The 220,761-nt window shown below is 68.8% G+C and carries 229 protein-coding genes (2 of these 229 running past the window's edge); 141 read left to right on the top strand and 88 right to left on the bottom strand.

From position 1 onward, the window contains the following. The 8 genes from NL115_RS16670 to NL115_RS20655 form a co-directional block, all read left to right on the top strand. A protein-coding gene (locus NL115_RS16670; RefSeq protein WP_254830457.1) for an SDR family NAD(P)-dependent oxidoreductase crosses the window boundary here: on the top strand, window positions 1–619 show its 3' portion. It extends 167 nt beyond the left edge of the window; only the last 619 of its 786 coding nucleotides appear in the window; the start codon falls outside the window, past its left edge; it ends in the stop codon at window positions 617–619. 553 nt (window positions 620–1,172) lie between these two features. Further along, complete coding sequence (locus tag NL115_RS16675; protein WP_254830458.1) at window positions 1,173–2,177, top strand: TIGR04024 family LLM class F420-dependent oxidoreductase; 1,005 nt, start codon at window positions 1,173–1,175, stop codon at window positions 2,175–2,177. A 217-nt stretch (window positions 2,178–2,394) separates the two neighbouring features. Continuing rightward, entirely contained in the window at window positions 2,395–3,012 is a 618-nt protein-coding gene (locus tag NL115_RS16680) for an HNH endonuclease signature motif containing protein (protein WP_254830459.1), read from the top strand. A gap of 38 nt (window positions 3,013–3,050) precedes the next feature. Next, complete coding sequence (locus tag NL115_RS16685; protein WP_254830460.1) at window positions 3,051–3,473, top strand: hypothetical protein; 423 nt, start codon at window positions 3,051–3,053, stop codon at window positions 3,471–3,473. Window positions 3,474–3,702: 229 nt separating this feature from the next. Then, window positions 3,703–5,031: an outer membrane protein assembly factor BamB family protein gene (locus NL115_RS16690; protein ID WP_254830461.1), complete on the top strand. Its 1,329-nt coding sequence runs from the start codon at window positions 3,703–3,705 to the stop codon at window positions 5,029–5,031. A 92-nt stretch (window positions 5,032–5,123) separates the two neighbouring features. After that, window positions 5,124–6,824 carry a thiamine pyrophosphate-binding protein gene (locus NL115_RS16695; protein ID WP_254830462.1) on the top strand — a complete coding sequence of 567 codons (1,701 nt, stop codon included), beginning with the start codon at window positions 5,124–5,126 and terminating at the stop codon, window positions 6,822–6,824. Between the two features lie 88 nt (window positions 6,825–6,912). Continuing rightward, window positions 6,913–7,914, top strand: coding sequence for an alcohol dehydrogenase catalytic domain-containing protein (locus tag NL115_RS16700; RefSeq protein ID WP_254830463.1), 1,002 nt, complete (start codon window positions 6,913–6,915; stop codon window positions 7,912–7,914). A 60-nt stretch (window positions 7,915–7,974) separates the two neighbouring features. Then, window positions 7,975–8,106, top strand: coding sequence for a hypothetical protein (locus NL115_RS20655; RefSeq protein ID WP_286667029.1), 132 nt, complete (start codon window positions 7,975–7,977; stop codon window positions 8,104–8,106). 4 nt (window positions 8,107–8,110) lie between these two features. Here the strand turns inward: NL115_RS20655 and NL115_RS16705 are convergent, their stop codons facing one another. Together NL115_RS16705 and NL115_RS16710 are read right to left on the bottom strand one after the other, a co-directional pair. After that, window positions 8,111–8,401: a phospholipase D-like domain-containing protein gene (locus tag NL115_RS16705; protein WP_254830464.1), complete on the bottom strand. Its 291-nt coding sequence runs from the start codon at window positions 8,399–8,401 to the stop codon at window positions 8,111–8,113. Then, window positions 8,376–9,266 carry a hypothetical protein gene (locus NL115_RS16710; RefSeq protein ID WP_254830465.1) on the bottom strand — a complete coding sequence of 297 codons (891 nt, stop codon included), beginning with the start codon at window positions 9,264–9,266 and terminating at the stop codon, window positions 8,376–8,378. The genes NL115_RS16705 and NL115_RS16710 overlap by 26 nt, the downstream gene beginning before the upstream one ends. Window positions 9,267–9,845: 579 nt before the next feature. Between NL115_RS16710 and NL115_RS16715 the strand changes: the two genes are divergently transcribed. From NL115_RS16715 to NL115_RS16760, 10 genes are all read left to right on the top strand, one after another. Then, window positions 9,846–10,133 (top strand): hypothetical protein, encoded by a 288-nt coding sequence (locus NL115_RS16715; RefSeq protein WP_254830466.1) that lies wholly within the window; start codon window positions 9,846–9,848, stop codon window positions 10,131–10,133. A gap of 166 nt (window positions 10,134–10,299) precedes the next feature. Then, a complete protein-coding gene (locus NL115_RS16720; protein ID WP_254830467.1) occupies window positions 10,300–12,843 on the top strand; it encodes a phage/plasmid primase, P4 family in 2,544 nt (847 codons plus the stop codon). Between the two features lie 435 nt (window positions 12,844–13,278). Next, complete coding sequence (locus NL115_RS16725; RefSeq protein ID WP_254830468.1) at window positions 13,279–13,797, top strand: hypothetical protein; 519 nt, start codon at window positions 13,279–13,281, stop codon at window positions 13,795–13,797. Beyond that, window positions 13,794–13,988: a hypothetical protein gene (locus tag NL115_RS16730; protein WP_254830469.1), complete on the top strand. Its 195-nt coding sequence runs from the start codon at window positions 13,794–13,796 to the stop codon at window positions 13,986–13,988. Before NL115_RS16725 ends, NL115_RS16730 begins: the two co-directional genes overlap by 4 nt. A 233-nt stretch (window positions 13,989–14,221) precedes the next feature. Continuing rightward, window positions 14,222–14,491, top strand: coding sequence for a DUF8136 domain-containing protein (locus NL115_RS16735; RefSeq protein ID WP_254830470.1), 270 nt, complete (start codon window positions 14,222–14,224; stop codon window positions 14,489–14,491). A 162-nt stretch (window positions 14,492–14,653) separates the two neighbouring features. Continuing rightward, a complete protein-coding gene (locus NL115_RS16740; RefSeq protein WP_254830471.1) occupies window positions 14,654–14,869 on the top strand; it encodes a hypothetical protein in 216 nt (71 codons plus the stop codon). A gap of 139 nt (window positions 14,870–15,008) precedes the next feature. Beyond that, window positions 15,009–15,194, top strand: a complete 186-nt coding sequence (locus NL115_RS16745; protein ID WP_254830472.1) for a hypothetical protein — start codon at window positions 15,009–15,011, stop codon at window positions 15,192–15,194. Then, the gene (locus NL115_RS16750) at window positions 15,181–15,618 is read left to right on the top strand and encodes a hypothetical protein (RefSeq protein ID WP_254830473.1); all 438 of its coding nucleotides are present in this window, start codon (window positions 15,181–15,183) and stop codon (window positions 15,616–15,618) included. The genes NL115_RS16745 and NL115_RS16750 overlap by 14 nt, the downstream gene beginning before the upstream one ends. Then, window positions 15,615–16,109, top strand: coding sequence for a hypothetical protein (locus NL115_RS16755; RefSeq protein WP_254830474.1), 495 nt, complete (start codon window positions 15,615–15,617; stop codon window positions 16,107–16,109). The genes NL115_RS16750 and NL115_RS16755 overlap by 4 nt, the downstream gene beginning before the upstream one ends. Next, the gene (locus NL115_RS16760) at window positions 16,102–17,214 is read left to right on the top strand and encodes a tyrosine-type recombinase/integrase (protein WP_254830475.1); all 1,113 of its coding nucleotides are present in this window, start codon (window positions 16,102–16,104) and stop codon (window positions 17,212–17,214) included. The genes NL115_RS16755 and NL115_RS16760 overlap by 8 nt, the downstream gene beginning before the upstream one ends. 97 nt (window positions 17,215–17,311) lie before the next feature. On the opposite strand, the gene NL115_RS16765 is transcribed toward NL115_RS16760, so the two are convergent. From NL115_RS16765 to NL115_RS16775, 3 genes are all read right to left on the bottom strand, one after another. Next, window positions 17,312–18,865, bottom strand: a complete 1,554-nt coding sequence (locus NL115_RS16765; RefSeq protein WP_254830476.1) for a phospholipase D-like domain-containing protein — start codon at window positions 18,863–18,865, stop codon at window positions 17,312–17,314. 124 nt (window positions 18,866–18,989) lie between these two features. After that, complete coding sequence (locus tag NL115_RS16770; RefSeq protein WP_254830477.1) at window positions 18,990–20,417, bottom strand: HEAT repeat domain-containing protein; 1,428 nt, start codon at window positions 20,415–20,417, stop codon at window positions 18,990–18,992. 57 nt (window positions 20,418–20,474) lie between these two features. After that, on the bottom strand, window positions 20,475–21,188 hold the full coding sequence (locus NL115_RS16775) for a protein sorting system archaetidylserine synthase (protein ID WP_254830478.1): 714 nt from the start codon (window positions 21,186–21,188) through the stop codon (window positions 20,475–20,477). Between the two features lie 139 nt (window positions 21,189–21,327). Between NL115_RS16775 and NL115_RS16780 the strand changes: the two genes are divergently transcribed. The 4 genes from NL115_RS16780 to NL115_RS16795 all read left to right on the top strand — a co-directional run bounded on the left by NL115_RS16780 (window position 21,328) and on the right by NL115_RS16795 (window position 25,783). Next, window positions 21,328–22,950 (top strand): DHH family phosphoesterase, encoded by a 1,623-nt coding sequence (locus NL115_RS16780; protein ID WP_254830479.1) that lies wholly within the window; start codon window positions 21,328–21,330, stop codon window positions 22,948–22,950. Between the two features lie 78 nt (window positions 22,951–23,028). Next, entirely contained in the window at window positions 23,029–23,835 is an 807-nt protein-coding gene (locus NL115_RS16785; RefSeq protein ID WP_254830480.1) for a CBS pair associated ParBc domain-containing protein, read from the top strand. A gap of 41 nt (window positions 23,836–23,876) precedes the next feature. Further along, entirely contained in the window at window positions 23,877–24,926 is a 1,050-nt protein-coding gene (locus tag NL115_RS16790) for an ABC transporter ATP-binding protein (protein ID WP_254830481.1), read from the top strand. After that, window positions 24,923–25,783 carry an ABC transporter permease gene (locus NL115_RS16795; protein ID WP_254830482.1) on the top strand — a complete coding sequence of 287 codons (861 nt, stop codon included), beginning with the start codon at window positions 24,923–24,925 and terminating at the stop codon, window positions 25,781–25,783. The genes NL115_RS16790 and NL115_RS16795 overlap by 4 nt, the downstream gene beginning before the upstream one ends. A 33-nt stretch (window positions 25,784–25,816) precedes the next feature. Here NL115_RS16795 and NL115_RS16800 read toward each other — a convergent pair whose 3' ends face one another. Then, the gene (locus tag NL115_RS16800) at window positions 25,817–26,239 is read right to left on the bottom strand and encodes a DUF7522 family protein (protein WP_254830483.1); all 423 of its coding nucleotides are present in this window, start codon (window positions 26,237–26,239) and stop codon (window positions 25,817–25,819) included. Between the two features lie 103 nt (window positions 26,240–26,342). On the opposite strand from NL115_RS16800, the gene NL115_RS16805 reads away from it, so the two are divergent. Both NL115_RS16805 and NL115_RS16810 read left to right on the top strand, forming a co-directional pair. Then, window positions 26,343–28,043, top strand: coding sequence for a methylmalonyl-CoA mutase family protein (locus tag NL115_RS16805; RefSeq protein WP_254830484.1), 1,701 nt, complete (start codon window positions 26,343–26,345; stop codon window positions 28,041–28,043). A 50-nt stretch (window positions 28,044–28,093) separates the two neighbouring features. Further along, window positions 28,094–28,495 (top strand): hypothetical protein, encoded by a 402-nt coding sequence (locus tag NL115_RS16810; RefSeq protein WP_254830485.1) that lies wholly within the window; start codon window positions 28,094–28,096, stop codon window positions 28,493–28,495. A gap of 51 nt (window positions 28,496–28,546) precedes the next feature. Here the strand turns inward: NL115_RS16810 and NL115_RS16815 are convergent, their stop codons facing one another. Both NL115_RS16815 and NL115_RS16820 read right to left on the bottom strand, forming a co-directional pair. Continuing rightward, window positions 28,547–29,428, bottom strand: coding sequence for an ABC transporter permease (locus NL115_RS16815; protein ID WP_254830486.1), 882 nt, complete (start codon window positions 29,426–29,428; stop codon window positions 28,547–28,549). Next, complete coding sequence (locus NL115_RS16820) at window positions 29,425–30,378, bottom strand: ABC transporter ATP-binding protein (RefSeq protein WP_254830487.1); 954 nt, start codon at window positions 30,376–30,378, stop codon at window positions 29,425–29,427. Before NL115_RS16820 ends, NL115_RS16815 begins: the two co-directional genes overlap by 4 nt. Before the next feature lie 176 nt (window positions 30,379–30,554). On the opposite strand from NL115_RS16820, the gene NL115_RS16825 reads away from it, so the two are divergent. The 9 genes from NL115_RS16825 (at window position 30,555) to NL115_RS16865 (ending at window position 42,922) form a co-directional block, all read left to right on the top strand. After that, window positions 30,555–32,510 carry an AMP-binding protein gene (locus NL115_RS16825; protein ID WP_254830488.1) on the top strand — a complete coding sequence of 652 codons (1,956 nt, stop codon included), beginning with the start codon at window positions 30,555–30,557 and terminating at the stop codon, window positions 32,508–32,510. Between the two features lie 219 nt (window positions 32,511–32,729). After that, entirely contained in the window at window positions 32,730–34,874 is a 2,145-nt protein-coding gene (locus NL115_RS16830) for a bacterio-opsin activator domain-containing protein (protein ID WP_254830489.1), read from the top strand. Window positions 34,875–34,915: 41 nt separating this feature from the next. Then, window positions 34,916–36,913, top strand: a complete 1,998-nt coding sequence (gene acs / locus NL115_RS16835; RefSeq protein WP_254830490.1) for an acetate--CoA ligase — start codon at window positions 34,916–34,918, stop codon at window positions 36,911–36,913. Window positions 36,914–37,154: 241 nt separating this feature from the next. After that, entirely contained in the window at window positions 37,155–38,468 is a 1,314-nt protein-coding gene (locus NL115_RS16840) for a substrate-binding protein (protein WP_254833104.1), read from the top strand. A gap of 60 nt (window positions 38,469–38,528) precedes the next feature. After that, on the top strand, window positions 38,529–39,479 hold the full coding sequence (locus tag NL115_RS16845; RefSeq protein ID WP_254822085.1) for a branched-chain amino acid ABC transporter permease: 951 nt from the start codon (window positions 38,529–38,531) through the stop codon (window positions 39,477–39,479). Then, complete coding sequence (locus NL115_RS16850) at window positions 39,476–40,690, top strand: branched-chain amino acid ABC transporter permease (RefSeq protein WP_254830491.1); 1,215 nt, start codon at window positions 39,476–39,478, stop codon at window positions 40,688–40,690. Before NL115_RS16845 ends, NL115_RS16850 begins: the two co-directional genes overlap by 4 nt. Then, the gene (locus NL115_RS16855; RefSeq protein WP_254822087.1) at window positions 40,687–41,445 is read left to right on the top strand and encodes an ABC transporter ATP-binding protein; all 759 of its coding nucleotides are present in this window, start codon (window positions 40,687–40,689) and stop codon (window positions 41,443–41,445) included. Before NL115_RS16850 ends, NL115_RS16855 begins: the two co-directional genes overlap by 4 nt. Further along, complete coding sequence (locus tag NL115_RS16860) at window positions 41,442–42,185, top strand: ABC transporter ATP-binding protein (RefSeq protein ID WP_254830492.1); 744 nt, start codon at window positions 41,442–41,444, stop codon at window positions 42,183–42,185. The genes NL115_RS16855 and NL115_RS16860 overlap by 4 nt, the downstream gene beginning before the upstream one ends. 2 nt (window positions 42,186–42,187) lie before the next feature. After that, window positions 42,188–42,922: a thioredoxin family protein gene (locus tag NL115_RS16865; protein ID WP_254830493.1), complete on the top strand. Its 735-nt coding sequence runs from the start codon at window positions 42,188–42,190 to the stop codon at window positions 42,920–42,922. Here NL115_RS16865 and NL115_RS16870 read toward each other — a convergent pair. Further along, entirely contained in the window at window positions 42,916–43,752 is an 837-nt protein-coding gene (locus NL115_RS16870; protein ID WP_254830494.1) for a DUF7537 family lipoprotein, read from the bottom strand. The two genes, NL115_RS16865 and NL115_RS16870, sit on opposite strands and share 7 nt — an antisense overlap. 98 nt (window positions 43,753–43,850) lie before the next feature. On the opposite strand from NL115_RS16870, the gene NL115_RS16875 reads away from it, so the two are divergent. Then, window positions 43,851–45,467 (top strand): long-chain-fatty-acid--CoA ligase, encoded by a 1,617-nt coding sequence (locus tag NL115_RS16875; RefSeq protein WP_254830495.1) that lies wholly within the window; start codon window positions 43,851–43,853, stop codon window positions 45,465–45,467. A gap of 5 nt (window positions 45,468–45,472) precedes the next feature. Here the strand turns inward: NL115_RS16875 and NL115_RS16880 are convergent, their stop codons facing one another. The 7 genes from NL115_RS16880 to NL115_RS16910 all read right to left on the bottom strand — a co-directional run bounded on the left by NL115_RS16880 (window position 45,473) and on the right by NL115_RS16910 (window position 51,323). After that, the gene (locus NL115_RS16880; RefSeq protein WP_254830496.1) at window positions 45,473–45,883 is read right to left on the bottom strand and encodes a universal stress protein; all 411 of its coding nucleotides are present in this window, start codon (window positions 45,881–45,883) and stop codon (window positions 45,473–45,475) included. Between the two features lie 91 nt (window positions 45,884–45,974). Continuing rightward, window positions 45,975–46,322 carry a DUF7520 family protein gene (locus tag NL115_RS16885; RefSeq protein WP_254830497.1) on the bottom strand — a complete coding sequence of 116 codons (348 nt, stop codon included), beginning with the start codon at window positions 46,320–46,322 and terminating at the stop codon, window positions 45,975–45,977. 238 nt (window positions 46,323–46,560) lie between these two features. Further along, on the bottom strand, window positions 46,561–47,334 hold the full coding sequence (locus NL115_RS16890; protein ID WP_254830498.1) for a class I SAM-dependent methyltransferase: 774 nt from the start codon (window positions 47,332–47,334) through the stop codon (window positions 46,561–46,563). Between the two features lie 124 nt (window positions 47,335–47,458). Then, window positions 47,459–49,267 carry a cytochrome c oxidase subunit I gene (ctaD, locus tag NL115_RS16895; protein ID WP_254830499.1) on the bottom strand — a complete coding sequence of 603 codons (1,809 nt, stop codon included), beginning with the start codon at window positions 49,265–49,267 and terminating at the stop codon, window positions 47,459–47,461. A gap of 147 nt (window positions 49,268–49,414) precedes the next feature. Continuing rightward, window positions 49,415–49,753, bottom strand: a complete 339-nt coding sequence (locus NL115_RS16900) for a DUF6684 family protein (protein ID WP_254830500.1) — start codon at window positions 49,751–49,753, stop codon at window positions 49,415–49,417. 75 nt (window positions 49,754–49,828) lie between these two features. Next, window positions 49,829–50,341, bottom strand: a complete 513-nt coding sequence (locus NL115_RS16905) for a DUF7541 family protein (protein ID WP_254830501.1) — start codon at window positions 50,339–50,341, stop codon at window positions 49,829–49,831. Between the two features lie 112 nt (window positions 50,342–50,453). Further along, window positions 50,454–51,323: a cytochrome c oxidase subunit 3 gene (locus NL115_RS16910; protein ID WP_254830502.1), complete on the bottom strand. Its 870-nt coding sequence runs from the start codon at window positions 51,321–51,323 to the stop codon at window positions 50,454–50,456. Window positions 51,324–51,445: 122 nt separating this feature from the next. Here NL115_RS16910 and NL115_RS16915 point away from each other — a divergent pair, with 122 nt between their 5' ends. Together NL115_RS16915 and NL115_RS16920 are read left to right on the top strand one after the other, a co-directional pair. Next, window positions 51,446–52,840, top strand: coding sequence for a hypothetical protein (locus NL115_RS16915; RefSeq protein WP_254830503.1), 1,395 nt, complete (start codon window positions 51,446–51,448; stop codon window positions 52,838–52,840). Between the two features lie 3 nt (window positions 52,841–52,843). Then, on the top strand, window positions 52,844–53,110 hold the full coding sequence (locus NL115_RS16920) for a DUF7410 domain-containing protein (protein WP_254830504.1): 267 nt from the start codon (window positions 52,844–52,846) through the stop codon (window positions 53,108–53,110). Window positions 53,111–53,314: 204 nt separating this feature from the next. Here the strand turns inward: NL115_RS16920 and coxB are convergent, their stop codons facing one another. Then, window positions 53,315–54,196, bottom strand: a complete 882-nt coding sequence (gene coxB, locus NL115_RS16925) for a cytochrome c oxidase subunit II (protein ID WP_254830505.1) — start codon at window positions 54,194–54,196, stop codon at window positions 53,315–53,317. Between the two features lie 95 nt (window positions 54,197–54,291). Between coxB and NL115_RS16930 the strand changes: the two genes are divergently transcribed. Continuing rightward, a complete protein-coding gene (locus tag NL115_RS16930; protein ID WP_434084000.1) occupies window positions 54,292–55,740 on the top strand; it encodes a heme o synthase in 1,449 nt (482 codons plus the stop codon). Between the two features lie 82 nt (window positions 55,741–55,822). Beyond that, window positions 55,823–56,515, top strand: a complete 693-nt coding sequence (locus NL115_RS16935; RefSeq protein ID WP_254830507.1) for a DUF7546 family protein — start codon at window positions 55,823–55,825, stop codon at window positions 56,513–56,515. Window positions 56,516–56,612: 97 nt separating this feature from the next. Here the strand turns inward: NL115_RS16935 and NL115_RS16940 are convergent, their stop codons facing one another. Continuing rightward, window positions 56,613–56,849 carry a YgaP family membrane protein gene (locus NL115_RS16940; RefSeq protein WP_350355326.1) on the bottom strand — a complete coding sequence of 79 codons (237 nt, stop codon included), beginning with the start codon at window positions 56,847–56,849 and terminating at the stop codon, window positions 56,613–56,615. 176 nt (window positions 56,850–57,025) lie between these two features. Here NL115_RS16940 and NL115_RS16945 point away from each other — a divergent pair, with 176 nt between their 5' ends. Continuing rightward, window positions 57,026–57,259, top strand: a complete 234-nt coding sequence (locus tag NL115_RS16945) for a SelT/SelW/SelH family protein (RefSeq protein ID WP_254830509.1) — start codon at window positions 57,026–57,028, stop codon at window positions 57,257–57,259. Window positions 57,260–57,282: 23 nt separating this feature from the next. Here the strand turns inward: NL115_RS16945 and NL115_RS16950 are convergent, their stop codons facing one another. From NL115_RS16950 to NL115_RS16975, 6 genes are all read right to left on the bottom strand, one after another. Next, entirely contained in the window at window positions 57,283–58,164 is an 882-nt protein-coding gene (locus tag NL115_RS16950; protein WP_254830510.1) for a 3-hydroxyacyl-CoA dehydrogenase family protein, read from the bottom strand. 84 nt (window positions 58,165–58,248) lie between these two features. Beyond that, window positions 58,249–59,370 (bottom strand): branched-chain amino acid ABC transporter permease, encoded by a 1,122-nt coding sequence (locus tag NL115_RS16955; protein WP_254833105.1) that lies wholly within the window; start codon window positions 59,368–59,370, stop codon window positions 58,249–58,251. Window positions 59,371–59,641: 271 nt separating this feature from the next. Then, the gene (locus tag NL115_RS16960) at window positions 59,642–60,703 is read right to left on the bottom strand and encodes a branched-chain amino acid ABC transporter permease (protein ID WP_254830511.1); all 1,062 of its coding nucleotides are present in this window, start codon (window positions 60,701–60,703) and stop codon (window positions 59,642–59,644) included. Next, window positions 60,700–61,398 (bottom strand): ABC transporter ATP-binding protein, encoded by a 699-nt coding sequence (locus NL115_RS16965; RefSeq protein ID WP_254830512.1) that lies wholly within the window; start codon window positions 61,396–61,398, stop codon window positions 60,700–60,702. Before NL115_RS16965 ends, NL115_RS16960 begins: the two co-directional genes overlap by 4 nt. Continuing rightward, window positions 61,395–62,249, bottom strand: coding sequence for an ABC transporter ATP-binding protein (locus tag NL115_RS16970; protein WP_254830513.1), 855 nt, complete (start codon window positions 62,247–62,249; stop codon window positions 61,395–61,397). The genes NL115_RS16965 and NL115_RS16970 overlap by 4 nt, the downstream gene beginning before the upstream one ends. A gap of 1 nt (window position 62,250) precedes the next feature. Then, window positions 62,251–63,621 (bottom strand): ABC transporter substrate-binding protein, encoded by a 1,371-nt coding sequence (locus NL115_RS16975; RefSeq protein WP_254830514.1) that lies wholly within the window; start codon window positions 63,619–63,621, stop codon window positions 62,251–62,253. Between the two features lie 130 nt (window positions 63,622–63,751). Here NL115_RS16975 and NL115_RS16980 point away from each other — a divergent pair, with 130 nt between their 5' ends. Then, entirely contained in the window at window positions 63,752–64,699 is a 948-nt protein-coding gene (locus NL115_RS16980; protein ID WP_254830515.1) for an alpha/beta hydrolase, read from the top strand. An 11-nt stretch (window positions 64,700–64,710) separates the two neighbouring features. On the opposite strand, the gene NL115_RS16985 is transcribed toward NL115_RS16980, so the two are convergent. Further along, window positions 64,711–65,418 carry a helix-turn-helix domain-containing protein gene (locus NL115_RS16985; protein ID WP_254830516.1) on the bottom strand — a complete coding sequence of 236 codons (708 nt, stop codon included), beginning with the start codon at window positions 65,416–65,418 and terminating at the stop codon, window positions 64,711–64,713. 252 nt (window positions 65,419–65,670) lie between these two features. On the opposite strand from NL115_RS16985, the gene NL115_RS16990 reads away from it, so the two are divergent. From NL115_RS16990 to NL115_RS17005, 4 genes are all read left to right on the top strand, one after another. Then, window positions 65,671–66,645 carry an ABC transporter ATP-binding protein gene (locus tag NL115_RS16990; RefSeq protein ID WP_254830517.1) on the top strand — a complete coding sequence of 325 codons (975 nt, stop codon included), beginning with the start codon at window positions 65,671–65,673 and terminating at the stop codon, window positions 66,643–66,645. Continuing rightward, window positions 66,645–67,445, top strand: coding sequence for an ABC transporter permease (locus NL115_RS16995; protein WP_254830518.1), 801 nt, complete (start codon window positions 66,645–66,647; stop codon window positions 67,443–67,445). Before NL115_RS16990 ends, NL115_RS16995 begins: the two co-directional genes overlap by 1 nt. 133 nt (window positions 67,446–67,578) lie before the next feature. Beyond that, window positions 67,579–67,947, top strand: a complete 369-nt coding sequence (locus tag NL115_RS17000; RefSeq protein ID WP_254830519.1) for a DUF7964 domain-containing protein — start codon at window positions 67,579–67,581, stop codon at window positions 67,945–67,947. A 145-nt stretch (window positions 67,948–68,092) separates the two neighbouring features. Then, on the top strand, window positions 68,093–68,695 hold the full coding sequence (locus tag NL115_RS17005; protein ID WP_254830520.1) for a hypothetical protein: 603 nt from the start codon (window positions 68,093–68,095) through the stop codon (window positions 68,693–68,695). Here the strand turns inward: NL115_RS17005 and NL115_RS17010 are convergent. Next, window positions 68,673–69,293: a DUF420 domain-containing protein gene (locus tag NL115_RS17010; protein WP_254830521.1), complete on the bottom strand. Its 621-nt coding sequence runs from the start codon at window positions 69,291–69,293 to the stop codon at window positions 68,673–68,675. The genes NL115_RS17005 and NL115_RS17010 overlap by 23 nt on opposite strands. A gap of 101 nt (window positions 69,294–69,394) precedes the next feature. On the opposite strand from NL115_RS17010, the gene NL115_RS17015 reads away from it, so the two are divergent. From NL115_RS17015 to NL115_RS17030, 4 genes are all read left to right on the top strand, one after another. Then, window positions 69,395–70,810 carry an MATE family efflux transporter gene (locus NL115_RS17015; RefSeq protein ID WP_254830522.1) on the top strand — a complete coding sequence of 472 codons (1,416 nt, stop codon included), beginning with the start codon at window positions 69,395–69,397 and terminating at the stop codon, window positions 70,808–70,810. A gap of 60 nt (window positions 70,811–70,870) precedes the next feature. Next, a complete protein-coding gene (locus NL115_RS17020) occupies window positions 70,871–72,013 on the top strand; it encodes an acyl-CoA dehydrogenase (RefSeq protein WP_254830523.1) in 1,143 nt (380 codons plus the stop codon). Between the two features lie 114 nt (window positions 72,014–72,127). Beyond that, window positions 72,128–72,358: a hypothetical protein gene (locus tag NL115_RS17025; RefSeq protein ID WP_254830524.1), complete on the top strand. Its 231-nt coding sequence runs from the start codon at window positions 72,128–72,130 to the stop codon at window positions 72,356–72,358. Between the two features lie 108 nt (window positions 72,359–72,466). Next, window positions 72,467–72,739: a DUF7111 family protein gene (locus NL115_RS17030; protein ID WP_254830525.1), complete on the top strand. Its 273-nt coding sequence runs from the start codon at window positions 72,467–72,469 to the stop codon at window positions 72,737–72,739. Between the two features lie 25 nt (window positions 72,740–72,764). Here NL115_RS17030 and NL115_RS17035 read toward each other — a convergent pair whose 3' ends face one another. Next, window positions 72,765–74,021: an outer membrane protein assembly factor BamB family protein gene (locus NL115_RS17035; protein ID WP_254830526.1), complete on the bottom strand. Its 1,257-nt coding sequence runs from the start codon at window positions 74,019–74,021 to the stop codon at window positions 72,765–72,767. 138 nt (window positions 74,022–74,159) lie between these two features. Here NL115_RS17035 and NL115_RS17040 point away from each other — a divergent pair, with 138 nt between their 5' ends. Next, window positions 74,160–74,327, top strand: coding sequence for a hypothetical protein (locus NL115_RS17040; protein ID WP_254830527.1), 168 nt, complete (start codon window positions 74,160–74,162; stop codon window positions 74,325–74,327). On the opposite strand, the gene NL115_RS17045 is transcribed toward NL115_RS17040, so the two are convergent. Further along, window positions 74,328–74,711, bottom strand: coding sequence for a cupin domain-containing protein (locus tag NL115_RS17045; protein ID WP_254830528.1), 384 nt, complete (start codon window positions 74,709–74,711; stop codon window positions 74,328–74,330). A gap of 111 nt (window positions 74,712–74,822) precedes the next feature. Here NL115_RS17045 and NL115_RS17050 point away from each other — a divergent pair, with 111 nt between their 5' ends. Further along, a complete protein-coding gene (locus tag NL115_RS17050) occupies window positions 74,823–76,277 on the top strand; it encodes an NAD(P)/FAD-dependent oxidoreductase (protein WP_350355257.1) in 1,455 nt (484 codons plus the stop codon). Window positions 76,278–76,286: 9 nt separating this feature from the next. Here the strand turns inward: NL115_RS17050 and NL115_RS17055 are convergent, their stop codons facing one another. Both NL115_RS17055 and NL115_RS17060 read right to left on the bottom strand, forming a co-directional pair. Further along, window positions 76,287–76,652, bottom strand: coding sequence for a hypothetical protein (locus NL115_RS17055; RefSeq protein WP_254830529.1), 366 nt, complete (start codon window positions 76,650–76,652; stop codon window positions 76,287–76,289). 77 nt (window positions 76,653–76,729) lie between these two features. Beyond that, the gene (locus tag NL115_RS17060; protein ID WP_254830530.1) at window positions 76,730–77,530 is read right to left on the bottom strand and encodes a BtpA/SgcQ family protein; all 801 of its coding nucleotides are present in this window, start codon (window positions 77,528–77,530) and stop codon (window positions 76,730–76,732) included. Between the two features lie 157 nt (window positions 77,531–77,687). Here NL115_RS17060 and NL115_RS17065 point away from each other — a divergent pair, with 157 nt between their 5' ends. Together NL115_RS17065 and NL115_RS17070 are read left to right on the top strand one after the other, a co-directional pair. Next, window positions 77,688–78,497 carry a DUF7537 family lipoprotein gene (locus NL115_RS17065; RefSeq protein WP_254830531.1) on the top strand — a complete coding sequence of 270 codons (810 nt, stop codon included), beginning with the start codon at window positions 77,688–77,690 and terminating at the stop codon, window positions 78,495–78,497. 93 nt (window positions 78,498–78,590) lie between these two features. Then, the gene (locus NL115_RS17070; RefSeq protein WP_254830532.1) at window positions 78,591–79,439 is read left to right on the top strand and encodes a DUF7537 family lipoprotein; all 849 of its coding nucleotides are present in this window, start codon (window positions 78,591–78,593) and stop codon (window positions 79,437–79,439) included. Between the two features lie 20 nt (window positions 79,440–79,459). Here NL115_RS17070 and NL115_RS17075 read toward each other — a convergent pair whose 3' ends face one another. Continuing rightward, window positions 79,460–81,220 (bottom strand): potassium channel family protein, encoded by a 1,761-nt coding sequence (locus NL115_RS17075; protein WP_254830533.1) that lies wholly within the window; start codon window positions 81,218–81,220, stop codon window positions 79,460–79,462. Window positions 81,221–81,329: 109 nt separating this feature from the next. Here NL115_RS17075 and NL115_RS17080 point away from each other — a divergent pair, with 109 nt between their 5' ends. Continuing rightward, window positions 81,330–81,758: an SRPBCC family protein gene (locus NL115_RS17080; protein ID WP_350355258.1), complete on the top strand. Its 429-nt coding sequence runs from the start codon at window positions 81,330–81,332 to the stop codon at window positions 81,756–81,758. A 174-nt stretch (window positions 81,759–81,932) separates the two neighbouring features. Here NL115_RS17080 and NL115_RS17085 read toward each other — a convergent pair whose 3' ends face one another. From NL115_RS17085 to NL115_RS17100, 4 genes are all read right to left on the bottom strand, one after another. Continuing rightward, window positions 81,933–82,184: an HVO_2901 family zinc finger protein gene (locus tag NL115_RS17085; protein WP_254830534.1), complete on the bottom strand. Its 252-nt coding sequence runs from the start codon at window positions 82,182–82,184 to the stop codon at window positions 81,933–81,935. 205 nt (window positions 82,185–82,389) lie between these two features. Then, window positions 82,390–82,968: a flavin reductase family protein gene (locus NL115_RS17090; RefSeq protein ID WP_254830535.1), complete on the bottom strand. Its 579-nt coding sequence runs from the start codon at window positions 82,966–82,968 to the stop codon at window positions 82,390–82,392. Between the two features lie 75 nt (window positions 82,969–83,043). Continuing rightward, window positions 83,044–83,496 carry a DoxX family protein gene (locus tag NL115_RS17095; RefSeq protein ID WP_254830536.1) on the bottom strand — a complete coding sequence of 151 codons (453 nt, stop codon included), beginning with the start codon at window positions 83,494–83,496 and terminating at the stop codon, window positions 83,044–83,046. Between the two features lie 208 nt (window positions 83,497–83,704). Next, entirely contained in the window at window positions 83,705–84,763 is a 1,059-nt protein-coding gene (locus NL115_RS17100; RefSeq protein WP_254830537.1) for a tyrosine--tRNA ligase, read from the bottom strand. A gap of 133 nt (window positions 84,764–84,896) precedes the next feature. Here NL115_RS17100 and NL115_RS17105 point away from each other — a divergent pair, with 133 nt between their 5' ends. The 5 genes from NL115_RS17105 to NL115_RS17125 all read left to right on the top strand — a co-directional run bounded on the left by NL115_RS17105 (window position 84,897) and on the right by NL115_RS17125 (window position 88,320). After that, window positions 84,897–85,361, top strand: a complete 465-nt coding sequence (locus NL115_RS17105; protein WP_254830538.1) for a nuclear transport factor 2 family protein — start codon at window positions 84,897–84,899, stop codon at window positions 85,359–85,361. Beyond that, window positions 85,361–85,591, top strand: a complete 231-nt coding sequence (locus NL115_RS17110) for a DUF8527 family protein (protein ID WP_254830539.1) — start codon at window positions 85,361–85,363, stop codon at window positions 85,589–85,591. The genes NL115_RS17105 and NL115_RS17110 overlap by 1 nt, the downstream gene beginning before the upstream one ends. An 86-nt stretch (window positions 85,592–85,677) precedes the next feature. After that, a complete protein-coding gene (locus NL115_RS17115) occupies window positions 85,678–86,667 on the top strand; it encodes a ring-cleaving dioxygenase (protein ID WP_254830540.1) in 990 nt (329 codons plus the stop codon). Between the two features lie 88 nt (window positions 86,668–86,755). Beyond that, window positions 86,756–87,922, top strand: coding sequence for a thiolase C-terminal domain-containing protein (locus NL115_RS17120; RefSeq protein ID WP_254830541.1), 1,167 nt, complete (start codon window positions 86,756–86,758; stop codon window positions 87,920–87,922). Further along, on the top strand, window positions 87,919–88,320 hold the full coding sequence (locus tag NL115_RS17125) for a Zn-ribbon domain-containing OB-fold protein (RefSeq protein ID WP_254830542.1): 402 nt from the start codon (window positions 87,919–87,921) through the stop codon (window positions 88,318–88,320). Before NL115_RS17120 ends, NL115_RS17125 begins: the two co-directional genes overlap by 4 nt. Before the next feature lie 34 nt (window positions 88,321–88,354). Here the strand turns inward: NL115_RS17125 and NL115_RS17130 are convergent, their stop codons facing one another. Next, window positions 88,355–89,224: a mechanosensitive ion channel family protein gene (locus NL115_RS17130; RefSeq protein WP_254830543.1), complete on the bottom strand. Its 870-nt coding sequence runs from the start codon at window positions 89,222–89,224 to the stop codon at window positions 88,355–88,357. Between the two features lie 87 nt (window positions 89,225–89,311). Here NL115_RS17130 and NL115_RS17135 point away from each other — a divergent pair, with 87 nt between their 5' ends. Next, window positions 89,312–89,713 carry a CDGSH iron-sulfur domain-containing protein gene (locus tag NL115_RS17135; protein WP_254830544.1) on the top strand — a complete coding sequence of 134 codons (402 nt, stop codon included), beginning with the start codon at window positions 89,312–89,314 and terminating at the stop codon, window positions 89,711–89,713. A 6-nt stretch (window positions 89,714–89,719) separates the two neighbouring features. Here NL115_RS17135 and NL115_RS17140 read toward each other — a convergent pair whose 3' ends face one another. Continuing rightward, window positions 89,720–90,274: an FAD-dependent oxidoreductase gene (locus NL115_RS17140; RefSeq protein ID WP_254830545.1), complete on the bottom strand. Its 555-nt coding sequence runs from the start codon at window positions 90,272–90,274 to the stop codon at window positions 89,720–89,722. A 106-nt stretch (window positions 90,275–90,380) separates the two neighbouring features. Continuing rightward, on the bottom strand, window positions 90,381–90,644 hold the full coding sequence (locus NL115_RS17145) for a hypothetical protein (RefSeq protein WP_254830546.1): 264 nt from the start codon (window positions 90,642–90,644) through the stop codon (window positions 90,381–90,383). Window positions 90,645–90,742: 98 nt separating this feature from the next. On the opposite strand from NL115_RS17145, the gene NL115_RS17150 reads away from it, so the two are divergent. From NL115_RS17150 to NL115_RS17180, 7 genes are all read left to right on the top strand, one after another. Continuing rightward, window positions 90,743–93,253 carry a penicillin acylase family protein gene (locus NL115_RS17150; protein ID WP_254830547.1) on the top strand — a complete coding sequence of 837 codons (2,511 nt, stop codon included), beginning with the start codon at window positions 90,743–90,745 and terminating at the stop codon, window positions 93,251–93,253. Then, the gene (locus NL115_RS17155) at window positions 93,250–93,615 is read left to right on the top strand and encodes a hypothetical protein (RefSeq protein WP_254830548.1); all 366 of its coding nucleotides are present in this window, start codon (window positions 93,250–93,252) and stop codon (window positions 93,613–93,615) included. Before NL115_RS17150 ends, NL115_RS17155 begins: the two co-directional genes overlap by 4 nt. Window positions 93,616–93,827: 212 nt before the next feature. After that, window positions 93,828–94,226, top strand: a complete 399-nt coding sequence (locus NL115_RS17160) for an ArsR/SmtB family transcription factor (protein ID WP_254830549.1) — start codon at window positions 93,828–93,830, stop codon at window positions 94,224–94,226. Beyond that, window positions 94,219–95,385: an ACR3 family arsenite efflux transporter gene (gene arsB / locus NL115_RS17165; protein ID WP_286667089.1), complete on the top strand. Its 1,167-nt coding sequence runs from the start codon at window positions 94,219–94,221 to the stop codon at window positions 95,383–95,385. The genes NL115_RS17160 and arsB overlap by 8 nt, the downstream gene beginning before the upstream one ends. A gap of 109 nt (window positions 95,386–95,494) precedes the next feature. Next, window positions 95,495–96,274 carry an HAD-IIA family hydrolase gene (locus NL115_RS17170; protein WP_254830550.1) on the top strand — a complete coding sequence of 260 codons (780 nt, stop codon included), beginning with the start codon at window positions 95,495–95,497 and terminating at the stop codon, window positions 96,272–96,274. Window positions 96,275–96,318: 44 nt separating this feature from the next. After that, on the top strand, window positions 96,319–96,462 hold the full coding sequence (locus tag NL115_RS17175) for a hypothetical protein (protein ID WP_254830551.1): 144 nt from the start codon (window positions 96,319–96,321) through the stop codon (window positions 96,460–96,462). A 170-nt stretch (window positions 96,463–96,632) separates the two neighbouring features. Further along, window positions 96,633–96,848: a hypothetical protein gene (locus NL115_RS17180; protein WP_254830552.1), complete on the top strand. Its 216-nt coding sequence runs from the start codon at window positions 96,633–96,635 to the stop codon at window positions 96,846–96,848. Window positions 96,849–96,855: 7 nt separating this feature from the next. On the opposite strand, the gene NL115_RS17185 is transcribed toward NL115_RS17180, so the two are convergent. Continuing rightward, complete coding sequence (locus tag NL115_RS17185; RefSeq protein ID WP_254830553.1) at window positions 96,856–97,218, bottom strand: winged helix-turn-helix transcriptional regulator; 363 nt, start codon at window positions 97,216–97,218, stop codon at window positions 96,856–96,858. 76 nt (window positions 97,219–97,294) lie between these two features. Here NL115_RS17185 and merB point away from each other — a divergent pair, with 76 nt between their 5' ends. The 3 genes from merB (at window position 97,295) to NL115_RS17200 (ending at window position 99,556) form a co-directional block, all read left to right on the top strand. Beyond that, complete coding sequence (merB, locus tag NL115_RS17190) at window positions 97,295–97,954, top strand: organomercurial lyase (RefSeq protein ID WP_254830554.1); 660 nt, start codon at window positions 97,295–97,297, stop codon at window positions 97,952–97,954. Between the two features lie 57 nt (window positions 97,955–98,011). Continuing rightward, window positions 98,012–98,656 carry an imidazole glycerol phosphate synthase subunit HisH gene (gene hisH / locus NL115_RS17195; RefSeq protein ID WP_254830555.1) on the top strand — a complete coding sequence of 215 codons (645 nt, stop codon included), beginning with the start codon at window positions 98,012–98,014 and terminating at the stop codon, window positions 98,654–98,656. A gap of 69 nt (window positions 98,657–98,725) precedes the next feature. Then, window positions 98,726–99,556 (top strand): AAC(3) family N-acetyltransferase, encoded by an 831-nt coding sequence (locus tag NL115_RS17200; RefSeq protein WP_254830556.1) that lies wholly within the window; start codon window positions 98,726–98,728, stop codon window positions 99,554–99,556. Between the two features lie 24 nt (window positions 99,557–99,580). Here the strand turns inward: NL115_RS17200 and NL115_RS17205 are convergent, their stop codons facing one another. Further along, complete coding sequence (locus tag NL115_RS17205) at window positions 99,581–100,690, bottom strand: AI-2E family transporter (RefSeq protein ID WP_254830557.1); 1,110 nt, start codon at window positions 100,688–100,690, stop codon at window positions 99,581–99,583. A 129-nt stretch (window positions 100,691–100,819) separates the two neighbouring features. Here NL115_RS17205 and NL115_RS17210 point away from each other — a divergent pair, with 129 nt between their 5' ends. Next, complete coding sequence (locus tag NL115_RS17210) at window positions 100,820–101,518, top strand: carbonic anhydrase (RefSeq protein WP_434084001.1); 699 nt, start codon at window positions 100,820–100,822, stop codon at window positions 101,516–101,518. 100 nt (window positions 101,519–101,618) lie between these two features. On the opposite strand, the gene NL115_RS17215 is transcribed toward NL115_RS17210, so the two are convergent. Both NL115_RS17215 and NL115_RS17220 read right to left on the bottom strand, forming a co-directional pair. Beyond that, window positions 101,619–102,026, bottom strand: coding sequence for a DoxX family protein (locus NL115_RS17215; RefSeq protein ID WP_254830558.1), 408 nt, complete (start codon window positions 102,024–102,026; stop codon window positions 101,619–101,621). Between the two features lie 86 nt (window positions 102,027–102,112). Continuing rightward, the gene (locus NL115_RS17220) at window positions 102,113–102,511 is read right to left on the bottom strand and encodes a DUF7475 family protein (protein ID WP_254830559.1); all 399 of its coding nucleotides are present in this window, start codon (window positions 102,509–102,511) and stop codon (window positions 102,113–102,115) included. 1,033 nt (window positions 102,512–103,544) lie between these two features. On the opposite strand from NL115_RS17220, the gene NL115_RS17225 reads away from it, so the two are divergent. Beyond that, the gene (locus NL115_RS17225; protein WP_254830560.1) at window positions 103,545–104,834 is read left to right on the top strand and encodes a hypothetical protein; all 1,290 of its coding nucleotides are present in this window, start codon (window positions 103,545–103,547) and stop codon (window positions 104,832–104,834) included. 6 nt (window positions 104,835–104,840) lie between these two features. Here NL115_RS17225 and NL115_RS17230 read toward each other — a convergent pair whose 3' ends face one another. Together NL115_RS17230 and NL115_RS17235 are read right to left on the bottom strand one after the other, a co-directional pair. After that, window positions 104,841–105,164, bottom strand: coding sequence for a chorismate mutase (locus tag NL115_RS17230; protein WP_350355259.1), 324 nt, complete (start codon window positions 105,162–105,164; stop codon window positions 104,841–104,843). 21 nt (window positions 105,165–105,185) lie between these two features. Continuing rightward, window positions 105,186–106,091, bottom strand: coding sequence for a shikimate kinase (locus NL115_RS17235; RefSeq protein ID WP_254830561.1), 906 nt, complete (start codon window positions 106,089–106,091; stop codon window positions 105,186–105,188). Window positions 106,092–106,335: 244 nt separating this feature from the next. On the opposite strand from NL115_RS17235, the gene NL115_RS17240 reads away from it, so the two are divergent. Together NL115_RS17240 and NL115_RS17245 are read left to right on the top strand one after the other, a co-directional pair. Beyond that, window positions 106,336–106,569 (top strand): hypothetical protein, encoded by a 234-nt coding sequence (locus NL115_RS17240; RefSeq protein WP_254830562.1) that lies wholly within the window; start codon window positions 106,336–106,338, stop codon window positions 106,567–106,569. A 1-nt stretch (window position 106,570) separates the two neighbouring features. Next, window positions 106,571–107,533, top strand: coding sequence for a DUF5794 domain-containing protein (locus tag NL115_RS17245; protein WP_254830563.1), 963 nt, complete (start codon window positions 106,571–106,573; stop codon window positions 107,531–107,533). A gap of 18 nt (window positions 107,534–107,551) precedes the next feature. On the opposite strand, the gene NL115_RS17250 is transcribed toward NL115_RS17245, so the two are convergent. Further along, window positions 107,552–108,181 (bottom strand): uracil-DNA glycosylase family protein, encoded by a 630-nt coding sequence (locus tag NL115_RS17250; protein WP_254830564.1) that lies wholly within the window; start codon window positions 108,179–108,181, stop codon window positions 107,552–107,554. A 104-nt stretch (window positions 108,182–108,285) separates the two neighbouring features. On the opposite strand from NL115_RS17250, the gene NL115_RS17255 reads away from it, so the two are divergent. Continuing rightward, window positions 108,286–109,116 carry an enoyl-CoA hydratase/isomerase family protein gene (locus NL115_RS17255; protein ID WP_254830565.1) on the top strand — a complete coding sequence of 277 codons (831 nt, stop codon included), beginning with the start codon at window positions 108,286–108,288 and terminating at the stop codon, window positions 109,114–109,116. A gap of 45 nt (window positions 109,117–109,161) precedes the next feature. Here NL115_RS17255 and NL115_RS17260 read toward each other — a convergent pair whose 3' ends face one another. Together NL115_RS17260 and NL115_RS17265 are read right to left on the bottom strand one after the other, a co-directional pair. Then, a complete protein-coding gene (locus NL115_RS17260) occupies window positions 109,162–109,356 on the bottom strand; it encodes a hypothetical protein (RefSeq protein ID WP_254830566.1) in 195 nt (64 codons plus the stop codon). Window positions 109,357–109,423: 67 nt separating this feature from the next. Next, the gene (locus NL115_RS17265; RefSeq protein WP_254830567.1) at window positions 109,424–109,816 is read right to left on the bottom strand and encodes a hypothetical protein; all 393 of its coding nucleotides are present in this window, start codon (window positions 109,814–109,816) and stop codon (window positions 109,424–109,426) included. On the opposite strand from NL115_RS17265, the gene NL115_RS17270 reads away from it, so the two are divergent. Further along, on the top strand, window positions 109,810–110,004 hold the full coding sequence (locus NL115_RS17270) for a hypothetical protein (protein WP_254830568.1): 195 nt from the start codon (window positions 109,810–109,812) through the stop codon (window positions 110,002–110,004). The genes NL115_RS17265 and NL115_RS17270 overlap by 7 nt on opposite strands. Before the next feature lie 73 nt (window positions 110,005–110,077). Here the strand turns inward: NL115_RS17270 and NL115_RS17275 are convergent, their stop codons facing one another. From NL115_RS17275 to NL115_RS17300, 6 genes are all read right to left on the bottom strand, one after another. Beyond that, window positions 110,078–110,242 carry a hypothetical protein gene (locus tag NL115_RS17275; protein ID WP_254830569.1) on the bottom strand — a complete coding sequence of 55 codons (165 nt, stop codon included), beginning with the start codon at window positions 110,240–110,242 and terminating at the stop codon, window positions 110,078–110,080. A 178-nt stretch (window positions 110,243–110,420) separates the two neighbouring features. Continuing rightward, window positions 110,421–111,626 carry an alpha-hydroxy-acid oxidizing protein gene (locus tag NL115_RS17280; RefSeq protein ID WP_254830570.1) on the bottom strand — a complete coding sequence of 402 codons (1,206 nt, stop codon included), beginning with the start codon at window positions 111,624–111,626 and terminating at the stop codon, window positions 110,421–110,423. A 60-nt stretch (window positions 111,627–111,686) separates the two neighbouring features. Then, window positions 111,687–112,649: a phosphomevalonate decarboxylase MvaD gene (gene mvaD, locus NL115_RS17285; protein ID WP_254830571.1), complete on the bottom strand. Its 963-nt coding sequence runs from the start codon at window positions 112,647–112,649 to the stop codon at window positions 111,687–111,689. A gap of 196 nt (window positions 112,650–112,845) precedes the next feature. After that, complete coding sequence (locus NL115_RS17290) at window positions 112,846–113,526, bottom strand: hypothetical protein (protein WP_254830572.1); 681 nt, start codon at window positions 113,524–113,526, stop codon at window positions 112,846–112,848. A 57-nt stretch (window positions 113,527–113,583) separates the two neighbouring features. Continuing rightward, window positions 113,584–114,843, bottom strand: coding sequence for a Glu/Leu/Phe/Val family dehydrogenase (locus NL115_RS17295; RefSeq protein WP_254830573.1), 1,260 nt, complete (start codon window positions 114,841–114,843; stop codon window positions 113,584–113,586). A 119-nt stretch (window positions 114,844–114,962) separates the two neighbouring features. Further along, a complete protein-coding gene (locus NL115_RS17300) occupies window positions 114,963–115,835 on the bottom strand; it encodes an HpcH/HpaI aldolase/citrate lyase family protein (protein WP_254830574.1) in 873 nt (290 codons plus the stop codon). Window positions 115,836–115,959: 124 nt separating this feature from the next. Here NL115_RS17300 and NL115_RS17305 point away from each other — a divergent pair, with 124 nt between their 5' ends. The 6 genes from NL115_RS17305 (at window position 115,960) to NL115_RS17330 (ending at window position 124,435) form a co-directional block, all read left to right on the top strand. Continuing rightward, the gene (locus NL115_RS17305; RefSeq protein ID WP_254830575.1) at window positions 115,960–117,084 is read left to right on the top strand and encodes an ATP-NAD kinase family protein; all 1,125 of its coding nucleotides are present in this window, start codon (window positions 115,960–115,962) and stop codon (window positions 117,082–117,084) included. 137 nt (window positions 117,085–117,221) lie between these two features. Next, window positions 117,222–118,256: a phosphate uptake regulator PhoU gene (locus NL115_RS17310; protein ID WP_254830576.1), complete on the top strand. Its 1,035-nt coding sequence runs from the start codon at window positions 117,222–117,224 to the stop codon at window positions 118,254–118,256. Between the two features lie 139 nt (window positions 118,257–118,395). After that, window positions 118,396–118,986 carry an AsnC family transcriptional regulator gene (locus NL115_RS17315; RefSeq protein ID WP_254830577.1) on the top strand — a complete coding sequence of 197 codons (591 nt, stop codon included), beginning with the start codon at window positions 118,396–118,398 and terminating at the stop codon, window positions 118,984–118,986. A gap of 92 nt (window positions 118,987–119,078) precedes the next feature. Continuing rightward, window positions 119,079–120,071, top strand: coding sequence for a DMT family transporter (locus NL115_RS17320; protein ID WP_254830578.1), 993 nt, complete (start codon window positions 119,079–119,081; stop codon window positions 120,069–120,071). Between the two features lie 111 nt (window positions 120,072–120,182). Continuing rightward, a complete protein-coding gene (locus NL115_RS17325; protein ID WP_254830579.1) occupies window positions 120,183–123,167 on the top strand; it encodes an alpha-L-rhamnosidase-related protein in 2,985 nt (994 codons plus the stop codon). A 125-nt stretch (window positions 123,168–123,292) separates the two neighbouring features. Further along, window positions 123,293–124,435, top strand: coding sequence for a hypothetical protein (locus NL115_RS17330; RefSeq protein ID WP_254830580.1), 1,143 nt, complete (start codon window positions 123,293–123,295; stop codon window positions 124,433–124,435). A 264-nt stretch (window positions 124,436–124,699) separates the two neighbouring features. Here the strand turns inward: NL115_RS17330 and NL115_RS17335 are convergent, their stop codons facing one another. Together NL115_RS17335 and NL115_RS17340 are read right to left on the bottom strand one after the other, a co-directional pair. Beyond that, window positions 124,700–126,319 carry a hydroxymethylglutaryl-CoA reductase gene (locus tag NL115_RS17335; RefSeq protein WP_254830581.1) on the bottom strand — a complete coding sequence of 540 codons (1,620 nt, stop codon included), beginning with the start codon at window positions 126,317–126,319 and terminating at the stop codon, window positions 124,700–124,702. Window positions 126,320–126,425: 106 nt separating this feature from the next. Continuing rightward, entirely contained in the window at window positions 126,426–127,229 is an 804-nt protein-coding gene (locus NL115_RS17340; protein WP_254830582.1) for a class I SAM-dependent methyltransferase, read from the bottom strand. A 111-nt stretch (window positions 127,230–127,340) separates the two neighbouring features. Here NL115_RS17340 and purE point away from each other — a divergent pair, with 111 nt between their 5' ends. From purE to NL115_RS17370, 6 genes are all read left to right on the top strand, one after another. Further along, a complete protein-coding gene (gene purE / locus NL115_RS17345) occupies window positions 127,341–127,964 on the top strand; it encodes a 5-(carboxyamino)imidazole ribonucleotide mutase (protein ID WP_254830583.1) in 624 nt (207 codons plus the stop codon). 130 nt (window positions 127,965–128,094) lie between these two features. Then, on the top strand, window positions 128,095–128,502 hold the full coding sequence (locus tag NL115_RS17350; RefSeq protein ID WP_254833109.1) for an NADH-quinone oxidoreductase subunit A: 408 nt from the start codon (window positions 128,095–128,097) through the stop codon (window positions 128,500–128,502). A 4-nt stretch (window positions 128,503–128,506) separates the two neighbouring features. Beyond that, on the top strand, window positions 128,507–129,190 hold the full coding sequence (locus NL115_RS17355; RefSeq protein WP_254830584.1) for an NADH-quinone oxidoreductase subunit B: 684 nt from the start codon (window positions 128,507–128,509) through the stop codon (window positions 129,188–129,190). Between the two features lie 4 nt (window positions 129,191–129,194). Beyond that, a complete protein-coding gene (locus NL115_RS17360) occupies window positions 129,195–130,883 on the top strand; it encodes an NADH-quinone oxidoreductase subunit D (protein WP_254830585.1) in 1,689 nt (562 codons plus the stop codon). Between the two features lie 17 nt (window positions 130,884–130,900). Continuing rightward, window positions 130,901–131,953 (top strand): complex I subunit 1/NuoH family protein, encoded by a 1,053-nt coding sequence (locus tag NL115_RS17365; protein WP_254833110.1) that lies wholly within the window; start codon window positions 130,901–130,903, stop codon window positions 131,951–131,953. Between the two features lie 4 nt (window positions 131,954–131,957). Beyond that, window positions 131,958–132,419: a NuoI/complex I 23 kDa subunit family protein gene (locus NL115_RS17370; RefSeq protein ID WP_254830586.1), complete on the top strand. Its 462-nt coding sequence runs from the start codon at window positions 131,958–131,960 to the stop codon at window positions 132,417–132,419. Window positions 132,420–132,762: 343 nt separating this feature from the next. Here NL115_RS17370 and NL115_RS17375 read toward each other — a convergent pair whose 3' ends face one another. Beyond that, window positions 132,763–133,503, bottom strand: a complete 741-nt coding sequence (locus NL115_RS17375) for a DUF7537 family lipoprotein (protein ID WP_254830587.1) — start codon at window positions 133,501–133,503, stop codon at window positions 132,763–132,765. Between the two features lie 199 nt (window positions 133,504–133,702). Continuing rightward, complete coding sequence (locus NL115_RS17380) at window positions 133,703–134,374, bottom strand: DNA methyltransferase (RefSeq protein ID WP_254830588.1); 672 nt, start codon at window positions 134,372–134,374, stop codon at window positions 133,703–133,705. A gap of 233 nt (window positions 134,375–134,607) precedes the next feature. On the opposite strand from NL115_RS17380, the gene NL115_RS17385 reads away from it, so the two are divergent. From NL115_RS17385 to NL115_RS17415, 7 genes are all read left to right on the top strand, one after another. After that, window positions 134,608–134,880, top strand: coding sequence for an NADH-quinone oxidoreductase subunit J (locus NL115_RS17385; protein WP_254822187.1), 273 nt, complete (start codon window positions 134,608–134,610; stop codon window positions 134,878–134,880). After that, window positions 134,877–135,272, top strand: coding sequence for an NADH-quinone oxidoreductase subunit J (locus NL115_RS17390; RefSeq protein ID WP_254830589.1), 396 nt, complete (start codon window positions 134,877–134,879; stop codon window positions 135,270–135,272). The genes NL115_RS17385 and NL115_RS17390 overlap by 4 nt, the downstream gene beginning before the upstream one ends. Then, entirely contained in the window at window positions 135,272–135,577 is a 306-nt protein-coding gene (gene nuoK, locus NL115_RS17395; protein ID WP_254822189.1) for an NADH-quinone oxidoreductase subunit NuoK, read from the top strand. Before NL115_RS17390 ends, nuoK begins: the two co-directional genes overlap by 1 nt. 1 nt (window position 135,578) lies before the next feature. Next, complete coding sequence (gene nuoL, locus NL115_RS17400; RefSeq protein WP_254830590.1) at window positions 135,579–137,651, top strand: NADH-quinone oxidoreductase subunit L; 2,073 nt, start codon at window positions 135,579–135,581, stop codon at window positions 137,649–137,651. Further along, window positions 137,648–139,222 carry a complex I subunit 4 family protein gene (locus NL115_RS17405; protein ID WP_254830591.1) on the top strand — a complete coding sequence of 525 codons (1,575 nt, stop codon included), beginning with the start codon at window positions 137,648–137,650 and terminating at the stop codon, window positions 139,220–139,222. Before nuoL ends, NL115_RS17405 begins: the two co-directional genes overlap by 4 nt. Then, window positions 139,219–140,751 carry an NADH-quinone oxidoreductase subunit N gene (locus tag NL115_RS17410; RefSeq protein ID WP_254830592.1) on the top strand — a complete coding sequence of 511 codons (1,533 nt, stop codon included), beginning with the start codon at window positions 139,219–139,221 and terminating at the stop codon, window positions 140,749–140,751. The genes NL115_RS17405 and NL115_RS17410 overlap by 4 nt, the downstream gene beginning before the upstream one ends. Window positions 140,752–141,012: 261 nt before the next feature. Further along, the gene (locus NL115_RS17415; protein WP_254830593.1) at window positions 141,013–141,462 is read left to right on the top strand and encodes a universal stress protein; all 450 of its coding nucleotides are present in this window, start codon (window positions 141,013–141,015) and stop codon (window positions 141,460–141,462) included. Between the two features lie 42 nt (window positions 141,463–141,504). Here NL115_RS17415 and NL115_RS17420 read toward each other — a convergent pair whose 3' ends face one another. The 3 genes from NL115_RS17420 to NL115_RS17430 all read right to left on the bottom strand — a co-directional run bounded on the left by NL115_RS17420 (window position 141,505) and on the right by NL115_RS17430 (window position 146,166). Then, the gene (locus tag NL115_RS17420) at window positions 141,505–143,130 is read right to left on the bottom strand and encodes a cytochrome P450 (protein WP_254830594.1); all 1,626 of its coding nucleotides are present in this window, start codon (window positions 143,128–143,130) and stop codon (window positions 141,505–141,507) included. 173 nt (window positions 143,131–143,303) lie between these two features. Next, entirely contained in the window at window positions 143,304–144,674 is a 1,371-nt protein-coding gene (locus NL115_RS17425) for a vWA domain-containing protein (protein WP_254830595.1), read from the bottom strand. A 292-nt stretch (window positions 144,675–144,966) separates the two neighbouring features. Then, entirely contained in the window at window positions 144,967–146,166 is a 1,200-nt protein-coding gene (locus NL115_RS17430; protein WP_254830596.1) for a redox-regulated ATPase YchF, read from the bottom strand. A 123-nt stretch (window positions 146,167–146,289) separates the two neighbouring features. Between NL115_RS17430 and NL115_RS17435 the strand changes: the two genes are divergently transcribed. Further along, window positions 146,290–146,787 (top strand): hypothetical protein, encoded by a 498-nt coding sequence (locus tag NL115_RS17435; RefSeq protein WP_254830597.1) that lies wholly within the window; start codon window positions 146,290–146,292, stop codon window positions 146,785–146,787. Window positions 146,788–146,833: 46 nt separating this feature from the next. Here NL115_RS17435 and NL115_RS17440 read toward each other — a convergent pair whose 3' ends face one another. The 3 genes from NL115_RS17440 to NL115_RS17450 form a co-directional block, all read right to left on the bottom strand. After that, a complete protein-coding gene (locus NL115_RS17440) occupies window positions 146,834–147,682 on the bottom strand; it encodes a ZIP family metal transporter (protein WP_254830598.1) in 849 nt (282 codons plus the stop codon). 65 nt (window positions 147,683–147,747) lie between these two features. Beyond that, on the bottom strand, window positions 147,748–148,878 hold the full coding sequence (locus NL115_RS17445; RefSeq protein ID WP_254830599.1) for a thiamine pyrophosphate-dependent dehydrogenase E1 component subunit alpha: 1,131 nt from the start codon (window positions 148,876–148,878) through the stop codon (window positions 147,748–147,750). A 3-nt stretch (window positions 148,879–148,881) separates the two neighbouring features. Continuing rightward, entirely contained in the window at window positions 148,882–149,361 is a 480-nt protein-coding gene (locus NL115_RS17450; protein WP_254830600.1) for a universal stress protein, read from the bottom strand. A gap of 106 nt (window positions 149,362–149,467) precedes the next feature. Between NL115_RS17450 and NL115_RS17455 the strand changes: the two genes are divergently transcribed. The 5 genes from NL115_RS17455 to NL115_RS17475 all read left to right on the top strand — a co-directional run bounded on the left by NL115_RS17455 (window position 149,468) and on the right by NL115_RS17475 (window position 153,882). After that, on the top strand, window positions 149,468–150,037 hold the full coding sequence (locus tag NL115_RS17455) for a luciferase domain-containing protein (RefSeq protein ID WP_254830601.1): 570 nt from the start codon (window positions 149,468–149,470) through the stop codon (window positions 150,035–150,037). Window positions 150,038–150,299: 262 nt separating this feature from the next. Further along, on the top strand, window positions 150,300–151,088 hold the full coding sequence (queC, locus tag NL115_RS17460) for a 7-cyano-7-deazaguanine synthase QueC (protein WP_286667120.1): 789 nt from the start codon (window positions 150,300–150,302) through the stop codon (window positions 151,086–151,088). A 146-nt stretch (window positions 151,089–151,234) separates the two neighbouring features. Beyond that, complete coding sequence (gene trpY / locus NL115_RS17465) at window positions 151,235–151,723, top strand: TrpY family transcription regulator (RefSeq protein ID WP_254833112.1); 489 nt, start codon at window positions 151,235–151,237, stop codon at window positions 151,721–151,723. 73 nt (window positions 151,724–151,796) lie between these two features. Beyond that, window positions 151,797–153,128, top strand: coding sequence for an outer membrane protein assembly factor BamB family protein (locus tag NL115_RS17470; RefSeq protein ID WP_254830602.1), 1,332 nt, complete (start codon window positions 151,797–151,799; stop codon window positions 153,126–153,128). Between the two features lie 106 nt (window positions 153,129–153,234). Further along, entirely contained in the window at window positions 153,235–153,882 is a 648-nt protein-coding gene (locus NL115_RS17475) for an IMPACT family protein (RefSeq protein WP_254830603.1), read from the top strand. A 92-nt stretch (window positions 153,883–153,974) separates the two neighbouring features. Here NL115_RS17475 and upp read toward each other — a convergent pair whose 3' ends face one another. Further along, window positions 153,975–154,649, bottom strand: coding sequence for a uracil phosphoribosyltransferase (gene upp, locus NL115_RS17480; RefSeq protein WP_254830604.1), 675 nt, complete (start codon window positions 154,647–154,649; stop codon window positions 153,975–153,977). 168 nt (window positions 154,650–154,817) lie between these two features. On the opposite strand from upp, the gene NL115_RS17485 reads away from it, so the two are divergent. Next, the gene (locus NL115_RS17485) at window positions 154,818–155,519 is read left to right on the top strand and encodes a DUF5828 family protein (RefSeq protein WP_254830605.1); all 702 of its coding nucleotides are present in this window, start codon (window positions 154,818–154,820) and stop codon (window positions 155,517–155,519) included. A gap of 99 nt (window positions 155,520–155,618) precedes the next feature. On the opposite strand, the gene NL115_RS17490 is transcribed toward NL115_RS17485, so the two are convergent. Next, complete coding sequence (locus tag NL115_RS17490; protein ID WP_254830606.1) at window positions 155,619–156,026, bottom strand: hypothetical protein; 408 nt, start codon at window positions 156,024–156,026, stop codon at window positions 155,619–155,621. Window positions 156,027–156,095: 69 nt separating this feature from the next. Continuing rightward, window positions 156,096–156,275: a hypothetical protein gene (locus tag NL115_RS17495; RefSeq protein ID WP_254830607.1), complete on the bottom strand. Its 180-nt coding sequence runs from the start codon at window positions 156,273–156,275 to the stop codon at window positions 156,096–156,098. Between the two features lie 310 nt (window positions 156,276–156,585). On the opposite strand from NL115_RS17495, the gene NL115_RS17500 reads away from it, so the two are divergent. Both NL115_RS17500 and NL115_RS17505 read left to right on the top strand, forming a co-directional pair. Continuing rightward, window positions 156,586–157,404 carry a DUF63 family protein gene (locus NL115_RS17500; RefSeq protein ID WP_254830608.1) on the top strand — a complete coding sequence of 273 codons (819 nt, stop codon included), beginning with the start codon at window positions 156,586–156,588 and terminating at the stop codon, window positions 157,402–157,404. Window positions 157,405–157,537: 133 nt separating this feature from the next. Next, window positions 157,538–158,521 (top strand): DMT family transporter, encoded by a 984-nt coding sequence (locus NL115_RS17505; RefSeq protein ID WP_254833113.1) that lies wholly within the window; start codon window positions 157,538–157,540, stop codon window positions 158,519–158,521. Between the two features lie 10 nt (window positions 158,522–158,531). On the opposite strand, the gene NL115_RS17510 is transcribed toward NL115_RS17505, so the two are convergent. Beyond that, window positions 158,532–158,987 carry a GIY-YIG nuclease family protein gene (locus tag NL115_RS17510; protein ID WP_254830609.1) on the bottom strand — a complete coding sequence of 152 codons (456 nt, stop codon included), beginning with the start codon at window positions 158,985–158,987 and terminating at the stop codon, window positions 158,532–158,534. Between the two features lie 335 nt (window positions 158,988–159,322). On the opposite strand from NL115_RS17510, the gene NL115_RS17515 reads away from it, so the two are divergent. The 11 genes from NL115_RS17515 to NL115_RS17565 all read left to right on the top strand — a co-directional run bounded on the left by NL115_RS17515 (window position 159,323) and on the right by NL115_RS17565 (window position 171,539). Beyond that, window positions 159,323–160,876 (top strand): acyl-CoA carboxylase subunit beta, encoded by a 1,554-nt coding sequence (locus tag NL115_RS17515; protein ID WP_254833114.1) that lies wholly within the window; start codon window positions 159,323–159,325, stop codon window positions 160,874–160,876. 86 nt (window positions 160,877–160,962) lie between these two features. Beyond that, entirely contained in the window at window positions 160,963–161,247 is a 285-nt protein-coding gene (locus NL115_RS17520) for a DUF8022 family protein (protein WP_254830610.1), read from the top strand. A gap of 173 nt (window positions 161,248–161,420) precedes the next feature. Beyond that, window positions 161,421–162,641: an alpha-1 4-glucan-protein synthase gene (locus tag NL115_RS17525; RefSeq protein ID WP_254830611.1), complete on the top strand. Its 1,221-nt coding sequence runs from the start codon at window positions 161,421–161,423 to the stop codon at window positions 162,639–162,641. Then, complete coding sequence (locus NL115_RS17530; protein ID WP_254830612.1) at window positions 162,634–163,803, top strand: extracellular solute-binding protein; 1,170 nt, start codon at window positions 162,634–162,636, stop codon at window positions 163,801–163,803. Before NL115_RS17525 ends, NL115_RS17530 begins: the two co-directional genes overlap by 8 nt. Then, window positions 163,803–165,416, top strand: a complete 1,614-nt coding sequence (locus NL115_RS17535; RefSeq protein WP_254830613.1) for an ABC transporter permease — start codon at window positions 163,803–163,805, stop codon at window positions 165,414–165,416. Before NL115_RS17530 ends, NL115_RS17535 begins: the two co-directional genes overlap by 1 nt. Window position 165,417: 1 nt before the next feature. Further along, complete coding sequence (locus NL115_RS17540) at window positions 165,418–166,653, top strand: ABC transporter ATP-binding protein (RefSeq protein WP_254830614.1); 1,236 nt, start codon at window positions 165,418–165,420, stop codon at window positions 166,651–166,653. A gap of 7 nt (window positions 166,654–166,660) precedes the next feature. Next, window positions 166,661–168,895: an ArnT family glycosyltransferase gene (locus tag NL115_RS17545; RefSeq protein WP_254830615.1), complete on the top strand. Its 2,235-nt coding sequence runs from the start codon at window positions 166,661–166,663 to the stop codon at window positions 168,893–168,895. Continuing rightward, window positions 168,892–169,461: a gluconate 2-dehydrogenase subunit 3 family protein gene (locus NL115_RS17550; protein ID WP_254830616.1), complete on the top strand. Its 570-nt coding sequence runs from the start codon at window positions 168,892–168,894 to the stop codon at window positions 169,459–169,461. The genes NL115_RS17545 and NL115_RS17550 overlap by 4 nt, the downstream gene beginning before the upstream one ends. A gap of 60 nt (window positions 169,462–169,521) precedes the next feature. Then, window positions 169,522–169,836 (top strand): hypothetical protein, encoded by a 315-nt coding sequence (locus NL115_RS17555; RefSeq protein ID WP_254830617.1) that lies wholly within the window; start codon window positions 169,522–169,524, stop codon window positions 169,834–169,836. 144 nt (window positions 169,837–169,980) lie between these two features. Continuing rightward, complete coding sequence (locus tag NL115_RS17560) at window positions 169,981–171,138, top strand: thiolase family protein (RefSeq protein WP_254830618.1); 1,158 nt, start codon at window positions 169,981–169,983, stop codon at window positions 171,136–171,138. Further along, window positions 171,135–171,539, top strand: coding sequence for a Zn-ribbon domain-containing OB-fold protein (locus NL115_RS17565; protein ID WP_254830619.1), 405 nt, complete (start codon window positions 171,135–171,137; stop codon window positions 171,537–171,539). The genes NL115_RS17560 and NL115_RS17565 overlap by 4 nt, the downstream gene beginning before the upstream one ends. 17 nt (window positions 171,540–171,556) lie before the next feature. Here the strand turns inward: NL115_RS17565 and NL115_RS17570 are convergent, their stop codons facing one another. Then, window positions 171,557–172,354: a DUF7547 family protein gene (locus tag NL115_RS17570; RefSeq protein ID WP_254830620.1), complete on the bottom strand. Its 798-nt coding sequence runs from the start codon at window positions 172,352–172,354 to the stop codon at window positions 171,557–171,559. An 88-nt stretch (window positions 172,355–172,442) separates the two neighbouring features. On the opposite strand from NL115_RS17570, the gene NL115_RS17575 reads away from it, so the two are divergent. After that, window positions 172,443–172,592 (top strand): DUF7331 family protein, encoded by a 150-nt coding sequence (locus tag NL115_RS17575; protein ID WP_254830621.1) that lies wholly within the window; start codon window positions 172,443–172,445, stop codon window positions 172,590–172,592. A 177-nt stretch (window positions 172,593–172,769) separates the two neighbouring features. Here the strand turns inward: NL115_RS17575 and dpsA are convergent, their stop codons facing one another. From dpsA to NL115_RS17595, 4 genes are all read right to left on the bottom strand, one after another. Further along, window positions 172,770–173,318, bottom strand: coding sequence for a DNA starvation/stationary phase protection protein DpsA (gene dpsA / locus NL115_RS17580; RefSeq protein WP_254830622.1), 549 nt, complete (start codon window positions 173,316–173,318; stop codon window positions 172,770–172,772). A gap of 87 nt (window positions 173,319–173,405) precedes the next feature. Then, window positions 173,406–173,786, bottom strand: a complete 381-nt coding sequence (locus NL115_RS17585) for a DUF7979 domain-containing protein (RefSeq protein ID WP_254830623.1) — start codon at window positions 173,784–173,786, stop codon at window positions 173,406–173,408. Window positions 173,787–173,858: 72 nt separating this feature from the next. Beyond that, window positions 173,859–174,266 (bottom strand): DUF8048 family protein, encoded by a 408-nt coding sequence (locus tag NL115_RS17590; protein ID WP_254830624.1) that lies wholly within the window; start codon window positions 174,264–174,266, stop codon window positions 173,859–173,861. A 64-nt stretch (window positions 174,267–174,330) separates the two neighbouring features. After that, window positions 174,331–174,921 (bottom strand): PT domain-containing protein, encoded by a 591-nt coding sequence (locus tag NL115_RS17595; RefSeq protein WP_254830625.1) that lies wholly within the window; start codon window positions 174,919–174,921, stop codon window positions 174,331–174,333. Between the two features lie 115 nt (window positions 174,922–175,036). Here NL115_RS17595 and NL115_RS17600 point away from each other — a divergent pair, with 115 nt between their 5' ends. From NL115_RS17600 to NL115_RS17650, 11 genes are all read left to right on the top strand, one after another. After that, on the top strand, window positions 175,037–175,510 hold the full coding sequence (locus NL115_RS17600; RefSeq protein ID WP_254830626.1) for a YbaK/EbsC family protein: 474 nt from the start codon (window positions 175,037–175,039) through the stop codon (window positions 175,508–175,510). Between the two features lie 112 nt (window positions 175,511–175,622). Further along, window positions 175,623–176,777, top strand: a complete 1,155-nt coding sequence (locus tag NL115_RS17605; RefSeq protein ID WP_254830627.1) for an alpha/beta fold hydrolase — start codon at window positions 175,623–175,625, stop codon at window positions 176,775–176,777. A gap of 133 nt (window positions 176,778–176,910) precedes the next feature. After that, the gene (locus NL115_RS17610) at window positions 176,911–177,858 is read left to right on the top strand and encodes a transcription initiation factor IIB (protein ID WP_254822229.1); all 948 of its coding nucleotides are present in this window, start codon (window positions 176,911–176,913) and stop codon (window positions 177,856–177,858) included. A gap of 224 nt (window positions 177,859–178,082) precedes the next feature. Next, window positions 178,083–179,672, top strand: coding sequence for a succinic semialdehyde dehydrogenase (locus tag NL115_RS17615; protein ID WP_254830628.1), 1,590 nt, complete (start codon window positions 178,083–178,085; stop codon window positions 179,670–179,672). A 137-nt stretch (window positions 179,673–179,809) separates the two neighbouring features. Then, window positions 179,810–181,165 carry an NRAMP family divalent metal transporter gene (locus NL115_RS17620; protein WP_254830629.1) on the top strand — a complete coding sequence of 452 codons (1,356 nt, stop codon included), beginning with the start codon at window positions 179,810–179,812 and terminating at the stop codon, window positions 181,163–181,165. A gap of 21 nt (window positions 181,166–181,186) precedes the next feature. After that, window positions 181,187–181,762 (top strand): hypothetical protein, encoded by a 576-nt coding sequence (locus NL115_RS17625; RefSeq protein ID WP_254830630.1) that lies wholly within the window; start codon window positions 181,187–181,189, stop codon window positions 181,760–181,762. 53 nt (window positions 181,763–181,815) lie between these two features. Continuing rightward, on the top strand, window positions 181,816–182,529 hold the full coding sequence (locus NL115_RS17630; RefSeq protein ID WP_254830631.1) for a helix-turn-helix domain-containing protein: 714 nt from the start codon (window positions 181,816–181,818) through the stop codon (window positions 182,527–182,529). A gap of 218 nt (window positions 182,530–182,747) precedes the next feature. After that, window positions 182,748–183,671: a beta propeller repeat protein gene (locus NL115_RS17635; protein ID WP_254830632.1), complete on the top strand. Its 924-nt coding sequence runs from the start codon at window positions 182,748–182,750 to the stop codon at window positions 183,669–183,671. 517 nt (window positions 183,672–184,188) lie between these two features. Beyond that, complete coding sequence (locus tag NL115_RS17640; protein ID WP_254830633.1) at window positions 184,189–184,386, top strand: hypothetical protein; 198 nt, start codon at window positions 184,189–184,191, stop codon at window positions 184,384–184,386. A 275-nt stretch (window positions 184,387–184,661) separates the two neighbouring features. Continuing rightward, window positions 184,662–185,519: an SDR family oxidoreductase gene (locus NL115_RS17645; RefSeq protein WP_254830634.1), complete on the top strand. Its 858-nt coding sequence runs from the start codon at window positions 184,662–184,664 to the stop codon at window positions 185,517–185,519. Continuing rightward, window positions 185,512–186,498, top strand: a complete 987-nt coding sequence (locus NL115_RS17650; protein ID WP_254830635.1) for a patatin-like phospholipase family protein — start codon at window positions 185,512–185,514, stop codon at window positions 186,496–186,498. Before NL115_RS17645 ends, NL115_RS17650 begins: the two co-directional genes overlap by 8 nt. Window positions 186,499–186,515: 17 nt before the next feature. On the opposite strand, the gene NL115_RS17655 is transcribed toward NL115_RS17650, so the two are convergent. Then, window positions 186,516–188,111: a GMC family oxidoreductase gene (locus NL115_RS17655; RefSeq protein ID WP_254830636.1), complete on the bottom strand. Its 1,596-nt coding sequence runs from the start codon at window positions 188,109–188,111 to the stop codon at window positions 186,516–186,518. Window positions 188,112–188,360: 249 nt separating this feature from the next. Between NL115_RS17655 and NL115_RS17660 the strand changes: the two genes are divergently transcribed. The 3 genes from NL115_RS17660 to NL115_RS17670 all read left to right on the top strand — a co-directional run bounded on the left by NL115_RS17660 (window position 188,361) and on the right by NL115_RS17670 (window position 191,991). Beyond that, window positions 188,361–190,532 (top strand): MmgE/PrpD family protein, encoded by a 2,172-nt coding sequence (locus NL115_RS17660; protein WP_254830637.1) that lies wholly within the window; start codon window positions 188,361–188,363, stop codon window positions 190,530–190,532. A gap of 152 nt (window positions 190,533–190,684) precedes the next feature. After that, window positions 190,685–190,960: a hypothetical protein gene (locus NL115_RS17665; RefSeq protein WP_254830638.1), complete on the top strand. Its 276-nt coding sequence runs from the start codon at window positions 190,685–190,687 to the stop codon at window positions 190,958–190,960. 116 nt (window positions 190,961–191,076) lie between these two features. Next, on the top strand, window positions 191,077–191,991 hold the full coding sequence (locus NL115_RS17670) for an amino acid kinase family protein (RefSeq protein ID WP_254830639.1): 915 nt from the start codon (window positions 191,077–191,079) through the stop codon (window positions 191,989–191,991). 30 nt (window positions 191,992–192,021) lie between these two features. On the opposite strand, the gene NL115_RS17675 is transcribed toward NL115_RS17670, so the two are convergent. The 11 genes from NL115_RS17675 to NL115_RS17725 form a co-directional block, all read right to left on the bottom strand. Next, window positions 192,022–193,353 carry a GTPase gene (locus NL115_RS17675; RefSeq protein ID WP_254830640.1) on the bottom strand — a complete coding sequence of 444 codons (1,332 nt, stop codon included), beginning with the start codon at window positions 193,351–193,353 and terminating at the stop codon, window positions 192,022–192,024. Window positions 193,354–193,409: 56 nt separating this feature from the next. Further along, a complete protein-coding gene (locus NL115_RS17680) occupies window positions 193,410–193,580 on the bottom strand; it encodes a hypothetical protein (protein ID WP_254830641.1) in 171 nt (56 codons plus the stop codon). A gap of 62 nt (window positions 193,581–193,642) precedes the next feature. After that, complete coding sequence (locus NL115_RS17685; protein ID WP_254830642.1) at window positions 193,643–195,010, bottom strand: lipase maturation factor family protein; 1,368 nt, start codon at window positions 195,008–195,010, stop codon at window positions 193,643–193,645. Between the two features lie 77 nt (window positions 195,011–195,087). After that, window positions 195,088–197,154, bottom strand: a complete 2,067-nt coding sequence (locus NL115_RS17690; protein ID WP_254830643.1) for a VWA domain-containing protein — start codon at window positions 197,152–197,154, stop codon at window positions 195,088–195,090. A gap of 35 nt (window positions 197,155–197,189) precedes the next feature. Next, window positions 197,190–198,143 carry an AAA family ATPase gene (locus NL115_RS17695; protein ID WP_254830644.1) on the bottom strand — a complete coding sequence of 318 codons (954 nt, stop codon included), beginning with the start codon at window positions 198,141–198,143 and terminating at the stop codon, window positions 197,190–197,192. Between the two features lie 227 nt (window positions 198,144–198,370). Further along, a complete protein-coding gene (locus NL115_RS17700; RefSeq protein WP_254830645.1) occupies window positions 198,371–202,849 on the bottom strand; it encodes a HEAT repeat domain-containing protein in 4,479 nt (1,492 codons plus the stop codon). Window positions 202,850–202,961: 112 nt separating this feature from the next. Continuing rightward, window positions 202,962–204,098, bottom strand: coding sequence for an outer membrane protein assembly factor BamB family protein (locus NL115_RS17705; RefSeq protein ID WP_254830646.1), 1,137 nt, complete (start codon window positions 204,096–204,098; stop codon window positions 202,962–202,964). Then, window positions 204,095–205,051, bottom strand: a complete 957-nt coding sequence (locus tag NL115_RS17710) for a metallophosphoesterase family protein (protein ID WP_254830647.1) — start codon at window positions 205,049–205,051, stop codon at window positions 204,095–204,097. The genes NL115_RS17705 and NL115_RS17710 overlap by 4 nt, the downstream gene beginning before the upstream one ends. Continuing rightward, entirely contained in the window at window positions 205,044–205,616 is a 573-nt protein-coding gene (locus NL115_RS17715; RefSeq protein WP_254830648.1) for a metallophosphoesterase, read from the bottom strand. Before NL115_RS17715 ends, NL115_RS17710 begins: the two co-directional genes overlap by 8 nt. 83 nt (window positions 205,617–205,699) lie before the next feature. Continuing rightward, complete coding sequence (locus NL115_RS17720; protein WP_254830649.1) at window positions 205,700–206,641, bottom strand: hypothetical protein; 942 nt, start codon at window positions 206,639–206,641, stop codon at window positions 205,700–205,702. Window positions 206,642–206,722: 81 nt separating this feature from the next. Next, window positions 206,723–207,223, bottom strand: a complete 501-nt coding sequence (locus NL115_RS17725; protein WP_254830650.1) for a Fic family protein — start codon at window positions 207,221–207,223, stop codon at window positions 206,723–206,725. Between the two features lie 118 nt (window positions 207,224–207,341). Between NL115_RS17725 and NL115_RS17730 the strand changes: the two genes are divergently transcribed. Continuing rightward, window positions 207,342–207,824: a nucleoside-diphosphate kinase gene (locus NL115_RS17730; RefSeq protein ID WP_254830651.1), complete on the top strand. Its 483-nt coding sequence runs from the start codon at window positions 207,342–207,344 to the stop codon at window positions 207,822–207,824. A gap of 63 nt (window positions 207,825–207,887) precedes the next feature. Here NL115_RS17730 and NL115_RS17735 read toward each other — a convergent pair whose 3' ends face one another. Continuing rightward, window positions 207,888–208,721, bottom strand: a complete 834-nt coding sequence (locus NL115_RS17735; protein WP_254830652.1) for a DUF7839 domain-containing protein — start codon at window positions 208,719–208,721, stop codon at window positions 207,888–207,890. 148 nt (window positions 208,722–208,869) lie between these two features. Here NL115_RS17735 and NL115_RS17740 point away from each other — a divergent pair, with 148 nt between their 5' ends. From NL115_RS17740 to NL115_RS17790, 11 genes are all read left to right on the top strand, one after another. Next, complete coding sequence (locus NL115_RS17740; RefSeq protein ID WP_254830653.1) at window positions 208,870–209,484, top strand: ATP-binding protein; 615 nt, start codon at window positions 208,870–208,872, stop codon at window positions 209,482–209,484. Continuing rightward, window positions 209,481–210,263, top strand: coding sequence for a cobalt-factor II C(20)-methyltransferase (locus tag NL115_RS17745; RefSeq protein ID WP_254830654.1), 783 nt, complete (start codon window positions 209,481–209,483; stop codon window positions 210,261–210,263). Before NL115_RS17740 ends, NL115_RS17745 begins: the two co-directional genes overlap by 4 nt. Beyond that, on the top strand, window positions 210,260–211,168 hold the full coding sequence (locus NL115_RS17750; protein ID WP_254830655.1) for a cobalt-precorrin-4/precorrin-4 C(11)-methyltransferase: 909 nt from the start codon (window positions 210,260–210,262) through the stop codon (window positions 211,166–211,168). The genes NL115_RS17745 and NL115_RS17750 overlap by 4 nt, the downstream gene beginning before the upstream one ends. Window position 211,169: 1 nt before the next feature. Continuing rightward, window positions 211,170–212,168, top strand: coding sequence for a cobalt-precorrin 5A hydrolase (cbiG, locus tag NL115_RS17755; protein WP_254830656.1), 999 nt, complete (start codon window positions 211,170–211,172; stop codon window positions 212,166–212,168). Beyond that, window positions 212,165–213,067 (top strand): precorrin-3B C(17)-methyltransferase, encoded by a 903-nt coding sequence (locus tag NL115_RS17760; RefSeq protein WP_254830657.1) that lies wholly within the window; start codon window positions 212,165–212,167, stop codon window positions 213,065–213,067. The genes cbiG and NL115_RS17760 overlap by 4 nt, the downstream gene beginning before the upstream one ends. A gap of 6 nt (window positions 213,068–213,073) precedes the next feature. Then, window positions 213,074–214,063 carry a precorrin-3B C(17)-methyltransferase gene (gene cobJ / locus NL115_RS17765; protein WP_254830658.1) on the top strand — a complete coding sequence of 330 codons (990 nt, stop codon included), beginning with the start codon at window positions 213,074–213,076 and terminating at the stop codon, window positions 214,061–214,063. 1 nt (window position 214,064) lies between these two features. Then, window positions 214,065–214,313 carry a ferredoxin gene (locus NL115_RS17770; protein ID WP_254830659.1) on the top strand — a complete coding sequence of 83 codons (249 nt, stop codon included), beginning with the start codon at window positions 214,065–214,067 and terminating at the stop codon, window positions 214,311–214,313. Window positions 214,314–214,386: 73 nt separating this feature from the next. Further along, window positions 214,387–215,088 (top strand): cobalamin biosynthesis protein, encoded by a 702-nt coding sequence (locus NL115_RS17775; protein WP_254830660.1) that lies wholly within the window; start codon window positions 214,387–214,389, stop codon window positions 215,086–215,088. 3 nt (window positions 215,089–215,091) lie between these two features. After that, window positions 215,092–216,342 (top strand): CbiX/SirB N-terminal domain-containing protein, encoded by a 1,251-nt coding sequence (locus NL115_RS17780; RefSeq protein WP_254830661.1) that lies wholly within the window; start codon window positions 215,092–215,094, stop codon window positions 216,340–216,342. Between the two features lie 49 nt (window positions 216,343–216,391). Then, window positions 216,392–216,817 carry a DUF3209 family protein gene (locus tag NL115_RS17785; RefSeq protein ID WP_254830662.1) on the top strand — a complete coding sequence of 142 codons (426 nt, stop codon included), beginning with the start codon at window positions 216,392–216,394 and terminating at the stop codon, window positions 216,815–216,817. Further along, a complete protein-coding gene (locus NL115_RS17790; protein WP_254830663.1) occupies window positions 216,804–218,156 on the top strand; it encodes a PQQ-binding-like beta-propeller repeat protein in 1,353 nt (450 codons plus the stop codon). Before NL115_RS17785 ends, NL115_RS17790 begins: the two co-directional genes overlap by 14 nt. 84 nt (window positions 218,157–218,240) lie before the next feature. Here NL115_RS17790 and NL115_RS17795 read toward each other — a convergent pair whose 3' ends face one another. The 3 genes from NL115_RS17795 to NL115_RS17805 all read right to left on the bottom strand — a co-directional run. Continuing rightward, window positions 218,241–219,008, bottom strand: a complete 768-nt coding sequence (locus tag NL115_RS17795; protein ID WP_254830664.1) for a CbtA family protein — start codon at window positions 219,006–219,008, stop codon at window positions 218,241–218,243. Then, window positions 219,008–219,214 (bottom strand): CbtB domain-containing protein, encoded by a 207-nt coding sequence (locus tag NL115_RS17800; RefSeq protein ID WP_254830665.1) that lies wholly within the window; start codon window positions 219,212–219,214, stop codon window positions 219,008–219,010. The genes NL115_RS17795 and NL115_RS17800 overlap by 1 nt, the downstream gene beginning before the upstream one ends. 72 nt (window positions 219,215–219,286) lie before the next feature. Next, window positions 219,287–220,761, bottom strand: partial view of a VWA domain-containing protein gene (locus NL115_RS17805; RefSeq protein ID WP_254830666.1) — the 3' portion only. 763 nt of this gene lie beyond the right edge of the window; the window shows 1,475 of its 2,238 coding nt (coding positions 764–2,238); its start codon lies beyond the right edge, outside the window — the gene reads right to left on this strand; the stop codon is at window positions 219,287–219,289.

Consider the following 220,761-nt stretch of genomic DNA (forward strand, 5'->3'; position numbering starts at 1 on the left):
CAACGACTCCGACGCCCCCGGTCGGGCCATCGCCGTCGAGTGCGACGTTCGGGAACGCGAGTCCGTCGAGGCGCTCGTCGAGGCCACCGTCGAGGAGTTCGGCAGCGTCGACTCCATGATAAACAACGCCGGCGCCTCGTTCATGGCCGGGTTCGACGACATCTCCGAGAACGGGTGGAAGACCATCGTCGACATCAACCTCCACGGCACCTTCCACGGCGCGCAGGTCGCGGGCCAGCAGATGCAGGAACAGGACGACGGCGGCACCATCATCAACTTCGCCTCCGTCGCCGGGACCGAGGGCTCGCAGTACATGAGCCACTACGGCGCGGCGAAGGCCGCCGTGGTCAACCTGACCGCCTCGCTGTCGGCGAACTACGCACCCCACGATATCCGGGTGAACTGCATCGCGCCGGGGCTCGTCGGCACGGCCGGCGTCGCCTCGCAGATGGGCATCAACCCCGCGGACGTGGACCGCGAGGACATCGACAAGGAGATGGGCCTGCCCGCGGAGATCGCCGACCTCACCCAGTTCCTCGCCAGCGAGGCCTCCTCCTACATCGTCGGCGAGACCATCACCGCCCAGGGTGTCCCGCCGCTCGAAGACTCGAACATCTGAGCCGGGGCGCCACATCTCGTGGCTATCGGTTTGCAGGCGCTCTGGTGGCTTGGTGGTGCGTGATTACCGACCTGGGGAGTGGATAACAGCGCCGACGACCTCCTGTTGAAAGCCCCCGCGGGCTGAGGGTCCCGCGGCTCGCTGCGGTCCTCGGGCTCCAGATGAGCCCTGCGGTCCTTACTTCGCCGGGGGACCGCTCAGCCCGCGGCCCCTTTCAGTCCCGCCCGGTGTGGTTTTCCGAGGTCGCGCCCACACCATGCTAGCTCGGTGTGTGCGCCCCGTGGAACGGACAATCTCGGGTGGGAATGGAAGGGGCTGGCCGCCTCGACCCGGCCCGGCCGACGCAAGCACCGCAACGAGCGACCGAAGGGAGCGACGTGAGGAGCGCAGCGAGGCCCGGCCGGTCGAGCGGCCAGGGGCTTCCGAGGTGGTTCCTTCCAGGGAGATATTGACTACACCTCCCTCCAACTACGTCCCCTACAGCTACCGAAACGGGCCCACTCGAACACCAGTCCGGCGTCGGATTCAAGAACCAGCCGCGAGGGGTACGGACATGGCAACCAACCGCGACGTCTTCCTGCCGGTCGCCGCCCAGCCGTCCGTCGACGCGCTCGTCGAGCAGGCCCAGTCCGCCGAGGAGATGGGCTACGACCGCGCGTGGCTTCCCGAATCCTGGGGCCGCAACGCCGCCGTCGTCCTCACCAGTATCGCCGAGCGGACCGAGGATATCGGTATCGGAACCTCCATCATGCCGGTCTACTCCCGCTCCCCGGCGCTCATCGGGATGACCGCTGCGACCTTGCAGGAGGTCGCCGAGGGGCGCCTGCGGCTCGGGCTCGGACCGTCGGGCCCCATCGTCATCGAGAACTGGCACGGGATGGACTTCGGCAACCCGCTCCGCCGGACCCGCGAGACGGTGGACGTGGTCAAGCAGGTGCTCTCCGGCGAGGAGGTCTCCTACGACGGCGAGTACTTCGACCTCGACGGCTTCCGCCTGCGCTGTGACCCGCCGGACCCGCAGCCGCCCATCGACACGGCCGCGATGGGTCCGAAAGCGGTCGAACTCGCCGGACGCTTCGCCGACGGCTGGCACGCCCTGATGCTCACCGAGGACGGCCTCGCCGAGCGCTACGAGGACTTCCGGCACGGCCGCGAACTGGCCGACAAGGACCCTGACGGCGGCCAGGTGACGCTGTCGCTGACCTGCATGGCGCTGGAGGACCGAGAACGCGCGCGAGAAGCCGTGAAACAGCACGTAGCGTTCTACGTGGGCGCGATGGGTACCTACTACCGCGACAGTCTCGCGAGGCAGGGACACGAAGAGCTCGCGCACGGTATATACGATGACTGGCAGGCAGGCAATCGGGGGGAAGCGATGTCACGAATCGGCGAAGGCTTCCTCGATACCATCGCTGTCGGTGGGACACCGGATGAGTGCCGCGAGCGCGTCAACGAGTGGGAGTCGATGGACTGTGTGGACCGTGTGTCGGTATCGTTCCCAAGGGACGCGTCGATGGACGAGATTATCGCGACCGTTGAGGCGCTGGCCCCGGAGTAACGTTCCAGTTTCACTCTGCCCGGCTTGAATTTTTAATTGATCGGGCATCCAGAACGCGTGGAGCGCGAGCGACTCGTGAGAGTCCGGTGGTGGAAGCACCGAACTCGCGCTTCTCGGAGTGAGAAGCATGTCCGGATTAGAAAGCGACGATGAAAACGGTACCGAGAGTACGATCTGTCCGACCTGCGGCCGAGACGATTTCGGCTCGGAGAGTGCAATGAAGGTTCACCACACGAAGGCACACGGTGAGAGCATCGCTGGAATGGAAGTAGAATGTGACTGGTGTGGCTCGTTGGTGCGCCGGAAACCGTACGCTATCGAAAACCGTGAACGGATTTTCAGCGATCTCGACTGTAAGGGTGCCTGGCGGCAGGAGAATTGGACGGGTTCGGCGACGCCCAAGTGGAAGGGTGGACCAGTTACTGTCTCCTGCCATCAGTGTGGTGATGAGTTCGAGCGCCGGCGTGATCAGGTCGAGAAGTACGAGCGCTCGTTCTGCAGTTCGACGTGCCTCGGTAAATGGCGGTCAGAGGCACAGCGTGGGAGCGATAATCCCGTCTGGACCGGTGGGACAGCAATCAGGTCAGCCGTGCGCCAGCAGATTGGAGACGAGCCCTGGGAGACAATTGCGGAACGCGAACGAGAGGAGTCGTGTGAGGCCTGTGGAACCACGGAGACGGGCGATGGTAGAGCACTAGCCGTACATCACATCGTCCCTGTGATGGCCGGTGGCTGCAATGCCAGTGAACTTCTGATGACACTCTGTCCGGCGTGCCACCGCCGGGTGGAAGCCTACACACGGCGAATCGTGACTCCGGTTCTGACCGACGACTGAGAGAAAAGCCTATTACTTGATGCTACCGGCGCTCGAGCGTGCCCAACCGCTCGACGGTGCTGTTCGGTCAGTCCCATGACCGCGCCGACCGGTGGCTCGCTGCTGGTGCCGGCCTCGGACTTCTCGTGGTCGCCACGGTCGCGAACTCCGCCCCTGCGGCGAGCTATCTGGTGCTTCTGGGTGCGGCGGCCACTGCCACACAGACCGCCGTTGTCGGCGGTCTGCTCCCGGGGCTGGCACTGACGGCCGCACCCGCGCTGGCGCTCCTCGCCGCGTTCCTGCCTATCGGGTCCGTGAGACAGGTACTGCTCACCGCGATGGGGCTCCTCATCGTCGGTGTGGCGCTGGGGGCCGCCGCCACGCTGGTCACGGTGGCGTTGATCGGTGGCAGCGACCGCCCCCCCGGCCGGTCACCCGCCCGGAGATCACTGGCCTCCTCGTCTGTGCGTCGTCGGGTCTAGGGTTCCTGCCCGTCTTCGGACTTCGATTCGTCCCGATAATCTGACCGGACTGTACCCAGTGAAAACGCCGAGGAAATTCAAATTCCAGATGATAACCAATATGGGGCAGAAATAAGAATATTGGACACAACAGAATTCTGGAAGATAGGCGAACCGTTGCCTGGCAATCATCCTGGCCCCGGCGAACGGAGGGTAAGACACTTGCCGTCGCTCTAGCAACGTCGCGTCGATGCCCTCCAGACGCGCCCTCCTGCGGAGCGGTGCCGTCGCCGCGGCGGCCGGTCTCGCCGGCTGTTCGGCGCTGGCCGACGACGACTCCGTCCCGCTCCCCGACGCGACGCCCGGCCCCGACGACTGGCCCACGGACGGCTACGACCAGCGGAACTCCCGGTACAACGTGGGCGCCTCCCCGCCCGCCAGCGAGCCGACCCCGCGCTGGTCCCGCGAGTTCCTGTTCTGCCACGACCCCGTCGTCCGCGGGACGCGAGTCGTCCTGAACACCGGCACCGAGAACCGCGAGTACACGGTCGGACTTCGTGCGACAGACGGCGAGACGGTCTGGCGCTCGGAATCCGAACCGTGGGGCTATCCGACACCGACGCTCGGCGCGAAGCGGGCGTACGTCACCGGTCCGGACTGCGCGTTCGGTGTCGACCTCGCCACGGGCGCGGAGACGTGGCGGGGGGACCCGTGCGAGGGCGCCAACACCGCGAGCGGGACCGTCGCCGACGGGCGCCTCTACCTGGAGTACGGTGGCTACTTCTCGGCGCTGGACGCGACGGGGAAGCGCCGGTGGGCGACCAGCCACGAGGCCCGCGCGAACCCCGCGGTCGTCGGCGACACCGCCTACGTCGCGACGGCGTTCGCCGTCGCGGCCCTGGACCTGACCGCGACCGCCCGGGAGTGGCCGTGGCAGGACCCGGACGGCGACACGCCCGCACACGCCGACCGGCAGGCCGCCCGGACGTGGCAGGAACCACCGGACTCGAGTCTCGTCGGCCCGCGCTACTACCACTCGCCGGCCGTCTCCGACTCGCTGGTGTTCGCGACGGCCACGAACAGGGACGACCGCGCGGGCGGGGCCCTCCGGGTGCTCGACCGCTCGACCGGGGAGGAGCGGTGGTCGGTGGCCTCGCCCCCGGACCGCGCCCCGGGCGAGGAGCGCCGCGAGGCGCCCGACCCCGTGAGCGAACCCGTGCCGCCGGTCGTGACCGACGACCTCGTCATCACCGGGCTGGGCGACCGGCAGGTGCTGGCGCTGGACCACGGCGGCGATATCCAGTGGACCCGGTCGCTCGACCACAGCGTGACCGAACTCGCCGGGGCGGGCGACACCGTCCTCGCCGTGACGCACGACCGCGATATCGAACGGACGGGCGCGGGTCACGGCGGTGTGGTCGCCCTCGGTCTCGAATCGGGTAGTCGGCGCTGGTCGCTCGGATTCGATGACCACGTCTCCGGACTGGTCGCCGCCGGCGGGTCGGTGTACGCGACGGTCGTCGCCGACCGACAGGCGGACGGCGATGTCGTCCGCGAGCGGCTGGTCGCGCTCTCCTGAGTACGGCGCCCGACATCACGCCGCCGTCGTGGGATAAACGTGCCCCGACCCACGGGGGTAACTACTTCAGTGCAGCGTCCCCCCAGCGGGGTATGAGCGATGACTACACCGGCGCGGACCTGTTCGTGGACGCGCTCGAACAGTACGGCGTCGAACACGTCTTCGGCAACCCCGGCACGACCGAGCTTCCGGTGATGGAGGCCCTCTCGCACAGCGACCTGGAGTACGTCCTCGGCCTGCAGGAGGATATCGCGGTCGGGATGGCGGCGGGCTACGCCCAGACGCGCCGCTACCACGCACACCACGACCCCTCGGTGAATCCGGTCGGCGTCGTCAACCTCCACATCACGCCCGGCCTCGCCCACGGGACCGGGAACATCTTCAACGCGGAGTTCTCCGGCGCGCCGCTGGTCGTCACGGCCGGCAACCACGAGCTCGACTTCCGCCACGAGGAGCCGCTGCTGGACGGTGACCTCGAGCAGCTCGTCGACCAGTTCTGCAAGGACTCGGCCGAGGTGACCGATATCGACGCACTGCCGCTGCTCCTGCGTCGCGCGATGCGGACCGCGCTGACGCCGCCGACGGGGCCGGTCTTCCTCGGCCTCCCGGTCGACGTCATGATGGAGGAGACAGACGACGACCCGCTCCAGCTGGGCGAGATTCCCGACGCCGGTGCGGGCGACCCGACGCAGATCGACAGGGCGGCCGACCAGCTCGTCGAGGCCGACGAGCCCGTGCTCGTGCTGGGTGACCACGTCGCCCGTGCCGGACGCGACGCCGTGGAGGCAGCGGTCGACCTCGCCGAGGCAAGCGGCGCGCGCGTCCACGGCGAGATTCTCGCCAGCGAAGCCAACTTCCCGACCGACCACGAACAGTGGGTCTCCTTCGTGGGCACCGGCGAGAACATCGCGAAGATGCTGATGGACACCGATACCATCGCGTTCGTCGGCTGCTCGACGCACACGACGCTGCTCAAACACGAGAGCCCACTGCTGGACGAGGACACAACGGCCATCCACGTCACGCCGGATGCCCACGAACTGGGGAAGAACTACCACGTCGACGCCGGCGTCCTGGGCGACCCCGGACGCGTGATGACCCAGCTCGCCGAGAAACTCGAGGACCGGCTCGACGAGGAGACTCGACAGGAGCGTGTCGATAACGTCGTCAACACGAAGGAGATGCTGGCGGGCACGATGCAGCAACTCGGCGAGGACCCGACGCCCGAGGGCGACACGCGCGCCTCGAAGGCCGACCTCGTGGACACGATGAGCGAGGTGCTCGACGTGGAGAACACCCACATCGTCGACGAGGGTGTCACCTCGAAGTTCGCGCTGCTGACGCGCTACGAGCTGCAGCCCGAGTCGTTCGTTGCGACGAAGGGTGGTGGGCTCGGCTACGGGCTCCCCGCCAGCGTCGGCGCCGCGCTCGCCGAGGAGCAGACCGACGACCCGCGCGACGTAATCGGCTACATCGGCGACGGCTCCTACCTCTACTACCCCAACTCGATGTACACCGCGGCGGCGCTCGACCTCGACCTGACGGTCGTCGTCCCGGACAACCGCAACTACCGCATCCTCAAGGACAACACGCTGGAGATGATGGGCGGCACGGAGGAGGACTACGAGTTCGTCGGGATGGACTTCGACCCGCACGTCGACATCCCGAAGAACGCCGAGAGCCACGGGGCTCGGGGCCGGCTGGTCGAGACGCCCGAGGAGATCGCCCCGGCGCTGGAGGCGGCGCTCGACGCCGACGGTCCGGACGTGCTGGACATCCTCGTCCACGACTGACGGCTCCCGGCTCGGTCCGACCGCGCGACAAGAACCGTCCCCGCATGGGAGGCCACAGCTTCTCGCCGCTACCCCGGAACCCGCGTCCATGCGTGCTGCACGCTTCCATCCCGGTGACGGATTACGTATCGAGGATATCGAGCGACCGGACGTCGGCCCCGGCGAGCTACTGGTCGAGGTCGCCGCCTGCGGGGTCTGTCACTCCGACCTCCACCTGCTCGACGGTGACCTGCCGATTCCCCGCCCGACGACGCTCGGGCACGAGGTCGCCGGCACGGTCGTCGAGACCGGCGACGGCGTCTCGACCGCGGAAGGGACCGATATCGCTGTTTTCGGTGGCTGGGGCTGTGGTGCCTGTGCCGTCTGTGACCGGGGCGAAGACCAGCTCTGCAACCTCTCGAACTGGCTCGGCATCGGGAACGACGGCGGCTACGCCGAGTACCTTCGGGTGCCGACCGAGAAGTACGTGCTCCCACTGGACGGGCTCGACCCGGAGACGGCCGCGCCGCTGACCGACGCCGCACTCACGCCGTACCGCGCGGTCCGGCAGGCGGGAGACCTGACGCCGGCCGATACGGTCGTCTGTATCGGCATCGGTGGACTCGGGCAGTTCGGCGTCCAGTTCGCCGCGATGACCGGTGCACAGGTCGTCGCGGTCGACGTAGACGAGACGAAACTCGACCGCGCGGTCGAACTCGGCGCGGACGCGACCGTGAACGCCAGCGAGGCGCGCGTCCCGTCGGCCATCAGCAGCGTGGCAGCCGGGGAGGTGACGGCCGTCCTCGACTTCGTCGGCGCCGACGACACCCTCCAGTGGGCCTCCAACGCGCTCGGCGTCGGCGGCCACCTCGTCCTCGCGGGTATCGGGGGCGGCGCCATTGACTTCTCGTGGAACCCGCTTGCGGGCCAGGAGCTGACCTACCGGACGGTGCAGTGGGGGAGCGTGCCCGAACTCCGCGAGGTGCTGACCGTCGCGCGCCGGGGCGACCTCGACGTACGCACCGAGCCCGTCGGCTTCGACGACCTGCAGGCGACCCTGGACCGCCTGCGCGCGGGCGATGTCGAGACCCGGGCCGTACTGAGGCCGTGACCCGCCGACCGAACGCCTGCGAGACGGTAGGTTGAAGCGTTCCCGCACGCAGGCTGGGGTATGAACCTCCAGGATTTCGACCACCCGACCTGGTTCACGGCCGCCGGGACGCTCGTCAGCTACACCGTCATCCTCCTGGCGATGTTCGTCCTGCTGTTCGTCGTGCCGTACGCCATCTTCCTCGCCATCTGAACAGTCACCAGCCGACCCGCTCGTTCTCGCCGACGCTCGCTCCCGAGCGCTGCTCGAACTCGAACCGACCGGCCAGCCACAGTCCACTCCCTACGGCAGCACCCAGCGCGACCAGCAGCCCGACCGGGAGCCGCCACGCGCCGCCGCGCCAGTCCGCCCGGAAGACGCGCCCGAAGTAGCGCGCTGCACCCTCGCTCCGTAGCGCGAGCGCGACCTCGCGGTTCTCCCGGACCGAGTGGTTGTTCCAGCAGATTCGGAATCTGTTAATATCAGAACGGGTAGATTGGGCCTCCACTTAGATCAAAGTGGAAGTGGAGGGCATTACGGACTAATTCCCTGTCGCTCGCCTTCGGGTTTGCCTCTCTTTCCATTTCGACAGCAGTAGTTTGCTTGAGTTGTTGCCATGTCTGAACGACCCTTTCCCCTGCGTCCGTTAGTTCATACTCTACATCATTGCCGACAGCAACGTTTTCAGTTTCTCGGGTAGCTAACCCACGGTCTACGAACTCGCGGTAAGCGAAGGAACCCCACGCCTCCTTATCATTAATCCGGCGTCCAGAGAGCGAGCACGGCCCATTCTCGGCAATGTGCTCCAATATCTCCGGGCCTCCTCCGTTGTTAATGATGGCCATTAGTCCCTCCTGTTGTTCTTTTCGCTTCTCAAATTCGCTCCGGATTGTATCGGCTCCAAGGCCTCTATTGTTCGCTTTAGCACGGACGACACCACTACTGAATCCGGCAGTCGCCCGGTCAACGTTTTCGTACAGGTGTGAGGTTGCGTCTTGTAGCTCCTCGTACTCCGATTGTAGATTGTCATTCTCTGCGATTTCGATTAGCGAATCTACGGCGTCTCGGAGTTGTTCTAGTTCAGATTGGACCGCGGGCAGAGTTTGTGTTGACCACTGCTTCGAGTCTATTGATTCATCTCGGAACATGAAAAGCTGGATAGCGCGGAGGTCAACAGTCATCCCAAAGAGGACACTACGCATCCCCTCGATGCTCGTCACCTCGTTCTTGATGCGAGACTTAGCCTTCGCATTTTCACCTGAAAAGTCATCAGCATATTCGACAGGATAGCAGTCACTATCCGCCAGATAGGCACGTTCATTCTTCTGCAGGAATCCGCCATCACGTTCATTACCTGTGGGAGGGGTGGCCATGTGTCCGCATATACGGACAATATCGTTATAAAGACTTTGGTGGGTATGGCGCTTAGGAATGCATAGGAAGCTCCCTGCGACGGGGTGCGACTGGCCTCAGGAAACCCCCTGGGGCAACGAGGCGGCCGGCAATGCCGAGATCAACCGGGCCACCGTCTCCGTGGCCGCCCCTCGGTCCCCGTAGGTAGTGTGCTGGTTGGTTGGTCGTCGATGAATCGCTTTTCGGAGGGTAGGGAACGAGTGTATATGCAAACGCCTGGCCAAACTAGGTTCAGTCGATGCTACCCCACAGGTGCGAGACAAACCGCGCTATGTGAGGACGGAGTGACGCCCGTGGCCGCTCGACTAAACCTTAGCAGACGTAGCCCTCGAATCCATCCGGGAGAGGGGGCTAAGTTGGTTTCGTGTTTCAGAGATTTTACGATTACAACCTAATCATGAGCACAAGAAACACTACAACGATTGAGATTAGCCGAGAGAATTGGCAACAGCTCAATTCGAGAAAGGAAAAGCCGGGCGAGTCATTCGATACGGTGGTTACTCGCCTGCTTGACGACTGAGTTTATAGAACGCCCGGCAGTGGCACCGAGCTACCAAACCGAGCCACTGTATCCGGGCGAGATTAGCGCAGGGAACGGCCCTGCGTTCTATGAATATCTGATTATACTAATGAAGCAAACGAATCAGCGAGGAGTTGCATCGAACGGTAAACCACGAGCGACGGTTCACCAGGCCGGCGGCGAGGTTGTGGGTGCTGCTCTCTTCCTCGGGAGTGAGGAGCTTCGAGAGTTGGGCGTTGCCGGTGCCGACCGCGTGCGCTATCACATTGAGAACGGCGAGGTGCAGGTGCTAGTAGAAGATGAATGAGAGAGAGGAAGACGGAGACGGTTGGGGGCCGTCTAGTCGTTATAACGATTCCGTGACGGGTAACACTTTCGGATTGTTCTGTGCCCGTGACTGGAAACAAGCGGTAGTGTATCACGACGGCGTGCCTCTCTGCCGGACCCACGCGAAAAGCTACGGGGTGATTTAGATGGCAACGACGGTAAGCGAATCCGACCGTCAGATCCTCCGGCAACGGCTGGCCGAAGTGGGCTCAGCGGACTCTCGGTTCATTCCGGTGGAGGATGGTAGCAAGGCGTCTAAGGTTAAACACACGGACGCACGCAACCGTGTGAGTAGTTTCGATTCAATCCAGGGGAACTATGGCGTCTATGCCGGCGGAAGCCCCGAGAACGACCGCTGGCTCATTGACGTAGACATTGACGACTATGATGACGACGCCGATGACGAAGCCCTCGAAGCGGTCAATGAGTTGCCGGAGACGCTAACGGTCAAGTCGCCACACACGGACGGCGTGACTGGCGGCCATCGGTACTACTGTCTCCCGGGAGAAGTGCCCGAGATCCTCACGTCATTAGTTGACCCGGATGACCCTACGGTTCCCGAGGCGATTGAGTCGGTGGCAGGTGCGAAAAACCCCAACATGAGCTGGGGCGAGATTCGCGTCAAGAATCAGTATGTGGTCGGCCCCGGCAGCCAACTGGATGGCTGTGATAAGGAGTGGTGCGACGACTGCTCGAAGCCGGATGGCGGTCGGTATGAGATTGCGGACGACCGCCCGATTGCTGAAATCTCGCTCGCGGAGTTGTTCACCGTATTGCGGGCCGATGAGAGCGACGAAGAGCCGTCACAAGCGGGTGAGGTTTCCGATGTGACCGATGGCACGCCGGAGATAGATGGCGACGAGAGCCATGCGCGTGCCGTCGCAGAACACTACTCCAACATCAGGCGGTACCTGATGCACGGAAGCGACGACCGGAGTGAATCGGATTTCCATGTCTGCTGCCGAATGATTGAGCATGGCGTGGATGAGTCCGAAGCCTACCGACTGCTGGCGAATAACTCTCAATCGAAGGTAGACACGAACGACGGAGCCGATGACTATTGGCGTCGGACATGGCAGAAGGCTAAACGAAAGGTTGGGAGTGACGAGAACACGGAAACGCTTCCGCAACGGCGTGCGGACGGTGATATGCGGGCCTCCAACCCCACCCCTGGCGGCGATAGAGGAGAGGAGTCAACTGATTCGCTTTCGCTCTCGCCAAGTGGCGTTATTCAGGCGGCATTAGCCGACCCGCATGGCCGATTAGAACGCGCTGATGACCCGAAAGATAACCCGACTGTCCATGACTTGCGAAAGTCCGAGGCTGCAACCTACGTATGGCAGGTGATGAATACTGTCGGCCGCGATGACGTGAGAGCTGTAAAAGACAACCAAGGGGCTACAACCGAACTTCGTGGGTATAACGACGGAATTTGGCGAAAGAATGGGGAGCAAAAATTACGTGAATACAGTCGGCAGGCGCTTCAGTCGGCACACTCCTCGAATATAGTAGGTGAGTTAGAAGAGGAAGTGCGATCCCGTGAACGAACGCAAGTCCGGCGAGAGGCATTAGGAGCGCCTGACGGGACGGTTGCGGTTGCGAATGGCTTACTTCACCTGCTCGAACGTGATGGGCCGCAACTGGAGGAACTTGAACGGGAGCATTACGCAATTCGGCAGATAAACGCCGAATACGACCCTGACGCGCCGGCCCCGAACCTATGGCTAGACCATCTGGAACGGTGCGTCCGTGACGAACAAGACCGAAAGCGTTTGCAGGAATATTTCGGCTATACCCTTTGGCACCACAGCCAGCCTTTTGGCAAGGCGCTATTCCTGTTAGGCCCGACTGATAGCGGGAAAGGCACCGCTATCAAAGTATTAGAGAACGTTCTCGGCACAGAGAACGTTGCACACGAAGCCTTAGGCGACTTAGTTGATGGCCGATGGGGTCCCGCAGGACTCTATGAATCAGTTGCGAACGTGCGCGACGAAGTGACCGCAGGTGCCCTCAAGAACGTCGAACGGTTCAAAGAGCTAACCGGCGGTGGTGATACCATCACGGCAGAGTTCAAGAATCAGGATAAGTTCGAGTTCCCGGTCTACCAGAAATTCGTCTATGCCACTAACACAATTCCGACCGTCAAGAACGCCGATAAAGCCTTCTACAATCGTTGCCTGTTCGTGAAATTCCCCAACACGATCCCTGAATCAGAGCAGGAGACGGATTATCACGACCGGCTGTTAGAGGAACGCAGCGGGATTCTCAACTGGATGCTTGACGGGTTGCGACGGTTGATGGACCAGGGCAAATTCACGGGTGAACGGACTATCACAGACAAGAAAGCAATCTGTGATGCCTTCGGCAACGTCACGGATCGCTTCGTTCACAATTGCCTCGAAGTAGTGGATGACTCTGACGTGATTACGCACAAGAAGGATATGCTCAATCTCGCGCAGGCGTATGCCGAACAAGTTGACATGGATAGCCCCTGGGACAGTCAACAGGGGTTTACTGAGGATCTGAAGAGCTACAGCGGGATTAGCGACAAGCAATCAAAGCGAATCACAGGCGATAACACGAGAGTCTTTAGCGGCGTTAAGCCACGGGCCGAAGCAGTTGAAGCGGCCAACGTGGATGTCCGCTACGACGACCCCCGGCAAGAATCGAATCAGGAACAGTTGGGGTAACGATGACCCTATTTGCTTAAACGCCATAAACTGGCGATTCAGGCGATAAGCGTCCAAGGTAACGACGTAACGACCTTAGTCATATCTAACGCGGGCGTGGGTATGTGCGTGCACCTGTGTAATTGGTGTCGTCAAGGCCGTTACGTCGTTACCCTGTGGATAGAGGCTTCAAAACCGGCGAAATCAATGAATCTCACACTACCCGATTTGGCACCGAGCGAGCAGTTGGTGGCATCGTTCCTGATTGGCACACTTGTCCTAATTGGTGAAGCGAACGGCACGCTGGCGATAGTGATTATTGGGGTGCTGTATACGGTGGATCTCCCGTCCCTGTTGACGGTTATCTGCCGTGAGGCACGCAAAGAGGAGTAGTTGATTGAGACGCCGATGACCCGGTAACCCGGCGAGGAACCTGATTGCGGCGATTGCTAACTCATGAGTAGCAAAACTAAGAGCGGTAAGACCGAGCAGTACCGTATCGAGTGTAAATTATCGGCTGGCAAAGTCAAGGATCCCGTTACAGGTGAGGCCCACGAGATTGAGGGCTTCGAGGACAAGCGCGGCGGGACCATTGAGGTTGCGCGTGCGGACTCGGCCCACTACATCGTGGATACCAACAGCCGGATGAGTTTCGTTGGTGAGGCACCCACGGAGAGTGAGGTTGAAGCGGCCGAACGCGAGCGGTGCGATTGGGCCACGACGGACCTTTGCCGGGAGTTTCTGGAAAGCCGGAGTAAGCGGCCCGGGGAGTACGACATGGCCCCGGAGCGAGGCTTCGATCCTGAATCGGACCAGCCGCGAAACGACAAGAAGATTCGCGCGATGCAAGTGTACGAGGCACTCCAGGCCAACGGGTACGAGGATGAAGCCGGCTTCCTGCGGGCACTCCCCAACCTATCACTTCAGGACAAGTTTGCGAAGTTCGTCCGCGACCACAGCGAGGTGACTGTATGACGGACCTTTCGGAAGCCCTCAAGAACGCGCTGGAAGAGCAAGGCCGCTTCGAGGATCTGGAGAAGGCCGAGGCTCTTGCACAGGACATTGACACGCTTCGGGACCCGCCGGAGTCACTCAAAGACGACGTGGCCGAGTTAGTCGGGGCGGACAGTTACGAGGCGGCGAAAGCGAAACTGGAGCGACTGTAACCCACCTGCCGATGACCGGGATGGACCACCCGCGAGGTAGTAAGCTCGTTCTCACTCTTTGGCCGCAGGATTGCGACTTTCATTTTTCGTGCCCCGGCAGCCGTGTTGGCCGGGATTACGACTAGGCGAGAAGCCGTAACTAAGCAACAGGCAATTTGCACAATGCGTAACGATTCAAGCACTAAGACGGTTGCAGAGCATAGTTTGAGTGATTCACCCCTGGGGGTGTGGGCATGAGTGCGGACAACGCGAGCGCAGGCGGGGGAGCCGAGTTACCCGACCGTGACGAGATCCTATCGCTGTTGGAGGATGGGATTCGAGAAGCCCACCGGAAGGTGCAAGAGGGCAGAGTGTACGATGCCGAGAATGAGAAAGTCCGAATCAAGTGGATTCGGGCATTGGCCTATGCAGCTAACGTGCATCGGCAGTTACAGAATGACCGGGACTTAGAGGAGTTATCCGAGCGACTTGAGGCTCTTGAGGAGGATCCCGATGCCCCGTAAGTCAAAGCGAGAGATAGCGACGGAGATTGAAGAGCGAACCGAGAGTCAAGCCGTACCCGATAGTGTGGGTGCGATTGAGCAGTATTTCTCGGATGAGTACCCGGACCCGCCCCAGGATGAGTTGGGGGACGCATGGCGTGACGCTCTCGCGCCGGATGAGTCATGACCCGCAAGTCCAAACGCGAGATAGCCGAAGAGGTTGATGAGTTAGAAGAGACGTATACAGGGGAGTATCCGGAGGTAGAGACGTTAGCTGGGTTCTTAACACCGAATTGGTCGGCAGTTGACGAAGAGCGGAATCTATACGAAAACGAAGCGGGCGAGATTCATCGGATTCCGCAAGTGTTCATTGACGACTTGACGGCGAAAGAGGATTAGTCCGATTCGGCTCTCCTGCCGTCACTGATTTCCGCCATAGCAAACCTTTGCTACAAAGCAAAGTATTAACTTTGCATAGGAGCCAATGTAGAAGTGGATGCCCAGGGCACCAACTCGCGTGGGACAATACCGCGCGATTATGACGACGGCAGATCGTGACCGAATCTCCGGCGAGGAGGAAGTATCCGACTCAAAACGGTATCAGACCGTCCACCGGGTACGGAGCCGGATTGCTGAATTAGAAACAGATGTGGAGGTGCTTGAGGAGCATCATCCAGAGCTGTTAGAGGAATTGAGAGAAGTGGTTTGTAATGAGTACGAATAGGCAACACGTAGCGACGTATCTCACGGAGCAACAGCATCAACAGTGGAAGCGTCGGGCCGAGGCTATGGACATGAGCCTAAGCGAATACATCCAGGCCATGACCGAAGCCGGTCACAAGAAATTCGAGGCAACGGTGGACCGTGACGAATCCGCCGATGAATTGCGGCAACAGCGGAACGATCTGAAAGAGGAGTTATCCCATGCACGGGACCGGATTGAGTCCCTGGAAGAGCAGCTATATCAATCCGAACGCCGGGAGATTGTGGACTATATTGAAGCCAACCCCGGCGCGGATATTGATGCTGTAATCCGCCATGTGATTGATACGGTGCCAGGGAGAGTCAACCAGCACATTGAGGAGTTGGAAGGCACCGAGATAGCCGTTCGTGACGGTGGGTTCCACCCGATTGAGGGAGAATCATGAGCCGTGGCTTGTCGGCTAACCCGAACGACCGGATGGGGGTATTCAAATCACTATCCGAAGTGCCCCAGCGATACCGTCTTGAGCAGAGTGCAACGGCCTTTGACGGGCGGGATGCATGGCAAGAGTATCTGGATGCCTCGCTGTATGAACGCTATCCAGATGCCTCACAGCAATTCTATGAGGGCGTAGACCGGGCGGGCCGGCGGTGGAAGGAATACATGGATTCACGGGGGCGACACCATGCCCTCGCAACGCCGGCCGACGTAGAACAGTGGTGTGAGGATCTTCACTCCAATGCGTCACTGCATACGGTGTGCCATGAGTATTGGATTCGCATTGAGGGCTTCTATACCTGGATGCAGGGCCACACCGACTATCCGCACGTTTACCACCCGTTCTGGATGGCCGTGACGGAGTATCCCCTCTCCCGAGAGATTTGGAATATGAAACTGTCCGGCGGCAACCGAAAAGGAGGGACATGGGATGAGTGAGACACCCAGCGATACCGATGCACAGCGGGAAGCGTTAGCAGCCGCGTTCGGGCAAGAGACGGACCCACTTGCCGAATACGCCGGCACCTTCGAGCGGATGGATATTGACCCGTTCGAGATCTTCATTGACGAAGTAATCCGCACGCGAGATATTGCGGATAACACGCTGGCCCACTACGAAGCCATGTTTCGGCATTGGGAGCAGCACATGGACCGAATGGGTCGGCATCCGGCGTGCCCGAATGAGTCTCACGTCAAGCAATTCGCTCGGTATGAGCTAGAGGAGAAAGACAACCACCCTGATACCGTCAAGGAGAAACTTCGGAAGTTGGCCTCTGTCTATGAGTATTGGCAGGCCGACCCGACGTTTCCCCACCCGGAGGATTACAACCCGGTGGAGTTGGCCCGGTCAAAGACCAACTTCGAGGCTCCCAAAGAGAAAGAAGTGCGCCGGATTCCGCGTGAGGAGTTGCGAGAGGTCATCCAGGGTGTGACCCACGTTCGGGACCGGGCGATTATCGTTCTGCAACTCAAGCTGGGGCTTCGGGCATCCGAGTTGGCTAACATACGGCTTTCAGAAATCGCTCTCGGCAACAGTGAGGCCAACGACCACTATACGGAGTTAGGTACGCACCGGATGCTCGAAGGCCGTCAGAACGTTGTGTATATCCCGTGCGACCGTGAGGGCAACAAGTCGCGCCGGCCGCGCGTTCTCCCGCTGGATGACGAAACCCGGCGGGTGCTGCTCCGGTATTTACTGATTCGGCCGGATACGGGAGCGGCCAATCTGTTCCTCTCGAAAGACCACAACGAACCGATGGGGAAGAAGGCCGTCAACCGGGTTTGGAAACAAGCCTTCCACCCGGAGTATGCAGAGACGGAGCAGTATCGCTCGGTCACAAGCCACTATGGCCGGCACTACTTCACCACTTTCTGGACGGTCGAAGAGGAGGCCAACCGGGAGTTGGTGAAGTATATGCGCGGGGACACAACCTCACGGAAGGCCGACGACGGCCCGCCGGGTGCGATTGAGACGTATATTCACACCTACTTCGAGGATATTGAGGATCTGTATCGGGAGAATATCTTCAAGTTGCGGGTGTGACGCTTACGATTCCAGCATATCGTGGGCGTCTTGATAGTGCCTGATTACGGCATCGGCAACGGTTTCGTCCGATTCTATGTCCACCACTTCCCCACACTCATTGCAGGGAAACTCGGTGTAACTCATGTCGGGTTCGGCCATAGATGAGTGTCCGGGGACAGTCTGTTAATAGACTCTCGCTTCTGTTCCAGTTCATCGAGCCGACCACGACGGTCTCGCCGTCGATGACGACCCCCTTCGCGTGGACCTTGCCGTAGCGCCCTCGTGGCTCCGCCAGTTTCGCTTCCAGGTCGAGCCCCTCCCCCGCGGCGCGTTCGTCGAGCGCGCGGACGACGGCCCGGTTCTCCTCGCGGGCGTACCACGCACCGTTGAGAAGGACCCGGACTCGGACGCCACGCCGGGCGGCACGCACGAGCGCACGGACGAACGGCTGGTCGGGGCTGCCGGCGGTGGCCTGCAGCACCCGGATGGACTCGTCGGCCGCGTCGATACGGTGCACGACTGCACGCTCGGCGTTGTCGGGCGCGACCAGCACCTCGACGCGGTCCACCGAAACCGACTGCGCGTGGAACCGCGTCGGGTACGAGGCGTTCGCTGGGCTCGATGGCTCGAACGACCCGTCCCGTGGTCGCACTTCCGGCCAGGGCCGTGCACCGCGTGCCCCGAAATCTGCCCGGAACGTCTCGGCCAGTGCGGCTGCCGTCTCCGCGTCGCGCGTGACGATGCCCCAGCCCCGCGAGCCGTTGCCGCCCGTCCCCGCCGGTTTCCAGTTCTCCGTCAGGACGACCGCCCGGTCGTCCGCCACGGCGTACTTCGGGTGGTGGAAGTCGTATCGGGCGCGCGGTCCCCCGACGAGCCGTACCTCGACGCCCGCGGCCCGCAGGCGATCCAGCGCGTGGGCCTCGGCGCGCGATACCCCACCCACGGGCGCCCCGTCGACCAGCACTCGCACGCGGACGCCGCGTCGGGTGGCCGCAACCAGTTCGCGCACCACGCGCTCCGAGGTGAGCGTGTAGCCCGCGAGGAGGACACGGTCGTCGGCGGCGCGCAGTGTTGCCACTGGCGGCTCCGGCGAATCTGGCAGGACGAACGCCGTCGCCGGACCGCCGTCGGTCGTCCGGACCGAGAACCGTGTCGCGCCGATTGGGCGGAATGTCCCGGTCCCGGGCCGGTACGCCTCGCCCTCCGGGGCGTCCCGATAGGTGACCGAATCGACCACGACGCCGTCGACGAGTAGCCTGAGTTCTTCCCCGCCGTTCGCGAGCGCCGGGAGGTCGACGGCGACGACGGTTCCGGGGTCGGATGTGCTGTTGCCGGTCCGGTTCGCCACGGCCTCCGGAGCGGCGGTGAGGGTCACGCGGCCACCGACCGTCCGGTTCGGGAGCACGAGCCGGTCTTCCCCGTCGTCCAGCGTGAACCGACCGAGGTTCGTCCCTGGCGGCACCGAGAGCGTGACCGCCTCCCCGCGGTCCTCGGCTGCGACGGGGTTCGGGACGACGCGAACAATCTCGGCTCCGGCGTCGGCGCCGCCGCCGCCCGCCACCGGCCAGGCGAACGTGGCGGCGGCCGCTACGAGGGTGAGTACGGTCGCTACGGCGAGGACTCCCCGGAGTACCCGCGTGGACGACGGAGCCGACTGTGGGTACCGCACAGGGACGGTGGTCCCGGCACCCTACTTGAATCTGCGCGACGGGTACGTCGTGGACCCCGTACAGAAATAGAGAGCTGGCGAGTTCGTGGAGGTGATTCTCGGAATCGTAGTGAAGCGTTCCCGTCTACGCCTTCTGCTTCTCCTTCCCGAGTGCGTCGGCGGCCCGTTCGGCCTCGTCCTGCACGATGAACGAGCGGTCGTCGGCGTAGGCGGCGGCCGACTCCAGCGCACGCTCCGTACCGATGCGGTTGAGCGCCCAGACGGCGGCAGCACGGACCGAATCGTCGTCGTCCTCGGTGATGCGGTTGGCGAGCGGGTCGATGGCACGGGTATCGCCGATCATCCCCAGTGCGCGGGCGGCGCGGGCGCGGACCTCGGGGTCCTCGGCGACCAGCCGGTCGGCCACGTCCTGGGTCGCCTGCTCGCTGCCGATCTCGCCGAGCGCCCGGAGGACCGTCCGCTGCAGCGGCGGGTTGGACTCGTCCTGGATGTACTCGACCAGCGTCTCGACCGCGCGGTCGTCGGCTATCTTCCCCAGCACCTCGATGGCCGGGCGGTCGCGCTTCTGTGCACGCTCCATCATCGCGTCGTAGGCCTCCTCGGGGCCCATCCGGCGGAAGGCCTCGATGCAGTTCTCCTCCATGAACTCGCTGGTGAGGTACTCCAGCGCCATGAGGATGCGCTCGGGGTCGTTCTCCTGCTCGGCGATGCGGACGACGCTGAGCTCCGGGGGGAAGTCCTTCCGGTTCTCGGAGGTGAGGCGGTCGTAGAAGCCCTCAGCCTCCATCTTCTGCCGAACCGAGAGGTCGTCCCACGTCTCGGCGTCGTCGACACCGGCCTCCAGCCCGTCGGCGGCCTCGACCAGTGCGGCGAGCGTCTCGGCGTCCTCGTCGGCGTCGAGGCCCGCCCCCTGGATAGCCTCGGCCGCGTGGTCGAGCGCCTCTGAGGCGTCGGCAGGCGTCTCGCCCGCGTCCGTGTCCGCGGACAGGTCCTCCTCCGCTAGCGCAGCCAGGAACGCAGCCACCGCGTCGACGGCCTCGGTCTCGCCGCGTTCGGTCCACTCGGCGTCGCTCAGGGTCCCCTGTACCGACTCGACGACTGCGACCACGTCCTCGGCGTAGGGACCGCGGGCTTCCTCGATGCCGTCCCTGAGCTCCTCGACGCGGGCCTCCAGCTCGGCGCGGGGGTCCTCAGCGTCCTCGTCGTCCTCGTCCGGTTCGGGGAGGTCGGCGGCCTCAAGGGTCGTAGCCACGTCGTCGAGGTCTGCCGCCACGGCGTCGAGGTCGACCTCCGTCTCGGCGGCCTCCAGCGCCTCGGCCACCTCGTCGAGCTGTTCGTCCAGTTCGTCCGCGCCCACGTCGACCGCGAGCGCCTCCTCCTCGGCTTCCTCGTCGGTCTCGGCATCCTCGCTCTCGGTGTCCGCGGACGCGTCGGGCGTCTCCTCGCCCTCTTCGTCCGGGCTGTCGTTCTCGAACTCGAACTCCTCTTCCTCGGCCGACTCGGCCTCGTCCGGGGAGTCCTCGGGGTCGTCGGGCGCGTCCTCGTCGCTCATGGGGGTGAGTTGTTCCATTCGCGCCAAAGGCGTTTCCGTTCGCTTCCCGGGTGACACTCAGGGCTCGCGCCAGTAGAAGCGCGGCGACAGCACGAGGTACGCGAGCGCCGCGAGCAGGAGGCTACGGGGGAACACACCCCCGAACGCGCCCGGGAACAGTACCGCGAGCGCCTGCAGTCCCCCGAGCACCAGCGCGTCGCGGGCGAACAGCTCGGGGTACGTGACCGGCGCGAGCATCAGGTAGACGAACAGGCCGGTCGCGCCTAGCAGGACCGCCGCGACAGAGGTGCCCAGTGTCGCCGCGAGCGGGCCGAGGCCGGCGAGGTAGCCGGCGGCGAGGATGGTGCCGGCGAGCGTCGTCTGGACGCCCTCGGTCGTCGCGCCGTCGACGTCCTCGGCGGTGTAGAGACCGAGCCGGAGGACGGCGGCGGCGACGAACAGTGCCGGAAGCAGGAGCGTCGCCGCGCCCGCTCCGTCGAGGGACACCCCCCACTCCGCCCGTGCGACGGCGAAGACGAACACGGCCGGCGCGACCGCGAAGGAGGCCACGTCCGCCAGCGAGTCGAGGACCTTCCCCACGTCGGTCCCGCCGTAGTGACGGGCGAGGACGCCGTCGAGGCCGTCCGCGATGGCGGCCAGAAGGAGGAGACGTGCTGCCAGCGCCGGGTCGGCCGTGGCGACCGCGGCGGCGGTGAAGCCCAGCGCCGCGTTGGCCACGGTCACCACGTCGGCGGGACCGATACGGCCGACGAAGCGGGGCTGGACGCGCATACTCTCGGCGTCGGCACTCGCGCTCTTAGTCGGTTCGCTCTCCGGTCGCTCGGCCACGCCGCGTGCCCCCGCTCGGGCCGCCCTGTTCCCGTTTCCGGCTGACGGTGGGTTTTAGCGGCTGGCCGCACTCGACTCGGCTATGGTGTTCCGGCTGGTGCTGGGCTGTGGCTCCGTCGGTCGGGATCTCGTGACCTCGATATCGGGAACCGGCGACCTGCTGGTCCTCGCCGACGAGGAGTCCCGGGTTGACTCGCTCCGGGAGGGGGGCGTCACCGCCGAGGTCGCCGACCCGACGAACGCGGATGCCATCCGTGCCCGTGCCGGCCGGGTCGACAGTATCATCGTCGGGGGGCCACGGGCCGCTCGCAACCGGGAGATGGCCCTCGCCGCGAGGGAGGCCTACCCCGACGCCTTCCTCCTGGCCTACACAGGGGTTGACCCAACGCCCGGGGACCGCGAGGCACTCGCCGCCCTCGCCGACCGGACGGTCGACCTCGGGGGGTCGGTCGCAGAGGCGCTGCTCGAACGCGTGGGCGACGCCGGCTACCGACTGCGGCGGCTCAATCGCGTTCTCAACGCCATCGACGGACGGCTCGCGGTTGTCATGCACGACAACCCGGACCCGGACGCTATCGCGTCGGCGGTGGCGCTCCGGATGCTCGCCGAACGGGCCGGAACCGAGGCCGACGCCTGCTACTACGGCGATATCACCCACCAGGAGAACCGGGCCCTGGTCAACCTGCTGGAGTTCGACCTCGTCGAACTGGACCCGGCGGCGGACCCTCGAGAGAGGTACGGCGGCTTCGCCCTGGTCGACCACTCCCGCCCGGGGGTCAACGACCAGCTCCCCGTCGACACGCCCGTCGATATCGTCATCGACCATCATCCGCCGCGGGGGCCGGTGGAGGCCTCGTTCGTCGACCTCCGGAGCGACGTGGGTGCGACCAGTACCCTGCTCACGGGCTACCTCGAGGGGTTCACCGTCGAGCCGACGGCGGCCGTCGCGACGGGGCTCCTGTTCGGTATCCGGGTCGATACCATGGACTTCTCGCGGGAGGTCTCCATCGAGGACTTCCGGGCCGCGGCCACCCTCGTGCCATACGCTGACGCCGACACGCTCGACCGCATCGAGTCGCCGTCCGTGAGCGTGGAGACGCTCGAGTGCATCGGCCGCGCCATCCGGAAGCGGGAGGTCCACGGCGAGGTGGTCGTCTCCTGCATCGGCCGGACCGGTGACCGCGACGCGCTCGCACAGGCCGCCGACACGCTGCTCGACCTCGAGGGGGTCTCCGTCACCTTCGTCTACGGCTACACCGACGACATGGTGTACGCCTCCGCGCGGGCGCGTGGGACCGACCTCGACCTCGGCCAGGCGCTTCGGGACGCATTCGGGCAGATCGGCAGCGCAGGTGGCCACGCCGACATGGCCGGCGCCCAGCTTCCCGTCGGCGCGCTGGCGGTCCGCTTCGGCGAGGACGAGGCCGAGGGCGTCGACCACGACCCCGAGGACGACCTCCGGGAGGCCATCGACGCGCGCTTCCTGGAGGCACTCGACATCACGCCGGACCTCGCGGCGACCACGGTCTACGGACAGGGCAACTCCATTGGGGCCGATTCCCCCCGTCTCGGCACCGGGCTGTCGGGGACCACCCGGGGGGACCGGACCGCCGACGGCGAGTCGCCCTCCGACCACGGGAGCGCCCCGGACGACGACGAGGCACGGGTGGACGGGGAAGGGCACGGCGGGGAGGGAGATGCCTGACCGGCTGCCCGGTCGTCGACCGTCGGTGCCATGCCGCTGGGGGAGCGCTTTTGCTTGCGCGTCCCCCACGACCAGGCAATGGTAGACCGCGTTGACGAGAAACCCCAGGTCCGGGACTACATGACGCGGGACGTCGAGACGGTGTCGCCCGACGAGACGGTCGGGGTGGTGGCACGACGGATGGCCGAGACCGATGGCCACGGCGGGTTCCCCGTCTGTGACGGCCGCCGGGTCGAGGGGTTCGTCGCCGCGCGGGACCTCCTTCTCGCCGAGGATACCGAGCCGATATTCAAAGTGATGACCCGGGACCTCGTCGTCGCGCACCCGGATATGGAGATAACCGACGTGGGGCGCGTCATCCTCCGCTCCGGTATCCAGCGGCTCCCCGTCGTGGACGACGCGGGCAACCTCGTCGGCATCATCTCGAACGCGGATGTCATCCGCTCGCACATCGAACGCGCCACGCCCGGGAAGGTGGACAAGCTCATGCAGACCCTCCAGAACATCCACGATGTCGGTGCCTCGGAGGAGCGGCGCACGGTGGAACTCGCCGACCTCCGCCCGACCCAGTCGAAGGTGTACTCGGACGAACTGGAGGGGCGGAGCTACGAGCTGGAGAACGGCCTCGCCGAGCCCCTCGTCGTCATCGACAACGTCGGCGAACTCCTGCTCGCCGACGGGCACCACCGCGTCAAGGCCGCTCACAAGCTCGGCATCGAGGAGATGGACGCCTACGTCATCGTGCTCGACGAACGGGTCCAGCTGGGGATGGCCGAGACCGCCGAGAAGGAGGACCTCCACGCTATCGACGACATCCAGGAGGTCGACTACGCCCACCATCCGCTCGTCGAGACGACCCACCGCCTGCAGGAGGGCGAACGGTAGGCCCCGGCGGCCTTTTGCTCGTGCCGCCCCAAGACGTGGCAGTGACTGATTCGACGGACGGTGACGCGACGGATGCGGGACGCTTCCGGGACGGCACCGCCGCGCCCGCCGTCGCGGTCCGGGGCCTCCGCAAGACGTACGGGAGCGGCGACGACGGTGTTGTCGCGGTCGCTGACGCCTCGTTCACGGTCGAGCGGGGCGAGGTCGTCGGGCTGCTCGGCCCGAACGGGGCTGGCAAGACGACGACGCTGAAGGCTGCGCTCGGCCTCCTCGTTCCGACCGAGGGGCGCTGCGAGGTGTTCGGTACCGACGTCCACGAGGAGACGGCCGCCGCGTACCGTCACGTCGGCGCGATGCTGGAGGGAGCCCGCAACATCTACTGGCGACTCACGCCCCGCGAGAACCTCTCCTTCTTCGCGTCCCTGCAGGGAATCGACCCCCGGACGCGACGGGAGGACCACGACCGGCTCCTCGAGTCGCTCGGCCTGCTGGACCGCGCGGACGACGCGGTCAACGATTTCTCCCGCGGCATGAAGGGGAAGGTGGCGCTGGCCGCGACGCTCGCACGTGAGACGCCCGTCGTCTTCCTCGACGAACCGACCCTGGGGCTGGACGTGGAGGCGACCCGCGACCTCCGGACGCGCATCCGTCGGCTCGCCGAGGAGGAGGGGCGAACGGTGCTGCTGTCGAGCCACGATATGGACACGGTGCAGGCGGTCTGTGACCGTGCCGTCGTGATGAACGAGGGACGTGTCGTCGCGGACGACGCCGTCGAGAACCTCGTCGGCCTGTTCCGAACCCGGGAGTACGAGGTGACGGTCGCCGGGACGCTGGAAGGGGCCCGGAGGACGCTCGAGAGCGAGTTCGACGCCGACGGGTTCCTCGAGACACCCGACGGGACCCGGTTCACCGCGACGGTCCCGGAGGGCCGGTTCTACGACCTCGTCGACGGGCTCCGGGACGCGGAGGTCGAGGTGGTCGCCGTCTCGACCCGGGAGACCGACCTCGAGGAGGCGTTCCTCCGGCTCACGCGCCGCGACGGGCGGGCGGACACGAGCGACGATGGCCGGACGGAGGTGCGTGCGGAGTGAGCGTGGACGACGACGGGCGGCCGGACGACGGGGCCGTCGCGCCCGAGACACGCTCGGCGACCACGCGCGATGGCCGCGCGAGCCTCACGGAGTCGTACGTCCTCGCGCGGGCGGTCGCGTACAAGTCGCTCATCCTCCGTGTCAGGTACGCGTTCAACACGGTGACGAACCTGTTCACCATCTACGTCTTCTTCGCGCTGCTGTTCTTCGGCGGCCGGGCCGTCGCGCCACAGGCCATCACGAACTCGCTGACAGGTATCATCGTCGGGTTCTTCCTCCTGCTGATGGCGACGGTCGCGTACTCGGACCTGTCGTGGGAACTCGTCCGCGAGGCCCAGTGGGGGACGCTCGAACAGCTCTACATGTCCCCGCTGGGCTTCCGTCGCGTCGTCTTCCTGAAGACGGCCGTCAATATCCTCGTCGCGTTCGCGTTCGGGGTCGTCCTGCTCGGCCTGATGTTGCTCACCACCGGCAAGGGTCTCGCGCTCGACCCGCTGACGGTCGTGCCACTGGGAATCCTGGCGCTGGGCCCTGCGGTCGGCGTGGGATACGTGCTGGGGGGACTGGCGCTCCTGTTCAAGCGCGTCGAGAACGTGTTCCAGATCGTCCAGTTCAGCTTCGTTGGGCTGGTGGCGGCGCCGGTCGACGCCTACCCGCTGTTGAAGCTGTTGCCGCTCGCGCTCGGCGCGGACCTCCTCCGGAGCGCGATGGGCGAGGGACTACGGCTGTGGCAACTGCCGGCCACCGACCTCGCGCTGCTGGTGGTCGAGGCGGTCGTCTACGTCGCCGTCGGGCACGTCGTCTTCGGGTGGCTCGCCCGCCGGGCACGCGCCGGTGGCAAACTGGGGAAGTACTGACCAGCCCCGGAACCGTTTCGCACTCGCTCGACACTACGAACTCGGCCGGTCGTCCGTGTAGAGGACATCGAGGCAGTCCTTCACGAAGCCGGAGAGCCGACCGCCGACGGCGTGGTCCGTCGAGATGCCGACTGCAGAGCCGTCGGGAAGCAACAGGTGGACGACCACCGCCTCCCCGAAGACATGCACCGACGCGTGCAGCGGGCCGAATTCGGGGTCGTTCTCGGTCGGCGCGCGAGCCGCCTGCTCGGCCTCGTAGAGGCGGTTGATGCGCTCGACGCGCGAGTGAACTGCTGTTTCGGAGATATCTCTGCGGGCGAAATGAAGCGTCACCCCCGACCCGTCGTAGACCACACAACTCCGGAGGCTGTCGCCGAAGCGGCTCCGCAGGTACTCGACGAGTGCTCCCACGTCGGTGGGGTGGCCACCAGCGTCACCGTCGCCGCTTGGAGGCATGGGTTTCGGTGACACTCCACGCGCTTGAATCCCCGGACGACCGGCACCGAAGCCGACCGCCTGCACGCCAACCTTCTTGCCGGGACGGCGCGAAGCCGGGCGTATGTTCGACGAGGAGGACCTCGAATCCATCCGGGAATCCCGTGAGGAGTGGGAGGCAGACACCCTGGACCCGTGGCTCGAACGGGGCGGCGAGCGCAAAGAGGAGTTCGTCACCGTCTCCAACCACGATATCGACCGCCTCTACACGCCCGACGACGTGGACGATATCGATTACGACGAGGACCTGGGGATGCCCGGGGAGCCGCCGTACACCCGCGGGCCGTACCCGACGATGTACCGCGGGCGCACCTGGACGATGCGCCAGTTCGCCGGCTTCGGGACCGCCGAGGAGACCAACGAGCGGTTCCACTACCTCATCGACGAGGGCCAGACCGGCCTCTCGACGGCGTTCGACATGCCGTCGCTGATGGGACTGGACTCGGACGACCCGATGAGCCTCGGCGAGGTCGGCAAGGAGGGCGTCGCGGTCGACACGCTCGCGGACATGGAGGTGCTGTTCGACGGCATCGACATCGGTGAGGTGAGCACGTCGTTCACCATCAACCCCTCCGCGGCGGTCATCTACGCGATGTATCTCGCGCTGGCCGACCAGCAGGGCGTCTCCCGCGAGCAGGTGCGTGGCACCCTCCAGAACGACATGCTCAAGGAGTTCATCGCGCAGAAGGAGTGGGTCATCCCGCCCGAGCCGTCGCTGGAGCTGGTCACCGACACCATCGAGTTCGCCATCGAGAACACCCCGAAGTTCTACCCCGTCTCGGTGTCGGGATACCACATCCGCGAGGCCGGTTCCACCGCGGCCCAGGAGGCCGCGTTCACCCTCGCTGACGGCTTCGCCTACGTCGAGGACACGATGGACCGCGGGCTGGCTGTCGACGAGGTGGCGCCCCAGCTGAGCTTCTTCTTCAACTCCCACAACTCCATGCTGGAGGAGGTCGCGAAGTTCCGCGCCTCGCGCCGGGTGTACGCCCGCGTCATGGACGAGTGGTACGACGCCGAAGCCGACGCCTCGAAGCGCCTGAAGTTCCACACGCAGACGGCCGGCCAGTCCCTGACCGCCCAGCAACCGCTCAACAACATCGTCCGGACGACCGTGCAGGCGATGGCCGCGGTGCTGGGCGGCACGCAGAGTCTCCACACCAACTCCTACGACGAGGCGCTCGCGCTCCCGAGCGAGGATGCGGTGCGGGTGGCGCTCCGGACCCAGCAGATTCTCGCCGAGGAGTCCGGCGTCGGCGACACGGTCGACCCGCTCGGCGGGAGCTTCGCGGTCGAGAAACTCACCGACGAGATGGAGGCCGAGATTATGGACTACCTCGAGGCCATCCGGGAGATGGGCGACGGCTCGATGCGTGATGGCGTCCTCGCAGGCATCGACCGGGGCTACTTCCACCGGGAGATACAGGAGGCCTCCTACGAGTACCAGCAGCGCGTCGACGCCGGCGAGGAGGTCGTCGTCGGGGTCAACCAGTACCAGATCGACGACGACCCTGACCTCGACATCCTCCACGTGGACGAGGACACGCGGGACCGGCAACTCGAGCGGCTCGAACGGGTGAAATCGGAGCGCGACGACGACGAGGTGGCGGCGGCGCTGGACGCGCTCGACGAGGCCATCGAGAACGACGAGAACACGATGCCGTACATCGTCGACGCGGTGAAGGCGTACGCCACGATGGGCGAGATTATGCAGGTCTTCGAGGCCCAGTACGGCGAGTACCAGGAGAAGATCGGACTGGCCTGACGCCGGCCGAACGGAGAACACCTTTACTCGGCGCCGTCGTAGCCGCTCCCGTGTCCTCCCCGGACGAATCCACGTCACTGCGCGCGGCGGGCGCCGTCGGGACCGTCGTCGCGATGCTCCCCGTTCCGGCGCTCGCCCCGGCCGTCGGCGGGGGGCTCGCTGCGGCCCTCGTCACGCGGTCACGTCGTCGCAACGCCGGCCTCGGCGCCGTCGTCGGGTCCCTCGGCGGCCTCGGCTACCTCGCCGGCTGGTCCGTCCTCGCGCTCGCGCTCTCCGGGACGTTCCCGCCCGCGCTCCCGAACGGCGGCGCGTTCGAGGGGTTCGCCGTGTTCGTGCTCGTTCTCGACATCATCGGTGGGGCCGTCGGTGGGGTGTTCGGCGGCGGTCTCGCCCACCGAGCGCGGGCACGTGGTGACGAGAGGGAGCAGACTGGGTACGAGCAGCCGGAATAATCGGTCAAACGGGTTCGTAAGGCTGGAACCCTGGAGTTCTACGAGTACTCCTCAGAGCAGGTCACGACGCCGCCACACCGCCAGCGCGACGAGCGGCACCACGACGGTCCAGACCACCAGCACGACCGCGGCGAACTCCGAGGTGACGGCGATGGAGTCGACGCTCGCCTCGACGACCACCTCCTCGGTGGCCGGATTGTAGTCCGTCGCGACGGTCCGCGTGAGTAGCGGGTGGTCCCTGGTGCCGAAGTCGGCGAACTCCGTGGTCAGCTTCACGTACGCGTTGAGGGGATTCACCCGGCCGATCCAGAAGTACCACTCCGGCGGGAACGGGTACCGGTCGACGTTCTGCACCTCGAGCAGGACCATCTGCAGGGCCGGCCAGAGCCCGCGGAAGACCGCGAAGACGCCGACGGCACCGACCACGGCCCGCGTCGAGGTGGAGACGACCGCCGAGAGCGCCATCCCCATACCGACGAACAGGAGGGCGAACAGCAGCGTCACGGCCGTCAGGCCGAGCATGGCGACGTAGGAGCCGTTCTGGAACAGCGCGCCGACGGCGACGGTACAGACCAGCAGCCCGGCCGTGAGCGGTGCGGCGACCGCCGTCAGCCGGGAGAGGAACTTGCCGGCGAAGGCGTCGAGCCGGGAGTTGGGCAGACCCAGGAGGAACCGGACGCTCCCGGACTCGCGCTCGCCGACCAGCGACGAGTAGGCGGCGAGCAACCCGACCAGCGGCACCAGCACGTGTGATATCGCCCCGATGGCGAACACCGCGGTCTGTCGGTCCGGCGGTGGACCGTAGTTGTCGAGCGCGTACATCCCCAGAACGATTCCGGCGGTGGCCAGGACCAGCAGGACCGCGACGGCCGGCACCAGCCGCGACCGGTAGGTCGACAGGAGGTCGCGCCGGAAGACGTGGTTCCAGGTCATCGGTCGCCCCCGTCGGTCGCGGGTGCCCGGTCCGTCGACGCGTCGGCCCGCTCGCCGTCCGTGTACTTCGAGAAGACCTCGCCGAGCGACGCCTCGCGTACGTCGAACTCGCCGAGGCGGCCGGCCTCCGACACCCGGTTGAGAACGCGCAGTTTGGTGTCGGCGTCGTCACAGACGGCCTCCAGTTGCCCGTTCGGGAACCGGACGTCCCTGACACCCTCGATGGCCTCGATGCCCGACAGCGGGTCCGGGTCGCCCGTCAACTCGACGACGAGCGTGCTACCGGCGCCGAGTTCGTCGCGGAGGGTGCCGACGGAGTCCTCGGCGACGATCTCCCCGTCGTAGAGGATACCGACCTCGTCGGCGACGGCCTCGACCTGTTCGAGGATGTGCGAGGAGAAGAAGACGGTCGCGCCCCGGTCGCGCTCCTCGCGGACGATGTCCCGGAGCGTGCGCGCACCGTTCGGGTCGAGCCCCGTCGATGGCTCGTCCAGCACGAGCAGGTCGGGGTCGTCGACGAGCGCCACCGCGAGTGCGAGGCGCTGTTTCATCCCCTTCGAGAAGCCGCCGGCCCGGCGGTCGGCCGCCCCTTCGAGGTTCACGCGGGCGACGAGTTCGTCGGGGTCGTCGTCGGCTGCGCGCGTCTCGATGGCGTGCTCGACGTGTTCGCGCGCGGTGAGGTGTTCGTAGACGCCGTAGCCCTCCAGCAGCGAGCCCGTTCGGCGACGCACCGGCACGGAGTCGCGCTGTGGGTCCTCGCCGAGGACGCGCACGTCGCCGGCAGTCGGCGAGGCGAAGTCGAGCATGATGTTGATGGTTGTCGACTTGCCGGCGCCGTTCGGGCCGAGGAAGCCGAACACCTCGCCGGCCTCGACGGTGAGGTCGACACCACGGAGTGCGGTCACGTCACCGTACGACTTCCGGAGGCCGTCGAGCTCGACGACACTCATGCCGTCACCTCGCGGTAGCGGAGGGGTGGGGGACCGTGCATCGTCGGGAGAGCGGCCGAGTCCGGCATAAGTCTTCTTCGTCCGCGAGGCTCGGCCGGCGATGACCGACCGGGCGCTTCCGCCCGATTATATGCAACGTTTAATGCCTCGGTCCCGAGAGTGGCGATTGGTATCCCATGTCTAGGGGCGACCCGGAAGCGGACCGGCAGCCGACGAGGAGCGGTGGCTCGACCGACCGGCTCTGCCCACCGGACTGGTTCGTGGAGACCGCGAACGTCTCCGATTCCGACATCAGAGCCCGGTTCGAGGCGAACTGGCCCGGCTGCTGGCGTGCGGCGGCCGACCTCCTCGACTGGGACACACCCTACGATAGCGTCCTGTCCGCGGGCGACGACCGGCTGACGTGGTTCGAGGGTGGGGCACTGAAACCCTCGGTCAACTGTGTCGACCGGCACGTCGAGGCCGGGCGGAAGAACGCCGTCGCCCTCCGGTGGATCGGTGCGGCCGGCGAGCGCGAGTCGCTGACGTACCTCGACCTCCAGTACGAGGTCGAGGCGGTCGCGGCCGGCCTCCGTACGCTCGGGGTCGGCCCCGGTAACGTGGTCACGCTGTTCATGCCGAACGTGCCGGAGTTGCCGGTGACGATGCTGGCGTGTGCCCGTCTCGGGGCGCTCCACAACGTCGTCTACGCCGGGTTCTCGGCCGACGAACTGGCCGACCGGATGGAGAGCGCCGATTCGGAGTACCTCGTCACCTGCGACGGGTACTACCGCCGCGGAAGCGCCGTCGGCCAGCGCAACACGGCCGACAGCGCCCGGCTCCGACTCGATGCGGACGTGACCGGCGTGCTGGTCGGGCGGCTCGACGACGACCCCCATCTGGGTCGTGATTACCACGGCTACGGGGCGCTCCGCGACGAGTTCGCGGGCGCGACGGTCGAACCCGTCGCCCGCGAGGCCGGCGACCCGCTGTTCGTCCTCTACACGTCGGGCACGACGGGCGAGCCCGACCAGGTGACCCACGCCACCGGCGGCTACCTCTCGTACGCCGCCTGGACCGCGATGGCCGTGCTGGACATCAAGCCACAGGACACGTACTGGTGTGCCGCCGACATCGGCTGGATCACGGGCCACACCTACGGTGTCTACGGCCCGCTCGCGCTCGGCACGACCACGCTACTCCACGAGTCGCCCGCCGACCACCAGGCCGGAGGGCACCCCTGGACCAGCATCGAGCGCGAGTCGGTCGACGTCTTCTACACGGCGCCCACCGCGGTCCGGTCGATGCGCCAGCGTGGCGCGCCACCCAGCGACGAGTACGACCGCTCCTCCATCCGCCTGCTGGGCACCGTCGGCGAGCCCATCGACCCGACGACGTGGCACTGGTACCGCGAACATCTCGGCGGCGGCGAGGCGCCCGTCGTGGACACGTGGTGGCAGACCGAAACGGGCGGCATCGTCGTCGCGACGCTGCCGGCCCTCGACGAGATGCAACCCGGGTCGGCCGGGCCCGGAGTGCCCGGCCTCTCCGTCGATGTCGTGGACGGGGCGGGCGACCCGGTCGCGGCGGGTACGGAAGGGACCCTCGCCGTCAGCCGGCCGTGGCCGGGGATGTGCCGGCGGCTCGCCGTCGAGGCGCGCGCGGCGGGTGCCGACGCAGACAGCCCGGAGGCGTGGCGGTACGTCACCGGTGACCGTGCGACCCGCGACGCGGACGGCTACGTCACCCTGCTCGGACGGGACGCCGAGACCATCGAGATGGACGAGACGGCCGTGGGAACGGCTGTCGTGGAGCGGGTCATCAGCTCGCTCGACGGGGTCACGGAGGCGGGTGTCGTCCGTGTCTCCGAGACCGGCGAGATCGCGGCGTACGTGAGCTGCGAGCGGAACCATCCGGACACGGATGCCCTGACCGAGCGGGTCCGGTCGCGGGTCCGGAAGGAGGTCTCGCCGGCGGTCTGTCCGGACCGCATCGTCGTGGTTCCGGAACTCCCCAAGACCCACTCGGGAAAGGTGATGCGCCGACTCCTCGCCGATGTCGTCAGCGGCCACGGCTACGGCGACACGAGCGCGCTGCGGAACCCCGAGGTCGTCGGCGAGATCGAGACGGTCACGCGAGAGGAGGAGGAGTGACCGTTTCGCACCTCTCCATATCTCCGAAACAGTCGTGTCCGCGGTCGTACGCACAGCCGTCAGTAACCGGGTATTGTCCCCCGTGCGGAGAGATACCCGTGGTGTATCCGAGCCACACCGCTCCCCGTGCTCGGTTCCCGGTCGGTGTCGATGCGATAGTCCCCGAGAACCGGGAAATGCCCGGTGGATTTATTTCGGAATCAGGTGACACCACGAACCATGTCGTCAGATGGGCAGGCCAACCGCGTCCGGCTCGACCGTGACCGGTATCGGAAGCTGGTGGCGGCGTCGGGGACGGACCGGGAGCGGCTCGTGCTCCGGCTCGCTGGCGAGGCTGGGCTGACGCCGACGGAGATGACGCGGCTGGAGGCTGGCCACGCCGAGACCCGACTCCACGACGGCGGAGTGAGTCACGCCCTCCGGGTCCCGGACGGGGGCGGCGGGACGGCCCGGCTGGCGCCGCTCCCGACGGACCTGGAGTCCGAGCTGACCGCGTACGTCGGTCCCGACGCCGACGGCGGGGCCCCCGTGTTCGAGGTGACGCCACGCCGCCTCCAGATGCTCGTCGGGAGCGTGGCCGACCGTGCGGCCGAGGCGGCCGACGACCCGGCGCTGGAACGAGTATCGAGCGCCGACCTCCGGCGGTTCTTCGGACGGGACGCCGTCGAGCGGGGCGTCCCGCCCGGAGCGGTCCTGGCGACTGGTGGCTGGGAGCGTCTCGACAGCATCGACACCGCCGTCTCGGACCCGGACCACGAGACGGCCGTCTCCGCGTTCGCGAACGCCCGCCCGCCGGTCGCCGTCGACGACGGCCCCGCCGGGCCGCAGGGGGGGCTCGACCCCGGCGCGCTGCGGGACGCCCTCGACCGACTCGACGCTGCCGTGGTGGTGCTGGGGCCGAACGGTCGCATCCACCACGCGAACCGCTCGTTCGAGCGGCTCACCGGGCGGCGCGTCGACGGGGTCGTCGGTCGCCCCTTCGGGTCGCTGGTCCTCGACGACGGGCTTCCGGGCGAGTACTGGCGGACGGTCGCCACGGAGGGCGCGTGGTCGGGGGTCCTGCCGTACGCTCGGGCCGAGGAGGGCGCGGTGGAGCGCTGGACCCGTGCCTCGCGGGTGCCCGACGGTGCCGGTGGCGCCGAGCGTGTCGTGGTCGAGATCCGCGAGCGCGACGCCGACCCGACGACGGGCCGGTCGCACGCGGTCGCGGCGGCGGTTCGGGCCCTCGGTGAGCGACTCGCCGACGAGACGACGCGCGACGGCGTGTTGCAGGCCACGACCGAGGTACTTGCGCGCGGCGAAGCCTACGAGTGTGCGTGGGTGGTCGACCCCTCCCCGCCACAGGGGCTGGACCCGCTGGCCACCGCCGGTGTCGAGCCCTCGGTCGCCCGGGAGTACGTCGCCGACCAGTCGGCGCTCGTCGACGCCGCCCGCGAGGTGGCAGAGGACGGAACGACGCGTGTCATCCCGGTCGAACCGACCCCGCCAGCCCCGGACACTCCGACGCTCGTTCTGGTTCCCCTGCGACACGCCCAGAGCGTCCACGGCGTTCTGGTCCTCGCCGCGAGGGAGACGGTCTCCATCGAGGACAGCGAGCGCGAGGTGGTCACGGACCTCGGCCGGCGCGTCGGCCTGGCGCTCAGCGCCGCCGAGTGGCGCCACCTCCTCCTCTCGGATACGGTGCTGGAACTGACTTTCGAGAGTACCGACCCCGGCTCGCTGTTCGTCTCCGCGTCGGCGCGCCTGGACTGCCGTATCGAACTCGACGGGATGGTTCCGGTCGAGGACGGACTGCTCTACTACGTGACGGTGGCCGGCGCGACGCCGGAGGAGGCGCTCGCGGCGGCCCGCGAGGCCGGGGAGGCACGACTCGTCGCCGACCGCGGGGACGCCACGCTGCTGGAGGTGGCGGCGCCGGCTGCGTCGCTGGCGACCCCGCTCATCGAGCGTGGCGGGAACGTGCGGTCGCTGGTGGCCGAGGACGGGCGTGCGGAGCTTGTCTGTGAGTTCTCGCCCGACGCCACGGTCCGGGACCTGCTGGAGGCGTTGCGCGAGGCGTTCCCCGAGTCGAACCTGCTGGCGAAGCGCGAGGACGAGCGCTCGGCCGCCAGCTCGTCGGCGTTCCGCGAGTCCGTCGACGACGAGCTGACCGACAAGCAGCGCTCGGTCCTCCGGGCGGCGTACCACGCGGGGTACTTCGAGTGGCCCCGCGGGAGTACCGCCGAGGAGCTGGCCGACTCGATGGATATCTCCTCGCCGACCCTCCACAACCACCTCCGGCGAGCGCAGCAGCGCCTCCTGACGGCGCTGTTCGAAGAGGAGAGTCGGCCGCTGGCCGAGGAAGGGACTGATTGGGATAGCTAGCGGGACGGGTTATTATGCTGGGTGGGAACGCTTGACTCGTTATGTCCGAACAGGAAGAGCCGGACCCCGACGCCACGATTGAGGCACGCCTCCACGAGCAGGAGTACTTCCGCCCGCCGACGGAGTTCGTCGGCCAGGCGAACGCCTCGGACCCCGCCATCCACGACGAGGTGGGTGAGTTCCCCGAGGGGTTCGAGCAGTACGCCGAACTGCTCGACTGGGACACACACTGGGACGAGGTACTCGACGCCTCCAATCCGCCGTTCTACGAGTGGTTCGTCGGCGGCGAACTCAACGCCTCCTACAACTGTATCGACCGGCACCTCGACGAGCGGAAGAACCAGACAGCGCTCCTCTGGGAGGGGGAGGGCGGCGAGCAGCGGAACATCACCTATCAGGACCTCTATCGCCGCGTGAACGAGACAGCGGCCGCGCTCCAGGACGCGGGCGTCGAGGAGGACGACGTCGTCACCATCCACCTCCCGATGGTCCCCGCGCTCCCCATCACGATGCTCGCCTGTGCGCGCCTCGGGGCGCCCCACTCGGTCGTCTTCGCCGGGTTCTCCGCACAGGCACTCGCAGAGCGCGTCGACTCGGCCGACTCGGACTTCGTCGTCACCATCGACGGCTACTACCGCCGTGGTGACTTCCTGCCCCACATCGAGAAGGCCGACGAGGCCCACGAGGACGCCGACCGTGACCCCTCGACGCTCGTCTGGACCCGCCACGACGACGTCCACGATTCCGTCGATGTCTCCGACGACTACACGATGATGGCGGACCTGCTGGCGGACAACGAGCGAGCGACCGTCGACCCCGTCTCCCGTGACGCCGAGGACCCGCTCTTCCTGATGTACACGTCGGGGACCACGGGCAAACCGAAGGGATGCCAGCATCGCACGGGCGGCTACCTCTCGTATGTCACCGCGACCTCGAAGTACGTCCTCGACATCAAGCCCGAGGACACCTACTGGTGTGCGGCTGACATCGGCTGGATTACGGGTCACTCCTACATCGTCTACGGCCCGCTCGCGCTGGGGACGACCAGCGTGATGTACGAGGGGACGCCGGACCACCCACACAAGTCCCGGATGTGGGAGATCGCCGAGCGGTACGACGTGGACATCTTCCACACCTCGCCGACGGCGGTGCGGATGTTCATGAAGTGGGGCCCGGAGTACGTCGAGGGGTACGACTTCGACTTCCGCCACATGACGACGGTGGGCGAGCCCATCCAGCCCGAGGCGTGGCTCTGGTACTACCAGCACATCGGCGACGAGGATGCCGTCATCGTGGACACGTGGTGGCAGACCGAGACCGGCGGCCACCTCATCACGAACCTGCCCGCGCTGGAGGACATGAAGCCCGGCAGCGCCGGCAAGCCCGCACCCGGAATCTCGCCGGCCCTCGTCGACGACCAGGGCGACAGGCTGGAGCCGGCGAGCGGGAAGGCCGGCAACCTCATCATCGAGCGGCCGTGGCCCGGGATGCTCCAGACGGTGTACGGCAACGACGAGCGGTTCATCGACACCTACTGGGCCGACTTCTCCGATACGGACTCCGACGACTGGCGCGACTGGAACTACAAGGCCGGTGACGGTGCCGTGCAGGCTCAGGACGGCTACTGGCGCATCCTCGGCCGCCTCGACGACGTGATGAACGTCGCTGGGCACCGGCTCGGCACGATGGAGCTCGAATCGGCCGTCGCCGAGGTCGAGGACGTGGCCGAGGCCGCCGTCGCGGCCCGCGAGCACGCCGAGAAGGGCGAGGTGCCCGACGTGTACGTCGTCGTCCGTGACGGCGTCGAGGCCGGCGAGGAGGTCCGCGACCGCATCATCGCGGCCGTCGAGGACGAGATCGGCGCCTTCGCCCGCCCGGACAACGTGATGTTCGTCAGCGACCTGCCGAAGACACGTTCGGGCAAGATCATGCGTCGCGTCCTGGAGAACATCTCCAACAACGAGGACCTCGGGGACACGACCACCCTGCGCGACCCCTCGGTGCCGGAGACCATCCGCGACCAGGTCCACGGCGACTGAGACCAGGCCGCTCCCGGGCCGACCGCACGCCGCGTGCCAGTCCCCGCGGCCCAGCTCCTCCCTTTTTGTCCCCTCGTCGCGCTCCGTTCGGCTGCTCTATGGCCGTTCACCCTGGCAACGATGGCCGACTTCGAACCATGTCAATCATTGGTTAACGTATTTATCCTGTTGCTTTATACGGGAATGTCGCTTGTCACACATCGTCGTGACACGAAATACCAACCGCACGCGGCGCGACGTGATGAAGGCTGCCGGCGTGGCCGGCATCGCCGGCCTCGCAGGATGTACGGATTCCCTCACCAGCGGCGACGGTGGCGACGGCGGGGGCGGCAACGAGGCGCTGGGCAACTACCCCATCGAGGGAGACACCGCTACGTTCGGGTTCAACATCCCACTCTCGGGTCCGTACGGCTCCGAGGGGCAGGACGAACTCCGCGCGTACGAACTCGCGGTGAAGCACCTCAACAACGGTGGCGGCTGGGTGGACTCCCAGTTCGACGACCTCTCCGGGGACGGCGTCGTCGGGAAGACCATCGACTACAGCGAGGCGGACACGGAGACGGACAAGGGCAAGGCCCGGGAGAACGCCCGCCAGCTCATCGAGCGGGACAACGCCATCATGGTCTCGGGCGGGTCCTCCTCCTCGGTCGCCATCAACGTCCAGGACGAGTGTCAGAAACAGAAGGTCCTGTTCATGGCCTGTCTGACCCACTCGAACGATACGACCGGGAAGGACTGTGTCCGCTACGGGTTCCGCGAGATGTTCAACGCCTACCACACGGCGAAGGCGCTCGCGCCCGTCCTCGGCGAGGAGTACGGTGAGGACCTGGAGTTCTACCAGCTGTACGCCGACTACACCTGGGGCAAATCCGTCGAGGAGTCGATGCGCCAGTTCCTCTCGGAGGGGCCGGGCTGGTCGGAGGTCAACTCCGTCGCCACGCCGCTGGGCACCTCGGACTACTCGTCGTACCTCTCGGACGCCCAGTCCTCGGGCGCCGACGTGCTCCTGCTGAACCACTACGGGCTGGACGGTGCGAAGTCGGTCCGGCAGGCGGTCGACGCCGGCGTCGACGAGGAGATGGACATCGTCGTCCCGCTGTACAACCGGCCGATGGCCGAGGCCGCGGGCGACGCGATTTCGGGCGTCTTCGGCACGGTCGCCTGGGACTCCGCCATCGACAACACGCCCTCGAACGAGTTCACGTCGGCGTTCCAGGAGGAGTACGACCGCATCCCCTCGGGCCCGGCCCAGCTGGCCTACGCCCAGACGCTCCAGTACGCCGCCGCCGTCGAACGCGCGGGGAGCTTCTACCCGCCGGACGTCATCAAGGAGCTGGAGGATTACTCCTACAGCAACATCGGCATGGGCGAGGAGACGATGCGCAAGTGCGACCACCAGGCCCAGCGCGCGGTGCCGGTCGTCCGCGGGCTGCCGGCCGACCAGATTGAGACGGGTAACTACTTCGAGATCGTGAACACCACCGAGGCGAGCCAGGTCACGTACGGGTGTGACACCGGTCCCGCGGCGCAGTGCGAGCTCGGGCCGTACGAGTAACGACGCTCTCAATCCAATCACTATGTTCCCCGACGTACTTCGTTCTGCGGAGGTGGTATCGTGAGCCTCGTGGCCGACCTGATATCGATTCTGCTCAACGGGCTTCAGCAGGGGGCCATCTACATCCTCCTCGCGGTCGGTCTGTCGATCATCCTCGGGACCCTCGAGTTCGTCAACTTCGCCCACGGCGCCCTGTACATAATCGGCGCCTACGTCGGGTTGTACGTCGCACAGGGACTCGTCGTCTCCGAGGGCTACCTCGCCGAGGCCGGATTCAGCGACCTCGGACTGGGGATGGGGTTCATCGTCGGGATGATAGTGGTCGCCCTGGTCGTGTTCGTCCTCGGGTTGCTGTTCGAACGCTTCATCGCGAGGGCGTTCTACGACAGACCCGACACCGACCAGATACTGGTCACGTTCGGGCTGGCCATCATCGTCCAGGAGATCCTCCGGGTCTCGCTGGGCTCGACCAGCCAGCCGGTCAACCAGCCCACGTGGGCCTCTGGCTCGGTCCCGATTCCGGGCGTGGCCATCTCTGAGTGGCGCATCTACATCATCCTCATCACCGCGTTGCTGGTCGGTATCGTCTACGCGCTCGTCGAGTACACCGACTTCGGGCTCGTCGTCCGCGCGGGCACGATGGACGACGAGATGGTCCGGCTGCTGGGCATCAAACTCTCGCGCCCGTACATCATCGTCTTCGGTATCGGCGCCGCGCTCGCGGGGGTGGCCGGGCTCGTCGCCGGGCCGCTCTCGCCCATCAACCCGACCGCCGGGACCGACATCCTCGTCCCGGCGTTCGTCACGGTCGTCATCGGTGGCGTCGGCTCCATCCGCGGGGCCGTGGCCGCCGGCACCATCCTCGGCATCACGCAGGCGGCGCTCATCCAGACGCAGATCGGGACCTACAACCTCGCCCCCTGGTCGCAGGTCGGCATCTACGCCATCGCCGCGATCATCCTGCTGGTCCGACCGGAGGGCCTGCTCGGTGAGGAGGTGGATACCGCATGAGCGAGGATTACGAACTGCGTACGGATGGAGGGGCCGCGCCCGCCACCGGCGAGGATGCCGCGTCCGCGAACGAGACGGAGCAGGCCACCTCTCGGGTGCCCGGTCTCGGCGGTGACGAGGGCCGTATCATCGGCCTCACCGCGCTGGCCGTGCTGCTGTTCCCGTTCCTGTTCGCGGAGGCGCCCGTCATCAGCGACATCATCCAGGGGTACGCCGGACTGACGACGCTCATCCTCATCTGGGGCATCTTCGCGATGGGGTACGACCTGCTCCACGGCTTCACCGGACTGCTGTCGTTCGGACACGCCGCCTTCTGGGGTGCCGGCGGGATGGCCGCCGGCCTCCTCGTGGAGTACGCCGGCATGAACCTGCCGCTGGTACTGGTCGTCGTCGGCACCATCGTCGGCGTGCTGCTGGCGTGGCTCATCGGCTTCCTGTCCCTCCGGCGCGGTGGCATCTACTTCGCCATCCTGACGCTGGCGTTCGGACAGATGATCTACTTCACCATCTTCGGTCCCGCCGGCCCCATCACGGGCGGGGAGGACGGACTGTTGCTCACCATCGGTGACCTGTTCGGGGTCATCCCGCTGAACGCGGGCGTCCCGGTTCTGACGCCGCTGGGCTTCATCCCCTCGTGGCTCTACCTCATCGTCGGCATCTTCGTCGTCATCTCGGTGGCCGTCGCCTACCGGGTGCTCAACTCGCCGTACGGTCTCATCTTCAAGGCCATCCGCGAGAACGAGCAGCGTGCGGAGTTCGTCGGTCTGAACGTCTGGCGCTACAAGCTCATGGCGTTCGTCCTGTCGGGCGCGTTCGCCGGCTTCGCGGGCGCGCTCCACACCATCTACAACGGCGCCGCCTCCGCGAGCGCCTTCTACTGGATCGTCTCCGGCGACGTCGTCATCATGAGCATCCTCGGCGGGGTCGGCACCCTGTTCGGTGCTTTCCTCGGCGCGGGGGTCTACCTCTACATGTCGAACATCCTGGAGACGTTCGTCGGTACGCTCTGGCACGTCATGCTGGGGCTGCTGTTCGTCGTCGTCGTGTGGCTGTTCCCGGGCGGTATCTGGGGCGGCATCCGGGCGCTCCGGGACCTCATCACCGACCTCATCGGCGGTGGTGGGTCCGAGCCCGAAGCGGCGACCGACGGCGGTGAGCCCGGGGCCCGAGCCCCGGCGGACTCCAGTTCCGACGGAGGTGACGGCCAGTGAGCCTCCTCGAGACCCAGGGACTCGTCAAGCGGTTCGGCGGCGTCACCGCCACCGACCACGTCGACGTGTCCATCGAGCCCGACGAGCGCGTCAGCCTCATCGGGCCGAACGGCGCCGGCAAGTCGACCTTCATCAACCTCGTCACCCGCCGGCTGGACCCCACAGAGGGGGACATCCGGTTCAAGGGCGAGTCCATCGTGCAGAAGGAGCCACACGAGGTCGTGCAGGCTGGCGTCTCGAAGTCGTTCCAGCAGGCCTCTATCTTCCCCGACCTCTCCGTGCTCGACAACGCCCGCATCGCCGCGCTGGGCGCCGACCACGGGGCCTTCGGCTTCAACTTCCTGAAGCGGCTCGACTCCTACCCGGAGATCGACCGCATCGCGCGGACCACGCTCCAGGACGTCGGCCTCTGGGGGCAGCGCGACACCACCGCCAGCGACCTGCCGTACGGTGACAAACGCCGCCTCGAGATCGGTATCGCGCTGGCCGCCGAGCCCGACCTCCTCCTGATGGACGAGCCGACCGCCGGCATGTCCCCGGAGGAGACGAAGGCGACGGTCGACCTCATCGAGGAGGTCAAGCAGGAGCGCTCGCTCACCTACCTCCTCGTCGAGCACGACATGGAGATCGTCTTCGACATCTCCGACCGCATCATCGTCCTGAACCGGGGGAGCGTCATCGCGGAGGGGACCCCGGAGGAGATCCGCGAGGACGAGGACGTGCAGGACGCGTACCTCGGAGGTGTCGAGGCATGAGCCTGCTCGAACTCGAGGACGTGGACGCCTACTACGACGAGAGCCACATCCTCCGGGACCTGTCGATGTCCGTCGAGGAGGGCGAGATATGTGCGCTCCTCGGGCGGAACGGCGCGGGCAAGACCACCACGCTCCGCTCCGTCGCGGGCGCCACCCCGCCCACTGTTCAGGACGGGACGGTCTCCTTCCAGGGGACCGACGTGACGGGCGACCCACCCGAGGATATCGCGGCCCGCGGCATCTCCCTCGTTCCGGAGGAGCGCCGCGTGTTCTCCGACCTCAGCGTCGTCGAGAACCTCAGACTCCCGGAGGTCGCGCGCTCCTCGACCAACCGCTTCGGCCGGTCGGTCGCGACCACCCGTGAGGGGATGAGCATGGAGGAGGTGTACGAGTACTTCCCCCGACTCGACGAGCGCCGCCAGCAGCGCGCTGGGACACTCTCGGGCGGCGAGCAGCAGATGCTCGCCATCGCCCGCGCGCTCCGCCAGCCGACGGACCTGCTCCTGCTGGACGAGCCCTACGAGGGGCTCGCCCCGCAGATCATCGAGACCGTCGAGCAGGCCGTCGAGCGTATCCGCGAGGACGGCACCACCATCCTGCTGGTCGAGCAGAACGCCATCGCCGCCACGAACATCTCCGACCGCGCCTACGTCATCGACCAGGGCGAGGTGGTGTTCGAGGGGACCGGCGAGGAACTCCAGGACGACGAGGAGACCCGCCAGCGGTACCTGGGGGTGTGACAGTGGGCGACTCCACTGCCGATTCGGATGCGGACGCGGACGCGCCGACGAGCGGCGATGACCAGCCGGACCCCCCGGCGGATGCTCCCCGCGACGAGGAAGCGCTGTTCGACGCGCTCCTCGCGGCGGACGTGCTCGTGGAGGACGACGCGGGTGTCGGTGTCACGACCGAGTTCGAGGATACCCGCGACATCTATCGGGCGACCTACGGTGACGCCAGCGACGAGGAGTTCCACGCGACGCTCGGTGAACTGTTCGGGATGGAACCCGAGACGGCGGCCGAACAGGCCGCCGAACTGGGTATCACGCGAGAGGAACTGTGTACGCTGCTGTCGCTGCGGTCACACCTCGACGGCGCGACGGCGACGGAGCTCCAGCAGGCGGTCGGGATGGTCCACGCGGCCGGGCCGTCCTCGCCCGTGCCGGCGATGCTCCACGAACTCGGCGACGACGCCGACGCGTGGCTCGCCGGCCGGGACGCGGTCGTGGTCGTGATGAAGCGCGGCTGTGACCCCTGTCGGGCGCTTCGGGACGACCTCGACGATATCGTCGAGTCGGCGCCCGAGGGCACCGCGTTCGCGGGCATCGACGGCCCCGAACACCACGACTTCCTGCGAGCTCACGAGGTCGATACGGCTCCCACGTCGCTGTTCGTCCGCGACGGCGAGGTGGTCGGGCGGCTGGCTGGCTACTACGGCCCCGACCGCTTCGCCGAGGCGTTCGCCGAGCACTACTGAGTGCTGGCGAACCACGACGGCCGCTCGACCGTCGTCGCACCGACCCCTTCGTACCGGACCGCACGTACGACCGTCACCGGCCCGGTCGAGGCGTTCGCGGTGTACCGGACCCGATACCGCTCGACCAGCCCGTCGTCCCGGACGACCGCACGCACGGTCGCGTTCCGTGGGTCGGTCAGTCCGCCCGGAACGGGGAGTTCACCGGGCTGGGCCTCGCGGCCGCGCAGGATGTAGCGGGCCGTTCCGTTCACCGTCGTCCGCTCGACCACGGTGACGTCGATCGCTGCGAACAGTCGTGTGGTATCCTCGCCCGGCGCGCCCTCCAGCGCGACCCCCCGAATCCAGTAGGGCCAGGTGCCGGCGTAGCCGTCCGGCGGCTGGAAGCGGTTGTACGTGGTCCCGTTGTCCCGCGTGAGTGCGACCGCGTAGACGCTCCCGTTGCTCCAGAACGTCCCGCGGGCGGGTGGCTGGCCCAGCAGCCCGGGCCCGGCATGCCCACCGGCCCGCACGGTCGTCAGATACCGACGCTCGGCGTCCAGCCGGATGTCGACCCGAAGGACCGAGCGGGCGGTTCCGTTCGGATACCTGACGGTGTGGTTCGCGACCAGCCGGTAGCTCCGCTCGTCCAGCACCCGCCCGTGGGCGTTGCCGAGTCGGCGGGGGGCCGTGACCCCGTCGGCGTCGAGGCCCGGCGCGAGCGTGGCCCGGTCCGCCGGGACAGGGGCCGGCGTGAACGTCTCGCTCGGGGTGGAGTCGCCGGAGCCGACGAACCCACTGCATCCCGCGAGCACGAGCAGTACGGCACAGGCAACTGCCACCACCGAGCGCATCGTCCTCGCTTGGAGCGCCACCGTCTAAACCCCCGTGGCGAGGGGGGAGCGGTCTAGGGGGCATTATTAAATTCTATCCGGTCCCAGACGGTGGTGTTATGCGAAAGCCACTGCTGGTGACCGAGTTCCTCGACCGGGCACGACGGCACTACGGCGACCACGAGGCGGTGCTGGCGACCGACGGCACGCGCTATACCTACGACGAGCTGGGCGCGCGTGCCGACGGGTTCGCCGCCGTACTTCAGGAGCGAGGTATCGAGCACGGTGACCGTGTGGCGGTGCTGGACCCCAACACGCACTACCACCTGGAGGCCGCGTACGGTATCTTCCAGGCCGGGGGCATCCACACGCCGCTGAACTACCGGCTGACGCCGAACGACTACGAGTACATCCTCAACGACGCCGGCGTGGACGCCATCTACGCCGACTACGACTACGCGGACAAGATCCAGCAGGTCCGCGACGAGGTCCCCACCGAGACGTTCATCACGAACGACCCGGACGCCGTCGAGGGTGACTGGGAGTCCTTCGATGCCGTCATCGACGGGCTGGGCGCCGAGGACTACGAGCGTCCCGAGATGGAGGAGGACGAGATCTGCACCATCAACTACACCTCCGGGACGACCGGCGACCCGAAGGGTGTCTCGCGGACCCACCGCACCGAGACCATCCACGCGTACCTCATCAGCAACCATCAGGACATCTCGGACGACGATGTCTACCTGTGGACGTTACCGATGTTCCACGCCAACGGCTGGGGGCATATCTTCGCCATCACGGGTGCCGGGGCACGCCACGTCTGTACCCGTGGTATCGACGCCCAGGAGATATTCGAGACCGTCCGCAACGAGGACGTCTCGTACATGTGTGCCGCGCCGACGGTACTGAACATGCTGCTGGACTACTACGACGCCAACGACGTGGTGACCGTCGGCGACAACGACGTCCGGTGTGCGACCGCCGGGAGCGCCCCGCCGGAGGCAACCATCCGCACCATCGAGGACGAGTTCGGCTGGTACATGATGCACGTCTACGGGCTGACGGAGACGGGGCCGCTCATCACCACCAGTGACGCGCGCCGGCTGTTCGACGACGACTCCAGCGACCGCTTTTCCATCAAGAAACGACAGGGCCTGGGCTACCTCGGTACCGAGGTCCGCGTCGTCGACGACGACGGGAACGACGTGGCACAGGACGACCAGTCCATCGGCGAGGTCGTCGTGCGCGGCAATCAGGTGATGGAGAAGTACTGGAACAAGCCCGAGGCGACCGAGGAAGCGTTCAACGCCCGCATCGAGGGCTACTTCCACACCGGGGACCTCGCCACCGTGGACGAGCACGGGATGGTCGCTATCCAGGACCGCAAGAAGGACCTCATCATCTCTGGCGGGGAGAACATCTCTTCCATCGAGGTCGAGGACGCCCTCTACGACCACTCCGCGGTCTCGGAGGCCGCCGTCATTCCGGCGCCGTCGGACAAGTACGGCGAGACGGTCAAGGCGTTCGTCGTCCCGACGAACGGTGACCCCGACGACCCCGGCGTCACCGCCGACGAGCTGAAGTCGTTCACGAAGGAGCAACTCGCCTCCTACAAACGCGTCCGCAAGGTGGAGTTCGTCGACGAACTGCCGACGACGGCCACCGGGAAGGTCCAGAAGTACGAGCTCCGCGAGCGCGAGTGGGAGGAGGAGGACCGGATGGTCGGACAGGGGTAGCGCAGTCAGACGTGGTCGGCGGCCGCGTCACCCGCTTCCTCACCCGTCACCAGTACCGGACAGTCGGCATTGAGCAGAATGCGTTCGGCTGCGGGGTGTAGCTGGCGCTTGCCGGCGGGTGACCGTTCTCGGCCCGCCACACAGATGCAGTCGGCTGCCCGCTCCTGGGCCACCCGGAGGACGGCCTCGGTGGGTCGTCCCTCGACACGGACCGCCTCGACGGCGATTTCCGCGGCCGCGAACCGGTCTATCGCGTCCGCCACCGCTGGAACCGCCGTCACGTCCGTCCCCGGGTCGGCGACGTGGACCAGAGTCACCCGCACCGCCTCGGTCGCTCCGGGGAGCCCAGCCACGGTCGACACCTTCGTGACGACCTGGGCGTCGTCCGGTGCGACGGGCACGACGACGTGATACATACAGGCCTGGAGTGGACACTGGAGTAAGTCCCTTCCGACAACCGGCGATCTCCGGGCCCCCGCTGTCGTCCATCGGGTTGCGCCCGCAGGTTCAGGCCTCCTCGTCCACGTACTCGTTCGAGACGTAGACGACGAGCGCCAGCATCACGCCCAGGCCCAGCCCCATCGTCAGCATCCCGTAGGCCGCGAGCCCGGTCGCCGTCGGCTGGAACGTCACGAGCCCGAGGAAGGTGACGGGCCGGAGGCCACGGATGCCCAGCGCGCCGATGAGGAAGCCGGTGAGGCCCGCGATGCTCACGACGACGGCGTACAGGAGGAGGATGAGCCGCTTCCCGCCGAGCGTCGAGACCTCGTCGTCGGCCTCGTCCCACACCTCGTCGCCGGGCACGGCGCCCTCGCGGTTGCCTGCGCCGGCGTCGCCCTCGGGACCGTCGGTCATACACGAACTGGGCGCCTGCCGAGGATAGGGCTTTTGTCCTCGCTGTGCCAACTCCACGTATGGAAGAGAAGGACCTCCTGCTCACGATACTGGGCGGGACGGCGCTGCTGATGTTCGTCACGGGTATCGTGCTGGTGCTCACGTCGAGTGGGGCATAGAGAATCAAAACTGCTGCAGTTATCTGCCGATCTGGGATAGTATACGATACTCTCCTCGATAACTCATCTGGAGGAACTGATTACCGCACGACAGCCCAGAAGCGGAGGTTCCGCGGCACCTTCGCCATCAGTTCGCGCTGGTTGCTGGGGAGCGGGTCCTCGTCGTAGTCCTCGGGGTCATCGCTGCCGGGTTCGAGTATCCGCCGGACCTCGAATCCCCCGCGGACGGCCGCGTCGTGCAGTTCGCCGACCGTCCGGTCGAAGACGACCAGGTCCGACTCGTACTCCTCGCTGATGGGGATCGTCCGGCGCGCGTCGCCGTGGTAGCTCCGCTCCAGCGTCCCGGAATCGGGGTCGAACAGTTCGTAGAAGGGGTGGGGCAGGTCGAACACGAGGACCCCGTCGTCCCGGAGGACGCGCCGGGCCTCTGCGAAGTAGGCATCGAGGTCATCGACCATCTGGAGGACCCAGCCCGAGAAGGCGGCATCGAACGAGGCGTCGGCCAGCGGCACGTCGGTCACGTCACCCTGGACGAACTCGGCCTCGACGCCGTAGTGGTCGCGCAGCGGTCGCGCATGGTGGAGTTGCCCACCCGAGAAGTCCACGCCCACCGCTCGGGTGGCGCCCGCGGCCGCGGTCCCGACGGTCGCCTGACCGCCGCCACAGCCCAGTTCGATGAAGTCGATGTCCTCGACCGACGGCAGGAGGGCCGGCTGTTCGCCGCCGGGCGGGTCGTCGGTGAACGGGCAGGGTGCCGGCGGGAGGCTCTCGTCGGTGTCGGCGTTCCAGAGCGCCTGGAAGTCGTCGCTCCACTCGTTCCAGAGTCGCTGGTTCTCGGCTGGAGGGTCTCGCACGCCAGGGAGCGTGTCCGTTGTCGTCTTAACGGTATCTCTCCGCCTGGCGGCCCACGGGGTAGCCGGTCGGGAGTCGAGGAGCCTGTGAACGAACGGGAACCGCGGAGAGAACAGCGGAACCGGACTACTCGTCGACGCGGCGGACGGCCTTCCGGTGCCCACCGTCGGTCTTGACCTCACCGCCGTCGGCGGCGACCTCATCGTCGCCACCGTCCGCGGCCAGTTTCTGCGCCTCGAACCACTGGAACTCGCGGCCGAACATGCCGTCGTCCTTGAGGTTCCACGGGTCGGCGTCCTCGACCTCGGGACCCTCGTACCAGGACTGGACCATGTTCCAGGCCCAGACGAGCTGGCCGATGCCGATGAGGAACGCGCCCACCGTCGAGATCTGGTGGAGCGTCGTCACCTGCGCGAGCGGCGCGATGGCGCCGTCGAACTGGTAGGTGGCGTACCGGCGTGGCATGCCGAGGTAGCCCAGCACCAGGAACGCGAAGAACGTGATGTTGGTGCCGATCATCGAGAGCCAGAAGTGGATCTTCGCCAGCTTGCGCTGGTACATCCGGCCCGTGACGATGGGGAACCAGTAGTAGAGCGCGCCCATACCGGCGAAGGCGATCATCCCCATCACGACGTAGTGGAAGTGTCCGACGACGTAGTAGGTGTCGTGCAGGATGAGGTCGACGGGGACGGCAGCCAGGAAGACTCCCGTGATACCACCGATGACGAAGTTGCTGATGAACCCGATGCAGAACAGCATCGGCGCGGTGAGGCGCAGTTTGCCGTTCCACATCGTGGTAATCCAGTTGAAGGTCTTGACCGCGGATGGTATCGCGATTGCCAGCGAGACCGCCATGAACGACGCCCGGATGCGCGGGTCGATGCCCGTGCTGAACATGTGGTGGGCCCAGACGCCGAAGCTCAGGACCCCGATGGCGAGCGTCGAGTAGACGACGAACTTGAAGCCGAACAGCTTCCGGCCCGAGAACTTCGGCAGGATCCACGAGACCAGCCCCATCGGGGGCAGGACGAGGATGTACACCTCGGGGTGGCCGAAGAACCAGAACAGGTGCTGCCAGAGGATGGGCGACCCGCCCTCGACCGCGAAGAACGTCGTCGCGAAGTTCCGGTCCAGCAGCAGCATGATGAGCGCACTCCCGAGCAGCGGGAACGCGAACAGGATGAGCGCGGACTGGGTGAGTATCGTCCAGCTGAAGATGTCCAGGTTGGCCCAGTTCACGTCGTCGCCGCGCTCGGTGAAGATGGTCGCGATGAAGTTGATCGCGCCCATCGTCGCCGAGACCCCCGTCAGGTGGAGGCCCAGCAGCATCAGGTCCACGCCGGCGTTGGCCTGCTCGGCCGACAGCGGCGTGTACATCGTCCACGAGGTCTGTGCCGGGTCGATGCCGATACCGAGCGGGGCGGTGAAGAACCCGGCCCAGATGAGGATGGCGCCCGGGGGGAGCAACCAGAACGCGATGGCGTTGATGCGGGGGAACGCCATGTCGTCGGCCCCGATGAGCAGCGGGATGAAGTAGTTCGAGAACGCCGCGATGATCGGCGTCCCGAACAGGAACAGCATCGTGATGCCGTGACTCGTCAGCAGGCTGTTGTAGAACTGGGCCTGCATGATGTCGAAGCCCGGCGCCGCCAGCTCGGCACGCATCAGGAGGACGGCCGCCCCGCCCCAGAAGAACGCGATGAGCGCGTAGATGCCGTAGAGGATGCCGATGTCCTTGTGGTCGACGGTGGTGAACCATCGAACGATGCCTGCGGGTTTCTCCGCGTGCCCGCCGCCGTAGCCCGAACCGCTGATCGTACTCGCTCCCCCGAGCGGGGTGTACGAGCGCCAGTCCTCCATGCGGGCGAGGAAGCCGGCCACCGCGACCAGCAGGACCCCCATGAGGACGGTCAGCGCGAGCTGTTCTCCTGCCATGGTCAACGGTGAGGACTGCGTCGTTAGAAAGGTTGCGTTCCCGACGCGACGTGCACGCCGTCTCGCGATTCCGTACTCCCAGCTCGGGGGCGGCAGCGGCGGTTCGAACGGGCCCGGCTGTCGAGGGAGGTGACCGCGGGGCTGATATCAGGCGTGCGATTCGTCGTGTGCCTCGTCCGCCGGCGTCTCGGGATTCGCCTCCTCGTTCGCGCCCGCCTCCTCGCTCAGTTCGAGGCCCTGCTCCTCCAGCTCCTGCTCCGCCTCGGAGACGGCCTTCCCGGAGACGTACGTCAGGAACGCCAGAGCGACGAACGGGACGATGAGGAGACTGAGCTGGATGGCGGTGTTGACCGGACTCGAACCGAACGGGTTTATCAGCACGAACACGACCACGAAGAAGAGGATCATGCCGAGCGGGATGGCGTTGACCACGAGGTCGAGCAGGGTCTCGCGGTCGAACGTCTTCGCCTCCGATTCGCTTGCCATACTGGTGGGTTCCCGGGGACGAACTACAACCTTTCCTTTCGCCGCGGGGCGGTTCCCCGCACACGCTCGCTGCGCTCAGGCCGGGAAGGCCTCGGTGCCGCCGCCGCTCCCCATCGCCGAGACGACGACCGCACCGACCGTGGCGATGAGGCCGGCGCCGACCACCGAGAACCCGCGGAGCACGATTCCGTCGGCCTGTTCGACGGCGGTCAGGATGGGGCCGACCGCCAGCGGGACCTGCGTGGCTACCATCCAGACCCCGACGGCGACCAGCGCGACCCCGAGCGCGCCGGCCAGCCGCCACGGCCGGTCGGTGTAGCCGGCCTCGTGTGTGATGCCGGCCACGCTGGCGACAAACAGCACGAGGCCGCCCACGGCGAGCGGGTAGACGCCCATGAAGACCCCGACCTCCGAGACTGTCAGTCCGAGCGCCACGACCAGCGGCCACGCGCTCACCCGCGTCGGCCCGTCCTCGGTGCCGTCCGGGGTCGGGCGTGGGTCGGGGGCGTCGGTGGACCGTGGCTCGGGCGCGTCGTCGACATCCGTACCGGTGAAGGCCGACGATTCCTGCGACGAACGCTCGTCCATACGGTGTCGAGGGACGCGGTGCTCAAATGGCCGTCGGTAGCCGTCGGGAGGAAGTATCGAGGAACAACGAGCGGTTGGTGACGGTTCAGCCGACGAAGTGATCGGTGACGGTTCAGCCGAGGACGATGGCGCCCGCGTACAGCACCACGACGAGGAAGACCCAGACCACGTCGACGAAGTGCCAGTACATCGAGACCGTCGAGACCGAGGTGTCGTGTCCGGCGTCGTACTGGCCGTACAGCGCACGGACGAAGACGATGCCCAGCAGGACCGCGCCCAGGCTGACGTGGAGGCCGTGCAGCCCCGTCAGGCCGTAGAACGCGGAGGCGTAGGCGCCCTCGGTGATGGTGAAGCCCTCGTGCACGATGAACTCGTAGTACTCGTAGACCTGCCCGCCGATGAAGACGACACCCAGCAGGAGCGTCACGCCGAGCAGGCGGATGAACTGCTTGCGCTTGCCCTTGTGGAGCGCGATGTGGGCGTAGTGGAGCGTGATCGAGGAGATGACCAGGATGATGGTGTTGATGATGACGAGGCTCCCCAGGATGTTCCCGCTCTCGACGAGATGTGGGAGGTTGTCCCAGGCCGACGTGCGGATGAAGAAGTAGTAGACGAAGCCGGCACCGAAGGTCGCGACCTCGCTCCCGAGGAACAGCACCATCGCGAACTTCAGGCCGCGGCTGTGTCCCTCTCCGTCCCAGTAGGCCTTGACGAAGGCGTGGTAGACCCAGCCGTACAGACCGGCCAGGAAGACGAAGGTGCTCGCGACGAAGAACGCGGGCCCGACAGCGATACCGAGGAGGTCGGTTCGCGTGGCGATGACGTACAACGATGCGCCGATGTAGAAGCCCGCCGCGCCGAGTGCGGTGATGAACGGCCACCAGGAGGCCTCGCCGAACCCCTTGGGCCAGTCCTCCACCGCCGGCAGGTGGTGACCGTGGCCCCCATCGTGGCCGTGGTCCTCCGCTTCTTCGATTGCCATACTGTGTCGTCACCGTTGGACTCACAAAAACGCATCCATCCGCGCGGCGGCGGGCGGCCGTCGCCGGCCACGCCGCGCGTGTGTCGGAAGGCACAGGTATCGCGTGGCCGTAGGCCGGGCAGATGCGACACGCGCGACTCCGGACGGCCGGCGCATCGCTCCTCCTCGCGAGCCTCACGCTCGCACTGGTCGGCCGTGTGGCCGCTCACGGCGGCAGCCTCCGGTCGGAACCCGCCCGCTCGCTGGCCATCCCGCTCTGGCTGTTCCTCTCGACAGGCGGTGGCGCCGTCGGCGTCAGCTTCCTCCTCACCAGCTTCGTCACGGACCGCGACTTCATCCGGTCGGTCCACGACCGGCGGCGGCCCCTCGGCCTTCCGGCCGGCCTCCGCAGGGGGCTCACGGTCGCCGCGCGGCTGGTGGGGCTCGTCGGCCTCGGCGCGGTTCTCGTCGTCGGGACGCTCGGTCCCGCGGACCCGCTCCGTAACCTCGCGGTGCTGGTCGTCTGGGTCGGCTGGTGGGCTGGATACACGATGACGACCTACCTCGTCGGGGACTCCTGGCCGGCGCTGAACCCGTGGCGGGTCGCGCTCGACCTCCGTGAGCGGCTCCCGGCACCGGCCGTCTCGTATCCCGACCGGCTGGCGTCGTGGCCGGCGGTCCTCGGCCTGCTTGGGTTCGTCTGGCTCGAGGTGGTGAGCCCGCTCGCCGACGACCCGCGCCTCCTCGCGGGCGTGGTCGGCGCGTACACGCTCGTCACGCTCGTGGGCGCGTACACGGTCGGACCGGTCTGGTTCGAGCGCGTCGACCCCGTCGCCCGTGTCTTTGCGGCCTACGGTGCCGTCGCGCCGCTCTACCGCGACGAGGACGGCTCGCTTAGCGTCCGAATCCCTGGCACGGGGCTGGAGGACGCCGGTCTCGTCCGCGACCGGAGCGACGTGGCGTTCGTCGTTGCACTGCTGTGGGTCACGACGTACGACGGCCTCGTCGCGACCCCGCCGTGGCGCACGTTCGCGGGGGCCGTCGTCGACCTCGGTGTTCCCGCCGCCCTGCTCTACCCGGCCGCGCTGCTGGCCGGGTTCGGGCTGTTCCTCGTGCTCTATCGCTATGCCATCGCCCGCGGCCGCCGGAGTGCCGAGTCCTACCGCGACCGCGCGGAGCTGGCTCGGCGGTTCGCCCCGTCCCTGCTCGCCATCGCCGCCGGTTACCACGTCGCCCACTACCTCGGCTACTTCGTCGAGCTCTCGCCCGCGCTACTGGGGGCGCTCACGGCGCCGCTCGCGCCAGGTGCGCCCGTGGCGATCGTCCTCCCGACGTGGTTCTCCGCGGTGTCGCTCGGATTCGTCCTTCTGGGGCATCTGGGAGCCATCTGGGTGGCCCACGCCGTCGCGTACGACCTGTTCCCCTCGCGTATGCAGGCCGTCCGCAGTCAGTACGCGCTCACCGCGGTGATGGTGTTCTACACGATGACCTCGCTGTGGATCGTCAGCCGACCGTACGCCGCGCCGCCGTTCGTCTGAACCATGTCCGGTACCACCCCCACCGACACGACCGACGATGACCCGCCCCACGACTGCCCCTCCTGTGACCGACGGTTCCACCGCGAGTCGTACCTCGCGCTCCACCGCGGGCAGGCACACGGGGACGAACTGACTGATGCCGAGCGCGCGGCCTACGAAGCAGCACGCGAGGAGGAGGAGGAGGAACTCCGGATGTTCCGGCTGCAGGCGCTCGCCGCACTGGTGTTCATCTACTTCGGCTTCCTGCTGGTGTACGCGTTCTCTCTGTGAAGCCGGGTGCGTTCGGTGGGGGGCCGGGCGATTGAACGAACCGGCCGGACCCCCACGCCGGTTCTCGTCCTGCGCCCCGGGACTGCGGGACTCGTGTTGCTACGTCGGAGCGTTCCCCTCCCACACTGTAATCGTGTGAGCGAGGCGAACGCTGTCGCGAAACGAGGCGACCCGGAACGAACGAGGAGAGTCGCAGCCGCCGATTCAGGCCGCGCCGCCCGAAACTACAGCGAGGTTCTCGCGGGGATTCGGCTCGACATCGGCCGACGAGTCACCGCTCAGCTGGTCCTGCTTCCACTGCTCGTACTGCTCCTCGGAGACGACGCGGACCTTGCCGAGCATCCCGGAGTGGCCGGAGCCACAGTACTCCGCACAGTAGAGCTGGTAGGACTGCTCGTCCTGTCCCTCGGGGAGCGTGACCGCCGTGGCGATGGTGTTGTAGTGGCCGGGGAAGGCGTCCTGTTTCAGTCCCAGCTTCGGGACGTGGACCGCGTGGAGCCAGTCCGTGGACGTGACGTGCATCACGACGGGCCGGTTCTCGGGGATGACCATCGTCCCGGTCGTGGATACCTGTCCGCCGTCGGTGGTGTAGTTGTACGTCCAGAAGTACTTCTTCGCGACCACCTCCACCTGGACGGGGTCGCCCTCACCGGGCAGGTCGGATGCGGCAGGCATGTAGGCACCCTTGCCGTCGTAGTGGGTCACCTCGGCGTTCTGCTGGGCGACCTCCGGGTCGTCGACGGTGGCCGCGGTGACACCGCCGATGGCGACGTTGCCGAGCACCTGATAGGATGCGAAGCCGACGAACAGGAGGATGATGGCCGTGGCGACGGTCCAGGTGATCTCCAGCCGGCGGTTCTCCTGGGTGGGCTTGGGGTCGTCGTTGTCCTTGTACTTGTAGACGGTGTAGAAGAGGATGGCCTCTACCAGCACCGTGATGGGGATGGCGACGTACAGGAGCTTCTCGTTTAGGTTGTCTATCAGCTCGATGTTGACGGACGGCTGTGCCGCGACGGGCATCGCACCGAGAAGGGCGAGGAGCGCGACCCCGACAGCGGCCCGCAGGACGGCGCGCCTGAGGTTCATATCCCCGGGTTAGGAACTGCCGTGTAAGAACCTGCCGACTCGCCGTCACGCGAAAAGCGTGGGTGCTAAGTCCCCGGGCGGCAAGACCTAGAGAAGTGGTATCCGTGTCCCTCTCCAACCCACGCGCCGTTCTCGGGACCGGCGGCGAATCCCGGCTGACGGCCCTGCTGGCCGCATCTGTCCTCGGCGTCTACCTGCTGGTGGTCGTGGGGGCGACCGCGGCGCTGGCCGAGGCCGCACGGGCCTGCTCCTCGTGGCCCGGCTGTGCCGGGGCCGACCTCTCCGAGCCCGCCGTACTGGTCGCACTCGGGCACCGGGCCGTGGCGACGCTCGTGGGCGCCCTCGTCCTCGTGACGGCCGTCGTCGGGGTCCGGGCCGACGCCGACCGGCGGGTGACGGCCGCGCTCCTCGCCGCGCTCGCGCTGTTCCCTGTGCAGGTGTCGGTGGGGGCCCTCGTCGCCACCCGTGGCGCCGGCCCGCTCGTCTCGAACGGACACCTGCTGGTCGGCATGACTATCTTCGGCGCGCTCGTCCTGGCGCTGGCGTGGCACCTCGAGGCCGAGACGGGAACCGACGACACGTCGGCCGTCCGGGACCCGGACGACCTCGAACGGCCGAAGCCGGTCGACGCGGCGGCCGAGTCGTCCCGGCCGTCACTCTCCGGAGTCGCCCATCTCCGCGCGGTCGTCGGTGCGTACGTCCAGCTGATGAAGCCGCGGCTGATGTGGCTGCTCTGCCTCGTCGCCTCCGCCGGGATGGCCCTCGCAGCCACGACGACGCCCGGCAGCCTCTCGGTCCCTGTCGTCACGGCGACGCTCGGCGGCGGCGTCCTCGCTATCGGCGCCTCGGGGACGTACAACCACGTCCTCGAACGCGACATCGACAAGCGGATGGAGCGCACCGCCGACCGCCCGGTGGCCACCCACGAGGTCCCGGTCCGGAACGCGCTCGCCTTCGGCGGCCTCCTCACCGTGGCCGCACTGGGCGCCTTCCTGTCGGTGAACCTCCTCGCGGCGGCGCTCGGCCTCGCAGCCATCGTGTTCTACTCGGTCATCTACACACTCGTCCTCAAGCCCAACACCGTCCAGAACACCGTCATCGGCGGCGCGGCGGGCGCACTCCCGGCGCTCATCGGCTGGGCCGCCGTCACCGGCGATATCGGGCTCCCGGGGCTCACTCTGGCGGGTGTCATCTTCCTCTGGACGCCCGCGCACTTCTACAACCTCGCGCTGGCCTACCGTGACGACTACGAGCGCGGTGGCTTCCCGATGCTGCCGGTCGTCCGCGGGGAGACGGTCACCCACAAGCACATCCTGCTGTACCTCGCGGCGACGCTGCTCGCCGCGACGGTCCTCGCGGAGCTGACGACCCTGGGCTGGCTCTACGCCGCCACGACGGTCGCGCTCGGGGCCGTCTTCCTCGTCGCCGTCGTCCGACTCCACTACGAGCGCTCCGAGGGCGCCGCCTTCCGCGCGTTCCACGCGTCCAACGCGTACCTCGGCGCGCTGCTGCTGGCCATCGTCGTCGACGCGCTGGTCGTGTGATGACCCCGGTCCGGTTCCGGGCAGGGGTCGCGGCACCGATGACACGTGCCGTTGAAGCCACTCCGGATGCAACGCGAGGGTGATGAGTACCATCGAGGCACGACTCGCGGCGCTCCGGCCGAGCCGCGAGACAGCCGTCTGGTGGGCGGTCGTGCTCAACACCGAACTGCTGATTCTGCTGGCGTACCTCCTCGTGGAGACACCGATCATCACCCGACCGGTCTTCTATCTGGTCCCGTTCGTCTGGATCAACGCGGCGCTCTGGGGGGTCCTCCGGGTCTCCCCCGCGGCCGGTACGATGCGCCAGCGCCTGGGCGCTGGCCTCCTCGCCGGCGGCTACCTCCTCGTCCTGGGCTATTTCGGGGGACTGTACGGTCCGAGCGCCGGCCCCGCGACGGGGCTTCGCGTGGCCTTCGAGTCCATCCCGCCGGGCTGGGGCCCAGCCGTCATCTACGGGGGGTCGGTAGTCCAGTTCGCGCTCCTCCCGTTCAAACTGGTCGGCTATCTCTCGCTTGCCTACCTCGTCTACGCGACGGTTCTGGACACGGCGTCCTCGGTCGTGGGCGGCGTGCTGGGGCTGTTCTCGTGTGTCTCCTGCACGCTCCCGGTCATCGCGGGCATCGTCTCGGGCTTCGTCGGGAGCACGAGCGCGGTGGCGGCAGCGGCCTACACCCAGTCATACCTCCTCTCCTCGGTGGTCTTCGTCGTCACCGTCGTCCTGCTGGTCTGGCGGCCGACGATGGCCGACCTGCGAGCACTTCGGCAGTCGGTGTAACTCCGTTATCAACGAGATATACTGTAGAGCTCGGCACGAATCTCAAGACGTGTCCGACAAGAATGGAGATGGCGGAATATGAATAGAATTCCGAAGTCTATCTCGCTGTTCTGAACGTGTCGACGCCCAGAATCGAGTTGAGTGGGCAGGTCTGTGTCGCCCCCGTGACGAGCAGGATGGCCCCGACGAGGGCCGCGACGACGCCGATGGCCGTCGCTGTCGTGCCGCTGGCTATCGAGAGGAAGCCCCCGAGGACCGCCACACCGACGATGAGCAGTATCGGCCCGACGACGAGCCGCGCGATTCGGTCGTATCCACCGACGTTCTTCTCCATGGTATCTTGCACCTGAAGCGCACTTCGGTAGCAGGTGACAAAAAGATACGAGCTAGTTCTCGGCTATCTGGAGCCATAGCCAGGCCACTTCTCGTTCCCTGCGAGCCCTCGAATGTGGGGTTCGAACAACTCCGTGGGGTCGACACCCACAAACCGCTCGCGCGACAACCGCGGATATGACCAGCGTCGAGATCGAGTACTGCGTCCCCTGTGGCCACCTCGAACGAGCGGCCGACCTCCAGCACCTCCTGTTGAGTACCTTCCGCGAGCAACTGGACCGCGTCGCGCTCGTCACCGGCGACGGCGGCGTGTTCGTCGTTCGCGTCGACGGTGAGCGGGTCTTCGATGTCGCCGACGAGGACTACGACCCGGACGAGGTCGTCCGACGGGTGCGCGAGCGGGTCCGATAGGTCCCCGGCACCCACGCCGGGGCTCAGTCGTCGTACTCGTAGAACCCGCGCCCGGTCTTCTTCCCCAGGTCGCCGGCCTCGACCTTCCGCTTGAGCAGGTACGCTGGCGTGTAGCGGTCGCCCAGTTCCTCGTGGAGCGTCTCGGTAGCGTGCAGGCAGACGTCCAGCCCGATGTGGTCGGCCAGTTCGAGCGGGCCCATCGGCACGTTCGTCCCGAGTTTCATCCCCCGGTCGATGTCCGCCTTCGTGGCGACCCCCTCGTCGTACGCCCGGACGCCCTCGTTTATCCAGGGCATCAGGATGCGGTTCGAGACGAATCCCGGCTTGTCGTCGGCCTCCCAGGTCTCCTTGCCGAGCGACTCGGCGAAGTCGTGCGCGAACGTGACGACGGCATCGTCGGTGCGCTCGCCGACGACCAGCTCGACACCCTCCATCAGCGGGACGGGGTTCATGAAGTGCAGGCCCAGTACGAGGTTCGCGCGGTCGGTGGCCGCGGCGATGGTCGTCACCGACAGGGTGGAGGTGTTCGTGGCGAGGACAACATCCTCGTCGGTCACCGCTTCGAGGTCGGCGAACACGTCGCGCTTGAGGTCCATCTCCTCGGGCGCGGCCTCGACGACGAGGTCGGCGGCGGCGAGGTCGGCGAGGTCGGTGGTCCCGGTGATACGGTCGCGGGCGAGGTTGGCTTCCTCGTCGGTCAGGGCGTCCTTCCCGACGAGACGCGAGAGCGAGTCGTCGATGGCGTCGAGGCCGCGCTCGACGAACGCCGACTCCACGTCGCGCATGATAACGTCGTAGCCCGCGGTGGCGCTCACCTGTGCGATACCGTTACCCATCGTGCCCGCGCCGACGACGCCCACCGTCTCGACGTCGTCGAGGCCGCGGAACTCGGCTTGTTCGCTCATGTCCGGGTCCTCGACGGCCGGCGATATAAGCGTGGGTTGCCCGGCAGGCGACGGGCGGGGAGACCGGGTGAATCACGACCCGGCTCAGTCCTCGCCGCGGATGCGGGCCGCCACCTGCTTCGCGATGGGGCCACCGAGCCGTTCCCGGACGCTCCCCAGGAGGCCGCCGGGAACGAACAGGACGAACGCGACGAACACCAGCCCGATGTAGAGGCTAGCGTGCCCGTTGAGGAACGTCTCGATGGCGCCCTGCACGGTCAGCCCCGCGATGTCAGTCGTCAGGACGGACTCGGGGAGCGTATCCCGGAGGTAGGGGAGGAGGCCGCCGCCGGCGCCCTCCTTCGAGAGGAACTCCCGGACGGTCTCGTCCAGCAGGCGCCCGAACAGCGGGCCAGCGAGGGTGCCGAAGCCGCCGATGATGGCCGCCAGTAGCGCGTCGCCGGTGACGAGGAAGAAGAAGGCGTTGTCCGGTGAGGCCGAGCGCCGGAAGCCGGCGAACAGGCCGCCGGCCACGGCCGCGAAGAACCCGCTGACGGCGAACGCGGCCAGCTTGTACCGGAACGTGTCGTAGCCGATGGCGCGGGCGCGCTCCTCGTTCTCGCGGATGGCGACGAGCACCCGTCCGAAGGGTGAGTGGACGAGCCGCTGGAGCGCGAAGTAACACACCAGCACGACCAGGCCGACCATGTAGAACGACACCTCGGTCGACCCCAGCGAGAGCGGGCCCAGCACCACCGAGTCGCCGGTGAGGACCCCGATGTCGAGGTTGAGCGGGTCAACGAACGGCACGCCGACGCTGAAGATGGGTGCGGTGGCGCCCTCGGGGCCGACGACGAACGGCCCGTCTCGCGGGTTGGAGGCGAGGAAGCCCCAGTCACGGACGAGCACGTAGACGACCTGCGAAACGCCCAGCGTGACCATCGCGAAGTAGACGCCGCTGAGGCGGAAGGAGACGACGCCGATGACCAGCGCCAGCACCGTCGCGAGCAGGCCACCCAGCACCAGCAACAGCAGGAACGGCGTCGTGTGGGGGACGAGCGGGAGCTTCCCGTTCGCCGCCACGATGACGAAGTACGCGCCGGTGCCGTAGAACACCGCGTGACCGAACGACAGGTAGCCCGTGTAGCCCGATATGAAGTCGAAGCTCATCGCGAACAGCCCGAAGTACAGCACCGCAGTCATCGTCTCCACGTCCGGCAGGAGCATCACCGCCTCCGCACCGACGGGTGAGGCGACCAGCGCGCTGTGGAGGAGCGGATAGAGCCCCAGCAGCACGATGACGACGAGATGTGCGACGTGTTCCTCGGCGTACTGCCGCCACCAGGCCCGCTCCGGGCCGAGGTCGATGGCTGCGGGCGGGTCCGTCTCCCCCTCGTCGGAGTCGGTCGCGGTCGCCGTGCCGTCGACGGGTTCGCCGCCGTCGCCACGGGTCGCCCCCGGCGCGTCGCTCGCCTCGTCCGGCGCGCGGTCGGGGTCGCTAATGGCCCCCCACCTCCGCGACGCCGAACAGGCCCTGTGGCCGGACGACGAGCGTGACCACGAGGATGAGGAAGATGAACATCTCCGGAAGGCCGGTGAACTCGATGGCGTTGACGAACCACCAGGTCGTCACGGCGTCGACCATCCCGACGATGAGCGCCGCGACGACCGTCCCCCGGAAGGTGCCGAGGCCGCCGACGATGACGACCACGAACGCCGGCAGGAGCGTCTCCGCGGCGAGCGGGACGCTGGCCCCCCAGACGGGGTCCCACATCAGTAGCGCGCCGGCGATACCGGCGATGCCGGTCCCGAGCGCGAAGACGGTCGTGAACACCCGACGAACGTCGATGCCCAGCGCTTCGGTCATCTCACTGTCCTCGCTGCCCGCACGGACGACCAGTCCGTAGCGCGTCCGGGTCAGGAACGCCCACACCGCAGCGACGGTGACGACGCCGAACAGGATTTCGAACAGCGCGAGACCGCTCACCGTGGTCGACCCGAGCCTGATGGTCGCCGTGAGCGGTTCGGGTTTGGTACCGAGTGCGGCCTGCCACTCCGAGATGGGCTGGAGGCCGTAGAACAGCGTCACGATGCGCACGAGTTCATCGAGCACCAGCGTCACGCCGAACGTCAGCAGTATCTGGTAGATGGGCGGACGGTCGTACAGCGGCCGGATGAGCCCGACCTCGATGACGCCACCCAGCGCCGAGAGTGCCCCGAACACGAGCAGTACCGCGACCAGGAAGAACGCGAACCGGGAGACGGTCCCGCTGGCACCGGTCACCGCGAGCACCATCACCAGGCCGCCGAGATACGCACCGATCATCGTCAGCGAGCCGTGGGCGAAGTTGAGCACGCCCATCAAGCCGAAGACGAGGGTGAGGCCGCTGGCGATCATCACGTAGATGGCGGACTTCGAGAGGCCCCGGACGAACACGCCGACGAGCGTCGACGGCCGGAGGAACTGCCCGAGCGTGTCGACATACGACACCAGCGGGAGCGTGGCGAGGTCCGCGACCAGCGCCGGGAGGGCCGACAGCACGGCGAGGAGGGCGCTCATGCGCTGAGATACCTCCGGATGCGCTCGTCGTCGGTGACACCGCTCACGGCCTCACCGTCCTCGACGACCTGCCCGTTGTCGAGCAGGTAGAAGCGGTCGGCGAGGTCCATCGCGAGCGGGAGGTTCTGTTCGACCAGTAGCACAGTGGCCTCGCGGGCGGCGCTCTGGACAGCCTCGGCCACGTCGGAGACGATCTGCGGGGCAAGCCCCTCGCTGGGCTCGTCGATGAGGAGCAGGTCGTTCTCTCCGACGAGGCCGCGGGCGATGGCGAGCATCTGCTGTTGCCCGCCGGAGAGCGCGCCCGCGTTGGCCTCGCTCCGCTCGGCGAGTGCCGGGAACGTGTCGAACGTCAGCTCCAGTGCCGCCGCCACGTCGCCGCCTTTCGGCACCGCGACGCGGATGTTCTCCGTGACCGAGAGCTGCGAGAAGACGCGGCGTTCCTCCGGAATCCACCCGACCCCGAGGTCGGCCACCTCGTGGGTCCGCTTGCCGACCAGTTCCTCGCCGCGGTAGGTGATACTCCCCGAGCGCGGGGCGGTCAGCTGGAGCACCGACCGGAGGGTCGTGGTCTTGCCCACGCCGTTGCGCCCGATGAGTGCCACGACCTCACCGTCCTTGACCTCCAGCGAGACATCCTCGAGGATGTGACTCTCGCCGTAGTAGGTGTGGATGTCCTCGACCTCGAGCAGACTCACTCGGACCCACCTCCGTCGGCTTCCGTGGTGGGGTCCGCCGCCCCATCATCGTCGTCGAGGTCCCCGGGTTCGTAGCCGCCCAGGTAGGCCTCCTGCACGGCAGGGTCGTCGCGGACCGACTCCGGCGGCCCGTCGGCGATGACCTCGCCGCGGTTGAGCACGACGATACGGTCGGAGACGTTCATCACGATGTCCATGTTGTGCTCGACCAGCAGGACGGCGTGGTCGGCGGCCACGTCCTCGATCAGTGCGATGATGTCGTCGACGGACTCGCTGGAGACGCCCGCGTTGGGTTCGTCGAGCAGGAGTACGTCCGGATCGCCCGCGAGGGCGACGCCGACCTCCAGTTGGCGCTTCTCGCCGTGGCTCAGCGTATCCGCCGGCTCCTCGGCCTTCGCCGCGAGCCCGACACGGTCGAGGATAGCGGAGGCCTCCTCGAGGTAGGGCTCGAAGCTGTTGACGTTGCGCCAGCCATGGAAGGAGTCCGTCCCGTGTGCCTGCGCGGCCACGCGAACGTTCTCGAGCACGGTACTCGTCGGGAAGACGTTGGTCACCTGATACGAGCGGTGGAGGCCGCGCTGGGCGGTCGCGTGGAGCGGGTCGTCGGTCATGTCGACCCAGCCGACACTACCGCTCGCCTCGCTCTCGCCGGCGCCGTCGGCCGCGAGTTCGACACGTCCGGCCGTCGGCTCCAGTGCCCCCGTCAGCAGGTCGAAGAACGTGGTCTTGCCGGCGCCGTTCGGCCCGATGAGCGAGCAAAGTTCGTCCTCGGCCAACTCGAAGTCCACGTCGTCGACCGCCGTGAGGCCGCCGAATCGTTTGGTGAGGCCCGTTGTCCGCAAGACGCTCATACTACAGCGAGCAGCCCATCTCCGGGCTGTCCTTCGGGATGGTGGTCTCGCCCGCGGGGATGGTCTGGACCGGGTCACTGGGTTTGATGGCGGCGTCCCAGTTCCCGTTGTCGTTGGGCACCATGCTCGCGATGGTCATCGCCGAGCGGGCCTGGTTGTTGTACTCCTGGAAGGTGTAGGCGTCCTGCCCCTTCGGCGTGTCCGCAACCGTCATCCCGGTCAGTTGGGCCTGGATATCTGCCCCTTCCGTCGAGCCGCCGGCTTCGACGGCCTGGACGATGGCCGAGGAGGCGGTGAACGTTCCCGAGGTGAACAGGTCCGGGACGATGCCGTAGGCGCTCGTGTAGCTGTCGACGAACGCGCTGTTGATCTCGTTGTCGTACTGGTTCCAGTGGTAGCGCGTGGTGAATGGGCCAAGGTTGGCGTTCGCTAGCTTCTCCTTCGTCAGGGGCTTGCCCAGCTCCTTCTGGAGTGTCTGCCCCACGATGCCGGTCGTGATTTGCGTGGCGAACCCGCCGAACACTTTGTACGAGTAGTCGCCGTTGAGGAAGGAGGTGAACAGCGCCGGCAGCGTTTGCACGGTGAACCCGGCGACGATTCCCTCGGCACCCTCGCTCTCGGCGTTATCGAGAGGGCCCTGCCACTCTTTGTACCCCCGCGGGAAGAACTTCTCGCCCACGATTTCGACACCGTTGGCCTCCAGAACCGTCCGGTAGTTGTTGACGACGGCCTTCCCGAACGAGTAGTCCGCACCGAACAGGTACACCTTCGAGACGTCGGTGTTGTCGGCGACGTACTTCCCACCCGAGCGGGCGTCCATCGCGGTGTTCTCGCTGGTGCGGAACACGGGCGCGCCGCAGGTCTCGCTGTTGGCCGTGATGTCCGCCGACGCGGCGGGGCCCAGCAGCGTCGGGACGTTCGCCTGCTTCGAGACCGTCGTCGCCACGCGGCTGGCCGATGACGACGAGGTACAGCCGAACAGCAGGTCCACGCTCTCGTTCTTCACGAGGTCCTGGGCTGCGGACTGTGCGGTGTCGGCCTTCAGTTCGGTGTCGCGGACGATGAGTTCGTAGTCCACGTCGCCGATGGTGGTCGTCTTCGTCCCGGTCGAGGCCTCGGGGGTGAACTGCTCGTCACCCTTGTAGTTGAGCCCCTGGTAGAAGCCGTACATGGCCTGCTGGCCGTAGTACTTGAGGCTCCCGGAGAGGGGCTGGAGGACGCCAATCTTGACGGTTCCGCTCACGGACCCGTCCCCGCCATCGCCCCCGCCGCCGTCTCCACCGCCGTCGCCGGTGCAGCCGGCGAGGCCGCCGATACCTGCCGCTGCCAGTCCAGCCAGCGCCTTGCGTCGTGTGAGTCGTTGTCGTTCCATGGCACTACCCGATAGTACGAACGCACGGGCTTCGCTCCCCGGGTTAACATATGAACGTGCCGGCCAGTGACGGCCAGAGGTTCACACGTGAACCCCGCGATACAGGGTGCCCGGGTCGCTATCCGAAGCCATGCAGCCGACACCGACGACAGTGACGGCAGCCGACGGGACCGACCTGCGGCTGTGGGAGCAGCCCGCCACCGGTGGTGACGGGGGCGCCGCGGTCCTCCACGTCCACGGCTCCATCACGAACTCGCGGGCGCTGTTCGCACCCCCGGTCGAGGGTGACGACTCCTACTCGTGGCTGGCCGCGACCGCCCGCGAGGGCCGCACCGCACTGGCACTGGACGTTCGTGGCTACGGGGACAGCGACCGCCCTCCGGAACTGGACGACCCCCCCGAGGCCAACGAGCCGCCCGTTCGTGCGCCGACGGCGGCCCGGGATATCGCCGCGGCGGTCGACGCGGCCCGGGCGCGGTTCGAGACCGTCCACCTGCTCGGCGTCTCGTGGGGCACGATGATCTGTGGCTACTACCTCGCCCACCACGCCGACGCGGCGCCGGTCGACTCGCTGACGCAGGTCGCGCCCGTCCACCGTCCGCCGTGGACCTTCGAGGAGGTGACGACGGCGCTCGGCGTCGACGCCGGACTGGACGCCTACTACCACCAGCACTACGAGGGCGTTCGCGAGCGCCAGGGCGTCACCGAGTCCGGCGAGGACCCGCTGTTCGAGGCCGTCTGGCGCGCACAGGTCGAGTCCAACCAGGGTGTCGACGACGAGACGTACATCGCCCAGTCGGGGTCGCTGGCCGACACGGCGATGGCCTGTGAGGGCGAGACCGTCTACGACGCGGCCGCGGTCGGGGTGCCGGCGCTCGTCCTCCGCGGGACGGACGACGCCATCTCCGTCCGCGAGGACGCGCTCGGCCTGTACGACGACCTCGGCACGACGGCCGACCGGAAGGAGTACACCGAGCTGGCGGGCGCCGACCACTACGCCATGCACGGTCCGCGGCGGCAGGCCCTGTACGCGGCAGTTTCAGCCTACTACGACCGGGTAGAGCGGGAGCTGAACTGAGCCGGGGCGAGCTATTCGTCCAGTTCCTCCATCGCCTTGACCATCCGGCTGACGGCCTTCTCCTGCCCGCGGCGGAGGCGCTTCGAGACGGCCGGTTTCGAGACGTCGAACTCCTCGGCGAGGTCCCCCAGCGTCGCGCCGCGGGGTGAGCGGAAGTAGCCCCGCTCGACGGCCGCCTCCAGCGTCTCGCGCTCGGTGTCGGTCAGGTCCTGACAGCCCTGGATGAGTGTCATGGCCGCGCCGACGTTCTCGACGAACCCGGTCACCTCGGCCTCGTTCACCGGGTCGCGCGCGACCACCTCGAACTCGTTCTCCCGTTCCAGCCCCGCGAGGGCCTGCTCGGCCGTCGAGTCGTGGTCGAAGCCGACGTGCCACAGTTCGCTGCCGGCCTCGATGTGGAACGGGCCAGTGATGTAGCCGTCGTGGTCACGGATGGTCCGCATCGCCGTCGTCTCGTCGATGACCGTCCGGATGTGGGCCACGTCGTCCTGTTTCGAGATAAGGCCGCACTCACGCAGGCCGTCGTGGCCGCGCAGCACGTCCAGCCCGGCCTCGAGGGCGCCGTCGTCGTCGCCCTCGACCAGCATCCGCGTCTCCAGCCGCCCCTCGTGGCCGCCCTCGAACTCCCAGTTGACCGCCGAGAACGACACCGGCTGCGCTTCGGTGGCAGCGATGAACGGGCAGTCGTACTGCTCCATGTCGAGGGTGAGGTCTATCATGGTTCTTCCCCGGTCCTGCACGAGTTGCGTTGTCGAGGGACAAAACGGTTGCCCCTGTTGGCGTCCCGCACAGTAGCTGCTCGGAACGGCCGTGAGGCCATCTGGCGACAGGAAGGAGCGGTCTGGGCGGATTCCCCCCGACCCGTGTATCAAGCGGTGTGTGACAGGGCAGGAGACGAGAACGACGAGCGGGGTGCCGGACGCGACCGGACGGAAACCCCTATCGGTGGACCCGCCGAAGCGCGGTCCAACATGGTCATCCTCGCGGAAGAGGTACGTCGGCGGTACGGCGAGACGGTCGCGCTGGACGGGGTCTCGCTGTCGGTCGCCGAGGGCGAGGTGTACGCGCTGGTGGGACCGAACGGCGCCGGCAAGACGACGCTCGTCCGTGCCCTGACCGGCACCACCGTCGTCGACGGCCGGGTCGAGGTGCTGGGCGAGGCGCCGGCGGACGTGGACCCCGAGCGGGTGGGACTCCTCCCGCAGGAGTTCGACCCCGCGGAGCGACTCACCGCGCGGGAACTGGTGGCCTACTACGCCGGCCTCTACGACGCGGCTCGCGACCCCGACGACGTGCTCGCGGACGTGGGACTCGAGGGCGCCGACGCCCGGAAGCCGTACGAGGACCTCTCGGGCGGGCAGAAGCGCCGGACCTGCGTCGCGACCGCGCTCGTCAACGACCCCGACGTACTGTTCCTCGACGAGCCGACGACCGGCATCGACCCGGCCGGCCGGCGCCAGCTCTGGTCGCTGCTGGCCGACCTCGCGGACGGTGGCACGACCATCCTCCTCACGACACACGACATGGCCGAGGCCGAGGCGCTCGCGGACCGCGTCGGGCTGCTCGCCGACGGCCAGCTCGTCGCTGTGGGTCCGCCAGCGGAGCTCGTCGCGGCACACGGCGGGGACAGCCGTCTCGAACTCGACGTGCCCGAGGACGCCGAGGGGCGTGCGGCGACCGCGCTCGAGATGGCGGGCTACCAGCTCGTCCCCGACGAGGTCGCGCTCGCGATCACGGGCATCGACCCCCGCGACATCGGCGACGTGGTCGAGACACTCGAAACCGAGGACGTGCCCTACGAGGCGCTCACCTGGAAGCAGCCGGACCTGGAGGACGTCTACCTCTCGCTGACCGGGACCGAGGTGACCGCCGGCGGCGAGCCGGTCCCCCGGCGGCGTGGGCAGGTCCCCGCCGGAGCGTCGTCCCGCCGCGGAGGTGAGCCCTGATGGGCGCGCTCGGCCGCGTCGGGAGCGAGGTCACCGCCGCCGCGAAGGCGTTCCTGCGGCGACGGACGGCGGTGTTCTTCACGTTCTTCTTCCCGGCCATCATCATCCTCATCTTCGGCGCGCTGGTCCAGACCCAGCCGACGGGCGGCGGGCTGTTCACCGAGCCGGCGGGCTACTACGTCCCCGGCTACCTCGCGGTCGTCGTGCTGTTCACGCCGCTCTCGCGGGTCGGGAGCGAGGTGGCGCGCCACCGCGAGGGGAACCGCTTCGAGAAGCTGGCGACGACCCCGCTCTCTCGCGCCGAGTGGCTGCTCGCACAGACCATCGTCAACGTCGGCATCATCGGCGCCGCCGCCGTCCTCATCCTGGTGCTGGTCGTGCTGGTGACGGGCGCGGCGGGGTCGCTGACGCCGTCGCCGCTCCTGCTGCCGTTCATCGCGCTGGCCGTGGCGCTGTTCTGTGGCCTGGGTGCCATCCTCGGGCGAATCGCCGACTCGCAGGACGGCGTGGTCGCCGCGTCGAACGGTATCGCGCTTCCGCTGCTGTTCCTCTCCGAGACGTTCGTCCCGCCGGACCTCTTGCCGGCGTGGTTCGCGCCGTACCGGTACCTCTCGCCGCTCACCTACTTCGCCCGCGGCATCCGCGAGGCGACGTACCGGCCGCCCGGCCAGCTCGCGTCGTTCACGCCGAACGCGAACGTCTTCGAGGCGAGCGGACCACTGCTGGAACTGGGCGTGCTGTCGGCGCTGGCCGTGGTGTTCTTCGTCGCCGGCGCGTACGCGATTCCGAACACGGACTGACGCCCGATTTTTGCCAGAGCGTCCCCCATTCTGCTGGTGTTCCGGTGGTTATCAGATAATATCTCGATTAACTTGATAACGTCTGTCGGTCGCTGTGGGAACGTCTTTATCTACGACCGTCCGACCCGGACGTATGGACCTCGCCTCGCTCCCTGCACGGCCACTCAGTCTGTCCGAATGCCGCGACCTCGAGAACAGCGAGCAGTTCCGGACGCTCGTTCCAGCCGGTGTCTACGACCTCTCCGAGAGCGACCGCCGCCTCGTCCCCGCCGTCGTGTTCGTCACGGAGGCCAAGGTCGTCGCCGCGGGCTACGTCCTGGCGGTCGACGCGGACGGCGACGCCTCGGATGCCGGCGGCTGGACGGTCGTCACCGAGCGCGAGGCGGCCGAGGGCAAGGCCGAACTCGAAGACCAGGTCCGGGAGGTGGGTGTGGAACTGCGCGAGTGGGCCGAGAGACAGGCCTGGGCCGACGACCCGAGTGAGTTACTCGATGCGCTCTGACCGGCGGTAGCGCCCCGGCAGAGACCGTGCGACCAGGTCACCATCGAGCCCGGTCGGACCGACGGAGCCGAATATGTCCGGGGTCGGATTCGGTTCGTCGAGGTGGCGGTCGCACCTATATACCGGGGAGATGGTAGAGTACGTAATGACCACCGATGCAGTCGGACAGCGGGTGGACGACCCTGGTTCGGGGGACGGGGAGGACCAGTCGGATGTCCCCGCGCCGACACTGCTCATTGGGATGCTGACGGCGGTGGCGGCAGGCGGGTTCGTGGGGTGGGCCCTGCTGCCGCTCTCGACGCCGGTCGCGGGACTTCCGCTGTACGCGGTGGCGGCCGTCGCCACGACGCTCTGGTCCGGCATCTCCTTCCTGCGGCGCAAACTCCCGACGGGTGTGCTGGCCGAGGGGTTCTACCTGATGGGTGTCGCGGTGCTGGCCCGCCCCGTCTCGGTGACCGCCTCGCTGGACGGGCTGTCGGCGTTCCTCGACGACCCCGGCGCCGTGTTCATGACGGCCGTCGTGGCGGCCGTCGTCGCGTCGCTGCTGGTCGCCGCCGGCTGGCGGCTCGACACCCACGCCCGGAAGACACGGGTCCGGCGGATGCGCCGACGGGTGACCCGTCGGATGTCGCGCAAGCGAGCTCAGAAGGGACCGATGGCCTCCGGGATGTCGGAGTCGGACGGACCCGCCACCCGTGGTACGAGTGGGTCGAAGAACGGGTCGGTCAGAACGGAGCGGGAACCCTGACCAGCAACCGGACGAACTCGAACGTGTAGATGTGGTTGAGGAGGACGTACGCGGCGACGCCCAGGGTGAGCGAGACCGACCAGACCGCGACTGCCCACCGACCGACCCGGGCGTGGGCCGTCTCGCGGATCTCCGGAGTCGTGTGGGTCAGTCCGACGATGATGTTGTACAGTACGAGCGGCACCGCCAGCACGGAGAGCAGGATGTGGATGGCGAGCATCAGGAGGTAGGCGATGGTCGGGCCGTCCGGGGCGATTATCTCCTTCTGCCCGCCGCCACCGGTCTTCAGCAGGTAGAGGACGAGGAAGACGAGGATGAGCGTGAACGCGCCGACCATCGCGGCACGGTGCTTGCGCACGTCGCCGTCACGGATGAACTTCCAGCCCGCGAGCAGCAGGACGACCGTGGTCGTGTTGATGACGGCGATGGCGTGCGAGAGGAGGTTGACCGTCTCGAGGCTGATGGTGGGGTAGATGGGGAGTCCCACGTACAGGGTCCCGATGACCAGCGCGTACCCGACGACGGTGAGGACCGCGGTGAGCGCTCGTGGGTACTCCTTCGCTGTCCGTGAGAGGGGCCCGGCGTCGGCTGTCGCCATGGACGACGTTTCGTCCGCCCCCCGCATGTCGGTGTCGCTTCAGGCTGTGCTCACAGGGCGTGACCACGACGACTATCCGCCCGCCGGCCACAGGCCCCGGTGTGCGGTCACCGTTCCGCTCGCGCGACGAACTGGAGTTCACCAGCGGCTCCGTGGGCTGGCCACTCTACCACCTCGCGCTCCCCGTGGTCGCGACAACGCTCCTGCAGACGGTCTACAATCTGACCGACACGTTCTGGGTCGGGCGCTACGGCAGCGCGGAACTGGCGGCGCTCACGTTCTCGTTCCCACTGGTCTTCCTGTTCGTCGCGCTCGGCTCCGGTGTCTCGGCCGCCGGCCGCATCCTCGTCGCCCAGCACGAGGGCGCGGGCGAGCGCCGGCAGGCGTCCTTCGTCGCCGGGCAGACGCTGGCGTTCAGCACCCTCGCAGCGCTCGTCGTGGCCGCCATCGGCGCCGTCGGCATCGGCCCGCTGTTCCGGGCCATGGGTGCGGCCCCGCTCACTCGCGGCCTCGCGCTCTCGTACATGGGGTACATCCTCGCCGGCCTCCCGCTGCTGTTCCTCGCGTACACGTTCTCCGCACTCCTCCAGGGGTACGGCGACGCGCTGACGCCGCTGCTGGTGGTGCTGGCGTCGGTGCTGCTGAACCTGGTGCTGGACCCGGTGCTCATCTTCGGGCTGGGACCGGTCCCGACGCTCGGGCTGGAGGGCGCCGCCATCGCGACGCTCTTCGCGCGAGGCCTGGCTGCGGTGGCTGGAGTCGCGCTCCTGCTGTCGGGGCGGGTCGAGCCGACCGTCGCGCTCGCGGACCTCCGCCCCGACCGCGCCTTCCTCGGCCGCGTCGCGCGGGTCGGGGTCCCCGCGTCCCTCGAAACTGGCGCCATCGCGGTCTCCGTGACGGCATCGCTGTTCCTCGTCGGTCGGTTCGACGCCGCGGTCGTGGCCGGCTTCGGTATCGGCGAGCGGGTCACGTCCCTGATGTTCCTCCCGGCCATCGGCGTCTCGGCGGCGACCATCACCATGGTCGGGCAGAACCTCGGCGCGGGGGAGGCGGCGCGGGCCCGGCGTGCGGCCCGACTCGCCGTTGTCGTCCCGCTCGCTGGGCTGACGGGCGTGGGACTGCTCGTCGTCGTGGCGGCCGAACCAGTCGCCAGCGTCTTCTCCACCGACACGGCCGTCGTCGGCCACGCCGCGGACTTCCTGCGGGTCGTCGGACCGGCGTACGGGTTCGAGGCCGCCGCCCGCATCTACAGCGGCGTGTTCCGCGGCGCCGGTCGAACGGGTGTGGCGCTGGTGGTCTCCGGGACCACCTTCATCCCGGTCCGGCTGGGTGTGGCACTGGTCCTCCTCGGGCCGCTGGGATACGGCCCGCTCGGTGTCTGGCTTGGCTACGCCGTTTCGGGTGTCTTCGGCGCCGCACTCGGGTTCGTGACGGCACGCGTCGTCGGCTGGGACGAAGCCCTCGTCGACGACACGATGGGCCACGGGGAGCAATCACCGGGTCGGAACAGCCGCTGACCGGTGGGTACCCCCACCGCGCTCGCAACCCTCAAGTGAGCGCCATCCTACCTCGGAGGTATGGACCTCTCGCTGACGCCGGAGCAGAAACAGATCAAGGAGATGGTTGCCGACTTCGTGGACGAGGAGGTCGTCCCGCGGGCGTCGGAGATCGACCACGAGGACGAGTTCCCCTGGGACCTCGTCGATGAGATGGGTGACCTGGGCCTGATGGGCGCGCCGTTCCCCGAGGAGTACGGCGGCGCCGGCCTCGACTACCACGCCTACCCCATCGCACTGGAGGAGATCGCCCGCGGTTCCGGCGGACTGGGCACAATCATGGCCGCGCACGTCTCGCTCGCGGGCAACATGGTCTACGAGTTCGGTGACGACGAGCAGAAGGAGCGCTTCCTCACACCGCTGGCCGAGGGAACCGACATCGGCGCGTTCGCACTCTCCGAGGCGGGCGCCGGCAGCGACGTGCCCTCGATGGAGACCACCGCCGAGCGCAACGGCGACGGCTACTACATCAACGGCGGCAAGCTCTGGATCTCGAACGGCTCCGTCGCCGACACGGTGACCGTCTTCGCGAAGACCGACCCGGACGCGGGCAGCAAGGGCATCTCCTCGTTCGTCGTCCGCCCGGAGGACGACGACGGGTTCATCGTCGAGGGGACCGAGGACAAGCTCGGCGACAAGGGCTGCCCGACCGCGGAACTCCGCTTCGACGACTGCTACGTGCCCGAGGAGCGGATGCTCGGCGAGGAGGGCGAGGGCTTCATCCAGGCGCTCAAGACGCTCAACGGTGGCCGAATCACCATCGCCGCGCGCTCGGTCGGCATCGCGCAGGCCGCCCTCGACGCCGCCGTGGAGTACGCCGGCGACCGCGAGCAGTTCGACCAGCCCATCGGCGACTTCCAGGCCATCCAGCACAAGATCGCCGATATGGACACCAAGACCCGCGCCGCGCGTCTGCTGATGCACGACGCCGCGGACAAGAAGATGCGCGGCGAGCGCTTCCGCAAGGAGGCGGCCCAGGCCAAACTGTACGCCTCCGAGGTCTCCCGCGAGGTCGCCAACGAGGGCATCCAGATTCACGGCGGCTACGGCTACACGAAGGACTTCCCCGCCGAGCGCTTCTACCGCGACGCGAAGCTCAACGAGATCTACGAGGGGACCAGCGAGGTCCTGCGGAACACCATCGGGCAGGACCTGCTGGGCTGACGACCGGCCTCCCCACACCGGATAAATAGTCCCGAACCATTCGGCGGTACTGCATGGCAATCCCGGCCGCCATCTCTTCCTGTGAGCGCAGAACCGACGACCACGACGTGTGCGATGTGCGCGAACGAGGCCGTGGCCCGGTTCCGGTACCGGTCGCTGAACGGGGCCTCCCCCGTCGAGGAACCGCTCTGCGGTGTGTGTGCGAAGCTGCTCGACCAGGTCGGGACCGTCAAATCCCTCCAGCTCGCGGCCGAAGCTGACGACGAGCCGGAGACGCTGTCACTGCTGACACTGTTCGACGCCTCGCGGTCCGCAGAGGCGGACGACTCGGTGGAGGCCGACTGACGGGCCCAGCATCTCACCCGGGCTGTCCCTGCGACGGCGGGAGGTCCTCTGGACTCGCCGCTCGCCGCGACCGATGGGTTCCTACCGCCGACAGCCATACACCGACCCATGACGGAGACGGTCACCGAGGGGGATGTGTCGGCCCGCTACGACGAGACCGAGGGCGAGCGGCGGCTCACGTTCGAACGCGACGGTCGCGTCGCCACCGTCGCACAGAACGCCGACGGGTACGCGATGCTGAAGGTGCGCGACGGGCCGGACGGGGACGAACTGGAGCGGTACTACGGCTTCGACATGGCGCTCGACCACGCCGCCGAGTTGCTGGGCGTCTCGCCGCACGACCTGCCGGTCCCCGAGGCGGCCGAAGATATGGGGATGTAGACCGGGTGGCTACCGGGTCAGCCCGTCACTCCTCGCCGACGGCGACGACGGACTCGCCGCCGGGGTAGAGTGTGTCGCCGGCGACGGCGGTGTTCTCGTGCTCGCCCTCGACGGACCACGCGATGGAGCCGTCCTCGACCGCCAGCGCGTCGCGCCCGGCGTAGAGGTACTGGTCCCCGCGGATGGGCGCCTCCGTGACGGCGACGTCCGTCTGGAACCACTGTTCGGAGCCGTCTTCGGTCGAGAGTGCGTAGGTCCCCTCGGGCGGGTCGTCGATGGCGGTCACGGAGACGTATACCGTCTCCGAGGTGATGGCCGCGGAACTGAACTGCTCGGACCCGGACTCGAAGGTCCACTCCGTGCTCCCGTCCTTGGCCGAGAGCGCGTACAGCGTCCCACCGTAGCCGCCAGTTCCGATGTAGACGGTGCCGTCGCGGACGGCCGGGGCGTTGTCGCTGTGGCTCTTGAGCGAGTCGATATCGCCACGTTCCCAGACGACCGAGCCGGTCTCGGCGTCCAGCGCCGCCATTCCCATCGCCGCCACGTACACGATGCCGTCGTCGACGGCCACCGGAGGCGCGGTGTAACTGGAGCTGCCGTAGGGGCCGGTGTTGTAGCGCCACTGCTCCTCGCCGGTCTCGGCGTCGAAGGCGACGAGTGTGCCGTCGCCCTGGGTCTGCCCCGGGACGACGACGTAGACGCTCCCGTCCGCGACGGTCGGGGTGTCGGCGAACCAGCCCGCCACGACCCGGCGGTAGACCTCCTCGCCGGTCTCTGCGTCGAGTGCCAGCAGGACGCCGACGTTGTCGGTCGACGTGTCGCACTCGCTCGCGTCCGAGGACTGCCCGGCGACGAAGACGAGGCCGTCGCCCACGGCCGTGTCCGACAGCAGCTCCGTGTCCGGCTCCGTCTCGAACGCCCAGCGCCGCTGCCCGTCGGTCGTGAGCGCCACGACGCCGCTGGCCGTATCGCCCGGGTCGTCGCTGGCGTAGGACACGTAGAGGCTGTCGCCGCGCACCGCGGGCTGGTGGTACTCTCGTCCGTCCGCGCCGTGCTCCCAGCGGACGGTCGCCGAGGCGGGGCCACCCCCGGCGACGCCCGTCTTCGCGGCGTTGCCCTGGAGCTGGGGCCAGTCAGTCGTCGTGGCGAGGTCGGTACCGTCGCTGGTCGTCTCGTCGCTCTCGGGGAGGCTGGCCGCACCGCTCCCGAGGACCGCGATTCCGGCCGCCGCACAGCTCGTCTGGAGGACCGTTCGTCGCGTCAGCGGAGCGTCATCTGGCATGACATCACTCCGGTTCCGGGCGATACGGTGTCGTTATCCGGTGAATAAGCTCCGACGAGGCGGAACGAAGGGGGAGGGCCCACTGTGGGCCGGGGGCCACCCAGTGGACTGAAGCGGACGGGTCGTCTTCGGTCGCCCATGACCGACGAGGACCTCCGGGCCGCGGTCGAGTCGTTCGTCGATGACGTGGACCTCGCGCTCCACGAGTACGAGGAGGGGTACGCCGACGCCGACGCGACCCTGACGGTGGTGCAGTCCCACCTCGCGGACCTGCGCGAGGTCGTCGAAGAGGACGGCAGCGAGTAGCTACTGGTCGTCGCCGGTCGGGTCGTACGGCTTCGCGATGTCGAACTTCGGCGCCCCCATCCCGACAACGCGAACCTCCTCGGCGGCGGCATCCGGGTTGTACGCACGATGGGGGCTCTCCGGCTCGGCCACGAACACCTCGCCCGTCTCGACGCTGTGCTTACCCTCGGGCGTCTCGACGGCCAGGGTCCCGGCCGCGACGTAGAACGCCTCCTCGCGCTGTTCGTGGTAGTGGTAGGTCGTCGGGAGCTGTTCGCCCGGGGCCATCGTGTAGACGGCCAGCGCGAGCTGCGCGAGTTCCGCGGCCTCCGAGATGGAGCGGCGGTCGCACGGGTGTTCCGGCGAGGCGGGGAGGTCGTCGGGGTCGAGGACGTGGTAGCCCATGCCCGTCCCCTCGACCGCGTGCAGCGAAAGCGTGGCGACCGCCGGAGAGGTGCCCCGCCGTCACCTGCCGATGACGGAGGGGCTTTGAGGCTGCCCCACGTACTTCACGGTATGCATGTTGCCGTACTCGGTGCGGGATACGCCGGCCTGACCGTCGCCCGTCGGCTGGAGCGGCGTCTCCCCGACGACGTCGACATCACCGTCGTCGACGAGTCGGACACTCATCTCGTCCAGCACGAACTCCACCGCGTCATCCGACGCCCGGACCTCCGCGAGGTCATCACGGTCCCGCTGGACGAGGTACTCGCCCGGGCCGAGATTCGGCAGGCCAGCGTCACCGATATCGACACCGACGACGGCATCGCCACGCTCGCCACCGACGACGGCACCGACGACGGCGCCGAGGAACTCGACTACGACTACGCCGCGGTCTGTCTCGGCGCCGAGACTGCCTTCTACGGGCTCCCCGGGGTCGAGGAGCACGCCCTTCCCCTGAAACGGCTCGAACACGCCGCGGCCATCCGCGAGTCGGTCCTCGCTGCGCCCGGCGGCGAGGCTATCGTCGGCGGCGGCGGGCTCTCGGGCATCCAGGTGGCCGGCGAACTGACCGCCCTCTCCGACGCGGAGGACCTCGACCTCGACGTGACGGTCGTCGAGATGGCCGACCGCATCGCCCCGGGGTTCGACGCCCCGTTCGCCGACGCCGTCCGGTCGGAACTGGAGGCACGGGGCGTTCGTATCGAGACGGGCGCGACCGTCGAGTCCGCTGACGAGGACGCCATCCACCTCGCAGACGACCGCGAACTGGGCTACGACACCTTCGTCTGGGCGGGCGGCATCCAGGGGCCGGCCGCCACTGCAGGTGAGCGCGCCGAGGCCCGGGCGAACCTCCGTGTGACCGACTCGACGTTCGTCGTCGGTGACGCCGGACGCGTCGTCGACGAGACGGGCGAGGCGGTCCCCGCCGCGGCACAGACCGCGCTCCGCGAGGCGAAGGTGGCCGCGGCGAACATCCGCCGGCTCGTCCGCGGGGGCGAGGACGGCGGCTTCGAGCCCCGGCTCGACACCTTCCGCTACGACTCGCCAGGCTGGGTCGTCAGCGTCGGCGATGGGGCGGTCGCGCAGGTCGGGCCCGTCGTGATGAGCGGCGAGCCCGCGAAGGCGGCGAAGGCGGTCATCGGCGCCGGACACCTCGGCTCCGTCGGTGCCATCGGCCGTGCGTCCGACCTCGTGCGGACAGAACTTGGGTGGCCCTCAGGCGACGACATCGACCTGCCCACGCAGCTCCTGGCGATGAGCCACGCCGGGCGGCTGGCGACGCTCTCGGACCCGGCCTCGCCCGGCGACGTCCAGTACCCACTCGCACGGACGGCGTTCGCGTTCTCTGACGCGTTCGCGCCCGAGAGCGTCGACCTGACGCCGCTCACGCAACTCGCCGACCGGAACTACCCGGACAGCCCGGCCAGCCACGCGGCCGAGACGCTCTCGGCGGGGCTGGGGCTGTTCGGTTCGATGGCGAGCGGGTCGGGCACGCGGCCGGAGTCGGACGACGGTGAGGAAGAGTAGCCGCGCCGGTCAGACGCCCGGGATACCGGGGATGTCGGTCCCGAGGCCAGCACCGACGTTCGAGAGGATGGCCAGCACCACCAGCACGGTGACGTAGGCGACCAGCGTGATGCCGGCGGCGGTGATCCAGCCGGTCCGGTAGCGCCACTTGATGACCGCGAGGTACGCCAGGAAGACGAGTACCGGCCCCAGCACCGGGACCCCACCGATGAGGTAGGCGACGATCGCCCACACCAGCGACCCGAGCGCCGCCGTCACGACGGCGTGGCTGTAGTTCCGACTCCCGGCCAGCAGGCTCGCACCGACGAAGACGCCGAGGCCCCCGATGAGGAGGCTCACGACGAACACGACCAGCGAGTTCTGGATCGGTGGCATCACGCGGCACCTCACTCGTCCGGTGTGTCAACGTTGTGGCCCGTGGGTGACGCCCCACGTCCGTGGACGGCCCGGTTTCACTCCCCACGAGCGGCCGCGACCAGCCGCTCGACGCGCGCCCGGTCGACGGGTGCCGTCACCTCTCCACCCCTCTTCAGCGCGGTTCCCACGATGGCGGCGTCGGCGGTGTCGAGGAGTGGTCCAACCGTCTCCGGTGTGGCGCCGCTCCCGACGACGAGCGGGACGCCGGTCTCGTCGGTGACCGCCGCGACCCGTTCGAGTCGGTCCCGGTCGACCGCCGCGCCCGTCGCGTTCCCCGAGACAACGAGGCCGTCGGCACCACCCCGCTCGACGGTCTCGCGGGCCACCTCGGCGAGCGAGCGGTCGGCCAGCGGTGCCGAGTGCTTCACATCCACGTCAGCGAGCACGCGCACGTTGGTCGCATCCAGCCGGTCACGGAGGCGGAGCGTCTCGTGGGCACGCCCCTCGACGATGCCCTGGTCGGTCACGCGAGCGCCGGTGTGGACGTTGATGCGGACGAAGCGCCCGCCCGTCGCAGCCGCGACGGCGACGGAACCGGGACCATCCGAGCGGAGCACATTCACGCCGACCGGCACGTCGACGGCCCGGCGGACGGCCCCGACGAGGGCGGTCATCGAGGCCACGACGTGGCGTGGCACCTCGACTGGGTGGAAGGGGCTGTCCCCGAAGTTCTCGACCAGTACCGCGTCCATCCCGCCCGCCACGAGCGCCTCGGCGTCGGCCACGGCCCGCTCACGCAGCGTCGCCCGGTCGCCGTCGAACCCGGGCGTGCCCGGCAGCGCCGGCAGATGGACCATCCCCACGAGTTCGGGGAAGTCGGACGACAGGTCTGTCATGCGCTCACGCTCGAACGGGTACGGCTTGAAACCCCGCGTGGGCGCCGTCGGAGTCGCTGGAGCGCGGTCCCTCGGTGACGCCTCGTCGAGGCGGCCGACTTGCTGGTACACGGTACCTATCCACAGGATTTTACCCGGGACCCGTGGACTACCGCCCATGCGACGACAGGTTGCGGTGGTGGCCGTGGCGGTGCTGGTCGTGCTCTCGGGCTGTTCGCTGTTCGGGGGCGGAACACCGACGGGGAGCGACGAGCCGACGGGAACGCCGACACCGACCACGACGGCGACGCCCACACCGGCCCCGTATCCGACCGGGTACTCCGCCGACGGTGTCACGAACGCGACGGCGGCGCGTACCGCCCACGTGAATGGACTGCTGGCCACGGGCAACTTCACACTCGGCTACAACGCGACCGTCCGTGGGGAGAACGGGACCTCGCGTATCACACTCGTCCAGGCCGTCTCCCCGGGTGAACCCCGGGCGCTGACGGATACGGTCATCTCGGCGACGGGGGACCGGGGGTCGGGGGGTCTGCGGCGGACGCGGTTCTACGCGAACGGAACCCAGTACGTCCGGGTTCAGCAGGGTGGTAACACCTCGTACGGGACCATCGACGGAACGGTTCCGCCGGAGGCGTTCGTCGGGCGGCAGTACGCCGACGCCGCCATCACGAACGTCAGCTACGACGTGGCCGAACGGTTCGAGCAGGGGGGCGAGACGTTCTTCCGCTTCACCGCGTCCGATATCGGCGACCCCGGGGCACTGTTCACCTCCCGCATCGACGCGGACGACGTGACCGGTGGGAACGTCACGCTGGTCGTCGGGACGGACGGCGTCGTCCAGTCGGTCCGCTATCGCGCGACCGTCCAGCAGGACGGGCGGACCGTCCGGTACGGTGTCACGTTCGCCATCGCCGGGGTCGACCGGACCCCCGTGCAGCGTCCCTCGTGGGCGCAACGGAACTGAACCGGGCGCACATCACGGGTCCACACCCCCGCTGGTCGCCGTGTTGCTTGGGGCCGAAACGCATACGACCCCCCCGTCCATGGACGGCGACGTATGAGACGCTCGCTGCTCACGGCAGCCCTCGCCGTCCTCGTGCTGACATCCGGTTGCTCGTTCCTCGGTGGTGGTGGGGCGACACCGACCGATACCGATTCAACGTCGACGTCGACACCGACCGCGACCACGACGCCGACCACGACGCCGACCGCGACACCCGACCCGTCGGAGTCGTTCCCGGACGGCTACGGTGAGACTGGTGTCGACGATTCCCGGGCAGCGCTGTCGAGTCACGTCGATTCGCTCACGAACCACCAGTCGTTCATCGTCGATATCAACGGCAGCGTGGCCACGCCGAACGGGACGCAGGCGCTCCGGCAGTTCCAGTCCGTCGATATCGACGACGACCGGGCGCTCATCGCCGTCAACGGAACCAGCGGGGTCGAGCGGACCAGCTACTTCGGCGACGGCGAGCGCTACCTCCAGGTCGACCCGCCGGGAGCGGACAACACCCGCTACAACGTCACGAACGCCACGCTCGAACCGCGTGGCTTCACCGGCAGCGGCTTCATCGCACCCGTCCTGACGAACGTCACCTTCGGCGGGCCGAACGCGACGACGACGGAGAACGGGACGTTCTACGCGTACAGCGCCACCTCCGTCGACCGGTCGGTCCTCCGGTCGCTCCTGGGGCCGTCCGTCGACCCGGAGAACGTGACCCGCTTCGACGCGGGACTCGTCGTCGACGAGGAGGGCATCGTCCGCCGGCTGAGCTATCAGGCGGTCGTGGACCGCGGTGACGACCAGCTGGTCGTCCGCGTCGGCCTTCGGACGTACTCCATCGACGAGGTCGATATCTCCGAGCCGTCGTGGCTCGACGAGGCCCGGCAGGCTGATTCGCCGTAGCGCGCGGCCTCGTTCTCGCTTCAGTTCTCCTCGACCAGCCTGTTGAATCGATTGACATCCTCGTCCGTTCCGGCGACGATGAGGCTGTCGCCCGGTTCGACGACGAACTCCGGGCCGATATCCGAGAGGAAGGTCGAGTCCCGCTCGACGGCGACGACCGTCACACCCGTCCGGGCGCGAACGTCGGCCTCACCCAGTGACCGCCCCGCCAGGTCGCCACAGTCGATGCGGACGAGCTCGACCTGCTGGTCGAAGGAGATGATGTCCTCCTCGAGGATGGTCGAGGCGAGCATCCGTCCGGCAACGGTCGCGACCGCGAGGACGTAATCGGCCCCGGCCTGGTACAGCTTCCGGACGGATTCGGTGGCGTCCGCCCGGGCGATTACCTCCATGTCGGGGTACAGCTCACGGACGACGAGCGTCGCGAAGACGGCGGTCACGTCGCTGGACACCGTCAGGATGACCGTGCCGGCTGTCTCGGTATCGGCCTCACGGAGCGTCTCCGGCTTCGTCACGTCGCCGACCACGTCGACGCCGTCCTTGTCGCGCAGGTCGACGACCGTCGTCGGGACGTTCCCGTCGAGGTCCTCGAGGACGGTCGTCCCGACCTCGTCGAACCCGGCGAGGACGACCCGAGACCCTCTCGTGCCGAGTCCTCGCGCCTGCGAGAGGGTGAGCCCCTTCAGCCGTTCGAGGCTTCCCTCCGGCCCCGAGGCCACGAGGATGGTCTGGCCGTCGATGCGGGCGTCCGGCGGTGGCGGGGAGACGAACTCGCCGCGGAACCACGCCCCGATGATGTTGGCGCCGGTGCGCTCGCGGATGCCGCTCTCCGCGACGGTCACGCCCGCGAGTTCCGAGCCGCTCTGCACCGGGAGTTCGACGATATCGAAGTCCTCGTCCCCGCCGAGCTTCACCGAGCCGTCCAGCTCCGGTCGGACGCCGGCGGACACCTTCCGTGCGATGGATTCCCCGATGAGGTGACGCGGCGAGAACACGTCGTCGGCGCCCGCGTAGCGGTGGTAGGCCGCGAGGTCGTAGTCCTCGACGAACGTGACGACCTGGGGGCTGTCGGCGCTGTCCTCGCCGGTGTCGCTGGCGTCGCCGTCGGCGCTGGTGGGGGCGCCGCCGGCGAGGTCGCGGGCCGAGAGCGCGATGGACGCGTTGGCCTCGTCGCCGACGTCCGCGACGACGGCGTGCGCCTCGCCCGCGTTGGCGGCCCGCAGGGTCTCGGATAGCTTCGGGTCCCCGTGGATGACGGGGACCCCCGTCTCGGTGTACAGTTCGTTGGCGGCAGCGCGGTCCGGTTCCACGACGACGTACGAGCGGTCGCGCGTCTCAAGTTCGTCGATGAGGGCCTCCCCGCGCGAGGAGAAGCCCGCCAGCACGACGTGGTCGGAGATGTCCTCCACGGCGGTCGGGGCGGTCTGCGAGAGACGCTCCTCGACCCAGGGTGCGAGGAACACCGGGAGGGCGAGGAAGATGAGCGTGACGCCGGTCAGCTGCATCGAGACGAGCAGCATCTGGACCGGTGTCGTCGTCCAGAGCCCGGAGTCCTCGCCGTAACCGGTCGTCGTGAACGACTCGACAACCGTCAGGGCGGCCTTGGCGAACGAGATCCGGACCCCCTCGAAGTAGAACAGGGCCGCCTGATACGCCAGCGCGTAGAGGACGGCGATGCCCACCAGCCCCACCAGGTAGAGCGCGATGCGCCGGCGCTGGCGTGCGGCGTTCGACGACCCCCGGTCGCCGTAGGCGAACGTGGCGAGGTCCCGCGGATCCATATCCGTTCGAAGTTCCGGGGGGTGGATAACGATGTTCGTTACCGTCGCTCGGCTTCCCGAGGGGGACCGTGGCACTGGGTTGATGCCGCCGCGGTCCCTCTGCCCCACCGTGTCCCGCCGCACCGGAACCCGCATCGAACGCACTCCCGACGGTCGCCGCCTCGTCGTCGCGCGCCCGATGGAGGCGCCCCGGAGCGCTGTCTGGCGGGCGTTCCGTGACACACGACACTGGCCCGAGTGGGGGCCCTCGGTCCGGGCGGTCGACTGCCCGGACCGCCTCGTCCGTCCGGGCTCTACCGGGCACGTCACGACCGTCGGCGGCCTCCGTCTCCCGTTCGAGGTGACCACCTGCACGGACGGGCGCTGGACCTGGGACGTGGCCGGACTGCCGGCGACCGGCCACCGTGTCGCGGGGTCGGCGCCGGCCGTCGCGGCGTTCGAGGTCCCGCTCGTCGCCGCGCCGTACACGGCGGTCTGTCGGCGCGCACTCCCCCGACTGGACCGGGTCGCACTGGCCGACGAGGAGACGGATAGATGACCGCGAGATACGAGGAACTGTAGAATAATCGTTGTAATTCACAGATGCAAACTTCTCAGCATCTGCGTCCGATTCTGGATAGGAGATTATGGATTTCGGGGAATATATCCTGCGACGCGTCGTGAAGGATGGCCTGCAGGGGCCGCGGCGGACCGGTCGCTGGTGGGTCGTTGGTTATCGCGTCGAGGAAGCGGGCGTGACGGAGAAATCGTCGGCACGGAAGAGGTCTTCACCGAGACCGGAACCGGAACAGTCGTCGTTCGGGCAGCGATAGTGCCAGCCATCGCGTGTGGCCTTCCGCTCGGATACCTTCTCACCACACTCCTGGCAGACGAGGAGGGCGGCCGCATCGCAGGTGTCCTTGTGGAGTTCGAGTTCGAGTTCCGTGCCAAATGTCCGCTTGCAGTCCCTGCAGACGTGCGTCATACTAGAGGCGTCAGATGCCTCCGTAATATGTGTGGTGCTTTCCATGTCCGGGATTCAAGTACGACGCTCGTCCGACGTCAGTGGGAGTTACCCTGCGTTACGGCGTAACGTACTGTCCTGTAGCTAGCTGAGGTAACTCGTGATACAGTGCAGTTGCACGCCCTGACGCGATTCTGTCGCGGTCTGTTCGGATAACTGGTAGGTTTCAGTCGGGGCGAGACAGGGTGAACCGGTCGCGCGTGGTGCAGTACCCGTCGGCGGCCAGGCGCCCGAGTGCGTCGAACTGCTCCGTGTCCATCTTCCCGTCGGGGGTGAGGACCGACTCGTCGGCGTGGAAGTGGACCACCCGGCCGAAGGTGGCGGTGTTCGACCCGAGTTCGAGCGTGTCGTGGAGGCGGCACTCGAACGAGATCGGCGCCTCGACCACGCGCGGCGCGTCCACCTCGGTCGCGGGGGCAGCCGTCACGTCGGCGAGGTCGAACTCGTCGCCGTCGCCCGTCGCGGCGGTGGCGACCATCGCCTCCGCGAGGTCGACGGTGACGAGGTTGACGACGAACGACCCCGTCTCTTGCGCGTTCCGGAGCGTGTCCTTCTGCCCGCCGTCTGGGGTCTGCCCGGGCGCGAACGCGAGGACGGGCGGGGCGACGCACAGCACGTTGAAGAAGGAGTACGGCGCGAGGTTCCGGCCGGCAGGACCGTCACTCGACACCCACGCGACCGGACGCGGGACGACGGCCCCGCTCAGCCAGCGGTACATCGACTCCGACTCGGGGTCGAACTCCATGCGCTCGGGAGGAGTGACGGGCGGAAAACGCTGCGGGTCGCCGGTTCGAGTCGGTTGTCGCGCGCGGTCCCGTGCTCAGACGAGACCCAGGTCGAGCGCGTAGGGCCACGGGGTGGACGCGAGTGCGAGGAAGGCCAGGGCGGCACCCGCCATCACGACGTTCTTCAGGAACTGCGTCATCTCGGTCTGCTGTTGCTGCGGGTCCTCGACCGTCCAGAAGTCGTGCATGACGACGGCAGAGACGAGCAGGAACAGCGCGAGCGCCCCCGCCCCGACAACGACGTACGCCCCGGTGATGACCGCGAGGCCGCCGAGAATCAGCATCGCGCCGGTCGCAGCGACCGAGAACGCGGGCGCCGGGAGTCCCTTCATTTCGGCGTACCCCGCCATGTCTCCGCCGTTCATGAAGTGGTTGAGTCCCATGAACGCGAGAACCCCGCCGAAGAGGAGTCGCGCGAGCAGGAACACCTCGCCTGCGCCCGCCGAGTCGAACACCGCGGGTCCCGCCTGGAGGACGAGGTCGCTCATCGGTCGTCCCCCGTGCCAGCTAGTTCCGAGCCGATACCGGGTTCGGTAATGCGTACTGCTTTCATCGCGTTACCACATTGTCGGGACGGGTACTTATCTCCTCGCTGACAGTGGGGTGACCGGGTTACGGGCGCTGCTCCCGGGTGACAGACGTGTTACCGGATCGGTGGCTGACAGGAAGAGAGTCGGTCGCGGGGCGTACGACAGTTCAGCCCCAGTAGTCGGGGTAGGCCTGGGCCAGCACCTCGGGGCGGTCGAGCAGGCGCTCGCGGACGGGCGCGATGACCTCGTCGAGGTAGTGGGCGACTGCGGGTTTCAGGTCGGCCGGGTGGAGTTCGCCGGAGACGAAGTCGGCCTCCAGTTCGTCGTACACCTCGTAGGAGAGGTCGCCACCGTACTCCTCGGGGCGCTCGACGACGAGTGCCTCCTCACGGACGTCCAGTACGGGGAACACCAGCCGGTGGAGGTACTCGAGCACGCCGTTGTCCTCGACCTCGCCGGCCGGGCAGTAGGCCGCCTGGACCTTCTCCTCGATGGCCTCGCGGTCGTCGGTGAGGAAGATGCCCGAGGAGCGGTCGCTGCTGGATATCTTGTCGGCCAGGTCGGCGTCCTCGGACCGGGTCAGCCCGGAGAGGAGCGGGGCGAACACACAGAGCGGCTTCCCGAACCCGTGGTCGGGAAGCACCTCGCGCGACAGCATGTAGATGCCGCGCTGGTCGATACCGCCGTAGGCGATGTCGGCGTCGAGGGCGGCGACGTCGAGGCTCTGCATCAGCGTGTACACCAGCCCACCCAGCTTCGGGTTGTCGGACTGGCGGACCACCTCGCTCCCGGCGCGCTGTGCGCGAGAGATGGTCGTGTCGGCGAGCATCCGGTAGAGTTCGAGCGTGTACGGCTCCTCCAGCTGGTAGTCGGTCCCGCGCTTGAACGTGATGGCGTCGGGGTCGGCGCCGGCCGACTCGACCATCCCCTCGATGGCGATGCGGTAGTACGTCGAGCGGGGGTCGAGCAGCTCGAACGGGGATTTCTCGTCGTCGAGGTGGGCGTGGAGGTCAGCGATGAGGACCGTCACGTCCAGCCCGGCCTCGATGAAGTCGGCGAGCTTGCGCATCGTCGTGAAGTGGCCGATGTGCATCTCACCGGTCGGCGCGTAGCCGATGTACGCCGTCGGTTCGTCCTTCTCGTCGAAGAGGTCGTGGAGCTCCTCCTCCGTGACCACCTCCTCGGTGTGGCGGGCCACCAGCGCGGCGCGTTCGGCCGTGTCCATACAGTGCGGTCCGGGGGGCGGCGATTAAATCGTTCGAAGGGCCGGCAGCGTCTCACACCCCGCCGGCCAAGGTGCCGCCTGCCCGGCGGACCGGTTCCAGTAACCGTAAGACCGAGCGTCTGCTCGCTTCGGTATGGACGACGGGACCGTAGATGATGCCCCGGTCGCCCCCGCGGACCCGCCCGCGAGGAGCGCCGCTGGAACCGTCCGCGCGTACTACGAGACGCTCCGGAACGGCGAGCCGCTCTCCCCGTACTTCGCCGAGGCCCCGACGACGGTCAAGTTCGGCGTCGGCGAGCAGCTGACGGGCTACGAGTCCGTCGCGGCCGGACTCCGCGAGCAGACCCGGACGACGGACGGCTGGCAGGTCGACTCCCGCCGCCTCGTCGTCGAGGAACGGGACTGTCACGCCTGGTTCTCCGACGACGTGTTCATGGCGTGGACGGACACCGAGAAGCGCGTCCGCTACGAGTTCGACACGCGCTGGTCCGGGACACTGGAGCGCAAGGATAGCGATGCGGCGGACGATACGACCGACGACGGCCCCGCGTGGCTGTTCACCGGGATGCACGTCAGCACGGCCGTGGAGGGTCGATAGTGGTCGACCCGGTCTCGGACGAGGAGCGGTCGGGCGCGGCCTTCAGGATAAAGGTCGGCATCATCCTGTTCGTCGGCCTCTCCGCGGGGCTCATCACGCTCAACGGCGACGGCCCGCTCTGGTTGAGCGGCGCTGCGGTGCTCGCCGGGTTCCTCACCGGCGCCCTGCTCGTCTACATCGTCTTCCCGGGCGACGGGTCCGTGCGGTCGAGCCGGGACCGCCGCCGATAGTAGCTGCCGCGGTGGGGTCTTCGGTACTACCCGGTGACACCGGTGTCAGCGCGTACTCAAGTCGGCTGCCCACGTACCGGGTGGTAATGACCGACCAGACTCCGACACCGGGCATCCACCACGTGACCTGTATCGCGGGCGACCCCCAGGCGAACCTCGACTTCTGGGTCGAGACGCTCGGCCTGCGCCTGGTCAAGCGCTCCATCAACCAGGACGACCCCGGGACGTACCACTTCTTCTTCGCCGACGCCGAGGGGACGCCCGGCACGAGCATGACGTTCTTCCCGTGGGAGGACATGCCGAGCGGGACGGTCGGCTCCGGGCAGGTCTCCCGGACCGCGTTCCGGGTTCCCGAAGGGAGCCTCGACTACTGGGAGGACCGCTTCGACGAGTACGGCGTCGCGTACGAGGACCGTGTCGAGCGGTTCGGCGAGACCGTGCTCCCCTTCGCTGACCCCGACGGTCTCCCGGTCGAACTCGTCGCGGTCGAGGTCCCCGACGACGACCCGACGGTCCCGTGGACCGAGTGGGTTCCCGAGGCACACGCCATCCGCGGGTTCCACTCCGTGACGCTCTGGTTGGCCGACCCCCAGCCGACCACCGACATCCTCCGCACGATGGGGTTCGAGATGGTCGGGCGCGAGCAGTCCGAGGGTGACACCCCGGACGACGAACGGGTTCGCTTCGCCGCGGACGGCCCCGTCGGGAAGTACGTCGACGTGCTCCCGACCATCCGGAGTGGCCGGCAGGGGCACGGGACGGTCCACCACGTCGCCTTCCAGACCCCGACCGACGCCGACCAGGGGGCGATGCGCAAGGCTGTCCGGACCATGGGTGTGAGTCCGACCCGCCCCATCGACCGCCACTGGTTCCGCTCGGTCTACTTCCGCGAACCGGGTGGGGTCCTGTTCGAACTCGCGACGAAGGAGCCGGGCTACACCAGCGACGAGCCGCTGTCAGACCTCGGCGGTCGGCTCGTCCTGCCCGGGCAGTTCGAGGAGCGCCGCGAGGAGATCGAGGCCGGACTGACCGACGTCCGGATTCCCCGGGCCGAGACGGCCGAACTCGACGACTGAGGTCGGCCGGCGGCTCTCTACGGTGCACCGGTCAGGTCGCGAACGGAACGAGGCACTCATTAGCCGTGGCACCGATGGACATGGATAGATGGCACGAGCAAGCGTAGTCGGCGCCGGCATGACCAAGTTCGGCGTCCACGACACGCCGTTACAGGAACTGTTCGGCGACGCGGCCTTCGAGGCGTTCGACGACGCCGGTGTCGGACCGGACGAGGTCGAGGCACTCTACTTCGGGAACGCGATGGGCGGCCAGACGGAGAACGTCACTCATCTGGGCCCGCAGTGTGCGACCCACGTCGGGATGGCCGGCAAACCGGTCCAGCGGTACGAGGACGCGTGCGCGACCTCCGCGAACGCGTTCAAGAACGCGGTGGAGGCGGTCGAATCCGGCCGCCACGACGTGGTCCTCGTCGGTGGCGTCGAGCGGTGTACCCCCGAGACCGGAAAGGACACCGACGAGATGACGCGCATCTTCGCGTCGGCGTCGCACCGCCAGTACGAGCAGCCGACCGGGCTCACCTTCCCCGGCGTCTTCGCCCTGCTGACGAAGCGGCACATGCACGAGCACGGCACGACCGAGGAGCAACTCGCCGAGGTCGCCGTGAAGAACCACGGCCACGGCTCGCTCAACCCGAAGGCCCACTTCGGCAAGGAGACCACCGTCGAGGAGGCCCTCGACGGCCCCGTCGTGGCGGACCCGTTCCGGCTGATGGACTGCTGTCCGTTCTCGGACGGCGCCGCCGCCGTAGTCCTCGTGAGCGACGACCTCGCGGACTCGTTCGACGCCCCGGTCGACGTGACCGGCGTCGGGCACGCCACCGACATCGTCCCGCTCGCGGACAAGGAGACGCCACACGTTACGAAGGCCGCCCGCGACGCCGCTCGCCAGGCCTACGAGCAGGCCGGCGTTTCGGCCGACGATGTCGACTTCGCGGAGGTCCACGACTGCTTCACGGGTGCGGAGGTCCTCGCCAGCGAGGCGCTCGGCCTCGTCGAGGACGGCCAGGGCGGCGTCGCCGCGGCCGAGGGGCGGACCAGCCGTGATGGTGACATCCCCATCAACGCCTCCGGGGGGCTGAAGGCGAAGGGCCACCCCATCGGCGCGACGGGCGCGGCACAGATCGTCGAGCTGACCGAACAGGTCCGCGGTGAGGCCGGCGAGCACCAGCTCGACGGCGTCTCGCGCGGCGTGGCGCACAACCTCGGCGGCGACGCCGCCACCACAGTCGTCTCGGTCATGGAGGCACGAGCATGAGCACGCAGGACACCGAGGACATCGAGCTACCGGAGTCGCTCTCCTACCACGACTGGGCCGCCGCCGTCCGCGAGGACCGGCTCCTCGGCCAGGAGTGCGGCGACTGCGGCCACGTCAGCGGCGTCCCGAGCGGCGCCTGCCAGGAGTGTGGCGGCCGCGACCTGACGACCGTCGAACTGCCGACGACGGGTGAGGTCTACTCCGAGACCACCATCAACGTCCCGCCCGAGCAGTTCGAGGAACGCGGCTACCAGGTCGCCGTCGTCGACCTCGGGGACGCTCGGGTGATGGTCCGCATCGAGGGCGACCACGTCGACATCGGCGGCGACGTGGTGCTGTCGGGCCACATCGACACGGACGACGACCACCCGGCGCCGACCTTCGAGCCGGCCGAGTAGCCCGGCGTCGGCCCCCCGCCCCGTTCTCCTTTCCTCAGTCCGCTCGTTCGACGGTGACCTCCCCCGACAGCTCCCGCCCGGCGGCGGGCGCCAGCGTCAGCCCCTCCTCGTCGAAGCGCCGCTTCACCTCCCGTCGGAAGTCCGAGCGCACGTCGGCCACGTCTCCCCGTGCAGGGTCGTCGACCCACAGCTCCGCGCGGATGGTGATGCTGTCGCCCCCGAACTCGACGATGCGAGCGGTGGGGGCCGGCTCCTCGAGCACACGGTCGAAGTTGGCCGCGATTTGCTGCAGTTCCATGAGCGCGTGCTCGGTGTCTTCCGCGTAGGAGACGTACGCGCGTTCGGTGATGCGGTAGCGGGCCCGACCGAACGGACGGGTGAGTGCGTTCGTCGTCAGTTCCGTGTTCGGGACGACGACGGTCTCGTTGTCGGGGGTCCGGATGCGAGTGACGCGGAAGTCGACGGCCTCGACGACGCCCTCGCCGCCCGACCACGAGATGAAGTCGCCGACGTTGAAGTCCGGGTCCGCGACGAGGAAGACCCCGCTGATGAGCGAGCCGAACACCTCCTGGCCGGCCACGCTGAACGCGAACGCGAGCGCGGCGATGATGATGGCCGAGTCGGTTCCGAGGAGGAACCGCAACTGGCCGGCGGCGAGGAGCCCAACGAGGAGTGCGACGGCGAGCAGTAGCACCTGGGCGTAGGTCTCGGTGGCGGTCACCAGCGTCGGGTTGTTCTGGTTCCGCCTCCGGACGACCTGCAGGAGGGATGGGACGACCAGCAGCCGCCCGATGGCGATGACGATGGCGACCGCGACGACGAATGCGAGCAGTTCGGAGAGGAACTGCTCGTACGAAGCCAGGGGGTCGGGGAAACCCCTCGGCGGCCGCAACTGGATGAACATGGCCGCCCGGACTCCCGGAGTCGTGAAAAGTCCGGTCAGTCCCGTCGTGCCGACCGGGTTTTGTCACGGGGGACCGTGGACACGGGTATGCCGAGGGAAGTTCGCCACGACGCGGCGGGTCCGTACGTCCTCACTGCCGAGGATATCGACCCCGAGCACGACGACATCGCGGTCTGTCGATGCGGGCTCTCGCCGTCGTTCCCGTTCTGTGACGGCTCGCACCGCGCGACGCGGAACGAAGAGCAGGATACCCTTTACCAGTATCCCGACGGCTCCCGCGGTGAGCGTCAGGTCGTCGACATCGGGGGTCGCGAACGGGGTGCTGGAGCCGACGGGAGCGGGTCCGAGGAGGGGGTCGTCGCCGTCCACGAGGCCCGTGGCCCCCGCATCGTCGACCCGGAGGAACTCACGGCCGCGGGCGGTCGTCTCGAACTCGCGCTGTCGGATCTGGCGGTAGAGGTACTCGAGGACCCGGACGAAGACGGGTGACGGGCGCTACTCTGCGTCCGCGGGCGTGTCGAAGTCGTGGAAGTGCTCGCCCTTCTCCTTCGAGAGGATGTTGAGCGCGGCGGCGGCGCCGTCACCGGCCGAGATGACCGCCTGCCACTCCTCGGCTCGGACCATCGCGCCCGTCGCGTACACGTCGTCGTGACTGGTCTCCATCGTCACGTCCACGTCGACCACGTCGTCGTCGAAGTCGACGCCCAGTCCCTCGGCGAGGTCGCGGTCGGCACCGGTCGCCAGCACCACGTAGTCGAACTCGTGGTCGTCGTCCTCGGTGACGACGGTGAACCCGTCGTCGGTCGCCTCGACGGCCGTCACCTCGGCGCCCTGGTGGCGTTCCACGCCGAACTCGTCGACCTGGTCGCGGGCCGTCTCCATGAAGGCACTCCCGTCCTCGGACTCGATGCCGAGGTAGTTGAACAGGTGGGCCTTGTGCATCCACGTCCCGTCCGTGTCGAAGACGTGTGTCTCGAGGCCGTTCTTCGCCGTGAACAGTGCCGCACTCAGGCCGGCGGGACCACCGCCGACGACGCCTACAGTCGTCATGTGCGGCGTCTACACGAGTGAGGCTGATAAATCCAGGCCGCTGTTGCTCGAGCGGTTATCCGAAGAAATCCCGGGATTCGTGGCGAGCGGACTCGCCGGACGCCCCTCAGGCCGTGCCACGGGCGTGGGCGTCGGCGATGAGCTTGTAGAGCAGCCCGATGGTCCCGCCGTACACCAGCACGGTGCCGACGACGAGGAACAGGGTCCGAAGGACATCGGCGAGCAGGAACAGGTTGCTCCCCCGCCCCAGCCGGAACGCCTCGACGCCGAGGCCGAGACAGAGCGTGCCGACGATGACGACGGCGTAGAGGAGGGCCATCTCGCGACTGACGACGTAGCGGAGCGCCTCTCTTGCGGTGACGACTGCCATACGACGGCTGCCGCGCCCGGCGTGATAAACCCACGCACGCCGACCATGGGTACCGGACACACGAACACTTATTCGGGAGCCGACCGCCGTCCGGCAGTATGGTATCCGATCTCGGGGGAGCGGTCGCCTCGATTCTCGCGCTCGCCCTCCTGGTCTCGGCGGCGGTCGGTGGCGGGTCGTTCGTCACACTGTCGGCGCCGGCCTCGGGGGAGGCGTGGGGGCCCTCCTACGACGCCAACGACGGCTCGGTAGCGTCGGCGGCGGCCGACCTGGGTGGCCCGCGGCAGGTCGAGAACCCGTACGGCGAGGCGACGGTGCGGGTCGACGAGGACGGCGTCCCGCACATCACCGCTTCCAACGAGGAGGCGCTCGCGTTCGCGGTCGGCTACGTACAGGCGCGCGACCGCCTGTTCCAGATGGACCTCCAGCGCCGGCTGATGGAGGGGAACCTCTCGGCCGCGTTCGGCGCCCGGGCGCTGGAGTCCGACCGCTTCCACCGCCGGATGGGGTTCGACGCCGCCGCCAACGCCTCCTGGCGGCGCATCCAGGACACCGAGACCGGCGAGGGGGTCCGGGCCTACACCGCCGGCGTCAACCGCTACATGGACACCCGGCCGACACCGTTCGAGTTCCGCGCGAACGACTACGAGCCGACGCGCTGGACGCCACAGGACACACTCATCGTCGGCAAGCTCATCGCCTGGGACCTGACGGGAGACTTCCGTGACCTGAAGGGGCGCAGCATCCGGCGGGCGTTCCCGGACCGGCGCGAGGCGGTCGCGGAGCTGTACCCGGACCGGCTCGACCACGACGACGCCATCGTCGATAATGGAGAGGGTGGCCAGCGCAACGCTCTCGGTGAGCCACGACCGGGTCTCGTCGACGGAACCGACTCGAACGACCTCCAGGGGCTGTACGAGGCGCTCCAGCCGTACCAGTCCGCACCGGGAATCGGGTCGAACTCCTGGGTCGTCGGGGGGCAGTTCACGCAAGACGGGAGCCCCATCGTCGCGAACGACCCACACCTATCGCTGAACGTTCCGCCCGTCTGGTACGAACAGCACCTCCGTGTCCGTGGTGCGGGCAGCGAGGATACGATGGACGTACGCGGGGTTGCCTTCCCCGGCGTCCCGACGGTCGTCATCGGGGCTAACGACGACATCGCGTGGGGGTTCACCAACGTCGGCGCCGACCAGGTCGACCTCTACCGCTACGAGCGCCCCACGGAGAACACCTACCGATACAAAGGTGAGGTGCGGGAGTTCGAGACGCACAACGAGACCATCCCCGTCAAGGACGGGCGTGACCGGACGGTCCGCATCCGCCGGACGGTCCACGGGCCCTTCCTCTCGCGTGAGACGCCACAGGGTCGGGTCGGGGTCGGGGTCTCCTGGGTCGGTCTCGGCGACACCCGCGAGTCGCAGGCCATCCTCCAACTGAACAAGGCCGACGACCTCGACGAGGTCCGGGACATCATGCGCCGGTTCGACTCGCCGACGCAGAACTTCGTCGCGGCCGATATCAGGGATGGCGGGACCTACTTCCGCATCACCGGGCGCTACCCCATTCGGACCATCGGCAACCGCACGGTCGCGGGCGACCGGGTATTCAACGGCAGTGCCGGGCGGATGGAATGGCCCGGCTTCGAGCCGTACGGCCGGACGAACTGGTCCGCGTTCCACGACTACGACGAGGTCCCCGAGGTACGGAATCCCGGCTATCTCGCGACCGCGAACCAGCGGACCATGGACGACCCGCCGTTCTACATCGCACACAGTCCGCGCTACGCGGACCCGTACCGGGGCGAGCGTATCTACGAACTGCTCGACCAGCGTGCGTCGTCCGACCGGCCCATCACCCCGGCGTTCGTCAAGCGCATCCAGCGCGACGTCCACAGCGAGGCCGCCGAGGACTTCGTCCCCGTCATCCAGAACGCGACGGGGAAGATGCAGCCGAGCACCCGCGAGGCTGCCGACGACCTGGCCGAGTGGGACCACAACATGACACGTGACTCGCGGTCGGCGCTGCTGTTCGCGCTCTGGCTGGACCACTACCGGAACGCCACCTTCGGCGACGAGTTCCGCTCGCGCGGCCTCGACGAGTCCTACTTCCCCAAGGACTACACGCTGGGCCAGCTCCCGCCCAACGCGCGCTGGTTCGACGACATCCGTACCGACAGACGAGAGCGCCGCGCCGACATCGCCGCGCGGGCACTCCGGAAGGCCATCGCGGAGGCCGACCGCGAGGGCTGGGACACCTATGGCGATTACAACCGGCTGGACCAGAACCACCCGTTCCCGCTCGACTTCCTCGACTACCCGGAGCGGCCGATGGACGGCTCGCCGTACACCGTCTCGAACTTCCGCTCCCAGCGGTCGACGCAGGCGGGCTCCTCGTGGCGGATGGTCGTCACCGAGGGGTCGTCGTTCGGCGTCATCCCCGGCGGGCAGTCGGGCAACCCGTTCTCGCCACACTACCACAGCCAGCTGGACGAGTGGGCGGCGGGCGAGTACAAGCCGATGGCGCGTGAGCCGGCCGGGGAGCGCGAACTCGTCTTCGTCCCTGCGGACGGTGGCGACGACGGCGGCGACGGGGGTGACGGCTCGTGAGCTACCTGACGCCCGAGGCGCTCGCTGCGGTCCGGCGGCGACGCGAGGACGAACTGACCCTCGGGGCGTTCGTGCTCGGCCTCGTCGCCGTGCTCGTGACGACGCTCGTCCCCGCGATACCGCCCGGGACCGGGCTCGTCGTGGGCGGACTCCTCGTCGGCGTGGTGGCCGGGTCGCTCGGGCGTGCGGCCCAGCTCGGCTGCTACTTCGGCGGGCTCGTCCTCGTCATCTGGGGGGCTGCGCTGGTCCTGTTCGGCGTGTTCGGCACCGTGGCGACGGCGACGCCGCTGTCGTTGCTGGCGCTCGTGCTCGGGTTCGCCCTGCCGGCACTGGCGGCGGTGACGGTCCGGGGACTGGTCTGAGCACGGGCCCCTGACTCTCGCTTCGAGCGACCGAACGGGACGTGATGCGGGCATCGAGTCCGCTCGCGAGGCCGTAGTTTAGATATCTGTCAACTGAACTCCCTGCATCCCTCTTCCCTGATGGGTCTCGGTGCGATTACGGCGGACCATGCAGCCGGCTGTCTGCTACCGTTCCGAAACCACTAATTGAGCGTGCTCTCAACTGAACTCTCATGGCACAAACTACGGAACGACTTCGGCGCTATCTCGACGACGAGCTCGGGGAGTGTCGCGACGAGGACGTCGAGCGTCGGCTCGACGAGCTGGGGACGCTCGAAGCGGCGCTCGGGAGCGCGCAGGTGGACGCCGAGCTCGACGTGGTCTCGGCACTGTCCAACGAGACGCGGTACACCCTGGTCCGTGTGCTCGTCGCCGCTCGCGAGGAGCTCTGTGTCTGTGAACTGAACGCGGTCGTCGACGTGACCGAGAGCGGGCTCAGTCACGCGCTGTCGAAGCTCGTCGATGCGGGGCTGGTCGACGGCCGGAAGGACGGCCGGTGGAAGAAGTACCGTGCGACCAACCGGGCCGTGGCGCTCGTCACCGTCCTCGAGGGGAGCGTGAGCGATGAGTAACGCCGACGCGCACGACCACGGGCCCGACTGCGGCTGTGAGAGCTGTGGGGACCCGCGGTCGATGGACTTCCTCGACAAGTACCTCACCGTCTGGATCTTCGGTGCGATGGCGGTCGGTGTCGGGCTCGGGTTCGTCGCCCCGTCGGTGACCCAGCCGATACAGGACCTCCATCTCGTCGAGGTCGGCCTCATCCTGATGATGTACCCGCCGCTGGCGAAGGCCGATTACTCGCAGCTTCGGGCTGTGTTCAGCAACTGGCGCGTGCTCGGGCTGAGCCTCGTCCAGAACTGGCTCATCGGCCCGACGCTGATGTTCGGACTCGCGGTCGTCTTCTTCAGCGGCCTCGTCCCCGGGCTGCCACCCCGTCCCGAGTACTTCCTCGGCCTGGTGTTCATCGGGATGGCCCGATGTATCGCGATGGTGCTGGTCTGGAACGAGCTCGCCGAGGGCTCGACCGAGTACGTCACCGGGCTGGTGGCGTTCAACAGTCTCTTCCAGATCATCACCTACGGCGTCTACGTCTGGTTCTTCGCCCTGTTCCTCCCGCCGCTGCTCGGGATGGAGTCGCTCGCCGCCGGCATCACGACCTTCGATATCACGCCGATGCAGGTGGTCGAGGCCATCGTCATCTTCCTCGGACTCCCGTTCGCGGCCGGCTTCCTGACACGCTACGTCGGAACCCGCGTGAAGAGCGAGACGTGGTACGACGACGAGTTCATCCCGACAATCGACCCGCTGACCCTCGTTGCGCTCCTGTTCACCGTCATCGTGATGTTCGCCACGCAGGGGGGCACCATCGTCGCCGCACCGGGCGATGTCCTGCTCATCGCGGTGCCGCTGACCATCTACTTCGTCGTGATGTTCCTCGTGAGCTTCGGGATGGGCAAGGGTATCGGCGCGGACTACTCGACGACGACGGCCATCGGGTTCACGGCCGCGTCGAACAACTTCGAGCTGGCCATCGCCGTCGCCGTGGCGGTGTTCGGCGTCGGCTCCGGCGTCGCGTTCGCGACCGTCGTCGGCCCGCTCATCGAGGTGCCCGTCCTGCTGGCGCTGGTCAACGTCGCGCTCTACTTCCAGCGGAAGTTCGACTGGGGCGGTGCCACGGCGGGTGGGCTCCCCCCGACCGCCTCGGAACCGGCGCCCGAGGACGACTGAGCGCGCCGCGGTCCGAATCCGCGGGCCGGATACCCGACCGACGGACCCGCCGACTCTCCCGTCTCGCCGCGACCCACAGACTCCTCACCCGGCCCGTCGTACGCCGACCATGCACTTCGAGGGTGTCGTCCTCGACCTCGACGGGACGGTCTACCGCGGCGGCGAGCCGATTCCGGGGGCACCGGAGACCATCGGTCGGCTGCGCGAGCGGGGCTGCTCGCTTCTGTTCTGCTCGAACAATCCGACGAAGGGCCGCGAGGCGTACGTCGACCGGCTCGCAGGGATGGGTATCGAGGCGACGGCCGACGAGGTGCTCTCGGCGGGGTCCGTCACGACGCGGTACCTCCGTGACCGACACGCCGACGACCTGCTGTACGTCGTCGGCTCGTCGGGCCTCCGCGACCAGCTCGCCGCGGCCGACCTCCGGACGACCGACGACCCCGAGGCGTGCGAGGCTCTCGTCGTCTCGTTCTACCGCGGGTTCGACTACGACACCCTGACCGACGCCTACCTGGCGGGCAAGGACGGCTGTCCGTTCGTCGGGAGCGACCCGGACGTGGTCATCCCCACCGAGACCGGGATGGTCCCGGGGTCGGGCGCCATCGTCGGCGCCGTCGCGAGCATCCTCGAACGCGACCCGGACCACGTGCTCGGCAAGCCCTCTCCGGAGGCCATCGCGATGGCCACCGACGCGCTCGGGGTCCCGCCCGCGCGGTGTCTGATGGTCGGCGACCGCCTCGACACGGATATCGCGTTCGGCGAGCGGGCCGGCATGACGACTGCCCTCGTCCGGACGGGCGTCAACGACGACGCCGACGTGGCCGAGAGCGACGTGACCCCGGACCACATGCTCGACTCCATCGCCGACGTGGAACGGCTGTTCGACTGACCGCGGGAACAGTTATGTTCGGGGGCGGTCCAGGGCCGCCTGTCATGACCGAGGAGACACGAGCCGCCGACCCTGGTGGAGCGGGCGACGAGGAACACGTCCGGCGGAACCGGTGCATCCGGGATTGCGGGTCCGGCCTCCGCGAGGGCTACGCGACGGCGTGGACCGAGGCGGCCCGCCCCGACTGAGTCAGCGGCGAGCTATCGGTGGAAGTTCCGTTCAAACAACGAATATGGCAGGTTTGTCGAATAGTCCCTTCGTAATTCAGGAATACTGCGTTGAAGTGAACTAGGTCCCCGCGGGCCGCTCCCGTCCGGACCGCATCACCGTTATTGGGCTCGGGTCCGTCGTTCGGACCGTGTCCGACCGCCCAGCCACGGATGCGCTGTCGTTCGCGCTCGCGGACCGGTGGCGCAATCTATCGGCAGTCGTCCTCGTGGTCGCGGCCATCGGATTCGCCGTCTCCTTCGATTCCAGGGTCGCGTACTACGGCGCCGGGCTGACCGTGTTCACCGTCTGGATGGCCTGGTTCGTGCTGGTGGCCATCGACTGGCTCCGTGCGGCCGACTTCTGAGGGGCTCTCAGGCTTCCCCGTCGCGTTCCTGTGCCCACTCGAGGAGCGGGTCGAGGAGCGTCCGGAGCTCCGCGCCCTCGTCGGTGAGCCGGTACTCGACGCGGGGCGGGATCTCGTCGTACTGCTCGCGCTCGAGGAGTCCGGCCTCGGTCAGGTCGTCGAGTCGGGTCGACAGCGTGGAACTGCTGACCTCCTCGAACGCCTGCTCGATCTCTCCGTACCGGACCGGTTCGAGCGCCCCGACCACGCAGACCACCTGCATGGCGAACTTCCGGCTGAGCAGGTCCATCACGCCACCGAGGGGGCAGTAACAGCGGGTGTCGTCGGGCAGTTCGGTCGTCTCGTCGGCGCTGGCGGTATCCCGGGACATGGGTTCGACGCGTCGAAGCTGATTCAATACTTCGGACTCGATAGTACAAGTGCTTTGGTATCCGAAGTAAGGTCGCATGTCGAGTCAGACGACCGACTGCTGCGACCAGTGTGGTACCGAGACGACGAACGAGACTGCCGGCGGACGTGCGGGTCCGGCTCCGGACTCGCGGTGGCTCACGGAGCGGCCGGTCCTCGATGCCGGACTCCCGGCCGACCTCACGACGGCGGCGACCGAGTTCTACGGCGTCGGCCCCGTCGAGACGCTGCGTGACTTCGCGGAGGCGTCGCGTGCGGTCGCTGGCGGGTCCGTCGAGGTGACGGACCTCTGCCACGTCGAGGGAGACTCCCCCCACCGCGCGATCGCGGGCGAGGAGACGTACTCGTTCAGGTGTTTCTACGACGGGGTCGCGCTGGCGCGGCTCCAGTCCGAACCGGTCGAACTGCGCACTGAGAGCCCGGGCGGCGCTGTCGTGGAGCTGGAGGTCGCCGCCGACGGGTCGGTTGCGGTCACGCCCGAGGACGCGGCGATGTCGTTCGGTATCGCGCCGGCCGCCGGCACGCTCGACGACGACCCATCACCAGAGGCCGTCTTCGAGGCCGTCTGCCCCTGGGTGAAGGCGTTCCCGTCGCGCGAGGCGTACGAGGGCTGGGCCGCGGCCACGGCGGCGCCGACGGTCGGGCTCCCGTTGGCCGAGGGGACGCCCGTGGCGGCGGAACTCGTCGCAGAGGAGTGACGGCGCGATACTGCCAGGACGGCAACCCCTAAATCCGGCCGGCCCACAGAGTCGTTCGTGCAGGTCACCATCATCGACTACGGGGTCGGGAACCTGCGGAGCCTCCAGCGCGGCCTGGAGCGGGCCGACGCCACGGTGACGATATCGAACGACCCGGACGAGATTGCCGCGAGCGACGCCCTCGTGCTCCCGGGCGTCGGCGCCTTCGGCGAGTGCGTCCGCAACCTCGAACCGTTCTCGGACGTGGTCGTCGACGCCGCCGAGGACACACCCATCCTCGGCATCTGCGTCGGTTTCCAGCTCATGTTCACGGAGTCCACCGAGGGCGCGCCCGAGGGCGAGACCATCGACGGGCTCGACCTGATTCCGGGCCGCGTCGAACGGCTCCCCAGCGACGAGGTGAAGGTCCCCCACATGGGGTGGAACGAACTCACCGTCGACCGCGACCACCCGCTCGTCGACGGAATCGACGACGGCGACTACGCCTACTTCGTCCACTCGTACGGCTCCGAGGTCGCCGACCACACCGTCGCCTCCTGCGACTACGGCTTCGACTTCGCGGCCATCGCCGCGACCGAGGCGGGCAACGTCATGGGCACGCAGTTCCACCCCGAGAAGTCCGGCGACACCGGGCTGCGGATTCTGGAGAACTTCGTCGCCTTCGCCGAGGACTGGAACGACGCGCAGGCCCCCGCCGACTGAGCTACGGTCCCTCGACCCGTCCGCCAGGCGACCTGAACACTCAAGCCCCGGGCGACGGCAGACGGGGGCATGGGAGAGCAGGCGGCCCTTGAACGCGTCACGGACCCCGTCACCGTCGACACGCTCGCCAGTGACCTCCGGGCTCTCGGTGTCGAAGCGGGCGAGACGTTGCTGGTCCACTCCTCGCTGAGCGCGCTCGGGTGGGTCGCCGGCGACGCACAGGCCGTCGTCGACGCGCTCCGCGAGGCCGTCACCGCGGACGGAACCCTCGTGATGCCGACACACACGCCACAGTACACCGACCCCGAGGACTGGTCGAACCCGCCGGTGCCCGCCGACTGGGTCGACACCATCCGCGACGAACGCCCGCCGTTCCGGCCGGAGGTCACGCCGACCCGGGGGATGGGTGCCATCCCCGAGTGCTTCCGTGGCTACCCGGATGTCCGGCGGAGCGCACACCCGCTCTACTCGTTCGCCGCCTGGGGCTCCGAGGCCGAGGCCGTGGTCGAGGACCACGAGCTCACCTACGCGATGGGGGAGGGCTCGCCGCTCGCCCGGGTCTACGAGCGTGACGGCCGGGTACTCCTGCTCGGGGTCGGCCACGACGTCAACACGTCGCTCCACCTCGGCGAGTACCGCGCCGATATCGATGCCGACCCCGTGACGAGGGAGGCGCCGGTCCGCCGGGACGGCGAGCGAACGACGGTCACGTTCGAGGATGTCGAGACCTCGACCGACGATTTCGCGACTCTCGGCGGGGCCTTCGAGGACCGGCAGGAGGACGCGGTTGCCCGCGACACCGTGGGTGCGGCCGGGGCACGGCTGGTCGACCAGCCGGCCCTCGTCGATTTCGCGGTTGACTGGTTCGAGGACTACCGTGCCGGTGACGCCGGAGGGTGACACGGTCGGCGGGCACCGCGACTGTCAGCGGAAGTGGTCGAGCTCCAGCTGGTCGCGGTGGATGCCACCCTCCTCCTCGTCGGGAGTGGCGCCCAGCAACCGGGGGAGCGCCGTGTCGGCGAACGTGAGCGCGACGACCAGAACGATAGGCGCGAAGAACAGCCCGTAGAACCCGAGCACCACCGGGCCGAGCGTGTACGCCAGCATCAGGAGCCCGACGTGGGTCGTCTCGCCGCTCAGTAGCGGCCGGAGGATGATGTCGGGGATGGTGTCGACGACCACCACGGTGAGCACGAGGAAGACGACGATGTAGATGAGGAAGGCGTTGTTCGTTCCGAGGACGATTCCGGCGGCGGCGATGGCCGTCAGCGGGAGGTAGACGACCTTCATGCCGACGACGGGGATGAGGCTCGCGATGCCGGTGAGCGCGCCCGCGAGCGCCGGGTACGGGATGGTCGCGGGGGCCGGCGCCCAGGCGTTGTAGCCATGATAGACGGCGATGGCGATGAGCGAGGTCGCGATGACGTTCAGGAGGTTGCCGAACAGGACCGCCTCAAGTTCCTCGTCGACGGCCTCCAGGTACTCCCGGATGATGGCGTCGTCGTCGAACCGGAGCAGCCACTCGCGGATGCGGTGGCCGTCGACCAGCAGGTAGTAGAGGACGATGACGACGATGAACAGGTTGAGGAAGAAGCCAGAGACGAGTTCGGTGAGGAAGGTAGCGTTGTTCTCCGCGAAGGTGAGGAACCCGTCGAGCTGCCCGGACTGATAGGCGCGGTAGAGTCCCTGGATGGTGAGCTCCGGGAGCTGGTCGACACCGCCGAACCAGTCGAAGCGCTTCGAGACCACGTCGATGACACCGTACTGTTCGATGAACCGCCGCGCCTCCACGATGAGCAGGACGACGGTGTAGCTGATGAGGAGAATCAGCGGGACGGCCAGCGACGCCAGTACGACGACGGCCCGCATCCGTGCCGGAAGGCGGAGCCGACCCAGGAACTTGTAGTAGCGCCGGGTGGCGTAGTAGAGGAACACTGCGACCGTCAGCGCCGCGACGAACCGGACTGCGAGGTAGCCGACGATGAGGGCGACGGCGAGACCGAAGAGGGCGACGGCGAACCGCTTCTCGTCCATGGCTTCCAATGGACGGTAGTGGTGAATAAACGGTATGGTCATCGCCACGGCGGCCGAGGGCCCTGTCGAGCCCCGTCCCAGTCGAGTCGCCCCCGGCCCGGGGAGTGCCCGCCGAATCGTGGGTTATTCATGCGGTCCCATATCGGGTCGTACATGAACACGCTGGCCAGGCTCCTCCGGGGGAACGCAGACCACGCCGAGGACTTCCAGAGCCGCTTCGACGAGGTTCAGGAGGGCCAGCGACCCGAGGCGGTGACCGTCTGCTGTTCGGACTCGCGGGTCCTGCAGGACCGCATGTGGAACAACGACGACCCCGGTCACCTGTTCACCGTCGGCAATATCGGTAACCGGGTCGTGCAGCGTCCGGCTGCCCCCATCGTCTCGGGGGACGTACTCTACCCCCTCGCCCACACGGGGACGGAGACGGCGGTCGTGGTCGGTCACACCGGGTGCGGCGCGGTCACGGCGACCTACGACGCCCTGACGGGAGGCGTGTCGGACGAACCCGGCATCGAGCACTGCCTGGACCTGCTACGGCCACACCTCGAACCCGGCGTCGGGAGTCTCCCCGGGGACCTGAACCGGGCCGACGCCATCAACCACCTCGTCGAGTACAACGTCGACCGGCAGGTCGAGCTCCTCCTGGAGAGCGATTCGGTGCCCGACGGGACGGACGTGGCCGGCGTCGTCTACGACTTCCAGGACGTCTACGGCGGCAAGCGTGGCGAGGTCCACGTCGTCAACGTGGACGGAGAGACGAACATCGCACGCCTGCGGGACGCGCATCCGGAGTTCTCTGACCGAATCCGGCGGCTGTGGGAGTATTGAGGCCGATCGAAATCGCGGCCAGTATCTCGCAAATAACGTGGGGATACTCTGGATGAATTGAACGTGAGTTCTGTGCTTCCGCGATATCGTCCAGAGAGGATCACTCGTCGTCGGTGTACCAGTACGCCCACAGCACCAGCACGGCCTGGAGCGGGAGGCGCGCGTACAGGAGGGCGTCGGAGTTCGCCCAGTCGGGGGCGGCCGGGAGTTCGAGGTCGCCGACCGCCATGTAGATGTTCGCGGGGAAGACGGCGGCGAGCAGGAGCATGATGCCGACGGCGGCACGGTGGCGCGTGCGCTCGAACAGGACGCCGACACCGAGGGCGATCTCGGCCGCGCCCGAGAGGTAGACCAGCGCCTTCGGCGCGGGCAGCTGTGGTGGCACGATGTACTCGAACGGTTCCGGCGACAGGAAGTGCAACACCCCCACGAAGGTGTACGTCAGTCCCATCACGTACCGCAACGGCCGCTTGTACTGTGCGAGTCCGCCCTCGGCAGCGTCACTCATCGACTCGGCTGTCGGAACGCCGGGACAAGAGGGTTGTCACACTGGGTGCGAGCGGGCCCCATCCCCGTGGCTGGACCTTTCCCGCTCTACCCCGTCGGCTTCGTCCCCGATGTCTCGCTCCCGGGGTCCGCCGCGGTCCGGGTCTGCCAGTAGAGGTAGACGAGCAGTGCGACGAGGACGACCTGCACCAGCTTGTCCACGTAGCCGAGCGTGGTGTACTCCCCCGCCTTGACCACGTACCAGAGTGGAATCTGCACTACCGTGTAGACGATACCGACCAGGTAGAGCAGCGGTCGCCGATAATCCACGAGGTAGAGGGCGATTGCACCGAGGAACCCGACCCCCGCGAGTGCGACCGGGATGCGCCCCTCGACGACGCCGGCGTAGATGTGCAAGACCCCGGTGACGACCACCAGTCCGAGCGCGACCCACGCGAGCGTGGGGATGGACCCTGTTTCCAGGCTGCTCTGCGTATCTTGTGACATATCCGCAATTTCGGCACCGGGGGGTAAGTACTCGTCTCCCGTTCCCATCGGCTGAGAAGCGAGGCGTGCGTGTTTCTGCCGGTCGGTGGTCCGCCTCCGAAGTTCTCTCGGAGACGAACACAGACCGACAACTGCTACCGGGACTCTCCGTTTTGCCGTGTTCAGGTAGCGGACAAGGGCCACACTTTGCCCATCGCCCGCCGCTCTTCTCGTCGTGAACTCCTCTCTCCTCGGGTACACCACCGTCAGGTAACCGACGTTACAACGGTAACCTCGTCGAATCGTGGGGAGCGTACACAGAAGCGCGGGCGCTGGGACGGAAATTCCACCATAGAAATATAGGAATGCTTATGTTTACTCTGCTCCTCTAGAATTTAATCATGAGTTCACGACGACCCACCGGACCCCCCACGGTATGACACACGCTAGCATCAGTCGCCGTCGACTCCTCGCAGCAGGCGGTGCTGTGGCGGCTGGGTCCCTTGCCGGGTGTCTTGACCAGGTCACGTCGTCGGTGACGAACACCGGGGCGTCGCCCGCGGCGGTGTTCGCGGGTGCGGACTGGAATGACGATGACACGGAAGTCACGTTCGAGCTGGCTCCGGAGGGCTCGCACGTGGCTCGGCTGACTCCGACGCTATCGGGTGGGTCCGGGCCGCTGTCCAGCGAGGCCGAACTGGAGGGATGGGTGACCTCGGTGCCACTCCGTGCTGCGAACTACAACAACACCCGGAGCAACAAGGGGGGCATCCGGGCTTCCGAAGGGGATGCAGATTCGGATGGCGATGGCGTCGGTGACGACGTCCGCGGTGAGGACTACAACGTCCCACGGAGCAATCGGAGTATCGCGCGACCCCGCGATATCGTCGACGACGATATCGACGGAGACGACGAGACGTTCCGGCGAGTCTCGCGGCTCGACGCGCAGCTTCGGGAAGCGACGACCGCGGCTGCCACGGCGATTTCGAAGCGGAGTGCACGGACGGGGCGGAACCCCCAGACCGAGACAGAGATCACTGCCGCAGTAGGCGACATGGAGGCGGTACTGGCCGAGATGCGGGCAGTGCTGGAGCGGTGTTCAGACGACTCCTGTGTCGCGGCCCTGGAGAACGTCGGCCATCGTGAGGCCGACGTGCAGCGGGCCAGCGAACACATCGAGAACGGCGAGTGGCAATCGTTCGGGATGGCTGGCGGGGACGACGACGATATTCTCGTGGGTGACTACCTCCTCCCTTCAGCTGCGTTCGACCCGTCGGGGTTGTTCAGTCCGACAGAGCAGGCGGCACTGTTCAGGTATCTCGAAGAGAAGCCCGTCATCGCGGAGCGGTTCTCGGTGTGCCTGCCCGACGCCGAGGTTCCGGGTGGGAACGGGAGTATCCGTGAGGCGGTGACGCCGGAGCGGCTGTTCGCGTATCTGGCCGGTCAGGCGGGCGATGGCAAGGTGTATGCGTGGGGTGATTCGAAGGTGGCGGCAGATAGTTCAGGCGACTGTGATGACACCGATGCCGACCGGCTGCCGGGGGTGGTGTGTGGGTCTTCGCCACACTTCGTCGCCGACGTGTCAGAACCTGTCGCGACGGGTGGCGGGCTCGTGGCCGAGCAGGGGTCCGACGGTCGCATAACCGTACTGAATACGCCGCCCTCTACTGAGCGTGGCGCACCCGTGGTGGTGTGTCCGGCTGAAGGAGAGCCGTTCGCACCAGCGGGGCTGGACGCGTGGGGGAAGAAGACGAGGGACGTTCCGGCGACAATGGAAGCTCAGGGTCGGCTCCTCGACCTGACAGTCGCGCAGGTACAGGTTCAGCCGCCGGGCTGTCCACAGCCGGTCCCGGCACTCATGTATGTGGGTCGCGGGCTGAGCAACGGGCAGCTCGTCTACTCCGGGGGGTGGCTCATTGACGATGCGGCGTTGTACACCGGTTCGGCGACGGCGCTGACAATGGAACGCTCGGCGCAAGTAGTTGGTATCGAGTGTTGCTTCGACTACTCGACTGACGCTGATGGTGATGGGCTCGGTGACGTGGTGGCGCGGGCGGGACTGAGTGAGCGGGAGCGGCGGGGTGCGCGGATCGATTCGGGAACGGTCAGCGCGCTCGTTGCCTCCGGGACGCTATCGGAAGACGGTGGCGGGAAAGTGTACTGTTGGGGAAGCAGTGATTACTCGAAGGCAAACTCTGATTCCTGCGGTGGTGGAGCTAGCGGCGAACTGCTGGTGACGCACTGTCCGTTGGACGCACCGGTACTGCATCTGGTGAACGCGGGAAGTGCGTCGAACGAGGTGAAGTTCAAAGCGGGCGCGGAGCTCTCGAAAAGTGTGAACTGACCTCGTTCAGCGGCTCTCCCGTTGCTCCACCTTGTTCAACTCGATGAGCAGCCGGAACACGGCTTTCACCAGGTTCGAGTCCACGTCGAAGCGCTCGGCATTCTCGCCGGCGCGGTCCATCACGGCCTGTTCCTGGTCCTCGTCGGTTGTCGGGCGCCCCTCGTCGCGCTTGACCGCGGCGATGGATTCGGCCACGTAGGTCCGCTGGGCGATGAGTTCGACGATCTCGCGGTCGATATCCTGAATCTCCCGCCGAAGCGCGTCCAGGTCCATCTCTTCGACCGCGATCTCCTCGTCCTGTGCCTCGTCGTCGGTGTCAGCGTCACTCATAGTTGGTGTTCTCCTCGGGAGTTATCGTGCTACCATCCCGCCAGCCGTGTCCAGCGCCAGCCGCCGTGTCCGCCCCTCGCGTTCCTGCCACCGTGCCGCGACCGGGTCCAGCGCGCCGTCAGTCCCGACCGCGACGAACGAGGGGCCGGTCCCCGAGAGCGAGGCGCCCGCCGCGTCGGGGAGCGCCTCGACCGCAGGGTCCGCGGGGAAGCCCAGCGCGGCGCAGAACGCGAAGCCGTTGACCGTCATCGCACGGGCGTAGTCGCCATCGAGCGCGAGGTCGCGCACGAGGTCTGCGACCGGCGCGATACGCTCACAGCGTGCCACGTCCGCGTCGGCCGAGAACGCCCGCTCCTCGGGAGTCCAGACGAGCGCCCGCCACGCCGTCGGGAGCGTCTCGTGGGTCAGGAGCGTGTCCTTGGTGTTGTCCGTCACCGTCACGCCGCCCAGCATCGAGGCCGAGGCATCGTCGAATGCGCCTGTCACCGTCACGCCGGCGTCGCGCGCGGCCTCGACACCGAGTCGGCAGGCAGCGGCGCGCGTCGGCGCGTCGGCGTGCGCGCGCTCCGCATCCGGGAGCGCGTCCGCCGGCGCGCGGTCGAGTGCGTCCAGCGTCGCCAGTACGGTCGCGTTCGCCGCCGCAGAGGAGGACTTGAGCCCGGCTGCCATCGGGACCGCGCTCTCGGTCCGGACGTGCCCGCCGTCCGCGACGCCGTCGCCGTGGCGCGCACAGACCAGCTCCACGCACCGCTCGATGAGTCGCGTGTCCGCGTCCGGCGCGCCCGCGATTTCGCCGGTGACGCTCCCGGAGTCGTCGAGTTCGACGGTCGCCGTCGTCCGGGCGTCGATTGCGAAGGCACTGCCCGAGCCGTTGGCGAGCGCGTTCAGGACCGTCCCGGCACCGGGTGCGGCTGCGCGACCCTCCATCGGCCGTCGGTCGGCGGGGGGCACACTAAGCGATGGCGGTCGGGGCGTATCTCGCTGCGCGCGATTCGCGGCGGCGCGCACCGGGGTGTCACGTCGCCAGGTGTGTGATTGCTGGTCACACGTCCACTCCTGTACACGGAAGTGGATGAACGTCCCCCGGTACCCGTCTCTCGACCGAGAACGTTCGTGCCCTGAGGGCGAGTCTCACACAACGTTTAGTACCCCGCAAGTATTGCCCTACAGTATGGACTTCGCCAGTCCCGTCGCACCGAGCATCGCCGGGGAGCAGACCGACTCCTTCAGCACCGGCAAGACATTCGCGACGTGGACATTTAATACGGCGAAGAACCCCTCTTTCGCGACCAAGCGGCAGTCTATCGACTCCAGCGCCGTCCCGATGTGGGACGACGTGGAGACTGCCGTGAGGTATCGCGAGGAACATCACCCATCGGCCTCGGGTGAGGGCCTCGCGTCGTGAGATGAGTGTCTCTCGTCATCCGGTCGCCCTCCGGCTCGAGCAGCGCGTCGGTCGCGGCACGCGGCTGCTCGCGACGGTCATGCTGCTCCCGCTCATCGACGGCATCTTCCCCGCACTCGTCCTTGCGGGCGGCGTCGACGACCTGACCGGCATCCTCGAGGTCGGCCTCCTCGTGTTCGGTGGCTCGGCCACCGTCGCGGTCGTCCTCGCGGAGATGGACGGCACGCGTCGCGAGCAGGTCTCGTCGGTCCTCCTCGTCGGGGTCGGCGTCATCTCGCTTGCGGCCGTCGAGGCCGCGCTCGCGCCCACCATCGAGACGCTGCTGAACCTGACCACCTTCAGTCGCTTCGCCGCACTCGTCATCCTCGCGGTCGCCGCGAAGACGGCCTCCGCGACGGTCGGCGAGTACCTCCCCAGCCCGGCGGTCATCATCGGGCTCGGACTCGTCGCCAGTTTCGAGCCCTCGGGCGCCAGCCTCCAACTCGTCACGGACCCGTGGCTCGTCGCCCGGGGCGCCGCGGCCGGCGGCGTCGGCGTCACGTTCGCACTGGGTGTCGCCCTGTTCGGCCCGTGGCTCCGCGGTGTCGTCGACCTCGACCGCTTCCGCTTCGGGAGCGCCGTCGCGCTCGGCGTCCTGCCGCTCTCGATCCTCGAGCTGATTCCCGCCAATGCGCCGCTCGCGCTCGCCGTGCTGGGCATCACGTCCCTGCTGGCGTTCGACCCCGACGGCCAGGGCGACCCGCTCCCGGCCGACGAGGCCGAGGGTCCAGTCGCGGACGACGACCCGCTCGGCCCCATCGTGGCCGCCGACGGGGAGGGCCAGACCGGTGACGGTGAGGTCGCCATCGAGAACGTCGACCCCGACGCCACGCCCGGCGTCGACGCGGTCGCACCCGACGAGTCCGACGACGATGTCGACCACACGCCGGGTATCTCCGACGGCGACCGCGCGCCCTGGCTGTAGGCACCGTCCGCTGTCCCGTCACCCGACGGTCGTCGCGACGCCCTTCGTCTGCCGGTAGTCACGGCCGAGAATGGTCTCCAGCCGTTCGCGGAGCGACCGCTCCTCCACCGGCGTCCAGTCCGCCGGTTCCGTCACCGGCACCAGCAGGAACCCCCTCCCGGTGACCTCCTCGGCATGCAACGCGGCCGCGTCGACGGGGAGTCGGTCGGCCAGCGCCGTATGTTCCCGGAGGCCGTATCCGAGTGCCCGGTCCCCCACGAGCACGAGGATATGCGCGTTGACCGCCCGGAGTTCGGCGTCGAGGTAGCGCTCGGCGTCGGCGTATGAGGCCTCGTCCGGGTCGAGCGTGGCCCGGGAGCCTTCGGCGGGGGTCCACACCTCGGGGTGCGCGTACGAGCAGAAGCAGTTCGTCGCGTCGGGGCGGTCCGCGTACGGCTCGGCCAACAGCCCGACCGCGTGCAGGACCCGCTGGAGTCGGACACCGGCCACGCGCCCCGTGAACGGAACGCCCGTGCCGGCGCCGCCGTGCCGCCCGGGATGGTCGCCGACGACGTGGATGTCGGCGTTGGCATCCCCGTATCCGGGGACCGCAGGCCCGGGATAGCGGATGCCGAACGGGTTGGACACCTCCGACGTGACGTTCTCCACGAGCCCCGTAGTCGCGCCGGGGACATGAGTTTCGCGGGGGGTCGGCGGGCACCGGCCACTACGCGGGCGCAAGCGGGAAGCCCCCGGCCCGTGACGGGAGACCCATGACGCCGGACTCCGACCCGACCGCGGCCGACCGCGCACCCGACAGCAACGTACTCGATGTGGAGTACACGCACGAACACGTCGCGCGGATTCTGCTGGCTCGCCCCGACTCGCTGAACGCCTACAACGAGGCACTGCTCCGCGACCTCGTCCCGACGCTCGAATCGCTCGACGAGGCCCTGGAGGTTCGAGCAATCATCCTCACGGGTGAGGGGAAGGGGTTCTGCGCGGGCGTCGACCTCGACGACATGCCCCTCTCGGCCGACCAGGACCTCGCCGAGTACGAGCGCGGTCTCGGGCTCTTCCAGGACGTGGTCGCGACGCTCCGCGGGATGGGCACGCCGGTCGTCGCAGCGGTCAACGGCTACGCGATGGGTGCGGGCTGTGACACGGCACTCGCCTGTGACTTCCGTATCGCCGGCGAGTCCGCAACCATGGCCGAGACGTTCGTCGACGTGGGGTTCGTCCCTGGCGACGGCGGCGCCTACCTGCTGCCGCGCATCGTCGGCGAGGCGAAGGCGAAGGAACTCATCATGACGGGCAAGCACGTCTCCGGCGAGGCCCTCGTCGAGTGGGGCCTCGCCCGGGAGTGCGTGCCGGACGGTGACCTGCAGGAGACCGCCGTCGAGTTCGCGGCGGAGCTGGCCGAGGGGCCGCCGGTGGCCATCGCTCACTCGAAGGAACTGGTCAACGAGGCGTTCGATGTCGACCTGGAGACCGCCCACGAACACGCCACTCGCGCACAGCGCATCTGCTCGCAGACCGAGGACCACGAGGAGGCGGTGCAGGCGTTCGCCGAGGACCGCGAGCCGGAGTTCACGGGCAACTGACGAGGATATCGCGAAGGGTGCGGTCGAGACGGGCGGTGCCCGTACTCAGTCGCTCCGCGGCCGGCCGCGCGAGGCGACCAGCACCGCGGCGACCGCGACCATGACCACCGAGACGGCGGGATAGGCCGCGACTGCGACGGCGACCACCGGGACGGCCGCGAGTACGGCCGCATACCGGGTGGGCGGTGCGCGTCGGGGCTGGTGTGCGTGCGATGCGTGTCGTGCGTCGTCTGCGTTCATGATTGGAGGGGTGTCAGCGGGAACCGGCTATCGGGCCGGTCCTCGACTGCCCCGGGGTCCGGGGTAGTCAACCGTGGTCGTGGGGCGGGTCGATGCCTTCGTCCGCACCGCGCGGCGCGTACTCGATGGCGACGGCGTGGACCGTCTCGACGCCGAAGGCGTCCGCGACGTGGGCCGCCAGCGCGTCGGCGTCGCGGTCGCCGAAGTCGCCCTCGATGCGGGCGGTCACGTCGACGTAGATGTCGAGTGACGCGGGCTGGACGAGGTCGATCTCGCCGACGTCGACGACCGTCGCGCCGCCGACGTTGGCGAGCACGTCGGTGACACCAGCCGGGAGGTCCCCCATCTCGCCGCGGGGGACCCGGACCTCGGCGTCGACCTCGATGGCGACCGCTTCGGTGTCGCCGTCCGGGTGTTCGTGCGCCGATTCGTGCTCGGGGTGGGTACCGTACAGTGCCATACGGACCGTGCGGGAGTCGAACCCGCGGCGCGTGTGCGCTCCACCTGGCGGTCTCGGACGGGGCCGACAGTGACGCCTCTCGGCGACTGGCGGACCGGCGGCTGTTCGACCCGACGACGGACGGCAGCCGTCGGTCGGGCGAGTTCGATGCGGTTCCCGTTGCGGACCTGCGGCCGGCTGGGGAGTGAGAAGCGCGAAGGAGAGCGTCGCACGCGGACCCTCGCGCCCCTCGGGCGCGCCGGGTCCGAAAGTCCCGGCGGCCTAGGTCTGCTGGGCCGCGAGGTCGGTGCGACGGGTGGTCACTGCGGACCACACGCCCTCGCTCGGCCACCCTGCTGGGGTCCCGACAGCGTCGCGTTCACCTGCGATGGCGAACGCGGCGCTGCCGGCATACGCGGGCAGCGTGGGGCGATTGCGCGTGGTCATGATGTGCCTCCGAACGTCCGGGGACCGGACGAACGTATCCCTGTCTGTGAACGCAGCTGTATTAATGTTTTCTCCGGGTTGAGGAGCCCTAACAAACTTCTCCAAACCCGAATCAGTCGAGATGAGGTCGAATGTGCGGAATAATGTACGAAAGTGCGAGGTTGCCGGCGAACGGTACTCAGCGGTAGGTGGTGGGATCGCGGAACAGCTGGTGTTCGTCGACGACGAGCGAGCGGTCGATGTCGGCCGCGCGCGTCCGCCCGGTCAGGCCCATCGTCAGGTCCATATCCGCTACGAAGTTCTCGCAGACTGCCTCGACGCCGTTCGCCCCGTCGATGGCGAGCCCGTAGATGTACGGTCGGCCGAGACAGACCGCGTCGGCACCGAGCGCGAGCGCCTTCAGCGCCTCCGCCCCACGGCGGATGCCCGAGTCGAACAGGATGTCCGCGTCGGTGTCCGCGAGCTCCGCGGCGATGCGCGGGAGCGCCTCCAGCGCGCCGATGGCGCCGTCGACCTGCCGGCCGCCGTGGTTCGAGACGATGATGCCGTCCGCCCCGTGCTCGACCGCCCGTCGCGCGTCGGCCGGGTGGAGCAGTCCCTTGACGACGACGGGGAGGTCGGTCTGCTCACGGAGCCAGTCGAGGTCCTCCCACGTCAGCGTCGGGTCGCCGAAGGCGTCGAGGAAGGTCTGAATCGCACCGAACTCGTCGTCCTCGGGAGGGTGGTCGAGCAGGTCGAGGAACGTCTCGTCGGCGACGTAGTTCGCCATCCCCTCACCCTCCAGTTGCGGGACGTACCCGCGCGAGAGGTCACGCTCCTTCCAGCCCGGCACGGGCGTGTCCACCGTCACGACGATGGCGTCGTAGCCGGCGTCCTCGGCCCGGTCGACGAAGCTCTCGGCCAGTTCGCGCTCGGAGGACCAGTAGAGCTGGAACCACTTCGGCGTCTCGCCCAGCTCCGCGGCCACGTCCTCCAGCGTCTCCGAGGCGACCGACGAGAGGATGACCGGCATCCCGGCCTCGCGGGCCCCCTCGGCCATCGCGAGCTCCCCGTCGTCGTGCGCGATGGACTGGATACCGATGGGCGCGAGCAGCACGGGGAACGGGAGCTCCTGTCCGCAGACCTCGACCGAGAGGTCGCGCTCGCCCACGTCCCGCAGGAAGCGCGGGACGATGCGCCATCGGTCGAAGACCCGTCGGTTGCGCCCGACCGTGTTCTCCCCGCCCGCGCCGCCGGCCACGTAGCCGGCCGCCTCCTCGTCCATCACCTCGAGCGCGGCCGCCTCCAGCTCCTCGAAGCTGATGGGCACGTCGGGCTCGATGCCGGCGTGGCCGCTGACGAAGATCTCGCGCTGGCGCTGCTCACCGATGTTGCCGTCGGACATGCGCGAACTTGCGGGTGGCTGGCACATAACTGTGGGCGGGCGGCCCCTACTAGCTCGTCCTCAGAACAGCGGGTCGTCCACGATGCGCGCGGGCCCGCCGACCTCCCACACCCGCGTCGGGACCCCGAGGTCCTCGATAGCCGCCTGCACCTGGTCGACGTCCTCTGCCGTCGTGTTGACGTAGACGGAGGCCCCCGTATCCGTCGAGTAGTAGGCGTCGACGCCCTCCTCGCGGAGGTCATGGACCGTCTCGAAGATCTCCAGCGTCTCGGGCTGCCAGTAGACCCAGCCCGCGGGCCCGGTCATCGTCGTGGCGGCGAGCGAGAGCGAGTCGTGTTCGGCGAGTTCGAAAGCACGCTCGAAGTCGGCCTCGCGGAGCGCGTCGCGCATCGTCTGGAGTTGCTCGTGGACGTGCGCCATGCGGGCCTGGAACATGTGGCTCTCCTCGGCCTCGTCGTGGGCCGCCTGGGTGTGCTTGAACGCCGGCACCTCGCAGCCGACGATACGCAGCTCGTCTTCCAGCTCCGTCTCGAGTCGGTGGGAACGGCAGTCCGCGTCGTTGTGGCCGGCCGAGAGGTCCGAGAACGCCCCCGTCACGGCGCGGGCCGCCGAGGCCGACCCGCGGCGGGCGATGGCCGACATCGACGGGTGGTCGAGGTCGAGGCCGGCGGCCTCACAGGCCGCGACCGCGAGTGCCGCGAACCCGGACGCCGAGGAGCCAAAGCCGATGTTGGTGGGGAAGTTCGACTCGCTCTCCATGCGGACGCGCCGGTCCTCGTCGGCCAGTTCGCGGACCCGGTCGAGCACCGACCGGATGCGGTCGGCTCCCTGCCCCTCGACCGCCTCGCCGTCAACGACGTAGTGGTCGGCGTCGCGCTCCTCGAACTGCACTGACGTCCGCGTGCGCGTGGGAGCGGTGCAGACGCTGATGGAGTCGTGGTACGGCAGTCGGAGGTCGTGGTCGCTCATCCCGTGGTACTTGACCAGCCCCTCGATGGGGTGGGCGACGGCGGTGGCCTTCATATCCCTCTCCCGGTGTGGGGCTCGCTTCAGGCTTCGGGTTCGACGCCGTGCTTCCGGTCTGGCGCGGGCGTTTCTCACTGAGGCGCCGCATTATCCGTCGAAATCCACGCTCCATGCCAAGAACGCCCCATTCGACTCGAAACTCTCCGATTGTGTGGTTATCGAGGGAGGGGCTCACGCTACTGGTGCCGGTGATTTACAGGTCGTCCCGACGGTAGAGACAGAGCGCGTACTCCTCTGTGACGCCGTCGAGCGCGTCGCCGAGCGCGTCGACCGTCGCGTCGGCCGCCGTCGGGCTCGGTTCCGCGAAGCAGGCGATGCCGGGGTACGAGAGCGGCCGCGGGTCGGCCTGGCCTGTCGGCTCGCCGAGGAAGTCGAAGTCGCTGGTGAGTCGGGTCCCGTAGACGTAGGCGCCGCCGGCCGCCTCGACGGGTTCGCGGACGGCGTCGAAATCCCCCTCGTCGACGCGGCCGGTCGGCGGCTCGAAGTGGGCCGCGAGGAGGTACTCGTGGCGGCCCAGCGGCTCGTCCGTCACGGGCGTGGTGAATCCGGCCTCGAAGTGCGAGACGCCGCGCTCGCGGAGCCGGTTGATGAGCGCGTAGTACGGGTTGCCGATCATCAGAAGGAACCGGCGATGCGAGGGGTACTCGACGAGGCCGAACTCCTCGCACTGGCGCTCGCCGTGGTAGGTCCGCTCGTGGCGGCCGAACCAGCGTGCCGACCCGCCGACCGCTCGGATGAGTGGGTAGACCGCGGCGCCGTAGCGTCGGTACCACGCCCGGTTCGAGAAGCTCAGCAGGTTCGGGACATGGACCGGCTCGGGAAGGTCCCGCTCGTACGCGGCCTGCAGGGGCCCAGGGAGGAGACGTTCGAGCATGGTTGCGGCGACGATGGGGGGAGATAAAACGCTACGGGCTTGCGATGGGCCGCCGATTCAGGGCCAGCTCCCGCCCTCCTGGTAGGATTTGAGAACCCGCTGGAGGCCGACCACGTAGGCCGCGGTCCGGAAGTTCGGAATCTCGTAGCTCTCGTAGGCATCGATGAGCCCCTCGAAGGCGTCCACGATGTGGCGTTCGAGTTCCTCGTTGACCTTCTCCTCGGCCCAGTAGAAGCGCTGGCGGTTCTGGACCCACTCGAAGTACGACACCGTCACGCCGCCGGCGTTCGCGAGGATGTCCGGGAAGACGTGGATACCACGCTCGGTGAGGACATCGTCGGCGTCGGGGGTGAGCGGGCCGTTGGCCGCCTCCACGATGATGTCCGCCTGCACGTCGTGGGCGAGGTCCCCGTCGATGGCGTTCTCGAGTGCGGCCGGGATGAGCAGGTCGACGTCCAGCGTCAACAGTTCCTCGTTGGTCAGTTCCTCCTTCGCCTCGGCGTACCCCGTGACGGCGCCGGTCTCGTCCTTGTGGTCGCGGACGGCCGCGGCGTCGAGCCCACCTTCGTGGTAGACGGCGCCCGAGGAGTCGGAGACGGCGACCACGTTCGCGCCGAGTTCGGACTCGAGGAGCTTCGCTGCGACCGACCCGGCGTTCCCGTATCCCTGGACCGCGACCGACGCGCCCTCGATGCGCTTGCCGAGGTAGTCGAACGCTTCCCGCGAGGTGAGCATGACCGACCGGCCCGTGGCCTCGACGCGCCCCTCGCTCCCGCCGGAGTCGATTGCCTTCCCGGTGATGACACCGGGCGCCGTGGTGTTCTCCAGTTTCTCGTAGGTGTCCTTGATCCAGTTCATCTCCCGCTGGCCGGTGTTCACGTCCGGCGCGGGGATGTCCTGGTCCTCACCGATGACCGGTCGGAGCTCCTTGGCGAACGAGCGGGTGAGCCGCTCCAGTTCGTCCATCGACAGCTCTCGGGGGTCGACCGCGATACCGCCTTTCCCGCCGCCGTACGGGATGTCGACGACGGCAGTCTTGTAGACCATCCACCCCGAGAGCGCCTTCACCTCGTCCTTGTTGACGCCCGGGTGATAACGGATACCGCCCTTGTACGGGCCGCGGTCACCGTTGAACTGTGACCGGTAGGCCTTGAACGTATCCAGCGTTCCGTCGTCGCGTTCGATGGTCAGGTTCGTCTCAAGCACCCGTTCCGGGCGTGAGAGACGCCGGAGCACGCCCTCGTCCGCGTCGACGTACTCTGCGGCGTCCCGAATCTGCTCTTGCAGGGACTCGAACGGATTCGCCTCCTCGGACATATCGCCTCCCTCACTCGGTCGGTGTATAAGCGTGCTGGAGTGATTGCACACCCGAGAATGTGTGTGTGTGTGTTCTGTACACGTCTCCGGGTCGCCGGGGGGCCACCGAGACGGCTCGCTCAGCCCTCATCCGGCCAGGCGTCGGCCGCGAGCGCGCGGTCGCGGACCTGCTCGGCCCGGGCGATGAGCGGTGCATCTATCATCTCGTCGTCCACCCGGAAGACGCCGACGCCGTCGGCCTGGGCCTCGGCAGCCGCCTCGAGCACCCGGTGGGCCCACTCGATGCGGTCGTCGGCGGGCGTGAACGCGTCGTTGACGACCGGCACCTGGGCCGGGTGGATGCACATCTTCCCGTCGTAACCCAGGCCGAGCGCGAACTCCGTCTCCTCGGCCAGCGCCTCGGACTCGCCGATGTCCGTGAACACGGTGTCGAGCGCGTCCACGTCGGCCGCACCCGCCGCGAGCACGACGTGCTCGCGGGCGTGGAGCACCTCCGTCCCCTCGCGGGTGCGGGTCGCGCCGATATCCGCCGAGAGGTCCTCGGCGCCGAACGCGATTGCCTCGACGGGGTCGGTCGCGGCGATGTCTTCGGCGTGGAGGACTCCCGCCGCCGACTCGCACAGCGCGATGATGGGGAGATCGACACGGCGCGCACCGAGCAGGTTGTCGAGGATGCGGACGTCCTCGGCGCGCTCGGTCTTCGGGAGCATCACCGAGTCGATTCGCGGGTCGCCGTCGAGGACCGCCCGCAGGTCCGCAGCGGTCACGTCACGGTCCGCCCGGACCGGATTCACGCGCACGCAGACCTCGCAGTCCGGGTCGAACGCGTCGTCGGTCAGGACATCGTTGACCGCCTCGCGGCCGTCGTCCTTCGCCTCGGGGGCGACACCGTCCTCGAGGTCGAAGACCACCACATCGGCGCCGGAGTCGGGCGTTTTCCGCATCAGGTCCGGCCGGTCGCCCGGCGAGAACAGGACGCTGCGTCGTGCCATACCGGCGGGGTCGACTCCGGGGCACTTCAATGCGGCCACGGACCCCGACCGGTCACGATGTTGTGAGGCTCCCTTGGTGGTCGGTCCCGGAGGAGGTTAGTGGGCGGGGGACGAACGGCTGCCCATGACGCGTCGGGTCGGGGTCGTGGTCAACCCCATCGCAGGCATGGGTGGTCGGGTCGGTCTGAAGGGGACCGACAACAAGGTCGAGGAGGCCCGCCGCCGCGGTGCCGAACCTCGTGCCTCCGACCGCGCGACGGAGGCCCTCGAGCACCTCCGTCGGCAGGGTGTCGACCTCGAACTCGTTGTCTGGGGCGGCCGGATGGGCGAGGAGCCGGCACTCGACGCCGGGTTCGACCCGTCGGAGCTGACCGTCGCGGGGCAGCCGGCCGACCCCGAGGAGACGGGGGCCGAGGACACCCGGGCCGCGACCCGTGCGTTCGTCACTGGCGGGGCGTCCGGTGATGCCTCCGACGGTGACGACGCCGGTGTGGACCTCGTCCTCTTCGTCGGCGGCGACGGGACCGCGGTCGACGTGGCCGAGACGCTCGACGAACTCGACAGCGACACACCGATGCTCGGCGTCCCGGCGGGTGTGAAGGTCTACTCCTCCGTGTTCGCCGTCACGCCGCGGGCAGCCGGGCGACTCGCCGCGACCTTCGACCGCGTGGAGACCCGCGAGGTCAACGACATCGACGAGGACGCCTACCGCGGTGGCGATGTCCGGACGGACCTGAAGGCGCTCGCGAACGTCCCCGTCGGCGAGGAGCTCCAGTCCTCGAAGCAGATCGGTGGCGGCTCCGTCGAGGCGCTGGCCCAGGCCGTCGCGGCCGAGATACGCGACGACGAGGGGACCACCTACGTTCTCGGTCCCGGGTCGACCGTGGACGCCATCAAGACCGAACTGGGCTTCGATGGCTCGCCGCTCGGGGTGGACGTGTGGCGCGACGGCGAGGTGCTGGTCCGGGACGCCGGGGAGTCGGACATCCTCGAGAACCTGGGCGAGGAGAACGTCATCGTGGTCTCCCCCATCGGTGGCCAGGGGTTCGTGTTCGGCCGCGGGAACCCGCAGATCTCCCCACCGGTCATCCGCCAGTGCGAGGTGACGGTCGTCGCCTCCTCGCGGAAACTGGACGAGACGGGCGTTCTCCGCGTCGACACGGGCGATACGGACCTCGACGAGGAACTCCGGGGCTGGCAGCGCGTCCGCGTCGGCAAGTTCGAGCGCCGGCTGATGGAAGTGGTGTAGGGTGGCACGGCCCGTGATATCATCTCTCCCTTAGCTACGGATGAAGATTCTGCCGCGAGTATAACCATACCCCTCTATCACGGTCGTTCCTGATACTGTATAGTGAACATTAAGGTCGCTGCCGACGATGGGGTGATATGGAAACCCGGAAGGTGCAACGGCTGGGGCCGTCGACGCTGGCGATGACGCTGCCGGCGGAGTGGGCCAAGGCCCAGGACGTCGAGAAAGGTGACGAGGTGTCGCTGCGCATCGGGTCGAAGGGGACGCTGACGGTGATGCCCGAATCCCTCCAGCAGGAGGAGTCCGAGGCCGTCATCCACGCGGGCGAACTCGACGCCGACGCCGTCGAGCGCGCCATCCTCGCGCAGTACGTGCTCGGCCGACGTGTCATCCACGTGGAGGTCGAGGAGGGTGGCACCCTCGATTCGGCTACCATCAACGCCGTCTACAACGCAGAGACGCAGTTGATGGGGCTCGGCGTCATCGAGGAGACGCCCGAGCGCATCGCCATCCGCTGCTCGGTGGACCCCGAGGACTTCACGCTCGACAACCTTCTCACGCGACTCGAATCGACGGGGAGCACGATGCGCAACGAGGCTATCAAGGCGCTCGCGCACGGCAATCCGGACCTCGCCCAGCGAGCACTCAACCGCGAGCGGCAGGCGAACAAGATATTCGTCCTCCTGCTCCGCCTCATCTTCACCGCCTACCAGAACCCGAACCTCGCACGTGCGGTCGGGCTGGAGGGTGGCTTCCCACTCATCGGCTACCGCTCCATCGCGAAGAACCTCGAGCTGACCGCGGACAACGCCGAGGACATCGCGGAGATCGTCCTCGAGGCCGAGGGCCACTCCCTCCAGGTCGACCAGGCGACGATGCGACGCATCCGTGACTTCACGGACGACGTCAACGAGATCACCGAGAAGGGCGTCGAGGCGGCTGTCCAGCGCGACTACGACATCGCTATCGAGGTCCGCGAACTCTTCCGCCAGATCGAGGACCGCGAGCGCGAGATACTCAGCGACCTCGACGAGATGCCAAACGAGGACCTCCTGCAGGTCCGCGAGGTGCTGGTGTCGCTGGGTCAGACCGCGCAGTACGCCGTCCGGAACGCCGAAATCGCGACGAACCTCGCACTCAACAAGGATTCCGAATACGTCACCATATCGTAACACGGCCCATTTCATCCGTTCTGGGGATGGTTATCGGATAATACGGCCCATTATGTCGCAACATCGGATACTTTCTGCCACTGCCCGCCCACGTCGAAAACGGCATGAGTAGCGAGTGACTCTGCCGAGAGGAAGACCGATGCGCGACCTCGACGACACCGACCGGAAGATACTCCGACTCCTGCTGGAGGACGCCCGCCGGCCCTACGCCGACATCGCAGAGCGCGTCGACCTCTCGCCCCCGGCCGTCTCCGACCGGGTGGACCGGCTCCATGACCTGGGTGTCATCGAGCGGTTCACGGTCGACATCGACCGCTCGGCGCTTCGAGACGGCGTGCAGGTTCTCGTGACGCTCCGGACCGCGCCGGACGCTGTCACCGAGATACGGGCGGCACTGGCCGCTCTCGACGGCGTCGAGCACGTCTTCGAGACCGCCGACGGGCGGGTCCTCGCGTCGATGGCGGCCCCGGACGGCGAGGTCCGCAACTACCTCGCCGGGGCACTCGATCTCGACGCCGTCGAGGGGCTGACGGTGGACCTGCTGGCCGACGCGGAGTGGACCCCAGCGCTCGGAGACGCCACCATCGGCATCGACTGTGTCCAGTGTGGCAACACGGTCACGGGCGAGGGGGTGCTCGCGGAGGTCGGCGGGACACAGCGTGCCTTCTGCTGTGAGTCCTGCGAGGCGGCGTTCCGGGAGCGATACGAGGAACTCGAACAGGGCGCCTGAGTCCGGCGGGCTACGGCTCCTGGTTGCCACGAGAGGCCCGTGCCATCACGTCTCACGCAGACTTCTTCGCATTTCCAGCCCTACTGCAGGTAATGTCGCTGCCCGCTCTCTCCGTCCCCGCACGCTATCGCGATGCGGCGCTGTTCGCCTTCCTCGCGGCGCTGTTCGGCGGTTCGTTCGTCGCCATCAAGTCCGGCCTCGCGGCGTTGCCGCCGCTGTTCTTCGCGGCGCTCCGGTTCGACATCGCCGCGGTCGTCCTGCTCGCCGTCGTGGCGCTGACCCGGCCCCGCGAGACGTGGCTCCCACGGACTCGTGGCGACCTGTTCGGCATCGGCATCGCCGCAGCGCTGCTCATCGCGGCCAACAACGCGCTCCTGTTCCTGGGGCAGGGGTCGACCACGACCGCCGCTGCCTCGGTCATGTACGGACTGAACCCCGTGCTGGCGCCGCTGTTCGCTTGGTGGCTCCTGAAGCAGCGCCTCGCGCCGCTCGGCGCGCTCGGCATCGCCGTCGCGCTGGCGGGCGTCGTCATCATCGTCCAGCCCTCGCCCGCCTCGCTGACGGGCGGGAGCGCACTCGGACAGGTGCTCGTCCTCGGGGCCGCCGCTGCCGTGGCACTCGGGAGCGTCGGCCTGCAGTGGGTCGAGCCACGCATGGACAGCGTCCCGCTCACGGCGTGGGCGATGGCCGGCGGCGCGCTCCTCCTGCACGCGAGCAGCGCCGCGGTGGCCGAGGCCGTCCCGCCGCTGGCTTCGCTCGGCTGGCCCGTCGTCCTCAGCGTCCTCGCCGTCGCCATCCCCTCGACGGCGGTCGCGTATCCCATCTACTTCGGTCTCATCGGACGCGTCGGCCCCGTCCGTGCCAACCTCGTCGCCTACGCCGTCCCCGTGTTCGCCGCGTTCATGGGCTGGCTCCTGCTGGACGAGGTGCTCTCGGTCTGGACCGCCGTCGGCTTCCCCGTCGTCGTCCTTGGCTTCGCGCTCATCGAGCGGGAGGTCATCCGGGAGGAGGTGACACGGCTCCGCCGCCGAACACGGGACGAATCGGCGGCCAAGACAGCCCCGAATCAGCCCTGTGACGACTGAACGGACGGTACACGACCGGTTCGAGTGACACTCCCTGCCTAGCCCGTCTGATAAAAACAACGGTGTATGAACTGCACAACTCGGTTACTGTTGTAGATAGAGTTGCTGGTGATGACAGATCGGGACGATGGTGTGGACGACGATTCGAACGGGTTCTCGCGGCGGCGCCTCCTCGGAGCGATGGGCGCCGGCGTGGGGGCGAGCGCGTTCCCGGGTGTGGTCCGTGGTGGGCTCGGGAGCACAACGACCGACGGAGAGCTGAGCGGCGCCGACATCCTTCGGAACCGCGCTGCCGGTTCCCGCAGGGCCCGGCTGTACCCGGTCGGGTCCGACTTCGAGAGCGGGTCGGTGCCCCAGCGGCTCACGTCGAAGCCGCGCTGTGTCCAGCCGCAGGACCGGCCGATATACGGGCCGACGGACGTGAACGCCCAGACCGCCAACGGGAGCCTCGCGGTCGCGACCAACCACGAGGGGACGATGACGGTCCTCCGGTGGCCGCGGCCGTCGTTCTACGAACAGCTGAAGTACTTCGCGGAGGGTCGCGACGCCGAGAACCCCGACGACATCTCCGTCGCGCCCAACCAGGGCGCGTTCCTCGGGCTCGCGGTCGACACCGGAGACGGATTCGAAACGACCTGGCTCCGTGACTGGCCCGCCATCGAGCAGGCCTACCGGAACGACCGGGAGAACGCGGTCGACTACTCCGACGAGATCGTCACCGAGTACGTCCACGACGACCTCGGGCTGGAGGTGGCGGTCCATACCGTCGCCGCCAGGGACGACGACGTGCTGGCCCGGCACGTCGAGGTGACCCGGCGACCGGACTCGCCGGTCGAGGGCGCGAAGCTGCTGGCGTTCGAGAACCTCGGGCTCGTCGTCGGGAAGTACCCCCAGTACCCCATCCAGGACTGGTGTCTGGAGGAGAACAACCACCACCGGGCACGGTACGTCGACCGGCTGGACGCCGTGGTCCACGACCGCGCCGGCGTGGACCAGTCCACCGGGAAACAGCGTTCCGTGGCGCTCGCGGTCGGCTTCGCGGGTGCGTCGACCGGCCATCAGGTCGGCGGCGACGCCCACGACCCTGCTGCCGAGCCCACCGGCCAGGCGGGCCCGACCCGCGACGCCTACGACGACGCCGCGTCCGGTACGCTGTCGGGCAACGACCAGTACGTCGGGCAGGCGACCAGCGCGCTGGCGACGACGCTGTCGTTCGGCCCCGGCAACGGCCGGGCGACCGCGTCGGAGACGGTGCTGTTCGCGGCGGGCGCCGACGAGGCCGAGGCGGGGAGTGCCCTCGGAACCGCCCGCAACCGCTCGTTCGAGGAGATTCAGGGGGAGAAGGAGGACTGGCTGGACGACCTGCTCGGTGACGCGCCGCTGCCGAACCGGAACACTGCCGCCCGGGTCCACGACGAGGCGGCCGCCTCGGCCATCGAGTCGACCGCCCGGCGCGCGCTGATATCGATGGTGACGGCGTACGACCCCGAATCCGGTGCCATCGTCGCCTCCATCACAACCCAGCCCCCGTACGGTGAGGACTGGCCCCGTGACGGCGCCTTCTTCAACTACGTGCTCGATTTAATCGGGCTGCACGACTGGGTGGAGAAACGCAACCGCTGGTACGCCAGCATCCAGCAGCGGGCCGCCGACGAGGCCGCGGGCGGCGACCCGCTGGCCGCCATCGACCCCGGGCAGCTCTCGTCGCTCAACACCCTCCCGGGGAGCTGGAACATGAACTACTACGGGGACGGCATCCCCGGCGGCCCAATCCCCTACCAGACCGACACGACCGGGTTCATGGTCTGGACGATGTACGACCACTACGAGGTGACCGGCGACGAGTCCTACCTGCGGTCGGTGTATCCGGCCATCCGGCGGGCGGCCGACCTGATGGTCTGGTGCCGGGACCCCCGGAACGGGCTCCAGTGTGGCGGCTTCGAGGACGACCGACCGACCCAGCCGACCCGGCAGACGGTCAACGGGGCCGTCCCGTTCTGGCAGGGACTGAAGTCGGCGACCCAGGCCGCCCGCGTGCTGGGCCACGAGGACGATGCGGCCCGCTACGAGGAACGGATGCACGAGCTGGGTCGGGCGATCGACCGGGAGCTGTACCAGGCGGAGAGCGGTTGCTACGGCTGCGGGGCCAACGGCTTCCCGTACGGCGAGACCACCTGGCCGCTCGGGTTCACCCCGTACGCGGACCCCGAGGCCGACCCGACGGACCCGGATGCCGAGATACGGGACCGGCCGCAGGTGGACAACCCGTTCGACCACCCGCGCATCCAGTCCCACATGACGACGGACGGCCGCGGTGTGGCGAAGCTCGTCAAGGAGCCCGAGGCCGGCGAGGTGGACAACGGGGGGTACGATGCGAAGGCCATAATCCCGCTGGCGAAGGCCCGGCGCGGCGAGAACGAGCCCCGGAGCCTCTCGCTGATTCGGGACAGCGTCCGCTGGATGGCGACCCAGCACGCCTCCGAGGATACCCACGTCATGGGCGAGTTCTGGCGCATCTACGGCGAGGGCGACGACCGCGAGGTCCGCTCCATCCAGGGCCAGCCCCACATCTGGGAGCAGAGCCTGTTCTACCTGGCGGCGCTGGAGGCGTTCCCGCCGTCCGGACTCGATTTCGAGCCGGCGACGATGGAGAGCGTCACCGGGGCGCTCCGTGGTGACGGCTCGGTCGACAGCTCGCCCCTCTCGGCGTCGGGGAGCCGGTCGGACGACGGCCGTTTCTTCACCCCTGGCGGCACCAACCAGGTCGAGGTGACCATCGAGACGCTGTCACACGACGTGGACGCGGCCCGCGAGGTACTCCCGGCCGACTGGTCCGTGGTCGGCACGGGCGAGGGCGTCACCGCGACGACGGTCGATGGGAACGACGCCGTCCGGTTCGACCCCGCTGCGGTGAGCGAGGCCACCGCCCCCGACGAGTCGGTCACGTTCACCTTCTTCGTGGAGGCGCCCGCGTCCGCCGGTGCGTACGACCTCGGCCCCGTCGAGGTCAGCTCCACGGCTACCGACGACGGGTACGTCCCCGTCTCCGGGACCACGAGCACGGAGTACGTCCTCGGGACGAGCCCGGGGCTCTGAGGTCGACTCGAGCCCGCCGCGGGCTGTGGTGAGCCACGACCGGGCGACATCCGGACCGACGACGATGTTCCATCACCTTCCACGGTGGACGCGACACTTTTGCGCCCACCGGGCAAGTCACCGGTATGTCGGAGCGGCGACGTGGACGACGGGCGGTTCTCGGTAGCATCGCGGCGAGCCTGCTGGCTGGCTGTAGCCGCCTCCGCGGCGACGGACTGCTGGGCGGTTCCGACCCCTCGGCCCCCGGGCTGGAGGGGGAGGTAGCGGACAGGCGGGACGGCACGGCGACGGCGACCGGAACGGAGACCAGGAGCCTCGGACAGCGTGCGTTCGATGTCGTCGCCCGCTTCGCCGCCGCCTACAACACCGACGACTACGAGGCGCTGCGGGCGACGCTCTCCCGGGGGGCACCAGTGAAAGAGCGCGTCGGGCCGGAGCTACTGGCGCGCTACGACCTGCCGACCATCACGCCGCAGGGGGTCGCCAGGGCGGGGTCGAGCGTGGTGGTGCAGGTCCGCCTCGAACTGCGCGACCGGGACGGGTCGACCTCGGAGTTCACGACCAGATTCCAGCTCGTGATGGAGTCCGGTCGCTTCCAGGTCTACGAGATCGACGACCCGGCACCGATGCTCCGGGCGCCGGGGACGCCGACCGCCACGCCCGAAGCCGAGGAGATGACACCGGTGGAGGATGACGGTACGTACGGGTTCGAGGGCGACCTCGCGGCGTGGACCGTCGAGCGCCAGGAGTGGGGCCAGCGGGACGACGTCGCGTACGCCGGGACGTACAGTGGCGGCATCACGGCCGGCGGTCCGGACACCGGCGACTACATCGGGACGCTCGCGACGGCGACGCCCGAGCGCCTCGCCGGTGGACAACAGCCGACCCGGGTCGACCACTACTGGTACGAGCGGGCGGCGAGCTTCGGCGGCGGCCTGCGGCTGGTGAACAGCGACGGCGAGGTCGAACTGGGCGTCGGTACCGACAACCCGACGTGGTTCGTCGAGGACAGGGACGGCACCACCGAGCTGTCCGACGGGGACGGCTACGACCGCTGGGTCCGGACCACGGTCGCCCTCGACTGGGCGGCTGGCACCGCATCGGTCACGTTCACCGACCAGCAGTCCGGGATCGCCGAGACCACGGACGCCACGCTCGCGGTCGGTACCGACATAGAGACCCTTCGTCTCGCCGGGTTCACCATGGAGCAGGGCTGGCGAACGGAGTCCTGCCACATGTTCTGGGACGACCTACAGGTCGAGAGCTGACTTCCGGGACGTCTCCGGGTCACGGTTCGATGGTCGTATCGAGGTCGTGCTGGGGACAGTCCCGGGGCGGTCACTCCTCGTTGCGGTCGGCCGAGCGGTTCCGGACGGCCAGGGTACGCCTGACCTGCTCGACCGCGGCCTCGGCGGCGTCACGCCGGTCGTCGCTGGATGGAGGGCTCCGGCTCATACGTGACCCGAGGCGATGCAGGGATAAGTGCTTCCTGGGGGGTCGGGATGCGTTCACACCCCGCGGCGGTCGATGGCCTACCGGTTCCGACCGAGTTCGTCGTGGCTGGTGACCCAGTCCGACGCCGAGATGGCCGAGGCCAGCGACAGCTCGCCCGCGAGGACGGTCGCTGCTGCGATTTCGGCGAACTTGTTCACGTTGCCGGCGCCGTCACAGTCCAGCATCGAGAGACACTCCCGCTGGGTCGGCAGCCCCGTCCCGCCACCGTACGTCGCGACGATGAGCGACGGGATGGTGACCGAGACGTGCAGGGAGTTGTCGTCGAGCAGCGTGGTGTTGACCATCGCCGCCGACGATTCGGCGACGTTGGCCTCGTCCTGGCCACAGGCGATGAACAGCGAAGCGAGCCCGTTGGCCGGGTGAGCGCCGTTCGTGTTCGCGCCCGAGAAGAACGAGCCGAGGGTGGCGACCTGTCCGTGATGGTGGATGGCACTGGGTTCGACGCCGAGGTGGTGGAGCATCGTCTGCTCCGAGAGCGTGGTCTCGGCGGTGACGCGCTTGCCACGGGTCTGCAGGTCGTTGATCTTGGAAGCCTTCTTGTCGGTCGCGAAGTTGCCCTCCAGGTAGAAGTTCTCCACGTAGCCCGAGTACTCCGAGAGCATCCAGTTACAGGCCGCGAACGTCGCCTTCCCCACCATGTTCTGGCCGGCGGCGTCGCCCGTGGTGTAATCGAATCGGAGGTGGACGTGGTTGTTCGTCATGTAGTCCTCGATGCGGACGAGCTCGGCGACCGAGGAGGTCTCCTCCGCCTTCTCCCGGATGGTCTCCATGTGCTCGAACACCCAGTCGCGGAAGTCACGCGCGTTCCGGGCGTCCTCGAAGACGAACACCGGCGCCCGGTTCATGTTGTCGTCGACGACGGTCGTCTTCGCGCCGCCCGAGAGGTTGATGGCCTTCATGCCACGCGAGTACGAGGCGACGAGCGTCCCCTCGGTCGTCGCGAGCGGGATGGGGTACTCGCCGTCGGCGTGCTCGCCGTTGACCTGGACGGGCCCGGCGACGCCGAGCGGCATCTGGGCGACGCCGATGAAGTTCTCGACGTTCCCCTCGGTCTCGTGGGGGTCGAAGGAGTTCCCGGGGACGTGTTCGAGGTCGACGCCTGTCTCCTCCTCGAGGTACTCGTGGCGCTCCGCGATGGCGGACTCGGAGTAGTTGTCCTCGTCGTCGCGGGGGATGCCCCCAACCGTCTCCTCGTCGCGGATGGTGTCGGTGACCTCCAGCGTGAGCTCGCCGAACGGGTCGGCCTGGAAGTCGATATCGATCTCGTGTTCGCCCGTGCTCAGGTCCACCCCCTCGATGACGATGACGACGGTCCGCCCCACGGGGAAGTTGATGGGCTGGTCCTCGTCGATCTCGTCGAGCGTGTACTCCTTCTCGTCGGCTGTCACGACACGGACGTCCTCGAGGTCGATCCGCTGTCGGTTGATGACGACCCGGGAGACGCCTGTCACCTTCGCGTCCTGGAGCCGGTTCTTTATCTCGAATTCGGCCCCGCGGTCCGTATCCTTCAGACTCCCGTAGGTGTAGAGCCGCTGCAGGATGCGGTCCGGGATATCCAGGGAGAACCGCCCCCCCGAGCCGACCAGGTTCGCGTAGATGCGCTTCAGCACGCCGCTGTCTGGCGTCGGAATGACCATGTAACGTCCCGCAATCTGAGGCGTCGGGATTAAACCTTGTGTCACCGACAACGATTCGGGCGTTTCGGCCCGTTGTTTACCGTTTCTGCCGGTTGTAGCCGGGTACCTAACTCCGTTCCAGACGGCTCCGTGCGGCATCGACCGCCTCCCGGACGCGTTCCCGGACCGAGGGGTCGGCACCGAACTCCTCGATGGAGTCGCGTCGCTCCAGCGTCCCCCTGACGAACGGCCGGACCGGGAAGACGCCGAGGTGCTGACGCTGGATGTCGAGCACGGTGAACGCAGCGTGGTCGCTGAACTGGTCGCCCGTGCGGCGAGTGAGACGGCAGCCGCCCGCGAACCGGCTCCAGAGTGGCGCGAGCGCCCGCTGAGCGAGGCGTCGCCAGCCCTCCTCAGCGACGTGTTCGAGGAACCGGAGCTCCCCGCCGGGGCGGAGCACCCGGGCGACCTCGTCGAGTGCCGCCGCCGGGTCCGGAATCGTGCAGAAGACCATCGACGCGACCACCACGTCGAACGAGTCGTCCGGGAAGGGGAGCGACTCCGCGCGTGCGTCGCTCACCCGTACGTCGATATCGAGGCGCCGGGCCTCCGCAACGGCCTGTTTGCGCATGTGCGGGTCCGGCTCGAGGACGGTGATGGTTGCCTCGCCCGACTGGATGGCCGTCTCGTAGTAGGGCAGCATCGCCCCGGTGCCCGCCCCGAGATCGAGTACGTCTCCCGAGAGGTCGCGGGCGAGATACTCCCGGTGTGGCGGGAACAGCTTCGCCTCGGAGGCCCGCATCACCGGGTCGTACAGCCGAGCGAACCATGGGTGGGCCGGGCCCTCCGTGTCGTGGTCGTGTCCCGATGCGTCGCCGTCCGCCACCCCACCCTCCACGGACCCCTCCTCGTTCGTGGTGGCGGTTCCCATACCCTGTCGGGTGGGTCCCAGCAGTATAGGTCCGGTGGTGCGTCCGACGTCCGTCTGTCGGCGCCGTCGCGGACCGCAAACGACAGGAGCCACCCCCTCGCGGAAGCGCGTATGAGTACACCGGAGTCAGTGCAGTCGCTGGTCGACGACCTCCACGACGAGGCAGAACGGGACCGCCCGGCCGAGGATACCCCCGAGGTCGGCATCGTGATGGGTTCGGATTCGGACCTCGATACGATGTACGGGGCGTACGAGGCCCTGACCGAACTCGGCTTCGAGGAGGTGACCGACGTCGAGAACCCGCCCGAGACCCGCTACACGTTCGAGACCTACGTCGTCAGCGCCCACCGGACACCCGGGCTGATGTACGCCTACGCCGAGACCGCCGAGGACCGCGGCCTCGATGTCATCATCGCGGGGGCGGGCGGCAAGAGCGCCGACCTGCCGAACATGACCGCCAGCCTTGCGTACCCGCTCCCGGTGGTCGGCGTGCCGGTCCAGGAGAAGTCGGTGAGCAGCGTGCTTGGGATGCCGACGGGCGCGCCCATCGTGGCCGTCGACGCGGGGAAATCGTTCAACGCCGCGCTGTCGGCGGTCCAGACGCTGGCCCGTGAACACGACGAGCTGCGCGACCGACTCGTCGACTACCACGAGCGCCTGCAGCAGGGTGTGGGCGAGGTGTCCCGGGACCTCCACGAGTCGGGGACCGCCAGGTTCCGGGCCGAGCGTGAGTGAACAGGTGATTCCGGGCACTGCACCGGCGGTCCCACGGGACCACTGATTCCACGGTTGAGGGGCGTGATTCCGCCGACGACGGCGTTATCAACTCTTATGTACGGGGGTTCCTTAGCCGCCAGTGATAGTCGTGAGCAATCCATGGATCGCTATCGGGGCGCTAGCGGTCGTGGGGGTGGCGATTCCCCTGACGATGATCGCCGTCTCCGCACTCCTCCGCCCGAGCGTGCCCGAGCAGGGAAAACGAGCCGTCTACGAGTCCGGCGAGATTCCGACGGGCAACACGCGCATCCGCTTCAACATCCAGTACTACATGGTCGCGCTGTTGTTCGTCATCTTCGACATCGAGACCGTCCTCATCTTCCCGTGGACGGTCATCTACCGGGACGCCGTGAGCCAGTTCGGTCTGGCGAGCGCGCTGCTGCCGATGCTGATATTCATCGGTGTCCTGGTTATCGGACTCGCCTGGGCGTGGCGCAACGGCGCCGTCCGCTGGGTCGCGAGCCCACGCGGCGAAACCGGACAATCGGCTGACTAAACCAATGAGTTCCGACAACACCACACCGACAGAGTCGACGCAGGAAGCCCGCATGGGCGACGGCGTCGACTCCCGCTTCAACTCGAAGCTCCGCGAGGCGTTCGGCTCCACCCCGTTCATCCTCACAAAGTTCGACAAGTTCATGAACTGGGTCCGGGGCTCCTCGATGTTCATGCTGCAGTTCGGCATCGCCTGCTGCAGCATCGAGATGATGCACACCTACGCGGTCAAGCACGACCTCGACCGCTTCGGGGCCGGCGTGCCCCGGGCGTCCCCACGACAGGCGGACGTCATCATCGTTCCAGGGACCATCGTCTCGAAGTTCGCCCCGCGGATGAAGCGCGTCTACGACCAGATGCCCGAGCCGAAGTTCGTCGTCGGGATGGGCTCCTGTACCATCTCCGGCGGCCCCTTCCAGGAGGGCTACAACGTCATCAAGGGCGCGGAAGAGGTCATCCCGGTGGACATCCACGTCCCCGGCTGCCCGCCGCGGCCCGAGGCGCTGGTCTACGGCGTCGCCAAACTGCAGGAGCGCATCGCCAACGGCGAGAGCGCCCCCGTCACCGTCAAGCCGTACGAACTGGAGCAGTTCGGCGACCTCGAGGGCGACGAACTCGTACAGCACCTCGCCGACCAGATCGACGAGGAGGACCTCGTCATGCGGTACAACTGGGCGGACTCGCCCTGATACCATGAGCCTGGAAGACCCTACCAAACCCGAGGCCGAGGCGGAACCGGTCGGCGAGACCGCCGCCGGCCTCGACTACGACGCGCTCGAAGCGCTGCTGGGCGACCTGGCCATCGGCCGCGAGTCCCACATCAACGCCGAGGCGTTCGTCGTCCGGCCGGACGACGTGGCGGAAGCGCTCATCACGCTCCGCGACGAGGCCGGCTTCGACCACTGTTCCTGCGTCACCGCACAGGAGTACGAGGACCGCTACGAGTCCATCTACCACCTCCGGAAGTACGACGACCCGACCCAGGAGGTCGGCGTCGTCGTGCCCACCTCGCGTGACGACCCGGTCAGCCAGTCCGGCAACGCGGCGTACCGGACCGCCGATTGGCACGAGCGCGAGGCCTACGACCTCGTCGGCATCGAGTACGACGACCACCCGGACATGCGCCGTATCCTCCTGCCGGAGACGTGGCAGGGCCACCCGCTGCGCAAGGACTACAACCAGGAGCAGCCCCAGGTCGTCAGTCTCCGCGAGCACGCGAACCCGCTGCAGGACGACCACCGGGGCGGGGAGAACTCGGACACGATGTTCCTCAACATCGGCCCCCACCACCCCGCCACCCACGGCGTCCTGCACCTGAAGACGACGCTGGACGGCGAGACGGTCGCCGACGTCGAATCCGACATCGGCTACCTCCACCGGTGCGAGGAGCAGCTCTGCCAGCAGGGGAACTACCGGCACCAGATAATGCCGTACCCCGACCGCTGGGACTACATCTCGGCCGGTATCCTCAACGAGTGGGCGTACGCCCGCACGGCCGAGGACCTCGCGGACATCGACGTGCCAGAGTACGCACAGGTCATCCGGACCATGTCCGCGGAGATGTGTCGCATCGCGAGCCACATGCTCGCGGTCGCGACGTTCGCGCTGGACGTCTACGGCGACTTCACGGCCATCTTCATGTACGCGATGCAGGACCGCGAGAACATGCAGAACCTGCTGGAGGACCTGACCGGCCAGCGGCTCATGTTCAACTACCTCCGGCTGGGTGGCGTCGCGTGGGACCTGCCCGAGCCCCGCGAGGAGTTCTTCGAGAAGACCCGGGACCTGCTGGACGACCTCCCGGAGCGCCTGGAGGAGTACCACAACCTCATCACGTCGAACGAGATCTTCCAGATGCGGTGTGTCGACACCGGCGTCCTCGAGCCCGAGGTCGCCAAGCAGTACGGCGCAACCGGGCCGGTCGCCCGTGGCTCCGGCATCGACTACGACCTCCGGCGCGACGACCCGTACGGCTACTACGACGAGCTGGACTGGGACGTCGTGACCGAGGACGGCTGCGACAACTACGCGCGCGTTCTCGTCCGGATGCAGGAGGTCGAGGAGTCCGCGAAGATCATCCAGCAGTGCGTCGACCTGCTCGAGGACTGGCCCGAGGAGGAGCGCACCATCCAGTCGAACGTGCCGCGCACCCTCAAGCCCGAGCCGGACACGGAGATCTACCGCTCGGTCGAGGGCGCGAAAGGTGAACTCGGCATCTACATCCGCTCGGACGGAACCAGCACCCCGGCACGGTTCAAGATCCGGTCGCCGTGCTTCTCGAACCTGCAGACCCTGCCCGAGATGAGCGAGGGTGAGTACATCCCCGACCTCATCGCGTCGCTGGGCTCGCTGGACATCGTCCTCGGGGAGGTGGACCGGTGAGCCTCCCGACGGTCGCACTGCAGGGCGGTACGCCACTGCCGACGCTGCTCAAGAACCTGCTCGGGCTCCCGGACGGCCCGGCGTTCGAGTTCGTCGCGGCGCTCATCGCCTCGTCGGTCATCGCGGCGGCCCTGCTAGGGCTCGTCGCGGTGTCCGGTATCTGGGGCAAGCGGAAGATCACCGCCGCATTCACGGACCGAATCGCAGTCAACCGGCACGGCCCGTACGGCCTGCTCATCATCGTGGCCGACGCCGTCCGGCTCCTGTCGAAGGAACTCGTCGTTCCGGAGGGCGTCGACCGCCCGGCGTGGGACATCGCACCCATCGTCATGGCCGGCTCGGCGCTGCTGGGCTTCGCGGTCATCCCGATGGGGAACGGCCTCCAGATCGCCGACCCCGAGGTCGGCCTGGCCTACGTCTTCGCGGTCGCCTCCATCGCCAGCGTCGGGCTGGTGATGGCCGGCTACTCCTCGAACAACAAGTACTCCCTGCTCGGGGGCCTGCGCGCGGTCGCACAGAACCTCGCCTACGAGATTCCGCTCATCATCACGGCGGCGTCGGTGGTCATCTTCGCCGGCACGCTCCAGATGAGCGGCATCGTCGAGGCACAGACCGCGACGCTCGTCTCGGTCGCAGGCATCGACATCCCCTCGTGGTACGCCTTCGTCAACCCGTTCGCGTTCGTCCTGTTCATGGCCGCGAACCTGGCAGAAGTGGGTCGCAACCCCTTCGACATCCCGGAGGCACCCACGGAAATCGTCGCCGGGTGGCAGACGGAGTACTCCTCGGTCTACTTCGTGCTCTGCTACCTCTCGGAGTTCATCCACATCTTCCTTGGCGGCGCCATCATCGCGACCATCTTCCTCGGCGGCCCGGCCGGTCCGGTTCTCCCGGGCGTGGTCTGGTTCATCATCAAGATGGTCGCGGTCTACCTGTTCACCCAGTGGACTCGCTCGGCGGTCCCCCGGGTTCGCATCGACCAGCTCATCGAGATCGGCTGGAAGGGGATGCTCGTGCTGTCGTTCGCCAACCTCGTCCTCACGGCCGTTATCGTGGGAATCACCGTCTAAGACAATGATAGGCGTCCTCAAATCCATGGCCACGACGATGAAGCACGCGCTCGACGGCGAGACGTTCACCGTCGCGTACCCAGAAGAAACACCCGAAGTGTCGCCGCGCTTCCGCGGCGTCCACAAGTTCTCCCAGGAGCGGTGCATCTGGTGCCGCCAGTGCGAGAACGTCTGTCCGAACGACACCATCCAGATCGTCACTGACGAGCAGCGCAACGGCGAGCAGTACAACCTCCACATCGGCCAGTGCATCTACTGCCGGCTCTGCGAGGAGGTCTGCCCCGTTGACGCCATCCTGCTCACCCAGAACTTCGAGTTCACGGGCGATACCAAGGACGACCTCGCCTACTCGATGGAGGAACTGAAGAACGTTCCCTGGTACAAGGACATCGACCCGCTCGCCTCGCGCGAACCGGACCGCGGCGCGTGGATCGGCGAGGGCGACGGCGAGATCGACTACCAGTAGAGCTTCTTCACCGCGAGCTTTTTTGACGGCTCGGGTGGCCTTGCCGGCCGGCTTCGCCGTCCTCAGAAATCGAAGATTTCTGATTGGCTGCGGGAGAGCTTCGCTCTCCCGAACGGCCGTCTGCGGTCACCGCTCGCCGCAAAAAACGTTCAGAAAAAACGCCGGCCCTCGCTGCGCTCCGGCCGGTGAAACCGCGCCTGCGGCGCGGTATGCAGGATGGGTCAGAAACCACCTATTATTAAAATAAATCAATAAAGGTGGAATATTATGGGTTTCTGATGGACGTATCGGTCAAAATTTCATATCACTGACAGTGCAGTCGTCTCGGGCGACTGCAACTGACTCACCGCGCGGTCGCGTTCGCCCGTGCCGCCTCCAGCCACTCCGGTTCGGGCACCGCTGTCGACCCGATGTCCGTCACCCGGAACGTCCGGTTCATCGACCCCTCGCCGAGGGCGATGGAATCCTCGTAGGAGCGGATGGCCCCGTCGCCGGTCACCCGGAGCGTCGCGGTGAAGTTTGTCTCCGAGCCGTCGCCGGTCTCACCAGGGAACCCGGTGCTCTCGGCCCGGAAGACGTACAGGCGTTCCCCGAGGAGTCCACCCTCGCGTCGGACGAAGGTGTAGTTCGGGTCCGGTGGGGCGACCAACAGTTCTAGCCCGTTCGGGGCGCCGAGCGTCTCGTTCACCGGCCCGCGGGCGCCGGGTCGGAGCACACGGTAGGCCACATCGTGGGGCGTCTCGACGCGACGGTAGACCGTGCCGTTGGCGATGAAGAGCTCCGAGGTTCGGTTCCCCCGCGTCTCGATGGAGTGGTACGGGGTTCCACCAGTACCGATACGGACCTCCGTCCGGCCCTGGCGTGGGGGTAGCGTCACGTTCTCCGGGGTCCGCTCCAGGCTCACGTTCACCCGAGAGACGACCGTGTAGCTCCGGTTGTCCAGCGCGGACTGGTGTCCGATCACCAGCGCGGTCTCGTTCACGTGCGTCTCGTTCGTTCCCGGTGGGTACTCCCCGCCACCTGTCAGCCCGCTGCATCCCGACAGTACGACCAGACAGCAGACGAGAACGGCCGTCGTTCGCATCGCTTCGGCGGACAGATGACCACGGCAAGCCGTTTCTGCCGTGTATGTCGGCCGATTTAATCGGGCTGGCAGGAACCGTAGGCCCGAGGTGACGAACCGACCACGCAGCGCGACCAGCTGCCGTCCGGACAGAGCTGTCGACCGACATCGCCCAGCGACCGAACACTCACCCACTTCGGTTCGCCAGGGGTGCCCCGATTCACGCGATATCGGACTCGAAGACCAGCACGTAGCTGTGGTCGTAGCCGTAGCCGTAGACGCCATCAGCCCCCGTTTCACCGTCCCAGGCGACGACGTGTTCGCCGGTGAACCGGAAGCGCGGGAGCTCCCGAATCGCGTCCGCGAGGTCCCAGGCGAACGTCGTCGTCCGACCGTCGTGTTCCAGGTTCGCCGCTTCGACCAGCAGTGTCCCGTCTCTGTGGAAGCGTGACCCGAGGCTCCCGAACACGGCCGCGAGGTCGTCGAGATACGTCTCGTAGTCGCTCTCGCCGTCGTGGTTCTGGAGTGGGTCGCGGGCATCGGACTCGTGCATGAACGGTGGCGAGGTGAGCACGCAGTCGAGTGTCGGGACGTCGTCGGGGATATCCGTGGCCGTCCCGTGGTGGAGTCGGTCCGGATGTCGGAGGCGGTCGCAGGCGTAGGCGGCGCGGTCGGCGTCGTACTCGATACCCCAGGCCTTGCGGTCGAGTGACTCCGCGACCGTCAGCGTGGTTCCGAAGCCGGCGAAGGGGTCGAGGAGCCGGTCACCGTGCTCGGTGTACTCGCTGACCAGCCGCCGGACGAGTGCGGGCGGCATCCGGACGTCGCCGCCCTCGACCCACTCGGGGAGGGGCGTCGGATGGTCGTGGGAGAGGTGGAGGGTCGTTCGCACGGGTGGCCGATGGTCGGCCCGTCGACATGATTCCCACGGCTCCCGAGTCAGGTCACTTCTGGTCACCTCTGGTCATCACAGGTCGCCGACGGAGCCGAGGCGGGAGCCACGCCTGGCCCGGGCCGAGGCGGCGATTTCTCGCACCTGGGGCGGTGATACGGCACTTCCGAGAGAACATACGCACGCGCCCGCGGATGGCAAGTTTCAAAGCCGTTCTGGATAAGGGAACGACAATGGCACTAGCAGAGACACTGGCGTTCGCGCTGTTCGCCCTCGTGACCGTGGGGAGCGCGCTGGGCGTCGTGTTGGTCCGCGACATCTGGCACGCGGCGCTCCTCCTCGGGGTGGCGCTCGTCAGCGTTGCGGTCCACTTCGTCATGCTGCGCGCCGAGTTCCTCGCGGCGATGCAGATCCTGGTGTACGTTGGTGGGGTACTCGTCCTCATCACGTTCGCCGTGATGCTGGTCCGCGAGCAAGGGGCCGACACGGAGGTGGTCGGCCAATGACCAGTCGCCCACGACTGGAGCGAAACAGTCGGCAGGTCGTCGGCCTGCTGTCGCTCGTCCTGTTCGCCGTCCTGTCCGCCGTGTTCCTCACGGCGGAGTTCGGGGGGGCTGCCGGCTTCCCCGGCGACGGCTCCATCACCGCCGCCATCGGCTACGCGATGTTCAACCTCGACGCGGGGGCCTTCCCCTCCGAGGGATTCCTCGTGACGTTCGAGATCATCGACCTCGTGCTGGTGGCGGCGCTGGCTGCTGCCGTCATGCTCGCCCGTCGAGAGGGGGGTTCGCTCCCGCTCCGGACGGATGGCGGTGAGCCCGGAGGGCGAGCCTCGTCGGACCGACAGTCCGACGGCGGCACGGAGCGCACGGGCGACGAGGACGGGGGTGACCGGTGATGGCGGTCCCGGTCCAGTACTACCTGGTCCTCTCGGCCGCGGTGTTCTGTATCGGCCTGTTCGGCATCCTGACGCGGCGGAACGCGCTGATGTTCCTGATGAGCGTCGAGCTGATGCTGAACGCTGCGAATATCAACCTCGTCGCGTTCTCGTTCTACCACGGGAACCTGACCGGGCAGGTGTTCAGCCTGTTCACGATGGCGCTGGCGGCCGCCGAGGTGGCGGTCGGCATCGGCATCATCCTCGTCCTGTATCGCAACTTCTCGGACGTGGACGTGACGAAAGCGACGACACTGAGGTGGTAACATGGCTGCAGAAGGAGGAATATTCACGTTCGCGCCGGCCATCGCGGTGCTGCCGTTCGTATCGTTCCTGGTCGCCCTGTTCTTCGGTGACCGGATGCCGAAGAAGGGGGCGTTCGCCGGAATCGCGGCGACCGCCGGGTCGCTGCTGCTGTCGCTGGTCATGCTCGCGCAGGTCGCGAGCGGGCACGCCTACCACATGGAACTGTACACGTGGGTGGGCGGAGAGGGCGTGCCGTTCGAGCTGACGTTCGGCATCCTGCTCGACCAGCTCTCGACGCTGATGCTGGTCATCGTCTCGACCATCGCGTTCCTGGTCCACATCTTCTCGCTGGGCTACATGAACGACGAGAACGAGACCGGCCTGCCCCGCTACTACGCCGAGCTGGGCCTGTTCACGGCGAGCATGCTCGCCTTCGTCTTCTCGGACAACATCCTGATGGCGTTCATGTTCTTCGAGCTGGTGGGCCTCTGTTCGTACCTGCTCATCGGCTTCTGGTTCCGCCGCTCGGGCCCGCCGAGCGCGGCGAAGAAGGCGTTCCTGGTCACCCGCTTCGGTGACTACTTCTTCCTCATCGGCGTCGTCGGCATCTTCGCCACCTTCGGTACGGGGATGTTCGGCGGCCCGGGCGTCGAGGAGTCGTTCCCCGGCCTCGCCGAGGCCGCCATCGCCGGTAACGCGACGGTCAACACGTTCTTCGGCCTCTCACCGCAGGCGTGGTTCGGCGTCCTCGGGCTGCTCGTGCTGGGCGGCGTGATGGGCAAGTCCGCCCAGTTCCCGTTCCACACGTGGCTGCCGGACGCGATGGAGGGTCCGACCCCCGTCTCGGCGCTCATCCACGCGGCGACGATGGTCGCGGCCGGTGTCTACCTCGTCGCCCGGATGTACGGGTTCTACGCCCTGCTTCCGACCGTCCTCGCCATCATCGCCTTCGTCGGCGGCTTCACCGCGCTGTTCGCCGCCTCGATGGGCGTCGTCAAGGACGAGATCAAGCAGGTGCTTGCCTACTCCACCATCTCCCAGTACGGCTACATCATGCTCGGGCTGGGTGGCGGTGGCTACGTGGCCGGGGTCTTCCACCTGACCACACACGCGTTCTTCAAGGCGCTCCTGTTCCTCGGTGCCGGTTCGGTCATCATCGCGATGCACCACAACGAGGACATGTGGGACATGGGCGGCCTCAAAGAGAAGATGCCCGTGACCTACTACGCGTTCCTCTCGGGCAGCCTGGCACTGGCGGGCATCGTCCCGTTCTCCGGCTTCTGGTCGAAGGACGAGGTACTGTACGAGACGCTGGTCCACGGCCTCGGCGGGAGCCCGCTCCTGCTGGGCGCGTACGCCATGGGCCTGCTGGCCGTGTTCTTCACGGGCTTCTACACGTTCCGCATGGTCCTGCTGACGTTCCACGGCGAGCCGCGGACCGACCTCGCCGAGGACCCCGAGCCGGTTCGCTGGAACGTGAAGGTGCCCCTGGCGATTCTGGGGGTCCTCGCCGCGGTCATCGGCGTCATCAACCTCGTGCCGGTCCACAAGGTCGTGGACAGCGTGCCGGAGTTCCTCCACGACTGGCTCTACCACGGGCCGGAGGGACTCAACGGCGAGCACTACGCGACGCTGCTGCACGACGTCGCGGGGTACACCGCCAACGCCACGTTCGCGGGCGGTGAGCTCGTCTCCATCCTCGTCTCGGCAGCCCTCTCGCTGGGCCTGGCGCTGGCCGGTGCGGGCGTCGCGCTCGCGCTCTACCGCGGTCCCGAGCCCGAGGAACACACCGAGAAGCTCGGTTCACTCAAGACCTTGCTCTACAACAACTACTACCAGGACGAGTACCAAGTCTGGCTCGCGCAGGACCTCACCGAGGGGACCGTCGCGAAGAACGCCAAGCGGTTCGACGACGGGGTCGTCGACGGCCTCGTCAACCGCGTCTCCGACGTGAGTCTCGTCTCCGGGCACTTCCTGCGCCGTATCCAGACGGGCATCGTCTCCAACTACGCGGCGCTCATCACGCTCGGTCTCGTGGTGCTGCTGGTCGCCTTTGGCATCGCTGGCGGTTGGTTCGGGGGTGTCTTCGCATGATGATCGAGGCCCTCATCGGGCTCTGCCTGCTGGGCGCAGTCGTCGTCTTCTTCGCGCCCGACGAGTACGCCGGGAAACTCGCGTTCGGCTGGTCACTCCTGCCACTGGCGCTCTCGGCGCTGATGTACCTCAACTTCGACGGGAGCGGCAACGCGCTGCTGGGTGGCTCGCTGGCGTTCGAGGAGCAGTTCACCTGGATAACGCTCGGCCCCTACGACCTCTCGTGGTACATGGGGCTGGACGGCATCAGCATGCCGCTGGTGGTCCTGTCGACGCTGCTGACCTCGCTGGCCATCATGTCGGCGTGGACGCCCATCGCCGAACGACAGAACCAGTTCTACGGGCTGGTCCTGTTCCTGGAGGCCAGTCTCATCGGCGTCTTCGGCGCGCTGGACTTCTTCGTCTGGTTCGTCTTCTGGGAGGCCGTCCTCATCCCGATGTACTTCCTCGTCGGCATCTGGGGCGGCGCCCGGCGCAAGTACGCCGCCATCAAGTTCTTCGTCTACACGAACATCGCCAGCCTCGTCCTGTTCATCGGGTTCTTCGGGCTGGTGTTCGGCCTGGGCGACAGCATCAACTCGCTGGCACTCCCCGAGATCGCGCAGGCGTTGCGGGCGGGTGAACTCGGCTCGCTCGCCGGTGGCCTCATCGGGCCGGAGCAGCTGGCCCTGCTCGCGTTCGTCGCGATGTTCATCGGGTTCGGCGTCAAGGTGCCCATCGTCCCGTTCCACACGTGGCTGCCGGACGCCCACGTCGAGGCTCCGACGCCCATCTCCGTGCTGCTGGCGGGCGTCCTCCTGAAGATGGGGACGTACGCGCTGCTGCGGTTCAACTTCACGATGCTGCCGGAGGTCGCGCGGAACCTCGCCGTGCCCATCGCGGCCATCGCGGTTATCAGCGTCATCTACGGCGCGCTGCTCGCGCTGGCCCAGTCCGACCTGAAGCGCGTCGTCGCGTACTCGTCGGTCTCCTCGATGGGATACGTCATCCTGGGGCTCGTCGCCTACACGAGCTACGGGATGGGCGGCGCGACGTTCCAGATGGTGAGCCACGGGCTCATCTCGGGCCTGATGTTCGCCTGCGTCGGCGTCATCTACAACATCTCGCACACGCGCGAGATCGGCGACATGGCGGGACTGGCCGAGAAGATGCCCGTCACCGTCGGCGCGTTCGTCGCCGGCGCGTTCGCCTACGCCGGCCTGCCGCTGATGGCCGGCTTCGCCGCGGAGTTCTTCATCTTCGTCGGCTCCTTCCAGTCCACCGTCATCGCCGGCAACGGCATGGCCGTGATGACCGGACTGGCGATGTTCGGTATCGTCATCGTCGCCGGCTACCTGCTGTGGGCGATGCAGCGCTCGCTGTTCGGCCCGTTCGAGTTCGACGGCGACTACGAGATCACGAAGGCGGCTCGACACGACGTCGTGCCGCTCATCGTACTCATCGTGGTCATCATCGCGCTCGGGACGTTCCCGAACGACCTGTTCTTCCGGATGATCACGGACGCGGTCGGCCCGCTCGTCGACGGCGCGACGGCTGAGGCCGCCATCGAACTCGGAGGTGGTTCCCCATGATGCCCCTACAATCCACAGCCATCGAACCGACCTGGGCGGCGCTCACGCCGGCCCTGGTGCTGGCCGTGTTCGCGCTGCTCCTGTTCGTACTCGACAGCATCGACCCGGACGACTCGAACAGCGGCCTCCTCGCGGGCACGGCCACCGTCGGCAGCGTCTCGGCGATGATCGTCTCCGGAGCGTTCCTGCTGCTCGGCATCGGGGCCGGCGACGGGGTCTCGCTGTACGGCGGCCAGCTCGTCGTCGACTCCATGGCGCTGTTCTTCATGTTCATCGCCACCAGCGTCGCCACCCTGGTCTGTCTCGCGAGCCTCGACTATCTCGAGGGTCGGCAGTACCAGGCGGAGTACTACATCCTCGTGATGCTGGCGACGACCGGGATGACGCTGATGGCCGCGGCGAACTCGCTGGCCACGATCTTCGTCTCGCTGGAGCTGCTCTCGCTCCCCTCGTACGCGCTCGTGGCGTTCCTCAAGAACGACAAGGGCAGCGTCGAGGCGGGGATGAAGTACTTCCTCGTCGGGGCGCTCTCCTCGGCGGTGTTCGCCTACGGCGTCTCGCTGGTCTACGGCGTCACCGGCAGCCTGCTGCTGGAGGAGATCGCGGCGGCCCTGCAGAGCGCCGGTGCGCTCTCGGGGCTGGGCGGCGTCCTCGGCGTCGGCGTGCTGATGGTCGCCGGCGGCTTCGCGTTCAAGACCGCTTCCGTCCCGTTCCACTTCTGGGCGCCGGAGGCCTACGAGGGCGCACCTGCACCCGTCAGCGCGTTCCTCTCCTCGGCCTCGAAGGCGGCCGGTTTCGTGGTCCTCTTCCGCGTCTTCATCGTCGCGTTCCCCATCGAGGCGGTCGCGCCGGCCATCGACTGGGTGCTCCTGTTCCAGGTGCTCGCGGTCGTGACGATGACGCTGGGGAACTTCGCCGCCGCCACCCAGGAGAACGTCAAGCGGATGCTCGCCTACAGTTCGGTCGGGCATGCCGGCTACGTGCTCATCGGCCTCGCGGCACTCACGGGTGCCGGCAACGGCGAGATCGTTCTCGGCGCCGGGATGATCCACCTGCTCGTCTACGGCTTCATGAACACGGGTGCGTTCCTGTTCGTGGCCATGGTCGAGTACTGGGGCGTCGGCCGCACCTTCGAGGACTACAACGGCCTCGCGACGAAGGCACCGGTCGCCTGTGTCGCCATGACCGTCTTCATGTTCTCGCTGGCGGGGCTCCCTATCGGCGGGGGCTTCCTCTCGAAGTACTACCTGCTCGCCGGCGCGGTCGGCGCGGGCGTCTGGTGGCTCGCGCTCGTCGCGGCTGTCAACAGCGCGCTGAGCCTGTTCTACTACTCCCGCGTCGTCAAGGCGATGTGGATCGAGGAGCCCAACGGCAACCTCGAGGGGATGGACGCGCGTGGCTACCCGACGGGGCTGTACGCGGCCGTCGTCATCGCGGCCGTCGTGACGGTCCTGCTGCTCCCGGCCATCGGCGTCTTCTCCGGCGTCGCCTTCGACGCGGCGAGCGCCGTGCTGCAGCTCGGGCCCTGAGGCCGGCCCGAACTCCACTTCCTGACGCGGTTCTCGATACCCACCCCTCGTCTCCGAGCCCCCGGTCCGTGACCAGCGGCCCGCCGGCCACGGGCCAGTGACGACCCACCGGAGCGACTCGTAGCCTCCCCAGTGGTGGAGACCCCCGGCGGACCGCTCGCTCGTTCCGCGTAGGTGGGTGCCGGTCGCACGGTCGGTGCTTCCCGGAGTGCGGCAACCTGGATTCGGATTTATAAAACAGGCCGTCGGAGACCTGAGTGGATGTACGACCGGATTCTGCTTTCGACCGACGGGACGAGCGCCTCCGACGAGGCCGAATCGCACGCCATCGACCTCGCTGCGGCCCACGATGCGGTCCTCCACGTGCTCTACGTCGTCGACGAGGACATCGTAACCGCGTACAGCGGCGACGAGTACGTCGACGAGGCCGAGGGACCCGAACACGGGCTCGAGGAACTCGGCGAGGAGACCCTCACGGCGATCCGAGGTGAGGCGGATGCTGCCGGGGTCGACGTCGTCGAGGCGATGCAACACGGCCGACCCGCCGAGACGATAGTCGAGCATGCCGACGACACCGACGCGGACCTGATCGTCCTCGGCACGAAGCGGCGGCCGGACGAGTACCGGTCGCTCCTCGGGAGCGTGACCGACCGAGTCCTCCGGTTGGCGACCCGGCCGGCGACTGTCGTGAAGACCGAAGTCAGCGAGTGAGTCGTCATCGGCCCTGGGTGGGCCTACACCCGACACTGCCCCTCAGACAGGGTTCACAGGGCTGAACCGGACGTGGATATCGCGGTCGGGCTGCAGGTTGATGGCCGAATCCAGCCCGACCTCGGGTGGCTCGTGGGGGTCGAACTCGTCGGGGTCGGTGCCGTGAGGGCGAGCGAACTCGACCCGGTAGGTCGAACAGATGGCCGCGAGGGCGGCCGTGGCCTCCGTGGTGGCGATGTTCTCGCCGAGGCATGAGTGGCGACCCTTCGAGAACGGGAGGTAGGCGAGTTCGTGGCGGTCGGCCACCTGCCCGGCCTCGAACCGTGACGGGTCGAACGTGTCAGGGTCGTCCCAGAACTCCGGGCTGCGGTGGGTGACGTACGGGCTGATGAGCACGTGCGTCCCGGCGTCGATATCCTCGCCGCCGACGCTCGTCCCGGTCTTCGCGGTCCGGCCGAACACGGGGAGCGAGGGGTAGAGGCGGAGCGTCTCCTGCCAGACGCGTCGGGTGTACGGCAGCGACGCGATGAACGTCTCGCCGTCCTCGGTCGCCGGTGTCTCGCCCAGCGCGACCTGACAGGCTGCCTCACCATGGGGAGCCAGCAGTTCCGTCTCCCGGGCCTCCACCCGGATGCGCTCTTGTACCTCGGGGCGGGCGGCAAGCAGGTAGAGTGCCCACGTCATCCCGGCGGTGACGGTGGCGTGGCCGGCGATGAGCAGTCCCAGCACCTCCTGGCGGAGCGTCTCCGGGTCCAGCGACTCCCCGTCGACCGGGTCCTGGCGGCACAGCCAGGCCCCGAGTGCGTCGTCGTAGGCACGCGGCGTCCGGAGTCGGCGCTCGACGATGGCCGTCGCGGCCCCGACCAGCTGGTCGACGTACGCCTCGATCTGCTGCTCCTGTCGACTTCCCAGCTCCACGTACGGGTCCGCGCCGAGCCCGTCCTGCAGCCAGCCGGGGAGATGGAGTTCGTCGGGGAGTCGGCGGCCGACGTAGCTGGCCACCAGCCGGGTCTGCCGCTGTTTGAACAGGTCCCGGAGGCCGTCGACCGACTCGATGATGTCTGTCTCCTGGGCGCGGATGTCGGGTCCGAACAGGCTCACCCCGAGCAGCCGGAGGGTGAGCCGCTGCATCGCCGGGAGCAGCCGGACGCCGTCGTGGCCGGGAGCCATGACCTGAACGGCGTCGGGCACCGTCTCCGGCGCGGCAGCCGTCGCCCCGCCGTCGTCCCCCTCGAACTCGGCCAGCGTGGCGAGTGTCGTCTCAACCATCTCCGGTGCCTTCGGAATGACGGCGTTCTCGTTGAACTCCGGGCCCACAAGCCGCATCCGTCGGGTCCAGGAGCCCTCCTCGCTGTCCTCGTGGAGGCTGACGATGCTGTTGCGGACGACCCGGCTGAAGTCCCGCGAACCGGGGACATCCAGCCCGCCGAACTCCGAGGGGTTCGACTGGAGGATGTACTGGAGGTCGTCGGGGTGCGAGACCAGATACACCTCCTTGTCGAGTGATGGGTGGATCGGCGGGATGCGGACGGTGTGTCCGTACTGCTCCCGGAGGTACAGCCCGACGGTCAGCGGGTCGTCGCTGATAAGCCGGGGAACCAGCTCCACGGCCCGAGCCAGCGAGGGGCCGCCCGGAAGCTCCGAGGGGTCGATATCCCTGATGCCCATTACCTGTCGCAATTGTTACCGCAAGGTAATGAGTGTCGTGGCCATTGTGGACGCGGCACACGAACGTTGGGTGGAGGTGCCTGGTTCGAGTGAGCGCCATCGGTGAACGGTAGCTGTCGGAAAACGAAGGAGAACGGCGGCCGGTCAGGGTCGGTCCGCCGGCAGCGGCCGTATCAGCGGCCGCGTGCGAGTCCGTTGCCCTTTCCGGTCGCCTTGCCGCGCCCGTGAGCGTGGCCCTGACCGCGTCCGCCGGAGTCACCGGTCACCGTGCTGGTCGCGCTGTCGTCGGATGGGCGCCCACCACCGCGACCCCGGGAGGGGAAGCTCTCGGCGAAGGCCTGTGCGTCCGCCTCGGTGCAGAAGAACGCGACGAAGCTGATCGCGTAGGGGTCGACGTAGCCGACCGTCACGCTGCCATCGTCGTCGTCGGCAGTCACCTGTGTGACCGCGAACTCCTGGCCCGCCTTCACGACCGCCCAGGCGTCACAGAGACCACCCAGGTCGAACGTCGCGGACATGGGGTCGTACATCGACCCGTCCTTGTCCACGTCGCTGACGTAGCTGATGCCGCCGTCGTAGTCGCCATCGAGGACGAAGCCGTCGAAGGTCACGGTGCCCTCGTCGTCGTACTCGACCACGTACTCGTACTTGACCGACTCGTCGAGGGTGCACTCGACGCACTCGGGCTCGCAGACCTCGCTGATGAGTGTCTCGAGCTCGCTACCCAGGTTGGAGGCGTCCGTGACCGCGACGAAGTCGTCGGGGCTGCTGGCGATATCGTCGCGGAGATAGTCGTCGAACCCGGCGACGTTCTGCCCGATGCCGACCGCGATGATGCGTCGGCCCGCGTTCTTGATGTCGTCCGCGGTGGCCGTGGTCTCGGTCTCCTCGCCCGGCTCTCCGGCGATACCGTTCTCGCCACCGGTGGTTCCGCCGGTGAACTCGAAGTCGCCGTAGGGGAACGCCGTGTCGTCCGCGGGGGGTGTCGCACCGTCACCGACGATGCCGTTCTGGTAGTTCGGACCACCGTCGGTGATGAGGACGATGATCTCCTTGCCGTCGCGGCCCTCCTGCTCGAGGATGGCGTCGGCGAAGGCCAGGGCACCGGGCATGTGCGTCGCGTTCTCTCCGGGCGGGGTGGTCGCCGGGATACCGCCCTGGATCGCGGTCACGTTGCCCGCGGTCGCGAAGTCGAGCAGGTTGTTCGTGCCGTACTCGAACGCGCTCGGGGCGTCACCGAAGGTGACCAGTCCGAGCTGGACGTCCTCGGGCACGACGCCGAGGAAGCTGTCGACACCGCTCTCGATGTCCGGCCAGGTGCCGGCACTGCGGATCGAGCCGGAGTAGTCGAGCGCCACGACGATGTCGACATCACCGCCACAGGTCTCGATGACGGTGTGTTCTGCCGCGCGTACGGTGGGGAACAGGGTCGTCCCGACGCCACCGACTGCCGCTGCACCGCCGAGGATGGCGGCCGTTCGCATCACGTCACGGCGTGAGAAGGGATACAGCTGCGACGTCTCTGTCGGTTGGTTGGTTGTCATTGTGGGTCACTCCTCCGGTCCGGTGGGCGCCTGGCCAGGATGGCCGAGGAACGAGTGCCCTCCTCGCTCGGAAGTGTACCGCAGTATCGGTGGCTTGAGGTATTAAGCACGTACTACCGTCGTGTCTCCGTGAACGGTTCTAGAACGCTTATGTAAGCGGTATGGAGTCCATACTGCCACCGTGTGGGGACAGACCGAGCACGGAACGGCCGATGTTGCCGGATGCTATTGTCACACTCGCACGGGTCGAACGGGGGTTCGATTCGCTGCGCGCGCGGCCGAGACCTCCCTCTCAGTTCGTCGTCACGACCTCGAGCACCGCCCGGTGGTCGAGGTCCGTGTCGCCGCCGACCTGCATGTCCGAGCGGCAGTCGATACCGTGGAGGAAGCCGTCGCCGATATCGGAGTGGAGATGGTAGGCGAACTCCTCGGCGGTGGCGTCCCCGGGCATGAGAAAGCAGTCGCGGAAGGGCCCCTTCGACCAGTCGCCGCTCGCGGAGCCGGGGAAGACGGCTTTCAGCCCGAGCTCGTCGAACAGCGCGCGTTCGAGCGCGGTCTGGACCCCCGTGCCGCCGTACTCGGTGACGAACTCGCGGATCGATTCGAGGCCGGCACGCTGGTCGTCGGAGACATCCCCGACGATATCGAACGCCCCGTCGCCGGGACGGTATTCGAGGGCACCGGCCTCGTCGGCCTTCTTCAGCGCTTTCTCCGCGTGGGCGCTCGTCGGAACGATGGTGAGATGGTCGTACTCGGGGTCGGCCGCGATGGCCGCGTAGTTCTCGCGTGCCTCCGGGGTATCCATCTTGTTCGCCGCGATGACCATCGGCTTCGTCCGCTTGCGGGTCTCGCGGGCGACAGCCTCGCGCTCGGACTCGTCCCACTCGGTCGGTTCGAGAGCGAGGTCGAGCGACCGGACGACGCGCTTGACGCCGTCGTCGGTGATGCCGAACGCGCTCAGTTGCTCGGCGAGGATGCGGTCCGGCTTCACCTCGTCGTCCGGGGTGGGTCGGTCGTAGGCGCTTTCGACCTTCTCGATACCCTTCTCGAGGACGCCGAGATACCACATGTCGAGCTCCCGTTCGAGGAAGTCGATGTCGTCGCGGGGGTCGTGGCCCTCCGTCGGTTCGCCCTCGGCGTCCGTGGTCCCCGAGAAGTCGACGACGTGGACCAGCACGTCCGTCTCGTTGAGGTCGGTCAGGAACTGGTTACCCATCCCCTTCCCCTCGTGAGCGTCGGGCACGAGCCCGGCCACGTCGACGAGCTTGACGGGGACGTAGCGACGGCCCTCACGGCAGAACCCGGTGCTCGGCTGACAGTCCTCGTCGAACTCCGGGGCCGCACAGTCCACACCGACGTACGCCTCGCCGAGGCTCGGGTCGATGGTCGTGAACGGGTAGGCGCCCTCCGGCACGTCGTTCATCGTCGCCGCGTTGAAGAACGTCGACTTGCCCACCGAGGGCTTGCCGACCAGACCGATGCGATAGCTCATTACCGGATGGCAGCCGTCGGCCCGGATAGCGGTTTCCACTCGCCGGTCCCATGGGTTGTCACGGCGTGACGCGGCCGTGAACGGTCTTCCGGTTATATATGCGTGTACTGCTAGCACGCCGCTATGAGCGCCGCGAGAGAACCCTGTCCGAACTGCCAGCTCCCGTACTACACGGACCGCAACAGCGACTGTCCGTACTGTGGTGCGCTGGCTGGTGATGACGAGCCAGCGGCCGATGAGTCGGCGGCCATGGAGTCGACAGCCGGGGCGTCGGCGTCGGTGGAGACTTCTCCGGCCGGGTCGGTCGCCGGACCGACGCCTCCCTCGCGACCACGGACCGTCTGCTCGAACTGTGGGCTGGCACATTACGCCGATGACGACAACGGCTGCCCGTACTGCACGATGGCCGGTCGCGCTCCCGACACGGCGGCAGAAGCGGAGACGGGAGGCGTAGCGCAAGCGGACACGAACGCGGTGGGGGAAGCAGCAACGGAAACCGGGGGGTCGGCCGCGCCGACGGCGGAACCGGCAGCCACGACGGCGGCTCCCGAGGAGACGGATACGGTGGACGACCAGTCGTCCGGAGGGTTCCTGTCCCGGCTCCGCAACCTGTTTAGCTAGCGACCTTCCGAGCGGTCCGTGGCGGGTGAGTCGACGCTGATGGGGGTCAGGCCAGCACCACGTCCAGGGTGAGCATCACGGCGAGGCCCGCCATCAGCCCCATCGTCGCGACGTGTTCGTTGCCGCGGGCGTGGGTACTCGGGACGATCTCGTGGCTGATGACGAACAGCATCCCGCCAGCGGCAAAGCCCATCGCGTACGGGAGCAGTGGCGCGGCGACCGAGACAGCGATGGCGCCGAAGACGGCCAGCGGAATCTCGACGACGCCCGCCCGGACGCCCGCGACGACCGCGTAGAACGACGAGCCGAGGCCGGCGTCACGGGCCGAGATAGAGACCGCGAGCCCCTCCGGGATGTTCTGGATGCCGATTGCGAGCATCAGCGCGATGCCGTCACCCACGTTCCCCGAGCCGAAGCCCACGCCCACCGCGAGGCCCTCGGGCATGTTGTGGAGGGTGATAGCGAAGATGAACAGCACGACGGCGCTGACCCGGGCCTGGTCGACGTCCACGTCACGCCCGGCCCGGCCAGTGATGACCTCGCCGATTTCGGGTGCGAACTCCTCGCCGCGGTCGAGCAGGAGCACCCCGAGGACGAAGCCGACGAGGACGGGGACCACACCGCCCAGCGTGACGCCCGCGATGGTGGCCTGGTAGGCCGGCTGTTCCGCGAAGTCGATGCCCGGCAGCAGGAGGCTGGTGAACGAGGCCGAGAGCATCACGCCCGCCGCAAAGCCCATCAGCCCGTCGAGCGTCCGCTCGGAGGGGTCACGGACGACGAGGATGGCGGCCGCGCCGAGCGTGTTGAGCGCGGCGATGACGATACCGCCGACGAGCCCCTGGACCAGTGGGTCGGTGCCGACCAGCGAGACGAACGTGTCCGTCGGCGTAGCCATACACCGGCCCTCACCCGGTACCGTACTGAACGTGCCGGTGGGTCGACCCCGAGGGGGTCCCGCGACTACTCCTCGCGCAGCAGCGCGTCCGCGCCGTGCCGGTCGATGAGCGCTTCGAGGTACTCCCGGCTCTCGTCGACCCGTGGCGTCGGTTCGGCGTACGCGTCCCGGAACAGGTCCATCGGGTCGCCGGCGCCCTCCTCGGCCGCGTCGATGGCGTCGGCGACCGTCTCCGCCACCTCCGACTCGATGGCGTCGTCGCGCTCGTCGTCGAGTCGCCCCGTCCGCCGGAGGTAGGACGCCATCCGGTCGATAGGGTCCTTCTCGCGCCACTGCTCGACCTCGCTCTCGTCACGGTAGGCGTCCGGGTCGTCGGCCGTCGTGTGCGCGCCGTAGCGGTAGCAGATGGTCTCGACCAGCGTCGGGCGCGGGCGCCACTCCTCGCGTCCCGGCCCTCGGGCGGCGGTCGCGGCGGCCTCGGTCACGGCGTACACCGCGAGCGGGTCCATCCCGTCCACGCGGACGCCGTCGATGCCGTACGCGCTGGCCTTGCCGGCGTAGGTGTCGCTGGCCGTCTGCTCGCTCGCGGGCGTGGAGATGGCCCAGCCGTTGTTGTGACAGAAGAAGAGCGCGGGCGCGTCGAACACGCCGGCGAAGTTGACGCCCTCGTGGAAGTCCCCCTCCGAGGTCGCGCCGTCGCCGAAGTGGCAGGCGACGACCTCGTCACTCCCCGAGAGCTGGGCGGCCCACGCGTAGCCCGTCGCGTGCGGGATGTGGCCCGCGATGGAGATGTTGAGCGGGAAGACGTTCACGTCGGCCAGCGCGGCGTTCCCGGCTTCGTGGCCCATCCAGTAGCGGACGTAGCCCGGCGTGAATCCGCGGGAGGCGACGGCGCCGTGCTCGCGGTACTGGTAGGAGATGGTGTCCGAATCCCGGAGCGCGTGCGTGGACCCGACCTGCGTGGCCTCCTGGCCAGCCGCCGGGGCGAACGTCCCGACGCGCCCCTGGCGCTGGAGGCTCACCATCCGTTCGTCGAAGTGCCGGACCAGCCGCATGTCCCGGTAGAGGCCGAGCAGTTCGTCGTCGCTGATCGCGGGCAGCAGGTCCGGTGCGACGACCTCGCCGTCCTCGTCGAGCACCTGCACCGTGTCGGTCACGTCGCGGTCCAGCAGCGCGTCGACGCGGTCGCGGTCCATCGGTCAGACCTCCCCCCGCGAGGGGTCGTTATCCCGCGGATGCCGGACGATGTGGACATCGTAGCGTGGGTCTCCGGAGACGGAGGAGCCGACGCTGGTCAGCGGCCGCGAGACGCGGCCGGCGTTCTCGGACCCGATGAAGAGGACGCTGACGTCCTCCTCGGCGGCCACCTCGCGGATCCGGCGCGTGATATCGGTCGTGACGTTCGCGAGCAGGTTCGACTCGTCGGACTCGAGCCGCTCCACGCGGAAGCGCGCGTCCGGAGCGACCTCGCGCGCCCGTGCCCGGAGGTCCGCTGCCACCGCCTCCGGGTCGTACGGTTCGTCCGCCCCGACCCAGCCGCGGGTCCGGGCGAACTCCTCGTCGTCCGGGAGCACCGACAGCACGACGACCTCCTCGTCGGCGAACAGCGAGAACTCCTCCGCCCGGGCCAGGGCTGCCGTCGCGAGCGACGACCCGTCGTACGGGACTAGCAGAACCATGTGGCTGTCCACTCCCGGCGCCAGTATAACTCCTTGTCCGAGAGCGGAACTCCAGCCCGGCGGTCGAGCCCGAACTGTTAGGGGAACACGTCCGGAACGACCGACCGTGCCCCACGACATCGACCGGGCCACCGGCAGGCGTTCGCCGTCACCAGCGAATCCGTTCCGATTCAACCTCAGGCGGGTCGTCGGCGGGGCCCGGCTCCTGCTGACGGAGGCCTCGCCGTGGCGACTCGCCTTCCAGCGCCGCATCGGCGACCTGAAGGCCGACCTCGTGGCAGAGGTGGCTGACTGGCCGGCCGTCGAGACGGCCCCACATCGGTACGGCGGCACGGAGTTCCTCGTCGGGGGCCGGGAGATCGGCCACGTCCACGACTGGGGACTGACCGACATCCCCTTCGTCCGGCCCGTGGGGGAGGCAGTCGTCACGTCCGGCATCGCGGCTCGCCACCACGTGCTTCCCGACTCGGGCTGGGCGACGACGTTCCTCGAGACGCCCGCGGACCGTGACCGTATCCGCGACCTGCTCTGGCTCTCGTGGTGCTGGCACGTCGCCAACTTCGACCCGACGGGTGCGAGCCTCGACCGTGCGTCCACCGAACGGGAGGTACGGGCGCTGTCGCTGGATGAATCAGTCACCGAGGTGTTCCTGTCGGCACTCGACTCGCGAGCCTGACGGTCTCCGGGTACGCCCGAGTCGCGGCACCAGTTTTGGGTCCCGAGTGGCACGTCAATCGCCATATCATGGTTGTTTTAATTATTCGAAAACTATCACTGTCATAATTGGTATAATATGTCTATTACACTCGAATCCTGTACGCTCTCCATACTTCCGACCGGGCAGACTCAAGTACCCTGACGACGACGTTCCGATACCCCGGAGTCGTCGTCCGCGTGTGAGGGCCGAATGGCCCGGGACGGCTCCCACCAGAGACCCCATGAGCGACTCCGAGAACACCCCGACCGACGACGGCAGAACCGAGAGTGCAGACACCCCCTCCGGTGCGGACCAGGCCACGGACCGCCCGTACGAGGACGGCACTCCCGAGAACCGTGCGGTCATCCTCGTCTCCGGCGGGATGGACTCGGCGACGGCGGTCTACGAGGCGATGGACCGGGGGTACGAGCCGTTCTTCCTGCACACCTCCTACGGCCAGCGCACCGAGGACCGGGAGTTCGCGTGTGCCCGTGAGCTGGCCGACACCGTCGGCGCGGAGTTCCTCCACGTCGAGACCGAGCATCTCGCGCGCATCGGCGCGTCCTCGCTCACCGACGAGGAGCTCGAGGTCGCGGACGCGGACCTGGACAGCGACGAGGTACCGACCTCGTACGTCCCGTTCCGCAACGCGAACCTGCTGTCGATGGCGGTCTCGTACGCCGAAGCGAACGGCTGTACGGCGGTGTTCATCGGTGCGCACGCCGAGGACTTCTCCGGCTATCCGGACTGCCGTCCGGAGTTCTTCGAGGCGTTCGAGCAGGTCGTCGACGTGGGGACGAAACCCGGGACCGACATCACCATCGAGGCCCCGTTCGTCGAGTGGTCGAAGACCGACATCGCCGAGCGCGGCCTCGAACTCGCGGTCCCCTACGAGCAGACGTGGTCGTGCTACCGCTCCGAGGAACCGGCGTGTGGTACCTGCGACGCCTGTGCGTTCCGGTTGCAGGCGTTCCAGCGCCTCGGCGTTCGCGACCCCATCGACTACGCGGAGCGTCCCGACTACACCTGATGTGGTGCCCGGAGCACACCGTCACGTTCTCGTCGGGGTCGCTGCCTCGGCAACCTTTTTGGTCGTGTCGGGCGCGCGACCGAGCATGACTGCCGACCCCGCCACGTCGGAGGGTGAGCGACGTGGGTGACACGTTCGCCTCCATCATGGAGAAGTTCGAGGACAGTCCCAGCCAGCAAGCCGTCGTCAGACTCCTCCTGGCGCGTGGCTTCTCGGTCAACGAGGACGGCCGTGTCGTCTCGGGCGGTATCGAGATTCCGAACACCGGCATCGCACGCGAGATCGGCGTCGACCGGCGCGTCGTCGACGCCACCACCGACGCCATCCTCGACGACCCCGAACTCGAGCCCATCTTCCGCAACATCACGGCCATCCCGTCGCTGATGGACCTCGCGCCCGTCCTGGATCTGACGGTGCTCACGGTGTCCGTCTCGGACCCGGAGGCGTCGGGCATCGTCGCCGCCGTCACGGGCATCCTCGCGGACCACGACATCTCCATCCGGCAGACCATCTCCGAGGACCCGGAGTTCACCAACGACCCCGTTCTGTATGTCATCACCGAGGGTGACCTCCCGGGCGCGGTCATCAACGAGGTCCGCGACCTCGAGTTCGTCCATCGCATCGAACTGGAGTAACAGCACGCCGGAGCCTCAAACGGTTCTTTGAGCCTCTAGGAGGCTTATGCCGTCCGTCCCACCAGTCCCGCGTATGCGACGACGAGCCCTCCTGGCCGGCCTCGGCGCCGGCCTCACGACCAGCCTCGCCGGCTGTTTCTCGGATGGTGGGTCGAGCACGCCCGCCTCCCCCGGTGACACGCCGCCGACCGACGACGGAACGCCCACCCCGACCGACACCCCACCGACAGACGACACGACGCCGACCGGCCCCGTCTCGTGGACAGCCTCCGTCGATGGCGCCGTGGGCGATCCGGTTCACACGGGCGCGACGCTTCGGTACGTCGACGGCTCCGGCCCGGCCCGCGACCGCTGGCTGTTCGTCCCGACCGAAGCCGGTACCCTGTACGCGCTCGACCCGGCGACGGGGAAGGACCTGTGGCAGGCCGACCTCGGCAAGCCCGTCCGGGACGTGGTCGTGGCGCCGGATGCCGGCCTCGTGGTGGCACGCGCGGGGAAGCAGACCCTGGGCGACGACCACCTCGTGCGTGCGTTCGACGCGGGCGGGACCGAACAGTGGACGTTCCCGGGCAGCGCGGACGCCTCGCCGTGGGGGCCGCTGGAACTGCTGGCCGCCGAAGGCGAGCGCGTCTTCGTGGCGAGTCGCGACGACCAGCCGATGAGCAGTGGCGAGACGCTCTGGTCGCTCGACGCCGGGAGCGGCGCGTCGACGTGGACCGGCGAGGTCGGTGACCCGTACAGCGCCGCCGTCACCGACGAGGCCGTCTTCGTCGCCAGTCGCCGAGCGGTCGACGCGTTCGCGCGGCCGGACGGCGAGCGGCTGTGGCGCTTCTTCGAGGAGGGCGTCGAGTACCAGTTCGACACGCTCCGGGCCGACGGCCGGACAGCCTTCTTCGCCACCACCTCGGGAACGAACAGCGGCCACACGCGGGCCATCACCTCCGACGGGAGCCACGCCTGGCAGCGTCCCCGCTACACCACGTCGGTGACGCTCGCCGATGCGCTCTACCTCGGCGGCGGGCCCGTCACGGCCGTCGCCCCCGCGAGCGGCGACGAGCGCTGGGAGACCCAGGGCGAGTCGTTCCTCGTCGAGGGGCCCGTCGCGGGCGGTGTCCTGTACGCGGGCGGCGACGGGTTCGCCGCCTACGACACCGAAAGCGGCGACCGGCTGTGGACCTGGACCGCCGACGCCGACCTCGTGACGCCAGCGGTCGCCACGGAGATGGCCGTCTACGGGGATACCGGCGGCGGGAACGACTCCCCGAACCGCGTCTACGCCCGGAACGCGGCCGACGGGAGCGAGCGCTGGACGTTCGAGGCCGACCGCGGCCTCTCGAACCTCGCGCTCGGCGAGCGGGTCTACGTCTGCTCGGCCGACGGAACGGTGTACGGGCTCCGGCGCTGAGCGGGAGCGTGAGTGGGAGGGTGGTAAGGAGGCCGGTGGGTGGGTGGGTGGGTGGAGACGACCCGTGGGCCGCACCGTTTTTGCACGGCCGCGCCGTGGTCCGCCCGTGAGCGACCACGACGGGAGCGGCCCGGACGCCACCGACGGGCAGCCGGACGACCCCGACGCCTACCGGACGCTCGGGGGACGGGGGCGCGCCGAGTTCACCGTCAACGGCTCGGAGTTCATCGGCCACGCGGCGCCCGCCGCGACCGTCGACGAGGCCGAGTCGTTCGTCGCGGAGAGCCGCGAGGCGTTCCCCGACGCCACCCACAACGTGCCGGCGTACCGCGTCAACGCCGACCCCTTCCGCGAGTACAGCAGCGACGACGGCGAGCCCTCGGGGTCGGCGGGCAAACCCATCCTGAACGTGCTCCAGGGCCGCGAGGTGGAGGACGCCGCTGTCGTGGTCACGCGCTACTACGGCGGGACGAACCTCGGTGTCGGTGGCCTCGTCCGTGCCTACTCGCGGGCGGCGAAGGAGGCCATCACGGACGCGGGCGTGACGTGGACCGTCCCCCACGAGCGACTCGTCGCGACCGTCGACTACGACGACAGCGGGACTGTCCGGGGGCTGCTGGAGTCGGCGGACGTCGAGTTCGAGGCCAGCTACGAGGCCGAGGTCCGGTTCGACGCGCGCGTTCCCGCCCGCGAAATCGAGGACCTGCGAGACCGCCTGCTCTCGGCGACGAGCGGGCGGGTGGAACTGGATTGAGCCCGGAGTTGGCGGATTAGTCGGGAAAGCTGTCCATTGTCCGTCTAAAATCCTGATTCTTGTCGAATATCTGAGAGAGTCTTCCTCTCAGTTTACTTCGTTCCGAACGCCCGGTCGCCGGCGTCACCCAGCCCGGGCACGATGTAGCCGTCGTCGTCGAGTCGCTCGTCGACGGCGACCGTCAGGAGGTCGGCCGACGGGACGGCCTCGCGGACGTGGACGAGCCCGTCGGGTGCGGAGACGGCCGAGAGGGCGAGGAGTCGCTCCGGGTCCGCGTTGGCAGTCACCTCCTCCAGGACGGCCGCCATGGTCGACCCCGTGGCCAGCATCGGGTCCGCGACGATGACGGTGTCCTCGGGGGTGAGCTCGGGGAGTTTGACGTAATCGACGGAGATGGGGAAGTTCCCGTCCGCGTCCATCCCGGCGGACTCGTCGCGCCCCGCGCTGACGATGCCCTGGCGGGCCTGGGGGAACGCCTTGAGCAGCCCCTCGACGAACGGCGTCGCGGCCCGGAGGACGTTCACGATGACCACGTCGTCGAGGCCCTTCACGCGCTCGCCGGTCGTGTCGGCCAGCGGGGTCGTGATGGAGACGTACTCGGTGTCCATCATGCCGTCGATGATCTCGTAGCCACAGATGCGCCCCAGTTTCACCAGCCCGTTCCGGAACGCTACCTGCTCGGTATCGGCCGACCGGAGGTCGCTCAGCGTGTGCTTCGCGAGCGAGTGGGTGATGACGTACGCGTCGTCACGGTCCTCGATAGGCATATCCGAATCCGGACGCGCCGAGGGCTTAAGATGCGGGGTCCCGGCCGTTCCGGGGGTCTCGCGACCCCGGGGGCGGTGCCGTGGCGGGGCCCGTACCGAGTGGGCCGCGGCGTGCGAGCGCCGGACCACTGGCAACACGTATTAGGCCGGAAACCGAAGCCGGTACCGATGGAAGAGAGCGTCTCCGGGTTCAGTGAGCGCGGCACCTGGAGCGATATCGTGGAACACGGCGAACGAATCACGCGAGCGCTCCGGGACCTCGCAGGGGGGGAGGTCGAGATCGACGACTCCGCCCTGGTCGAGTGGGACGAGTGGCGCCCGAAACACGACGAGCGGCTGGACGAGCACGTCAACGAGAAGACAGCCGAGCAGGCCAGCGTCAGCGAGGGGGCCGGCGAGAAGGCCGGCAAGGACCCCGACGAGGACATCCAGGCCGCCGGCGAGCAGCTCGCCGAATCGTACGAGAAGCTCGACGACCCGGACCAGGCCGTCGAGAAGGCCGCCGACTCCGTCAGCTACATCGCCCGCGCGGCGGACTCGGCCAGCCGCAAGGCCATCCGCCGGGTGGAAGGCGCCGTCTACAAGAACGTCATGACGCGTATCGCGCCGTACTACTTCGACAACGAACTCGTCAGTGCCAACGTCTCCCGGACGGGGCGCGGGGACGATGCGGACTACGAACTCGAGGTCAACGTCAACGACGACGACCTGAAGATCCGCGTCTCGAACCGGCTGGCGGACTACGAGAGCGACGTGGACCGCTGGCACGTCGATACGCCGAAGGAGACGGAGTCGGTCGTGGCCGCCGAGGGCGTCGAACCCCCGACCGAGGACGAGACGGAGGGACGCTCCCGGCCGGACACCAACTGACGCCGCACCGACAGCTACGCCGGGACCCACGCGAGAGCGCCGACGCCGACGGGGCGAGGCGCCCGAACGCGCGACACACGCGGGCTGAACAAAAGACACTCAGACCCCAGCCAGCACCGCGGACGCGTAGACGAGCGTGGTCAGTGTCGCGCCCGCCGCGATCCCGATGAGCGTCAGATGGAGTGCGTACTTCCGGTCCTGCTCACGGGCCGTCGATGGCTCGACCATCCCGGTGCCGCCGTCCGTGGCCGTATCGCGGAAATCGTAGCGCCCCTGGAACGCGAGCGTCACGCAGAACGACTGGCGGGCCTGCAACCCCCACTCGATGGCCAGCGAGAGCGGGACGAACAGACCCAGCAGGAGGACCGTCGGGAAATCACTCACGAGGACGAAGGCCGCGTAGCCGACGGCTCCGGTGAACGAGACCAGTGCGACCAGACCCCGCTCGCGGCGGGCAGCAGGGCCGATGTTGCAGGCTCCGGGTCGGTAGGCGGAGGGGACCGTCACAGGAGGCAGGAGGGGCTGGATGCCCTTGAGTGGCGTGACACCGGTGTCACCGACAGCAGGGAGCAGGGCTCAGGGGACGAGGGCCCTGGCGGCGAACACCACCATCCCGGTCGCCACCACCCCCACGACGATTCCCAGACCAGTCGCGAGGGCGTCGGCCCGGGTATCGACCGGTCCCGTGTGGGCGGCCCGGACGGCCGATTCCGTCCCCAGCGAGAGCGGCACGAACAGCCCGGCCAGCAGTGCCACCGGAACGCCCGAAATCGCGACGGCGACCGCGTAGCCAGCAGCCGCGAGGAACGCCGCCGCACCGCGATGATGGTGTTCACTGTAAGTAGCATCTGGCGTTCGGCATATAGAGTTATTCGGACTACTCGTGGACATACACAATGATTATATCTCAATTCTATTTAGTTCGTTCGGAAAGGCAAGATTTTCTCATTGTGCAGTCACTCCTGATGAACGGTCAGTCCGAATCGAGGTTACTGGACGGATGTGAATCTGGATGCCTGCCGTTCCGGACCGCAACGCCTTCCGCAGCGGGGGCGCGAGTGCGCGTATGGTACTCCCCTCCGGGTTCGCGCTCCCGCCGGTCCCCTATCTGCTGGCGCTCGCGGTCGCCGCTGCGGTCGCCGGGGCTGCCCTCCACCTGACGCGACCGCGTGTCACGTCGCGTGTCGTGGTGGCGTTCACGCCGTGGATGGTCGTCGGGGCCTCGCTGTACGCACTGTTCCAGGTCGACGCCGTGCCGGCGGTGGTCCGACCGCTCGTCGGGGCGCCGGCCGTCTACGTCGCCACCTTCTCGGTCGCGGGGCTGGTGTGGGCGGCTGCGAGTCCCTTCCCTGCCGACGAGTGGGACCTGCCCTCGGCACCGAGCCTCCTCCTGCTGACCGGAACCCTGACTGCCGGGGGAATCATCGGGACCGCGCTCCGGGTCGGGATGGGCCGTGGCGGCCTCCTGCTGGGGCCACCGCTGGCGGCACTGGTCGTCTCGCTCGTCGTCGCGACGGCCGTCTGGGTTGTCGCCGCCACATCCAGCGACGACGCAGCGGCGGCGTCGAGCGCCGGGTGGCTGGTCGTGGTCGGGCACACGCTGGACGGCATCTCGACGGCCGTGGGGTCGACGCTGGGCTTCGCGGAACAGACGCCGCTCTCACGGATTCTCATCGAGCTTGGTGGTGGCCTCGTGTCGCTCCCGTTCCTCGGGCCGGCGTGGCTGTTCGTGCTGGTGAAGATAGCCCTCGCCACGTTCATCGTCGTCTTCATCGGAGAGTTCGCCGCCGAGGAGCCCCAGCGTGGCTACCTGTTGCTGGGCGGCGTCGCGGCGGTTGGACTGGGTCCGGGAGCGCACAACCTCGTGCTGTTCATGATCGCGTAGCGACCAGCCCGGTGTCGCTAACGAGGCCCCGCCGGGTCTGCCCCGGCTGGTCGGGTGGGGTTTATCACCGCCTGCAGCCGGAGTGGTAGCCGTGGGACGTATCGCCGACCCCGTCGACGCCCTCGCCGACCGGATGCCGCCGCTGCTCGCGCTCGTGGTCGCCGTCGCGGCCGTCTCGACGAGCGCCGTCCTCGTCAGGTGGACGAGCGCCGGCTCGACGGTGACGGCCTTCTACCGAGTCCTGTTCACGACGCTCCTGCTCGTGCCGCTCGCGGGCACCCGCTACGGGACCGCGTTCCGGCGGCTCGCGCCCCGGGATGGGCTCATCGCCGCGGTGACGGGCGTCGCTCTCGCTGTCCACTTCGCCGCGTGGTTCGAGTCACTCCGGTGGACCTCGGTCGCCGCCTCGGTGACGCTCGTACAGGCCCAGCCGGCCTTCGTCGCGGTCGGCGCGTGGCTCCTCCTCGACGAGCGCGTCGACCGGCGGACGGCGCTCGGCGTGGCCGTCGCCATCGGCGGGATGGCCCTGCTCTCGGCAGGGGAACTCGTGTCGGGGGCGGTGGTCACCGGCGAACGACCGCTGTACGGCAACGGGCTGGCCATCCTGGGGGCGGCCGCCGCCGCGGCCTACGTGCTCGTCGGGCGGTCCCTCCGACAGCGGGTACCCCTGCTCCCGTACGTGACCGTGGTGTACGCCGCGTGTGCGGTGGCGCTGCTGGTGACCGTCGTCGGCGGCGCGGTCGGTGCGGCGAGTGGTGAGGGGATGGGCGCCGCGGTGGCCGCGAGCCTGTTCGACCACCCGCCGCGCGACTGGCTCCTGTTCCTCGCGATGGCCATCGGTCCCGGGCTGCTCGGACACACGGTCATCAACTGGGCGCTGGCGCACGTCGAGTCCTCGGTGGTCAGCGTCTCCCTGCTGGGCGAACCCATCGGGGCGACGCTGCTGGGGGTGCTCCTGCTCGGTGAACGCGTCGGCGCGGTCACGCTCGTCGGTGGGGCCATCGTGCTCGCGGGAGTCGCGCTCACGGTGCGGGCCAGGGATGACGCCGACGGTGACGGACCCGACCCGGACCCGGCAGGACCCCACGGCGACGAGCCGCCCGACCCTCCCGAGTGAACCCGGAGCGTCATCTCGCGGCGTCGTGTGCCGTCCGGACCGCAGCCAGAGCCCGCTCGCGCGTGCCGAAGTGGGCGAGGTGGCTCCCACAGTCACAGTCCGACGCGCCGAAGCCCTCGACCGGTCCGGCCGGAAGCCGCTGGGCGACCGCACACTCGATGTCGGCGCCCGGCGACGTGACCGCCTCCCGCAGTGCCACGTCGGGGTGGCCGAGCAGGTAGTCGACGTGCCAGTGTCGGGTGTCCCGTTCGCCGGCCGCGAGTTCCCGGTGGCGCTCGACGCGCGCGAAGCCGCCACTCCCCAGCGCACTCCCCGTGTAGGCGTACCAGCCAGCCGGGAACTCGCGGGCGCCGAGCGCACCGACTTCGATATCGGCCGCGTCAGGGAGCGCGACCAGAAGCGTGTAGGTCCCGCCCGTTTCCGAGCTGTCCGGCTCCGAGTCGTCCGAGCTATCGCCTGTCGTCACGGGCCCATCGATGGCTTCCCGGGGCTTCAGGCCTCCCCTCCCTCGGCCTGGGACCCGGAGCTGCACGCTCCGGTGTCCCGCCGGTACATCTAATGTGGTATGTTACCATAGCCGTCGATAGGTGGCTAACTTATGTCAGAACATGCGCGTCGTGGCGCCATCGTGGCGGCGGGCAACGGTCCGTGGTCGTCCGGGTGGACCGCGGGGTCCGCCCTCGAACGATACGAACGTGACCACCAGCCTGCCGGACGGGGGTGGTGAGCGTGCGCGACGAGCGCGACTCGTCGGACGACCCCGTGGCCGACGGTGGCGCCGACACGAGCGATGCCGGCGGCGTGGACAGCACGGCCGGGCGGGGAACGGACCCTCTGGACGAGCTACGAGCGCGCAAGCGCGACGCGCGAGGCGAGGAGCGCGCCCACCGCCAGCACGACCGGGGCAAGATGACGGCTCGCGAGCGCGTGGCGTACCTCCTCGACGACGGGTCGTTCCGTGAGGTGGACACGCTCGTCGAGCACCGGTCGACCGCCTTCGAACTGGCCGAGCGCCACACGCCCGGTGACGGTGTGATGACCGGCTTCGGGACCATCGACGGGCGGCAGGTGGCGGTCTACGCCCACGACTTCACGTTCCTCGGCGGCTCTGTGGGGGAGGTCGTCGGCGAGAAGATCGCGTCGGTGATGGACCGCGCCATCGAGACGGGGGTGCCCATCGTCGGCCTGAACGACTCCGCCGGAGCCCGCATCCAGGAGGGTGTCGACTCGCTCGCCGGGTTCGGGAAGATATTCCAGCGGGCCACGGAAGCGTCGGGACTGGTCCCGCAGATATCGGCCATTCTCGGTCCCTGCGCGGGTGGGGCGACGTACGCGCCCGCACTGACCGACTTCGTCTACATGGTCGAGGACACCTCCTACGCGTTCATCACCGGCCCGGATATCGTCCGGACGGTGACGGGCGAGGAGGTCTCGAAGGAGACCCTCGGCGGTCCCCGGACCCACGCTGTCGACTCGGGGTTCGCGCACCAGGCCTGCCCCTCGGAGGAAGCCGCGCTCGACGAGATACGGGGGCTCCTCTCGTACCTGCCACAGAACAACATGGAGGACCCACCCCGGACCCGGTGTACGGAGGCTCCGGACCGGAAGTGCGTGGCCGGCGATATCGTGCCGGACGCGCCACAGAAACCCTACGACGTCATCGACGTCGTCTCCGAGGTGGTCGACCGCGAGTCGTTCCACGAGGTCCACGACGGGTACGCGGCGAACGTCGTCGTGGGGTTCGCACGGCTCGACGGGCGGCCGGTCGGCATCGTCGCCAACCAGCCCAGCATCGCGGCCGGGACGCTCGATATCGAGGCCTCGCAGAAGGCCGCCCGGTTCGTCCGGTTCTGCGATGGATTCAACCTCCCCGTCTGCACGTTCGTCGACGTGCCGGGGTTCCTGCCGGGGACGGACCAGGAGCACCGGGGCATCATCCGGCACGGTGCGAAGCTCATCTACGCGTACGCCGAGGCGACCGTCCCGCTGCTGACCGTCATCACGCGGAAGGCCTACGGTGGTGCCTACATCGTGATGGGGTCGTCGGAACTCGGGGCGGATGCGACCTACGCGTGGCCGGGCGCGGAACTCGCCGTGCTGGGGCCCAGAGGCGCCGTCGATATCCTCTACCGGGACGAACTGGCCGATGCCGAGGACCCGGACACCCTGCGGGCCGAGCTGGAGGCCCGGTTCCGCGAGGAGTTCGCCAACCCGTACGGGCCCGCGAAACACGGCCACATCGACGACATCATCGAGCCGAGCGAGACCCGCCAGCGGCTCGTGGCGGACCTGCGGCTCTTCGAGCGCAAGCGGGCCGACTCACCACCGAAGGACCACGGCAACATCCCGCTATGACACATCCACGACACGAAGACACGAGCGACGAGGCGACCGACGGGGATTCCCACACGTTTACGCCCCCCGCGAACGGCGACTCGAACATGGCCTCAGAGTCGACGAACGGTGACGAGGGCCGGAGCCTTCCGGTTCCGGGCGGGAAGCTGCTGCTCCCCGAGACCGCCAACGAGGAGGAGGCTGCGGCGCTCGTCGCTGCCGTCGCCAGCCACCTCCGCGACCAGCAAGCGGCCGCCGAGGCCGACGACGAACCCGAGACCGTCGAGCCGTGGGCCTTCGCCGCACGGGTCGGGGCCCGCCAGCGTGCCGACCTCCCGTCCCGTATCGAACGGGGACAGGAGTGGAAGATGGCAACGCGGGCGCGCCGATAATCCGGTAATATTCATCTCCGAGTTTCCACTCTCGACTTTCCAAGTGAAACCGGAGTATATCTTATATACTCTTCTGTCACGGTGGTAATGACGGTCGTACTGGATATGCACATCTTCTTAGGACTACCTAAATATCGTCAACGTTTTAGGAACCCCTAAACAACCCGCTGGCAATGAGTTCATCCGAAGCCCCGGTCGGACCCGACACCTGTGTCGTGGTCCCGACCATCCGCGAGCACGAGTGCGTCCGCGATTACGTGGCAAACGCCCGCGAGTACGGGCACGACGACCGGCTCTTCTTCGTCCTCGTCACCGAGGATTTCTGCGATGCCGACGCGATGCGCGAGATGCTCGACGACCTCGATGTGCCCGGCACGGTCTTCGACGAGTCCGACCGGCACGCGTGGTACGCCGAGCACGGCGTCTCCGACTACGGCCACGTCGTGCCGGCGGCGAGCCACGCACAGACCTCCTTCGGCCTGCTGTACATGTGGGCCCACGACTTCGAGTACGGCTTCTTCATCGACGACGACACCCTCCCCCACGAGACGGACTTCTTCGGGGGCCACTACGACAACCTCGCTCACGAGGGCTCCATCACGGAGGCCCGCTCGGCCGACGACGACCAGCGCTGGGTCAACGTCCTCTACCAGAACTTCGACGAGCACGGTCTCTACCCCCGTGGCTACCCGTACGCGGCGATGGGCGGCGGCCACGACACCGAGACGGTCGAACTGGCCCGGGGCGACGTGGTCGCCTCGCAGGGGCTCTGGACGAACGTCCCGGACCTCGACGCGGTCCGCATCCTGATGGACGGCGACCTCCAGGGACAGGCACAGACGCTCACCAGCCGCGAGGACTTCGGCGAGGACTTCGTCTGTGCGCCCGGCCACTACACCACCGTCTGCTCGATGAACCTCGCCTTCCGGCGCGAGGTGATTCCGGCCTTCTACCAGCTCCCGATGGACGACAACGAGTGGGACGTGGGCCGCTTCGACGACATCTGGTCGGGCGTCTTCCTCAAGCGCGCGGCCGACATCCTCGGCAAGCGCGTCCTGACGGGCACGCCGCTGTGCGAGCACAACAAGGCCCCGCGCTCGACGTTCGACGACCTCAACAACGAGGTGCCCGCGCTGGAACTGAACGAGCACGTCTGGCGCGTGGTCGATGATGCCGGTGCCGACGCTGACACCTTCCGCGGCGCGTTCGCAGCGATGGCCGATGCCCTCGCGGAGGGGGAGTTCGACGACTGGAACAACGGCGACTTCCTCGTCTTCGTCGGCGAACACATGCAGGACTGGCTGGACTGTCTGGATTCGCTGGACGCGGGCCAGCCCGTCCCGACCGGCCCGGGGCGTACCGTCGCGGAGGCCGGGGGTGAGGCCGATGACTGACGGCCTCGACCGACGCACCCGCCGGCGGTTCCTCGCGATGACGGGCGCCGCCAGTGCGACCGCACTCGCGGGCTGCAACGGCCTTCTGAACGACGGCAGTGACGGCAACGGCAGCGGCGACGGCGGCTCCGGCGGCGACTCGCTGGAGGATTTCCGCGGCTCCGGTGCCAACGTCGGCGGGCGCGGGGAGATATCCGGGACGCGCATCGACGACCTCCCGGACCTCTCCGGCCAGCTCAACATCTACCTCGGGGGCGGCGAGGGTGGTCTCTACACGGACCTGCTCAGCCTGCTGAGCCAGCGCTACCCTGACTTCAAGCCGAACTTCCGGCTGGAGCCCAGCTCCCAGCTCGCCAGCAAGATCGCCGAGGAGCAGTCCGGCGGCGGGAGCTTCGCGGACGTGTTCTGGGCGGTCGACGCTGGCTCGCTCGCCAACGTCGCCGCACAGGGATACACCCGCCCGCTCCCGGACGACGTCGTCGCGGCGGCTCCCGAGGAGTTCCGCCCGGACAACGCCTGGGTCGGCGTCGCCGGGCGCGCCCGTGCGGTGCCGTACAACACGAACCAGCTCTCCGAGAGCGATATCCCGGACAAGATACGTGACTTCCCCGAGGCTGGCGCGCTTCGGAACAGCGTCGGCTGGGCGCCCACCTACAGCTCCTTCCAGGCGTTCATCACCGCGATGCGGCTCACCCGTGGCGACGAGGGGACGCGGCGATGGGTCAACGGGATGCAGGAAGCCGGCGTCTCCGAGTACAACAACGAGTTCCTCGTCTCGAACGCCGTGGCCGACGGCGAACTCGCGGCCGGCTTCGCCAACCACTACTACGCGCTCCGGGTGAAGGCCGCGCGCCCGAACGCCCCACTCGACCTGGCATTCACGAGCGGGGACGCGGGTGCGCTCATCAACGTCTCCGGGGCCGAGGTGCTGCAGGGGACCAGCAAGCCGCAGCTCGCGGAGAACTTCGTCGCCCACCTGCTCACGGTGGAGGCGCAGGAGTTCTTCGCCACCCGAACGTTCGCCTATCCGATGATCGAGGGCGTACCGCCGGTCGGCGGCCTCCCGCGTATCAGTGAGCTCGACCCACCGAACATCGACCTCACCAAGCTGGGTGACCTGGAGGGGACCATCGACCTCCTGCGGGATACCGGAGCGCTCTGATGGACGTCCGCGAGGAACTGGCCGCCGTCCGTGGGCGGCTCCGGCGTGAGTCCGGCGGTGACGGCCTGGGATTCACACTCCTGAGTGCGGCCATCGCCGCGTTGCTCGTCTCGCCGGTCGCCTGGCTGTTCCTCCGCGTGGCCGACATCCCGACACCCGAGGCGCTCTCGCTGGTGACCCGCCCGTCGATGGTCGACGTGGTCCTGAGCAGCGGCCTGCTCGTGGTCGCTGTCACCGTCGGCTCCGTCCTGCTCGGGGTCCCGCTCGCCTTCCTGACGGTGCGAACGGACCTCCCCGGACGCCGACCTCTCACGGTCCTCCTCGCGTTGCCACTGGTCGTCCCCTCGTACATCGGCGCGTTCGCGTTCGTCTCGGCGTTCGGGCCGCGCGGCGTGGTGGCCGACGCGCTCGCACCGCTCGGCATCGAGCGCCTCCCGGAGACGCCGGGCCTGCCCGGCGCGGCCATCGTCCTGACGCTGTACGTCTACCCGTACGTGTTCCTCACGACGCGGGCCGCGTTGCTGTCGCTGGACGCCTCGCACGTGGAGGCGGCACGGACGCTGGGCAAGAGCCGGTTCGCCGCGTTCCGGGAGGTGACGTTCCCGCGCATCGTCCCCGGAATCGCTGCAGGGGCGCTCCTGGTGGCGCTGTACACCCTGTCCGATTTCGGGACGCCCGCCATCATGGGGGCCGACGTGTTCACCGCGCAGATATACGTGGAGTACAACAACTTCGGCGAGAACCGCGCAGCGTTGCTGTCCCTGGAACTGCTCGCCATCACGACCGTCATCCTCGCCCTGGAGTCACGCGTCGGGCGCGACGACGCCAGCGCGTACGCCTCCGGCGGCGGGGGCTCGGCGACGCGCATCAGGCTCGGGGCCTGGCGCTGGGTCGCGGCGCTGGGGGGGCTGGTGGTGGCGGCGCTGGCGCTCGTGCTCCCGGTCGGCATCCTGCTGCTGTGGCTGGTCCGCGGTGGCCCGGGGTACGCTGGGGGCGGCTTCGAGTTCGAACTCGCGTACGCGCTGAATTCGGTGGGTGTCTCGACCGCCGCCGCACTGGTCTCGGTGCTGCTGGCGCTACCGGTCGGCTACGTCGCCGCACGACGCTCGTCGATCACGGGACGCCTCGCAGAGCGCGCCACCTACGTCGGCTACGCGATGCCCGGCGTAGTGCTCGGCCTGGCTCTGGTCTTCTTCGGCGTCAAGTTCGCGCCGACCCTCTACCAGACGCTGCCACTGCTCGTGTTCGCCTACGTCGTCCGGTTCCTTCCCCAGGCCGTCGGGACCACCTCCTCGTCGGTACTGCAGGTCGACCAGCAACTCGTGGAGGCGGCGCGGGCGCTCGGGGAGTCACCGGGGCGTGCGTTCCGGCGCGTGACGCTGCCGCTCATCTGGCCGGGCATACTCGCAGGCGCCGCCCTGGTCTTCCTGACGACGATGAAGGAACTACCGGCGACGCTCATCCTTCGTCCGACAGGTTTTGAAACGCTGGTGAGTTACATCTGGCTGGTACAGGGAGCCGGCTACTACGGCCGGGCCGCGATTCCGGCGCTGACGCTCATCGCGGTCTCGGCCCTCTCGATGGCCGTCATCCTGGCACAGGAGCGACGCTGACATGGCACGACAGGACCCCAAGACGACGAACGCCGGTACCGACGCTCGCGATGCGGTCGAACAGCAACTGGACCGGACACGCGCGGACCCCGCGCTGGACGGTGACGTGGGCTGGACCGTCGACGGTAACGGGGATGGCGATACCGTCCTCGAACTCGACGGCGTCACGAAGCAGTTCGGCGCCACGACCGCGGTCGACGGCGTCTCGATGACCGTCTCCGAGGGGGAACTCCTGACGCTCCTCGGACCATCGGGGTGCGGGAAGACGACGACGCTCCGCCTGCTCGCCGGGCTGGAACGCCCCGACGAGGGCGTCATCCGGCTGAACGGCGAGCCGGTCGCGGTCGGCGCGGAGGGCGGCGAGGCCGCCGCCGAGACGGAGGACGTGGACGACGGTGGGTTCCTCCCACCCGAGGAGCGCGACGTGGGGCTCGTCTTCCAGGACTTCGCCCTGTTCCCGCATCTGACAGTCGCGGAGAACGTCGCCTTCGGGCTGGAGGGCGAGGCCGACGAGAACGCCGAGCGCGTCGCCGACCTGCTGGACCTCGTCGACCTCCCGGGGTACGAGGACCGCCGGCCGGACGAACTCTCCGGTGGCGAGCGCCAGCGCGTCGCGCTCGCACGCTCGCTCGCGCCCGAACCGGCCGTCCTCCTCCTCGACGAGCCGTTCTCGAATCTCGACGTCCGCCTGCGTGTCGCGATGCGCGAGGAGGTCCGGGACATCCTCAAGCAGGCCGGTGTCACCGCCGTCTCCGTCACCCACGACCAGGAGGAGGCCCTCTCCATCTCCGACCGCGTGGCCGTCATGAACGGCGGCCACGTCGCGCAGATCGGGAGTCCAGAGAGCCTCTTCCAGCACCCAGAGTCACGCTTCGTCGCGAGTTTCCTTGGGCAGGCCTCCTTCCTCGACGCCGAGGTGCGGCCCGACTGCATCGAGACGGGGCTGGGCTGTGTCGACAACGACGACCTCGCCGGCCCCATCGACGCCTACGACGGCACCCACATCCAGATACTCGTCCGCCCGGACGACCTCCGGGCGACGCCCGTGACGGAGGATGCCGCCGACGGCCGCATCGTCCGCCGCCAGTACAACGGCCCCACCTTCGTCTACCGCGTGGAACTCGACAGCGGCGACACCGTCCACTGCATGCACAACCACGTCGAGGAGTTCACCGTCGGCCAGCCGGTGGCCGTGGAGCTGACCGCCGACCACGAACTCGCCTGGTATCCACCCTGATTCGACCGTGACCGCCTCGTCACTCCGTGCCTCGCTCGCCGACCGGCTCCCGGACGACGAACGTACCCGCCATCGACTCGCCGTCGCGAGCCTCGCGCTGGCCGCGAGCGTCGTCGTCCTGCTGCTCTCGTACCGGGTGTTCCCGTACCTCTCGACCAACCACGACGAGGGCGTCTACCTCCAGCAGGCGGCGATGCTGCTGGAGGGGCAACTGGTCGTCCGGCCGCCCGTGGACGTGGCCTTCCGCCCGTGGTTCTTCGTGAAGTCGGGGGCCGAACTCTACCCGAAGTACACGCCCGTTACGGCCGCCGTCTTCGCCGTTGGGATGGTGCTCGGCGACCCGCGGCTCTCGCTCGCTGCCGTCGCCGCCGTGCTCGTCGCGCTCACGTACGCCGTCGGTGCCGAAGCGTTCGACCGGCGGACCGGTCTGCTCGGTGCCGGACTCGTCGCCATGTCACCGTTCTACCTCGTCCAGACCGCCACCTTCCTCCCGTACGCGCCGACGCTGGGGTTCGAGCTCCTGTTCGGGTGGGCGTACCTGCGTGCGGCGCGTACCGGCTCGCGTCCGCTCGCGACCGTGGCCGGCCTCGCCATCGGCGTCGCCTTCTTCGCGCGGCCCTACACAGCGGTCCTGTTCGCGACGCCGTTCGTCGTCCACGCGCTGTGGACGCTCGGTCGGGCCGCGATGGCGGATGCACACACGGGGCGGAACCTCCTCCCGGTGACGTTCCAGCAGGGGCTGGTCGCTGTCGGCGGTCTCGTCGGTGTCGGCGCGACGCTCGCGTACAACGCCCGGATGACGGGTGACCCGTTCACCTTCCCGTACCAGGTGTTCGCCCCCCGCGACGGCCTCGGGTTCGGAACCCGACGCATCCTCGGCTACGAGCGCGACTACACGCTCGCGCTGGCGCTGGAGGCGAACGCCCGCGTCGTCCGCGCGCTCCTGACTCGCTGGGTCGTCGCCGGGCCACTGGGGACGGGACTCGCCGCCGTCGGACTCGGGGCCACCGCGCTTCAGGTCCGGCGGGCGCTCGGCCGGCGGGACCGCGGCCTGGTCGGTGCGGTCGTCCGTCCGGACGGTGGCGTGGCCGGTCCGGACCGGACCGACCGCCTCGCCCCGCGGCTCGTCCTCGCCGGCCTCTTCGTGAGCGTCGTCCTCGGGAACGTCTACTTCTGGGGGAACCTGAACGTCCTCGGTGCGGTCGACGTGCCGGGGGACGGCCTCGTCTCGTTCTACGGCCCGTACTACCACTTCGACCTCGTCGTCCCGACGGCGCTGTTCGCGGCGGTCGGCCTCCGGCTGGTGGCGGGCCGCTGGCGGTCGCTCGTCGCGTCACGGTTCGATGGCGATACTGCCCGTCGGGTGGTCGCCGCCGGACTTCTCGTGGGCGCACTGGTCGGCGGCGGGGCGGGTGCCGCCTTCGTGGCCGACCCGCTGGCCGAGAACGACGACAACTCCGACCAGCTCGCCGCGGCGTACGAGCCGTTCGAGCCGCGCCCGCCCGCAGGGGTGGTCTTCCTCCCGACGCCGTACGGCGACTGGCTCAACCACCCGTTCCAGGCGCTCCGGAACGAGCCATCCTTCGACGGGCGGACGGTGTACACCATGCGCGAGAACCAGTTCGCCGTCGTGGACGCCTACCCGGACCGGACGCTGTACCGCTACGGCTACCGGGGTGACTGGGCGCCGTTCCTCGGCGAGCCGGTCGAGCCACGACTCTACCGGGTTCGCCACGTGCGCGGCGAGCGCGTGACGGTCCACACGACGCTCGGCGTGCCCGAGGGCGTCGACACGATGACCGTCCGTCTCGCCGGCGGCGGCGAGAGTACCTACTACTCGGTCGTCGGGCCGCCGGAGGAACTGAACGCACGCATCGTCGTGGGTGACGGCCGGGCACGGCTGCTGGGCGCCGACGTGGCCCCGGTCGACCCGAACGACACGTCGGTCCCGGTCCACGCCCGCGACGAGGTGCTGCTGGAGGCCAACGCCGAGTACGCGCCCGGGAACGCGTTCACCTACCGGCTGGAGACGCCCGTGGCCCTCGACGATGGTGAGTACCGGGTGCTGACCCCGCATCCGGAGGTCTGCCGCGGCGCCGACCGCTGTGACGGTGAGGCCGCCTGGATTCCGGAGGCGGCCCTGCCCGGAGTGACCGTCGAGACGCGGCTCTCGACGGACGGCGGCGTGGCCACGAACCTGACAGCAAGCGACCGGACGACGACGGAGGCCCTGGCACGATGACGGACGACGACCGAGATGGGGACGCTGGCCTCACCCGTCGCGACGCGATGGCGGCACTGACGGCAGCCGGCGTGGCCACGACGCTGGGTGGCACGCTCTCGTGGGCCGTGCTGAACGAGGCCGACGACACGGCGACCGAGGGGTTCGACGAGCGCGACCGCGAGACCCTCCTCGCGCTGGCGGCCCACCTTTACCCCTCGGCGGTCTCCGGCATCTCCGAGTTCGTCGAGCGCTACACCGTCGGCCGGGTCCGCGACCGTCCCGAGTACGCCGCCGGGATGCGCGAGGCACTCGCTGCACTCGACGAGTACGCCGTCCAGTGGACGGACGAGCGGTTCGTCGACCTCGATGCCGACCGTCGTGGAGCCCTCCTGAACAGCATGGGCGTCACGCGTGCGACACCCGAACCGGACGGGCTGGACCCCGAGCGAATCCGGTTCTACCTCGTCAACGAACTCCTGTTCGCGTTCTACTCGTCACCGACCGGCGGGAAGCTGGTCGGAATCGAGAACCCGCAGGGCCACCCAGGCGGCACGAGGAGCTACCGGCAGCCGCCCCACGGGTGACCGCCCGCCGCGTCTAGTTATTCGGGACGACCTATACGGCGTTCCGCGCGCTCCCGTCAGATGATGTCATCCAGTAGCCGGCATCCCGAAGTCGAACGGGCGTACGACCACCTCGACGATGTCGAGACGCAGGTCCCTGCGAGCGTCCCGCACACGCCGGAACGCCTCGAACAGCTCCGGACCAGCGTCGAGGAGTACGAGAACGCCGAGGACGAGTCCGACCAGGTGGAACTGCTCGACCGTATCGACCAGGAGATCGACGAACTTCGCGACGCCATCGAGCGCGAGGTCGAGGAGGGCGCCGACGCGGCCCACGAGGCACTCGCGAAGACCGAGCAGCGCCTCTCCGAACTCCGGGACCGGCTCCACGGCTGACCGTCCTGCTCGCGGTCGGCTCCCGTCTCCACCGTGGGTGGACATCGACCATGGCGAGGGGCAGTGGCGCCCCGGACATCGCTCTCGGGGCGACCGGGACGGGATGCCCAAACAGTTACGCCGCCGCCGCGGGACGCCTCGTGTATGCGCGACGTAGCAATCGTCGGGACGTCGATGACGAAGTTCGGCGTCCGCGAGGGTGAGTGGGTGATGGACCTGCTCGCCGAGGCCGGCGGGGCCTGTATCGCGGACGCGGGTATCACGCCCGACGACATCGACCATCTGTACGTATCGAACATGGCCAGCGGGGAGTTCGAGGGACAGACCGGCGTTCCGAACGCGCTGGCGCACGACCTGGGGGCCATCCCGGCCTACACCCAGCGCGTCGACCAGACCTCCTCCTCGGGGGCGGCCGGGATGTACGCCGCCTGGCAGTCCGTCGCCTCGGGGGCGAGCGACCTGACGCTGCTCGTCGGCGGCGAGAAGATGACCCATCGGAGCACGGGCGAGGCGACCGACGTCATCGCCTCGCTGACCCACCCCGTCGAGTACAAGCACGGCGTCACGCTCCCCTCGTTCGCGGGACTGACGGCGCGACACTACCTCGACCGGTTCGACGCGCCCCGCGAGGCACTCGGGCACGTCGCCGTCAAGAACCACGCGAACGGGGCCCTGAATCCGAACGCGCAGTTCCAGAAGGAGATATCCCTCGAGACGGCACTCGAGTCGCCGATGGTGGCCGACCCGCTCCGACTGTACGACTTCTGCCCGGTCACGGACGGGTCGGCGGCACTCGCGCTCGTCCCGGCCGAGCACGCCGAGTCCTACGCCGACGAGTTCGCCCGTGTCGCGGGCATCGCGGGCGCGACCGACACACACGTCGTCCACGAGCGCGCGGACCCCACTCACATGGGTGCGGTCGCCCAGTCCGGCGCGGCCGCGTTCGAGCAGTCCGGGCACGGGCGCGAGGACATCGACGTGGCGGAACTGCACGACATGTTCACCATCCTCGAGGTGATGCAGCTGGAGGCGCTGGGCTTCGAGGAGCAGGGCGAGGGCTGGCGGGCCGCGATGGAGGGCCGCTCCGCCCGCGACGGCGACCTGCCGATCAACACGTCGGGCGGACTGAAGTCGAAGGGCCACCCGCTGGGCGCCAGCGGCGTCGCCCAGGCCGTCGAGGTGTACGAGCAACTCGTCGGTGGCGCCGGTGACCGCCAGGTCGAGGCCGACGTGGGACTGGCCTGCAACGTGGGCGGCTTCGGGAACTGTGTCATCACCACCATCATGGAGGCGGCCGCATGAGCGACGGCGAGCAACACCGCGCGGCCGACGGCGGCACCCCCCCGATGGCGGCTGCGCGCTACGAGGACGGGAGCATCACCTACCCACCGCACCCCGTCGGCCCGGACGGGAGCGAGCCCATCGAGGAGGTCGACCTCTCGGCGTACACGGCCGAGGTCGTCACCTGGACGACCAGCCACGCCACGCCGCCGGGCGTCCGGGAGCCGAACACGCTCGCCATCGTCGAGTTCGACGTGGACGGCACGCCGGTCCGTGCACTGGGCCAGTGCACGACCGACGATGTCGACATCGGCGACACTGTCGAGCCGGTGTACGTCGAGGAGCTCCGTGACCCGGACGCGGGTATCCGGGAGCCGGAGAGCCAGCGCTGGGACGGCTACCGGTTCGAGCCCGTCGAGTAACTCCGCGCGGGGACCCGTCAGCGGTCGTCGTCCGCCGAGGAATCGTCGTCCGCCGAGGAATCGTCGTCCGCGACGGGACCGTCGTCCGGGTCCCCCCTCTCGTCGTCGCGACCGGCCCGTTGCTTGAGCGATTCGAGTTCCGCGTCGACGTCGACCGTCGGCCCCCGGTCGCGCTCGTCACGGCTGGTCCCGTCGGTGGGGTCTCTCGCGGCGAGCCGCTCGTCGATTTCACCGCGTAGCTCCCGGGCATCGGCCAGCAGTCGCCGGGCAGTCGGGTCCTCCGGTTCTCCCTCGTAGGTCCGCTGGAGTTCCGCGAGGGCATCGTCGACACGTGCGAGCGCCTCGCGCCCGCTGGCCGCTGCCCGTTCGCCCGCAGCCGTCGACACGTCCGCGAGTATGGCCCCGCCGTCGCGGTCGCGACGGTCCGGCGACCGTGGGTCGCGGCCATCCAGCAGCCGGATGGCGCCGGCCAGCAGTTCCAGCCCACGGATAGCGGCTTCGAGGAACGCTACGACCGTCGGGATGGTGTAGGTCTCCGTGAAGCGCAGCAGGTCACGGGGCGAGGGTGGTCGCGGGAGGGCCGATTCCCCGGTGCGACTCCGCGAACGCCCGCGTCCGGGCGGCCCGCGCCGACCGTTGCCATCGACCTCCGTTCGGAGTTCGCGGAGCGTCTCCTCCAGTTCGGTCACCAGTGCGGCGAGGTCGTCGTTCCCGTCGGACCGACGGGAAGCCCGTCGGTCGTCTCCATCGCCCCCACCGCTCGGCGGTGGCACCTGCACGGGAATCGACTCGCCGCCAGCGTCCCAGTCGCTCATACCCGGGACTGGGGAGCGGACCGGCAAAACACCCGGCGGTTTAGGAGGACCGAAACCCTCTTTACCTCTAGGCTCGCCTAATCGGGTGATGGAAGCCACCCGCAGCCGGGATTCCGAGAGCCCGGAGGCACCCAGGGTCACTGCCCACGGGGCCTCCCCAGAGCGTACCGTGTTCACCGAGGAGGGGAACCCTGACGCGTGGATCGCGACGGACACGCTCGTGGAACTGGACGACTGACCGCTCGACCGTTCCGAACTGCTTCTCCACGTAGCTGTATTCTGTTCGAATTCTGTCCTGAAAATTCGCCATAGCGCTTCAGTAGCCGATATAACTCGGACAAATCGGAAATTATCGAGAGATACGTCCGGCCGGGCGCGGCCGGCAACGTGCGTCAGCGTAGGCCGACGGGAATCGTCAGTGGGTGGCCTCGTCGAGCACGAGGGTGTCGTCCTCGAGGTAGTGTTCGAAGTGGTGGGCGTGCTCCTCGAGGTCCTCGAGGTACCGGCGGAGGATCTCGGCGGAGGTGTAGTCGCCCATGTCCTCCATCATGCCGATGTGGTCGCGCATCGTCTCGATCATGTCGCCGAACATCTCCATGTCGTTCGCGAGCGAGGTGCGGATGTCGTAGACGTCCTCGCCCTCCGGCTCGACAGGGGCGGACTCCTCGAGCTTCGCGGCGCCGGAGATGGGGACGCCGCCCAGTGCCTGGGCACGCTCGGCGAAGGCGTCGGCAGCCGCTTCCAGGTCCTCGGCCACCTCGCCGAGGTACTCGTGGAGTTCGAGGAACTCGGCGCCCTCGACGTTCCAGTGGTGCTTCCGAATCTGGTGGTAGGCCACGTACGACGCCGCGAGGTCGGTGTTGAACGCGTCCACAATCTGCTCTGCCTTGTCCGAATCGATACGCAGTGCCTCGCTGCCCTCGACGGTACCTGCCTGCTGACGAACGTTCTTCTGGGTGCTCATTGCATCCGTATCTGGGGCCGCCGGCCACTTAATGGTTTCCGCCTATGAAAGTCGTTTTTTGGTTAGACAAAGAAATGTTCCCATCAGCTAGGCGTGCCTAGTCACGGGAGGGGGGTGGAATCGGGGAGCCAGTCCCAGTAGATTCCCACCCGTTCGCGCCGGGTCGAGAGGACGGCCCTCGGACACGACGGAGTACGGAAGCGCGTCCGCGGCCATCCGGGACTCCTCGTCGAATCGGACGAAATCCCCCTCTGCCGCACGTGCCTCGTCGAAGACGCGCTGCTGGACATCGGTCAGGTCGTCGTACCGTTCCTGCTCGAACTCCTCCGGAGGCTCGGCATCGAGTTCGTACACCGCGAGCTGAACCAGTTCACACTCGGTGACTGGAACCGGTTCCTGCGGTCGAGCGGGTGGTTCGACAGGGGTGAGCGCGACGAGACCAGCACCCGTGAGGATGAGGACGAGCATCCCGGCACCGAGACCCTGCTCGCGCCGATTACCTTCAGGTCCGCGCTGGCGAGCTGGCGGCAAGTATCTTCCTCACTCCCGTGTGAGAATCATCGGCGTGGCGCCGTCGAACGGCTCGGTGGACTCACCGCGGGTCTCGGCCGCACGACGGGCCTGCCGGTCGTGAACGGCGAGCAGGCGCTCGAAGTCCGCGTCGTCGATGTCGAGCGTATCGGCGAAGTCGGCCCACACCTCCGGGAGGACCACGCAGTGGAACGCCTCGTCGGTGCGGGCGACCACGGGGTCGTGGGGGAGATACCTGCGCCACTCGTAGACGAGATTGTCGATGCCGGGGAGCTCCCGGGCGGACTGCTGGTGGCGCCGGAGAAGGGTACGGAGCCGGTCCGGGTCCGCGTCCGTCCGGTCGGCCACCGTCGCGACGATATCGTCGTCGAAGGGGACGAGCGGGCCGCGACGGGCCGAGGCGGTGGAGTCCGTCACGGCCGGCTCTACCCGACCGGTGGATATAGGGGCATCGACCGGGGGGAGGAGCGATACGGGTAGGCTACTCCGGCCCGCCCGCGCTCGCGCTCCCGTGTGCCGCGCTCGCGATGTCGCGGCCATCGTGGGCGACGGTCACCTCACGGGGGGCCTCGCCCTCGAACACGTAGCCTGCCTCGTACTCAATGTCGACGATGCACTGGGTGCACATCTCCGCGCCCCGACGCTCGTGCGCGCGGACGTTCACGTGGAGCCGGTCGTTCTCGGCGTCGTACTCGACCGACTCCTGCTCGGCGGTGTAGCAGCCGTTCGCCCCGTCGATGACGCCGTCGAGGGTGACCTCCGACCCGTCGAACCGGACATCCACCGTGTTCTTCCCCTCGCCACACCCTTGCGCGGTGACCTCGAAGGACTGGCTCACCATCTCGTTCCCATTCGGGGTCCCGGTTGGCGAGTCAGTCGCCGAGTCCGTGGGCGAATCGGTCGGGGAGTCTGTCGGGGAGTCTGTCGGGGAGTTCGTCGGTGAATCGGTTGGCGAGGCGTCGCCGCCGGCACCGCCGTCGCCGGAGTCGTCGGTCGGTTCGTCGCTGGTACAGCCTGCGATACCCGCTGCCCCGGCGAGTGCCGCGGCGCGGAGGAGGGCTCTGCGTCGCATACAGGTCCACCGAGACGGTGGGTGGATAAACCCTTCCGGGAGTCACAAACAGTCGTTTGAGCGACGGATGCTGGATGGCGTCGGATTCATGTGTCGGCGCCGCGCCCGCCGGAACATGCATGAACGCGCACGTGAGTTCGCCGAGACGGCGTGCGACCGGTACGACTTCGACCCCGCCGTCCGCGAGTTCGAGGCCGGAACGAAGACCGCGAAGGCCGCGGCCGATGCCATCGGCTGCCGGGTCGCACAGATCGCCTCCAGTATCGTCGTCACGGACGGGGAGGCGGTGGCCGTGGTCGTCACGAGCGGCGCGAACCGGCTCGACACCGACCGGGTCGCGGACGTGCTGGGCTGGGCGGACGCCGACCTCGCCGACCCCGAAACCGTCCGCGAGGCGACCGGCTGGGCCATCGGCGGGGTGCCGCCGTTCTGTCACGCCTCGGACCTGCCGACGCTGCTCGACGAGACGCTGCTCGAGTTCGACGAGGTGTGGGCCGCGGCAGGGACGCCGGCGGCCGTCTTCCCGGTCGACCCGGAGCGACTCGCGGAGCTGGCGGCGGCCGAGCCGGCGGCGGTCGCCGAGTCCTGACGGTGTCTACTGGTCGTTCTCGTCCGGCACTAGGGGCCTCCGGAGGGGGATGCTGCTCCGCGTCCAGTGGGTTTCCACACACTTACCAGCGCGGACCGAGAGGAGGCCGCACATGCACCGGGACGACCGCGTGACGACGGAGCCGGGCGACTCCCCGGTCACGTCCGTCCCGCGCGACTACGCCCCGGCCGACGCCGGCCACTGGTTCGAACTCTCCGAGGGCCGGGACGCGGGCAAGAAACTGTTCTTCTGGGACGTGACGCTCACCGCACAGGGGCTCGTCCCCACCGAGGCCACGGCGGAGACGGTCGCTGACCTCCCGGTCGTGCTGTTCGTCCACGGCAACCCGGAGTGCTCGTACGCCTACCGGAACGTCGTGCGCGCGTTGCGCGACCGCGCCGCCGCGGGGAAGTTCTCCCTGCCCGTCCGGCTGGTCGCGGTCGACCACATCGGCTTCGGGCTCTCCTCCACGGCCACCCACGAGGTGGTTCCGATGGACCACGCCGAGAACCTCGACCAGCTGGTCGGGGCGCTCGACCTGTGGGACGTGACCCTCGTCGTCCACGACTGGGGCGGCCCCATCGGCATCGGCGCGCTCCTGCGCGAGCCGGACCGGGTGACGGGGCTCGTCGCCTGCAACACGACGGTGTTCCCGATGCCGTTCGTCGGGCCGACCTTCGACGACTACCCCATCGGCTGGCTCCCGTGGGCTGATTTCCCCCGCGTCACGCCGGACCGGTTCTGGCCCGCTGTCGCCTCGTACGCCGTCTTCCGTCGGCCCGCCGGGGAGTACCGCGTCCTGCTGGAACTGCTCTTCTACCTCGCGCGGGTCGAGGGGTTCGGCTGGTTCCCCGAGCACGAGCGCGACGCCCGCCGGGTCTACTACGAGCAGTTCGAGGACGAGTGGAACACGCGCGCCTCGAAGCGCCTCGTCCGGCAGACACGCTACTGGGGGCACGGCAACACCTTCGAGGACCCACGCATCGGGACCCGGAACACCGCACCGTTCTACCGCGCCATCCACGACGGCATCGGTCGTGAGTGGGGTCCTTCGGGCCGTGAGGTGGACGTCGAACTCGTGTTCGGCGGCTGGGACCCGCTCGCGAAGGACGCCGTCCTCGACCAGTGGGCCGAGGCGCTCCCGCAGGCCGAGGGCCACATGACGGTGCTAGACGGCGTCTCGCACTTCGTCGAGGAGGAACGCCCCGAGCGGGTCGCGAGGGCCGTCGTCGATGCGGGCGGGTTCGCCGCCGCTCACACGACGTGAACCCCGACGCGAGCCCGGTCGAGAGGCGACTCGCCAGCGTCCCGTCTGCTGACTGACGATTCCGGACGAGCACCGGCAACGGTCCACACAGACAAAGCTTTTATATGTGGCTGGGTCCGACGACATAAGTATAATGGCAGGGCCGACTCGCCAGCGAGAGCGGAGTGTCGAATCCGAGGAGGAAGACGAAACACAGCGGGGCTGTCCTGAATGCGAGTCGACGGATCTTGTTCACGACGGGGAGGAGCTCGTCTGTGACGACTGTGGCCTGGTCATCGAGGAGGACCAGATCGACCGCGGGCCGGAGTGGCGTGCGTTCAACCACTCCGAGCGACAGTCCAAGTCCCGGGTCGGGGCGCCGACGACCCAGACGATGCACGACAAGGGGCTGACGACCCAGATCGACTGGAAGAACAAGGACGCCTACGGTCGCTCCATCTCCTCGGAGCGCCGCTCCCAGATGAACCGACTCCGGAAATGGCAGGAGCGGATCCGGACGAAGGACGCCGGCGAGCGCAACCTCCAGTTCGCGCTCTCGGAGATCGACCGGATGGCCTCCGCGCTCGGTGTTCCGCGCTCGGTCCGGGAGGTCGCCTCCGTCATCTACCGCCGCGCGCTCGACGAGGACCTCATCCGTGGTCGCTCCATCGAGGGTGTCGCCACGGCCGCGCTGTACGCGGCGTGCCGACAGGAGGGTATCCCGCGCTCCCTCGACGAGGTCGCCGAGGTCGCACGGGTGGAGCAGAAGGAGATCGGCCGGACCTATCGCTACGTCGCTCAGGAACTCTCGCTCGGGCTGGAACCGGTCGACCCCGTGCAGTACGTCCCGCGCTTCTGCTCCGAACTCGGCCTCAGCGAGGAGGTCGAGCAGAAGACCCGCGAGATAATCGAGGTCACGGCCGAGAAGGGGATGCTCTCGGGCAAGTCCCCGACCGGCTACGCCGCAGCCGCCATCTACGCCGCCTCGCTGCTCTGCAACGAGAAGAAGACCCAGCGCGAGGTCGCCGAGGTCGCGCAGGTGACCGAAGTGACGATTCGGAACCGATATCAGGAGCAGATCGAGGCGCTGGGCATCCACTGAGTCGGACGGCGATTCCCCGATAACGGCGGACATTCACCTACTCTCGCTTGCGTTTATCGGATAGCGACGATATTGTCCTGTTCTCCACCACTCCTGCTATCTCTCCTGGGCGCCCGCCGTGAACCCGGCGAGACCTTCGTGGCGCCCGGCCAGCGGGCCCCGGTTAATACTCCCCCGCGTACCGTGCTACACGCTTAAGGACGATGGGGCCGGGAATACAGCACATGACCGTCAGCGAACAAGCGGGCGAGTTCGACATCGAGTCCGCCGAAGAGGACGAGCGCATCGCGGGGCTGGGGAAGTACGTCACGCTGGCCGACGGCGTCACGGAGACGTTCGACGTGAGCGAGCCGTTCACCGGCGACACCGCCGGGACGCTCCCGGCCTGCCAGGAGGCCGACATGCGCGAGGCGTTCGAGCGTGCTCGCGAGGCCCAGGAGGAGTGGGCGGCCCGGCCCGTCGAGGAGCGCGAGGAGATCATCCTCGACGCCCACGACATGACCCTCGACCGCGACGGCGAGTTCCTCGACGTCGTGCAGGTCGAGACGGGCAAGTCCCGGAAGCACGCCCACGAGGAGGTCATGGACGTGGCGATGAACGCGCGCTACTACGGCCACCGCGCGGAGGGCCTGCTCTCTCGCAAGCGCAAGAAGTCCGGCATTCCGGGCGCACAGAAGACCTGGGAGTACCACCAGCCCGTCGGCGTCGTCGGGATGATAACGCCGTGGAACTATCCCCTGAGCCTCACCATCTCCGACGCCATCCCCGCGCTGCTCGCGGGCAACGCAGTCGTCATCAAGCCCGCGCCCGACACGCCGTACAGCGCGCTGAAGTCGAAGGAGCTACTGGAGGACGCCGGGCTCCCGAGCGACCTCTACCAGATCGTCCCCGGCTACGGGCCGGAGCTGGGCGACCCGCTCATCGAGGAGTGCGACTTCCTGGCCTTCACCGGCTCCTCCGAGACCGGGAGCATGCTCGCGGCGAAGGCCGCCGAGCAGCTCACGAAGTCCTCGATGGAACTCGGCGGCAAGAACCCCGCCGTCGTCTGCGAGGACGCCGACATCGAGAAGGCCGCCGAGGGGCTGGTCCGGGGCTGCTTCACGAACGCCGGCCAGCTGTGTATCTCCATCGAGCGCCTCTACGTCCACGAGTCCATCAGAGAGGAGTTCGTCGAGGAGTTCGTCCGTCAGACCGAGGCGATGGAACTGGGCACGGGCTACGACTACTCCTACGACCTGGGCTGTCTCATCAGCGAGGACCACCTCGAGAAGGTCGAGGAGCACGTCGAGGACGCCCGCGCGAAGGGCGCCAACGTGCTGACCGGCGGCACGGCGCGCCCGGATGTCGGCCCGACCTTCTACGAGCCGACCATCCTGACCGACGTGCCCGAGGAGAGCCTCCCGTGCTGTGACGAGACGTTCGGCCCGGTCGTCGGCATCTACGAGTTCTCCGACGAGGCCGAAGCCATCGAGCGAGCCAACGATTCGGAGTACGGCCTGAACGGCTCGGTCTGGACCGAGGATTACGACCGCGGCGTCGAACTCGCCTCGCAGATCGAGTGCGGCACCGTCAACGTCAACGAGGGGTACGCCGCGGCCTTCGCCGCCACCGACGCCCCGATGGGTGGCATGAAGAACTCCGGCATCGGCCGGCGCCACGCGTCCGAGGGCCTGCTCAAGTACACGGAGTCACAGAACGTGACGCTCCAGCAGGCCGGCACGATGTCCGCGCCACCGGGTGTTCCGTACGGCCTCTACGCGAAGGGCGTCAACTACGCGCTCCGCCTCATCGAGAAGGTCCCCGGCCTCCGGTAGTCGGCGACCGTTCGCTCCTCACCGACCGTTCTCGTCACGCAACCCGACCAGCGGCGCCGCCGTCGTCCCTCGCGACTGCCACTGGGTAATACCACCGAGTGCAAACAGTTAAGCCGGGAACGTCCGGAGGCGGCCGTATGAACACGGCACGGATTCGTAACGGACTGCGCGAGATGGGTCCTGGCTGGGTGGCGGGCGCTATCGCGGCCGGGCCGGCGACCATCGGGTCGCTGGTGGCGGCTGCCGCCGGCTTCGGCTACGACCTGCTCTGGGTCGTCCTGTTGTCGGCACCGGCCGGCTTCCTCGCGCTCCTGCTCGCCGCGCACCTCGGGACGCGGACGGAACGGGGTATCGTGGCCACCGTCGAGGACCACCTCGGTGAGGGCTGGGCGTGGCTGCTCGTCGCCGACGCAGTCATCGTCTCGATGGTGGCCCAGTTACTCATCATGAAGACCCTGGCGGACATCTCCAGCACCTTGCTGGGCCTGGATGCCCGGGTCTGGGGCGTCGTCTGGGCGCTCGTCCTCGTGGTGGGGCTCGCGGGCGGCGGCTACCGCGTCGCCGAGGTCGGCGCGAAGGTCATCGTCTCGGCGGTCGTACTCGTCTTCCTCGCCACGCTCGTCGTCGTGCCACCGGACCTCGGCGCGGCCGCGACCGGACTCGTGCCCGCTTCGCCGCCCGGGTCGGCCGACGCCATCGCCGGGGTACTGGGTGGCGCCGTCCACATCACGCTCATCACGATGCACACGTACACGATGCACGCCCGTGGCTGGGGGAGCGAGGACTACGACCTGGCCGTGTTCGACGCGGGAGCCTCGATGCTCGCCGCCTTCGGTGTCTACAGCATCGCCATCTTCCTCGTCCTCGCGGGTGCCATCGGGGGACAGAACGTCGCCCCGACCGCCGCCGCCGCGGCGGGCGCGCTGGAACCCGTGGCCGGTGGTGCTGCGGTCACGCTGTTCCTCGTCGGCATCCTCGGCGCGGCCGTCTCGACGCTCGGCGGGAACACGGTCGTCCCGCCGTTCCTCGTCGCCGACAAGCTCGGCTGGGGGACCACCGTCGAGGACACCCGCTACCGTGCGCTCATCGCGGTGACCGCGCTGGTCTCCGCGGCCGGCGCCTTCGTCGGCGGGAACTTCATCCCGCTCCTGCTGCAGGCACTCGTCATCGGCACCGTCGGCACGCCGTTCGCGCTCGCCATCGTCCTCTACCTGCTTCATAGCGACGCTGTCCCGACCCGGCCCTCGCGGTCGGTGACGGGCGCGGGTGTCCTGCTGTTCGCGTTCGTCTCCTACGTCGCGGCCGACTCCGTCTACGGGACTGCCCGGGGACTCCTGGCCGCGGAGGGCGGCGTCGGGACGGCACTGCTCACCTCGCCGGCCGCCACGCTCTCGGTCGTGTTCGCGGCCGTCCTGGCCGTCGCGACCGTCGGCCTCGGTGCGAAGTTCCTCCTCCAGCGGGGTGACGTGCCGGCCGCCGAGCCGGCCGACTGAGTGCCTCCCGTGCCCGACGATATGGACCCGACGGACGCGGACGACCCGCTGGCCGCCGGCGTCCCCGCGACCGGCCGGACGGTCCTGACGGGCCCCTCGAACGCGGGGAAGACGCGTCGGACCGCGGCCGCACTCCGGGAGTACATCGACCGATACGGGCGGGTTGGCGTGGTCGTGCTCGACTTCGCGCCGACGGTCGTTCGGGACGGAGCGGTGCTTGGCGGGCGGCTCGACCGGTTCGACGTTCCCCGCGTCGCGTGGACGGGGACCCTCGTCGCGCACGCGCCGCGCGCCGAGAGCGGCGGTGACCCAGAGCGTGCGCTCGAGCTGGCGCGTGCGAACGGACGCAACGCCGAGCGGCTGTTCGACGCCGCCCCGCCGGCACGCGCGGTCTTCATCAACGACGCCACCATCCCGTTCCAGGCTACCGGTGACCCGTCGCCGCTCGATGTGGCCTGCGGCGGCGCCTCACTGGTCGTGGCCAACGCGTTCGACGGCGACCTGGGCGAGGGGCCGGTGAGCGACGCGGAGCGGACGGCCCTCGACAGACTGACCGAGTGGGTGGACCGGCGGGTGCGGCTCCAGGGCGCCCGTTGAACGCCCGGTTCCGGGAACGCTTTTGTCACAAGGGGTACACCGGAGCATCAAGCATGTCGAAGCCGGTGTCGTCACCGCTCGCGAGTTCGAACGCGGTCCACGCCCGGGTGGTGGTCCGGCCCGTCCGTGACTGTCCGGTCACGCGGCTGGCCGGGGAGTTCGGCATCCGCGAGCTGGTCGCACCCGGTGCGCCGGGCCGGGCGCCCCAGGTGGTCGTGGAATCCGCCCCGGAGGAGCGGCTGGTCGAACTCGGCGCCCACCCTATCGTTCGCGCCGGCGACGGCACGGTCTGCCGACTCCCCTCGCTCGTCGAGAGCGAGGACGGGGCTGTGAGTGCCTGCGGGCACGGACACTGCCTGGGTCACGGCTTCGGCTTCCTCCCGATCGATGCGTATCACACGCACTGGGAGGGTGACGCGCTCCGCTGCTCGTTCGCGGCCCTGGACACGCGCGAGGTCGAACGCGTCATCGAGTCGTTCGGCGCGGCCGACTACGTGGTCGAGCTGGAACAGCTCATCCGCGCCGGCGACGACGCCCCGGAGGGTGTCTCGGCGGCCTCCGAGACGACCATCCTCGACATCGACGAGCTGACCGACCGCCAGCGCGAGGTCGCACGCGCGGCTGTCGAACGCGGGTACTTCGACCCGGACGGCCCCTCGGCGGCCGATGTCGCCGACGACCTCGGCATCGCGAAGGCCACGCTCTCCGAACACCTCCGCGCGGTCCAGCGCGAACTCGTGCAGCAGGCGTTCGATATCCCCGACTGACCGAGCGGCGCTTCCGTTCGTCGCCCGATACGCGACGGGGGGGTCGTCCCCCCGGCCAGTTCCCGACCCGTTTTCGCTTCAGCCGGTCGCGGAATCTCGCTCCCCTCGCGCGGTTCTGCCGTACTACAAAAGGCCCCGAACTGTTCGCCGTCATCGATTGTGTGGCTCCCCCGTTACGAAGGAATGTGATGCAGGAAGGTACGACCCGACGTGCGTTCATGCGAGGTATCGCCGGGACGGCGGTCGCGACGACCGTCGTCGGTAGCGCCGCTGCCGCCGACTCGGATGCCGAGTGGACGGTCGAGGAGACCCCCACCGGCAGCACCATCTACGACGTGGAGTACACGAGCAACGGCGCGTACGCGGTCGGCGCCGGCGGCGTCGTCCTGCGGCGCGACGAGGCTGGCTGGACGAAGGTCCTCGACGGCGGCCCGACCGGCAACGGCAACTCGCTGTACGGCTCCGACGTCTCCTGCCACGGGTCCTGCCTCTGGTTCGTCGGGTCGTCCGGCGCCATCGGGATGTTCAACGTCGAGACCGGGAACCTCGAGGACTACTCCGCCCCGATGGACGTGACGAACAACTTCAACGACGTGAGCACGCGACCGACCTCGAACGGGACGAACGTCTACGTCGCGGGCGACTCCGGGAAGGTCTACTTCTCCTTCGACGGCGGCAAGACCGGCACCTGGAACTACACGACGCCCGGGAGCGGGTCGGCAGTCAACGCCATCGACTTCTTCGGCGGCCGCGACGGCCACGCGGTCGACGGGAACAAGACCGTCTTCGAGACCGACGACGGCGGCACCTACGAGAAGACCGGCGTCGCCGACGCCAACAACAACTTCTTCGGTGTCGACTCGGACGCGTTCGACGACGTGACCGTCGTCGGCGGTGGCGGCACCGTCCTCGAGTGGGACGGGTCGAAGTGGACCCGGGCCGACCTCGGCGACGCCCAGCTCCGCGATGTGAGTGTCGGCGAGGTGTCCTACACCGTCGGCGGCGGCGGCGCCGTCTTCCGACGCGACGGCTCGAAGTGGGCACAGGAAGCCACGCCAACGGGCGATAACCTGAAATCCGTCGTCGACGGCCCCACGCCGCTCGCGGTCGGCGCCGGCGGCACCATCATCGCCCGGAAGTAGGCGCGACGGTCGCCCCCGACACCACACCTCCCCCTGTCCGCTGTCCGCCGCCACCGTCCCGTTCTCGCCGTTCGGTCCGCGGTTCGTCTCTCGTCCGCTCCGCCCGAGGTCTTTGTCGTCCTCTCACGAAGGTACCTCCCGGAGCGCAGCCCACCCGCAGGCGCTGGAGCGTGCCCGTCTCGACCGCAGCGACATAAGGGACCGAACAGTTCGCCAGCAACCCCAGTATCCTGTCACCCTTCGTCGGTGGTGGGGCGGCACCGAGTGGTTCGCCCCGAACCGAGCGCGACCGCCGGCCGAGTGAGCGAATCAGGACATGGTGACTCGGCTGGCCACGGCAGCGCCGACGCGGCAGCGGGCACGAGCGCGCCGGGGCATCGGGCTCTGTGTCCCGCCCCTTCCCCCTCTCCCCTTCGCCGTTCTCCACACCACCAGGTGACGAGCCAGGTCGGTCTGGTCCGGTCCGGAAAGACCTATACCGGGGTCCCGTGTAGCCGGCGCAACGAGGCGCTACGACGTGGACACTCCCGATACCCAACTGGACGCGGACGACCGGTCGAACCGACGATATCCGACGCTCGGCATCGACGCCGTTTCGCTGTCACGGTACGACGATATCGAGGCCGACGACGGCGACCTGCTCGTGTACGACGTGGAGAACGAGGACGCCTGGATCCAGTCCACGGTACACGCCGACCGGGCCGACCTGGTCTGACGGAACTCGCCCCGCGCCTGCCCCATTTTTGCTTTCGCGACCCACTTTGGGAGATATCTGCCGCAATTCAATAGAACGTCAGCGATAACGCGATTGCTTACGGCCAGATAACCATTCATCGGTCGGGATGGGGCGTCACTTCCGCTACGGAGGCGGCGCGTGGGCGTGTCCGCGGTGGTCGGCGCGCGCGTGGTGAGCGTCGAGTTGCTGGCCCGACCCGGAACACGCCACGCGTCGGGCGTAGCGTTTTGTCCTCCCCGGGTGTGGTGACTGGTATGTCCGATGCCGACCTCCCTGATACGGACCTCACCCGTGAGTCGCTCCTCACGCTCGACGACCCGCGGTTCACCCCCGACAACGTCGCGCTCGTCACGGGCGCGGCGTCCGGCATCGGCCGGGCCACGGCCGCGGGCCTCGCGGCGACCGGCCTCACGGTCGTCGGGGCCGACATCGACGAGGACGGCCTCGGCGGAACCGCCGACATCGTGGCCGACGTGGCCGACGAGGGAGCGTTCCACGAGGCCCCGACGGACCTCACCGACGACGAGGACGTGGCGGCGATGGTCGAGGCTGCCGCCGAGGCCGGCCAGCTCCGGTACGTCGCCAACATCGCCGGGATGCAGCACATCTCACCCATCTCGAACTTCCCGATGGAGCAGTACGACCTCCTGCTGGACGTGATGCTCCGCGCGCCGTTCCTCACGGCCAGGCACGCGATGCCCCACATCCAGAACGCCGACGACGGCGCCGGCGCCATCGGCAACATGTGCTCGGTCCACGGCCACTACGCCACCCAGGACAAGGCGGCCTACATCACCGCCAAGCACGGCCTCCGCGGGCTGACACGCTCTATCGCAGCCGAGGGCGAGGGCTCGCTGCGCTCGTTCTCCGTCTCGGTGGGCTACGTCCTGACGCCGCTGATGGAGAACCAGATCGCCGACACGGCCGCGGAGCGGGGCATCTCCGAGAGCGAGGTCGTCGAGAACGTGATGCTGGGACAGGCCCGGACGAAGGAGATGATGACGCCCGCGCAGGTGGCGAACCTGTTCACCTTCGGCTTCTCCTCGCACGGCCAGCACCTCAACGGCGGCGACATGCTCTGGGACGGCGGCTACACCACCACGTATGAGTGACGTTCTGGAAGGGGCCGACGACGAGGGGCCGAGCGTCGCCATCGCCTGCCAGGGCGGCGGCAGTCACACGGCCTTCACCGCCGGCGTCCTGCGGGGCCTCCTGCGGAACTGGAACGACGAGGACACGCTCGTCGGCCTCTCGGGGACCTCCGGCGGCGCGGTCAACGCCGTCACCGCGTGGTACGGGCTCACCACCGAGGGGAGCGGCCGGGCCTGCGACCTGCTCGACGCCGTCTGGGCCGACATCGCGGCCGCGAGCCCGATGGAGCGGTGGACCAACGACTCGTTCGTCTGGCTCAACCGGGTCGAGGTCAGCGGCTTCCCGGTCCCGCGGGTCAGCCCGTACTACCTCCCCTCGGCGAAGCGGGCACAGCGGGAGTTCCGCGAGGTCGTCGAGCGCCACGTCGACTTCGCGGCGGTCCGGGACCTCTGCGACCGCGAGCACTGCCCGCATCTCGTCATCGGTACGGTCAACGTCAACGCCGGGGAGTTCGAGACGTTCACCGACCACGACGTGACCGCCGAGGCGGTGCTGGCATCCGCGGCCGTCCCCGAACTGTTTCCGGCGGTCGAGATCCACGGGCACTACCACTGGGACGGGCTGTTCAGCCAGAACCCGCCGGTCAGAGACCTCATGCACGTCGCCCCCGAGCGCAAGCCCGACGAGCTGTGGGTCGTCCAGATAAACCCACAGGAGCGGGAGGGCTTGCCGACCTCGCCGGACGAGATCGCCGACCGGCGCAACGAGCTCTCGGGGAACATCTCGCTCAACAAGGAGCTCCGGTTCATCGAACAGGTCAACGACTGGGTCGAGGCCGGGCGCCTCCCAGAATCGGAGTTCTCGCACACGACCATCCGGCGCATCGAACTGGACCAGCAGTTCGACCAGCCGAGCAAGCTCGACCGGTCGTCCGACTTCCTCACCGATCTGCTCGACCGTGGCGAGGCCAAGGCGGAAGCGTTCCTCGAGGAGCGCTGAGCCGGGCGGCGAGCGGCTCAGGAGCTGCGGATGAGGTCGGCCGCACGCTCGGCGATGGCGACCGTGGGCGCGTTCGTGTTCCCGCCCGTGAGCGTCGGCATTATCGAGGCATCGACGACACGGAGCCCCTCGACCCCGTGAACCCGGAGGTCGTCGTCGACGACAGCGTCGTCGCCGCTCCCCATCCGGCAGGTGCCGACGGGGTGGTAGACGGTGTGTGAGGTCTCGCGGACGTGCTCGGCCAGCTCCTCGTCGGTGGTCCGGTCCGCACCGGGCCACACCTCCTCGCCGCGAACGTCGTCGAACGGCTCGGCTTGCGCTATCTCGCGGGCCCGTCGGAGCCCCTCGACCAGCGCGTCCACGTCGGCCTGCTCGTCGAGGTAGTTGGGGTCGATGGCCGGGTCGTCGAAGGGGTCCGCCGACGCCAGTCGAATCTCGCCGCGGCTCTGCGGCCGGAGTTGCGTCGCCCCGATGGACATCCCTCGGCCCTCCTCGGGGTTGTCGAACCCGTGGCGCATGAAGTACGTCGGGCCGAAGTGGAACTGCAGGTCCGGTGCGTCGAGGTCGTCGGCGGTTCCAGCGCGGATGAAGCCGCCGCCCTCCCCCACGTTCGAGGTGAGTCGCCCCCGGTTCGCTCCGAAGTAGAGCAGCAGGTCGATTGGGCTTCCGGCGTCGTCCAGCGTCGAGTGCCAGCCGGCGTCGACCTCGTGGACGACGAACGCGAACAGGTGGTCCTGCAGGTGCTGGCCCACGGGCAGGTCACGCTCCACGTCGATGCCGTGCTCCCGGAGGTGGTCCTCGGGGCCGATACCCGACAGCATCAGGAGTTTCGGCGAGTCCACCGCGCCCGCCGAGACCAGCACCTCCTCGCTCGCATCCGCGACGAGGCGCTCGCCCTCGTGCTGGTACTCGACGCCGGTCGCACGCCCGTCCTCGAGGACGACCTGTGTGGCGTGTGCGCCCGTCTTCGCGGTCAGGTTCGCCCGGTCGAGGACCGGCTTCAGGTAGCCGTCGGCCGTGCTGTGGCGGCGGCCCTTCTTCTGCGTGAGGTGGTAGAGGCCGACGCCCTGCTGCTGGGCGCCGTTGAAGTCGTCGTTGCATTCGTACCCGACCTCGGCGGCCGCGTCGACGAACGTCTCCGAGATGCCGCGCGGCGACTGGGGCTCGCTCACGGCGAGCGGCCCGTTCGTGCCGTGGTACTCCCGGTTCCCGGGGCGGAAGTCCTCCGCACGCTCGAAGTACGGCAGCATGTCGTCGTACCCCCAGCCCTCGTTGCCGCGCCGGGCCCACTCGTCGTAGTCCTCGGCGTGCCCGCGGATGTAGATCATCGCGTTGATACTCGAGGACCCGCCGAGCGTCTTCCCGCGTGGCCAGTACAGCTCCCGGCCGTTCATCTCGTCCTGTGGCTCGGTGTGGTAGTCCCAGTCCGGTTCCTCGTGGAACAGCTCCGGGAACGCGGCGGGGATCGATATCTCGCGCTGGTCGTCCGGCTCGCCCGCCTCCAGCAGGAGGACCGTCGTCTGGTCATCCGCGCTCAGTCGGTTCGCGAGCACACAGCCCGCGGAGCCGGCGCCCACGATGATGTAGTCGTAGGTGGCCGTTCGTGGTGGCATGGGCACACACCTCACGGCAGCGGCATAACGCTTCGCCCCGCGGACGCCGAGAACACGGTGGCGGCGGCCGGATACCACGCGCCGCCCAGCGGGGAGCGGACGGGTGGTCTGTCGGCGACGGACGGGCCGCGCGATACCCGTCCCGGGACCGTTCGCCGTGGAGCGCCCGCGCCGCCGGACGCGCTCGTGATTTATACAGCCCTACTTGAACGGGAACAGGACCATGCGGGAGTACCGGAACCGGGGTGTATGAACGGATTCGACAGGCGGTCGGTACTCCAGGGAATCGGCGGGCTGGGTTCGCTCGCGTTGCTCGGCAAGCACGCCGTCGAGGAGGTCGACGCCGAGGAGACCGCCACGGCGGTTCCCGAGGAGGCACGGAGCGTCGAGGCGGGACTGGAACTGTTCGCAACGAAGTGGGCCGCCGGCGGGCCCATCATCACGGCCACGCGCTTCGGCCGCTTCCTCACGAACCAGACGTACAACGTCCACGTCGTCCAGCCGGAGACCGACGATGACACCGACGGACAGGCCGACCCGGCGCGCTCGTACACGCTCACGCTCGGGACCGCGGGCGCGACGGCGACCCCCGGCGTGACGCCGACGGCCCACGCCGAACTGACGATGGACGAAGCCGACTGGGAGGCCGTGCTGTACGGCGACTACACCGGCCTCGCGCCCATCCTCGCGGGCGACACCTACCCGAACAAGGACGACGCGAACACGCTCGTCGGGCTGGTGCTGGTGATGTACGTCCTCGCGCACGTCCCGCACCCGGACGAGGACCCGCGGTTCACGGCCGAGACGCTGGAGGGACTCTTCCAGCGCGGCGGCGTCCCGGAGTGCGAGGGCGAACCGGCCTCGTTCGCGACCGTCAACCGCGTCCAGAACGACCCTGCTGGCGAGGTGCGCGAGCGCGCGTTCGGCACCAACGACGCGCCCGACCTCACCCGCGAGTTCGCCGAGTGGGTCGCGGCGCTCTCCTACGACCGGCTGGGCGAGGAGCAGGTGCAACTCGCCAAGGAGCAACTGAAGAACATGCTCGGCTGTATGGTCGCGGGGGGCGCGACCGAGCCGGGACGCACCTTCTGTGACTCGACGGTCGGGTTCAGCGAGGGGCCGGCGACCGTCGTCGGCTTCGATTCGGCCTCGCCCCACGAGGCCGCGATGGCCAACAGCTACCTCTGTCAGGTGCTGGAGTGGGAGGACTGGACCAACCTCGCACACTCGGGCGCGGCCATCATCCCGGCCGCCCTCGCGGCCGCCGAAGCCGCCAGCGAGGCGGGCAAGCCCGTCTCCGGGAAGGAGCTCATCACGGCCATCGTCGCCGGCAACGAGGTGCTCGCCCGGACCAGCCAGTTCATGACGGACCTGACGAACACGGGCCAGGCGCTCCCGCTCCATCAGGTCCAGACGCCACTCGTGGCTGGCAAACTCCTCGGCCTCGACGCCGGGCAACTGCAGGACGCCGTCGGCACGGCCGCCACGCAGCCACAGCTCACCTCCATCCCGGCGTGGACCGCCGAGGCGAAGGGGATGGTCACGGCGGATCCGACCGGTGCCGGCGTCCGCGCGGCCCTCTTCGCCCGTGACGGCCTGTCGGGCCGCCGCGACCTGCTGGAGAACCCGCTGGGCTACTGCTACCGTGTCTCCGACGTGCGCAGCCCCCGCGACATGTGGCCCGCCGTCGACGACCTCGCGACCGACGGGACGCCCGTCGACCAGTGGGGCTTCCGCCGGGAGCAGTACTTCAACAAGCGCTACCCCTGCGACGGCTTCACCATGACCGCCATCCAGGCGATGCTCAACGTCCGCGGACAGCTGGTCGAGGAGGGAGTCGACCCCACAGACCCGTCGAACATCGAGTCGGTCCGTGTCCACATGAACCTCCCCATGGCCTCGACGGCAACGATGTTCAACGAGGCCGACGACGCCGTCCTCGACCGTGTCCTCGACGAGGACCAGCCCGACTGGACCTACATCTCGCTCCTGTTCGGGGGGCGCTACCCGCTCGCCGCCGCGCTCCTTCACGGCGAACTCACCGACCGGCAGTACGAGCGCGATGCCATCGCCGACGACCGCATCCGCGACCTGTGGTTCAAGTTCGACGAGGCCCCGGACCTCGGCGTCGGTGTCCTCGGCGCACAGGTCAGCGTCACCACCAGCGGCGGCGGTCCCTTCCGCTCGGCGGTCGGCGTCGACGACACCGCCGCGGGGGACGACGCGACCTACGAGTCGTTCGTCCAGTGTATCACCCGGGATGTCAACGGCCGCGGCCGCGACGACATCCAGACCTACACGCCGGACGTGAAGTTCCACGAGACCGCCCGGCGACTCCCGGAGGGCAAGCGAGACACCATCCTGAGCCACGTCGATACCCTCGAAGGGCGCCCGGTCACCGCGCTGACGGCGCTGCTCTGACGGCACTGTTCGACGGCACTGTTCCGCGGCCGTCACGCCCGTTCCCGGCGACGGGTGTCGTACAGGGAGCTGCCGTGTGTCAGCCACCCACACTTCAATCCCCGGTGGATTCCGGCAGCAGGACGATGGTGAACGGGTGGTCAATAGCAGGTATGGTGGGAGGATTCGCGTGTGCCCACTGCGACCAGCTCTACCAGGAGCGGCCGGGGGCCTGTCACGAATGCGGCCACGAGGGGATGGAGACGCTCACGTTCAGCGAGTTCCGCCAGCGCCGACGGGCCGGTGACGAACCCTGGTCCGACTCGGGCACGGGACGGGGACGACTCCGGACGGCCGCACTGGTCGTCCTGGCCCTGGGGCTCGTTGCCGTCGGACTGGCCGCCATCGGGATGGGGACGATGGCGATGGGCGTCACCGTCCCGTTCTGACTCGGCGGACGCGGCCCTGTCTCGCCTGCACCGCGTAGCTACGGGGGCATCCCCGAGTGCGGTTCGCTCCCGGGGAGGCCACCGATTTTTGCTCCGGCGGTTCGTGGGTGCCGGACGTGTCGCGAGCCGTCATCGCCATCGGTGGGAACGCCATCGCCGAGTCCGGCGCGGACGAGTGGGACGAACAGGTCGCCACCGTCCGCGAGACGGTCGGCGAACTCGCACCGCTCGTCCGTGACCGCTACGACGAGGTCGTATTCACCCACGGGAACGGCCCGCAGGTGGGGAACCGCCTGCTCGAACAGGAGGCCTCCGACGAGACGCCGTCGCTGCCGCTCGACGTACTGGTCGCCGAGACACAGGCACAGCTCGGCTACGCCCTCCAGCGAGCGCTCGACGGGCACCTCGACCGGAGCGTCGCGTCGCTGGTGACGCTGGTCGCCGTCGACCGCGAGGCGTTCGAGGCCGCCGAGCCGACCAAGCCGGTCGGGCCGTGGTACACCGCCGCCGAGGCCGAGTCGAAGCCATTCGAGACCCGCGCGGTCGGCGACGGCGAGCGGCCCTACCGGCGCGTGGTCCGCTCGCCGCGCCCAGAGCGCATCGTCGAGGCCCCCGAGATCGAGGCTATCCTCGACGCCGGCCACTCGCTCGTCTGCGGGGGCGGGGGTGGCGTTCCCGTCGTCGAACAGCCATCGGGCGGGTTCGAGGGCGTTCCCGCCGTCGTGGACAAGGATTACACCACCCGGCAGGTCGCCGAGGTGGTCGACGCGACGGACCTCGTCTTCCTCACCGACGTTCCACACATCTGTGTGGGTTACGGCACCGACGAGGAGCGAGCCCTGACGGACGTGTCGGCGGCCGCCCTCCGGGACCACCTCGAAGCCGGCGAGTTCCCGGAGGGCTCGATGGGGCCGAAGGTCTGGGCCTGCCTGGCGTTCCTCGACGGGGGCGGGGAACGGGCCATCGTCGTACATCCGGACGACGTGGCCGCGGCCGTCGAGGGTGAGGCCGGCACCCGAATCCACGGCTGAGAGGCGCGCGTCAGTATATCGCGAGCCCGGTCAGCTGCCGAGCAGGCCCGCGTACCGGTCGAGCAGGCCGTCGAACGTCGTGTCGTGGAGGTCGACCTCGTAGGTCACGTCCACGATGGGGGCATCCACGTCCACCCGCCGCGAGAGGTCGTGGGGCGTCCCCGAGACCACGACCTGGGGGTCGACGTTGCGGATGGTCGCCTCCAGGTCGGCGACCTGCTGGTCGCTGTAGCCCATCGCCGGGAGCACACGGTCGAGGTGTGGATAGCGCTCGAGCACGTCCGCGATGGAGCCGACGGCGCCGCTGCGGGGGTCGAGGCGTTCGGCCGCGCCGTACCGGTCGGCGGCGACGGCCCCCGCGCCGTGGCTCGCGTCGCCGTGGGTGAGTGTCGGACCGTCCTCGACGACGAGCACCGACGCCCCCTCGACGAGCGAGGGGTCATCGACGGTCACGACGGAGTCGGCGTGGAACAGGTCGGCGCCGGGGGCGAGGTCTCGGACGTTCACCGCGACCTGCTCGATGTCGTCGGGGTCGGCGCTGTTCTCCTTGTTCGAGACGACGGCGTCGGCGCGCCGGAGGTTCGTCTCGCCGGGATGGTAGCGGGTCTCGTCACCCGGGCGGAGCGGGTCCACGAGCACGACGTGCAGGTCCGGGCGGACGAAGGGGAGTTCGTTGTTCCCGCCGTCCCAGACGAGCACGTCCGCCTCCTCGGCTGCGGCCGAGATGACATCGGCGTAGTCGACACCCGCGAAGACGACGTGGCCGGCGTCGATGTGTTGTTCGTACTCCTCGCGCTCCTCGATGGTCACGTCCGCGGCATCCAGGTCCTCGTGCGAGCCGAACCGCTGGACGCGGCTCTCGGCCAGGTCGCCGTACGGCATCGGTTCGCGGACGATACTCACGTCGAGCCCACGCCCCGAGAGCGCGTCCGCGAACGCGCCGGCGACCTGCGACTTGCCACACCCGGTGCGCACGGCGTCGACCGCCACGACGGGCACGTCGGCGTCCAGACAGATGTCCTCGGGCCCGAGGATGCCGAACGACGCGCCAGCCGACATCGCCCGCGAGGCGGCGTGCATCACGTGTTCGTGGGAGACATCTGAATACGAGAAGTAGACCCGGTCGACGTTCCGTTCGCGGACGAGCCGCTCGAGGTCCGCCTCCGGCTCGATGGGGATGCCGTCGGGATATCCCTCCCCCGCGAGCGCCGGCGGGTAGCGGTCGTGCCCGCCCTCGACCTCCCCGAGGTTCTGGCCGGGGGCGCTGGTGAACGCGACCATCTCGATGTCCTCGCGACCCCGGAAGGCGACGTTGAAGTCGTGGAAGTCCCGGCCGGCCGCGCCCATGACGAGTACGCGCATCGGTGAGAGCGGCACGTGCAGGGGGTAAAAGGTTGGCCACCCGGCCGCCGCGCTGGTCACACCGCCAGTTCGGTGCCGATGCCGACCGCGAGCCCGAGACTACCGAGTAGCACGGCGACCAGGCCGCCGGTCCAGACGGGCGTTCCCCGCCCGACGCCGGCCAGCACCCAGAGGCCGCCGACGAGCGCGATGCCCCCACCGAGGATGTACTGGACGAACCGTTCCATGTCGGGGGCATCTCGCCCCGGGAACAAGAGTCACATCCTCGGGGGAGTCACGCCCGCGGTCCTCATCGCAGACCCGCCCCGAAGCGATGGCTCCCGAGGTCTCCCTCCGAGATGGGCCGAACGTAGGTTCCGACCCGTTCGCGGCTCCACCACCGGCCGGTCTCAGCCCGCTCGGCGGGCGAGGTGAACGCGTAGCGGTAGCGGACGGCGCGGACGTGTTCGGGTGGTCCGTCCGGGAACGGGTCGTGGGCCAGCAGCGAGCGCGTCGCCTCGTCGCCCTCCAGTAGCTTCCGGAGGAACCGCGGGAACCAGGGGCTCCGACGGGGCGTGGGCGCCATCGCGGCGAACCAGAGCTGCCAGTCCAGCCGGAGGTGGTACGGCGCGACCTGTCCGGGGCGTTCCGCGGGGTCGGTGGGCTTGCCCTTGAAGTCGTACGTGCGCCACTCCGTGTCCGGGCCGGGGTCCTCGTCGGCGGTGCCCTGCACGACGAGCTCGTACCGGTCCCGCGTGATGGAGCCGAACGCGCCGTACGTGTTGACGAGGTGGAGCGGGTCGTAGGAGGTGTTCATCACCTGCGTCTCCGAGACCGTGTTCAGCGCCGGGCGCACGCTGAGCGCGAGGACGATGGTGAGCGCATTGAGCCACGAGAAGTTGCCCGTGAGCAGTAGCCAGCCCTGGAAGGCGATGGTCGCGACGCCCGCGACGGCCGCGAACGGCTGCGGTGCGAAGTAGAGGAACGGCACCGCGAGTTCGACCACGTGGTTGCCCAGCGTCTCGACGCGGTGGAACCGGTCGGGCAGGTGGTGGGCGTACCACGAGAGCGGGTTGGGGATTGGCTGGGTCTCGTAGTGGTAGTCCATACAGGTCAACTCGCGCCAGCAGTCGTCACCGCGGAGTTTGATGAGTCCCGCGCCGAACATGTTGCGAAAGAGGACCCAGCGCAGGAGCCACACGACGACCCCGGGCGCCGCGGTCCCGGGGTCACCGAGGAAGACCGCGAGGAACCCGACCTCCAGCAGCATCGACTCCCAGCCGTAGCCGTAGAAGACGCCACCCGCGTTGACGAACGACTGGTAGAGCGCCCACAGCAGGAACCAGAGGAGCATCGAGGCCGGGAGCGCGAACGGCGCCGGGACGACGGCCGGGGCACCGACGAGCGCGAGCGCCGCGAGCCCGACCCCGGCCCACGCCGCGACGGCGATGGCGCGGTCGCTCGGGACGTAGTAGAACAGGCTCGGCCGCTCGCGGAACTCGGCACGCTCGACGTACTCACGAAGCGGCCGGAGCCCGTCCTCACCGGCCAGGGGCCGGAACTGGAACGCCGCGACGAGGAAGGCCAGCAGGTAGAGCAGCGCCAGTCCCCGCCGGACGAGGAAGCGGGCGAACCAGTAGCTCCCGCCGGCCGGGAGCCCCAGCTCGGAGAGCACCATGCGCGAGCGTGAGTCGGGCGACGGACAAAGGCGTTGTCGACGGGTCCCTCGAACCTCCGGCCGTCGCGTCGGGCGGTTCAGCCCCGCCGGAACAGGGTCCGGACGAGCTGCGTGAGGGTCGTCCCGACGGCGTCCGGGTCGGTGACGACCAGCCGGTCGAAGAACTCGGTGTGGTCGGGGGCGGCGCCGTCGCCCGCATCGATGTAGACGCCGAACACCGGGAAGTTGCAGGCGTCGAGTACGGCCCCGTAGCGCTCCTCGTCGTTCGGGGCGCCGTCGGTGACGACGAACACGAGTGGCTCGTGGCCCCGTCCGGTCCGGACACGCTCGCGGGCGATGGTGAGTGCGGCCGAGAGCGGCGTGCTGCCGCCGACCCGGCCGCTCAGCAGCCGGTCGACGTGGTCCCCCGGCGTCCCCCCGAACGGCAGCTCCAGCCACGGCAGGCTCTGGTGGACCGACAGCACGGAGACGTCGACACCGACGCCGGCCATCGCGACCGCGAGGCGGGCGGTGGCGTCCTCGGCGGCCGCGACGGCCCCGGACATCGAGCCGGACCGGTCGAGGACGAGGAGGCAGCTGTAGTCCTTCTCCGGGCCGCGCTCGACCCGCTCGAAGACCCGGCTGGACCCCCGCCGGACGTCGACGACGCGCCGGGAGTCGAGCGACCCGACGCGGTGGCCGCCGCTCCGGGTCGCGCGGCGCTCGCGGCGCAGCTGTGTCTCCAGCGCCGCGGACAGCCGCTGTGCGTCCCGGGCGGCGGTCTCCCACCGCTCGCGGTTGCCGCTGCCCGGTTCCGGCTCCGGAATCCCGACCCGGTCCAGTTCCTCGGACTCGCGAACCAGCTCCAGCAGCCGCTCGGCCTCCTGCCGGAGCGGGTCCGAGTCGTCGAGCGCCCGGCTGGCGTCGTCGCCCCGCAGCGACCGCTCGGCGCGGCGGACGGTCCCCCGGTCGAGCCGCCCCGGAAGCACCTCCCTGCCGGGACCAGTTCCGCGGCCCGTCCGGTCGCCGGAACGCCGCGTCCCGTCCTCGCCCTGGTCGGCGGCGAGTCCCGGCAGCCTGTCGGCCGGGCGCGGGTCGGTGATGGCGACGGGGATGGCGTCGTGCGGTCGTCCGGCGCGGCGCTGGCCGGCCTGCAGTTGTGCCGGGGGGAGGGCTTCCAGCGTTGGGCGCACGGTCCGGAAGAACGCGGCCGCCAGGTCGACCCGTCGGGTGCCGTCGGGCTCGGCGAACATCCGGTCCATGTACGTCTCGATGCTCGGCTGTAACTCGACCAGCACGTCGTGGCGGCCGTTCCGGACGACGAGCGCCTCGTCGTCCGGGTCGAGGAGCGCCTCGAATCGACCGCTATCGCCGAAACCGTGGTCCAGCAGCCCGATGCCCAGCGCCTCCTTCACCGTGTACTCGAGCGGTGGCCCGTCCCGGCTCGCCACACCAGGTGCGCCCGGGCCGGTGCCCGAGTGGCCGGCGGGGGAGCCCCCGCTGCGGGCACCTGGCTCTCGGGCCGGGTCGCCGCCACGACCGGACCCCGCTCCGGCCGGCTCCCCGTCGTCGAACAGGTCGACGTACGCGCGGTGACGACGGCGTTCGCGCTGTGCGAAGGCGTCGTTCAGGACGACGAAGTCCTCACCGACATCGAACTCGGCGGCCATCTGCGCCTCGACGACGCCGTCCTCGGCGGCGTTGTAGACGGTCCGGAACAGCTCCTCCCACTCCGGAGCGATATGCGAGCGCCAGTCGCCGAACCGCTGGAGGTCCGAGTAGAGCACGTGGCCGAGTTCGTGGAACAGAAGGCCGACCTGGACGCGCCGGTCCCAGCGTCGGGGATGCATGTCGGTCCGTCCCTGCTCGATGCGCTCGGTCGGGAGGCGGATGACGTACGACTCCGTCACGAGCGGGCCGGCGCTGCCCCCGTGCCGCTGGCGATGTTCCGCCCCGGTCCGGGACCCGGAGCCGTCGTCCTCGTCACCGGTGTCGGCGGGGCGGCAGGACGCCTCACGCTCCGTGAAGCTGACCGACACGTCGACCGACCGTGGCGTGCAGATGTTCGCCAGCCGCTCGAGTTCCCGACGGTTCTCCGCGGAGCGGCGGTCGGGCAGCGCGAGCCGGGAGAGCCGGCCGGGGTCGGTGTCCGGGGTCAGATACATGTGTGTTCCTCGGGAGGTGGATGCGGGCCAACCGCTCAGAGCTGTTTGTCGATGAGCGTCTCGACCAGCGACTCGTCGTGGGCATGGACGCGAGCGAGCAGTTCGCTCCGCGTCGCGGTCACGAGGTCCATGAAACCGTCCTCCATGAACGTCGCGATGCGGACGAGTTCGCGGGTGGTGATGGGCGTCGACAGCTCGCCGTCGAGATACGCCTCCCGGAGCCGACCGGCGAACGCGACCAGTCGCTCGACATCGGGCTCGCGCTCGCGGGAGAGGTCACTCCGGCGGAACACCAGGTCGACCTCCAGCTCCGCGGGGAGGTAGTCGAGTTCGACGTGCCGGAAGCGGTCCTCGAACGCCGCGTTCAGCTCGTAGGTGCCCTGATACCCCGGATTGGCCGTGGCGACGACGCGGAACTCCTCGTGCGGGATGATGGTCTCGCCGGTCTGTGGGATCGTCAGCGACCGGGTCCGGTGGCTCTCCATCACGGCGTTGAGCGCGGCGACCGTGTTGGCGTCGGCGGCGTTGATCTCGTCGAGCAGGAGCACCCCGCCCTCGCGGACCGCCCGGGTCAGCGGGCCGTCGACCCACTCGGTCACGCTCTCGCCGCCCGGCGCCGTCACGAGGTGCATGTGCCCGAGCAGGTCCTCGCGGTAGGTCGTCTCGGAGAGGGTGATCCGGTAGAGCGGCCGGTTCGTCCGGGCACAGAGGTAGCGCGCGAGGAAGCTCTTGCCGACGCCGGGTGGTCCCTTGAGGACGACGTTCATCGACGCCTCCAGCGCCCGTGTGACGATGTCGACGTCCGTGTGGTCGCTCGTGGCTGGCCGGTGGAAGTAGGCGTCCTCTTCGACCTCGGGCACCTGCTCGTGGCTCACGTCCTCGAGGACGGTCAGGTGGCCGAACGTCGTCTCGGTCGGGGCGCCCGCCTCGGTGGGGCGGCCGCCGAACGTGTCCGTGTCGGTCTCGTGAGTGGGGTCACTCCCGGTCATGATAGGTGGCTGCGGCGCGGCGTCGGTCGCGGCACCGTCGGGCCTCGACAGTCCCCGGCCCGGCCCCCGCCGTGAAGCAGTACCCGACACTCCCAGCGGGAGTGACAAATGCCTTGTCCAGGAGTGGGGGCCGATACCATATGCCGGGAGGCGGGCCACCGGGACGGGCGACGGTCGCCCCGCTCGGGTCGCTCCACACCGGCTGTCCCGGAGTCGGTCCGCCCCACTCAGGCCGCCTCGGGGTCGGCCCGTCCCCGGAGGACGTCCAGTGCCGCCTCGGCGAACTCGTCGAGCGGAGTGTCCAGCCGGTCGGCCGCGGCCGTCAGTGCCTCGCGACAGTCCGCCCTGACGAACCGATGGCGGGCCCCGAGCACGCCCAGCGCCCGGAGTTCCCCGTGCGGCCCGTGGTCGGCTCCGACCCGGAGCCGGTAGGCGAGCAGCGCGACCACGCAGCGGACGCCGGCTCGTGTCTCCCGAGCGACGGTCGCGAGTGCGGTGCCCGCGGCGCGACGGACTCGCATCACGTCGTCTTCCAGCCGGCGGAACAGCAGTCCGGCGGCGGCGTCCGGGTCGAGCCCGCCTGCCTGCACCAGTGGCGGGATGGCCGTGACGGCGTCGACCCGGCGCTCCCACCCCGTGGCAGTGAGTTCCCGCCGTACCGGTGTCGCGGCCACCTCGGCCACCGCGTCGCCGTCCGCCTCGACGAGGCCACGGAGCGCCGCTATCGCCCCCTCCCGATGCCGCCCGTCGTCGTACATCTCGCGGACGGCGAGCGCCGCCTCGCAGGTGTCGAGTGCCGACTCGGCAACCGTGGCGGTGGCCTCGTCACGGGCCCCGCGCTCGGTGTGGACGAGGTAGCGAGCGACGTCCGCGGCCACCTCGCGGTCCGCCGACTCCTCCTCGAGATGGGCCAGGTGGAGCGACGTGCCGGTCCGGGCCAGCACCCGGGCGCCGAGCTGGAGCCACCGGTTCGTCACCGTCGTCTCGTCGAGGAGATGGTCGAGCGACGCCTCCCCCGGCACGCACAGGGTGGGCAGTGTGGTGGTCAGCGTCGCCAGCGCCGGGAGCGTCCGCCGAACCGGGTGGGCGGGACCGGAGAGCCGGTCCTCCCAGTCGATCTCGGCCGGGAGTTCGTGGAACGCCACGCGGACCGCGTCGGGGTCGGTGCGAGCCAGTCGTTCGAGCAGGTGGCCGGCCGACACGCGCCCGACCTCCCCGTCCGGGCGCTCCGGGTCCAGCGGCCGCGCGAGGCCGTGCGTGGCGTCGGCCGCCGCTCCCGCCACCTCCTCGGAGCCGTCACCGTCGGCGGCACCGTCGTCGTAGCCGGCGAGCGCCCCCACCAGTCCGGTCGCGAGCCGTTCGGGGCTCTCGACGGCGGCCGACGGAACGGCCAGTAGCGCGACGGCGAGGGTCCACCGGGTGTCGGGGTCCGTCAGGAACCGGCGTTCGAGCGCCGGCGCCGCGTCGCTCGCCGCCGTCTCGTCGTGGCGGACGACACGCGCGAGTGCCGCGGCCGCCCGCCGGCGCACGCCCGGACTGGGGTCCCAGAGGCGCTCGACCAGCGCGTCGACCGACTCGGTTCCGTCCGTGGCGATACCGACCCGACCGAGCGCGGTCACAACCGCCTCGTCGGTCGCCGGCGGTCCGCCGGTGGCGGCCCGGAGTGCGGGGTCGAGCGGCCCGACCGCATCCGGCACGACCCGGGCGAGTTCCCCCGCCGCGCGAGCGGCGTGCGCCACGACGACAGGGTCGGAGTCGTCCAGCAGCCCGCAGACCGCCCCGGCGGCGTCCGCCGGGGCCCGATGCCCGACGAAGCCGAGCGCCGTCGCCGCCGCCCGCCGGACTTCCGGGTCGGCAGCCGTGGCCGCGCCCACCACGTCCAACCCCTTCGCGGCCGATTCGAGCCGGTCGCTGTCGGCCGACTCCGCGGGGGTCGCGAGAGGTCGTGTCACAGCGCGGACGGCCGGGACCGCTCCGGGGTCCGTGTCCGGCGCGGCCCCGGTCGTTCCCGTCGCGTCGTGAACCGGTCGGTCGTCGAGCGCCCGACGAGCCGTGGCCCGGGTGTCTGGGTCGGGGACGGACCGGGCCCGCTCCAGATACTCGGTCGCGGCCGCTCCCGGCACCTCGGCGAGGGCCTCGACGACGGTCCGCTCGAAGGCCCGCTCGTCCGGGACGCCGTCGTTCACCCGATGGCGGTAGCTCGGTCCGGGGACGGGCGACGCATGGTGGACGGTCGGCACCGGATTGTCGGGCGGGTCGGGCGCCCGGCAGCGGGCGGCCAGCGTGGGGACGAGCGCCGGCGCGAGCGCCGGGTAGGCCGCCAGCAGCCACAGGGCCGCCAGCGGGTCCCGGTGGCGAGCGGCGTCCGACGCGTCGGCGCCGCCGGTCCCGACGCCGTCGTCCGGCGTCCGGAGTCGAGCGAGCGCCTCGGACAGGTATCGTGGGTCGGCTATCGCGATTCGAGCCAGTGCCCGCTGCGTGGCCGTGGCCTCGCACGCGGCCAGCGTCCGAACCGCGGGCGCCACCGCGTCGGCGTCGTGTTCCGCGACGGCGACCAGCGCTCGGCTCGCGTCGACGACCACGTCGGAGCCGGCGGTCGCCTCGCGAGGACAGGCGACGGTCGTCTCCCGGGCGAGCAGCGTCCGCAGGCGTTCGACCGCGTACCGGCGGGTGTCGAAGTGGTCGGCGCGAATCGCCAGCGCCCCGGCCAGCGCCGCCACCACACTGTCGTCGTGGTCGGGTTGCCAGAGGAAGGGCTTGATTTCGGCAGGACCGATGACAGGCGTCTCGGGTACCGCCGCGACCCCAGCCAGCACCGCTCGCGCCGCCTCCCGCCGCGGGGCGACCGGGCTGCCGGTGTCCGGGCCCTCGTCCGCCTCCCCGTCGCCGAACAGTTCCCCCAGCGACATGGACTCCTCCGCCGAGTCCTCTGCTGTCTCGTCGTCCTCATCGGCGGTGGCACCGGGCGGGGGCGCTCCGGCGGCGACGCCGAGCAGGTCGAACAGCGCGGGCTCCAGCGCCGCCGGCGCGGCGAGCGTGGCCGCCCGGAACGCTGCGGGCGCGTCGCCCATCGCCGGGCCACGCTGCCGGCTGCAGAACCGCTCGACGACGACCGGTGCCATCGTCGGGTCCTGCTCGACGAGTGTCTGCAGGGCCTCCGAGAGACGGTTCCGGGGGCTCTCCTCGGATGTCCGGTCGAGCGTGGTCGTCAGGGCGGCGACGGCGCTCTCACGGGCCGACGCCGTCGCAGCGCCGGTCGCGACGCGCTCCAGCGCCACCACGTACTCGGCGGGGCTCTCCGGGTCCTCGCCCTGGAACGCCGTGAGCACCTGCCCGACGGTCACCGAGGCGGCGTGTTCGTCGACACGGCCCAGGACAGACAGGACCGCCAGCGCCGCCGTTCGATGCGGGTGCCCCGGCTCCTGTCGGAGTACCCGTGCCTCCCGGTGGGCCAGCGCGGCGGTGTCGAGCGGCTCGAAGACCGGTTCGGGTATCGAGCAGCAGAACGAGACGAGTGGCTCCCGAGCGTCGGCATCCCACACCTCCCAGTGGGGCAGCCCCAGCAGGTACCGGACCAGTCGCGTCCGGAGGTCCAGCGGGACAGCGGCGAGCGACCAGTCCTCCACGCGCTCCCGCCAGAGCGCCACCGCACGCTCCACGGCGCCCCACAGCGAGGGTCTCTCGAGGAGCGCGTCGGTGAGCTCCGTGAGGAGTTCCTGCCGGCGCTCCGGGCCACGGACGGCCGCGAGGCGCGCGAGTTCGACGGCCGCCACGCTCTGTTCCTGCGGGTGGTACGTCTCGTCGTGGAGCGCCCGCAGCAGCGGCGCCCAGGCGGCCGCCGCGAGCCGCGGCTCGGCGGCACCGACCCGGCCGAGCGCCTCGTAGGCCGCCTGTCGCACCTCGTCCACCGGGTCCTCGGCCGCCACCGCGAGCGCGGAGACGACGCGGTCCGTCGTCGGCTCCTGGAACGGGAGCTGCCCCTCACGGTCGCGTGCGACCGTGGCGAGTGTCTCCGCGGCCTCCTCTCGGACCTCGGCGTCGTCGTGCGAGAGGCGGGCGACGATCGGCTCGACATCCGGAACCAGCGCCGGGAGGACCGTCCCGACGACCCGGAGTGTCTCCAGCGCCCGGCGCAGTGATTCCGGGTCGGGTCGCTCCCCGTCCGTCCCGTCCAGCGCCTCCACCGCGGCGGCGACGGTGGGTCGGGCCGCGGTGGGCGCCGTCGCCCCGGCGATACCGACCAGCCGGTAGCCGCCGTCCCCCTGGTAGATTCCCTCCTCGGCATGTGCGACGTGCCACGCGACCGCCCGCGTGAGGATACTCGGGACGCGGTGGGCGAGCGCGGCGAGCAGCCCCGTCACCGCCGGGTCCGCGTCGCCCATCCCGTCGCTGGCCGCTCGCACCAGTGGCTCGACGTTCCCCATGAAGGCCCGCGGACGGAGGACGGCGAGCGTCCGCAGCGTCAGTACTGCCGAGCCCGGGACCCCGGTTCTGTCGTTCCACTCGTACGCCGTCACGACGGCCGCCACCGCTCGGGAGGCCTCTGACGGGTCGGCACGGGCGGCGGCGACCAGGACCTCGTGGGCCGCCCGGCGAACCGGCGGCTCGCCGGGAAGGTGGTCGCTGGCCGTCTCGATGGCCTCGACCGGCGGCTCCTGCTCCAGCCGAACCGCCTCGGCCAGGCGGCGCAGCTCCGCGAGCGTCATCTGCCCGTGACTGCTCGCGTCACGTGTAAATCCCTTCGGGGGTCGTGCTGGCTGTGAACGCCCCCCGTGACGGAACCGACGACTCCCGTCCGGGGTCGGACGAAGGGCGCCATCAGCCGTCGACGTACCCGGACAGGAACCCCGATGTCGGAGCGCTGTGCGGCCCCTCGGGGAGGGCTTCGCCGCCGACGAACAGTGCTCCATCGGCCAGCGTGGCCCGTGCCGTGGTCGCGTTCGACGGTGAGAGGTGGTACTCGACGTCGCCGTCGTACGTCAGCACGTACACCGAGCCGTCCGCCGTACCCAGGTGCAGCCGCCCCCCGACCGCCGCCGAACTGTGGACGTAATCGCAGTCGAGGTCTCGGACCCAGCGGACCGTGCCGTCGCCCACGTCGAGCGCGAAGACCGCGTTGCAGGTCCCCACGAACGCCGTGTCCGCCGTGACACTCAGCGTGCTGATGGCCGACCGGTTGGCCGGCGGCCCCTGTCCGTCACGGCCCATGTTCCGGAGGTCGTCGTGGAACGCCGGCCGGAAGAGGTCGGCAGTCCAGCGTGGCTCGCCGGTCCCGGCGTCGAGCGCGTACAGGTCCCCAGACCGCCGGCCGGTCAGGACGAGGCCGTCGACGGCGACGGGTGCCGTGGTGCTGTTGCCGTCGAGCGTCCGGCTCCAGCACGGTTCGCCGTCCGAGAGCCCGTAGGCCGCCACTCCGTCGCCGGTCGCGTGGAAGACGGTTCCCCGAGCGACCGCGGCGTCGCCGCTGGCCGCGGCCGCGTCCCACGCCACCGTTCCGTCGCTCGCGCGGCGGACGACGAGCGAGTCGTCGGCGTGACTCACGACGACACGATTCCCGGCGACGACCGGCGGCGCGCGCGACCCACGGGCGGTGCCCGCCGCCCAGCGGTCCTCGCCGGTCCCGGCGTCGAGGGCGTGGACCGTGGTCTCGGCACGCCCGAAGTCGTCGAAGCCAGCGACGAAGACCGCCCCGCTCCGGAGGACGACGGGCGCCGTGACCGTCTCTGCCGGGAGCTCCCGCTCCCAGACGACCCGCCCATCGGTGCGGTCGACCGCCAGGACGCGTCCACTCCGGGTCCCGGTGTAGACCCGCCGGTCGCCCACCGCCGGCCGGGCGAGGATGGGCTCCTCCGTCGTGTGGGTCCAGGTCGGCGTCCCCGGGCCGGCGAAGGCCGCGCCGTCGTGGTCGTGGCCTCGCCGCTCCGGGTCGGCGTTGCGCGCCGGCGGCCGGGTCATCGCCATCCCACCTCGACCGCCTCCGTGCGGAGGGTTCCGTCCCGGCTGACGGAGACGCTCGACACCCCGGCGTCGCCCGGGTTGTGGGCGTACGAGTGGCCGGCGGTCGTCGGCACCGCGGTCAGGCCGCGCTGGTGGGTGTGTCCGGAGAGGCAGCCGCTGACGGCGGTCGCCGCCAGGGCGAGGCGGAGCGCCACGGAGCCGAAGTGGTGGCTCCCGTCGTGGGAGTGCTGACCGCGGATGTCGAACGGCACACCGAACGGGGAGACGTGGCTCGCGATTACGGTCGGCTGCGCGTCCCCGAGCAGTTCGACGAGCGTCCCGAAGCGCTCGTCGAGGCGTGCCAGCGAGGCCTCGAACGCGGCGTCCGACGGGTCGGTCCCGAGGCGGTCGGCGAGCTGTGCCGCGCTCAGCGCGCCATCGAGGTACGCCCCCACTGCGCCGAGGAGGCTCTCGGCGACGGCCTCGGGCGTCCGGTGGTCGCTCCCGACCGGAATCTCCGGGTAGTCCGGCGAAAGCAGGGCCGGCGTGAAGTCGAACTGCTCACAGCCCCAGCCCGCGAGCGCCAGCGACCAGCCCGCATCGACCGCCACCCGGCGGGTCTCACCGTGGAGCGGGTGGACGTTCGCCAGGCCGTCGCTCAGCCGCCGTGTGCAGGTGAGGGGGTCGTGGTTCCCGGGCACCGCGAGGACGGGAACGCCCCGCTCGTCGAGGCGCTCCAGGAACGCGCGGCCCCGTTCCTCGTAGGCTTCGCCCGCTGCTGCCGACGGGGCGTGTTCGCGGTTCTCGTCGATGATGTCGCCCAGCGATACCACGAGGTCGTGCGCCGCGACCGGGAGGTCATCGACCGGGTATCGTCCGCCCGTCGCGCGGAGGTGGAGGTCCGAGACGACCAGCAGGTCGACCGTCGGGCCCGCGACACGACATACCGGGCCGCCCTCGGAGTCAGTCATCGTCCCCCACCGTGCGCTCGGCGGCGGCCCGGTCGGTGAATCGCTCGCCACGGGCCAGGTAGTCGACCAGCCGGTCGGTCGCGAGCGGCCGGTAGTCCAGCAGTTCGACCGAGAGGTTGACGCGCCGCGTGTCGTGGTCGACGAACGGGAACTCGTCCGGCCAGTTGTTGTGGTGGTGGCCGTGGAGGAGCCAGCCCGCGTGGTTCGAGGGGCCGTCCGCCGGGTCGTGGACGGCGTGGAACGGGACCCCACGATGCTCGAAGCGGTACTCCTCGGCGAACCGGACCCGGTCCAGCCCCTCCAGCACGGTCCCGTCGTGGTTGCCCAGCAGGAACACCAGCTCGCCGTGGAGTTCCTCGAGCCAGTCCAGCAGCGCCGCGGCGGACGAGCGGATGGTCAGGTCACCACCGTACAGCACCTCGTCGCCCGGGTCGACGACCGCGTTCCAGCGCTCCACCAGCGTCTCGTTCATCTCCGTGACCGAGTCGAACGGCCGGTCACAGTACTCGATGATGTTGTCGTGGTCGAGATGGAGGTCCGAGACGAGATAGTCCACTGGTGTCACGTGGTCGGGCGGGTACTCGTAGATTGTGCCGGGGTGAGGGAGAGTGACACGGCGCGCGTTGCGCCCACACCGGCCGCCCCGATTCAGTCGTCCGCCCGCAGCCGCTCGACGGTCGATGCGATGGCATCTGGGGGCGCATCGCCCGGTTCGAGGACGACGGGCACGTCGTGTTCGCGGCAGAACGCGAGTACCCACGCCAGGCCGTCGGAGCCGTGGTCGCCGCCCGGCAGGCCGTCCGAGCCGTGGCTGTCGCCGGGCAGACCGTCGGTGGCGGGGTCGTTCAGGTGGAGCGCTCCCACCGTCCCGCCGGCGAGGGCGAGCATGACGAAGACCGGGCGCCACGGGCTGTCCGGTGCCGGCGGCTCGACGCCCGGGCCGATGCGGTCCTGCACACGGTCGTGGTTCGTCCGCAGGAACGACCCGAGCGCGTCCGCCAGGCGCTCGCGGAGCGCCCCGTCGAGTCGCGCCAGTACCGTCTCGAGCGCGTCGTCGTCGACCGTCGGCTCGCGCCGGTCCATCGGGACGTGGGCCGTGTCGACCAGCACGGAGACCGCGCCGAGCCGCGGGACCCGGTCGGCGAGAAGCGCCACCGCGGCCACGTCCTCGGGGGTGTGGTAGTGGCTGGGGTCCGGGAGGTTCTCGACGGCGAGCGGGTAGCCGCCGACCTCGGTGATGGTCTCGAGCCGGTCGACCTGCTCACGGTAGTCGAACTCGCGGGTGGTGTGGACCGTCAGCCAGTCGGGCGCGACCTCGGCCCCGAACGCCCGGTTGGTGAAGTCGGTGATGGTGCCCACTGCCCCCGGCGCGACGCTCATCCCCTGCGGGTGGGTCGTCCCGGGCGGGAGGTGGACGCTGGTGACGGCCGCCGGGTCGACCCCCCGCTGAGTGTACTCGTCGGCGAGCGTGTGGTCGGCCGAGAGGCGCTCGGCGTGCTGCCAGTCGAGTTTACATTCGAGGCCGTCCCCGAGGTGCGCGACGCTCGCGGCCCGCTCGGGCGACGCCGATATCAGGACGGTGAGCGTCACGGAGCGGGATTCCGGCCCAGGTCACGTAACCCTTCGGCAGCCGTGGCGCCGTCCGGCGTGTCGGGTCGGCCGCGCTCGACCTCAGTGGTCCGCCGAGTCGTCGGCGACCCCCGGAACGTCGACCTCGGACTCGAACAGGGCGTAGTAGCCGCCGCGGTCGGCCGCTCGCCACAGTATCGGCTCGGCGTCGAGCTGCCGGCAGTGCCACAGATACACCAGCCGCCCGATGCGGCCGTTCCCGTCGGCGAAGGGGTGGACTCGCTCGATGGCGACGTGCCACTCCAGTGCCTCGACGGGGTCGGCCGGCTGCCAGTCGAGCAGGCCGTCCATTGCGGGCCGCACGAACCCCGGCGGTGGCGGGCGCCGCCCGCCGACCGTCACCCGGACGTCGCGGTACTCCCCGGCGATTCCGGGCTGGCGGTTCCGGAGAATCCGTCTGTGGCTCTCCCTGACGACCTCGTGGGTGAGTTCGTCCCGGTCACGGAGATACGCCCAGGCGTCGAGGCTGTCCGCGAGGGCGGCCTCGCTCTCGACGCCCTCTATCGCGTTCGACTCACGCAGGTACTCGCGTACGTCGACCATCCGTCGCTCTGCGGGTACGTTCCGGGGCAGGCCCTTCAACGCTCCCCCGCCGTCCACGAGGCCGGTGGCGCCGCCGGGCCGGAGCAAACGTAATGACGGCGGCCCGACGGGTGGGCGTATGGAGACCATCGAGCGAACTCTCGTGCTCGTGAAGCCGGACGGTGTCGAGCGTGGCCTCGTCGGGTCGGTGTTACACCGCATCGAGCGGGTCGGCCTGACGCTGGCCGCGGTCGAATCCCGCGCGCCGGACCGGGACCTGGTCGCGGCCCACTACGACGACCTCGCGGACGAGCCGTTCTACGACGACCTCGTCGACTACGTGACCGGCGGGCCGGTGGTCGCCGCCGTCTTCGAGGGCGTGGAGGCGGTCACAGAGGTGCGGAAGCTGGTCGGCGAGACGGCCCCGCAGGACGCGGCGCCGGGGACGATTCGCGGCGACTTCGCCCACGTGAGCTACGGCCACGCCGACACCGCGGGCAAGCCGGTCAAGAACCTCGTCCACGCCTCCGAACCGGGGAGCGCCGAGAAGGAACTGGACATCTGGTTCCCCGACCGGGAGTTCCTGGACGTAGAGCGGGTGGATACGGCACACACGCAGTGACCACGGGCCGTTCGCCGGACGTTCGTCGGGAGCGCCGAACGCCCGTCCGCGCTGCCCGTCGCCTTACCGCTGCTCGCCGTCGACGACGTCGTAGCCGAGGTCACCCTCCCGGAGCGCGTCGGTGATGGCCGACAGTTCCGTGACACTCGCCACGACGAGCACGTCCAGCCCACGATGGGCCGCCTCGGTCACGGCCGCGGGCACGCCGAACCGGATGTCCGGGTCGAGGGGCGCTCGCTCGACGGCCGCCAGCGCCTCCCCCCCGGCGACCGCGAGCAGGTCCAGGTCCGCCGCCCGCTCGACGAGGGCGTCGGTGTCGACCGCGGCGCTTCCCCCTTCGTGGACGCGGGGGACGCTCACGACCCGGACCTCACCCCACTCGTAATCGACGAGCCCCTCGAACTCGGTCACGCCGACGTCCTGCCCGGCCTCGGCGCTCGTGACCGCCACGCCCGTCGCGCTGCCCGCGCTCCCGGGGGTCGCCCGCAGCACACCGTCGCGCATCGACAGCGACACCGGCTGCCCCTCGTCGATGGTGGCGGTCGCGATGGCGGTGTCGACCTCGACCCGCCCGAGGACGTCCTCGGAGACGTGGCCCACGTAGTCCCGGAGCGCCTCCGTCCGGGACATCAGCCAGTCGACGCCCTCGTTCGTCACCTCGTAGCGGCCGCGGCCGTGTTTCTCGACGTACCCCTCCGCGACGAGTCCCTGGAGGTAGTCGCTCACCGCCTGGGCCGTCACGCCGATGGCGTCGGCCACCTCCTGCTGGCTCACGGCCGGCTGGCGCTGGGCGATCTCCACGAGAATCTGGTACCGCGTCGCATCGCGCTTGCTCCGCAGGACGCCGGCGCGGTCGCCGGCGTCCGTCGACCCGCCGCCCGCCTCGTCGCCACTCATACCACCGTGTCCCCCCGCCGAGTGCAAGTAATTTTGGACTCGATTCCCGGATTCCACGCATCTGACCCGATTCTACCCGCACAATATCGATTTGGCTTGTTCTAAAACAAGCACAATTGTTTTACTCCCGGGTGCGTTTGTGCTCAGCATGTCACGGGTACGACTCCCCCACGACGCGAAAGCCGGGCCGACGAAACCGGAGGTCCGGGCGGTGACGCTCGCGAAACTCGACCCAGGTCCGGACGCCCACGCCGTCGAGGTCGGTGCCTGCACCGGGGCCGTCACCGTCGGCCTCGCGCGCCGGGCCGGCCGCGTGACCGCGCTCGAACGGAAGTCCGAGCGCCTCGACACGGCACGGAAGAACCTCGCCGCCAACGGTGTTCCGCTCGCAGACGCCCCCGACGCGGCAGCCGACGGTGGGGCCGTCGCCGCTGCGGCAGACCGTTCCCCCCGGAGCGCCGCGCCCGTCACGCTCCGCGAGGCCGAGGCACCCGGCGGACTGCCCGACGACGCCGACACGCTGTTCCTGGGCGGGAGCCGGAACTACGAGGCTGTTCTCGACCACGCCGCCGAGACGGGCGTCGCCAGAGTGGTCATGAACGTCTCGCGGCTGGAGGTCGCGGGCGATGCCGTCCGGGCGTTCCGCGAGCGCGACCTGCTGGACGGGGTCTGCCAGTTCCAGGTGAGCCACGGCTACGAGCTGGCCGGCGCCACCTCGTTCGACTCGGACAACCCCGTCTACTGCATCGTGGGGGGCGCGTGACCCTCTACGGCGTCGGCCTGGGCCCCGGTGACGCGGGCCTGGTCACGGTGCGGGGCCGCGAGGTCCTACAGGCGGCCGAGGTGGTCTACTCGCCCGGGCGCCTGTCGCGCTCGGTCGCGACCGAGCACGTTCCGGAGGAGCGTATCGGAGAGCTGGACTTCCCGATGACCCGGGACGAGGACGAACTGCGCGAGGCCTGGCGCGAAGCGGCCGCCGAAATCGCGCCGTCGGCTCGCGACGGGACCGTCGCGTTCGTCACGCTGGGCGACCCGAACGTCTACTCCACCTTCGGCCACCTCCGGCGCACGCTGGCGGCGTTCCACCCGGATGTCGACCTCGAGGTCGTGCCGGGCGTGAGCGCGCTCACCGCCTTCGCCACCGCGCTCGGCGTCGAGGTCGCGGCCGGGTCCAGCATCGCGCTCCGGGAGGCCGCCCGCGGCGCGGCCCCGACCGGACCGGACCGGATGGTCCTGTTCAAGGTGACCGACGCGCCCGCCACCCACGAGGGACTCGTCGAGGCGGGTTACGAGGTGACCTACGGCCGGCGGCTGTTCATGGAGCAGGGCGAGACGCTCGTCACGGACGACCCGGCGGACCTCGCCGAGCGTGATTATTACACGCTGGCCTATGCCGAGCGACCGGAGGCCCGCGTCGAGCAGGCCACCGACGCGTTCGTGGAGGCGGGTGCCGACGGCGGCCGCGCGGTCACGGACGGTGGCGACACGGAGCGGCTCGAACGCTCCGAAGCCGCCCTGTCCGGCGACGAGGTGAGTCGATGAGCGACGCACCCGACGAGCCGACCGACCCGCAGGATGCCATCGATGCGGCCTCGGCGGCCCGCGCGACCGGGCGCGACCCCCGGGTCCAAGAGCACACCGCCGGCGACGACCAGGAGGGAATCCCCTTCGTCGGCGCCGGGCCGGGCGACCCCCGCCTGCTCACCGTCGCCGGTCGGGACCTCCTGGCCGAGGCGGACCTCGTGGTCCACGCCGGCTCGCTGGTCAACAGCGAACTGCTCGACGAATACTGCGCCGACGCCGAGACCGTCTCCTCCATCGGGAAGGACCTGGAGGAGCTGATTCCCCTGATGCGGGACGCGTACGAGGCGGGCCAGAACGTGGTCCGGCTCCACAGCGGCGACCCCGCGGTGTACGGTGCCGCCCTCGAGCAGATGGACGCGCTGGAACACGAGGGCGTCCCGACCTACATCGTCCCCGGCGTCACCTCGGCGTTCGCCGCCGCCGCGACGCTGCGTACCCAGCTCACCCTCAACGGTGCCGCCGACCACGTCGCCTTCACCCGGCCGCAGGGGAAGACCCTCGACCCGGAGGACGACCACATCGCCGAGTTCGTCGAGATGGGCGACGTGACGACCTGCATCTACCTCGGGACCCACGCCGTCGCGGAGACGATGGACCGGCTGGTCGACGAGGGTATCGACCCCGAGACGCCCGTCGCGGTCGTCTACCACGCCTCCTGGCCCGACGAGGACGTGCTGACGGGCACGGTCGCCGACATCGGCGCCGCCATCGAGGACGCGGGCTATCGCGCCTCCGCGATGGTCGTCATCGGCGACGCCGTCGGCGCGGGCGACTACGAGCGGTCCTACCTGTACGGCGGCTGGGCGAACCGTGGCGAGGACGACTCGGACACCTCGGCGGACGAGGAGGCGGGGGCTGACTGACATGAGTACTGACAGCAACAGCGGTACGACGGACGAGGCATCGGACGACGACAGCTCGGGCGGGCACTGCTCGACTCCCGACAGCGACGGCGAGGTGGCCGAGGACATCGCCGTCGTCGCCTTCGAGCGCAAGTGGGAGACTGCCGAGGACATCCGCGAGGGCATCGGCGACCGCTACAACAGTATCGACCTGCTGGAGTACCACGGCGACGTGTTCGCCGAGCACTGGGGCGAGTACGACTGCTTCGTCGGGCTGATGGCCAGCGGCATCGCGATGCGCAAGACTGCCGGCCTGCTCGACGACAAGTGGGCGGACCCCGCCGTCGTCGTGGTCGACGAGGAACTCACGTGGGCCATCCCGCTCACCGGCGGACACCACGGGGCCAACCAGGTGGCCGACGACCTCGCGTCGATGGGCGCGGTGCCCGCGATGACCACGGCCAGCGAGGCGGCCGGCAAGCAGGGCGTCGAGGAGCGCGCGAAGGCGCTGGACGCCCACGTCGTCAACGGCGACTCGACGGTCGCGACGAACCTCGCCGTGCTGGACGAGGAACTCGGCCCCGTCGCCCGACTCGACGGCCCAACCGCGGTACTGGCTGGAGAGGACGTGACGGTCCTGAAACGGAACTCGAACGACAGCGTCGTCCTCGGCACCGGGAGCGTCGCGGGCGCCGAGGCCGAGCAGTTCGAGGCGGCGTGGGAGGCGGCCCTCGCCGACACCGACTACGACCTCTCGGACGTGGAGTTCGTCGCGACTGGCACCCGGAAAGCCGAGGAGGACGGCCTGCTCGCGGCCGCCGAAGCACTCGGCCTCGGGGTCGTCTCCTTCGAGAAGGAGACGCTGGAGGAGTTCGAGGGCCCCACACCCTCGCGCTCGCGCGAACTCATCGGCTGGCCGGGCATCGCCGAGGCCTCGGCCATCGCGGGCGGCCGCGACCACGACCTGCTCGTCGAGAAGGTGAGCCACGAGGACGCCGTCACGGTGGCGGTCGGCCGATGAGCACCGATAGTCCGGACAGCGATGGCGTGGAGTTCGACCTCGATGGCGAGGTCGTCCCCGAGTCCGAGTACGGCACGCTGTACGTCGTCGGTATCGGCCCCGGCCTGCCCGACGAGATGACCCAGCGCGCCCGCGACGTGATTCGCACGGCGGACTGCGTGGTCGCCTCGAACCTCTACCAGGAGTTCCTCCGGAAGGACGGAACCCTGCCCCCGGCGGACCGAGTCGACGAGGACGGCGCCTTCGAGCGACCCGACGGCTCGACGGGCGAACTCGTCCGGTCCTCGATGGGCCGGCAGGTGGAGCTGGCGAAGGAGGCGTTCGCTCGTGTCCGCCGCGGCGAGGACGTGGCGCACGTCTCCGGCGGCGACCCGAACGTGTACGGCAAGAGCGACCTCGTGTTCACGATGGCCGAGGCGGAGGGCGCGACGGACGTGCCCATCGAGATCGTCCCGGGCGTCACGGCCGCCCTGGGACTGGCGGGCAACCTCGGCGCCCCGCTCTCGAACGACTTCTGCACCGTCTCGCTCTCGGACAAGTGGCGCGGCTGGGCGGAGATAGAGGAGAAGCTCCGGGCCGCCGCCATCTCCGGGTTCGTCGTCGTCCTCTACAACTGCTGGCGCGACTACGAGCGCGCCATCGACACCCTCCGGGAGGAGCGCGCCGCCGACGTCCCCGTCGCCATCGTCAACGACGCCGGCCGCGGCGAGGCCGGGCGCAACCTGGAGGGCGAGACGTTCACCATCACGACGCTGGGCGAGGCCGACCAGCACGACGAGGAGGTCGGCGGGATGGGGACCTCCATCCTCGTCGGCACCCACGAGACCGAGGTCTGGAGCAACGACCACCGCGAGTACCTCGTCACGCCCCGCGGCGGGCGCGACGTGGAGGACTTCTGATTCACCATGAGCACCGAGAACACCGACACCACGACCGAGGCATCGACTTCGACAGACACCGAGAGCACGTGCGGCGCATCCACTGACGCGACCGAGGAAACCGAGAGCAAGTGTGGTACATCCACCTCCTCGTCCAGTTCCTCATCGTCGTCGGGCTGTGGCGGCTCGAAGTCCGAGACGACCGACGAGAACGTGAGCGCGACCGCCGCCGACTTCGAGGGCGACCCCGGCCGCCTGGTCGCCGTCGGCCTCGGCCCCGGCCACGCCGAGGGGATGACCCAGCGCGCGAGGGCCGCGCTCCTCGAGGCCGAACACATCGTCGGCTACACCACCTACATCGACCTGCTGCCCGACGAGGTGACCGAGCAGGCCGACGAGCTGTACGACACACCGATGTGCGGCGAGGTCTCCCGCACGGAGGAGGCCGTCGACCGGACGCTGGCGGGCAACGACGTCGCCATCGTCGGCAGCGGCGACCCGAACGTCTACGCGCTCGGGGGACTCGCCCTAGAGATTGTCGAGTCGAAGGGCACCACCCCGAGCGCCGTGGACTTCGAGGTCGTCCCCGGTGTCCCGGCCGCACAGTCCTGCGCGGCCCGGCTGGGCGCCCCCCTCGTCAACGACACCGTCACCGTCTCGCTGTCGGACCATCTGACGCCGATGGAGGACATCGAGTCGCGGCTCCACGCCGTCGCACCCAAGGGGTTCACCATCGCCATCTACAACCCCTGGAGCCGGAAGCGTCGCGAGAACTGGGAGACGTGCTGTGACATCCTGCTGGAGCACCGCGACCCCGACACCGCCGTCGGTGTCGTCCACGGTGCCGGCCGCGAGGACGAACAGGTCGAAATCGTCGACCTGGGCGAGCTGAAGGAACTGGGTGAGACGGACCTCGTCGACATGACGACCACCGTCCTCGTCGGCAACGAGGAGACGTACGTCGAGGACGGCCGGATGGTCACCCCCCGTGGGTACGAGAGCAAGTACGACTACTGAGATGTCCGAGCGATACCGCGTCACCGTCGACAAGGAGGCGTGCGATGGCATCTTCGCCTGCCTCGTCCGCGACGACCGGCTCGTCGAGGCCGACGACGGCCTCGCCGGGTTCGACCCGGACGAGGCGGTCGCCGTCGAGCAGACCGCCGACAGCGTGACCGCGACGTTCGAGGACGACCGGCGCGACGAGGCCGAGAGTGCAGCCCGGGCCTGTCCGCCGAACGCGATTTCCGTAGAGGTGCTGGAATGACTGTCGAAAATGCTGATTTTTCGATAGACGTGGATAATAACTCGAATATTGTCATCTCCGAGGAGGTCTCGCGATGAGCGACGCCCCGACCGGCACTGCCGACCGCGACCCGCCGCGGGACCTGCTCTCGGCCCACCCGGAGACGGCGTACTTCTGGGGCCGGGTCGGCGGCGACGGCGACCTGACGAGCGAGCGCGTTCTCGTCCGGGCCGCCGAGGAGTCGGTCGCCCGGCGGCTCGCTGCCATCGCCGGCGACGACGGCCGCATCGCGGGCGAGCGCACGGTCGAGCGACCGTACGCCCACGACGCCTCGCTCGCGCGCGTCGAGGACGAGTACACCGTCAAGGTGTTCGGCGGCGCCGCCGACCGCGCGGCCGCGGCCTTCGGCCTCCCCATCGACGGCACCGACGGCGGCTACCGGCTGGACGCGCTGGCCGACCACGACCGTCAGCTCCTGCGCGGCCTTCTCGAAGCCACAGGTACCGTCTGCTTCCGGGAGTCCGAGGGCAAGGTGGGCGTCTCCTTCGTTCACGACGACCGGGCGCTGCTGGAGTGGGTCCGCAGCGCGCTCGCCGACCACGGCTTCGGGAGCGACGACCTCGCGGAGACCTCCTCGGGCGGGTACTGGTTCGGCGTCGCGGACGCCGACACCGCCGCGTTCGGCGAGTGGGTGTACGAGGGGAGCGACGCGACCGGCCTGTTCGCCGACGACCGCCGGACGAAGCTCCTCCGGAGCATCGAGCGTGCGGCTCAGGTCTCGGCGGGGGCCGACTGACCGATGAGCGACGCACCACCCACGGCGGCGCCGACCGACGGCCCCGAACTCCCCGACGAGTTCGACGACGAGGCGGTCCTCCTCGTGGGGCACGGTTCCCGGCGCGAGAAGTCCAACGAGCAGGTGCGCGCCCTCGCGGTCATGCTGGAGGACCGGCTTGGCCTTCCCGTCGATGCGGGCTTTCTCGAACTCGCCGAGCCGTCCATCCCGGACGCGCTCGCCGGCCTGATGCCGAGCGTCTCGCGGGTGACCGTCGTGCAACTGTCGCTGTTCGCCGCGAGCCACGTCAAGAACGACGTCCCGCTCGCCGTCGACCAGGCACGAGCCGACCATCCGGCGGCGACGTTCCACGTCGGTGGCCACCTCGGGGTCCACCCTGCCATCGTCGACCTGCTGGACGACCGTGCCGCGGCCGTCGAGGCCGAACTCGGCGTCGACCGCGAGACGGACGAGGTGGCCGTCGTACTCTGTGCGCGCGGGTCCTCGGACCCCGACGCGAACGCCGACGTGCACAAACTCGCGCGCCTGCTCCACGAGGGGCGCGACTTCGCCCGCGTCGACCCGACCTTCATCGGCGTCACGGAGCCGACGCTCGGCGAGACGCTCCACCGCGTCGCCCGCGCCCGCCCGGACGCCGTCGTCGTGCTGCCGTACATGCTCGGCGACGGCGTCCTCACGGGGCGCATCCGCGACGGCGCCGCCGAGTTCGGCGCCGACTACCCGTACGTCGCTGCTGCTGCTGGCGACCCGCTCGGGACCGACGACCGACTGCTGGACGTGCTGGGCGACCGCTGGCAGGCCGCCCGGACAGACAGCGTCGAGATGTCCTGCGACACGTGCAAGTACAAGGTCGAACTCGACGGCTACGAGCGCGACGTGGGCGGCGCCCGCGCGCAGTTGCGCGCGCTCACGCACCTCGAGACCCACGCCGACCGCGACGACGTCGACGACGACCCGCACGTCCACGACCACCCCGAGAAGCACGTCGCCGTCTGCACGAACACCACCTGCGCGAACGACGGCGCGCCCGCCGTCCTCGAACGGCTCCGGCAGGGCGTCCGCGACTCGGAGGCCTGCGACGCGCGCGTGACCCGCACGTCCTGTCTCGGGCGCTGTGGCGACGGCCCCATCGTCGCCGTCTATCCGGACGGGGTCTGGTACGGCGACGTGGCGCCCGACGACGCCGAGCGCGTCGTCGGCGACCACCTCGACCGCGACCGCATCGTGAGCGACCTCGTCGACGGCACCCTGTAGCATCGCCCGCGCACCGACCCAGCTGTCAGATTCACACCACACACCACCCATGACCTGTCACGAACTCGAAGCCCTGCGACTCGGCCTGATGAACGTCCTCGGCACGACCGACCGGAGCGCCCGCGAGCACGCCGAGAAGGAACTCGACGGCCACCTGGAGGGTCCCATTGGGGCACTCGCGGAGGCCGATACGCTGGACGGTGTCCAGCGCCACCTCGACGCCGCGCTCGTCGAGCTGGAGGAGGAGGTGGCCGCGGCCGGCGGTGAGCCGAGCGACGCGAGGCGAGCCTCGTCGGACGAGTCCGACGGTGAGAGCACCGACCGGTACGACTACCTCCGCGGGCGACTCGTGGCAGTGCGCGACGCCGAGCGCGCCGTCCGCCGGCTCACGAATCAGGGCGAGTCCGTCCTCGACGGCCTGGACGACGCCCACCACCTGCTCCACGAGGCGTTCCCCGTCGATGACGACGACTGAGCCACGGAGTGGGGTAGCCGAGCCGCTCATCGAGACCGCCGCCGTCTCCCTTGGTGATGTCGACCCGGCCCGCTCGCGTCACGCCGGCCGGCGGTCAGCGATTGCACTCGTACCGGGGGCGGACGCCGACGCGGACGCGCCGCTCGCGGTGGCTGGCCTCGCCGACGGCTCGCTCGTCGCCGTCGCGCCCGACGGGACCGAACGCTGGCGAGATACCCCAGATACTGCGGGCAGCGTCGTCACCCTCGTCACGTTCGCCGGCGGCGTCCTCGTCGGCGAACGCGGTGCCGACGGGGCCGTCCGCTATCACGACAGCGCAACCGGCGACTGTCGATGGCATCACGAGAGCGCGACCGACGTGGGCGACCCCCAGCGCCACTCGCGGTTCTACCTCCCGTTCGTCGCGAGCGCGGCCACCGCCAGCGTCGACGGCGAGTCTCGGGCGTTCGTTGCCGTGCGACGGTACGAGCGCTCGGGCGACGACCAGCCGCGTCACTTCGAGAGCGCCGTCTACGCGTTCGACCCGGACGGGACCATCGCGTGGCAGTACGAGGCGGCCGCCTCGCCCATCGCCGTCGATGTCCGGAACGGCCGGGTCGCGGTCGCCTACAACCGCTGTCCCGAGCCCGACGACCACGATGATGGCCTGGTCGTGCTCGACGCCGCCAACGGCGCCGAACGCTGGTGCTGGGACCCCGGCGTGGCGATGCCCGGGCCACCCGGGCAGCGCCGGGTCGGCGACGTATCGCTGACACCTGGCGGCCCGGTTGTCGCGAGCCACGCCGACTACCGCGGCTACGGGCTGAACTGGCACGGCACGGTGCGCTGGCAGCTCGACCTCGCGCGGCCGGTCGAGCGGGCCGTCTCGGACAGTTCCGCAGCGGACGACACCCGCGAGGAGGGCGCCGACACCGTCTACGCCTATCCCAACCACGTCCACGCGACCGAATCCAGGGCGCTGTTCGTCACGGGCAACACCTATCCCGAGGCGGGCCGCGAGACCGAGGCCCGGCATCCGCGCGAGCACACGGCTGTCGGTGTCCAGACTGGCGTGGAGCAGTGGTCGGCCCCGGTCGGCGGCTTCGCCACCGACCTCGGCGCCGCCGAAGCGGGTGTGGCGGTCCCATCGGGCCAGCACTTCCGGGACCGGGACGCCGCGACCCACGCGCTCCGGGTGTTCGACCTCGCCGACGGGTCGTCCGCCACGGTCGAGACCGACGGTATCGTCACCTGTGCGGCCGTCCGCGACGGCCGTGTTGCGGCGGTGGAGGAGCCCGTGATCTACCACGACGAGGGCGTCGAGCACGGTTCGTACCGGCTACGGCTGTTCGAGCGGTAATCGAGAACCTGTCTGATTACCGCCTTATCCGAGAGGTATTCGGAGAATATCTGCTGTCTGTCTATTGTTAGTCGGATTTAACAGTTAGTCGCCGGGGGCGACTGCGGGGCTATCGGCCGTGACCATCGCGTCACGGTCGAGTCCGCGCCGGTGGAACCGTGCGAACGCCGCCGTCAGGACGAGCCACAGGCCGACCTGGCCCGCGAGCACGACACCGCGGTAGGCCGCGACCAGCGGTTCCCCCGCGGCCGCGGTGGGGCCGACGACCGGGAGCGCGAGCAGCGCGGCGAGTGGGACCGTCGCGACGAGTGCGGCGACCCGGCGGCCGTGACCGATGTCGGCCAGCCGGTCGTACAGCGCCCCGCTCGCGAGGCAGGCTACGGCCCCGGCGACGAGCGCGCCGCCGTACCAGAGGCCGCGCACGTCGAGCGCCGCGCCCTCGACGCCCGGGGGCTGGGGCGGCACCGCGAGCCAGGGCGCCCCCGAGACGGTGAGCAGCCCGGCCGCACCGAGCAGGTAGACCTGGGTGTCGCTCGTGCCGGGAACGGCCGGTTCCAGCAGGTAGAACGCGACGGCGAAGCCGACGCCCAGCAGGACGCCCCAGCCGAGACCGCCCAGCAGGTTCGTCAGCGTCGATAGCGCTCCCGTCGACACGGAGAGCGGCCCCACGTCGATGGCTGCGTGCGCTGTCTCGTCCGCGTGTCCGCCGTCGGCTGCGTGTCCGCCGTGGTGCCCCGCGCGCTCCTCGGCCACGGCCACCAGCGGCGAGGCCACCAGCACGACGAACAGCCCGAACGCGAGGCCCGCGACTGCGCCGGCCTTCAGGCCACGGAGCACGTAGGCCGCGAACATCAGTGACAGACGATGCCGGCGGCGTGGCGCGCGTCGTGGAGTGACTCGTGGACCGCGGGCTCGCCCGCGAACACGAGCAGGAACAGGAGGCCGGCGACCAGCGCGGTGCCGACCGCGACCTGCGTGGCGGTCAGCGACGTGCGTGCGGCAGTGAAACGGTCCTGGACGGTCGAGGCCCGCGAGACGGGCTGTGATGACTGCGACATCGGAAACTCGACTTGTCAAAAGTAAAGCTAGATTGTAAAACTTTCGAGCGAGCCACAGCTCGATTGCACAGCTCAGGTGTCGGTGTCGCCCGCGTCCCGGGCGGCCGCGTCAACGCGCTCGGCCGAGAGCGCGTCGAGCCCGACGACGGTCGCATCCGTCGCCCCTGCGACCGTCCCGACCAGGCCACGCTCCTCACCGGCGTCCACCACCAGCACGTCGTCGGCCACCTCGGCGAGTCCCCGCGCCGCGTCGCGGGTCGCCGCCGTCGGGCTCTCACCGTCGGCGACGTTCGCGCGGCCGTCCGTCACGAGTACGGCCACGCTCGCGTCCGGACCGGCCCGCGCCAGCACCTCGCTCGCGGTCCGGAGCCCGGCCGGCAGCGGCGTTCGGTCCGCCGTCGGCAGTTCCTTCAGGTGGCGCGCCGCCCGACTCGTGCTGTCCGTCGGCGGCAACACCACGTCCGCCCCGTCGCCGGCGAACGCCACCAGCCCGACCTCGTCGCGGGCCTGGTAGGAGTCCCGGAGCAACTCCAGCAGCGTCCCCTTCGCGGCGCGCATCGCCGGCCGCATCGATGCGCTCGCGTCCACGACGAACAGGACGAGCGTCGTCGCGTCGCCGGCCCGGACGGAGGCGCGGAGGTCGCGCGCAGCCACACCGTCCCCGCCGCGGGCGGCCGCCGCCCGGACCGACGCCGCCGCGTCGACCTGGTCGTCCGTGTCCGCTCGCCGCGTCCGAATCCGCGGGCCCGACTCGCTCCCGCGGACCGTCGCCGACCCGCCGCTCGACCCGTCGGTCGCCTCGGGTCCATCCGGCGTCGGCAGGTCGGGGGCTCGCGCCTCGCCTGCCTCGGCACGTGTCTGTCCCGGAAGGAGCGGCGTCGGTGGCGCGGCCTCGTCGGCGTCCTCGCCTGGTTCGCCGTCGACCGGTTCCTCGGGCTCCCCTCCATCCGCCGTCTGTTCCCCGTCGGCGGGCATCGGGTTCGGACTCTCCATGGGTGTCTCGCTGTCGTCCGCATCCGTACCGGACTCCTCTGGGGTCGTGCCGGGGTCGTGCGTGCCGCCGCCCGCGGACCCGTCTCCTGGCTCCGACTCCGGCTCGTGGTCCCCCGGGTCGGCGGTGCTGGCGGTGTCGTCATCAGCCTCGCCAGCATCGCCATCACCGGCGTCATCGTCGGCTTCTCTCGACTCACCCTCGCCCTCGCTCTGCCCCTCACCGTTCGCGCCATCGTCGAACCGCTCGTCCAGGAGGTCGTCCGGGGCGGGGGCGTCCTCGAACGGCCGGGACCGCAACCGGTGGGGCAGCGCCAGTTCGGCGGCCCGCCGTACGTCCGGTTCGAGGACGCGCGGCCGGTCGTCCAGGGCGGCGAAGGCGAGCGCCGCACGTGCCGTGGCGATATCGGCGCGGTGCCCGTCGACGCCCGCATCACGACAGAGTTCGGCCACCTCGGCGGCGAACTCGTCGGGGAGATGGGTGTCGCCCGCCGCCAGCCGCTCGCGGGCGCGCCGGAGCTGGGCGGCGTGGTCGGTCTCGTCGGCTGCCGTCTCGT

This window comes from Haloglomus salinum, assembly GCF_024298825.1.
In the GTDB taxonomy this organism is placed as follows: Archaea; Halobacteriota; Halobacteria; order Halobacteriales; family Haloarculaceae; genus Haloglomus; species Haloglomus salinum.

What these genes read in the sequence shown, in the direction of transcription:
- NL115_RS17650 (WP_254830635.1), top strand. Translation starts at nt 185,512, where the DNA reads ATGAGTGACGTTCTGGAAGGGGCCGACGACGAGGGGCCGAGCGTCGCC.
- NL115_RS17535 (WP_254830613.1), top strand. Translation starts at nt 163,803, where the DNA reads ATGGACGTCCGCGAGGAACTGGCCGCCGTCCGTGGGCGGCTCCGGCGT.
- NL115_RS17430 (WP_254830596.1), bottom strand. Translation starts at nt 146,166, where the DNA reads ATGAGCTATCGCATCGGTCTGGTCGGCAAGCCCTCGGTGGGCAAGTCG.
- NL115_RS17695 (WP_254830644.1), bottom strand. Translation starts at nt 198,143, where the DNA reads ATGACCGGGAGTGACCCCACTCACGAGACCGACACGGACACGTTCGGC.
- NL115_RS17445 (WP_254830599.1), bottom strand. Translation starts at nt 148,878, where the DNA reads ATGGACCGCGACCGCGTCGACGCGCTGCTGGACCGCGACGTGACCGAC.
- NL115_RS16955 (WP_254833105.1), bottom strand. Translation starts at nt 59,370, where the DNA reads ATGCTCCTGCCGGACGTGGAGACGATGACTGCGGTGCTGTACTTCGGG.
- NL115_RS17735 (WP_254830652.1), bottom strand. Translation starts at nt 208,721, where the DNA reads ATGAGTGGCGACGAGGCGGGCGGCGGGTCGACGGACGCCGGCGACCGC.
- NL115_RS17115 (WP_254830540.1), top strand. Translation starts at nt 85,678, where the DNA reads ATGACCGACCAGACTCCGACACCGGGCATCCACCACGTGACCTGTATC.
- NL115_RS16830 (WP_254830489.1), top strand. Translation starts at nt 32,730, where the DNA reads ATGTCGTCAGATGGGCAGGCCAACCGCGTCCGGCTCGACCGTGACCGG.
- coxB (WP_254830505.1), bottom strand. Translation starts at nt 54,196, where the DNA reads ATGAACCTCAGGCGCGCCGTCCTGCGGGCCGCTGTCGGGGTCGCGCTC.
- NL115_RS17635 (WP_254830632.1), top strand. Translation starts at nt 182,748, where the DNA reads ATGCGAGGTATCGCCGGGACGGCGGTCGCGACGACCGTCGTCGGTAGC.
- NL115_RS17410 (WP_254830592.1), top strand. Translation starts at nt 139,219, where the DNA reads ATGATGCCCCTACAATCCACAGCCATCGAACCGACCTGGGCGGCGCTC.
- NL115_RS17120 (WP_254830541.1), top strand. Translation starts at nt 86,756, where the DNA reads ATGGCACGAGCAAGCGTAGTCGGCGCCGGCATGACCAAGTTCGGCGTC.
- NL115_RS17660 (WP_254830637.1), top strand. Translation starts at nt 188,361, where the DNA reads ATGAACGGATTCGACAGGCGGTCGGTACTCCAGGGAATCGGCGGGCTG.
- NL115_RS17435 (WP_254830597.1), top strand. Translation starts at nt 146,290, where the DNA reads ATGAGCGCCGCGAGAGAACCCTGTCCGAACTGCCAGCTCCCGTACTAC.
- NL115_RS17570 (WP_254830620.1), bottom strand. Translation starts at nt 172,354, where the DNA reads ATGAGCGACTGGGACGCTGGCGGCGAGTCGATTCCCGTGCAGGTGCCA.
- NL115_RS17665 (WP_254830638.1), top strand. Translation starts at nt 190,685, where the DNA reads ATGGTGGGAGGATTCGCGTGTGCCCACTGCGACCAGCTCTACCAGGAG.
- NL115_RS16995 (WP_254830518.1), top strand. Translation starts at nt 66,645, where the DNA reads ATGGGCGCGCTCGGCCGCGTCGGGAGCGAGGTCACCGCCGCCGCGAAG.
- trpY (WP_254833112.1), top strand. Translation starts at nt 151,235, where the DNA reads ATGGAGAAGTTCGAGGACAGTCCCAGCCAGCAAGCCGTCGTCAGACTC.
- NL115_RS17060 (WP_254830530.1), bottom strand. Translation starts at nt 77,530, where the DNA reads ATGACAGACCTGTCGTCCGACTTCCCCGAACTCGTGGGGATGGTCCAT.
- NL115_RS17560 (WP_254830618.1), top strand. Translation starts at nt 169,981, where the DNA reads ATGCGCGACGTAGCAATCGTCGGGACGTCGATGACGAAGTTCGGCGTC.
- NL115_RS17790 (WP_254830663.1), top strand. Translation starts at nt 216,804, where the DNA reads ATGACGACGACTGAGCCACGGAGTGGGGTAGCCGAGCCGCTCATCGAG.
- NL115_RS16750 (WP_254830473.1), top strand. Translation starts at nt 15,181, where the DNA reads ATGAGTACGAATAGGCAACACGTAGCGACGTATCTCACGGAGCAACAG.
- NL115_RS17245 (WP_254830563.1), top strand. Translation starts at nt 106,571, where the DNA reads ATGAGTGTCTCTCGTCATCCGGTCGCCCTCCGGCTCGAGCAGCGCGTC.
- NL115_RS17010 (WP_254830521.1), bottom strand. Translation starts at nt 69,293, where the DNA reads ATGGCGACAGCCGACGCCGGGCCCCTCTCACGGACAGCGAAGGAGTAC.
- NL115_RS17335 (WP_254830581.1), bottom strand. Translation starts at nt 126,319, where the DNA reads ATGGTCATTCCGACGCCAGACAGCGGCGTGCTGAAGCGCATCTACGCG.
- NL115_RS16950 (WP_254830510.1), bottom strand. Translation starts at nt 58,164, where the DNA reads ATGAGCGAACAAGCCGAGTTCCGCGGCCTCGACGACGTCGAGACGGTG.
- NL115_RS16885 (WP_254830497.1), bottom strand. Translation starts at nt 46,322, where the DNA reads ATGACCGACGGTCCCGAGGGCGACGCCGGCGCAGGCAACCGCGAGGGC.
- NL115_RS17470 (WP_254830602.1), top strand. Translation starts at nt 151,797, where the DNA reads ATGCGACGACGAGCCCTCCTGGCCGGCCTCGGCGCCGGCCTCACGACC.
- NL115_RS17095 (WP_254830536.1), bottom strand. Translation starts at nt 83,496, where the DNA reads ATGAGCGACCTCGTCCTCCAGGCGGGACCCGCGGTGTTCGACTCGGCG.
- NL115_RS17730 (WP_254830651.1), top strand. Translation starts at nt 207,342, where the DNA reads ATGGAGACCATCGAGCGAACTCTCGTGCTCGTGAAGCCGGACGGTGTC.
- mvaD (WP_254830571.1), bottom strand. Translation starts at nt 112,649, where the DNA reads ATGAAGGCCACCGCCGTCGCCCACCCCATCGAGGGGCTGGTCAAGTAC.
- NL115_RS17770 (WP_254830659.1), top strand. Translation starts at nt 214,065, where the DNA reads ATGTCCGAGCGATACCGCGTCACCGTCGACAAGGAGGCGTGCGATGGC.
- NL115_RS17150 (WP_254830547.1), top strand. Translation starts at nt 90,743, where the DNA reads ATGGTATCCGATCTCGGGGGAGCGGTCGCCTCGATTCTCGCGCTCGCC.
- arsB (WP_286667089.1), top strand. Translation starts at nt 94,219, where the DNA reads ATGAGTAACGCCGACGCGCACGACCACGGGCCCGACTGCGGCTGTGAG.
- NL115_RS17050 (WP_350355257.1), top strand. Translation starts at nt 74,823, where the DNA reads ATGCATGTTGCCGTACTCGGTGCGGGATACGCCGGCCTGACCGTCGCC.
- NL115_RS17145 (WP_254830546.1), bottom strand. Translation starts at nt 90,644, where the DNA reads ATGGCAGTCGTCACCGCAAGAGAGGCGCTCCGCTACGTCGTCAGTCGC.
- NL115_RS17220 (WP_254830559.1), bottom strand. Translation starts at nt 102,511, where the DNA reads ATGTCACAAGATACGCAGAGCAGCCTGGAAACAGGGTCCATCCCCACG.
- NL115_RS17140 (WP_254830545.1), bottom strand. Translation starts at nt 90,274, where the DNA reads ATGACGACTGTAGGCGTCGTCGGCGGTGGTCCCGCCGGCCTGAGTGCG.
- NL115_RS17160 (WP_254830549.1), top strand. Translation starts at nt 93,828, where the DNA reads ATGGCACAAACTACGGAACGACTTCGGCGCTATCTCGACGACGAGCTC.
- NL115_RS16725 (WP_254830468.1), top strand. Translation starts at nt 13,279, where the DNA reads ATGAGTAGCAAAACTAAGAGCGGTAAGACCGAGCAGTACCGTATCGAG.
- NL115_RS17575 (WP_254830621.1), top strand. Translation starts at nt 172,443, where the DNA reads ATGGAAGCCACCCGCAGCCGGGATTCCGAGAGCCCGGAGGCACCCAGG.
- NL115_RS17615 (WP_254830628.1), top strand. Translation starts at nt 178,083, where the DNA reads ATGACCGTCAGCGAACAAGCGGGCGAGTTCGACATCGAGTCCGCCGAA.
- NL115_RS16745 (WP_254830472.1), top strand. Translation starts at nt 15,009, where the DNA reads ATGACGACGGCAGATCGTGACCGAATCTCCGGCGAGGAGGAAGTATCC.
- NL115_RS16915 (WP_254830503.1), top strand. Translation starts at nt 51,446, where the DNA reads ATGCGACACGCGCGACTCCGGACGGCCGGCGCATCGCTCCTCCTCGCG.
- NL115_RS17315 (WP_254830577.1), top strand. Translation starts at nt 118,396, where the DNA reads ATGCGCGACCTCGACGACACCGACCGGAAGATACTCCGACTCCTGCTG.
- NL115_RS16770 (WP_254830477.1), bottom strand. Translation starts at nt 20,417, where the DNA reads ATGAGCGACGAGGACGCGCCCGACGACCCCGAGGACTCCCCGGACGAG.
- NL115_RS16870 (WP_254830494.1), bottom strand. Translation starts at nt 43,752, where the DNA reads ATGCGCTCGGTGGTGGCAGTTGCCTGTGCCGTACTGCTCGTGCTCGCG.
- NL115_RS17605 (WP_254830627.1), top strand. Translation starts at nt 175,623, where the DNA reads ATGCACCGGGACGACCGCGTGACGACGGAGCCGGGCGACTCCCCGGTC.
- NL115_RS17800 (WP_254830665.1), bottom strand. Translation starts at nt 219,214, where the DNA reads ATGTCGCAGTCATCACAGCCCGTCTCGCGGGCCTCGACCGTCCAGGAC.
- NL115_RS16825 (WP_254830488.1), top strand. Translation starts at nt 30,555, where the DNA reads ATGTCTAGGGGCGACCCGGAAGCGGACCGGCAGCCGACGAGGAGCGGT.
- NL115_RS16780 (WP_254830479.1), top strand. Translation starts at nt 21,328, where the DNA reads ATGGTGTTCCGGCTGGTGCTGGGCTGTGGCTCCGTCGGTCGGGATCTC.
- NL115_RS17185 (WP_254830553.1), bottom strand. Translation starts at nt 97,218, where the DNA reads ATGTCCCGGGATACCGCCAGCGCCGACGAGACGACCGAACTGCCCGAC.
- NL115_RS17415 (WP_254830593.1), top strand. Translation starts at nt 141,013, where the DNA reads ATGTACGACCGGATTCTGCTTTCGACCGACGGGACGAGCGCCTCCGAC.
- queC (WP_286667120.1), top strand. Translation starts at nt 150,300, where the DNA reads ATGAGCGACTCCGAGAACACCCCGACCGACGACGGCAGAACCGAGAGT.
- NL115_RS16910 (WP_254830502.1), bottom strand. Translation starts at nt 51,323, where the DNA reads ATGGCAATCGAAGAAGCGGAGGACCACGGCCACGATGGGGGCCACGGT.
- NL115_RS17530 (WP_254830612.1), top strand. Translation starts at nt 162,634, where the DNA reads ATGACTGACGGCCTCGACCGACGCACCCGCCGGCGGTTCCTCGCGATG.
- NL115_RS16680 (WP_254830459.1), top strand. Translation starts at nt 2,395, where the DNA reads ATGAAGGTTCACCACACGAAGGCACACGGTGAGAGCATCGCTGGAATG.
- NL115_RS17330 (WP_254830580.1), top strand. Translation starts at nt 123,293, where the DNA reads ATGTCGGAGCGGCGACGTGGACGACGGGCGGTTCTCGGTAGCATCGCG.
- NL115_RS17005 (WP_254830520.1), top strand. Translation starts at nt 68,093, where the DNA reads ATGACCACCGATGCAGTCGGACAGCGGGTGGACGACCCTGGTTCGGGG.
- NL115_RS17750 (WP_254830655.1), top strand. Translation starts at nt 210,260, where the DNA reads ATGAGCGACGCACCCGACGAGCCGACCGACCCGCAGGATGCCATCGAT.
- NL115_RS17020 (WP_254830523.1), top strand. Translation starts at nt 70,871, where the DNA reads ATGGACCTCTCGCTGACGCCGGAGCAGAAACAGATCAAGGAGATGGTT.
- NL115_RS16730 (WP_254830469.1), top strand. Translation starts at nt 13,794, where the DNA reads ATGACGGACCTTTCGGAAGCCCTCAAGAACGCGCTGGAAGAGCAAGGC.
- ctaD (WP_254830499.1), bottom strand. Translation starts at nt 49,267, where the DNA reads ATGGCAGGAGAACAGCTCGCGCTGACCGTCCTCATGGGGGTCCTGCTG.
- NL115_RS16700 (WP_254830463.1), top strand. Translation starts at nt 6,913, where the DNA reads ATGCGTGCTGCACGCTTCCATCCCGGTGACGGATTACGTATCGAGGAT.
- cbiG (WP_254830656.1), top strand. Translation starts at nt 211,170, where the DNA reads ATGAGTACTGACAGCAACAGCGGTACGACGGACGAGGCATCGGACGAC.
- NL115_RS17740 (WP_254830653.1), top strand. Translation starts at nt 208,870, where the DNA reads ATGTCACGGGTACGACTCCCCCACGACGCGAAAGCCGGGCCGACGAAA.
- NL115_RS17565 (WP_254830619.1), top strand. Translation starts at nt 171,135, where the DNA reads ATGAGCGACGGCGAGCAACACCGCGCGGCCGACGGCGGCACCCCCCCG.
- NL115_RS16900 (WP_254830500.1), bottom strand. Translation starts at nt 49,753, where the DNA reads ATGGCAAGCGAATCGGAGGCGAAGACGTTCGACCGCGAGACCCTGCTC.
- NL115_RS17090 (WP_254830535.1), bottom strand. Translation starts at nt 82,968, where the DNA reads ATGGAGTTCGACCCCGAGTCGGAGTCGATGTACCGCTGGCTGAGCGGG.
- NL115_RS17130 (WP_254830543.1), bottom strand. Translation starts at nt 89,224, where the DNA reads ATGTTCATCCAGTTGCGGCCGCCGAGGGGTTTCCCCGACCCCCTGGCT.
- NL115_RS16860 (WP_254830492.1), top strand. Translation starts at nt 41,442, where the DNA reads ATGAGCCTGCTCGAACTCGAGGACGTGGACGCCTACTACGACGAGAGC.
- NL115_RS17625 (WP_254830630.1), top strand. Translation starts at nt 181,187, where the DNA reads ATGGACCCGACGGACGCGGACGACCCGCTGGCCGCCGGCGTCCCCGCG.
- NL115_RS17610 (WP_254822229.1), top strand. Translation starts at nt 176,911, where the DNA reads ATGGCAGGGCCGACTCGCCAGCGAGAGCGGAGTGTCGAATCCGAGGAG.
- NL115_RS17045 (WP_254830528.1), bottom strand. Translation starts at nt 74,711, where the DNA reads ATGGGCTACCACGTCCTCGACCCCGACGACCTCCCCGCCTCGCCGGAA.
- NL115_RS16755 (WP_254830474.1), top strand. Translation starts at nt 15,615, where the DNA reads ATGAGCCGTGGCTTGTCGGCTAACCCGAACGACCGGATGGGGGTATTC.
- NL115_RS17390 (WP_254830589.1), top strand. Translation starts at nt 134,877, where the DNA reads ATGACCAGTCGCCCACGACTGGAGCGAAACAGTCGGCAGGTCGTCGGC.
- NL115_RS16675 (WP_254830458.1), top strand. Translation starts at nt 1,173, where the DNA reads ATGGCAACCAACCGCGACGTCTTCCTGCCGGTCGCCGCCCAGCCGTCC.
- NL115_RS17785 (WP_254830662.1), top strand. Translation starts at nt 216,392, where the DNA reads ATGACCTGTCACGAACTCGAAGCCCTGCGACTCGGCCTGATGAACGTC.
- NL115_RS17775 (WP_254830660.1), top strand. Translation starts at nt 214,387, where the DNA reads ATGAGCGACGCCCCGACCGGCACTGCCGACCGCGACCCGCCGCGGGAC.
- NL115_RS17725 (WP_254830650.1), bottom strand. Translation starts at nt 207,223, where the DNA reads ATGGTCGACGTACGCGAGTACCTGCGTGAGTCGAACGCGATAGAGGGC.
- NL115_RS16945 (WP_254830509.1), top strand. Translation starts at nt 57,026, where the DNA reads ATGACCAGCGTCGAGATCGAGTACTGCGTCCCCTGTGGCCACCTCGAA.
- NL115_RS17645 (WP_254830634.1), top strand. Translation starts at nt 184,662, where the DNA reads ATGTCCGATGCCGACCTCCCTGATACGGACCTCACCCGTGAGTCGCTC.
- NL115_RS17215 (WP_254830558.1), bottom strand. Translation starts at nt 102,026, where the DNA reads ATGAGTGACGCTGCCGAGGGCGGACTCGCACAGTACAAGCGGCCGTTG.
- nuoL (WP_254830590.1), top strand. Translation starts at nt 135,579, where the DNA reads ATGGCTGCAGAAGGAGGAATATTCACGTTCGCGCCGGCCATCGCGGTG.
- NL115_RS17070 (WP_254830532.1), top strand. Translation starts at nt 78,591, where the DNA reads ATGAGACGCTCGCTGCTCACGGCAGCCCTCGCCGTCCTCGTGCTGACA.
- dpsA (WP_254830622.1), bottom strand. Translation starts at nt 173,318, where the DNA reads ATGAGCACCCAGAAGAACGTTCGTCAGCAGGCAGGTACCGTCGAGGGC.
- NL115_RS17035 (WP_254830526.1), bottom strand. Translation starts at nt 74,021, where the DNA reads ATGCCAGATGACGCTCCGCTGACGCGACGAACGGTCCTCCAGACGAGC.
- NL115_RS16805 (WP_254830484.1), top strand. Translation starts at nt 26,343, where the DNA reads ATGTTCGACGAGGAGGACCTCGAATCCATCCGGGAATCCCGTGAGGAG.
- NL115_RS17520 (WP_254830610.1), top strand. Translation starts at nt 160,963, where the DNA reads ATGGCCTCAGAGTCGACGAACGGTGACGAGGGCCGGAGCCTTCCGGTT.
- NL115_RS17210 (WP_434084001.1), top strand. Translation starts at nt 100,820, where the DNA reads ATGCGGTCCCATATCGGGTCGTACATGAACACGCTGGCCAGGCTCCTC.
- NL115_RS16905 (WP_254830501.1), bottom strand. Translation starts at nt 50,341, where the DNA reads ATGGACGAGCGTTCGTCGCAGGAATCGTCGGCCTTCACCGGTACGGAT.
- NL115_RS17620 (WP_254830629.1), top strand. Translation starts at nt 179,810, where the DNA reads ATGAACACGGCACGGATTCGTAACGGACTGCGCGAGATGGGTCCTGGC.
- NL115_RS17420 (WP_254830594.1), bottom strand. Translation starts at nt 143,130, where the DNA reads ATGGGCATCAGGGATATCGACCCCTCGGAGCTTCCGGGCGGCCCCTCG.
- NL115_RS16985 (WP_254830516.1), bottom strand. Translation starts at nt 65,418, where the DNA reads ATGATAGACCTCACCCTCGACATGGAGCAGTACGACTGCCCGTTCATC.
- NL115_RS17700 (WP_254830645.1), bottom strand. Translation starts at nt 202,849, where the DNA reads ATGACGCTCGCGGAGCTGCGCCGCCTGGCCGAGGCGGTTCGGCTGGAG.
- NL115_RS17260 (WP_254830566.1), bottom strand. Translation starts at nt 109,356, where the DNA reads ATGAACGCAGACGACGCACGACACGCATCGCACGCACACCAGCCCCGA.
- NL115_RS17450 (WP_254830600.1), bottom strand. Translation starts at nt 149,361, where the DNA reads ATGGTTCTGCTAGTCCCGTACGACGGGTCGTCGCTCGCGACGGCAGCC.
- NL115_RS17485 (WP_254830605.1), top strand. Translation starts at nt 154,818, where the DNA reads ATGGAAGAGAGCGTCTCCGGGTTCAGTGAGCGCGGCACCTGGAGCGAT.
- merB (WP_254830554.1), top strand. Translation starts at nt 97,295, where the DNA reads ATGTCGAGTCAGACGACCGACTGCTGCGACCAGTGTGGTACCGAGACG.
- NL115_RS17780 (WP_254830661.1), top strand. Translation starts at nt 215,092, where the DNA reads ATGAGCGACGCACCACCCACGGCGGCGCCGACCGACGGCCCCGAACTC.
- NL115_RS16800 (WP_254830483.1), bottom strand. Translation starts at nt 26,239, where the DNA reads ATGCCTCCAAGCGGCGACGGTGACGCTGGTGGCCACCCCACCGACGTG.
- NL115_RS17205 (WP_254830557.1), bottom strand. Translation starts at nt 100,690, where the DNA reads ATGGACGAGAAGCGGTTCGCCGTCGCCCTCTTCGGTCTCGCCGTCGCC.
- NL115_RS17705 (WP_254830646.1), bottom strand. Translation starts at nt 204,098, where the DNA reads ATGACCCGGCCGCCGGCGCGCAACGCCGACCCGGAGCGGCGAGGCCAC.
- NL115_RS16740 (WP_254830471.1), top strand. Translation starts at nt 14,654, where the DNA reads ATGACCCGCAAGTCCAAACGCGAGATAGCCGAAGAGGTTGATGAGTTA.
- NL115_RS17540 (WP_254830614.1), top strand. Translation starts at nt 165,418, where the DNA reads ATGGCACGACAGGACCCCAAGACGACGAACGCCGGTACCGACGCTCGC.
- NL115_RS17360 (WP_254830585.1), top strand. Translation starts at nt 129,195, where the DNA reads ATGAGCCTGGAAGACCCTACCAAACCCGAGGCCGAGGCGGAACCGGTC.
- NL115_RS17375 (WP_254830587.1), bottom strand. Translation starts at nt 133,503, where the DNA reads ATGCGAACGACGGCCGTTCTCGTCTGCTGTCTGGTCGTACTGTCGGGA.
- NL115_RS17175 (WP_254830551.1), top strand. Translation starts at nt 96,319, where the DNA reads ATGACCGAGGAGACACGAGCCGCCGACCCTGGTGGAGCGGGCGACGAG.
- NL115_RS17235 (WP_254830561.1), bottom strand. Translation starts at nt 106,091, where the DNA reads ATGGAGGGTCGCGCAGCCGCACCCGGTGCCGGGACGGTCCTGAACGCG.
- NL115_RS16820 (WP_254830487.1), bottom strand. Translation starts at nt 30,378, where the DNA reads ATGAGTGTCGTCGAGCTCGACGGCCTCCGGAAGTCGTACGGTGACGTG.
- NL115_RS17040 (WP_254830527.1), top strand. Translation starts at nt 74,160, where the DNA reads ATGACCGACGAGGACCTCCGGGCCGCGGTCGAGTCGTTCGTCGATGAC.
- NL115_RS16695 (WP_254830462.1), top strand. Translation starts at nt 5,124, where the DNA reads ATGAGCGATGACTACACCGGCGCGGACCTGTTCGTGGACGCGCTCGAA.
- NL115_RS16785 (WP_254830480.1), top strand. Translation starts at nt 23,029, where the DNA reads ATGGTAGACCGCGTTGACGAGAAACCCCAGGTCCGGGACTACATGACG.
- NL115_RS16975 (WP_254830514.1), bottom strand. Translation starts at nt 63,621, where the DNA reads ATGGAACGACAACGACTCACACGACGCAAGGCGCTGGCTGGACTGGCA.
- NL115_RS17425 (WP_254830595.1), bottom strand. Translation starts at nt 144,674, where the DNA reads ATGACAACCAACCAACCGACAGAGACGTCGCAGCTGTATCCCTTCTCA.
- NL115_RS17125 (WP_254830542.1), top strand. Translation starts at nt 87,919, where the DNA reads ATGAGCACGCAGGACACCGAGGACATCGAGCTACCGGAGTCGCTCTCC.
- NL115_RS17675 (WP_254830640.1), bottom strand. Translation starts at nt 193,353, where the DNA reads ATGCGCGTACTCGTCATGGGCGCGGCCGGCCGGGACTTCCACGACTTC.
- NL115_RS17550 (WP_254830616.1), top strand. Translation starts at nt 168,892, where the DNA reads ATGACGGACGACGACCGAGATGGGGACGCTGGCCTCACCCGTCGCGAC.
- NL115_RS17525 (WP_254830611.1), top strand. Translation starts at nt 161,421, where the DNA reads ATGAGTTCATCCGAAGCCCCGGTCGGACCCGACACCTGTGTCGTGGTC.
- NL115_RS17385 (WP_254822187.1), top strand. Translation starts at nt 134,608, where the DNA reads ATGGCACTAGCAGAGACACTGGCGTTCGCGCTGTTCGCCCTCGTGACC.
- NL115_RS17200 (WP_254830556.1), top strand. Translation starts at nt 98,726, where the DNA reads ATGGGAGAGCAGGCGGCCCTTGAACGCGTCACGGACCCCGTCACCGTC.
- NL115_RS16850 (WP_254830491.1), top strand. Translation starts at nt 39,476, where the DNA reads ATGAGCGAGGATTACGAACTGCGTACGGATGGAGGGGCCGCGCCCGCC.
- NL115_RS17170 (WP_254830550.1), top strand. Translation starts at nt 95,495, where the DNA reads ATGCACTTCGAGGGTGTCGTCCTCGACCTCGACGGGACGGTCTACCGC.
- NL115_RS16840 (WP_254833104.1), top strand. Translation starts at nt 37,155, where the DNA reads ATGAAGGCTGCCGGCGTGGCCGGCATCGCCGGCCTCGCAGGATGTACG.
- NL115_RS17600 (WP_254830626.1), top strand. Translation starts at nt 175,037, where the DNA reads ATGCATGAACGCGCACGTGAGTTCGCCGAGACGGCGTGCGACCGGTAC.
- NL115_RS17300 (WP_254830574.1), bottom strand. Translation starts at nt 115,835, where the DNA reads ATGGCACGACGCAGCGTCCTGTTCTCGCCGGGCGACCGGCCGGACCTG.
- NL115_RS16735 (WP_254830470.1), top strand. Translation starts at nt 14,222, where the DNA reads ATGAGTGCGGACAACGCGAGCGCAGGCGGGGGAGCCGAGTTACCCGAC.
- NL115_RS17055 (WP_254830529.1), bottom strand. Translation starts at nt 76,652, where the DNA reads ATGCCACCGATCCAGAACTCGCTGGTCGTGTTCGTCGTGAGCCTCCTC.
- NL115_RS17405 (WP_254830591.1), top strand. Translation starts at nt 137,648, where the DNA reads ATGATGATCGAGGCCCTCATCGGGCTCTGCCTGCTGGGCGCAGTCGTC.
- NL115_RS17680 (WP_254830641.1), bottom strand. Translation starts at nt 193,580, where the DNA reads ATGGAACGGTTCGTCCAGTACATCCTCGGTGGGGGCATCGCGCTCGTC.
- NL115_RS17305 (WP_254830575.1), top strand. Translation starts at nt 115,960, where the DNA reads ATGACGCGTCGGGTCGGGGTCGTGGTCAACCCCATCGCAGGCATGGGT.
- NL115_RS16935 (WP_254830507.1), top strand. Translation starts at nt 55,823, where the DNA reads ATGAGTACCATCGAGGCACGACTCGCGGCGCTCCGGCCGAGCCGCGAG.
- NL115_RS17760 (WP_254830657.1), top strand. Translation starts at nt 212,165, where the DNA reads ATGAGCACCGATAGTCCGGACAGCGATGGCGTGGAGTTCGACCTCGAT.
- NL115_RS17065 (WP_254830531.1), top strand. Translation starts at nt 77,688, where the DNA reads ATGCGACGACAGGTTGCGGTGGTGGCCGTGGCGGTGCTGGTCGTGCTC.
- NL115_RS20655 (WP_286667029.1), top strand. Translation starts at nt 7,975, where the DNA reads ATGAACCTCCAGGATTTCGACCACCCGACCTGGTTCACGGCCGCCGGG.
- NL115_RS17025 (WP_254830524.1), top strand. Translation starts at nt 72,128, where the DNA reads ATGTGCGCGAACGAGGCCGTGGCCCGGTTCCGGTACCGGTCGCTGAAC.
- purE (WP_254830583.1), top strand. Translation starts at nt 127,341, where the DNA reads ATGAGTACACCGGAGTCAGTGCAGTCGCTGGTCGACGACCTCCACGAC.
- NL115_RS17655 (WP_254830636.1), bottom strand. Translation starts at nt 188,111, where the DNA reads ATGCCACCACGAACGGCCACCTACGACTACATCATCGTGGGCGCCGGC.
- NL115_RS16760 (WP_254830475.1), top strand. Translation starts at nt 16,102, where the DNA reads ATGAGTGAGACACCCAGCGATACCGATGCACAGCGGGAAGCGTTAGCA.
- NL115_RS17710 (WP_254830647.1), bottom strand. Translation starts at nt 205,051, where the DNA reads ATGACTGACTCCGAGGGCGGCCCGGTATGTCGTGTCGCGGGCCCGACG.
- NL115_RS16710 (WP_254830465.1), bottom strand. Translation starts at nt 9,266, where the DNA reads ATGGCCACCCCTCCCACAGGTAATGAACGTGATGGCGGATTCCTGCAG.
- NL115_RS17230 (WP_350355259.1), bottom strand. Translation starts at nt 105,164, where the DNA reads ATGAGTGACGCTGACACCGACGACGAGGCACAGGACGAGGAGATCGCG.
- NL115_RS17320 (WP_254830578.1), top strand. Translation starts at nt 119,079, where the DNA reads ATGTCGCTGCCCGCTCTCTCCGTCCCCGCACGCTATCGCGATGCGGCG.
- NL115_RS17630 (WP_254830631.1), top strand. Translation starts at nt 181,816, where the DNA reads ATGTCGAAGCCGGTGTCGTCACCGCTCGCGAGTTCGAACGCGGTCCAC.
- NL115_RS17225 (WP_254830560.1), top strand. Translation starts at nt 103,545, where the DNA reads ATGGAGGCGGTACTGGCCGAGATGCGGGCAGTGCTGGAGCGGTGTTCA.
- NL115_RS16920 (WP_254830504.1), top strand. Translation starts at nt 52,844, where the DNA reads ATGTCCGGTACCACCCCCACCGACACGACCGACGATGACCCGCCCCAC.
- NL115_RS17310 (WP_254830576.1), top strand. Translation starts at nt 117,222, where the DNA reads ATGGAAACCCGGAAGGTGCAACGGCTGGGGCCGTCGACGCTGGCGATG.
- NL115_RS16875 (WP_254830495.1), top strand. Translation starts at nt 43,851, where the DNA reads ATGCGAAAGCCACTGCTGGTGACCGAGTTCCTCGACCGGGCACGACGG.
- NL115_RS17585 (WP_254830623.1), bottom strand. Translation starts at nt 173,786, where the DNA reads ATGCTCGTCCTCATCCTCACGGGTGCTGGTCTCGTCGCGCTCACCCCT.
- NL115_RS17795 (WP_254830664.1), bottom strand. Translation starts at nt 219,008, where the DNA reads ATGTTCGCGGCCTACGTGCTCCGTGGCCTGAAGGCCGGCGCAGTCGCG.
- NL115_RS17295 (WP_254830573.1), bottom strand. Translation starts at nt 114,843, where the DNA reads ATGTCCGAGGAGGCGAATCCGTTCGAGTCCCTGCAAGAGCAGATTCGG.
- NL115_RS16880 (WP_254830496.1), bottom strand. Translation starts at nt 45,883, where the DNA reads ATGTATCACGTCGTCGTGCCCGTCGCACCGGACGACGCCCAGGTCGTC.
- NL115_RS16960 (WP_254830511.1), bottom strand. Translation starts at nt 60,703, where the DNA reads ATGAGCGCCCTCCTCGCCGTGCTGTCGGCCCTCCCGGCGCTGGTCGCG.
- NL115_RS17085 (WP_254830534.1), bottom strand. Translation starts at nt 82,184, where the DNA reads ATGACGCACGTCTGCAGGGACTGCAAGCGGACATTTGGCACGGAACTC.
- upp (WP_254830604.1), bottom strand. Translation starts at nt 154,649, where the DNA reads ATGCCTATCGAGGACCGTGACGACGCGTACGTCATCACCCACTCGCTC.
- NL115_RS17105 (WP_254830538.1), top strand. Translation starts at nt 84,897, where the DNA reads ATGGACGACGGGACCGTAGATGATGCCCCGGTCGCCCCCGCGGACCCG.
- NL115_RS17370 (WP_254830586.1), top strand. Translation starts at nt 131,958, where the DNA reads ATGATAGGCGTCCTCAAATCCATGGCCACGACGATGAAGCACGCGCTC.
- NL115_RS17280 (WP_254830570.1), bottom strand. Translation starts at nt 111,626, where the DNA reads ATGTCCGACGGCAACATCGGTGAGCAGCGCCAGCGCGAGATCTTCGTC.
- NL115_RS17355 (WP_254830584.1), top strand. Translation starts at nt 128,507, where the DNA reads ATGAGTTCCGACAACACCACACCGACAGAGTCGACGCAGGAAGCCCGC.
- NL115_RS17440 (WP_254830598.1), bottom strand. Translation starts at nt 147,682, where the DNA reads ATGGCTACGCCGACGGACACGTTCGTCTCGCTGGTCGGCACCGACCCA.
- NL115_RS17555 (WP_254830617.1), top strand. Translation starts at nt 169,522, where the DNA reads ATGATGTCATCCAGTAGCCGGCATCCCGAAGTCGAACGGGCGTACGAC.
- NL115_RS16940 (WP_350355326.1), bottom strand. Translation starts at nt 56,849, where the DNA reads ATGGAGAAGAACGTCGGTGGATACGACCGAATCGCGCGGCTCGTCGTC.
- NL115_RS17290 (WP_254830572.1), bottom strand. Translation starts at nt 113,526, where the DNA reads ATGCTCGAACGTCTCCTCCCTGGGCCCCTGCAGGCCGCGTACGAGCGG.
- cobJ (WP_254830658.1), top strand. Translation starts at nt 213,074, where the DNA reads ATGAGCACCGAGAACACCGACACCACGACCGAGGCATCGACTTCGACA.
- NL115_RS16815 (WP_254830486.1), bottom strand. Translation starts at nt 29,428, where the DNA reads ATGACCTGGAACCACGTCTTCCGGCGCGACCTCCTGTCGACCTACCGG.
- NL115_RS17255 (WP_254830565.1), top strand. Translation starts at nt 108,286, where the DNA reads ATGACGCCGGACTCCGACCCGACCGCGGCCGACCGCGCACCCGACAGC.
- nuoK (WP_254822189.1), top strand. Translation starts at nt 135,272, where the DNA reads ATGGCGGTCCCGGTCCAGTACTACCTGGTCCTCTCGGCCGCGGTGTTC.
- NL115_RS17685 (WP_254830642.1), bottom strand. Translation starts at nt 195,010, where the DNA reads ATGGTGCTCTCCGAGCTGGGGCTCCCGGCCGGCGGGAGCTACTGGTTC.
- NL115_RS17265 (WP_254830567.1), bottom strand. Translation starts at nt 109,816, where the DNA reads ATGGCACTGTACGGTACCCACCCCGAGCACGAATCGGCGCACGAACAC.
- NL115_RS17690 (WP_254830643.1), bottom strand. Translation starts at nt 197,154, where the DNA reads ATGTATCTGACCCCGGACACCGACCCCGGCCGGCTCTCCCGGCTCGCG.
- NL115_RS17240 (WP_254830562.1), top strand. Translation starts at nt 106,336, where the DNA reads ATGGACTTCGCCAGTCCCGTCGCACCGAGCATCGCCGGGGAGCAGACC.
- NL115_RS16980 (WP_254830515.1), top strand. Translation starts at nt 63,752, where the DNA reads ATGCAGCCGACACCGACGACAGTGACGGCAGCCGACGGGACCGACCTG.
- NL115_RS17000 (WP_254830519.1), top strand. Translation starts at nt 67,579, where the DNA reads ATGGACCTCGCCTCGCTCCCTGCACGGCCACTCAGTCTGTCCGAATGC.
- NL115_RS16690 (WP_254830461.1), top strand. Translation starts at nt 3,703, where the DNA reads ATGCCCTCCAGACGCGCCCTCCTGCGGAGCGGTGCCGTCGCCGCGGCG.
- NL115_RS17500 (WP_254830608.1), top strand. Translation starts at nt 156,586, where the DNA reads ATGGTACTCCCCTCCGGGTTCGCGCTCCCGCCGGTCCCCTATCTGCTG.
- NL115_RS16775 (WP_254830478.1), bottom strand. Translation starts at nt 21,188, where the DNA reads ATGCGCGTCCAGCCCCGCTTCGTCGGCCGTATCGGTCCCGCCGACGTG.
- NL115_RS17100 (WP_254830537.1), bottom strand. Translation starts at nt 84,763, where the DNA reads ATGGACACGGCCGAACGCGCCGCGCTGGTGGCCCGCCACACCGAGGAG.
- NL115_RS17325 (WP_254830579.1), top strand. Translation starts at nt 120,183, where the DNA reads ATGACAGATCGGGACGATGGTGTGGACGACGATTCGAACGGGTTCTCG.
- NL115_RS17075 (WP_254830533.1), bottom strand. Translation starts at nt 81,220, where the DNA reads ATGGATCCGCGGGACCTCGCCACGTTCGCCTACGGCGACCGGGGGTCG.
- NL115_RS17595 (WP_254830625.1), bottom strand. Translation starts at nt 174,921, where the DNA reads ATGCGACGCAGAGCCCTCCTCCGCGCCGCGGCACTCGCCGGGGCAGCG.
- NL115_RS17275 (WP_254830569.1), bottom strand. Translation starts at nt 110,242, where the DNA reads ATGACCACGCGCAATCGCCCCACGCTGCCCGCGTATGCCGGCAGCGCC.
- NL115_RS17340 (WP_254830582.1), bottom strand. Translation starts at nt 127,229, where the DNA reads ATGGGAACCGCCACCACGAACGAGGAGGGGTCCGTGGAGGGTGGGGTG.
- NL115_RS17030 (WP_254830525.1), top strand. Translation starts at nt 72,467, where the DNA reads ATGACGGAGACGGTCACCGAGGGGGATGTGTCGGCCCGCTACGACGAG.
- NL115_RS17135 (WP_254830544.1), top strand. Translation starts at nt 89,312, where the DNA reads ATGCCGAGGGAAGTTCGCCACGACGCGGCGGGTCCGTACGTCCTCACT.
- NL115_RS17505 (WP_254833113.1), top strand. Translation starts at nt 157,538, where the DNA reads ATGCCGCCGCTGCTCGCGCTCGTGGTCGCCGTCGCGGCCGTCTCGACG.
- NL115_RS16990 (WP_254830517.1), top strand. Translation starts at nt 65,671, where the DNA reads ATGGTCATCCTCGCGGAAGAGGTACGTCGGCGGTACGGCGAGACGGTC.
- acs (WP_254830490.1), top strand. Translation starts at nt 34,916, where the DNA reads ATGTCCGAACAGGAAGAGCCGGACCCCGACGCCACGATTGAGGCACGC.
- NL115_RS16970 (WP_254830513.1), bottom strand. Translation starts at nt 62,249, where the DNA reads ATGAGCGTCTTGCGGACAACGGGCCTCACCAAACGATTCGGCGGCCTC.
- NL115_RS16720 (WP_254830467.1), top strand. Translation starts at nt 10,300, where the DNA reads ATGGCAACGACGGTAAGCGAATCCGACCGTCAGATCCTCCGGCAACGG.